At 54.8% G+C, this 230,686-nt stretch carries 184 protein-coding genes and 4 pseudogenes (2 of these 188 cut by a window edge); 106 read left to right on the top strand and 82 right to left on the bottom strand.

Annotation, left to right across the window (positions count from 1 at the left end):
• From OLTU_RS24260 to OLTU_RS24220, 9 genes are all read right to left on the bottom strand, one after another.
• Positions 1-544: the 5' portion of a DUF924 family protein gene (locus OLTU_RS24260; RefSeq protein WP_141735334.1), read on the bottom strand. Its footprint begins 71 nt before the window's first position; the window shows 544 of its 615 coding nt (coding positions 1-544); the start codon lies at positions 542-544; its stop codon lies off the left edge, out of view.
• A 3-nt stretch (positions 545-547) separates the two neighbouring features.
• A complete protein-coding gene (locus OLTU_RS24255) occupies positions 548-1,720 on the bottom strand; it encodes a methylated-DNA--[protein]-cysteine S-methyltransferase (RefSeq protein ID WP_141735333.1) in 1,173 nt (390 codons plus the stop codon).
• Positions 1,721-1,805: 85 nt separating this feature from the next.
• Positions 1,806-2,504: a hypothetical protein gene (locus OLTU_RS24250; protein ID WP_141735332.1), complete on the bottom strand. Its 699-nt coding sequence runs from the start codon at positions 2,502-2,504 to the stop codon at positions 1,806-1,808.
• Positions 2,505-2,516: 12 nt separating this feature from the next.
• Positions 2,517-3,608 (bottom strand): conjugal transfer protein TraF, encoded by a 1,092-nt coding sequence (gene traF, locus OLTU_RS24245; RefSeq protein WP_141735331.1) that lies wholly within the window; start codon positions 3,606-3,608, stop codon positions 2,517-2,519.
• A gap of 705 nt (positions 3,609-4,313) precedes the next feature.
• Entirely contained in the window at positions 4,314-6,689 is a 2,376-nt protein-coding gene (locus OLTU_RS24240; RefSeq protein ID WP_141735330.1) for a DEAD/DEAH box helicase, read from the bottom strand.
• 2 nt (positions 6,690-6,691) lie between these two features.
• Positions 6,692-7,318, bottom strand: coding sequence for a dephospho-CoA kinase (gene coaE / locus OLTU_RS24235; RefSeq protein WP_141735329.1), 627 nt, complete (start codon positions 7,316-7,318; stop codon positions 6,692-6,694).
• 78 nt (positions 7,319-7,396) lie between these two features.
• A complete protein-coding gene (locus tag OLTU_RS24230; protein WP_141735328.1) occupies positions 7,397-7,660 on the bottom strand; it encodes a DUF5985 family protein in 264 nt (87 codons plus the stop codon).
• Positions 7,661-7,678: 18 nt separating this feature from the next.
• A complete protein-coding gene (locus OLTU_RS24225) occupies positions 7,679-7,939 on the bottom strand; it encodes a DUF5985 family protein (RefSeq protein WP_141735327.1) in 261 nt (86 codons plus the stop codon).
• A gap of 2 nt (positions 7,940-7,941) precedes the next feature.
• Positions 7,942-8,319 (bottom strand): hypothetical protein, encoded by a 378-nt coding sequence (locus tag OLTU_RS24220; protein WP_141735326.1) that lies wholly within the window; start codon positions 8,317-8,319, stop codon positions 7,942-7,944.
• 562 nt (positions 8,320-8,881) lie between these two features.
• On the opposite strand from OLTU_RS24220, the gene OLTU_RS24215 reads away from it, so the two are divergent.
• Both OLTU_RS24215 and OLTU_RS24210 read left to right on the top strand, forming a co-directional pair.
• On the top strand, positions 8,882-13,675 hold the full coding sequence (locus OLTU_RS24215) for a HAMP domain-containing protein (RefSeq protein ID WP_439956697.1): 4,794 nt from the start codon (positions 8,882-8,884) through the stop codon (positions 13,673-13,675).
• Positions 13,676-13,684: 9 nt separating this feature from the next.
• On the top strand, positions 13,685-16,483 hold the full coding sequence (locus OLTU_RS24210; protein ID WP_141735324.1) for a response regulator: 2,799 nt from the start codon (positions 13,685-13,687) through the stop codon (positions 16,481-16,483).
• Here OLTU_RS24210 and OLTU_RS24205 read toward each other — a convergent pair.
• On the bottom strand, positions 16,480-17,808 hold the full coding sequence (locus OLTU_RS24205; protein WP_141735323.1) for a tetratricopeptide repeat protein: 1,329 nt from the start codon (positions 17,806-17,808) through the stop codon (positions 16,480-16,482). The two genes, OLTU_RS24210 and OLTU_RS24205, sit on opposite strands and share 4 nt — an antisense overlap.
• Positions 17,809-17,847: 39 nt before the next feature.
• On the opposite strand from OLTU_RS24205, the pseudogene OLTU_RS24200 reads away from it, so the two are divergent.
• Positions 17,848-20,376 (top strand): annotated as a pseudogene (locus OLTU_RS24200) (response regulator); the annotation flags it as partial.
• A gap of 9 nt (positions 20,377-20,385) precedes the next feature.
• Positions 20,386-23,184: a response regulator gene (locus tag OLTU_RS24195; protein ID WP_141735324.1), complete on the top strand. Its 2,799-nt coding sequence runs from the start codon at positions 20,386-20,388 to the stop codon at positions 23,182-23,184.
• Here the strand turns inward: OLTU_RS24195 and OLTU_RS24190 are convergent.
• The 6 genes from OLTU_RS24190 to OLTU_RS24165 form a co-directional block, all read right to left on the bottom strand.
• Entirely contained in the window at positions 23,181-24,509 is a 1,329-nt protein-coding gene (locus OLTU_RS24190; RefSeq protein WP_141735323.1) for a tetratricopeptide repeat protein, read from the bottom strand. The genes OLTU_RS24195 and OLTU_RS24190 overlap by 4 nt on opposite strands.
• Before the next feature lie 5 nt (positions 24,510-24,514).
• A complete protein-coding gene (locus OLTU_RS24185) occupies positions 24,515-26,917 on the bottom strand; it encodes a serine/threonine protein kinase (protein ID WP_141735322.1) in 2,403 nt (800 codons plus the stop codon).
• Positions 26,918-27,157: 240 nt separating this feature from the next.
• Positions 27,158-29,416 carry a S9 family peptidase gene (locus OLTU_RS24180; RefSeq protein ID WP_141735321.1) on the bottom strand — a complete coding sequence of 753 codons (2,259 nt, stop codon included), beginning with the start codon at positions 29,414-29,416 and terminating at the stop codon, positions 27,158-27,160.
• 111 nt (positions 29,417-29,527) lie between these two features.
• On the bottom strand, positions 29,528-32,155 hold the full coding sequence (locus OLTU_RS24175; protein WP_176736916.1) for an Hpt domain-containing protein: 2,628 nt from the start codon (positions 32,153-32,155) through the stop codon (positions 29,528-29,530).
• A gap of 157 nt (positions 32,156-32,312) precedes the next feature.
• A complete protein-coding gene (locus tag OLTU_RS24170) occupies positions 32,313-32,726 on the bottom strand; it encodes a DUF2752 domain-containing protein (RefSeq protein WP_218110234.1) in 414 nt (137 codons plus the stop codon).
• Complete coding sequence (locus OLTU_RS24165; RefSeq protein WP_141735318.1) at positions 32,707-33,099, bottom strand: DUF4234 domain-containing protein; 393 nt, start codon at positions 33,097-33,099, stop codon at positions 32,707-32,709. The genes OLTU_RS24170 and OLTU_RS24165 overlap by 20 nt, the downstream gene beginning before the upstream one ends.
• Before the next feature lie 142 nt (positions 33,100-33,241).
• Between OLTU_RS24165 and OLTU_RS24160 the strand changes: the two genes are divergently transcribed.
• Entirely contained in the window at positions 33,242-35,203 is a 1,962-nt protein-coding gene (locus OLTU_RS24160; RefSeq protein ID WP_176736915.1) for a DUF2779 domain-containing protein, read from the top strand.
• Here the strand turns inward: OLTU_RS24160 and OLTU_RS24155 are convergent.
• Genes OLTU_RS24155 through OLTU_RS24145 form a run of 3 tightly spaced genes read right to left on the bottom strand, consistent with a single transcriptional unit; the run spans position 35,173 to position 38,852 of the window.
• Positions 35,173-36,615 (bottom strand): HAD-IG family 5'-nucleotidase, encoded by a 1,443-nt coding sequence (locus tag OLTU_RS24155; protein ID WP_141735316.1) that lies wholly within the window; start codon positions 36,613-36,615, stop codon positions 35,173-35,175. The genes OLTU_RS24160 and OLTU_RS24155 overlap by 31 nt on opposite strands.
• A 21-nt stretch (positions 36,616-36,636) precedes the next feature.
• Positions 36,637-37,236 (bottom strand): PilZ domain-containing protein, encoded by a 600-nt coding sequence (locus tag OLTU_RS24150; RefSeq protein ID WP_141735315.1) that lies wholly within the window; start codon positions 37,234-37,236, stop codon positions 36,637-36,639.
• Positions 37,236-38,852: a tetratricopeptide repeat protein gene (locus OLTU_RS24145; protein ID WP_141735314.1), complete on the bottom strand. Its 1,617-nt coding sequence runs from the start codon at positions 38,850-38,852 to the stop codon at positions 37,236-37,238. The genes OLTU_RS24150 and OLTU_RS24145 overlap by 1 nt, the downstream gene beginning before the upstream one ends.
• A gap of 254 nt (positions 38,853-39,106) precedes the next feature.
• On the opposite strand from OLTU_RS24145, the gene OLTU_RS24140 reads away from it, so the two are divergent.
• On the top strand, positions 39,107-39,874 hold the full coding sequence (locus OLTU_RS24140) for a hypothetical protein (RefSeq protein ID WP_218110233.1): 768 nt from the start codon (positions 39,107-39,109) through the stop codon (positions 39,872-39,874).
• 1 nt (position 39,875) lies between these two features.
• Here the strand turns inward: OLTU_RS24140 and OLTU_RS24135 are convergent, their stop codons facing one another.
• The 4 genes from OLTU_RS24135 to OLTU_RS24120 all read right to left on the bottom strand — a co-directional run bounded on the left by OLTU_RS24135 (position 39,876) and on the right by OLTU_RS24120 (position 43,961).
• Positions 39,876-40,823 (bottom strand): hydrogen peroxide-inducible genes activator, encoded by a 948-nt coding sequence (locus OLTU_RS24135; protein ID WP_141735312.1) that lies wholly within the window; start codon positions 40,821-40,823, stop codon positions 39,876-39,878.
• Positions 40,820-42,370, bottom strand: coding sequence for an alkyl hydroperoxide reductase subunit F (gene ahpF, locus OLTU_RS24130; RefSeq protein WP_141735311.1), 1,551 nt, complete (start codon positions 42,368-42,370; stop codon positions 40,820-40,822). The genes OLTU_RS24135 and ahpF overlap by 4 nt, the downstream gene beginning before the upstream one ends.
• 64 nt (positions 42,371-42,434) lie before the next feature.
• A complete protein-coding gene (gene ahpC / locus OLTU_RS24125; protein ID WP_141735310.1) occupies positions 42,435-43,001 on the bottom strand; it encodes an alkyl hydroperoxide reductase subunit C in 567 nt (188 codons plus the stop codon).
• A gap of 183 nt (positions 43,002-43,184) precedes the next feature.
• The gene (locus tag OLTU_RS24120) at positions 43,185-43,961 is read right to left on the bottom strand and encodes a TatD family hydrolase (RefSeq protein WP_141735309.1); all 777 of its coding nucleotides are present in this window, start codon (positions 43,959-43,961) and stop codon (positions 43,185-43,187) included.
• 162 nt (positions 43,962-44,123) lie between these two features.
• On the opposite strand from OLTU_RS24120, the gene OLTU_RS24115 reads away from it, so the two are divergent.
• The 5 genes from OLTU_RS24115 to OLTU_RS24095 all read left to right on the top strand — a co-directional run bounded on the left by OLTU_RS24115 (position 44,124) and on the right by OLTU_RS24095 (position 49,810).
• Positions 44,124-44,855, top strand: a complete 732-nt coding sequence (locus tag OLTU_RS24115; protein WP_141735308.1) for a PP2C family protein-serine/threonine phosphatase — start codon at positions 44,124-44,126, stop codon at positions 44,853-44,855.
• Positions 44,856-46,163 carry a hypothetical protein gene (locus OLTU_RS24110; RefSeq protein ID WP_218110232.1) on the top strand — a complete coding sequence of 436 codons (1,308 nt, stop codon included), beginning with the start codon at positions 44,856-44,858 and terminating at the stop codon, positions 46,161-46,163.
• 9 nt (positions 46,164-46,172) lie between these two features.
• A complete protein-coding gene (locus tag OLTU_RS24105; protein ID WP_141735306.1) occupies positions 46,173-48,041 on the top strand; it encodes a tetratricopeptide repeat protein in 1,869 nt (622 codons plus the stop codon).
• A gap of 100 nt (positions 48,042-48,141) precedes the next feature.
• The gene (locus tag OLTU_RS24100; protein WP_141735305.1) at positions 48,142-49,026 is read left to right on the top strand and encodes a universal stress protein; all 885 of its coding nucleotides are present in this window, start codon (positions 48,142-48,144) and stop codon (positions 49,024-49,026) included.
• 22 nt (positions 49,027-49,048) lie between these two features.
• A complete protein-coding gene (locus OLTU_RS24095) occupies positions 49,049-49,810 on the top strand; it encodes a phosphatase PAP2 family protein (RefSeq protein ID WP_141735304.1) in 762 nt (253 codons plus the stop codon).
• On the opposite strand, the gene OLTU_RS24090 is transcribed toward OLTU_RS24095, so the two are convergent.
• Positions 49,797-50,870, bottom strand: coding sequence for a hypothetical protein (locus OLTU_RS24090; protein ID WP_141735303.1), 1,074 nt, complete (start codon positions 50,868-50,870; stop codon positions 49,797-49,799). The two genes, OLTU_RS24095 and OLTU_RS24090, sit on opposite strands and share 14 nt — an antisense overlap.
• A gap of 138 nt (positions 50,871-51,008) precedes the next feature.
• On the opposite strand from OLTU_RS24090, the gene OLTU_RS24085 reads away from it, so the two are divergent.
• The 8 genes from OLTU_RS24085 to OLTU_RS24050 all read left to right on the top strand — a co-directional run bounded on the left by OLTU_RS24085 (position 51,009) and on the right by OLTU_RS24050 (position 59,959).
• The gene (locus OLTU_RS24085) at positions 51,009-51,641 is read left to right on the top strand and encodes a CPBP family intramembrane glutamic endopeptidase (RefSeq protein WP_141735302.1); all 633 of its coding nucleotides are present in this window, start codon (positions 51,009-51,011) and stop codon (positions 51,639-51,641) included.
• On the top strand, positions 51,638-52,153 hold the full coding sequence (locus OLTU_RS24080) for a tRNA (cytidine(34)-2'-O)-methyltransferase (protein WP_141735301.1): 516 nt from the start codon (positions 51,638-51,640) through the stop codon (positions 52,151-52,153). The genes OLTU_RS24085 and OLTU_RS24080 overlap by 4 nt, the downstream gene beginning before the upstream one ends.
• Positions 52,116-53,237, top strand: coding sequence for a pyridoxal phosphate-dependent aminotransferase (locus OLTU_RS24075; protein ID WP_141735300.1), 1,122 nt, complete (start codon positions 52,116-52,118; stop codon positions 53,235-53,237). Before OLTU_RS24080 ends, OLTU_RS24075 begins: the two co-directional genes overlap by 38 nt.
• A gap of 180 nt (positions 53,238-53,417) precedes the next feature.
• Positions 53,418-54,650 carry a tetratricopeptide repeat protein gene (locus OLTU_RS24070; protein ID WP_141735299.1) on the top strand — a complete coding sequence of 411 codons (1,233 nt, stop codon included), beginning with the start codon at positions 53,418-53,420 and terminating at the stop codon, positions 54,648-54,650.
• Complete coding sequence (locus OLTU_RS24065; protein WP_141735298.1) at positions 54,650-55,132, top strand: SixA phosphatase family protein; 483 nt, start codon at positions 54,650-54,652, stop codon at positions 55,130-55,132. The genes OLTU_RS24070 and OLTU_RS24065 overlap by 1 nt, the downstream gene beginning before the upstream one ends.
• Before the next feature lie 115 nt (positions 55,133-55,247).
• Entirely contained in the window at positions 55,248-56,288 is a 1,041-nt protein-coding gene (locus OLTU_RS24060; RefSeq protein WP_176736914.1) for an MBL fold metallo-hydrolase, read from the top strand.
• A 73-nt stretch (positions 56,289-56,361) separates the two neighbouring features.
• Positions 56,362-58,185 carry an ABC transporter ATP-binding protein gene (locus tag OLTU_RS24055; RefSeq protein WP_141735296.1) on the top strand — a complete coding sequence of 608 codons (1,824 nt, stop codon included), beginning with the start codon at positions 56,362-56,364 and terminating at the stop codon, positions 58,183-58,185.
• A 16-nt stretch (positions 58,186-58,201) separates the two neighbouring features.
• A complete protein-coding gene (locus tag OLTU_RS24050; RefSeq protein WP_176736913.1) occupies positions 58,202-59,959 on the top strand; it encodes a mechanosensitive ion channel family protein in 1,758 nt (585 codons plus the stop codon).
• A 71-nt stretch (positions 59,960-60,030) separates the two neighbouring features.
• Here OLTU_RS24050 and OLTU_RS24045 read toward each other — a convergent pair whose 3' ends face one another.
• A complete protein-coding gene (locus OLTU_RS24045) occupies positions 60,031-60,762 on the bottom strand; it encodes a ferredoxin--NADP reductase (RefSeq protein ID WP_176736912.1) in 732 nt (243 codons plus the stop codon).
• Between the two features lie 212 nt (positions 60,763-60,974).
• Complete coding sequence (locus OLTU_RS24040; protein ID WP_141735293.1) at positions 60,975-62,009, bottom strand: hypothetical protein; 1,035 nt, start codon at positions 62,007-62,009, stop codon at positions 60,975-60,977.
• A gap of 25 nt (positions 62,010-62,034) precedes the next feature.
• Here OLTU_RS24040 and OLTU_RS32470 point away from each other — a divergent pair, with 25 nt between their 5' ends.
• Both OLTU_RS32470 and secD read left to right on the top strand, forming a co-directional pair.
• Complete coding sequence (locus tag OLTU_RS32470) at positions 62,035-62,202, top strand: hypothetical protein (RefSeq protein ID WP_218110231.1); 168 nt, start codon at positions 62,035-62,037, stop codon at positions 62,200-62,202.
• Positions 62,203-62,348: 146 nt separating this feature from the next.
• Positions 62,349-65,117 (top strand): protein translocase subunit SecD, encoded by a 2,769-nt coding sequence (gene secD / locus OLTU_RS24035; protein WP_141735292.1) that lies wholly within the window; start codon positions 62,349-62,351, stop codon positions 65,115-65,117.
• 191 nt (positions 65,118-65,308) lie between these two features.
• Here secD and OLTU_RS24030 read toward each other — a convergent pair whose 3' ends face one another.
• Positions 65,309-65,680 carry a hypothetical protein gene (locus OLTU_RS24030; protein WP_141735291.1) on the bottom strand — a complete coding sequence of 124 codons (372 nt, stop codon included), beginning with the start codon at positions 65,678-65,680 and terminating at the stop codon, positions 65,309-65,311.
• A 257-nt stretch (positions 65,681-65,937) separates the two neighbouring features.
• On the opposite strand from OLTU_RS24030, the gene OLTU_RS24025 reads away from it, so the two are divergent.
• Together OLTU_RS24025 and OLTU_RS24020 are read left to right on the top strand one after the other, a co-directional pair.
• Positions 65,938-67,317, top strand: coding sequence for a bifunctional folylpolyglutamate synthase/dihydrofolate synthase (locus tag OLTU_RS24025; RefSeq protein ID WP_141735290.1), 1,380 nt, complete (start codon positions 65,938-65,940; stop codon positions 67,315-67,317).
• Complete coding sequence (locus tag OLTU_RS24020) at positions 67,289-70,480, top strand: putative LPS assembly protein LptD (protein ID WP_141735289.1); 3,192 nt, start codon at positions 67,289-67,291, stop codon at positions 70,478-70,480. Before OLTU_RS24025 ends, OLTU_RS24020 begins: the two co-directional genes overlap by 29 nt.
• On the opposite strand, the gene OLTU_RS24015 is transcribed toward OLTU_RS24020, so the two are convergent.
• A complete protein-coding gene (locus tag OLTU_RS24015) occupies positions 70,481-71,368 on the bottom strand; it encodes a carboxypeptidase-like regulatory domain-containing protein (RefSeq protein ID WP_141735288.1) in 888 nt (295 codons plus the stop codon).
• A gap of 194 nt (positions 71,369-71,562) precedes the next feature.
• Here OLTU_RS24015 and OLTU_RS24010 point away from each other — a divergent pair, with 194 nt between their 5' ends.
• The 6 genes from OLTU_RS24010 to OLTU_RS23985 are packed head-to-tail and all read left to right on the top strand — an operon-like array spanning position 71,563 to position 77,684.
• On the top strand, positions 71,563-72,363 hold the full coding sequence (locus tag OLTU_RS24010) for a polysaccharide deacetylase family protein (protein ID WP_141735287.1): 801 nt from the start codon (positions 71,563-71,565) through the stop codon (positions 72,361-72,363).
• An 11-nt stretch (positions 72,364-72,374) separates the two neighbouring features.
• Positions 72,375-73,934: a hypothetical protein gene (locus tag OLTU_RS24005; RefSeq protein ID WP_141735286.1), complete on the top strand. Its 1,560-nt coding sequence runs from the start codon at positions 72,375-72,377 to the stop codon at positions 73,932-73,934.
• The gene (locus OLTU_RS24000) at positions 73,931-74,536 is read left to right on the top strand and encodes a polysaccharide biosynthesis/export family protein (RefSeq protein WP_141735285.1); all 606 of its coding nucleotides are present in this window, start codon (positions 73,931-73,933) and stop codon (positions 74,534-74,536) included. Before OLTU_RS24005 ends, OLTU_RS24000 begins: the two co-directional genes overlap by 4 nt.
• The gene (locus tag OLTU_RS23995; protein WP_141735284.1) at positions 74,517-76,013 is read left to right on the top strand and encodes a hypothetical protein; all 1,497 of its coding nucleotides are present in this window, start codon (positions 74,517-74,519) and stop codon (positions 76,011-76,013) included. The genes OLTU_RS24000 and OLTU_RS23995 overlap by 20 nt, the downstream gene beginning before the upstream one ends.
• A gap of 10 nt (positions 76,014-76,023) precedes the next feature.
• Positions 76,024-77,496: an O-antigen ligase family protein gene (locus tag OLTU_RS23990; protein WP_141735283.1), complete on the top strand. Its 1,473-nt coding sequence runs from the start codon at positions 76,024-76,026 to the stop codon at positions 77,494-77,496.
• The gene (locus tag OLTU_RS23985) at positions 77,490-77,684 is read left to right on the top strand and encodes a hypothetical protein (protein WP_141735282.1); all 195 of its coding nucleotides are present in this window, start codon (positions 77,490-77,492) and stop codon (positions 77,682-77,684) included. The genes OLTU_RS23990 and OLTU_RS23985 overlap by 7 nt, the downstream gene beginning before the upstream one ends.
• 3 nt (positions 77,685-77,687) lie before the next feature.
• Here the strand turns inward: OLTU_RS23985 and OLTU_RS23980 are convergent, their stop codons facing one another.
• From OLTU_RS23980 to OLTU_RS32465, 3 genes are all read right to left on the bottom strand, one after another.
• The gene (locus OLTU_RS23980; protein WP_141735281.1) at positions 77,688-79,703 is read right to left on the bottom strand and encodes a GumC domain-containing protein; all 2,016 of its coding nucleotides are present in this window, start codon (positions 79,701-79,703) and stop codon (positions 77,688-77,690) included.
• A gap of 147 nt (positions 79,704-79,850) precedes the next feature.
• Positions 79,851-81,182, bottom strand: coding sequence for a peptide MFS transporter (locus OLTU_RS23975; protein ID WP_218110230.1), 1,332 nt, complete (start codon positions 81,180-81,182; stop codon positions 79,851-79,853).
• A gap of 85 nt (positions 81,183-81,267) precedes the next feature.
• Positions 81,268-81,411, bottom strand: a complete 144-nt coding sequence (locus tag OLTU_RS32465; RefSeq protein ID WP_218110229.1) for a hypothetical protein — start codon at positions 81,409-81,411, stop codon at positions 81,268-81,270.
• 255 nt (positions 81,412-81,666) lie between these two features.
• Here OLTU_RS32465 and OLTU_RS23970 point away from each other — a divergent pair, with 255 nt between their 5' ends.
• A complete protein-coding gene (locus OLTU_RS23970) occupies positions 81,667-84,315 on the top strand; it encodes a TonB-dependent receptor (protein ID WP_141735280.1) in 2,649 nt (882 codons plus the stop codon).
• A 51-nt stretch (positions 84,316-84,366) separates the two neighbouring features.
• On the opposite strand, the gene OLTU_RS23965 is transcribed toward OLTU_RS23970, so the two are convergent.
• The 4 genes from OLTU_RS23965 to OLTU_RS23950 form a co-directional block, all read right to left on the bottom strand.
• Positions 84,367-87,150 carry a 7TM-DISM domain-containing protein gene (locus OLTU_RS23965; protein WP_176736910.1) on the bottom strand — a complete coding sequence of 928 codons (2,784 nt, stop codon included), beginning with the start codon at positions 87,148-87,150 and terminating at the stop codon, positions 84,367-84,369.
• Between the two features lie 103 nt (positions 87,151-87,253).
• Entirely contained in the window at positions 87,254-89,749 is a 2,496-nt protein-coding gene (locus OLTU_RS23960) for a zinc-dependent metalloprotease (RefSeq protein ID WP_141735278.1), read from the bottom strand.
• Between the two features lie 207 nt (positions 89,750-89,956).
• Complete coding sequence (locus OLTU_RS23955; RefSeq protein ID WP_141735277.1) at positions 89,957-90,553, bottom strand: hypothetical protein; 597 nt, start codon at positions 90,551-90,553, stop codon at positions 89,957-89,959.
• Positions 90,554-90,595: 42 nt separating this feature from the next.
• Positions 90,596-91,435, bottom strand: coding sequence for a hypothetical protein (locus OLTU_RS23950; protein ID WP_141735276.1), 840 nt, complete (start codon positions 91,433-91,435; stop codon positions 90,596-90,598).
• Between the two features lie 188 nt (positions 91,436-91,623).
• Here OLTU_RS23950 and OLTU_RS23945 point away from each other — a divergent pair, with 188 nt between their 5' ends.
• On the top strand, positions 91,624-92,154 hold the full coding sequence (locus OLTU_RS23945) for a hypothetical protein (RefSeq protein ID WP_141735275.1): 531 nt from the start codon (positions 91,624-91,626) through the stop codon (positions 92,152-92,154).
• A 37-nt stretch (positions 92,155-92,191) separates the two neighbouring features.
• Here OLTU_RS23945 and OLTU_RS23940 read toward each other — a convergent pair whose 3' ends face one another.
• Together OLTU_RS23940 and OLTU_RS23935 are read right to left on the bottom strand one after the other, a co-directional pair.
• A complete protein-coding gene (locus tag OLTU_RS23940) occupies positions 92,192-92,617 on the bottom strand; it encodes a hypothetical protein (protein ID WP_141735274.1) in 426 nt (141 codons plus the stop codon).
• Positions 92,618-92,640: 23 nt separating this feature from the next.
• A complete protein-coding gene (locus OLTU_RS23935) occupies positions 92,641-93,093 on the bottom strand; it encodes a hypothetical protein (RefSeq protein ID WP_141735273.1) in 453 nt (150 codons plus the stop codon).
• A 204-nt stretch (positions 93,094-93,297) separates the two neighbouring features.
• Here OLTU_RS23935 and OLTU_RS23930 point away from each other — a divergent pair, with 204 nt between their 5' ends.
• From OLTU_RS23930 to OLTU_RS23920, 3 genes are all read left to right on the top strand, one after another.
• On the top strand, positions 93,298-93,687 hold the full coding sequence (locus OLTU_RS23930) for a hypothetical protein (RefSeq protein ID WP_141735272.1): 390 nt from the start codon (positions 93,298-93,300) through the stop codon (positions 93,685-93,687).
• Positions 93,688-93,774: 87 nt separating this feature from the next.
• A complete protein-coding gene (locus tag OLTU_RS23925) occupies positions 93,775-94,452 on the top strand; it encodes a hypothetical protein (protein WP_141735271.1) in 678 nt (225 codons plus the stop codon).
• Between the two features lie 353 nt (positions 94,453-94,805).
• Positions 94,806-97,475 (top strand): TonB-dependent receptor plug domain-containing protein, encoded by a 2,670-nt coding sequence (locus OLTU_RS23920; protein WP_176736909.1) that lies wholly within the window; start codon positions 94,806-94,808, stop codon positions 97,473-97,475.
• A 94-nt stretch (positions 97,476-97,569) separates the two neighbouring features.
• Here OLTU_RS23920 and OLTU_RS23915 read toward each other — a convergent pair whose 3' ends face one another.
• From OLTU_RS23915 to OLTU_RS23905, 3 genes are all read right to left on the bottom strand, one after another.
• Complete coding sequence (locus tag OLTU_RS23915; protein WP_176736908.1) at positions 97,570-102,084, bottom strand: DEAD/DEAH box helicase; 4,515 nt, start codon at positions 102,082-102,084, stop codon at positions 97,570-97,572.
• Positions 102,085-102,192: 108 nt separating this feature from the next.
• Complete coding sequence (locus OLTU_RS23910; RefSeq protein ID WP_141735268.1) at positions 102,193-102,975, bottom strand: dienelactone hydrolase family protein; 783 nt, start codon at positions 102,973-102,975, stop codon at positions 102,193-102,195.
• 122 nt (positions 102,976-103,097) lie between these two features.
• Positions 103,098-104,360, bottom strand: coding sequence for an adenylosuccinate synthase (locus tag OLTU_RS23905; protein WP_141735267.1), 1,263 nt, complete (start codon positions 104,358-104,360; stop codon positions 103,098-103,100).
• Between the two features lie 165 nt (positions 104,361-104,525).
• Between OLTU_RS23905 and purB the strand changes: the two genes are divergently transcribed.
• From purB to OLTU_RS23855, 10 genes are all read left to right on the top strand, one after another.
• Positions 104,526-105,935, top strand: a complete 1,410-nt coding sequence (purB, locus tag OLTU_RS23900; protein WP_176736205.1) for an adenylosuccinate lyase — start codon at positions 104,526-104,528, stop codon at positions 105,933-105,935.
• Entirely contained in the window at positions 105,922-106,959 is a 1,038-nt protein-coding gene (gene lpxD / locus OLTU_RS23895) for a UDP-3-O-(3-hydroxymyristoyl)glucosamine N-acyltransferase (RefSeq protein ID WP_176736907.1), read from the top strand. Before purB ends, lpxD begins: the two co-directional genes overlap by 14 nt.
• On the top strand, positions 106,949-107,416 hold the full coding sequence (locus OLTU_RS23890; protein WP_141735264.1) for a GNAT family N-acetyltransferase: 468 nt from the start codon (positions 106,949-106,951) through the stop codon (positions 107,414-107,416). Before lpxD ends, OLTU_RS23890 begins: the two co-directional genes overlap by 11 nt.
• Positions 107,417-107,491: 75 nt before the next feature.
• The gene (locus OLTU_RS23885; RefSeq protein ID WP_141735263.1) at positions 107,492-108,907 is read left to right on the top strand and encodes an AMP-binding protein; all 1,416 of its coding nucleotides are present in this window, start codon (positions 107,492-107,494) and stop codon (positions 108,905-108,907) included.
• Entirely contained in the window at positions 108,889-109,761 is an 873-nt protein-coding gene (locus tag OLTU_RS23880) for a UbiA prenyltransferase family protein (protein ID WP_141735262.1), read from the top strand. Before OLTU_RS23885 ends, OLTU_RS23880 begins: the two co-directional genes overlap by 19 nt.
• Positions 109,758-110,450, top strand: a complete 693-nt coding sequence (locus tag OLTU_RS23875; RefSeq protein WP_141735261.1) for an ABC transporter ATP-binding protein — start codon at positions 109,758-109,760, stop codon at positions 110,448-110,450. Before OLTU_RS23880 ends, OLTU_RS23875 begins: the two co-directional genes overlap by 4 nt.
• Positions 110,440-111,645 carry an ABC transporter permease gene (locus OLTU_RS23870; protein WP_141735260.1) on the top strand — a complete coding sequence of 402 codons (1,206 nt, stop codon included), beginning with the start codon at positions 110,440-110,442 and terminating at the stop codon, positions 111,643-111,645. The genes OLTU_RS23875 and OLTU_RS23870 overlap by 11 nt, the downstream gene beginning before the upstream one ends.
• Positions 111,646-111,656: 11 nt before the next feature.
• A complete protein-coding gene (locus tag OLTU_RS23865; RefSeq protein ID WP_141735259.1) occupies positions 111,657-112,358 on the top strand; it encodes an outer membrane lipoprotein-sorting protein in 702 nt (233 codons plus the stop codon).
• On the top strand, positions 112,358-113,497 hold the full coding sequence (locus tag OLTU_RS23860; RefSeq protein WP_141735258.1) for a hypothetical protein: 1,140 nt from the start codon (positions 112,358-112,360) through the stop codon (positions 113,495-113,497). Before OLTU_RS23865 ends, OLTU_RS23860 begins: the two co-directional genes overlap by 1 nt.
• Before the next feature lie 158 nt (positions 113,498-113,655).
• Positions 113,656-114,102, top strand: a complete 447-nt coding sequence (locus OLTU_RS23855) for a hypothetical protein (RefSeq protein WP_141735257.1) — start codon at positions 113,656-113,658, stop codon at positions 114,100-114,102.
• A gap of 68 nt (positions 114,103-114,170) precedes the next feature.
• Here OLTU_RS23855 and OLTU_RS23850 read toward each other — a convergent pair whose 3' ends face one another.
• On the bottom strand, positions 114,171-115,169 hold the full coding sequence (locus tag OLTU_RS23850; RefSeq protein ID WP_141735256.1) for a phosphatidylinositol-specific phospholipase C domain-containing protein: 999 nt from the start codon (positions 115,167-115,169) through the stop codon (positions 114,171-114,173).
• A 132-nt stretch (positions 115,170-115,301) separates the two neighbouring features.
• Positions 115,302-116,417: a DUF3419 family protein gene (locus OLTU_RS23845; protein WP_141735255.1), complete on the bottom strand. Its 1,116-nt coding sequence runs from the start codon at positions 116,415-116,417 to the stop codon at positions 115,302-115,304.
• Positions 116,418-116,581: 164 nt separating this feature from the next.
• Here OLTU_RS23845 and OLTU_RS23840 point away from each other — a divergent pair, with 164 nt between their 5' ends.
• Together OLTU_RS23840 and OLTU_RS32075 are read left to right on the top strand one after the other, a co-directional pair.
• The gene (locus OLTU_RS23840) at positions 116,582-119,305 is read left to right on the top strand and encodes a phosphoenolpyruvate synthase (protein WP_176736906.1); all 2,724 of its coding nucleotides are present in this window, start codon (positions 116,582-116,584) and stop codon (positions 119,303-119,305) included.
• A 172-nt stretch (positions 119,306-119,477) separates the two neighbouring features.
• Complete coding sequence (locus OLTU_RS32075; RefSeq protein WP_176736905.1) at positions 119,478-119,849, top strand: Hsp20/alpha crystallin family protein; 372 nt, start codon at positions 119,478-119,480, stop codon at positions 119,847-119,849.
• 72 nt (positions 119,850-119,921) lie between these two features.
• Here the strand turns inward: OLTU_RS32075 and OLTU_RS23830 are convergent, their stop codons facing one another.
• Positions 119,922-120,539: a c-type cytochrome domain-containing protein gene (locus tag OLTU_RS23830; RefSeq protein WP_218110228.1), complete on the bottom strand. Its 618-nt coding sequence runs from the start codon at positions 120,537-120,539 to the stop codon at positions 119,922-119,924.
• Between the two features lie 524 nt (positions 120,540-121,063).
• Between OLTU_RS23830 and OLTU_RS23825 the strand changes: the two genes are divergently transcribed.
• A complete protein-coding gene (locus tag OLTU_RS23825) occupies positions 121,064-121,960 on the top strand; it encodes an RICIN domain-containing protein (RefSeq protein WP_141735251.1) in 897 nt (298 codons plus the stop codon).
• A gap of 47 nt (positions 121,961-122,007) precedes the next feature.
• Here the strand turns inward: OLTU_RS23825 and OLTU_RS23820 are convergent, their stop codons facing one another.
• On the bottom strand, positions 122,008-122,562 hold the full coding sequence (locus OLTU_RS23820; protein ID WP_176736904.1) for an FMN-binding negative transcriptional regulator: 555 nt from the start codon (positions 122,560-122,562) through the stop codon (positions 122,008-122,010).
• Between the two features lie 91 nt (positions 122,563-122,653).
• Here OLTU_RS23820 and OLTU_RS23815 point away from each other — a divergent pair, with 91 nt between their 5' ends.
• From OLTU_RS23815 to OLTU_RS32070, 3 genes are all read left to right on the top strand, one after another.
• Positions 122,654-124,120, top strand: a complete 1,467-nt coding sequence (locus tag OLTU_RS23815) for an aminotransferase-like domain-containing protein (RefSeq protein ID WP_141735249.1) — start codon at positions 122,654-122,656, stop codon at positions 124,118-124,120.
• A 223-nt stretch (positions 124,121-124,343) separates the two neighbouring features.
• Complete coding sequence (locus OLTU_RS23810; protein WP_141735248.1) at positions 124,344-125,399, top strand: hypothetical protein; 1,056 nt, start codon at positions 124,344-124,346, stop codon at positions 125,397-125,399.
• A gap of 139 nt (positions 125,400-125,538) precedes the next feature.
• Complete coding sequence (locus OLTU_RS32070; RefSeq protein ID WP_176736903.1) at positions 125,539-125,691, top strand: hypothetical protein; 153 nt, start codon at positions 125,539-125,541, stop codon at positions 125,689-125,691.
• 74 nt (positions 125,692-125,765) lie between these two features.
• On the opposite strand, the gene OLTU_RS23805 is transcribed toward OLTU_RS32070, so the two are convergent.
• On the bottom strand, positions 125,766-127,196 hold the full coding sequence (locus OLTU_RS23805; RefSeq protein WP_141735247.1) for an agmatine deiminase family protein: 1,431 nt from the start codon (positions 127,194-127,196) through the stop codon (positions 125,766-125,768).
• Positions 127,197-127,671: 475 nt separating this feature from the next.
• Here OLTU_RS23805 and OLTU_RS23800 point away from each other — a divergent pair, with 475 nt between their 5' ends.
• Positions 127,672-127,935: an EF-hand domain-containing protein gene (locus tag OLTU_RS23800; RefSeq protein ID WP_141735246.1), complete on the top strand. Its 264-nt coding sequence runs from the start codon at positions 127,672-127,674 to the stop codon at positions 127,933-127,935.
• Between the two features lie 57 nt (positions 127,936-127,992).
• Here the strand turns inward: OLTU_RS23800 and OLTU_RS23795 are convergent, their stop codons facing one another.
• Positions 127,993-129,288, bottom strand: coding sequence for a hypothetical protein (locus OLTU_RS23795; RefSeq protein WP_141735245.1), 1,296 nt, complete (start codon positions 129,286-129,288; stop codon positions 127,993-127,995).
• A 565-nt stretch (positions 129,289-129,853) separates the two neighbouring features.
• Here OLTU_RS23795 and OLTU_RS23790 point away from each other — a divergent pair.
• Positions 129,854-130,135 carry a hypothetical protein gene (locus tag OLTU_RS23790; protein WP_141735244.1) on the top strand — a complete coding sequence of 94 codons (282 nt, stop codon included), beginning with the start codon at positions 129,854-129,856 and terminating at the stop codon, positions 130,133-130,135.
• A gap of 54 nt (positions 130,136-130,189) precedes the next feature.
• Here OLTU_RS23790 and OLTU_RS23785 read toward each other — a convergent pair whose 3' ends face one another.
• From OLTU_RS23785 to OLTU_RS23775, 3 genes are all read right to left on the bottom strand, one after another.
• On the bottom strand, positions 130,190-130,564 hold the full coding sequence (locus OLTU_RS23785; RefSeq protein ID WP_141735243.1) for a hypothetical protein: 375 nt from the start codon (positions 130,562-130,564) through the stop codon (positions 130,190-130,192).
• A gap of 286 nt (positions 130,565-130,850) precedes the next feature.
• Positions 130,851-131,264 carry a hypothetical protein gene (locus tag OLTU_RS23780; protein WP_218110227.1) on the bottom strand — a complete coding sequence of 138 codons (414 nt, stop codon included), beginning with the start codon at positions 131,262-131,264 and terminating at the stop codon, positions 130,851-130,853.
• A gap of 6 nt (positions 131,265-131,270) precedes the next feature.
• Positions 131,271-133,661: a hypothetical protein gene (locus tag OLTU_RS23775; protein WP_141735241.1), complete on the bottom strand. Its 2,391-nt coding sequence runs from the start codon at positions 133,659-133,661 to the stop codon at positions 131,271-131,273.
• Positions 133,662-133,992: 331 nt separating this feature from the next.
• Between OLTU_RS23775 and OLTU_RS32750 the strand changes: the two are divergent.
• Together OLTU_RS32750 and OLTU_RS23765 are read left to right on the top strand one after the other, a co-directional pair.
• Positions 133,993-134,106: pseudogene (locus tag OLTU_RS32750) on the top strand (IS5/IS1182 family transposase); the annotation flags it as partial.
• A gap of 276 nt (positions 134,107-134,382) precedes the next feature.
• Entirely contained in the window at positions 134,383-135,168 is a 786-nt protein-coding gene (locus OLTU_RS23765; protein ID WP_141735239.1) for a hypothetical protein, read from the top strand.
• 118 nt (positions 135,169-135,286) lie between these two features.
• Here the strand turns inward: OLTU_RS23765 and OLTU_RS23760 are convergent, their stop codons facing one another.
• The 4 genes from OLTU_RS23760 to OLTU_RS23745 all read right to left on the bottom strand — a co-directional run bounded on the left by OLTU_RS23760 (position 135,287) and on the right by OLTU_RS23745 (position 139,095).
• Positions 135,287-136,474, bottom strand: a complete 1,188-nt coding sequence (locus OLTU_RS23760; protein WP_141735238.1) for an ATP-binding protein — start codon at positions 136,472-136,474, stop codon at positions 135,287-135,289.
• The gene (locus OLTU_RS23755; RefSeq protein ID WP_141735237.1) at positions 136,474-137,355 is read right to left on the bottom strand and encodes a tetratricopeptide repeat protein; all 882 of its coding nucleotides are present in this window, start codon (positions 137,353-137,355) and stop codon (positions 136,474-136,476) included. The genes OLTU_RS23760 and OLTU_RS23755 overlap by 1 nt, the downstream gene beginning before the upstream one ends.
• On the bottom strand, positions 137,352-137,792 hold the full coding sequence (locus tag OLTU_RS23750) for a hypothetical protein (RefSeq protein WP_218110225.1): 441 nt from the start codon (positions 137,790-137,792) through the stop codon (positions 137,352-137,354). The genes OLTU_RS23755 and OLTU_RS23750 overlap by 4 nt, the downstream gene beginning before the upstream one ends.
• Positions 137,793-138,258: 466 nt before the next feature.
• Positions 138,259-139,095, bottom strand: a complete 837-nt coding sequence (locus OLTU_RS23745) for a hypothetical protein (protein ID WP_141735235.1) — start codon at positions 139,093-139,095, stop codon at positions 138,259-138,261.
• A 678-nt stretch (positions 139,096-139,773) separates the two neighbouring features.
• On the opposite strand from OLTU_RS23745, the gene OLTU_RS33290 reads away from it, so the two are divergent.
• From OLTU_RS33290 to cheB, 8 genes and pseudogenes are all read left to right on the top strand, one after another.
• Positions 139,774-140,073 (top strand): helix-turn-helix transcriptional regulator, encoded by a 300-nt coding sequence (locus OLTU_RS33290; protein WP_218110224.1) that lies wholly within the window; start codon positions 139,774-139,776, stop codon positions 140,071-140,073.
• 29 nt (positions 140,074-140,102) lie between these two features.
• On the top strand, positions 140,103-142,025 hold the full coding sequence (locus OLTU_RS23735) for a response regulator (protein WP_141735233.1): 1,923 nt from the start codon (positions 140,103-140,105) through the stop codon (positions 142,023-142,025).
• 12 nt (positions 142,026-142,037) lie between these two features.
• Positions 142,038-142,256 (top strand): annotated as a pseudogene (locus OLTU_RS33385) (IS701 family transposase); the annotation flags it as partial.
• On the top strand, positions 142,219-142,428 hold the full coding sequence (locus OLTU_RS33285; RefSeq protein ID WP_141735231.1) for a transposase: 210 nt from the start codon (positions 142,219-142,221) through the stop codon (positions 142,426-142,428). The pseudogene OLTU_RS33385 and the gene OLTU_RS33285, both read left to right, overlap by 38 nt.
• Positions 142,429-143,002: 574 nt before the next feature.
• Entirely contained in the window at positions 143,003-144,742 is a 1,740-nt protein-coding gene (locus OLTU_RS23720) for a chemotaxis protein CheA (RefSeq protein WP_141735230.1), read from the top strand.
• Complete coding sequence (locus OLTU_RS23715; RefSeq protein WP_141735229.1) at positions 144,739-145,263, top strand: chemotaxis protein CheW; 525 nt, start codon at positions 144,739-144,741, stop codon at positions 145,261-145,263. The genes OLTU_RS23720 and OLTU_RS23715 overlap by 4 nt, the downstream gene beginning before the upstream one ends.
• 13 nt (positions 145,264-145,276) lie before the next feature.
• Positions 145,277-147,073 (top strand): methyl-accepting chemotaxis protein, encoded by a 1,797-nt coding sequence (locus OLTU_RS23710; protein ID WP_141735228.1) that lies wholly within the window; start codon positions 145,277-145,279, stop codon positions 147,071-147,073.
• On the top strand, positions 147,070-149,028 hold the full coding sequence (gene cheB, locus OLTU_RS23705) for a chemotaxis-specific protein-glutamate methyltransferase CheB (protein WP_141735227.1): 1,959 nt from the start codon (positions 147,070-147,072) through the stop codon (positions 149,026-149,028). Before OLTU_RS23710 ends, cheB begins: the two co-directional genes overlap by 4 nt.
• A 225-nt stretch (positions 149,029-149,253) precedes the next feature.
• Here the strand turns inward: cheB and OLTU_RS23700 are convergent, their stop codons facing one another.
• On the bottom strand, positions 149,254-151,692 hold the full coding sequence (locus OLTU_RS23700; RefSeq protein WP_141735226.1) for a response regulator: 2,439 nt from the start codon (positions 151,690-151,692) through the stop codon (positions 149,254-149,256).
• A gap of 104 nt (positions 151,693-151,796) precedes the next feature.
• Positions 151,797-152,030, bottom strand: coding sequence for a hypothetical protein (locus OLTU_RS23695; RefSeq protein ID WP_141735225.1), 234 nt, complete (start codon positions 152,028-152,030; stop codon positions 151,797-151,799).
• A gap of 116 nt (positions 152,031-152,146) precedes the next feature.
• Between OLTU_RS23695 and OLTU_RS33280 the strand changes: the two are divergent.
• Positions 152,147-152,281: pseudogene (locus tag OLTU_RS33280) on the top strand (helix-turn-helix domain-containing protein); the annotation flags it as partial.
• A 176-nt stretch (positions 152,282-152,457) separates the two neighbouring features.
• Here OLTU_RS33280 and OLTU_RS23685 read toward each other — a convergent pair.
• Both OLTU_RS23685 and OLTU_RS23680 read right to left on the bottom strand, forming a co-directional pair.
• On the bottom strand, positions 152,458-154,113 hold the full coding sequence (locus tag OLTU_RS23685) for a hybrid sensor histidine kinase/response regulator (protein ID WP_176736901.1): 1,656 nt from the start codon (positions 154,111-154,113) through the stop codon (positions 152,458-152,460).
• 10 nt (positions 154,114-154,123) lie between these two features.
• Entirely contained in the window at positions 154,124-154,693 is a 570-nt protein-coding gene (locus OLTU_RS23680) for a methanogen output domain 1-containing protein (protein WP_218110223.1), read from the bottom strand.
• Positions 154,694-155,372: 679 nt separating this feature from the next.
• Here OLTU_RS23680 and OLTU_RS23675 point away from each other — a divergent pair.
• Together OLTU_RS23675 and OLTU_RS23670 are read left to right on the top strand one after the other, a co-directional pair.
• The gene (locus OLTU_RS23675; protein WP_141735222.1) at positions 155,373-155,567 is read left to right on the top strand and encodes a hypothetical protein; all 195 of its coding nucleotides are present in this window, start codon (positions 155,373-155,375) and stop codon (positions 155,565-155,567) included.
• A 222-nt stretch (positions 155,568-155,789) separates the two neighbouring features.
• A complete protein-coding gene (locus OLTU_RS23670) occupies positions 155,790-156,542 on the top strand; it encodes a hypothetical protein (RefSeq protein WP_141735221.1) in 753 nt (250 codons plus the stop codon).
• Positions 156,543-156,592: 50 nt separating this feature from the next.
• Here OLTU_RS23670 and OLTU_RS23665 read toward each other — a convergent pair whose 3' ends face one another.
• Complete coding sequence (locus OLTU_RS23665; RefSeq protein WP_176736900.1) at positions 156,593-157,183, bottom strand: pentapeptide repeat-containing protein; 591 nt, start codon at positions 157,181-157,183, stop codon at positions 156,593-156,595.
• 435 nt (positions 157,184-157,618) lie between these two features.
• On the opposite strand from OLTU_RS23665, the gene OLTU_RS23660 reads away from it, so the two are divergent.
• Both OLTU_RS23660 and OLTU_RS23655 read left to right on the top strand, forming a co-directional pair.
• Positions 157,619-158,209: a DUF2239 family protein gene (locus OLTU_RS23660; RefSeq protein ID WP_141735219.1), complete on the top strand. Its 591-nt coding sequence runs from the start codon at positions 157,619-157,621 to the stop codon at positions 158,207-158,209.
• Entirely contained in the window at positions 158,206-159,222 is a 1,017-nt protein-coding gene (locus OLTU_RS23655; protein WP_141735218.1) for an NADP-dependent oxidoreductase, read from the top strand. Before OLTU_RS23660 ends, OLTU_RS23655 begins: the two co-directional genes overlap by 4 nt.
• Here the strand turns inward: OLTU_RS23655 and OLTU_RS23650 are convergent.
• From OLTU_RS23650 to OLTU_RS23635, 4 genes are all read right to left on the bottom strand, one after another.
• Positions 159,209-159,706, bottom strand: a complete 498-nt coding sequence (locus tag OLTU_RS23650) for a MarR family winged helix-turn-helix transcriptional regulator (protein ID WP_176736899.1) — start codon at positions 159,704-159,706, stop codon at positions 159,209-159,211. The two genes, OLTU_RS23655 and OLTU_RS23650, sit on opposite strands and share 14 nt — an antisense overlap.
• 47 nt (positions 159,707-159,753) lie before the next feature.
• The gene (locus OLTU_RS23645) at positions 159,754-160,341 is read right to left on the bottom strand and encodes an SgcJ/EcaC family oxidoreductase (RefSeq protein ID WP_141735216.1); all 588 of its coding nucleotides are present in this window, start codon (positions 160,339-160,341) and stop codon (positions 159,754-159,756) included.
• A gap of 132 nt (positions 160,342-160,473) precedes the next feature.
• Entirely contained in the window at positions 160,474-161,304 is an 831-nt protein-coding gene (locus tag OLTU_RS23640) for a GNAT family N-acetyltransferase (protein WP_141735215.1), read from the bottom strand.
• Between the two features lie 128 nt (positions 161,305-161,432).
• Positions 161,433-162,854: an RNA-guided endonuclease InsQ/TnpB family protein gene (locus OLTU_RS23635; protein ID WP_141735214.1), complete on the bottom strand. Its 1,422-nt coding sequence runs from the start codon at positions 162,852-162,854 to the stop codon at positions 161,433-161,435.
• Positions 162,855-162,913: 59 nt separating this feature from the next.
• Here OLTU_RS23635 and tnpA point away from each other — a divergent pair, with 59 nt between their 5' ends.
• The 4 genes from tnpA to OLTU_RS23615 all read left to right on the top strand — a co-directional run bounded on the left by tnpA (position 162,914) and on the right by OLTU_RS23615 (position 166,212).
• Entirely contained in the window at positions 162,914-163,405 is a 492-nt protein-coding gene (gene tnpA, locus OLTU_RS23630) for an IS200/IS605 family transposase (RefSeq protein ID WP_141735213.1), read from the top strand.
• Between the two features lie 237 nt (positions 163,406-163,642).
• Complete coding sequence (dinB, locus tag OLTU_RS23625; RefSeq protein ID WP_141735212.1) at positions 163,643-164,725, top strand: DNA polymerase IV; 1,083 nt, start codon at positions 163,643-163,645, stop codon at positions 164,723-164,725.
• A gap of 58 nt (positions 164,726-164,783) precedes the next feature.
• Positions 164,784-165,314 carry a hypothetical protein gene (locus tag OLTU_RS23620; protein ID WP_141735211.1) on the top strand — a complete coding sequence of 177 codons (531 nt, stop codon included), beginning with the start codon at positions 164,784-164,786 and terminating at the stop codon, positions 165,312-165,314.
• A gap of 133 nt (positions 165,315-165,447) precedes the next feature.
• Positions 165,448-166,212 carry a sporulation protein gene (locus tag OLTU_RS23615; RefSeq protein ID WP_141735210.1) on the top strand — a complete coding sequence of 255 codons (765 nt, stop codon included), beginning with the start codon at positions 165,448-165,450 and terminating at the stop codon, positions 166,210-166,212.
• A 40-nt stretch (positions 166,213-166,252) separates the two neighbouring features.
• On the opposite strand, the gene OLTU_RS23610 is transcribed toward OLTU_RS23615, so the two are convergent.
• Together OLTU_RS23610 and OLTU_RS23605 are read right to left on the bottom strand one after the other, a co-directional pair.
• Entirely contained in the window at positions 166,253-166,951 is a 699-nt protein-coding gene (locus tag OLTU_RS23610) for an START domain-containing protein (RefSeq protein WP_141735209.1), read from the bottom strand.
• Between the two features lie 74 nt (positions 166,952-167,025).
• Complete coding sequence (locus tag OLTU_RS23605; RefSeq protein WP_141735208.1) at positions 167,026-168,024, bottom strand: tetratricopeptide repeat protein; 999 nt, start codon at positions 168,022-168,024, stop codon at positions 167,026-167,028.
• 276 nt (positions 168,025-168,300) lie between these two features.
• Between OLTU_RS23605 and OLTU_RS23600 the strand changes: the two genes are divergently transcribed.
• From OLTU_RS23600 to OLTU_RS23540, 14 genes are all read left to right on the top strand, one after another.
• Positions 168,301-168,726, top strand: a complete 426-nt coding sequence (locus OLTU_RS23600) for a hypothetical protein (protein ID WP_218110222.1) — start codon at positions 168,301-168,303, stop codon at positions 168,724-168,726.
• Positions 168,727-168,773: 47 nt separating this feature from the next.
• Complete coding sequence (locus OLTU_RS23595) at positions 168,774-169,829, top strand: hypothetical protein (protein ID WP_218110221.1); 1,056 nt, start codon at positions 168,774-168,776, stop codon at positions 169,827-169,829.
• Between the two features lie 107 nt (positions 169,830-169,936).
• Positions 169,937-170,617 carry an ABC transporter ATP-binding protein gene (locus OLTU_RS23590; RefSeq protein WP_141735205.1) on the top strand — a complete coding sequence of 227 codons (681 nt, stop codon included), beginning with the start codon at positions 169,937-169,939 and terminating at the stop codon, positions 170,615-170,617.
• Positions 170,618-170,671: 54 nt separating this feature from the next.
• On the top strand, positions 170,672-172,744 hold the full coding sequence (locus OLTU_RS23585; RefSeq protein ID WP_218110220.1) for an ABC transporter permease: 2,073 nt from the start codon (positions 170,672-170,674) through the stop codon (positions 172,742-172,744).
• A 3-nt stretch (positions 172,745-172,747) separates the two neighbouring features.
• Positions 172,748-174,091, top strand: coding sequence for an ABC transporter permease (locus OLTU_RS23580; RefSeq protein ID WP_141735203.1), 1,344 nt, complete (start codon positions 172,748-172,750; stop codon positions 174,089-174,091).
• Positions 174,092-174,111: 20 nt separating this feature from the next.
• On the top strand, positions 174,112-174,894 hold the full coding sequence (locus tag OLTU_RS23575; protein WP_176736898.1) for an outer membrane lipoprotein-sorting protein: 783 nt from the start codon (positions 174,112-174,114) through the stop codon (positions 174,892-174,894).
• A gap of 15 nt (positions 174,895-174,909) precedes the next feature.
• Complete coding sequence (locus tag OLTU_RS23570; protein WP_141735202.1) at positions 174,910-176,274, top strand: hypothetical protein; 1,365 nt, start codon at positions 174,910-174,912, stop codon at positions 176,272-176,274.
• Between the two features lie 9 nt (positions 176,275-176,283).
• Positions 176,284-176,937: an alpha/beta hydrolase gene (locus OLTU_RS23565; protein ID WP_141735201.1), complete on the top strand. Its 654-nt coding sequence runs from the start codon at positions 176,284-176,286 to the stop codon at positions 176,935-176,937.
• Positions 176,938-177,149: 212 nt separating this feature from the next.
• Entirely contained in the window at positions 177,150-180,182 is a 3,033-nt protein-coding gene (locus tag OLTU_RS23560; protein ID WP_141735200.1) for a PKD domain-containing protein, read from the top strand.
• Between the two features lie 261 nt (positions 180,183-180,443).
• Entirely contained in the window at positions 180,444-180,881 is a 438-nt protein-coding gene (locus OLTU_RS23555; RefSeq protein WP_141735199.1) for a hypothetical protein, read from the top strand.
• Positions 180,882-181,027: 146 nt separating this feature from the next.
• Positions 181,028-181,171: a hypothetical protein gene (locus OLTU_RS32060; RefSeq protein ID WP_176736897.1), complete on the top strand. Its 144-nt coding sequence runs from the start codon at positions 181,028-181,030 to the stop codon at positions 181,169-181,171.
• Positions 181,172-181,305: 134 nt separating this feature from the next.
• Positions 181,306-181,845, top strand: coding sequence for an RNA polymerase sigma factor (locus tag OLTU_RS23550; RefSeq protein WP_141735198.1), 540 nt, complete (start codon positions 181,306-181,308; stop codon positions 181,843-181,845).
• Positions 181,830-182,258, top strand: coding sequence for an anti-sigma factor family protein (locus OLTU_RS23545; RefSeq protein WP_141735197.1), 429 nt, complete (start codon positions 181,830-181,832; stop codon positions 182,256-182,258). The genes OLTU_RS23550 and OLTU_RS23545 overlap by 16 nt, the downstream gene beginning before the upstream one ends.
• A 27-nt stretch (positions 182,259-182,285) precedes the next feature.
• On the top strand, positions 182,286-183,518 hold the full coding sequence (locus OLTU_RS23540; protein ID WP_141735196.1) for a S41 family peptidase: 1,233 nt from the start codon (positions 182,286-182,288) through the stop codon (positions 183,516-183,518).
• A gap of 60 nt (positions 183,519-183,578) precedes the next feature.
• Here OLTU_RS23540 and OLTU_RS23535 read toward each other — a convergent pair whose 3' ends face one another.
• From OLTU_RS23535 to OLTU_RS23525, 3 genes are all read right to left on the bottom strand, one after another.
• Positions 183,579-184,640 carry a coiled-coil domain-containing protein gene (locus OLTU_RS23535; RefSeq protein ID WP_218110219.1) on the bottom strand — a complete coding sequence of 354 codons (1,062 nt, stop codon included), beginning with the start codon at positions 184,638-184,640 and terminating at the stop codon, positions 183,579-183,581.
• Between the two features lie 111 nt (positions 184,641-184,751).
• The gene (locus OLTU_RS23530) at positions 184,752-185,291 is read right to left on the bottom strand and encodes a GDYXXLXY domain-containing protein (RefSeq protein ID WP_141735194.1); all 540 of its coding nucleotides are present in this window, start codon (positions 185,289-185,291) and stop codon (positions 184,752-184,754) included.
• Positions 185,288-186,415 carry a DUF2157 domain-containing protein gene (locus OLTU_RS23525; protein ID WP_141735193.1) on the bottom strand — a complete coding sequence of 376 codons (1,128 nt, stop codon included), beginning with the start codon at positions 186,413-186,415 and terminating at the stop codon, positions 185,288-185,290. The genes OLTU_RS23530 and OLTU_RS23525 overlap by 4 nt, the downstream gene beginning before the upstream one ends.
• Before the next feature lie 75 nt (positions 186,416-186,490).
• On the opposite strand from OLTU_RS23525, the gene OLTU_RS23520 reads away from it, so the two are divergent.
• From OLTU_RS23520 to OLTU_RS23510, 3 genes are all read left to right on the top strand, one after another.
• Positions 186,491-187,369, top strand: a complete 879-nt coding sequence (locus OLTU_RS23520; RefSeq protein ID WP_141735192.1) for a LysR family transcriptional regulator — start codon at positions 186,491-186,493, stop codon at positions 187,367-187,369.
• Positions 187,370-187,471: 102 nt separating this feature from the next.
• On the top strand, positions 187,472-188,053 hold the full coding sequence (locus tag OLTU_RS23515) for a malonic semialdehyde reductase (protein ID WP_141735191.1): 582 nt from the start codon (positions 187,472-187,474) through the stop codon (positions 188,051-188,053).
• 14 nt (positions 188,054-188,067) lie between these two features.
• A complete protein-coding gene (locus OLTU_RS23510; RefSeq protein WP_141735190.1) occupies positions 188,068-188,874 on the top strand; it encodes a DODA-type extradiol aromatic ring-opening family dioxygenase in 807 nt (268 codons plus the stop codon).
• Between the two features lies 1 nt (position 188,875).
• Here OLTU_RS23510 and OLTU_RS23505 read toward each other — a convergent pair whose 3' ends face one another.
• Positions 188,876-189,550, bottom strand: a complete 675-nt coding sequence (locus OLTU_RS23505) for a class I SAM-dependent methyltransferase (RefSeq protein ID WP_141735189.1) — start codon at positions 189,548-189,550, stop codon at positions 188,876-188,878.
• A gap of 158 nt (positions 189,551-189,708) precedes the next feature.
• Here OLTU_RS23505 and OLTU_RS23500 point away from each other — a divergent pair, with 158 nt between their 5' ends.
• Positions 189,709-190,647 (top strand): polysaccharide deacetylase family protein, encoded by a 939-nt coding sequence (locus OLTU_RS23500; protein WP_141735188.1) that lies wholly within the window; start codon positions 189,709-189,711, stop codon positions 190,645-190,647.
• Positions 190,648-190,843: 196 nt separating this feature from the next.
• Positions 190,844-191,212 (top strand): hypothetical protein, encoded by a 369-nt coding sequence (locus OLTU_RS23495; RefSeq protein WP_141735187.1) that lies wholly within the window; start codon positions 190,844-190,846, stop codon positions 191,210-191,212.
• A 46-nt stretch (positions 191,213-191,258) separates the two neighbouring features.
• On the opposite strand, the gene OLTU_RS23490 is transcribed toward OLTU_RS23495, so the two are convergent.
• From OLTU_RS23490 to OLTU_RS23470, 5 genes are all read right to left on the bottom strand, one after another.
• Positions 191,259-191,975, bottom strand: a complete 717-nt coding sequence (locus OLTU_RS23490; protein WP_141735186.1) for a hypothetical protein — start codon at positions 191,973-191,975, stop codon at positions 191,259-191,261.
• Positions 191,976-192,088: 113 nt separating this feature from the next.
• Positions 192,089-192,664 (bottom strand): hypothetical protein, encoded by a 576-nt coding sequence (locus OLTU_RS23485; RefSeq protein ID WP_176736896.1) that lies wholly within the window; start codon positions 192,662-192,664, stop codon positions 192,089-192,091.
• Positions 192,665-192,734: 70 nt separating this feature from the next.
• A complete protein-coding gene (locus OLTU_RS23480) occupies positions 192,735-193,466 on the bottom strand; it encodes an energy transducer TonB (protein WP_141735184.1) in 732 nt (243 codons plus the stop codon).
• Positions 193,467-193,649: 183 nt separating this feature from the next.
• A complete protein-coding gene (locus tag OLTU_RS23475; RefSeq protein ID WP_141735183.1) occupies positions 193,650-194,726 on the bottom strand; it encodes a discoidin domain-containing protein in 1,077 nt (358 codons plus the stop codon).
• A 134-nt stretch (positions 194,727-194,860) separates the two neighbouring features.
• Complete coding sequence (locus tag OLTU_RS23470) at positions 194,861-197,173, bottom strand: adenylate/guanylate cyclase domain-containing protein (protein WP_176736895.1); 2,313 nt, start codon at positions 197,171-197,173, stop codon at positions 194,861-194,863.
• A 141-nt stretch (positions 197,174-197,314) separates the two neighbouring features.
• On the opposite strand from OLTU_RS23470, the gene OLTU_RS23465 reads away from it, so the two are divergent.
• The 4 genes from OLTU_RS23465 to ahcY all read left to right on the top strand — a co-directional run bounded on the left by OLTU_RS23465 (position 197,315) and on the right by ahcY (position 201,506).
• Positions 197,315-198,253 carry an ABC transporter ATP-binding protein gene (locus OLTU_RS23465; RefSeq protein ID WP_439956696.1) on the top strand — a complete coding sequence of 313 codons (939 nt, stop codon included), beginning with the start codon at positions 197,315-197,317 and terminating at the stop codon, positions 198,251-198,253.
• Positions 198,250-199,011 (top strand): ABC transporter permease, encoded by a 762-nt coding sequence (locus tag OLTU_RS23460; protein ID WP_141735180.1) that lies wholly within the window; start codon positions 198,250-198,252, stop codon positions 199,009-199,011. The genes OLTU_RS23465 and OLTU_RS23460 overlap by 4 nt, the downstream gene beginning before the upstream one ends.
• 136 nt (positions 199,012-199,147) lie before the next feature.
• Positions 199,148-200,158: an ArsR/SmtB family transcription factor gene (locus tag OLTU_RS23455; RefSeq protein WP_141735179.1), complete on the top strand. Its 1,011-nt coding sequence runs from the start codon at positions 199,148-199,150 to the stop codon at positions 200,156-200,158.
• The gene (gene ahcY / locus OLTU_RS23450) at positions 200,145-201,506 is read left to right on the top strand and encodes an adenosylhomocysteinase (protein WP_141735178.1); all 1,362 of its coding nucleotides are present in this window, start codon (positions 200,145-200,147) and stop codon (positions 201,504-201,506) included. Before OLTU_RS23455 ends, ahcY begins: the two co-directional genes overlap by 14 nt.
• Positions 201,507-201,589: 83 nt before the next feature.
• On the opposite strand, the gene OLTU_RS23445 is transcribed toward ahcY, so the two are convergent.
• Positions 201,590-203,590 (bottom strand): M13 family metallopeptidase, encoded by a 2,001-nt coding sequence (locus OLTU_RS23445; protein WP_176736894.1) that lies wholly within the window; start codon positions 203,588-203,590, stop codon positions 201,590-201,592.
• Between the two features lie 328 nt (positions 203,591-203,918).
• On the opposite strand from OLTU_RS23445, the gene OLTU_RS32970 reads away from it, so the two are divergent.
• From OLTU_RS32970 to OLTU_RS23415, 4 genes are all read left to right on the top strand, one after another.
• Positions 203,919-206,441, top strand: coding sequence for a collagen-like domain-containing protein (locus OLTU_RS32970; protein WP_176736893.1), 2,523 nt, complete (start codon positions 203,919-203,921; stop codon positions 206,439-206,441).
• Positions 206,442-206,768: 327 nt separating this feature from the next.
• On the top strand, positions 206,769-207,308 hold the full coding sequence (locus OLTU_RS23425) for an RNA polymerase sigma factor (RefSeq protein WP_218110218.1): 540 nt from the start codon (positions 206,769-206,771) through the stop codon (positions 207,306-207,308).
• Positions 207,305-207,832 carry a hypothetical protein gene (locus tag OLTU_RS23420; protein ID WP_141735175.1) on the top strand — a complete coding sequence of 176 codons (528 nt, stop codon included), beginning with the start codon at positions 207,305-207,307 and terminating at the stop codon, positions 207,830-207,832. The genes OLTU_RS23425 and OLTU_RS23420 overlap by 4 nt, the downstream gene beginning before the upstream one ends.
• A gap of 140 nt (positions 207,833-207,972) precedes the next feature.
• The gene (locus tag OLTU_RS23415) at positions 207,973-208,845 is read left to right on the top strand and encodes a TIGR02147 family protein (RefSeq protein WP_176736891.1); all 873 of its coding nucleotides are present in this window, start codon (positions 207,973-207,975) and stop codon (positions 208,843-208,845) included.
• Positions 208,846-208,849: 4 nt separating this feature from the next.
• Here the strand turns inward: OLTU_RS23415 and OLTU_RS23410 are convergent, their stop codons facing one another.
• The 4 genes from OLTU_RS23410 to OLTU_RS23395 all read right to left on the bottom strand — a co-directional run bounded on the left by OLTU_RS23410 (position 208,850) and on the right by OLTU_RS23395 (position 214,097).
• The gene (locus OLTU_RS23410) at positions 208,850-209,719 is read right to left on the bottom strand and encodes a hypothetical protein (RefSeq protein WP_141735173.1); all 870 of its coding nucleotides are present in this window, start codon (positions 209,717-209,719) and stop codon (positions 208,850-208,852) included.
• 64 nt (positions 209,720-209,783) lie between these two features.
• Positions 209,784-211,004 carry a hypothetical protein gene (locus tag OLTU_RS23405; RefSeq protein WP_141735172.1) on the bottom strand — a complete coding sequence of 407 codons (1,221 nt, stop codon included), beginning with the start codon at positions 211,002-211,004 and terminating at the stop codon, positions 209,784-209,786.
• Between the two features lie 165 nt (positions 211,005-211,169).
• Positions 211,170-211,694 (bottom strand): hypothetical protein, encoded by a 525-nt coding sequence (locus OLTU_RS23400; protein ID WP_141735171.1) that lies wholly within the window; start codon positions 211,692-211,694, stop codon positions 211,170-211,172.
• 495 nt (positions 211,695-212,189) lie between these two features.
• Positions 212,190-214,097 (bottom strand): c-type cytochrome domain-containing protein, encoded by a 1,908-nt coding sequence (locus tag OLTU_RS23395; RefSeq protein ID WP_141735170.1) that lies wholly within the window; start codon positions 214,095-214,097, stop codon positions 212,190-212,192.
• A 471-nt stretch (positions 214,098-214,568) separates the two neighbouring features.
• Between OLTU_RS23395 and OLTU_RS23390 the strand changes: the two genes are divergently transcribed.
• The 4 genes from OLTU_RS23390 to OLTU_RS23375 all read left to right on the top strand — a co-directional run bounded on the left by OLTU_RS23390 (position 214,569) and on the right by OLTU_RS23375 (position 220,719).
• Complete coding sequence (locus tag OLTU_RS23390; RefSeq protein WP_176736890.1) at positions 214,569-216,323, top strand: c-type cytochrome domain-containing protein; 1,755 nt, start codon at positions 214,569-214,571, stop codon at positions 216,321-216,323.
• Positions 216,324-216,469: 146 nt separating this feature from the next.
• Positions 216,470-217,345 carry a TIGR02147 family protein gene (locus tag OLTU_RS23385; RefSeq protein ID WP_141735168.1) on the top strand — a complete coding sequence of 292 codons (876 nt, stop codon included), beginning with the start codon at positions 216,470-216,472 and terminating at the stop codon, positions 217,343-217,345.
• The gene (locus OLTU_RS23380) at positions 217,342-218,511 is read left to right on the top strand and encodes a hypothetical protein (protein WP_141735167.1); all 1,170 of its coding nucleotides are present in this window, start codon (positions 217,342-217,344) and stop codon (positions 218,509-218,511) included. Before OLTU_RS23385 ends, OLTU_RS23380 begins: the two co-directional genes overlap by 4 nt.
• Before the next feature lie 336 nt (positions 218,512-218,847).
• On the top strand, positions 218,848-220,719 hold the full coding sequence (locus OLTU_RS23375; RefSeq protein WP_176736889.1) for a c-type cytochrome domain-containing protein: 1,872 nt from the start codon (positions 218,848-218,850) through the stop codon (positions 220,717-220,719).
• Between the two features lie 99 nt (positions 220,720-220,818).
• Here the strand turns inward: OLTU_RS23375 and OLTU_RS23370 are convergent, their stop codons facing one another.
• Together OLTU_RS23370 and OLTU_RS23365 are read right to left on the bottom strand one after the other, a co-directional pair.
• Positions 220,819-221,706, bottom strand: coding sequence for a ChaN family lipoprotein (locus OLTU_RS23370; protein ID WP_141735165.1), 888 nt, complete (start codon positions 221,704-221,706; stop codon positions 220,819-220,821).
• Between the two features lie 114 nt (positions 221,707-221,820).
• Positions 221,821-223,188, bottom strand: coding sequence for a SpoIID/LytB domain-containing protein (locus tag OLTU_RS23365; protein WP_176736888.1), 1,368 nt, complete (start codon positions 223,186-223,188; stop codon positions 221,821-221,823).
• Between the two features lie 296 nt (positions 223,189-223,484).
• Between OLTU_RS23365 and OLTU_RS23360 the strand changes: the two genes are divergently transcribed.
• Complete coding sequence (locus tag OLTU_RS23360; RefSeq protein WP_141735163.1) at positions 223,485-224,201, top strand: YbhB/YbcL family Raf kinase inhibitor-like protein; 717 nt, start codon at positions 223,485-223,487, stop codon at positions 224,199-224,201.
• Positions 224,202-224,222: 21 nt separating this feature from the next.
• Here OLTU_RS23360 and OLTU_RS23355 read toward each other — a convergent pair whose 3' ends face one another.
• Together OLTU_RS23355 and norR are read right to left on the bottom strand one after the other, a co-directional pair.
• Positions 224,223-225,359 carry an aminotransferase class V-fold PLP-dependent enzyme gene (locus OLTU_RS23355; RefSeq protein WP_141735162.1) on the bottom strand — a complete coding sequence of 379 codons (1,137 nt, stop codon included), beginning with the start codon at positions 225,357-225,359 and terminating at the stop codon, positions 224,223-224,225.
• Between the two features lie 114 nt (positions 225,360-225,473).
• Entirely contained in the window at positions 225,474-227,015 is a 1,542-nt protein-coding gene (norR, locus tag OLTU_RS23350; protein WP_141735161.1) for a nitric oxide reductase transcriptional regulator NorR, read from the bottom strand.
• 163 nt (positions 227,016-227,178) lie between these two features.
• On the opposite strand from norR, the gene OLTU_RS23345 reads away from it, so the two are divergent.
• The 3 genes in view from OLTU_RS23345 to OLTU_RS23335 are tightly spaced (at most 20 nt apart) and all read left to right on the top strand, a layout consistent with a single transcriptional unit that may run on beyond the window.
• The gene (locus tag OLTU_RS23345; RefSeq protein ID WP_141735160.1) at positions 227,179-227,892 is read left to right on the top strand and encodes a DUF542 domain-containing protein; all 714 of its coding nucleotides are present in this window, start codon (positions 227,179-227,181) and stop codon (positions 227,890-227,892) included.
• On the top strand, positions 227,889-230,198 hold the full coding sequence (locus tag OLTU_RS23340; protein WP_141735159.1) for a nitric-oxide reductase large subunit: 2,310 nt from the start codon (positions 227,889-227,891) through the stop codon (positions 230,196-230,198). Before OLTU_RS23345 ends, OLTU_RS23340 begins: the two co-directional genes overlap by 4 nt.
• A 20-nt stretch (positions 230,199-230,218) precedes the next feature.
• Positions 230,219-230,686, top strand: partial view of a hypothetical protein gene (locus OLTU_RS23335; RefSeq protein WP_141735158.1) — the 5' portion only. 33 nt of this gene lie beyond the right edge of the window; only the first 468 of its 501 coding nucleotides appear in the window; the start codon lies at positions 230,219-230,221; the stop codon falls past the right edge of the window.

The following is a 230,686-nucleotide window of genomic DNA, read 5'->3' as shown; positions in this document are numbered from 1 at the left end:
TGCGATGCGGAAAGCGACCAAAGCGGGCGATGATATCCCGGTGGGCTTTTGCATAACGTTGCGCGGTCCCGATCAATTCCTTATGCGCTATTGAGACATTTTGCTCAAGCCGCGTAAAGGCCTCCAGTCCAAGCTCCTGCACCTCGAGGATTTCGCTGTGCATGGTCGGCATGAGGCAGAAATAAGCATAAAGCGCCGGCATCGCGAGGTAACGATCATCCTGCAGAGCGAGACCCACAGTCGCCAAAGCCTTCTTATCATAGGCAAAGGCCCGGGGCGTATCGCGAAACATATTGCGCGGGAATTGATCCAGCAGCACCGTCAACGCCACCAGCCCGGCATCGTCCTTGGTCCAGCGATCCAGCGCGCCCATGAAAGCGGGATCGACATATTCCAAATAACGCTTGCGAATCGTTTGATCAAAGGCCGGATCCTTGGTGAACCACTGCCGCACTTTTTCGGGTTTGGCCCGACCTTCTGCATCCAGTTCACCAAACCAAAGATCATGAATGGATTGAATCAAAGGTTCTGTAAACGCCGTCATGATTCACTCATTTGTAGAAGTTTTAAGATCCAATGCCCGCCATAGATACCAGGAAGCCAGCGACCGGAACGGTCTCCAGCGTTCGCCATGACGCATCAAAGTTTCCGGGGAGGGCAGCTCCCGCTTGCGCCAGGTCAAGGCGAAACCTTTCCGCACACCATAGTCAGTGACCGGCAAAATATCAAGCCGACCGAGATCAAAGATCAAAAGCATCTCGACCGTCCAGGGACCGATGCCGCGCACCTGGGTGAGAACCTCGATGATCTCCTGATCACTCATGCGAGCCAGCTCACTCATATCCGGAATCAGACCGCGCTGGAGACGGTCGGCGAGATCCAGGAGCGACAGCATTTTGGAACGGGACAGTCCCGCGCCACGCAGTTGATCTTCCGGAGTTCGCAGCACCTCCGCCGGCGAGGGAAATGGACCCTCGGGATAAAGACTGCGAAAGCGGGCGAAAATCGTGGCCGCGGCCTTGCCGTGCAGCTGTTGATAGACAATGGCTTCCGCCAGAGCCGCAAAAACCGAGGAGCCGAGCTTCGGTTGCAGACGACAGGCACCCACCTGGTCGATCAGCGCGCCCAGCACTTCATCCTGCCTTTTGAGATAACTCACCGCCTGAACCGCCGCGCCCGCAAAATCCCTTTGCCAATCGAGTGCGCCCGCACTTTCAATCGCCAGCAGCTGCTGCTTGGTGACCAGACCACCGAAGGCGGTAAAACCGCCTGGTTTGCCGCCAGCGGCCAGCACGCGATGACAGGGAATAATAAGAGGCAGCGGATTGCGTCCCATGGCCTGGCCCACGGCCCGCGCCGCTCCCGGGGAACCCACGGCCTGAGCCAGGGCTCCATAGGTGGACGTCTGTCCTGGCGGAATTTTACGCGCCACTTCATAAACCTGACGAAAGAAGGGAGGGGCCGCGCTCACATCTATCGGGATGGGCGACAGGTCCACCTGGCCTTTGAGCAAAAGGGTTTGCAGGCGCTGCGCCGCATCCTGAACCCAGACAGGCGCCTGCGCGAGCTCCACTTCCTGACAAGGCTTGATCTTCTGAGTCAGGATGCGGCGGCTTTCCGTCAGGTTTTTTTCCGGCAGCTGCACCCGTTCGATGGCGGTCTCATTCCAGAGGAGGCCGCAGGGGCCGATGGCCGTGGTGAAATAACAGTAATGGCGCATGGTCCGCTCCCTCCCCAGGATGTGCAGCTCCTATGTGGCAGCGGACGGCCTCGGTTTTCAAGTCCAATTTTGGAAATTTGTATGGTCAGGAGCCGGAGCCCAGGTAGCTCCGTAATTTTTCGGCCTGCGTTTCGCCAGGCTGTTGTTCGATCTGGGACCTGATCTGGGTGACGTTGCTCGTGGCATCACCGGTGCCGCCCGAGGACTGATAGATGGTGGCGGCATTTTCTGCGTTCAGAAGGCTATTCAGAATGTTGACGGCGGCGTCCTCATCCAGACTCTGCAGCTCCTCCACGCTGAATGAACCACTGCCATCGGCATCAAAGAACTTGGCCTGCAACGCGGTGAACGCGGTATTGAACATTGAAATTTTGAAGGTATCCCCGCTCTCCAGTTGATCGGCTGGAATGCTGGCCAGGAGTTCCGTGGCCTCGCTCAAAAGGTCGATGACCTCCTGTGTGGCCGTCGGCAGAACCGTGAAAAGTGCGGTCAAGGGATTGCCCGAGGACTCGCCGCCCTGGGCCATTTCCAGCGCGATATCGGTGGTATCCACACCGGCCTTTTGCGCCTTGGCGCTGGCCAGGAGCGAAACATAGAGCCAGTTTTCCGGTTCATCCTGCAGGGCCTTTTCCAGAATGGAAATGGCCTCATCGGACTTGCGTTCATCCATGGCTGCGGTGGCCTTGTCCGCAGGATCCGGATCGGCGACGCTTTCAAAGAGGTTGGTGCCACAGGCGCTGCTGAGCGCGAGCAGGAGGATGGAAGGAAACAGAAGGTTTTTCATAGGGCGTCCTCCTTAAAACCCGGCCTTAAGCCGGAAAAAGAGTCGCTGATCGGGCCGTACACCGGCGGAGCTGCCCACCTCTTCCGTGTACGCACCGATATCAAAGCGCATGACATAGAGATTCAAGAATAAACCCGCGGTGGGATAGCCCTGATTCAGACCACCCATGAAACCAAAGATGCGGGCAAATTGCAGCTCACTGCCGAGATGCAGGCGCTTAAACACGTCCTTCTCCACCGCGCCGCCCACGTCGCGGAAATCGGCCTGGATCAGCATGGAGCTCATCCTCGTGGTCAGGTCGAAGGCTGTCCCGAATGTCACGATCTGGGGCAGGCGCCGACTGCTGACACCTGATTCCGCAGCGGCGAGTTTGGTGGTACCGGCGTTTTCAACGTGGAGACCAAAGCGCCAGGGAGATTTACCCGGATCATACATCAGACCGATATCCACCCCGACGCCATTGCGCGAGATTTCTGCATCATTGGAATTGAGCTGATCGGAGATATTGCTGGAATCCAGCACACCGACATCAACGGAGGCTTCGTTGCGCATGATGTATTTGCCGGTGACACCGACGAGAAGTTTTTGATTGAAGAAACCTTCGGCAGCACTGAAGACCGCCACGCGATTCGCGACGGCATCCGCATGCAAGGTTTCAAGGCCGCGTTCATCGGGAGACTTGGCCAGCATCACATTGGTATCGGATGAAACCAGAACACCGACTGCCGCGCGTCGGAAAACTATGCCGGTGAAGTTGCTGAAGCCAAGATGCAGGTTGCGTCCCAGGTAGCCGCGCAGGGTATCCGGATCGTTATCCTCCTGCAGGAGGACCTGACGGACAAGATCCTTGGTCTTGGTGGAAACCTGCAGGGACGGAGAGATCAGCACCGTTTCCTTATAGAGACCTTTGCCCTGGGCCAGGCCCGCCGGGTTATAAAAGATGGCCTCCTGAAAATCCGCAGTGGCCACACCGGTATCGCCGCGACCGAGATAGTAGGGGCTGCGATAGATGCGATGGAATTCCAGATTTTCCGCGTACAGAAATCCGGTGCTGCCCATAAGAGCGGAACACAAACACGCCCCAAACAATCTGGATGGATTCATACCCAAAACCTTCCATTCCGCACGCGAACGTACATCCAAGGCGATCGGCTGGTCGGGACAAAACTTGATGAATTTTCCAGGGGAGTGAGCAAGTTATTGGAAAAAGGAAATTATGGGGGGCCCGTGACGGGCCCCTCAAAGCTCATGGCACCTAAGGTGATTAGACTTTTTGTGATGAAAAGGGGGATATGTCTGTACGTGCGGCATTTTTAAAAAACGCCGAAAAAAAAACGAGAAAGGACTTCTAATATGCAGTGCCTGAGCTTTTCGAGCAAAGTGTTGGGTCTTCGAAACACCGGAATTAAACTCGGTTTTTTGGGGCAGAGAATCCCTTGTATTTTTACAGGCTTACCTGCGAAAAGACACGGATTGTAAGTGCCGGAAGACCGACGCTGGTTCTAACGCTAACGGGTTGGGTTGTCAACCTATAAACCAGTGTTTTGTGAGTATCAAAAAATTTTTGCATACATATTCCAAGCCGTCTGACGGGGTAGGTCCGTTGTAATATTTCAACACTATTAAGGAATCGGGAAGACGACGGCTTGGAATTTTCCACCAGAATTTCTGAAAAATGTACTCTGCGGAAAAGCACCAGCCACTGGCTCTCTGGCCGAAAAGCTTCTTACAAATCTCTCATTTAGAGAAAAGTCTCATCCTGTTGAATTATGTCTTTAAGGCGCGATTATGTAATTAAACTACAGGTATTCAGGTTTCGTCTTCCGCAGCCAGGATCTCCGGTTCCTCGTCGTCCTCCTCGACCAGTCGATGCGACGAGGGCATCAGCGGCTCGCGCAAAAGCTGATCGCGCATGACAGCTGCTGCCTGGCCGAGTCCCGGAACGCGTGCCTGGCTCAAGGACTGCAGGTAGGTGGCGGCCCGGTAAATCAAGGCCATGAGATCACCCTGACCAAAGCGTTCATCCGTGGTTTTGTGCACCAGATCGGTCCAGCTCATGCCGCGTGCCCAATCATTGAGGACGGAACCGGCGAGCGGGTTATATTCGCGGAAAAGAAAAGTCTCGCGACGCTGTCCCGGTGAATCGTACAGCTCTTCAAAGAGATCGACGGGATAAAGTTCCACCAGGCGTTCTTCGACCTTTTCCGAGGCGAAAGGGAAGTCGTAGTCACGCCCGATATCGGGTTCCTTGAAGCGGGTCAGGCACAGCGCGGCCATCAACTCAAGGCCGGCGAGCAGATTGTCCACCGTCAGATCCCTCTGATCGATCAACTGGGCGATCAGGAGGCCACCCGACTGCGGGAAATAGCGGGCGATGGAACCGTAGCGGGTGAGCTGCTCGCGATCATCAATGCAGCCAATTCTGTGCAAATGAATATGAAGTTGCGCCAGGCTGCTGGCCATATGCCTTTGGATGTGCGCATGGCAACGTTCCCGGAGAGGACAGCTGAGGCAAAGGGCTTCCGGTTTTTCATCCAGAAAATCGGCAAAGGCTGCGGCCGGGGACACGCCGCAGGGCAGGCTGTCGGCGGCCAGAGCTTTTTTCAGCGGCTGCTCGCGGATCAGGGCAAAGCGGACCGTCTTGTCACCAAAACGCAGAAAACTCTTCTCATAAAAATTCTCCACATCGCGCAGTTTGAAGCCGCGACCCAAAAGACCAAGGAATGTGGTGGGGTCATTTTTCAAGCGCGAGTGGCAACGATCACGCCTTGTGCCTCCGAATTTCTGCCAGGCGGCCACCGAGGGCCAGAGACTGAAGCCGACCACATCCTTGCCGCGACGCCCGGCGCGACCGAGCATCTGCAGGACTTCCGAGGACGCGTAGGTCGTGAAGCCGGTTTCCCCGGGCCGCGTGTAGTCGCTGATCAGTGTGGAACGCACCGAGAAATTGATGCCGATGCTGAGCCCCATGGTGGCCACACAGAAACGGAGCTGGCCGTTTTTCACAAGATTTTCGATGGCCCGGCGGGCATAGGGCGCCATCCCGGAATGATGCCAGGCCACGCCGTAAACCAAAAGAAGGCGCCGGAGATTCATCGTGATGAATTTCATCGGCTCTTCGACGTCGGGATCATTTTCAATCAGCTCACGGATGCGCTGGGCTTCCTCGCGCGACAGGGGTTCAAGCTGTTTGCAGAGTTCGATGGCCATGCTTTCGCACGCAGCCCGCCGTCCCGCATAGATAATGCAAGGCGTCAGCCCAAGAGCGGGAATGGATTTCAGACGCCGGCCGATTTCACTGTGCTCCAGGGGAAAACGGGAGGGCGTGGGGGATTTCTTGGGAAGGATGTCCTCGACTTCGGAAACCAAAAGCCACTGCTCGCGGAAAAAAATGAGATCGACCAGCGGAACCGGCCGTTCCCGGGTCTGAATCAGGCGGCAGGGTCGCCCGCTGATGGCCGTGATCCAGGCGCAGAATTGTTCAGCGTTGTCCACGCTCGCGGAAAGAAGCAGCAGCTGACAGGTGGGAGGCGTAAGGATGATGGCCTCCTCCCAGGCGCTGCCGCGGCTGCTGTCCTGCATGAAATGATATTCATCAAAGACGACCAGCGTGCGACCGAGATCGGGCTCCACTCCCAAAAGGGAATTGCGATAGGATTCCAGGGTGGCGACGACGATCGGCGCGCCGAGATTTTCCTTGATATCCCCAGTGGCAATGCCCACGTTTTCCTTGCCAAACTTATCGCTGAATTCACGCAGCTTGTCATTGGAAAGACTTTTGACCGGCGTGGTATAGGCTGCGCGAAAACGCGGCTGATCGATATGAATTTCAAAGAAGGCCTCGACCACCCGGGTCTTGCCGGCCGTGGTCGGCGCATCGACGATCACGTGCTCGCCGTTCAGCAGCGCATCGAAAGCTTCTTTCTGCCAGGGATCGAGCTGATCCATGAGAGGAACATGGCTTATGTCCTTGCGCGGTTTGCGGGCATTGGACTCTGCCTCGCGCAACCACTTATGCAGGGCCGTGTCGGTGATCTGTTTCACCTTGCGAAGCTGCTCGCGTTCGTGCGGTGGGATACGGTCCTCGATGGGTTCCACCGGAGGACGCGGCCTTGAAGGATTGCGAAACGTGGTGTGGGCATTGTCATCGCCACGTTTCGGGCCGTTTCTGCGTTTCTTCTTCAAGTTCAACTCACCGGTTTAAGGTCCTGAAGAGCCTTGAGCACACGCTGCTCGAGTTCAGAAAAACTGCAATCCGTATGGATGACCTGATCCGCGAGGTCCGCTTTCGCCTGCGCCGGCATCTGAGCCGCAATGATGGCTTCAGCCATTTCCCGGGAACAGCGATCCCGCTGCATGACGCGCGTAATTTGCAATTCAAGCGGACAAAAGGCTGCCCAAACGGCTTTGAATTCCGCGGCGCGCTGCCGTTCGTAGATAAGAGTGGCTTCGTAAAACCAAAGGCGTGGGCTGTGAGCGAATCCTAGTTTTTCGAGAGTTTTTTGAGTTTCCGCCAGAAGGCGTGGATGGATGATGGCTTCCAGCTGCTGGCGGCGACTGGCGTCCTGAAACACCAGCTCGCGCATGCGCTGGCGATTCATGGTGCCGTCGGGATTCAGGATGGTGGGGCCGAAGGACTGAACGACGGCGGCGAGACCTTCCGTGCCAGGTTCCACCACCGCGCGGGACATGGCGTCGGCATCGAGAACAATCTTGCCTTGCTGACGTAGAATGGAGGCGATGGTCGATTTTCCACAGGCAATTCCTCCCGTCAGAGCTATGCCCCATTGCTTCAGTGCCTCTTGAATGTCCATACCCCCTGCCTCGCGAAGAATCAGCTGAGGTCAATCGTAGAGTATGACTGCCGGTCTGTCGAGACCTATACGGGTGACTCAGTAGCGAGCCCCGCGGCGGTTCTTGTCGACAATGGCGGCCAGGATCATGGATAGAGAGACCAGACGCATGAGTATCACAAGCCCCACGTTCTCATTGGATATTTCAAGAATGGAGATCATCACCCGCTCCACGCCGAGTAGCATAAAGGCGCTCGCGAAGCAGATAAAAAGACGGTCATGGGTTCTCACGTAAAATCTTAGAAAGAAAAGCGAGACCACAAACGCCAGAGCAGTAAACATTCCGGATAAGAATAACCGCATCGTCCCCTCATGTGTCTGTCATATCGATTCCCAGGTTAGACCATAAATGAGAATACTCACGCTGACGATGGAAACCACAACACGCAATGTGGAGAGGTCCATCAATTCAGACGGGGTATTCACGTCCAATGTTGCGAGACCATTGTTTATTGCCATGCCGATGAAGCAGATTCCGCTCCAAAGAAGCAATCGTGTCCCGTTCCTTTTGAAGGAGCGTAGCAAAAGGTAGGCGCAGGCAATGCAGGTCAAGGTCGACAGAGCATACACGATGGATGCCATGGTCACTCCTTAAATCGAAATGCATCCGAAAAGCCCGTAAGCGCATCGGACGGTTTTGAGAAAATAAGATTTATAATGCTAACGCGATGAGTAGTGTACAAGGTCGCGAGTTGATCCACATGTTCAGCAAGGTGGGGTGGTGGGTCGTAATGATAAGTCCGCTTCCCCTCGTTTTCACGCATGACCACCAGATTTTTACGCATCAGATCGGCCAGTCGCTTTTCCACCGAAGAGGCCGTCGTGCGGAGTTCCTGGGTAATGGTATCCGCATCCAGCTCTGTTCGGGAGCGAATCAGCAAAAGGATTTCGAGCTGCTCAACTGAGTTAATGCAGGCGTAAATAAACTTTTCGACATTTTGATCGAGCCTTGCGCTTGTCATCCAATCTCCCAGGGTGACCCATGTGATGAAGGTTCCAGAGCAAGCTGTGCTCTAAGGCTGTCAGGGTTATGTTCAATAAGCAACCCTCAAAATGCCGAATAGAGTGTAGTATTTTGGTGACTGTCTTTTTGTCCCTGAAGGCAGGGGAATACATGATGAAAAGCCTCAGCTATGACATTGACTTTTTGCGCAAATATCCCCAAAAGTGAAGGCAAGAATCGGAATCACATACCTGAAAACAACCTCGTCAGATTTAGCTTGAGGTTCTTGCGGATCAGCGTCTAATTAGAAACTGAACTTTTTACCGCCAAGCTGTTCGCTGGATACTCGCAGCCGCGACGAAAGTTGTTCAGCAGTCCCGAGTTTCATTATTATGTCGTCCCAATTTTGAGGTTTAGGAATGAAGCCAACGGCTCAGAAAGAAGTCAAAGCTCATCGTAATTTTAAACAGGCCTCATCTTTTTCAGGCAGTTCCCAGGATCGCCGGCACGCGTCTCCTAATCGAAGCCGACGCACCCGGGATTCAGACTGGGATCATCTCTCGGTCGCGGATAAGGACGAAATCGAGCAGCTCGTTGAAGTTCTCAAGTCCGTCAAGGCTGGGGATTTTTCTGTACGTTTTGACTATGAGAAGGGCGACATTCTGGGGCGCGTGGGCGAGCTCCTGAACGATATTATCGGGCTGAATGAACATCTATCCAATGAACTGGTGCGGGTTGGTAAAATTGTCGGTCAGGAAGGACGCATGACCGAGCGCGCCTCGGTTGGTCCGGCCAAGGGCTCATGGGCCACCAGTGTGAACTCGGTGAACCAGCTGATCGGCGACCTGGTGGCGCCAACCAACGAAGTGGCGCGGGTGATCACGGCCGTGGCAAAAGGCGATCTTTCCCAGAAAATGATTCTGGAGATTGAAGGCCGCCCGGTCCGCGGGGAATTCCTGCGAATTGGCACGACCGTGAACTCGATGGTGGATCAGCTCAACTCCTTCGCGGCCGAGGTGACTCGGGTGGCCAAGGAAGTGGGGAACGAGGGCAAACTCGGTGGTCAGGCGGATGTGAAAGGTGTGTCCGGAACCTGGCGGGACCTTACGGATAATGTGAATGGCCTTGCCGGTAATCTGACGGCACAGGTGCGAAACATTGCCAAGGTGACAACGGCCGTGGCGAAGGGTGACCTGACGCAAAAAATTACCGTGGATGCGCGCGGAGAAATCCTGGAGCTGAAGAACACGATCAACGTGATGGTGGATCAGCTGTCTTCCTTTGCGGCCGAGGTGACTCGTGTGGCGAAAGAGGTGGGAACCGAAGGAAAACTCGGTGGCCAGGCGGAAGTGAAGGGTGTGTCGGGAACCTGGAAGGATCTGACAGATAATGTGAACGGTCTCGCTGCAAATCTGACGGCTCAGGTGCGTAACATTGCAAAAGTGACCACTGCTGTGGCGAACGGGGACTTGTCCCAGAAAATTACAGTGGACGCCCGCGGTGAGATCTATGAACTGAAGAATACGATCAACACCATGGTGGATACGCTCCGCTCCTTCGCGGCCGAGGTAACTCGCGTGGCGAAAGAGGTGGGTACCGAAGGAAAGCTCGGTGGCCAGGCGGATGTGAAAGGCGTGTCGGGAACCTGGAAGGATCTAACCGATAATGTGAACGGCCTCGCGGGGAATCTGACCGCTCAGGTCCGTAACATCGCGAAGGTGACCACCGCTGTGGCGAACGGTGACCTTTCGCAGAAGATTACTGTGGATGCGAAGGGTGAGATCCTGGAGCTGAAGAATACGATCAACACCATGGTGGATACGCTCCGCTCCTTCGCGGCCGAGGTAACTCGCGTGGCGAAAGAGGTGGGAACTGAAGGAAAGCTCGGCGGTCAGGCCGATGTGAAAGGCGTCGCCGGTACATGGAAGGACCTCACGGATAATGTGAACGGCCTCGCCGGCAACCTCACGGCCCAGGTGCGTAACATCGCAAAGGTGACCACCGCGGTGGCGAAGGGTGACCTTTCGCAGAAGATTACGGTGGATGCGAAGGGCGAGATCCTGGAGCTGAAGAATACGATCAACGTGATGGTGGACCAGTTGAACTCCTTCGCGGCCGAGGTAACCCGGGTGGCGAAAGAGGTGGGTACCGAAGGGAAACTCGGTGGTCAGGCCGATGTGAAAGGTGTCGCGGGTACCTGGAAAGATCTTACTGATAATGTAAACGGCCTCGCAGCAAATCTGACGGCTCAGGTGCGTAACATCGCAAACGTCACCACTGCGGTGGCAAAGGGTGACCTTTCGCAGAAGATCACTGTGGATGCGAAGGGCGAAATCTCCGAACTGAAAAACACGATTAACACGATGGTGGATACGCTCCGCTCCTTCGCGGCCGAGGTAACTCGCGTGGCGAAAGAGGTGGGTACCGAAGGGAAACTCGGTGGCCAGGCGGATGTGAAAGGTGTGTCGGGTACGTGGAAGGATCTGACCGATAACGTGAACGGCCTCGCGGCTAATCTGACAACTCAGGTGCGTAACATCGCGAAGGTGACCACCGCGGTGGCGAAGGGTGACCTTTCGCAGAAGATTACTGTGGATGCGAAGGGCGAGATCCTGGAGCTGAAGAACACGATCAACGTGATGGTGGACCAGCTGAACTCCTTCGCGGCCGAGGTAACCCGGGTGGCGAAAGAGGTGGGTACCGAAGGGAAACTCGGTGGCCAGGCGGAAGTGAAAGGCGTTTCCGGTATCTGGAAGGACCTGACCGACAACGTAAACTTCATGGCTGGTAACCTCACCAAGCAGGTGCGCGGCATCATCAAGGTTGTGACCGCGGTCGCGAACGGGAACCTGAATGAGAAGTTCGTCCTCGAAGCGAAAGGTGAGGTGGCCGCGCTGGCCGAAACCATCAACAGCATGACCGATACTCTCCGCATCTTTGCCGATCAGGTAACAACGGTTGCTCGCGAGGTGGGCATCGAAGGGAAGCTGGGAGCCCAGGCCCGCGTGCCCGGTGTGGCCGGAACCTGGAAGGACCTGACCGATAACGTGAACATCATGGCGTCGAACCTCACCACCCAGGTGCGTGGGATCGTGAAGGTCGTGACGGCGGTCGCCAACGGGAACCTGAATGAGAAGTTCGTCCTCGAAGCGAAAGGTGAGGTGGCCGCACTCGCGGAAACGATCAACAGCATGACCGACACTCTCCGTACCTTCGCCGATCAGGTAACGACCGTGGCCCGCGAGGTAGGAATCGAAGGCAAGCTGGGTGGTCAGGCGAAGGTGCCTGGCGCGTTTGGTACCTGGCGTGACCTGACCGATAACGTGAACCAGCTCGCGGGCAACCTGACTTCCCAGGTGCGTGCGATTGCCGAAGTCTCCACGGCGGTAACGAAGGGTGACCTGACCCGTTCGATCAATGTCGAGGCGATGGGTGAGGTGGCCGCGCTGAAAGATAACATCAACCAGATGATTGCCAACCTCAAGGACACGACACAGAAGAACAATGAACAGGACTGGCTGAAGACCAACCTTGCGAAGTTCTCGGGGATGATGCAAGGCCAACGGAACATCATCTCGGTGGCCCAGCTGATCATGTCGGAACTGACCCCGCTGGTCGGCGCGCAGCATGGTGGCTTCTTCATGATGGAAACCGCCGACGATCGCACGACGCCGGTCCTCAATCTGATTGCGAGCTATGGTTATACCGTACGGAAGAGTCTGTCGCATTCCTATCGCCTGAAGGAAAGCCTGATCGGGCAGTGTGCCTTTGAGAAAAAGCGCATCCTGATGTCCGATGTCCCGGAAGGTTTCATCCATATAGCGTCGGGCATGGGCGATGCCCCGGCCCGCAACGTCGTGGTGCTGCCGGTTCTCTTTGAAGGGGAAATCAAAGCCGTTATCGAACTGGCCTCGTTCAAGATCTTCAGCGAGAACCACCTGAGTTTCCTCGATCAGCTGATGGATTCCATCGGTGTGATCCTGAACATGATCTCCTCGTCGATGCGTACGGAGGAGCTGCTGCAGGAGCTGAAACGGTCCAACGCAGAACTCGAAGCCCAGGCGAACGAGCTGAACGAAAAAGCCAAACTCCTCGAAGTTAAAAACCGCGAGGTGGAACTGGCCAGCCGCAGCGTCGAGGAAAAAGCCGAGCAGCTGCAGCTCATTTCCAAGTACAAATCGGAATTCCTGGCGAACATGTCGCATGAGCTGCGCACGCCGCTCAATAGCCTCCTGATTCTGTCGAAGATGCTGGCCGAGAATAAGGACAAGAACCTGACACCGGAGCAGGTGAAATTTGCCAGCACTGTGTATTCCTCAGGCAACGACCTTCTGGCTTTGATCAATGAGATCCTGGATCTTTCGAAGATCGAAGCGGGCAAAATGCCGATCAATCCGAAGGAATTCGATCTGCCGGAAGTTCAGGATTATGTGGAACGTACATTCCGTCATATGGCAGAGCAAAAAGGTCTGGACTTCCAGATCATCATGGATCCCAATGTGCCGCGCACCATGTTCACCGATGTCAATCGCCTGCAGCAGGTTCTCAAGAACCTCCTATCGAACGCCTTCAAGTTTACCGAACGCGGTCGAGTGGTGATGACGGTCGGTCTGGTTGGCAAGGATCAGCGCATTGGTCAGGGAACTGTCCAGGCGTCGCAAAACATCATCGCCTTTTCGGTGAAGGACACCGGTATCGGCATCCCGCTGGAAAAACAAAAACTGATTTTCGAAGCCTTCCAGCAGGCGGATGGAACCACGAGTCGGAAGTATGGTGGGACGGGTCTCGGCCTGACGATCAGCCGCGAAATCACCCGTCTTCTGGGGGGCTGGCTGGAGGTGGTGAGTGCACCGGATCAAGGAAGCACCTTTACGCTGTACCTGCCTCAAAATTACAGCGGTGCAGAACTGGCGCAAACCACGCCCATCGAATCGAGCACCGAAAACAACGCGCACATCCCGCCGCTGCCTGAGGATGCCGACTTCAGTGGGGCCAAGATTCTGGTGGTCGACGACGATAGCCGCAATATCTTCGCTATTGATTCGGTGCTGGAGGAACGCAAAATGCAAGTGATCCATGCCGAGAATGGCAAGGTTGCTATTGCACATCTGCAGACCCATCCAGACGTGGATCTGGTTTTGATGGACATGATGATGCCGGAAATGGATGGTATTGAGGCAACCCAGAACATTCGTCAGGACCCCCGATTCAGTCGCTTGCCGATCATCTCCTTGACGGCCAAGGCCATGAAAGGTGATCGTGATAAGGCGATCCAGGCTGGGGCGTCGGACTACGTTACCAAACCGGTGGATCCGGAGAAACTGCTCTCAGTCATGTATGCCTGGTTGCAGAAGAAAAAAGCTTCGGTGAATTGAGGAGACATTATGGATCCGGCAGCGGCTGAAGCGCAGCCAACAGTTAATATTTTGTTGGTCGATGACAAGCCGAGCAATCTGATCGCGTTGGAATCCTTTCTGTGCATGCCGGACTATAACCTTGTCATGGCAAACTCTGGGAAGGAAGCCCTGGAGAAGTTGAAAACCGCCGAATTCGCCGTCATCCTTGCTGATGTAATGATGCCGGGAATGGACGGGTTTGAGCTTGCGCAGCGGATCAAACAATCCGAAAGTCTGCGCGAGATACCCATTATTTTCCTGACGGCCATGGAAGCCAATGTCGGGGATATCTTTCGCGGCTATGACGTCGGTGCAGTGGATTACCTGCAAAAGCCCCTGGCGCCTGAAGTGGTGAAAGCCAAGGTTGCTGTCTTTGTGCAGCTCTTCCGGCAAAAAATGCTGATTCGCAGCCAGGTGGCCGAGCTGCTGGAAAGTGAACGACGCGAAAAGGAATATCGCATTGCGGAGCTGAAACGGCAGGCGGCGATCCAATCGCAGCAAATCCGCGAAGCCCTTTTGGAAAATGCTTACAAAAAGCGCATTGAAAAGCTGCAGCGCATTCAGCTGGATGTGACCCGAATTCTGGCGGAGTCGAACAACATCAATGATGCAATGCCGCGGCTTCTCGAAATCGTGGGACGCGGCCTCGAATGGAGCTGGGCGGCGATCTGGGTGGTGGACAGCAGCCGGTCGCACCTTCAGGTCCAGCACATCTGGAACGATCAGGCGCCGGCCATGCTGGAACTGGCCGAACGCACCAGGAGAGTCCAGATCGAAAAAGGTGAGGATGGCGTCGGCATCGCCTGGGAAAAGGCCTGTCCCGTGTGGATACGCGAGGGATCCAGCCACCTGCAGGGCGAACGAAGGTTCGATGATCTCCAGGAACGCGGGATCGTGGCTCTGCCCATCTGGGAAGGCGATGAACTCGTGGCTGTTGTGGAATTTATCGATCCCGGCATCGACAGCGAGGATGGCCTCGTGCTGTCGGCCCTGGTCGATATTGGGTCTCGCGTCGGACTTTTCATCCAAAGGAAAAAAGCCGAGCAAACCCTCAAGGAAAGTGAAGAACGTTTCCGTCTGCTGGTCGCAGGCGTCAAGGATCACGCGATTTATATGCTCGATCCGAAAGGCAATGTGCGCACATGGAACGATGGCGCCCGGCGGATCAAGGGTTACGAGAGCGAAGAGATCATCGGTCAACGTCACGACTGCTTTTACACCGAGCAGGCGAAGCAGCAGGGCATTCCGGAAGAGGGACTGCGCCGGGCGATTGAGGATGGCAAATTCGAAGAGGAAGCTTTGCGGGTTCGCAAGGATGGTTCCATGTACTGGGCCAACTCCGTGATCACCGCGCTGCGTGATTCCTCGGACCAATTGCGCGGCTTCGCTATCGTCACGCGTGATATCACCGATCGCAAGACTGCCGATGAGACTCTGCAGCGAGCCTATGAAATCCTGGATATCCGGGTCAAGGAACGCACGGCGGAACTCGAACTTGCCAACAAGGCCTTACGGGCTGAGATCAGTGAACGCGAGCGGATTGAACGCCTGCTCCGGAAAAAGCAGGAGGAGCTGGTGGCCGCCAAGGAACTCGCCGAAGCCGCCAACAAAGCGAAGAGTGCGTTCCTGGCGAATATGAGCCACGAAATTCGCACGCCGCTCGGTGCGGTCATGGGCTTTTCCGAGCTGATGCTCGACGAAAATCAGCCCCTGGCGGAGCGCATGAATTGCGTCGAAGTCATCAAGCGCAACGGCAAACTCCTGTCTAATATCATCAATGATATTCTGGATCTTTCGAAGGTGGAGGCGGGCAAGCTGGACGTGGAAAAGGTGCTTGTGCCGTTGGATGATATCCTCACCGATATCAATATGCTGCTGTCCCTGGAAGCGCGGGAAAAGGGCCTGCGTTTGACCGTGACGACAGAAGGCCAGGTACCCTCGCATATCACCACCGACCCCCTGCGTCTCAGGCAGGTGCTCTTCAATATTGTGGGCAATGCCATCAAGTTTACCGATCACGGCATGATCTCGGTCATCATCAAACAGATGGACATCGAGGAGCGCGGTCAACGACTGGCGTTTATCATCCGTGACACCGGTCGCGGGATCAGCACCACCCAGGCCACACGACTTTTCGAACCCTTTGCTCAGGCGGACAGTTCCACAACCCGACGCTTCGGAGGGACCGGGCTGGGTCTTGTGCTATCGAAAAAACTCGCGAATTCCCTCGGCGGCGATGTGGAGCTTTCGAGCAGCATCCCCGGTGTGGGGAGTGAATTCATCGTGACGATCGATCCCGGTGAAACCATGCGCGCCGTGGCTCCGGTTCGTGCCGGGGCCGAGGCTCGCCATGAGGAGCTCAATGTGTCCTTGGAACATCTGCGTGTGCTTCTGGTCGAGGATAGCCAGGACAATCAGCTGCTCGTGACCCGGATGCTGAAGATGAGCGGCGTGAAAGTGGAAACCGCTTCAAACGGACGGGAAGGCGTGCAGAAAGCGCTCGCAGGTCAGTTCGATTGCATCCTCATGGATTTGCAGATGCCCGAGATGGATGGCTATGCCGCGGCTCAGGAACTGCGACGCCAGGGTTATGGCAAGCCGATCGTGGCGCTCACCGCGCATGCGATGGGTGAAGAGCGACAGCGCTGCCTCGCCAGTGGTTTCAATTCCCATATCAGCAAGCCTATCAGCCGCAAGGTGCTGATTCAGACGCTCGTGCAATATGGAAGCCACTTGAAAAAGGATCGGCAGGCGCCGGCGACCAGTCAGTTGCCGCGGACCATTTAAAAATCCCAATGGACCTGCAGCTGCAGTCCCTGCTCCGGTGCGGGCTGCAGTTGCATGGTGACCGTCGTGGGAAGGACATAAGGCCTCATGATGAGCGCATGCAGCACACCAAAGACATAGGTGCCGGCCGCGGCTCCAAGAGCCAGATTCAGGCGCTCCTGTTTTTCCTTCACAAAAACACGCTTGGCCTCGGAGAAGGCATCAAGATCCTCCTGGGAAACCGTGGGGTCCACCTGCGCGCGTCGGATGGCAGCCAGCTCATTGTCCTCGGCCTGCTGGATATCCTGGGTGGCTTGAACGATCACACCGACCGCATAAAGCTGCGTGCCCAGAAACAGGGTGCCGAGGAGAAAATCCCCGTTATAAAATTGCCCCGCGCCCAGCGGCATGAAATGCGCAAAACTCACCGGCTCGCGTTCCAGCTCGATCGGTTCATCGGACGAGGAGTCTGAGGTCTGCGGACCTTTTTCCTCGGGCATGGCGAGGCTGTTCTTTTTGGATTCAGGCGGATCGGCGAGCTTTCTCGCGCTCTCATCCTCGGCCGGCAGGACCGGCGGAACCTTGTCCTTTTTCTCTTCGCGCGCCCGGCGGGCTTCCAGTTTCCGCCGCTCGCGTTCCTTCTCCTTTTCCCGTGCGATTCGCTGCTGTCGGGCTTTATCCTTGTCCTTCTCTTTTTCCTTCTCCACCGCTTTGGACGGCTGCTTTTCCAGGTCGATCTCGTAGACATTTTCCACGAGTTTGTTCACGGCGATCTTCACCCGCCGTGGGCGATAGCCTTTCGCCTGCAGAATGATCTCCCGGGTGCCGGGCGGCGCTTCGAGTGAAGTATTGACAGGACCCAGAAGGATGCCATCCATGAGGATTTCAGCATCCTTGACCGGGGATTTCACCAGAATGCGAGTGTTTGGCTTGGGCGCGTTTTTTCGCTCCGTGATTGCGCGTTTGATATTCTGAAAGAAAGGCAGCACGGATTCATCGAGAGCTTCCTTCGCTTCGATGCTGCAACTCAAATCGGTGGCCAGGCATTGTTCAAAATTCTTCCCAGCCTCGGCCTGACGGCCCAGTGTATAATGGCTCAAACCGATATATTTATAGATTTTCACTTTTTCTGATTTGCTGGGCTTTTTCTTCAGGGCCTTTTGCAAATCCTGTATGGCCTTATCGAATTCGCCCTTGGCATAATGCTGCAGACCCTGCTTATAGGCCGAGGGTTTGCCGGTCGCGGAGGGGGAAACGAAGACAAAGAACAGCCCAGCGAGACAGACTGTGAGAAGTCGCCTCAGCCAAGGTCTGGGTCGCAGATCTTTAAAACGTGACGTCTCCATCGCATTCACTTGAAGTCAGCTGTAAACGTCTGGGAACCGAACCTGAATGAGAAGTTCGTCCTCGAAGCGAAAGGTGAGGTGGCCGCGCTGGCCGAAACCATCAACAGCATGACCGATACTCTCCGCATCTTTGCCGATCAGGTAACAACGGTTGCTCGCGAGGTGGGCATCGAAGGGAAGCTGGGAGCCCAGGCCCGCGTGCCCGGTGTGGCCGGAACCTGGAAGGACCTGACCGATAACGTGAACATCATGGCGTCGAACCTCACCACCCAGGTGCGTGGGATCGTGAAGGTCGTGACGGCGGTCGCCAACGGGAACCTGAATGAGAAGTTCGTCCTCGAAGCGAAAGGTGAGGTGGCCGCACTCGCGGAAACGATCAACAGCATGACCGACACTCTCCGTACCTTCGCCGATCAGGTAACGACCGTGGCCCGCGAGGTAGGAATCGAAGGCAAGCTGGGTGGTCAGGCGAAGGTGCCTGGCGCGTTTGGTACCTGGCGTGACCTGACCGATAACGTGAACCAGCTCGCGGGCAACCTGACTTCCCAGGTGCGTGCGATTGCCGAAGTCTCCACGGCGGTAACGAAGGGTGACCTGACCCGTTCGATCAATGTCGAGGCGATGGGTGAGGTGGCCGCGCTGAAAGATAACATCAACCAGATGATTGCCAACCTCAAGGACACGACACAGAAGAACAATGAACAGGACTGGCTGAAGACCAACCTTGCGAAGTTCTCGGGGATGATGCAAGGCCAACGGAACATCATCTCGGTGGCCCAGCTGATCATGTCGGAACTGACCCCGCTGGTCGGCGCGCAGCATGGTGGCTTCTTCATGATGGAAACCGCCGACGATCGCACGACGCCGGTCCTCAATCTGATTGCGAGCTATGGTTATACCGTACGGAAGAGTCTGTCGCATTCCTATCGCCTGAAGGAAAGCCTGATCGGGCAGTGTGCCTTTGAGAAAAAGCGCATCCTGATGTCCGATGTCCCGGAAGGTTTCATCCATATAGCGTCGGGCATGGGCGATGCCCCGGCCCGCAACGTCGTGGTGCTGCCGGTTCTCTTTGAAGGGGAAATCAAAGCCGTTATCGAACTGGCCTCGTTCAAGATCTTCAGCGAGAACCACCTGAGTTTCCTCGATCAGCTGATGGATTCCATCGGTGTGATCCTGAACATGATCTCCTCGTCGATGCGTACGGAGGAGCTGCTGCAGGAGCTGAAACGGTCCAACGCAGAACTCGAAGCCCAGGCGAACGAGCTGAACGAAAAAGCCAAACTCCTCGAAGTTAAAAACCGCGAGGTGGAACTGGCCAGCCGCAGCGTCGAGGAAAAAGCCGAGCAGCTGCAGCTCATTTCCAAGTACAAATCGGAATTCCTGGCGAACATGTCGCATGAGCTGCGCACGCCGCTCAATAGCCTCCTGATTCTGTCGAAGATGCTGGCCGAGAATAAGGACAAGAACCTGACACCGGAGCAGGTGAAATTTGCCAGCACTGTGTATTCCTCAGGCAACGACCTTCTGGCTTTGATCAATGAGATCCTGGATCTTTCGAAGATCGAAGCGGGCAAAATGCCGATCAATCCGAAGGAATTCGATCTGCCGGAAGTTCAGGATTATGTGGAACGTACATTCCGTCATATGGCAGAGCAAAAAGGTCTGGACTTCCAGATCATCATGGATCCCAATGTGCCGCGCACCATGTTCACCGATGTCAATCGCCTGCAGCAGGTTCTCAAGAACCTCCTATCGAACGCCTTCAAGTTTACCGAACGCGGTCGAGTGGTGATGACGGTCGGTCTGGTTGGCAAGGATCAGCGCATTGGTCAGGGAACTGTCCAGGCGTCGCAAAACATCATCGCCTTTTCGGTGAAGGACACCGGTATCGGCATCCCGCTGGAAAAACAAAAACTGATTTTCGAAGCCTTCCAGCAGGCGGATGGAACCACGAGTCGGAAGTATGGTGGGACGGGTCTCGGCCTGACGATCAGCCGCGAAATCACCCGTCTTCTGGGGGGCTGGCTGGAGGTGGTGAGTGCACCGGATCAAGGAAGCACCTTTACGCTGTACCTGCCTCAAAATTACAGCGGTGCAGAACTGGCGCAAACCACGCCCATCGAATCGAGCACCGAAAACAACGCGCACATCCCGCCGCTGCCTGAGGATGCCGACTTCAGTGGGGCCAAGATTCTGGTGGTCGACGACGATAGCCGCAATATCTTCGCTATTGATTCGGTGCTGGAGGAACGCAAAATGCAAGTGATCCATGCCGAGAATGGCAAGGTTGCTATTGCACATCTGCAGACCCATCCAGACGTGGATCTGGTTTTGATGGACATGATGATGCCGGAAATGGATGGTATTGAGGCAACCCAGAACATTCGTCAGGACCCCCGATTCAGTCGCTTGCCGATCATCTCCTTGACGGCCAAGGCCATGAAAGGTGATCGTGATAAGGCGATCCAGGCTGGGGCGTCGGACTACGTTACCAAACCGGTGGATCCGGAGAAACTGCTCTCAGTCATGTATGCCTGGTTGCAGAAGAAAAAAGCTTCGGTGAATTGAGGAGACATTATGGATCCGGCAGCGGCTGAAGCGCAGCCAACAGTTAATATTTTGTTGGTCGATGACAAGCCGAGCAATCTGATCGCGTTGGAATCCTTTCTGTGCATGCCGGACTATAACCTTGTCATGGCAAACTCTGGGAAGGAAGCCCTGGAGAAGTTGAAAACCGCCGAATTCGCCGTCATCCTTGCTGATGTAATGATGCCGGGAATGGACGGGTTTGAGCTTGCGCAGCGGATCAAACAATCCGAAAGTCTGCGCGAGATACCCATTATTTTCCTGACGGCCATGGAAGCCAATGTCGGGGATATCTTTCGCGGCTATGACGTCGGTGCAGTGGATTACCTGCAAAAGCCCCTGGCGCCTGAAGTGGTGAAAGCCAAGGTTGCTGTCTTTGTGCAGCTCTTCCGGCAAAAAATGCTGATTCGCAGCCAGGTGGCCGAGCTGCTGGAAAGTGAACGACGCGAAAAGGAATATCGCATTGCGGAGCTGAAACGGCAGGCGGCGATCCAATCGCAGCAAATCCGCGAAGCCCTTTTGGAAAATGCTTACAAAAAGCGCATTGAAAAGCTGCAGCGCATTCAGCTGGATGTGACCCGAATTCTGGCGGAGTCGAACAACATCAATGATGCAATGCCGCGGCTTCTCGAAATCGTGGGACGCGGCCTCGAATGGAGCTGGGCGGCGATCTGGGTGGTGGACAGCAGCCGGTCGCACCTTCAGGTCCAGCACATCTGGAACGATCAGGCGCCGGCCATGCTGGAACTGGCCGAACGCACCAGGAGAGTCCAGATCGAAAAAGGTGAGGATGGCGTCGGCATCGCCTGGGAAAAGGCCTGTCCCGTGTGGATACGCGAGGGATCCAGCCACCTGCAGGGCGAACGAAGGTTCGATGATCTCCAGGAACGCGGGATCGTGGCTCTGCCCATCTGGGAAGGCGATGAACTCGTGGCTGTTGTGGAATTTATCGATCCCGGCATCGACAGCGAGGATGGCCTCGTGCTGTCGGCCCTGGTCGATATTGGGTCTCGCGTCGGACTTTTCATCCAAAGGAAAAAAGCCGAGCAAACCCTCAAGGAAAGTGAAGAACGTTTCCGTCTGCTGGTCGCAGGCGTCAAGGATCACGCGATTTATATGCTCGATCCGAAAGGCAATGTGCGCACATGGAACGATGGCGCCCGGCGGATCAAGGGTTACGAGAGCGAAGAGATCATCGGTCAACGTCACGACTGCTTTTACACCGAGCAGGCGAAGCAGCAGGGCATTCCGGAAGAGGGACTGCGCCGGGCGATTGAGGATGGCAAATTCGAAGAGGAAGCTTTGCGGGTTCGCAAGGATGGTTCCATGTACTGGGCCAACTCCGTGATCACCGCGCTGCGTGATTCCTCGGACCAATTGCGCGGCTTCGCTATCGTCACGCGTGATATCACCGATCGCAAGACTGCCGATGAGACTCTGCAGCGAGCCTATGAAATCCTGGATATCCGGGTCAAGGAACGCACGGCGGAACTCGAACTTGCCAACAAGGCCTTACGGGCTGAGATCAGTGAACGCGAGCGGATTGAACGCCTGCTCCGGAAAAAGCAGGAGGAGCTGGTGGCCGCCAAGGAACTCGCCGAAGCCGCCAACAAAGCGAAGAGTGCGTTCCTGGCGAATATGAGCCACGAAATTCGCACGCCGCTCGGTGCGGTCATGGGCTTTTCCGAGCTGATGCTCGACGAAAATCAGCCCCTGGCGGAGCGCATGAATTGCGTCGAAGTCATCAAGCGCAACGGCAAACTCCTGTCTAATATCATCAATGATATTCTGGATCTTTCGAAGGTGGAGGCGGGCAAGCTGGACGTGGAAAAGGTGCTTGTGCCGTTGGATGATATCCTCACCGATATCAATATGCTGCTGTCCCTGGAAGCGCGGGAAAAGGGCCTGCGTTTGACCGTGACGACAGAAGGCCAGGTACCCTCGCATATCACCACCGACCCCCTGCGTCTCAGGCAGGTGCTCTTCAATATTGTGGGCAATGCCATCAAGTTTACCGATCACGGCATGATCTCGGTCATCATCAAACAGATGGACATCGAGGAGCGCGGTCAACGACTGGCGTTTATCATCCGTGACACCGGTCGCGGGATCAGCACCACCCAGGCCACACGACTTTTCGAACCCTTTGCTCAGGCGGACAGTTCCACAACCCGACGCTTCGGAGGGACCGGGCTGGGTCTTGTGCTATCGAAAAAACTCGCGAATTCCCTCGGCGGCGATGTGGAGCTTTCGAGCAGCATCCCCGGTGTGGGGAGTGAATTCATCGTGACGATCGATCCCGGTGAAACCATGCGCGCCGTGGCTCCGGTTCGTGCCGGGGCCGAGGCTCGCCATGAGGAGCTCAATGTGTCCTTGGAACATCTGCGTGTGCTTCTGGTCGAGGATAGCCAGGACAATCAGCTGCTCGTGACCCGGATGCTGAAGATGAGCGGCGTGAAAGTGGAAACCGCTTCAAACGGACGGGAAGGCGTGCAGAAAGCGCTCGCAGGTCAGTTCGATTGCATCCTCATGGATTTGCAGATGCCCGAGATGGATGGCTATGCCGCGGCTCAGGAACTGCGACGCCAGGGTTATGGCAAGCCGATCGTGGCGCTCACCGCGCATGCGATGGGTGAAGAGCGACAGCGCTGCCTCGCCAGTGGTTTCAATTCCCATATCAGCAAGCCTATCAGCCGCAAGGTGCTGATTCAGACGCTCGTGCAATATGGAAGCCACTTGAAAAAGGATCGGCAGGCGCCGGCGACCAGTCAGTTGCCGCGGACCATTTAAAAATCCCAATGGACCTGCAGCTGCAGTCCCTGCTCCGGTGCGGGCTGCAGTTGCATGGTGACCGTCGTGGGAAGGACATAAGGCCTCATGATGAGCGCATGCAGCACACCAAAGACATAGGTGCCGGCCGCGGCTCCAAGAGCCAGATTCAGGCGCTCCTGTTTTTCCTTCACAAAAACACGCTTGGCCTCGGAGAAGGCATCAAGATCCTCCTGGGAAACCGTGGGGTCCACCTGCGCGCGTCGGATGGCAGCCAGCTCATTGTCCTCGGCCTGCTGGATATCCTGGGTGGCTTGAACGATCACACCGACCGCATAAAGCTGCGTGCCCAGAAACAGGGTGCCGAGGAGAAAATCCCCGTTATAAAATTGCCCCGCGCCCAGCGGCATGAAATGCGCAAAACTCACCGGCTCGCGTTCCAGCTCGATCGGTTCATCGGACGAGGAGTCTGAGGTCTGCGGACCTTTTTCCTCGGGCATGGCGAGGCTGTTCTTTTTGGATTCAGGCGGATCGGCGAGCTTTCTCGCGCTCTCATCCTCGGCCGGCAGGACCGGCGGAACCTTGTCCTTTTTCTCTTCGCGCGCCCGGCGGGCTTCCAGTTTCCGCCGCTCGCGTTCCTTCTCCTTTTCCCGTGCGATTCGCTGCTGTCGGGCTTTATCCTTGTCCTTCTCTTTTTCCTTCTCCACCGCTTTGGACGGCTGCTTTTCCAGGTCGATCTCGTAGACATTTTCCACGAGTTTGTTCACGGCGATCTTCACCCGCCGTGGGCGATAGCCTTTCGCCTGCAGAATGATCTCCCGGGTGCCGGGCGGCGCTTCGAGTGAAGTATTGACAGGACCCAGAAGGATGCCATCCATGAGGATTTCAGCATCCTTGACCGGGGATTTCACCAGAATGCGAGTGTTTGGCTTGGGCGCGTTTTTTCGCTCCGTGATTGCGCGTTTGATATTCTGAAAGAAAGGCAGCACGGATTCATCGAGAGCTTCCTTCGCTTCGATGCTGCAACTCAAATCGGTGGCCAGGCATTGTTCAAAATTCTTCCCAGCCTCGGCCTGACGGCCCAGTGTATAATGGCTCAAACCGATATATTTATAGATTTTCACTTTTTCTGATTTGCTGGGCTTTTTCTTCAGGGCCTTTTGCAAATCCTGTATGGCCTTATCGAATTCGCCCTTGGCATAATGCTGCAGACCCTGCTTATAGGCCGAGGGTTTGCCGGTCGCGGAGGGGGAAACGAAGACAAAGAACAGCCCAGCGAGACAGACTGTGAGAAGTCGCCTCAGCCAAGGTCTGGGTCGCAGATCTTTAAAACGTGACGTCTCCATCGCATTCACTTGAAGTCAGCTGTAAACGTCTGGGAACCATCGTTCTCCCTCAATTCAAACACGCGACTGACGACTTCCTGCTCGTAAGTCACGACCACCCGATAGGTGCCCGGCCGCAGATTCAAAATCATGGAAGGTCGCGTCATATTCACTTCCTTGCGCCGCCCGCCGTCCTTTAAGTCCTCTATGACAAGCTGCGCCGGGTTGCGATTGGAACGGATATTCAGCTCGACCAGGTCCACGGTTTTCAGCAGCGTTACGTTCACATTCTTCTGTTCACTGGCTTTGATTTGAACCTGCTGCTCATCAATCCGGTAACCCCTGCGCTTCAAACGCAGGGAATAGGAACCCGGATCCAGTCGTATGCCTTGACTCGCGATCTCAGGGTCATTGGTGGTTCCATAGGGTTTGCCATCGATAAAGATTTCCGCGGCTGGCAGTGCCGTGACCCGCAGAATGCCAGGCTCGCCCTTTTTCGGCGGTTCCGGCGGCAGACGGTCGGTGACCGGTGCGCTTCTTTCAGGAACCGAGGCGAGCTGAGGGCGACCCTCGTTCACCGGAGGCACCGTCGGCACAGGATCCGGCGTAGGCTGAGGCGTGGTTGCCCCCGGGTTTCTTCCCCGGGATGCGGTCTCGGATGGCGTCGGCATGGACGCCTTGTTCGCGCGACCTGGTCCATTCAGGGTCTTATTGGTGGTGACCACCGCCCGCCCGGATTTAAAGGTGGCGGTTTCCTTTTCGCTGACAACGGGCGGCTTGTTGTTATCGATCACCACCGTCTGGCTTTCCACCATGGGGGGCGTTGGCGTTTCCACGGGAGCCGGATCCTGGTCTGTTCTGTTCGACCGGGACGATGAATCACCGCGTGGATTTGCGCCCTTTCTGTTCTTTTGCTCGAGCTGCTGGGCGACCCGCGAACTGTCGCGTTTCACCTGGTTCATGAGCTTGTCGCCGCCAAAGATAAAGACCAGAGCAATGGCCGCAATCAGACCAAAGATCACATAGGTGCTGCTGTTCGATTTCTTGCGCCGCTCAAAACTGCCCACCTCCCGAATGATCGCCTTCTGTGGTTTCGATCGCTGGGAACGCGACTGCACCGACTGCGGCGGAATCGTGGCCGGAGGACGCCCAGGCGACTGAGGATAATGGGTCGGCTGCGACGGACGCGGCGGTGGAACATTCGCCGGCGGTGGCTGCGGGAGTATCTGCGTGGGCTGATCACCCGCGGCGCCGGGATGATGATTCATATGTTTCTGCTGCGGTGCATGTCCGCGCGAACCCGCGTTATTTTGATTGCCATCCACAGGACGTGCGGCACGCGGCGGTGTGGTGTTCGAGCGTGACGGCTTGGGCTGGCTCAGAGCTCTGGTTTCCGCGGCGTGATCCGACCCTTCGCGGTTGATGGAGGTGTAGTGACTGCGTGAACTGCGAGGCTTGCTCTGATCCAGGATGTTCTTATGCGATTCGATTTTGGGAACCGTGGTCTTCGGCAATTTGAGTTTGGCGAGGCGCTCATCAAAGGCCATCCGGTTGTTGGTATACTGCTCCAGCTCCTTCGAGCTTTCGCTGAAGCCAAAGCCTTTGAGAAATTGATCCAGGGCTCCGGACATTTCCAGGATATCCTGGAAGCGTTCCTCCTTGGCACTTTTCAAACCTTTGTTGATGATCTCGTTGATGACAAAGGGCAGGTCGGGAGCCAGAAGATTGGCTGCGGTATAGCGCCCCACCATGATCTTGTTTATCACTTCCGCTGTGGTCTGACCGGAATAGGGCAGAACACCCGTGACGATTTCATAGAAGAGCACGGACAAACTGTAGATATCCGCCCGCACATCGACATCGCTGCCGCGGATCTGTTCCGGCGACATGTAGCTCGGTGAACCCATGAAGGTCCCGGTCTGGGTGGCTTTGGCCCGATGCACCTTGGCAATCCCAAAGTCCATGAGTTTCACCTGACCCGAGTCGAGCAGCATGATGTTTTCAGGTTTGATATCGCGATGCACGATATTCAGCTTGTGCGCCTCGTGCAAAGCCCGACAGACTTCCCGGGTGATGAGGATCGCCACGATAGGATGCAGACGATTTTTCGGATAGCGCTTCACATACTCCGCAAGGTCCACCCCATAAAGGATTTCCGACACCATCCAGAGCTGTTCGGAGTCAAGACCCGAGAAATCATAGACTTTAATAATGTTCGGATGGTCAAGGTTCGATACCGTTTTGGCTTCGAGCAGGAATCGCTCGCGGATATCAGGATTGCGCGCCAAATGCTGGTGCAAAATCTTAATGGCCACCCGGCGATCGAGTTTTTCATCAAGGGCCGCATACACGGAGGCCATGCCCCCTTCTCCGATGAGGCCTTTGATTCGATAGCGATTGCCGATCAGCTGTTTCTGCATTCGACCCATGTCTCTGTGCTTGCAGGGAAAAATTTCCCTACCGGGTTTGAGCGAAAGGGGCGCTTGTTTCCGCTCCTCCTATCGGTCTGAAGCGGGTGGCACTTAAGTCGGCGTCTGGGAGTTTTGGCTGTCAAAATGCGAACTTGAATCATTCTTGCGGGTCAGGGATGGGCAAGTCTTTGAAAGCAATGATATTTCAGAAAGCGAAGGCCCTCCTGACCAAAAAAAATGGCCAGGAAAGCTCAGGATTTATTTCGTCAACTGGAGATGCTGGCGGAAAAAATGAAGAGTGCGCTCAAAGCGTCGGGCATCCAATTCCGCGTCGGAGATCATATGGGTCTGACCCATGAGAGGAAGGAATTCATACGGCCAGGCGGCCCGCTCCAGACTGTCGACCAATTTCATGGAATTGAAAAAGAAGACATTGTCATCCGCCGTGCCGTGAATCACCAGCAGCGGCCTTGGTGTTTTGGAGCGGCGCTCCGGTTGCAGAAGAGTCAGAAGCGAACTGGAGGCATAGGCATCCTTATCCTTCTCCGGCAGCCCAAGATAACGTTCGGTGTAAGCCGTATCATAGTCCAACCAATCCACGGGAGGCGCACCAGCGACACCGGCCTTGTAAACATCCGGGCGCGCGAGGACCGCATAGGCCGCAAAGTAACCGCCATACGACCAGCCGAAGACGCCGATGCGATTCGCATCGAGTTCCGGATACTCCCGGCAAAGAAGTTTCAAGGCTTCCGCGTGTTCCTCCACCGGCAGGGAGCCAAACTTTTTGAAGATGGCCTTTTCCCAATCCCGGCCGCGATCCGGGGTGCCCCTCGTATCCATGCGCACGACCACGGTCTGCAGGGCATCGGCCAGCACCTGATCCTCAAGGTAAGGCCGGCCTGAAGCGCGAACCTGAAGCGAACCAGGACCGCCATAGGCATGCTCCAGGACCGGATACTTTTTCTTCGGATCAAAATTGGACGGACGAATGATGATCGTGCGAATCTCCTGCGGACCGATGCGCACGATCGTGGCATTGGTCTTCATCACGGGCTCCGCCGCGGCCGAGGGCAGCACCTGCTCCTTGTCATCCGTCCAGGTGCGCACAATCGTTTTATCATCACCCTGGAGTGTGGTGACCCGGGCGGCGAAAAGCTGTTCATGAAAACGGCTTGTTACAGCCGCGCTGCCGCCCTCCTGCTGCAGAACGGGCTGCGTGCTGCCATCCTGGATGCGGGTGGCATAAATTTGGGAAGCGACGCTGTCCGCCGCGGCTTCATAATAAACAGTCTGACCATCCGCTGACGCCCCGAGGACACCGCGCACGTGCAGATTTTCTGGACTGAGCATGCGCAGGAAACGTCCGCTTTCATCATGGAGTTCGAGACGCTTCGGACCCGTGCGTTCGGACGACCAGATGAAACCCTGCTTGTTGGGAAGCCAAAGCGGAACCGAGCGATCGATATCCACCCACGCGGCGTCGGTTTCCTTGAGCAGGGTCTGAGTACGGCCCGTTTTGGGATCCGCGATGACCAGGCGGGCTTCATTCTGCAGGCGATTCAGGAGCAGAAAAGAGGGCTTGCCGTGTTTGCTCCACTGCACCGGACCCACATATTCAAAAGGTTCCTTGCCAAAATCAATCCAGGTGATCGCTCCTCCCTTGGCTGAAATAAAACCAAAGCGGAATTTCGCATTGGCCTTGCCGGGCCTTGGATAATAAGGCCGCTGCGGCTCCGCATCGGGACGGAAGGGATCGGCGATGGAGAGGCGCTCCACATGACTTTGATCGACGGCCTGCAGCAAAAGCGTCCGGCTATCCGGCGACCACCAGAACCCATCCTTGCGATTCAGTTCCTCCTGCGCGATGAATTCCGCCACACCAAAACTTTTCTCCTCCGTGCCGCCCTTGGTCAGAGCCACAGCGGCTCCACCACTGAGGGGAGCCACATAAAGATTGCTCGCGCGCACAAAGGCCACCTGTTTGGCATCGGGGGAAATCTTTGGACCAAAGGCTGGTCCCTGACCTGGACCGATCTCGCGGTTCTTTTGCGTTTTACGATCATAAAGAAAAAGTTTGCCCTTCACCGGTGTGAGGATCCAGGCGCCCTGGGGATCATTCTCATAAAAACTGATGCCGCCCGTGAGCAGGCGCAGGCGTTCGCGCAGGGCCTTTTCCTCGGCGGAAACCGGGCCCTCGCCTGGCGATAGCATCGCGGCATCCAGCACCTTGGTTTCCTTGCCGGTCCGACGATCGAATTCATAAACAGCGGCTGCCGTCGAAGGCGGTATCGCCTTTTGATAGAGAACCCGCGCGCCGTCATCCAGAACGTGCACATTGAAAGGCGCGCCTAATCGAAAATTGCGTGTCGAACGGAGCTGTTCCCGCAGCTCCTGCCAGGGTTCAACCGCCGGTGTCGGCCCGGGTTCAGCGAGCGCAGAAGCCATGGGTATGAGAAGGCTGCTCCAAAGGGACAGGCGCAGCAGAGTGGGAAAACCATAAATGGGACGTAGGCTCATGATGTCCTGCTTTGTTGCGATGTGGTGCGTTTGAGATAGGATCCAGACGGATAGTTACCACGGGTTGCGGGAAAATCAAAGCAGGCTTTTACACGAGCGTCCCACCACTCCTTAGCTCGCCATAGCCAGAGACTCCGGCCAGTAGCAGCGCAGGAGCGTTCCGGATCCATCCGGATTATCGAGAAGCATGGCTGTTCCCCCGCGACTGGCTAGCTGCGAGGCAATGACAGCCAGACCGAAGCCGCGACCTGATACCTCGTTGATGGTGCGGGCTGTGCTGATGGAATCCAGGAGCAGAATATCCGAGGCCGGCCGCCCCGCTTGTGGAGTGAAGTGGTGTTCCCGGCAGAGCTTTTCAATCTCGGACCAGTTCAGTCCTGAACCATTATCCTGAATCTCAATCACCCAACCGTCGCGACTCCTTTCGCCTTTGACTTTAATAAAGGGCACCGCGATGCTCGTGACGCTCTCCGATTGAAGATGCTGGAGGTAGCCGTGATCGCAGGCGTTGGTCAGGCCATGCAAAACGATTTCATAGACCAGGGCCTCAAAGGGTTGCAGGGGGCCGAGGCCATCCTCAACGTGACATTGAAGGGGAGGCAGGCCGGCCTCGATTAAGCGCGTGCGCAAAGGTTGAACGACCTGCCACACATAATCACCGAGGCAATAGGGGCGATGCTGCAGACTGAAGAGTCTTGCAATGGATCCATATTCAGCGGCCAGAGTCGTGATCATTTCAATGCTGCTCTGCAGGCAATTACGATCGTGACTGGCATAAGCGGATTCCAGATCATGCGCAGCATCTTTCAGAGGATCGAGATGCAATGTTCGCGCAACACCCTTGAAGGTATGGATGCGCCGGAGCATGGGCTTGTGATCCTGAGCGGGATCCATGAGCAGGGGGAGGTCCTTGACCTGGCCCTGCAGTTCTTCGAAAAGCTGCAGAGCCTGCTGATGATCCGAGGTCAGGAACAGCTGCTCCAGCATCTTGATGCGTCCCGCGGCCTGATTTCGGGCTTGCTCGAGCCTTTGCTGCGATGCCCTCAGCTCGCTGACATCACGGACAGAGACAGTCATGATATGACAGAGATCATCCTTGATGACGGGTTGCCAGTGGAAGTTATAGATACGGTCGGCAATGGCCAGATCACTGGGAAGATTGGCGACATTCAAGTCCCAGGCCAGACTATTCTCCCCGATGATGGCTTTCAAGGTCTCGAGGATGTGAGCCTGCGTCGCAGCCGAAACCGAGGTGAGCGCGATGATGTCAGCAAAGGATGCGACCGACTCCGGAAAGAGGCGTCCCGTATAAGCTGAGCGGCCGGGGAGGATCGTCAGACTTGGGTCCAGTTGGAACAGTGCTTCCTGCATGCTGTTGAGGATGCCATTCAACTGCGAATTCTTCTCGTGAATCTGGTGCGACTGCTGGGAAATGGTTTGGTTCTTGCGATTCAGCTTCCGCAGACTGATCACAGCCAGCGCGAACGAGGCCAGCAGAGTGAAAGCCAGGATAACGAAGACCAAGGAGAGATAGCGATAGATTTCAAGATTCTTCAGCTCCAGGTCCTTGGTCGCCGCTTCATTTCGAGCCCGCTGCAGCTCCAGGGCATCGATGGACGTCTGGACCGCGCGCTGGAATTCCGGCTCGATCTTCTGGCGGTAAAAGCTCCAGAACTGCTGCCAGACCTTGATCTTGATGGCATCGGGAAGATCCAACTGGGCCAGCTCCGACGTGATATTGAGGATCACGTCCGACTGAGTCTCGGGAGAGAGATTCGTGCACAAGTTAAAATCATGCTGCAGATCCAGGGCATGGGCCGTCAGGGTCATGAAGCAGCGGAGAAAGTCATGGCGATGGAGTTCCTTCAGTTCTTCCAGGGCGATCTGCTGAAAGAGAGTGCGCGCCTTATCCTTCCGTCCTAGCTTGGCGAGGGCGAAGCTATGGAACAGGAGGGTATCAGGACGCATGCTGGGCGAGGCCTCGAATGGAATCCCGCTCAGTTCCTGTTCAGCTTTGACGTAATCTTTGAGCACGAAGAGATAGGTAATACCCTTGTTAAATTTATTGACAGCCGCCTGACGCAACGATGTTTTCGTATTGAGCTTCAGGTAGTGAGGCTCAACCTCATCGAAGATGCGCAAGCCCTCTTTGATGACATCGGTGGGGTAGTTGGGACTCGTATAGATATAGGCGATGTTGGTGTTCAGGTCCGCCCTGAGCTTTTCATGCCCAGGCGGGATGGCCTTCAAGGCCCGTCGCAGCATATCCGAGGTGCGGGCATAGTCGCCCTGATCCGTCAGGATACCGGAAATTCTTTGTGCGATCCTGGCAGCAAGTGCGTCTCCTGTGTGCTGTTCCAGAGCCTGGTCAAAGATTCGAAACATTTCATCGGAGCGGATGGCAGGAGCCTGGGCCCGATCCACGATCAAACAGGTGATCCGTTCCCACAGATCCTGGGTTCGAGGCGGCCACTGCTTGCAATTCCGCGCGACCTCCTGTTCCCCGACGGTTCCGTTCTCAAGCAGAATGTCGTTCAAAACGTACGCGGCCTGATAGCGGTCTTCAGAGCTGAGCTTCGGGCGTTCCAGGTAGGTGCGAACGGCCTGGATGCGCGCCTCGTTTTCGGTCATCGATTCCAGCTTCAAAGCCACGGCAAGGGGATGCTGGGGACGAAGCTCGGCCCAAGCCCGAGTTGGAAAAAATTGGAATAGGCCAAGAGTCAAGAGCCAGGTGGCCAACCTGAATCCTTGCCATGAGCCTCGCTGATGATGTTGGGTGGCTGCCTGCACGGGGTTCCCTGGGTTCAGTCGTGTCCTATGGATTAGGATAATGGAATCGAGGCGCAAGGCAGAGGCACCATTTCTGCCTTGTTCTTCGTTCATGATCAGGGCAGCACTAGAGCGGCACCCGCCAGCAGAAGCCCCAGAGGCTATAAAGAGCGATCACCAACCATAGAAGCAGCTGATGACGCCCGACGAAATCCCGCCCTCGCGAGAATAAGGACGACCAGCTCCGCGGCCCCAGCATCCATCCCAAAAGCAGAATCTGTCCGCCCCAGAAAAGCGGCAGGCCCAGGGGATGAAAATGCAGCGATTCCCGGCCATGAAAAAGGGCTGCCGCCACGAGAGAGCGGCCAAGTCCGCAGGTGGGACATTGGATATCGAAGAGAAAGGACAAGGGGCAGCGCAGCGGCACCAACGCAGCCCAGCCTTCCGCCGAGAGGGGAAGGTCATGGACCAGGCCGAGGCCGATCCAGAACAGAACAAGCAGAATGCCGGCGATCGCTCGCTTAGAGTCCCTGATCCCCAAAGTAACTATTAATCTCCGATTGCTGCAGAGCATCCGCGATGATGCTCAGACCAAAGATCGAAAGAAGAAGATGCACGATCGGGCTGTTGTCGCCGGGCCCTTTGTTCATCGCCAGCGAAATATCCTGGCTCTTGCGATACTCGTGATAAATGTGCCAGAGACCGCAGGTTATCAGAGTCAGGAGCAGCCAGGGCAGGAAATGATATTTGTCCTTGTTGATCATGTAGTTCACCGCCCGCATCTGCCGCGCCTGAACCCAGATATTCCAAAGACCGCATAGGACGATCGTCAGGATAATGTCCACCGCCACGCTGCGGACATACTGAGGTGCCGCCATCCTCTTTTCCATTTCGCTGCGTTGATGCACCAGCACGTCTTCCCCTTCCTTGCCAATTTTTCGGAAGTCCCAAAAGCAGGACCCAGTAGGCAGTCTATGCCCACCCTTAGGGGCGGTCAATAGCGCAGTGCTAGACTAAAAAAAGAATCGTACTCACCTCTCGCATATGGTCCTGCCTATGACCAAAGTCCGCTATTTTACCAAGTCCTTGCACAAAAAGGCTCTGGAATGCCCGACGAAACTCTTCTATCACGCGCAGCCTGATATTTATGAAAATCGGAGTCTGGACGACCCTTTTTTGCGGGCTCTGGCCTATGGCGGTTTTCAGGTTGGAGAGCTGGCCCGGATCTATTTTCCCGATGGCGTTGAAGTCGCGACGCTGAACCCGGATGAGGCTTTGGCGGAAACCGAAAGGCTTTTGCAAAAGGACACGATTACACTTTATGAAGCTGCAGTTCGCACCGGCTCCTTTTTGATTCGGGCCGATATCCTCGTGAAGCAGGGTTCCACCATTCGCCTCTATGAAGTGAAGGCGAAGTCCATTCATCCCGACGATACGGATGACTTTTACGATAAAAGAGCCTTGAAAAAGCAGGTCTACAAACTGAAATCAAAGTGGGACCCTTACTTTCAGGATATCGCCTTTCAAACCATGGTTTGCCGGCAGGCCTTTCCCCATTTTAAAGTCGTTCCGCATCTGGTCTTCGCGGACAAAAGCAAGGTGGCCACGGTTTCGGGTTTGAATCAAAAATTTCTAATCGCCAAAGGCAAGGGACGCAATAAGATCAGGGTTGCCGATGGCACCTGCCTCAGCAATGTGGGGCAGAAAATCCTGATGACAATTTCTGTCGAAGAACACGTGGAGCGCCTGCTCGCTGAACCGGACTTTCAAACCAAGGCCCTGGCCTGGGCCAGCGCGTATCTGTCCACCACCAAAATCGACAGTGAACTGAGCAAGACCTGCAGCCGCTGTGAATATCGCAGTGAACCCGGCAGCGGACGCAAAAGTGGCTTTCACGAATGCTGGAAAGCAAGACTCAAAAAGGACCCGGAGCCCGGACGGCTGATCATCGATCTCTGGAACTATCGGGATGCCCCACGCCTCATCAGTGAAGGCCGTCTTCTGCTTCAGGAGGTGACGCAGGAGGACCTGAAAATCGACGGCGGAGGTGATGGCCTGAGCACCGGAGCCCGGCAGTGGCTGCAGGTGGAAAACCGTCCCTTTGTCGATCATGAATACCTGCGCCTCGCTCTCGAGTCCTGGCAGTATCCTTTGCATTGCATCGACTTTGAAACCACAGCGGTGGCCATTCCCTTTCATGAAGGGCGGCGGCCGTATGAGCAGATCGCCTTTCAGTTTTCCCATCACATCATCAGCGAGGACGGTCAGGTCACGCATGCCGGTGAGTATCTTCATTCCAGGAAGGGCGAATTCCCGAACTTTGCCTTTGTGCGCGCTCTGAAAAAGGAACTGGAAGGGGACCAGGGCAGCATCTTTCGCTACTCCAACCATGAGAACACGATCCTCTGCGCGATCCTCGAGCAGCTGCGCGGCAGCCAGGAGCCGGACCGGGAGGAGCTGATGCAGTTCATCCGCAGCATCACCCGCTCTGGTGGCAACAGCGTCGAAACCTGGGAAGGACCGCGCTGCATGATCGATCTCCTGGAGCTGGTGAAAAAAGCCTGGTACAACCCCCTGACCAAGGGTTCCAACAGCATCAAAAAAGTGCTGCCGGCGGTGCTGGCGGATTCCAAAGTCCTGCAGGAAAAATACAGCCAGCCCATCTATGGCGCGGCGATCGCTTCCCGCAATTACACCAATCACACCTGGCTGCAGAGGGATGAGGCCGGCCGCCTGCTCGATCCTTACAAGCAGCTGCCGCCGCTTTTCAACGACGTGGATCCCGAGATTCTGGAATCCTTTCTCTCCGATGATGATGAGGTGGCCGACGGTGGCGCGGCGATGATGGCTTTTGCGCGGATGCAGTTCAGCGAGATGAACGATCTGGAATTTGAAGCTCTGCGCCAGGGCCTTCTGCGTTACTGCGAACTCGATACCCTGGCGATGGTCATGCTCATCGAGCATTTCCAGGAACTTCTGACCCCTGCTTACATGTCGTGGGGCATCATATCGCGATAGGAGCGATATTTCTGGCTGCATGAATAAAAGCGCAGGTTGGTCACTCGGCTGGTATAAAGACAGGCGTAGGATTCCACCTGCTTCGCGAAGCGGCTCTTTTCGAGACTCGTCCGCATCAGCTCGCCCCAGATGGGGTGCAGGGCTTTTTCCCGCGCCTCAATCTGCAGTTTGATCTGCTTATGAATTTCCTCAAGCTGCATCTCCTTGCGGTTGAGCTGCTCGATGTAATCCTTCAGCCGCTGCTGCTGCTTCATTTCCTTTTGCTTGTCACTGCCGACCATCTTCTGCCGGCGCTGCAGGTTGCCGATCTCGGAACGCAGGGACTGCGCCTCATCCTGGAGCTCCTCCTCCTGATGGATGGTCTCCATGATGCGTTCAAAGTCCGGCTGCAGCTTTTCCTGGCGGCTCAGCTGATCCTCCAGCTCCTGCACCACGAGCAGGGTCCGCCAGTTGAAAAGCTCCTTGGACCGCTGGATATCGCCGTAGATGTGATCGCCACAGTAGAGGATCTGATCCCCTTTCTGATGGGTCAGGCGTTCGAACAGGATCGCGTTGCCTCCGTGATAGACCTGCTTCGGCAGAAAGCTGCCGCGGTGCATTTTCAGAAGACCTTCCTTCTCGGTCACCACCTCATAAAAGGGATTGCTGCCGGTGAAGAAATTGGGTTTGCCCGCGCTGACGATGATGTGCTCGAAATAATCCCGCCAGCTCGGAAAGTCATCGTGCAGACCATCGAGGAGATAGGTCATCACCGCGTTGGTGTAACTCCAGTCGGAGTTCGTGATGACGAAGAGGCTCTTGCCTCCATCGATCAGCTTCACCAGGGTTTCGACCAGGTTTTTATCGCGATCAATATACTTTTCCGGTTCGGCCAGAACCCGTGACTTGATCGAACCATCCTGATGCGAGAGATCGATCCATTCGCGCAGGTCCGAATAAACCTGCCGGTAGCTCTTTTGAATCTGGCCGGGGTGCCGGCGCATGTAATCGACGATTTCCGTGAAGAGCTGCACTTCACTTTGCGCGAAGAAGGTGTCCACGGTCAGGTAGTCGTCCGCCTTGAAGCTCTTGGCATTGTAGAGTTCGTAACGCTCCTGCTTGTCGAGTTTGCGATGCCCATGAAACGCCACCTTCACGTACTTGTGCGAATCGACCTTGAGCAGGTTCCCGCGATCACGGTCCACGAGCAGCCCACGGATCACAAAGTTCGGATCGAACTTGAGCTTCAGCAGTTCCTCGGGGTAGCCGTTCGCCACAAACTTTTTCACGGTCTCATGAAACGCGAGGTTTTCAAAATTCTCGCGATTGTAAAGCACCAGCGTGTGGTCCATATCAAAGCCGATGGACTTGATGTTGGCCATATTCAGAGAACGGTTGACGTAGATCTTTTGATGTTTTTTCAGTTTTTGCATGGTGTGAAATAGCCTTGGCGATCAGGGAACGTTATCGAACTTAAAGCCCACCTGGCAGTAGCTCTTGCCCTTTTGATTGAGAAAGGTCTGCTGATAGACGACGTGACCGTCGACTTCATTGTAGACCTTGCCGTCCATGATGATTTTCATCTTCTCAAAGCGCTGGCCTGGTGTGTAGAGCTTGGACTGCATCGGGGTCCGAATGGACAGCCCGGTGGTGGACATGTCGAGGATGGCTTTGCGCAGCACGGTTTCCTGATCGATGGGATTGACCACTTCCATCACGACGCGCTCGCTGGCATCGAACATGAAGCGCTTGGCGCTGCGGCTGTCTTCGATCAAACGCAGGCCTTCGAGCGGAAAAAGGATATGCACGCCGTCGGTGGTGATGCGATCGGAGACAAAGCGGACCGAATGAATTTTCAGAAAATACTGCTGCGATTGGGCCACGCCCGTGATGTGTTCCGGCGGCACGGTGTTGGCCAGAACGATCGAACGGTTTTTGATGACCATGATATAGGTTTGAAAAACGATGTTCACTTCGCTGGCCGAAAAGAATACCGGCGACTTGCGTTGGACGCATTCCTGGATGAGTTCGAGCGAAGCTTCATCGATGGACATCAGTAGGCTCCCTTGGATTCAGCAATACCGCGGAAGGGTTCGATGTAGCGCCCGACCTGATTCAGGGTTGGGAACGCCTGGGTAAACTGGATGAGCACATCGAACCGGCTTTCATTGTATACCTTCAATTTATCATTTTTGTGATCGCGGTAGTGACCTATCAGACTGAGAGCCTGTTGCTTGTTGTTGATATAGCTGACCGATCCGCCCAAATTAAAAGTATTTTCAATTCTTGGGCAAACCGTGGGTTCGCCGCTGGTTTGCGACCCGCAACCCAGGCTTTGGATCGTATCGTAGGTATAATCCTCCTGCGACCAGCCGAAGCGCCCGCTGAAGTGCAGGAAAGGCCGTGGCGCCACGCGCACCAGACCCGCCAGACCCCGGCTGGTATAGCTGTAAAAGAAGTCATTGAATGCGTACTGATGCTGGAAGAGTTCCGCCGACACGGTCATGCCCCAGAGTTTCGGGAAGCTGCTGTTGTGTTCGATCGTCGCGCTCAGGAAGGGATCCACTCCGGAGCCGAAGAGGTTATAGGTCTTGAAACTCGAATCGCTTTCACGACGGTCCAGATACTTGCGGAAGAGGAGATAAAAACGGGCGCTATGCTGCGGATGGTAGCTCCATTCGACCCAGGGGACCAAAAGATTCTCGGTGCCGACGTCAAAGGCCTGGCGGATCTCAGGACGTTCCGGTGCGGGAAAGTATTCCGATCCCGCCCGATAAAACTGCCAATGGCCGTAGACACCCAGCAGAAAATCCCCGGACTGCCCCGAGGTTTCCACAAAAAGCCGATGCCGCCGTTCCATCAGGTCCGGGCGAAAGGGAAAATATTGCACATCACCGGGATCCTCGGTCCACACCTTCAGGCGATCGCCGTCGCTCAGCCAATCCTGTTCGTAGATATAGCCGACATAACTCTCGGTGCCCTTGCCTTTGAAAGGTCCCAGGCCGAGCCCGGCATTGGCGACGATCTTGAACGCCTCGGAGGCCACGCCGGTTTTGATGATCGGTCTCTCATCCTCATAACCGGGATTCGAGCGTTCGCTGCGTTCATAATAGTAGCCGAGCTGGTAGTACCAGAAGTGGGGCACTGCGAGCAGCGAGAGCGGATGCTGCTCAAAGAAGCTGGTGCGATAGCGGGCATGCTGGGTGCCGGGCACTTCGACTTTGCCCGCCAGCGTCAGGCGGTTCAGAATCAAATCCATCTGCGCCCGAAAGCGACCCTGCGGATAACGCTTCTGATATTCTTCAGCAGCTGTCCGCGCCGCTGTGGTATCGGCATCCTCAAATTCCATGGCCGCCAACTCAAAGAGCGCATCTTCGGCCAGCGGCTCGTCCAGTTTGCTGACCCTGGCCAAATAACGTTTGGCGCGCATGCGATCTCCCGTCGCATCAAAACACAGAGCCTGATAATAAAGATTAAAGCCGCGCAAGCGATTGGATGGTTTTGAACGACGCAGATAGTCCAAAGCCTGACGCGCCTGTCCCGTGTGATAATATGTGGCGGCGAAACGCGTCCAGGTATCCTGATCTTCCGGATGGTCACGCAGGTAGCTGCGATATGTTTGCAAGGCTTCGACAAACCGCCTTTGGGAAAACTCTTCTTGTGCTTTCACGAGTACGCTAGAATCCTGTTTACCCGGCTCAGCGTTTTGCGCCCAACCGAGATTCGGCACAATGAACTCAAGTCCAAGAATCAGGAAGAGGCAGGTGAAATGATGGCGACGGATACCCATAAATAACAATCTATGCCTTTACCTTTAATCAGCGACGCCAAGCCTGGGGGCCTGTTATGCAAGTAGAAAAAACTGTCAAAGTAGCTGGGATACACCTTGCAGGGCCCAACTCCACCAAAACAACAGTCGTGATCATGACAGGTCGCCCATGGGAAGGCAACCTAAAGATCAACGCGGTTTTGGACCGTATGGGTGCCCTCCACCGGCTGTTTTCGGACGATCGACTCTTTGAATTTTTGCGGCGCGAGGAACCTGATCGGGTCATGATCGACAGCCCCTTGACGGTTCCGCCCTGCGTGGCCTGTACCCGATCCTCCTGCCCGGGAGTGAATGCCTGCGAGGATATCGCTGTCGCTTATATGCAAAAACTCGCGGAAAGCCAGACGGGCCGCAAACGCAAGCGGGTGATGAATCCGCAAACCCAGCGTATTTGGGATGTCAAGGAATGGTTCCAATGGGCACCCTCTCTTCAGGAACCCACCTACAGCGCGAACAAGGCACCGCTCGTGGTGCGCGCCATGACCCTGCAGAGGCGACTGAATATTCTCCCGCGGCCGATTCGTCTGTGGGAGACCTCCGTGCCGCATGCGATCAGCTGCCTCGTCGATCAGCTTGGGCTCGATCGCGACCTGGCCTATCAGTATCGGGCTTTTGAAGTCGGACGGGAACGACGTACCGAGCTGCTGGAGGCCCTGCATGAACACGGGTTTCTGGAGGAGGACGACATTGATGAAGTGGCGGCCAGTGTGGAAAGTTTTTCGGCAGCCATAGCGGCATTTGTCGCGGCTCTGGAACTCTATGGTTACTGCTCGCGACCGGACAATGCCTTCTTTCAGGAGCAGGGCTGGGTGTATCTGCCCGAACTGTCGTGCCCATGGCCGCGTGAGGAAATCGAGCTCTGAGTCACCATTGGAATTCGACCCGGCGATGGTCGTGTTTCTGATAATCCAGCAGGCGTTCCGGAAGATGGTCGAGCACCTCCTTGCGGAGCGCTTCCAGGATATTGTGCTTCACATAACTGCGATGCACGATCAGACTGATTTCACGCACCGGCTGCGGATCGGCAAACGGCCTCGTGATGCAGCGTTCCTGGGAAACGGTATCGAGCGCCAGATAGGGCACGATGGTAAAACCGGAGCCCTGTTCCACGAGACGAATCAAGGTCGTAAGACTGCCGCTTTCAAAATGCAGCCTTTGACTTTTCTTCGGCGTTTGCGCTTTGAACTGGCAAAGGTTGATCATCTGATCGCGGAGACAGTTGCCTTCATTCAGCAGAAGAATACGTTCCAGCGGCAGATCCTTTTCCCGTAGAACTTTCTTCTGGGCCAGCTCATCGTTTTCCGCGAAGCAGGCGAAGAAGGGTTCATCGTAGAGGCGGATTTCCAGGATCCCGTTGTCGTGCAGAGGCGTCGCAAGGATGCCGGCATCCAGCGTATCCTCCTTAAGGCGCTGCACGATGGTGGCCGTTTCGAGTTCCTCGACAGTGAGATTCACGGCCTTATAGCGATCGATGAATTTTTGCAGAAAAAGTGGCAGCAGATAGGGGGCGATCGTGGGAATGATTCCCAGACGAAAGTCCCCCTGAATCTGTCCGGACTCTTCACGCACGATTTCCTGGAGGCGATCCGCCTCCCGCAGGATGATACGGGCCTGTTCCACCAGTCGGGCCCCGATCGGTGTCAGAACCACCGGCTGTTTGGAACGATCAAACACGATCACACCGAGCATGTCTTCCAGTTTCTGGATCTGCATGCTCAACGTCGGTTGGGTTACGTGGCACTTGCGTGCCGCGAGGCCGAAACTGCCGTGGTTGGCCACGGCCACGATGTAACTCAACTGCGTGAGGGTCATATTTCACCGCGCATCCGATCTTCAAAGGCTGCCAAAGCCACCTTGGCTCCTTCGCCCATCGCGATCACAATTTGTTTGTAAGGGGTCGTCGTCACATCACCGGCGGCGTAAATGCCAGGCACCGACGTCCGGCCCTTTTCATCCACGATAATTTCGCCCATGCGATTGACGTTGACCAGATCCTTGATAAAGCCACTGTTCGGTGACAGACCAATCTGCACAAAGACGCCATCCAGGGTTTCCTCGTGCTCAGTCTTGTCCCGGCGATCCTCGTAACGCAGACCGATGACGTTATCACCGTTTCCGACCACTTCCGTGGTGCGTGCTTCGAGGACGACTTTGACGTTCGGCAGCGAGTTCAGTTTGTCGATGAGCACCTGGTCGGCCTTCAGCTTGTCCATGTACTCATAAAGAACCACGCTGGAGCAGATGCCAGCCAGGTCGATGGCCGCTTCCACACCGGAGTTGCCGCCGCCGACAACCGCCACTTTTTTACCCTTATAGTAGGGCCCATCACAGTGCGGACAGAAGGCCACACCGCGGCCAATATACTCCTTTTCACCGGGAATGTTAAGTTCCCGCCATTTGGCACCGGTGGCCACGATCAGAGTATCCGCCGTCAGTTTCTCGCCGCTGGAAAAGAGGACTTCGCGTTTTTTCCCGCTGTTCACCTCTTCCACACGCCGATGTTCCAGGACCGGGATATCATAGGCCGCCATGTGCTTATCAAGCGCGGCTGCCAGCTGTGGACCCTCGGTTTTGATAACCGAGATCAGGTTTTCGATGTCCTTGGTTTCCTGAACCTGGCCGCCGATTTTTTCGGCGATGACCACGGTTTTCAAACCCTTTCGCGCGCTGTAAATGGCGGCCGAAACTCCAGCCGGTCCGCCGCCGATCACGGCCACATCGTAGTGCCCAAGGTCACGCGGGCCGCTGGATTTTTTCTGGGTGCCGAGTCTGGTTTCGAGTTTGGTCAACAGCTCGGCGAGGTTGGAACGACCCGAGTGGATCAGTTCATCACCCAAGAAAACGCTGGGCACACCCTGGATTTTCAGCTTTTCCAGCTCATCAGGCACCATGCCTCCATCGACCATTTCATGATTCAGGTTGCCATGAGCCAGGGCGATTTGATTCAAAGCCTGCACCACGTCCGGGCAGTTTTCACAGCTCAGACTGATATAGGTACGAATTTGGGTATTGTCAGGCAAACCCTGAATACGTTGCACGAGACCGCGATCCGGCAGTTTGCCCTGACCGGCGCTGTTCAGGATGGCCAGCACCAGCGAGGTGAATTCATGGCCGCCGGGAATGCCGCGGAAACTGACGCCCGTGACGTCACCATCCCTGAGGATTTGAAAGCGGGGAACCGGCGATTTTGCGGAACCCACCTTGACGGAAATGTTTGGACTGGTGGAGGCAAGGTCCCTTAAAAAGTCCAAAAGTTCAGACTGCTGCTGGTGGTCGCTGGCATCCACAGCGAGTTCGATGGAATGTTTCAGGTCAGCGAAAACACCCTGAAGTTGTTCTTTTAGATCTTTATCAAGCATATGACTCTTGCTCCTTGTTTGAGGGGGCCCAAGGCCCCCAGCGTGCGGCCGCAGGTGCGGCGGCTTAGATTTTGCCGACCAGGTTGAGGCCAGGCTTCAGTGTTTTTTCACCTGGAGTCCACTTGGCTGGACAGACTTCACCGTCGTGGGTGGCGACGTACTGGGCCGCCTGAACCTTGCGGTAGAGTTCGTCCGCGTTACGGCCGATGCCGTTATCGTTCACTTCCGCCAGCTTGATTTGACCTTCCGGGTTCACAAGGAATGTCCCGCGATAGGCGAGTCCTTCCTCTTCGATGTAGACACCAAAGGCGCGAGCCAATTGGCCCGTGGGGTCAGCCAGCATGGGAAATTGGATCTTCTTGATGGTATCCGAGGTGTCATGCCAGGCTTTGTGCGTGAAGTGCGTGTCGGTGCTCACCGAGTAAACTTCCACGCCGAGTTCCTTGAACTTCGCATATTTGTCGGCCATGTCACCCAACTCTGTCGGACACACAAAGGTGAAGTCCGCAGGGTAGAAGAAGAAGATCGACCATTTGCCTTTCAGGTCGTTCTGGGAAACGGTGACAAATTTGTCCTGATGATAAGCCTGGACTTTGAACTCAGGAACTTTCGAGTTGATCAACGTAATCATGGATTTCTCCTTAATGGTTTTAAGAGTCCGCGAGGGGGTCATCTGTACCCTCATCACCGCTGACATAGGAGAGTATCGGGTCAGCTCGCTGATAAGTAAAATCTAATGTTTTTATAACAACATAGATTTTATCTATAACGTGAACTGCACAAAAAACTGCATTAAATGGAATGGTTACATTATTTAGTGGGTGCCATTGAGTTCAGGAAAGAGGGCGATCAGGTTGGAATTTTGCTGCTCCAGGACTTTGTCGACAGGTATACATTGCGACCAGGCCACATGCTTCATGATATCCAGGACGAGGCGCGGATCCGAGGCGGCACCATCATCAAAGACTTCAGGGCTGTCGGATTCATAAAGCACGCGATCCGCTGGCACATAGTGCAGCAGGGCATGATTATCATGTTTCACGATGCGCGGCGGCAGCGACAGGTAAAAGCCGAGATCCAGCCAGGACTGGGCGGTCTGATGATTGCCCCAGAAACTATGCACAAGGCCGGTGACCCGACCGTTGAAGGCTTTCATGATCCGCAGCGCTTCATGATGCGCGCGCACGATATGCAGAATGCAGGGTTTCTTCCGGACGGCCGCCAGCTCCAGCTGCCGTTCAAACCAATGGCTTTGTTTCTGTCGCTCCGGTTCCGGCTTGACCCGAAAAAAATCCAGGCCGAGTTCTCCCAGCGCTCCGGCCTGAGGCAGCATGCGTTCAAGAGTGGCGAAGTCCTGTTCCAGCTGCGCGTCATCGCGTTCCTGCACGGTCCAGGGATGCAGTCCAAAGCCGCGTATCATACGCACGGGTGAGGGAGGAATATCCAATTGCTCCTGCCAGTCCAAAGGGTCGACGCCGCCCAGAACAAAGCCCTGACAGCCGGCCTCGTGGAGGGACTGAAGAACCCCCGGCAAGGGATCGGGATGAAACCGTTTGGTCAAATGACAATGCGCATCCATCCAAGGCAGCATAAGGAACCTCCTCCGAACCTGCTTTGGTCATATTGATCAATTTCCCGGAAAAGTACCAGAAAATTCGGCGTTTTTTCCCAATCCAGCCAATCCAGGCAGCTGGAATCCTTAGGTTTTGAGCGGATGGGCCGATAACGAAACGAGACAGCACAGGAGTAGCCTTTGCGTATCGAAATGCATGGCGCGACCGACATGGGTCGGGTCCGCAAAAACAATCAGGACAGTCTCTTCTTCAATGCAGAATTGGGGCTATTGATCGTGGCCGATGGCATTGGAGGCAGAAAAGGCGGTGAGGTTGCGTCGGCGACAGCAGTCAACGGTATCAAGGAAGCTTATTTGAACTGTGACAGTCTCCGGCATGAGGAAGTGGAACCTTTTCTGATCAAGAGCATCGATCAGGTGAACAAGGACATCATCGCGAAGGGTCAGGCGAGCCCGGGCCTTGAAGGAATGGCGACCACCCTGAATGCCATCCTTTTCGTCGGTGAAAAAGCCTTCATCTGTCATATGGGTGACTCACGCACCTATCTCTATTTCAAACAGCATCTCTGGCAGCTGACGCTCGATCATAACATTGAAAATTATGTGGAGCGGGGCTGGCTGCCGGATGGCTCCCTGGCCGTGAATCCTAAGCCGGGTGCGCTGGTCCGGGCGCTGGGTCTGTCCACGCAGTGTGAAGTGGATATCTATGAACTCAAACTGCAGCCTGGCGAAATTCTTCTGACCTGTTCCGATGGACTGACGGGTATGGTCAACGATCGCCGGATTCTGCGCATCATCAAGGAATATGAAAACAAGCTTTATGAGCTGCCGCAGAGGCTGATACAGGAGGCCAATGAAGCCGGTGGCCAGGATAATGTTACGGTTGTGATTTCTTCGATCATGCGGGGTTAAGTGGACAAGCTGTATCTCATTCGAGTCGACATGGAACGCTTCCTGGGGCCTTATTCGCTCAAGCAGGTGAAGGAAGCGTATGGTCGCATGGAGTTTGGTCTCCAGGATGAGATTGCGGGCAGTTTGCGGCAGTGGGTGGCGTTCGATGATTTTGAAAGCATCCGCAAACACTATCCCGAACTCGTGCAGCTCGTGCAGCGGGAGATGCTCTCCGGCTGGGGTGTGAGCACGCATTCCGCCATGGGAAGTTCCGCGCTGCCGGTGAAGGTGAAAACACCGTCCCGCTCGCGCAAAAGCAGCCCGTCGGTGCTGTGGATTCTGGTCATTCTGTTGATTGCCGTGCTCGCCGCGGTGGGCTTCTCTCTGCATAAGGATGGGGAACTGGGTAACCTGATCGGCATGCTCAAGGATCGCCAGCTTTATGAGGCCAGGGTCCAGTATGGCGATCGCTATAACGCCCGCTTCGAAGCCTTCATGGATCGCAATCGCGAGAGCATCAATGCCGCCTTGCGGAAGAGGAGAACCAGTGCCCTCTGGCTGCCTTATGTTCGGGCCGTCGCCTTTGAAAAGGATGGGCGTTGGGAAGGTCTGTCCTTCCGGAAATTGCGCGGCCACACCGATGGCTTTTTGCCCCAGGATTGTTCGATGGGAGCCTGGGAACAGCGCTGGACCAAAAGCAAGGGCGACTGGGCGCGCTTTCTGGATGGCCGCGAATTTCCCCGGGACGAGTGGTCCCATCTTTTGGCCATGGATCCGCACTGGATCCGCAGCCGCTCACCGTCTCCGGGCTGGATCCATCCGGGCACTTATGCGGAAGGTTGTCTGCGTATGGCCGTCAAGGCCATGCAGCGCCTGACCGGGGATAAGGACTCCTGGGAGGCCAAAGTCTTTATCTCACGCATGCGCTGGCAGCTGGGTGTGGTGAACGCGCAGGTGCCGGATGAGGAATTTGAAATGTCGGGAACCCTTTGGGCCCTGAGCTGTATTGAAGATGCGCGTGAGGTGGATGCCTTAAAGAACTGTCAGGGTTCGGTGAACCCCAAACAGGGCTGGCGGGACGTCTTTGAAGTGAGCACCCTGCATCGCAAGATTGAACTGACTTTGGAAGGACGCAAGAGTCTGGATGGGGATGCCCTCAGCAGCTTTGAAAAAATGGTCAGCGAGTTTGGCAATCGGGCGCCTCCTTACTATCTGCCGCGTGAACCTGAACTGAAATTCTATCAGGAAATCGTGCAGCAGAAGGGCGATGTGGAAGGAGCGCGGGACACCGTTCAGCCGAAATATCCTGCCATAAATTTCCATCATTAGGATGACGGGATGAGACGAACGCTGGTTCAGCTGCTCGTGTGGATGTCCCTCGTGCTGACAGCGGGTCTGGGGTCTGCCCTGGCTCAGACTGTATCCGCCTATGAAGCCGCGTTGAATGATTATCGAGCCAATCGCATCCGTGAATCGGTGCGCGCCTTGAAAGCGATCCTCCTCAAGGATCCGCGCAACAAGGAAGCGGCGATGCTGCTCGGGACGATCTATTATCAAAACCATAAGCTGAAAAAAGCCTATTATCTTTTTGAAAAGGGTGATCCCGCACTCCTCACGCCCGAGAATGCCTTTGCCTGGGGATCGACCTATCTCGAATTCGACGAGGATAAAAAGGCCGCGCTCGGGTTTCGCTATATCCTGAAAAACAAGGCCCCCTTTCGGCCCTTTGCCACCTATTACCTTGGTGTGATTGCCTACAAGGCCGGTCAGTGGCAGAGGGCTCGCAAGTACTTTCAAAAGGTCAATCCCGAGGATCTTACCGTCGCGCTGCGGGTCAACCGGCGCCGTTACCTGGCGGATATCAAAAAGCAGCAGGATAAACTGCTGGAATCCATCATCGGTGGCACGAATCGCAGCGGTCAGGACCTGGCTGCGCCGCAGCTGCCTGTGACCACGCCGATGCCTCCGAAGGACAGTGGCACGGACGAGGAACTGATGGCGCCTTTGGCCAATGCCCTGCAGGTGGAGCAGGAGGATCCAAAAGGCTGGCGGCATAGTGTGCGGCCGGCGGTGATGCTCGCGCAGCAAAATCAACTTTCGGATAATCATGGTCTCAATAATGACAACGTCAATCTCTTTGCCCATCGCGAGGGCATCAGCGGCCTTGTGAATTATGGAGATGGGCGCAAAAGCGGGGGCCTTCTGGGTGGCTTTGCGTATCTGCTTGGTGATATCGGCTACAGTGCCCAGCTGGACCAGGTTCAGTATTTTACCCTGGAGCAGACCTCGGGTCTTTTCACCTCACAGGCCAGTTCCAGTCAGAATGAAAGCAGTGGTTTTCTCAGTCTGCAGCCCAACCTCGGCGTGTATCTCAATCCGAGCCTGCGCCTTGAACTGGCAGCCGGGGTGCGTTCCTACTTTCCGGACTATGATGCAAAGCAGGCCTGGGGACAGGCCTCGGAACAGGTGGCCCTGCGGTATGAAAGCGCCGCCACCGAACTTGGATTTGAGTTGACTGCGCTGCAACCCTTCGATGAACAGCAGAAGAAGGAGGCTCTTGATCTGGCCGCGCGGGCTGATGTCGAACAGCAATTTGGGGATCTCAGGGTGAACCTGCAGGGTTATGGCTGGCAAACGGATCACGCCCGATTTCTGAGTGCCAATCGGTTCCGCCTCATCCTCGCGGATCCGGAGCTGCGGTATCGGGTGGGCTTTGTGAGTGAGCTGGGGGCCTCGGCCGGACTTCTTTTGAACATCTTTAGCGACACCACGCTGCAGCTGCGACTGGAAGCCTTGAAGCGCGAGCCTTTGAGTGGTGCACGCTTGAACCGCTTGCGCAGCACGGACACGGTGGAGTCGGTGGCCTATGGGGCCGGCAAATCGCTGGCCAGTTTGAATATACCCCTGGGGGACAGCGCCAGCATCACCGCCTCGGCGGCCTATAACCTGCTGACGGATTATCACTATACGGAAGTGAACGCTGAGGCCGATGTGCCGTTTCAGGAGTATGTCACCGATGTGGAACAGTTCATCTACCAGGCCGGTGCTGTCATTTCCTTTGCCGAGTGGATTCGCCTGAGCGGCAGCTATACAATCACGACCAATAACTTCACTTCATCCTCCTCGAGCGACCGCGAGTTCCGCCGCAGCAACCCGAATTATACGGTGGATGCGGATTTCTATCTGGAGCTGGCGAAGACGTTTTAAGCTGCCGTCACAGCTTGGGTGAAATTACCAGAGACAGCCCCCGGCTTGATCCCGAACGCTATCAGGTATAGCTTAAGGAGGGACAAGCGAGGGGGTTATTATGCGTGCAGTTCTGGGAGTTCATCGTTTACCGTCTGCTCATGAAGCCCTGCAGGCGCTCCTGCAGCTTGGTTTCAAGGATCTTGAAGTGCGCCCGACTCATGTGATGGAACACGTGGGCAGCACGCTTGGCAAATATCTGCTGACAGTCACCGAGACGGAATACTACGCTCAATATATGAAGAATGAAGAGGCCAAGGCGCGGGAGCTTCTGAACAGTTTTGAGAAGGAACTTCAGCAGCATGGCATCACGAGCGAAGCCCGTTTGCGCGAAGGTCATGTCGTCAATGAGCTGATGGCGGAAGCCCGGGAATCCCAAGCGGATCTGGTGGTGGTCAGCCTGAAAGCGCAGGAAACATTGGGGCACTTCTTTTTCGGCTCGGTCGGTCGCAAAATGATCTTTCAATGTCCGACCAGTTTTTTCGTCTATAAACCTCTGAGCGATCCCCAGACTCTGAAGCGGGCGGTTTTTGCCACCGATCATTCCCCGTTTGCGCAAAAGGCCCTGGAGCGTTTGATCAGCATGCGTCCTGAAGGGCTTGAGCATATCGCCGTCCTCACGGCCTATCCGCATAATTTGACGTCAGCCCTGGCGCCCTTTGTCAGCCAGCTGGGGGTGGATGTGAGCCGCTGGATCGAGGACAAGCTCCACGAGGAAAACGAGGTCGTGGTGCAGCGTCTGAAGCAGGCGGGTTTTCATGCCGTGACCGAGGTGCGCGGCGAGCCCATTCATGAAGCGATCGACAGCAGTCTGCGCCATCAGGAGGCTGGTCTGATTATTCTTGGGGCCCAGGGTCATGGCATGCTGGAAGGTCTGAGTCTCGGCAGCGTCACGGCGCATCAGGTGCTGCATACCCGTCACTCGGTGTTGGTGGTGCGGCCTTGACAAGGCCTGATGGGAGAGGGACATGCTGAATCTCTGGTTGAACTTTGTTCGACGTCTCCTGAGCTGGCTGCGTGAACGGGACACCCGGCTGCTTCTGGCCGCTCTCCTTTCCGCCGCGTCATTCTTCGCCTTTATGGAGATCGCTGATGATGTGACGGAAGGGGATACGCAGACCCTGGACGAAAGGATCGTCATCAGTCTGCGTGAGCCGCATGACCTGAGTGATCCGATCGGCCCGCTATGGATCGAGAGCGCTGTCCGTGATGTCTCCGCGCTTGGCAGTTATGTGGTACTGACTTTTTATGTCAGCTTCGTTCTGATCTTTTTGATTCTGATTCGCCGCTACAAAGCCTCGCTTTTCGTGCTGGGCGCAACCCTGAGCGGGGTGATCGTAAGCCACTCTCTGAAAATCTTTTTTTCCCGGCCCCGTCCCGATATCGTCACGCATGGCGCGCATGTCATGACCTATAGTTTCCCCAGCGGCCACTCCATGCTGTCGGCGGTCGTCTATCTGACCCTTGGAGCCCTGCTCACCGAACTTGTGACACGCAAACGTCTGAAGAGTTATTTCCTGCTGGTCGCCATGTTTTTATCCGGCGTGGTGGGGTTGAGTCGCATTTATCTCGGTGTGCATTATCCCAGCGATGTGCTGGCAGGCTGGTGTGCAGGATTGTGCTGGGCGGCACTGTTTACTGTGATCGCCCGGCTCAATGCCTTGCGGATGCGGGAGCCGGCTGCAGATCAACCGGCTCGGGCCGCTTCCCCTTACGTCAACGAATCTTGAGCTCGCTGCGAATCCAGCGCAAACCTTCCTCGTAAAGGTGATCCAGGCCCTCGGCATAAAGCAGGGAATCCTTCACCCTCGCATCAGGTTCCACCGGTGCGCCGGTTCCGGCATAGGCGATGACCGTCCAGGGCAGGGATTTCAGGGCCTGCTGCTTTTCAGGCAGCACGGTCTGACCGCTGGCTTCACCGATCACGTGGGCATTCATTTCCTTTTTCAATCGCAGGGCAAAGCGGGCCGCTCCTTCCCGGGTCTGCTGGTTGATGAGCACCACGGTGGGAATCTTTTTCGAAATTTTCAAGGGACCAGCCGGATCCAGACCAAAGCCATCGCGCAAATCGATGAGCTGGGCGGCACAATTTTCCGTTTGAAAGCTGATCCGTGACAGAAGATGGGCATTCACCGCGTCATTCAACCAGAACCAGGCCTTCTGCATGCAGATGCGATATTTGTCCTGGGTCATCACGATTCCTGCGGCCTGAGTTTCCGCCAGCACATAGTCCGCAAAGCGTTGAGGCCGTGGCGTGACCTTAATCTGGCGCGTGGGGCTCATGGGGTTGTTCTGAACTTCGAGGGGAAGGGTCTGGGTTTTTTGGGCGCTGTGAATGGGATGGAAACCGGACGTTTTCACCGCATCGCCTCGCCGAAAGACCTTTTGACCATGACGGCCGACATACTGTACCGTCCATTTGTTGCCGCGGGCTTGAAACCAGGCGCCGCTGTCGGGAAAGGGTTGATCGCTGGACTGCAGAGCCCAGGTCTGAGGATCCGCTTCATCGAGGATGCGGAAGCTTTTGCCATTCCAATGCTGCAGAATGCGCGTTACGCTGAGTTTCAGGCCGGCTTCCGACTCAGCCTCGCGACCGGCGGTTGTGATGGCCTTGCGGATGCGGTCCCAGGCCTCCTTTTGCGACTGGGTGGAAGGATCGACGCTTTCGATCCAGGTGATCACTTCAGCTGCGGCATCAGCCAAAGGCAAAGGTTTCACCACAGCCTGAAGCTCGGCCGTGGAAAGCAGCCAAATCGTTGTGAGAATTCGGGTCAAAGGGGCTGAACGCATGAGGTTGACCTCCAGACATTGTTGGACGCCGGATATTACCCGGCCTTACGGCATTTTTCGTTGGAAAAATGCCGGGGACTTTGATTAAACCAGGGGGCAGCCTGCAGATAGCCGCACTCAAGGTCATAAAGGCACTTTATGCAAGATCAAAATGACGCTGGCAACGAGTCCAGTAACATCGAACAGATGGGAAACTTCGTACTATCCTCCTCGGTGTTCTATGTGGGGATGGCCGGCGTGGGTGCCATGGTGAGTCTTTACCGTCATCATTCACTGAAAAATATTCTCACGCTGCCGGCGGAAATGCCCGCACTGGCGACTCTTTTGGGTCTCGGTATGCTGGGGGCGGCTGTCCTTTTGATCGCGAATTATCTGTTCGAAGAGCAGTTTCCCTCATTTAAAATCTTTCGTCACGTCCTGATGCAAATGATCGGCAGCGCCACCGTTCCTGTGGCCCTTTATCTGGCTTTTATTTCCGCGATCGGCGAGGAGCTTTTGTTCCGCGCGGCGGTTCAGCCGGTGTTGGGACTCGTGGGCACGGCTCTGCTCTTTGGCCTCTTGCATCTGGGGCCGCAGGGCCTGATTTCGATCTGGACACTTTGGGCGATTATCAGCGGCCTGATGCTCGGCTGGCTGTTTGAAGCGACCGGCAATCTCTGGCCGCCGCTCCTTTGTCATTTTCTGGTGAACGCGATTTCCATGCTGACCCTCCGTGTTCAGTATCGCCGCTTTTTGGCCACCCATAGCAAACAAAAAGCCAATAAAGCATGAAGCCAGGACATCCGCAGATCTGTCTTTTTCAACCTGAAATCCCGCAAAACACCGGCAGCATCGGCCGACTGGCGGCGGCCACATCGTGCCGTCTGCATCTGATCAAGCCCTTTGGCTTTGGCACCAGCGACAAGAATCTGCGCCGTCCGGGACTCGATTACTGGCCCTTTTTGGATCTCGAAATCCATGACAGCATCGAGCCGCTCGTGGCCACTTATTCCGGTCGGATCGCGTTCTTTTCGAAATTCGCCACCCAACTTTACACGGACATGCCGGTTGATACGGAAGTTCTGGTGTTTGGCCGGGAAACCTCGGGTTTTCCGCCGGAATTCCATGAGCGTTTCAAGGATCAGCTGTATCGCATTCCCCTATTTCATCCTCATGTGCGCAGTTTGAATCTGGCCAATGCATGCTCAATCGTGGTTTACGACCTGATGCAGCGCCGCGGCCTCTTTGCTTCAGAAAAGGTGAGTCATGGTATCCCAGAAAGTGCTGCAACCCAAAAGCCCTGACATGAACTGGCTTGGTGCCTATTTTCAACCGAGCCTTCTGGCCGCCAAACCGTATAAAATTGATGCTCCGCAGGGCATCACCATCAAACTGGATCAGAATGAAAGCCCCTGGGACTGGCCCCTGCAGCTGAAGGATAAAATTCTCGCGAGTTTGAAGTCCAAGGAATGGAATCGCTATCCCGAAGCGATGGCGAATTCCCTGACGGAAACTCTTGCCGAATACGTCGGCGTGCGGCCGGAATGTCTGATCACATCGCCAGGCTCGAATCATTTGATTGCCCTGGTGCTCGATGCCCTCGGCCGGCGTCTGCCCGGCAAGGTCGTGATCGCGCGTCCTTCGTTTGCGCTCTTCGAATCGCATTGCCAATACGCGGGCATTCCCTATGAAACCTGGGACCTCGATGAAAATTTTGGCTACCGCCGCGAGCGACTGCCCGCGCTGCCGGATGGCTCGCTCGTGGTCTTCGCCTCTCCCAATAATCCGACCGGCACGAGTCTGCCGAAAGCCGAATTCCGGGCGCTCCTGAAGGAATTCCCGCGGGTCCTGTTCCTGGCCGACGAAGCCTATTATGAATTCGATGACGATCCCTATACCGATCTTTTGGGGGAGTTCTCGAATCTTTTGATTCTGCGCACGCTCTCGAAAACCATGGGCGCCGCCGGTGTGCGTCTGGGTTATGCGATCGGCTCACCGGAGCTGATCAGCGTTTTGACCAAGCTGCGTCTGCCTTATCTTTTGAATCACTTTACGATGGAAGCGGCACGCGTGATGCTGACCGATCCGGACATGAAAACCTTTGTGGCTCGCAATATTGAAAACGCCCGCAGCGAACGTGAACGCGTCCACCAGGCTTTGCGCGATATTCCCTGCCACGGCATGCAGGTCTTCGATTCCAAGGCCAATTTCCTTCTGATGCGCTGGCCGGATCAGGCGGATACGGATCGGGTTTATAAGGGTCTGATCGCGCAGGGTATTCTTCTGCGGAATGTGTCGGGCGGTCCTGGTCTTAAAGGCTGCTTGCGCGTAAGCATCGGCACAGCTCAGGATAATGATGCTTTCCTGAAGGCCATGCGTAGTCTTTAATTGTTAGGCCGGGCGCACGTATGACTTTTCCGTAAGAGTGTCCGGCCAGCCTTCCTTCAAGGTCCTGACTTTCCTTCCTTTAAAACAGCTTTGCCGCGCTCTTCCAAAAACGCGTTAACTTTACCCTGAGGGTGCCGATGGTGACCTCGTAAGCAGAAGTGGAAGAAGTGGGAGTCGCGTATGAGCGATAAAAAAAGTCTGGCAGAAGAATATGGTATCAAGGTTGGCAGCCAACTGGATCATGAAGATCCTATCATGCTGATTGAGGATCAACAGGATCTTCGCCTGATTGTCGCTCACCATCTCAACAAACTCGGTTTCAGCACCGTGAAACAGTTTGCCAATGGCCATGAAGCCTTGCACTTCATGAAGGATAACCCGGACCTGACGTTTCCGGTCACGATCTGTGACAAGGAAATGCCGATCCTCGGGGGCTATGATTTCCTGACCGAGATCAAGGAAAACCCGGCCTATTCCCGTGGTTCCTTTACCATCGCGATGGGGAACCCTGACAAGGAAGATATCATGCTCGCCACCGAAAATGGGGTGGATGAGATCCTGGTCAAGCCCTTCACCTTCAAGGACCTTGTGCCCAAGGTGCGGAACGCCTATAAGAAATTCCATAATCCGAACAACCCCGAACAGGTCTATGAGCTGGCCAAGGCCGAGCTGCGGTCGGGGAACCTGGACAAGTCCGAACACATTTTTTCGCGTCTCGCTCAATCAGCCAAAACTGCTGCAAGGCCTGTGGTCGGTCTGGCCCGTATCGCCTCCGAGAAAAAGGACTTTGAAAAAGCCCTGCAGTATCTGGAAGAGGCGGAGAAGAGAAACAAGTATTATGTTCTGGCTTATGTGGAACGCGGACGAATTTTTGCGAAGCAAAACAAGATTGAAGAGGCCATTGACCAGTTCACGCAAGCCATTCAACTCTCACCTCTGAATCCTCTGCGCTATGAAGAAGCGGCGGAATTGCTCTTCAAGATGCAGCGCTACCAGGAGGCGGCCACCCTCCTGACCATGGCGCTGGATAAGAGCCTGTCGTTCCCCAGTTTGCATAACTATTTGAGCCAGGCCTTTTATTCTCTGAAGGACTATAAGAAGGCAATTCGTCATATCAAATCCGCCCTTTCGGTGGAGCCGGAAAATATAACCTTCCTCAATCAGCTGGGAATTTGTTATAAGGAATCCGATCAATTTGATGAGGCGCAGAAGACTTACAACGCCGTGATCAAACTTGACCCGAACAACAAAGCCGCTCTCTATAACAAGAGTGTCATGCTGTCGGCCAAGGGACAACATGAAGAAGCGATCAAATTGATAAAACGCTGTATTGAAAAACATCCGGACTTTGAAGCGGCCAAACGCAAGCTGCAGGAGATCGAAGCCCGAGCTCAGGATAAGGCTGCCAGCTGATGCGCCGACTGATTCTAATGAGACATGGCGAAGCGGAGAATGCTCTGGCGGGAAATGACGACCGGAAAAGGAAGCTGACACCCGCCGGTCAGGCCGCGGCGCTGCGTTGTGGTCAGGAAATTCGGGCGCTGGGTTTCAGTCCGGAAATGATCCTTTGTAGCGATGCCGAACGCGCCGTGGCCACCCTGCATGCGGTCGTGCGCAGTGCCGGGCTGGTGGGCGTGGCGACGAAAATTCAATCCGATCTTTATCTCGCGGATGATCATTATGTAATTCAGGCCTGCGGCGATGAAGATGATGCCCTCGAAACGATCCTCATGATCGGCCACAACCCCGGCTGGTCAGAAGCGGCGACCGCGCTCTGCGGCACGCCTCTCAGCCTTGGAACGGCGCAGGCGGCTCTCCTCGAGCATCCGGCGGATGACTGGATCACCGCGCTCGGCGAAATCGGGCGTTGGAAACTCAAGGGCATTGTTCCCTGAATTCAGCTCGTCCTGGGCTGATTTCTGTCAAAACTTTCGACAGCAAAATTTATCCTTACGTTCTGGAAGACTTCTGCCGATAAGGCGCTCACACTGTTGCGGAAAGGGCTTCCAGATGATATCCAGATCGTTGTTTGTATTGGGTTTTTTTGTTATCAGCTGCACACCGACAACACCTGCTCCGCGAAGCCAGGAACGCACGGGAACAACGCCCATCACCGAAGAGACCCAGGATACTTCGGATGACGCAAACCCAAAGGACAAGCCGGACGAAGTGGTGCAGACACCCGATACGCCTGCGGCCACGAATACCCCAGCCCCGACCCCGACGGTTGAAGCGGGCAGCCTGAATGTGCAATGGTTCGCCGGCGCTGCCAACTGTGGCCAGGATAATAATGCTCCGATTCAGGTGCATGCCTATAACAAGAATTTAACCATTCTGCGGCAGAACAAATGCACGAACTTTGAAGCTCCGTTCATGTATTTGATTTTTGGGGCGCAGAAGGCCCTGCTCCTCGATACGGGAGCCACCCAGAACCTTCCTTTGCGGACCACCGTGGAAAATCTCTTGGTTGAGCATTACGGAGCCGCGCAGCGCGCACAGATCACTCTGATCGTGGCGCATACGCATGCGCATGGCGATCATGTGGCAGGAGATGGGCAATTCAGGGGGCAGGCCGGGACGACTGTGGTCGGAACAGGCCAGGCCGCGGTGTCGACTTTCTTTGGTATCACCAACTTTCCTGAGACGATGGCGGACTATGACCTGGGCGGCCGCATTTTGAAGGTCATTCCGATTCCTGGCCATGAAGGGACAAGTCTGGCCTTCCATGACGCGCAGACCGGAATCATTTTCACCGGCGACTCGCTTTATCCCGGTCGCCTCTATGTTCAGGACTGGGCCACCTATCGAACCAGTATGGCGAGGCTGCGGACGTATGCCGAAAGCAAAACCATCACGCACGTTTTGGGTGCGCATGTGGAAATATCCAAGACCCCCGGTCAGGATTTTGCGTTCGGCGCCACCTTCCAGCCGGATGAGCATCCTCTGGAGCTGAAGAAGGATGCCCTGATACTCCTGGACACGGAGTTGAAAAATATCGGTGCGAACCCGATGCGCAAGGTTCTGGACGAATTCATCATCTCACCCAACTGACAGCATCTGATCTCTTTGACCCTTGCCCCATGGTCGTAATTTCTGTCATCGTATTCTCCCCAGGAGGAATACGATGCAGCCCTATCTTGCGGAAAAACCGAAGGCTTCCCAGAATCCTTTAAGCTGGACGCGCATAAAGCAGAGTTTCACCTTTACGCCTGCGACCTTTCGTCTGGCCTGGGAATCCGCACCGCATTTATTTCTGGCGCTGGGTGGACTGACCCTGATCAATGCGTTTCTGCCGCTCCTTATCGCCTGGCTGGGCAAATTGATCATCGACGCCGTCGTTGCGGGGGATCAGGCGCTGACCCTGCAGTGGGTGGCTGTGGAACTGGGGTTGATTGCCTTTCAGGCTTTAAGTCAACGCGGCCTCAGTCTCAGCCGCCAGTTGATCGGGGGTCGGCTCGGCATCGACATCAATGTCAGAATTCTGGAAAAAGCGCTGGCCCTGGAACTCAAGGATTTTGAAAATCCGGAGTTCTATGATCAGCTCGTGCGCGCGCGGCGGGAGGCGTCGTCACGGCCTCTGGCCGTGATCGGCGACAGTTTTGTTCTGATTCAACACAGTCTGACGCTCAGTGGCTATCTCATTCTGCTGATGAATCTCAACGTCTGGGCCGTGCTGGGACTTTTTCTGGCGGCCATGCCGGCGGCGCTGGCGGAGCTTTATTTTTCCACCACAACCTTCTGGATGCGCAATCGTCGCTCGGCCGAGCTGCGCAAGCTGAACTATCTGGAATATGTCCTGTCCAATGATTCGCATGTGAAGGAAGTCAAGCTCTTCAAACTGGGGGCCACCCTTCTCGGCCGGTATCGCCAGATTGCCGAAGCGATGAATCGCGAGGATCAGCAGCTGAGTCTCAGGCGCGCGGGCTGGGGTTATCTTCTGTCCTTGCTCGGCACCGTGGCCTTTTACCTCTGTTATGCCTGGATTGCTCTGGCCGCGGCCCTGCGTCAGCTGTCGCTCGGTGACCTCACGCTTTATGTGGCTGCGTTTCGTCAAGGGCAGCAGTCCTTTCAATCGATCCTGGCCACCCTCGGCGGCATGTATGAGAACAATCTTTATATGTCGAATCTTTTCGCCTTTCTCGCGATCCCTGTGGCGCCGCCGGCCCCAACGCGGGCGCTGCCGCCAGGTCATGAGGAAGGTCTTCGTTTTGAGAATGTGTCGTTTCAATATCCTGGTCAGAGCCACGAGGCGCTGCGCGATATCAACCTGTTCATTCCGAAAGGACAGAGCCTCGCCCTGGTGGGACATAACGGAGCGGGAAAAACCACATTCATCAAACTGCTCACAAGGCTCTATCGACCGACCCGCGGGCGCATCCTTTTGGATGGCCGTGATCTCGAGGACTGGGATGAGGACGTTTTGTTAAAACGCATGGCGGTGGTATTTCAGGATTTCAACCGCTATCAGATGACCTTTGCTGAAAATGTCGCCATGGGCAGTCTGGAGCATGAGTCGGAACATACGCGCCTTCTGCGGGCCATTGATCACGGTGGGGCCTCGGCCGTGCTGCAGGGTCTGCCCAAGGGTTTGGAGACACCTTTGGGGCGATGGTTTCACGAAGGAGTGGAATTATCGGGCGGACAATGGCAGAAGATTGCATTGGCGCGAGCCTTCATGCGGGAAGAGGCGGATATCCTGGTCCTGGATGAGCCGACAGCGGCTTTGGATGCCGAAGCTGAATTTGCTGTCTTCAACAGCTTTCGGGCCTTGACCCGGGATCGGACCTCGATCCTGATTTCTCACCGCTTCCCCACGGTTCGCATGGCTGATACGATACTCGTGATTGAAGATGGGCGCATTATTGAACAGGGCAGCCATGATCAACTCATCGCGGCCCAGGGTCGGTATGCGAAACTCTTCGCACTGCAAGCCAGTGGTTATGTCTGAAGTTAAGGATGCGTTCATGCTGAAGCTCTCTCGTCTGGTGTCTCTTATCGCGTCTTCGCTGCTTCTGGTCTCGTTTTCTCCTGTCGCAGGACAGGCCCAGGTCGGCAAGCTCTATGCTCAGGATGCGGCCACGCAGAAAACGGAAAATCGGGAGAATGTCGAATCCCCGCGTATCATGTTCCGTCAGTTTCTGAATGTCATGAAACGGGAGGATGTGGAAGGGGCCTTCGCCTATATGGAATTCCCCAAACGCTGGGGGAATGAGCGAAAGCATCGCACCACGCGGCAGCTCTTCGAGGTGCTCAACAAGCGGGGGCGCGTGGACCCCGCGGATATTTCCATCGAGCCTGACGGCTATCAGAATGATAATCAACCTCCTGAGATCGAAATCATCGGTCAGGTGATCGTGGATGGCTCTTCGACCCCAGTGAAGCTGGTGCACGTGCAGGAGGGCGAAAGCAAGGTCTGGCGCTTTTCTCCGGATTTTATCGAACGGATCCCCGACCTGGCTGAGAAAATGGAACAGTCGGATATGGAGTCCAGGATCCCGCCGGTGCTGGTCAAGTATCAGTTGGGTGGGATCAAGGCCTGGCAGTGGCTGTTTCTGGTTGGGACGGTCCTGGCGGCCGCCTTGATTTCGCACATTCTGGCCCTGGTGTTGATCAAAACAATGAATTTTGGCAGTCGGCGTTTCAAGATCTATCTGCCGGATGAGCTGCTCAAGGGGTTTCTGCCTTCGCTGCGGGTGCTGACAGGGCTTGGAGTGATTCGTCTCGCGCTTGATTGGGTGGATCTGACCCTGGCGGTCAGGCAAACGATTCAGAATGGGATCAAAATCTTTTTCACCTTTGCGCTGATCTTCCTGGCCCTGCGTTTGATTGAAGCCTCGATAGCCATGACGCGGATGTCCTTTGAGCGGCAAGGGCGGCCGGGAGCAGCGGCCATGCTGCCGCCGGCACAGAAAGGTTTGAAAACCATTGTGGTGGTCATCGGCATCATATTCCTCCTTCGGGATTTGGGCTTGAATGTCACCGCGATCGTCGCCGGTCTTGGTGTCGGTGGTTTGGCTATCGCACTGGCGGGACAGAAAACAATTGAGAACCTCTTTGGTGGGATTTCGGTCGCGCTGGATCAGCCCGTGCGGGTCGGCGACTTTGGTCGCTTTGGGGATTTATTGGGAACGGTCGAAGATATTGGTCTGCGCTCGACGCGTATCCGGACTTTGGATCGGACGGTCGTGACGATTCCCAATGCGGAATTTTCACTGATGAAGCTCGAAAACTTTGAGAAACGTGACAAGCTGCGGTGGACCAGCACGTTGGTCCTGCGGGCGGATACGTCGGCGGATCAGCTGCGTTATCTTTTGGTCAAGATGAAGGAAATGCTGGTGGGTCATCCGATGGTGTTGAATGATCCGGCGCGTGTTCGCTTTGTGAAGATTGTCCCCTATGGGTTTGAGCTTGAGTTTTTTGCTTACATCCGCAGTACGGATTGGAATGAATGTCTGGCCGTGATTGAAGATCTGAATATCCGGATCGTGCGCCTCGTGGAAGAATGCGGAGCCGGATTTGGCTTCCAGGGCGCTCCCTTGCAACTCTTGCGGGATGATCAGCTGATGCGCCAGCGACAGGCCGAGGCGGAGGAGAAGCTGCGGCAGCTCGAAAATTCAGGAGGACTGCCGATGCCGTTCTATCCGCAGGAATGGATCGAACCACGGACCGATGTGCTGGGTTTTGGGAAGGTGAAGAAGGATTTGGACAATCGCAGCGGTTGATCCCCGCTGCGGGGGATGACGGAGGTTGGGGGATGACGGAGGTTGGGGGATAACGGAAGGCCGGAGGGGCCTTACTCCCCAAAGGATTCCAGCATAATATGCTGGTCGGGAACGCCTTTTTTCTGAAGGAATTCGACGACCAGTTTCATCAACGCATCCGGTCCGCAGGTCATGTAGGTGGCGTCCTCATAGGTATTTTCGCAGACGCCTTCCAGCATCGCTTCATCAGGGCGACCGTGCAGAAAGCCTTCATCCCGGGCGTCCTCGCGCGTGAGGGTCGTGAAAACACGAATGCCGGGGATTTTTTGCAGAGCGTCCAGATCCTTCCAGCAGATCAGATCCTGTTTCGAACGATACGCGACGAGCAGGGTCATTTTCTCGGGTGAACCGGGCTGACCGAGAGTATTCGCGTAGGCACGCAGGATACTCACGAAGGGCGTTACGCCACTGCCGGCACCAACCATCACGAGCTGCTGACGGCAGCGGGCGGGATCCCAGGTGAAACGACCGATGGGACCGCGGGCTTTCAGGATGGCTCCGGGAAAAACCTGGTCACAGAAATAATTACTGACGAGGCCACCGTCCACACGCTTCACGGTGACTGCGGCAAAACCCGCCTGATTCGGGGAACTGCTCATCGTATAGGAACGCGCAACAGGTCGTTCGCTGATGCCATCAAACCGAAAGGTCAGATACTGACCGGCAATATAATCGAAGGGACAGGAGCCCTCGTCAGCATCTTCCATCAGAAAGGTTTTCGTATCCCAGGTTTCGTCGATAACCTCGGTTACTTTCAGATTCATCCAGCCTTTCTTTCGGCGAGGGGCAGCACTCTCTTGCATCGGCTTGTCCTTTATTCGGGGCATATATCACAGAGACGTGGGGACTATAAACAATTTTGCAGGGTGGGGCAAGGGCGCTCAGGGCCGGCCGGACGATGGATTTCCTTGTGGTAGGGGACGAAAAAAAAGAGCCCCGGAACCCGAAGGTCCCAGGGCCGGAAGCTCGCAAAACTTCAACGGTCCGGATGCGTCTGCAGGGTGAGCTGCAAACTGCGGGTCCGATCACGCTCGACCGGGAAGCTCGAAACCTCCTTATTCTCGAGGTAAAAGGCCCCCAATTCCACAGAGTCGTAGTAACCGTTGCTGTTTTCGTCCAGGAAGGCGAAGACATAGTAGGAAGCCACGTCCAGGCTAGGCGTCAAATATTCAGCGGTGTATTCCTGTCCATGAACCAAAAGAAGATTGCTGCTGAAGCTCAAATTATAGAGCGGGGTTGATTCGATATCCGGCGTTTTCAGCAGGAAAATCCGCACATCCCGGTTGGCTGGGATATAATCCTCGGGCGAAACATTCAGACGCATGCGAATGCGCGCGTTGGTATCCGGCTCGCTGCCGGGTTTTTTAAAGAGCTGATTAATATAGATGTTGATCACTTCGGGTCTCTGCTCCGGAGACACCATTACCCTTTTGGCTCCCGACAGAGCCCCGTAGACCCCAACAGGGGCATCCCCGACCAGAATCATGCCGTCCATGGGATAAGGCGTGGGCTGCGTGTCGTCCGTCGTAAAATAGGCGCGGAAATAATATTCCCCCGGCGCCAGGTACATTTCCTCGAGATCACTGGAGTTGGGGCGGCTGGCATCAAAACCTGCGATGTGAATGTTGGCGGCCGGCGAACCACTGAATTGAGCATTTTCAAAGGCCTCGATGACCAGTATCCGGTTCGTTCCCAAATTTTCCTGCAAGGCGTAATGCGCAAAAACGTTCAGTATCTGGCAGTCGCGGCCGCGACAGTTGCTTTGCCAGCTGTAATCGGGACGGCTCGGCGAGCCAGCGGTGCCAGGACGGTAACCACAGAGGCGGGAGTTTTGGCCAGAAGATGTGCATTCGACATACTCATAGGTTGAGGAATTCGGGCTGGATTCCCAGGTTCCGTACTCATAGTGAACCTTTTCCTCATCCTCAGGTGTGTCATCCAGGTGGACGGCGCAGGCGGGAAGCAGGGCGAGGAGACCAGTGAGAGCCAAAAACTTTCGGATCGAGAGCATGAAGTGAGTCCTCCGAATCGTGGATGTGAAGCACGAAGTCTGGAGCGAAACCCATGCCACCCAAGCAAAAGCTTTCAAGGGCTTGAGGCTCAATAAAATGAGGTTTTTGCGTGGACAGCAAAATATCGTTTTGACAGACTTGATGCAGCACAGTTGTGAGCATCAGGTGACAGCTGCAGAAACAGGAAGGTGACTGCGTCGTATTAGCGTTTGTTTGGGCTGCGCATCCACGCTGAATCGCTACCAAAAAAACGGCTGACACTTGCGACGAGTCAAGGTATCTGTAACGATCACCCATGATGCGGTGTAGTCTGCTTTAATAGAAGGAATGGAGCCCCCATGAAGTCCCTGCGATTCCGCGCCATAGCCATCCTGCTGATCACGCTAGGAGCGCTCTACTACATTTCGCCGACTTTCATTTACTTCTCCTTACCCAAGGAAAAGCGGAATGATCCTGCGGAACTCGAAAAGGCTATTCCCACCTGGCTGCCGAAGAAACACATCAAGCTGGGTCTTGACCTTCAAGGCGGTGTGCAACTCGTTCTGGGTGTCGATACGGAAGCCGCCATCGACAACCGCCTCAGCCGGATCGGTACCGAGGTGGAGCGCTGGGCGAACGAGGACAAGCCAAAGGTCAAGGAAGCCTATGCAATTAAAGGCCAGCAGACGCTGCGGATTGTCCTGGAAGACGGCGTGGATCCCAACGAATTTCGGGCCAGTCTGCGTGAGCAATATACAGGTCTTGAGCGCGTCGGTGGTGAAGGACAGACCCTCGATCTCAAATACGACGACAATGAGCTGAAACGCATCCGTGATGGTTCGCTTGAGCAGGCGGAAAAAGTCGTGCGGTCCCGTATCGACAAATGGGGCGTTTCCGAGCCTTCCATCAACCGTCGTGCTGATAAATCGATCATGGTGCAGCTCCCTGGTTTCAAGGATCCGGACAAGGCCAAGGAACTCCTGGGTCGCACCGCGCAGCTCAAATTCAAACTCGTGGACGAGGAATTCCGTGGTTTCAGCGCCCTCGAAGGTAAACTGCCTCCCGGTGTGACCCTGGAACGCCGGGGCAATAGCGGGGCCATGGCCATCGTGGGCGAAGACAAACAACAGCTGATCCAGCTGGCCCAGCCTTTGGTGCCGGAGGGTCGCGAGCTGCTCTTTGAAGAAACCGTTCTCGCCGGTGGTAAAAAAGTTCGTTACACAGGCCAGGTTTTGAAAGCCGCCACCGAACTTTCGGGTGAAGATGTCCTCGATGCAAGCGTGACCTACGATCCCAACTCTCTGACCAATGATCCTGTGGTTTCGATGAAATTCACTCCGACCGGCGGCAAGCGCTTTGCGGATATCACGGGCGGCAATATCGGCCGGCGTATGGCGATCGTTCTCGACGATGTGATTGTCTCGGATCCTGTGATTCAAAGTAAAATTTCGGGCGGCAGCGCTCAGATCACCTTGGGCTCCGGTGAGGCGTTTAACGTCAAGCAGGAGCAGGCCAATCAGCTGGCTCTGATTCTGCGCTCCGGTGCTCTTCCCGCGCCGATCACGATTCTGGAAGAACGTCAGGTGGGTGCGACCCTCGGGCCTGAACTGGCGAACCAGGGTGTGATGTCGGTTCTCGTTGGTCTGGTCTTTGTGCTCGTTTTCATCACGGGATACTACCGGATTCCTGGTGCTCTTTCCTGTTTAGCGCTGGTTCTGAACGGTATCCTGCTGCTGATGCTCATGGCCGCGTTTGGATTCTCGCTGACCCTGCCTGGATTCGCCGGCTTTATCCTGACGCTCGGTATGGCCGTGGATGCCAACGTTTTGATCAACGAACGTATCATCGACGAGTTGCGGGATGGTCGTCCGCCGCAAAAAGCGGTGGATAACGCCTTCACAAAAGTATTCTGGACCATTATCGATGCAAACGTGACAACCTTGGTGGCCGCTTTTGTCATGTTGGAAACCAGTTCCTCGGGTCCTGTGAAAGGCTTTGCCATCTCCCTGATCCTGGGTCTTTTGGTGTCGCTCTTCACGGCTCTGACTGTGACGCATACGTTCTTCAAGATTCTGATCGGAAGGGCCAAAAGCGAGCAGCAGATCAAGAACTGGCTGGGCTGGGCCCGCGCTCAGAAGCAGGCGCAAGCGCCCCGTCGTCAGGTCGACTTTATGAAGTACGGCAAGGCTGTGACAGGTTTTGGTATCGCATTGGTGCTGGCCGTCCTGGTCGGCAGTCAGACGCTTGGGTTTAACTGGGCGGTTGATTTCACCGGTGGTACGCAGATTGATGTCGTCTTTGGCAAGCCGGTGGAAGGCAAGGTGGTACGCGAAGCCCTCACGGCCGCTGGCGTGGAGGATGTCCAGCTGCAGGAAGTGGGCAATGATAAAACGCAGTGGTCCGCTCGCTTCGAAGGCAGCAACATTACCGCTGCAGACGGCGCGGGGGATAGTACCGCGGCAGCAACGGCTGCGGCAAATACGGAACAGGCGCGTACGATGCGCCAGACACTGATGACGAAACTCGCGGATTATCAGCCGGATGTTCAGCGCGTGGAATATGTCGGTCCAGCGATCGGCAAGGAACTCCGCCAGCAGGGAATTTATTCGGTATTCTGGGCGGTTTTGGGTATCGTGCTGTATGTGGCCCTGCGCTTCGACAGCCGATTTGTTCCCGGCGCGATTTTGAAGATGGTCTTTGATGTGTCCGCCGTGCTGGTGTTCTACATCTTCTTCCAAAGGGCCTTTGACCTGACAGCTGTGGCCGGTGTGCTGACCGTCATTGGTTACTCGGTGAACGACGTTATCGTTATTTATGACAGGATTCGCGAGAACATTCAGGGTCACGCGCGACGCTCTCTGCTCGAGAACGTCAACATTTCTCTGAATGAAACATTGAGCCGTTCGATCAACACCTCGATCACCACCATGGTGTCATTGCTCGGTATTCTGGTGTTTGGTACGTCGAATATCCTGAACTTCGCGATTGCGATGGTGATCGGTATCGTCGCGGCGACGATCAGTTCGACCTTTGTGGCGACGACCGGCATCCTGTTCTTTGAGCAGTGGAAAAAGAATAGGCCAATCAAGGTGACAGCCAGCGCGAGCAATGAGGCCGCGCGCGGTTGAGTAGACAGCAGGCTGGCGGTTTGCGTGACGAGCCGCCTGCAGTTGAGAGCAGGCTGGCGGTTGCATGAAGAGCCGCCCGCTGTTGCCAGGCTGGCGGTTTTGCGACAGCCGCCTTTTCGCAAGCACGAGACGCAAAAAGGGGGCTGAAAGCCCCCTTGTTTTTTCCACCATGAATTTTTAAGGCGGCCCTTTTACAGCAGCTCCATATCCGTTATGGAGTTACCGGACAATACGTCGGAGTATTGGAAATCCTTGGTGGGAATCACATCGTTTTTCCGTGTCGTCGACTTGAAGGTCTCCTGATAAACGCTGCAGTCGATGTAATCGAACACATTGGGAAACGGGAAATTCACGCATTCCATGTTGGGCTCGAGTTCGCCTTTTTTAGGAACCTTGCGGGCTCCGACCTTTTTGGGGCCTTTGGCTTTGGGATCCTCGATGACCGGTTCGGGAGCCATGTGTTTTTTCATGACCAGACCGCAGAGATTCTTGAATTCGATCTGGCCGTTCTCGGGAACATACTGTCCGTGACGAACCAAGTGAGGACAACGCTTACAAAGCATTAGGGCCACCTTTCCTGGCAAGGCAGTCGACGCGCAAGGTTCCCGTGCCCCGAGGTGCCGAGCTTTTTGACAAAAAAGCTCCCTCAGTGGCCAGTTGTCTCCGCCATCAACCATTATTTTTTCATGGGGTTAGGGACATCTTAGGTCATGCTTTCTGGCTCTGCAACGGGAAAATATTTGTAATTTCTGGGAAAAATGCTTTTAGGCCTGCCCGAAAAAGCGGTTCTTTGTTAAGATAATTCGATTCTTAGGCCAGCGTGACTGAGGATGAAACCGTGGATTTTGATGCGCTCTTTGCGAAGCGATCCACCCATATAAAACCGGGTTTGCAACGGATTGAACGCAGTTACGAATTTTTAAAGAGACCTGCCGCAGCCATCCCCGCGGCTTTGATCAGTGGCACCAACGGTAAAGGAAGCACCAGCGGTTTCCTCTGGTATCTCTTTGCTCTCAACCATCGCAATGTCGGGCTCTTCAGCTCGCCGCATCTCGCTGCTTTCTCAGAACGCTGCCAGCTGAGTTTAACGCCGTGTGACGACGCGATGCTGGCTGATGTCTGGCGTGAGCTGCAAAAGGAACTGCCGCCTGATCTCTATGAAGAGCTGTCGTTTTTTGAAATCACCACGCTGCTGGCCTTTCAACTTTTTCAGGCGAAGGCTGCCGAATTCCAAGTGCTCGAAGTGGGCCTTGGCGGCCGTTGGGATGCGACCAATGTGAGCGATCCTCTGATTTCCTGTGTGGTCAGCGTTTCAAAAGATCATCAGGAGTTTCTCGGTTCCGATTTACTCGGCATCCTCGATGAAAAGCTCGGCGTCATGCGTCCCGGACGTCCCCTCTTCTGGGGCAACGGCGGCGAGGTCTGTCAGGTTCCCGGTTATCGCGAGCAACTTCTGCAGAAAACCGAAAGTCAGCATGTTCCTCTCTTTGAAGCGGACCGTGACTTTGGATATGACCCGGGCAGCGATACCATCGCTCTGAATCTGCCGAACCTTCCCCTTTGCTCATTGCCCCTTCAAGGTGCCCTGACCCCCATTCCACTTTTCCTGCGACGCAATCTGGCCCTTGCGGCCGCGATGTATCATTACCTGCAGGTGACGCAAACCGCAGGGCTCTGGAAGCCCTTGACGGAAATCTGGCCGCTTCTTTGTGAAGGCCAGGCTCCCGCTCCTGTGACCCTCTATGGACGCAGTCAAAGGCTGCGCATTCCCACCGCGCACGGTGCGGTGCGGCTTATCCTCGATGTCGCCCACAATCCTGATGGAGCCCAGGCTTTTCTGACTGGACTCGCCAGTCGCGGCCTTGTCGGACCCATGCCGGCTCTGGTATGCATCTTGAAAGACAAGGATATGAATCGGATTCTGGATGTCTTGCGTTCGCGCCTGCATCCTGTCATCCTGTTTGGAATCGAGCATGAACGCGCCTGGCAGCCTGAGCTTCTCGAGGCCCGGCATCGCGATCTGCCGTTTTATGCGAGTTTTCAGGAAGCCTGGAACGAGGCCCTGGTTCGTTGGAACCCGAATGAGGCGCCCTGGGCGGTTTGTGGATCTGTTCTGGCTGTGGGGCGAATCCTTCAGCATTTTGATAGCGCGCCTAAGGATGGAATCAGCCTTGAACGATGTCTCTCTGGTGATTGGTAAGGGGCCTTTTCTTTGGTCCTTGCTTTTGACAATCTTTTGCAGCAGTCCTTTCTCCGGACTGGCTTTCGCGCAGACGCGACCGACGGCGGAGATCGGAGGGGCCGAAGAACCGGAACCTGCTTTGGATCCGTTGGAAGTGGATCCCGATTATTCCTTTCTTTATGACACCCGTACCATCGGTCTTGACAAGGATGGCAAGCGTTACCTCTTTGAAGGGGATGTCGTGCTGATCGGCGGCGGCAACGTCATCACTGCCGATAAGATTCAGGTCGATTACACGAAAACCACGCTGGTGGCGGAAGGCCACGTCGTGCTTCTGCATCAAAACCAGGTTTTCACCGGCACCCGCATTGAAATGCAGTGGAAAACCGGTGATTTCACCATCAGTGAAGCCATGCTTACGGCCAATGATACGACCAAGGTCGAGGAGGTCAGCCGCAGAATCCTTGGGCAGACGCCGCGGGAACTGGCCTATGATGCCGCGCGTGAAAAACGGCTCAAGGAAATTGAACAGGAAAAGGCGGCCCTGAAAAAGGAATTCGGGACCTCACCCGCGCCCGAACCCAGCCAGGACCAGGTCGCCGCCTATGCGAGGCTTTTGGAACGCGAACATTTCACCCGGGAGTCGCCTCCGCCCATGCTCGCGGATCGGGATCCCGAGCGGCGGCGGCGTTTGGAGCGGCGCCGCACCTACTGGAAAAAATCCCGGGCCGAAGCAACGTCGACGCCTTTGCCGGAGAACTATTATTTCCGTCTGGAAGGTGAGAATCTGCAAAGGCGTGACGGCAATCTGTATCGCGTCGATCGCGGTTCCTTTACGCCTTGCCGCTGCGAAGAGGATGAAACGCCAGCCTGGGGATTTCAGGCGGATCGCATCGATGCGCAGCAGGAAGGCTATGTGGATCTGCATCATCCGGTGCTGACCATCAAGGGCATTCCCATCCTTTATTTGCCCTATCTCAAGCTCCCTCTGAAAACCCGAAGGCAATCCGGTTTTCTGATGCCGAATTTTCAAACGGGTCAGCAGAAGAACGGTTTCGTTTACACCCAGCCGGTGTTTCTCGATCTCGGCCCGAATGCGGACGTGACCCTCACGACCGATCTTTTTCAAAAGCGCGGCACCCGCGTGGGCCTCGAAGCCCGCTACGAAGCTCGCAAAAATTCCGGCTTTCGCTTTCAATCCGAGATTATTCGCGATACGTCCTGGCTGCAGCTGCAGAGCGAGCGTTATGGTCTGCTCAAGTATCACCTCGAGGAACAACCGTATTGCGCCAACCCTGAATTCACTCCGGATGAGCGCGCGACCTGCGAAAAGCAAATCGTGGATAACCTGACGCCACCGGGCAATACCTGGCGCGGCAAGGAGGAATGGCAGGGGCGCTATTTCCTGGCCCCGAGGCTGTCGATCGTTTCCGCCGGCAAGGTTACCTCGGACCATCGGTACATCGAGGATCTTTATCTGCCCGAGGACATCGTCACCGCCTTTGCCGCACAGGCCAATGCCAATGCCTTTTCCACGTCCAAGGCGCGGGTGGATTTTGATGGACGCGATTTTTATCTGGGTCTTGGCGGTTCCATCGGCGATAACGCATGGTCCACGGAACGCTATGCGGGTCAACAGATGCCGGCCTATCTGAATTTACAGACCCGACTCTTCCGTCTGCTGCCCGCCCATTGGCTCAAGGTGCCGATCTATGCCGAGGTTCAGGGCAAAACCATTGCGATTGACCACTTCGATTCCAAAAAAACCAATCTGGTGTCGAACCTCGCTCCCGCCGGGTCCGAACTCTCCCTGGGTGATGGTCAATGGAATCGCATGGCCATGCTTCTGACCACACCGCTGACGAGCGACAGCATCGTGCGCGTGGATCAATTCACCGAAGGGGAAGTGCGGGTGATCTCGCACGAAGGCTTGCCCGAGAGTAACAGCACCATCCGCAGCTGGCGCACGGGGATAGCCCTGAATCTGCCCATCGACGGGATTGGACCCTTGCCGGCCTGGATTCGGAGGCCGAAGGATGCGGAGGGCCAGAGTTATGTCAAGCACATCATGAACTGGGGACTCAGCCTTTCCATGCGACCGAGTGTGGTGCGCGACGGACCTTATGGTGAGTTTGTCGATTCCAACGGGGCTCCTCTCGTCTATTTCCCATCGGAGCGCAAAACCTTCAGCGCCGAGGATCGCGATGTCCATGATGAGGATATGATGATCCCGCATCAAAGGGTGACGCTGAGCACGAGCCATCGTTGGCAGGTTTTCGATCGCGTTCTGGAAACCGTGCCAGGGCAGTTGCCACCGGATGAAAGCGCGCAGACGAAAAATGCCGTCCGTGATATCCAAAAGCAGGCCCTGCGCGAACTCATGTCGGTGAAGGATCAACCGGTTTCCAGTGCCGGTGCCATGTTCCGCGATCGCCCGGATGGTGGCGTTGACTGGCTTATCAATCGTTATCTGGTGTCGGATGTCAATGCGTCCGAGCCGGTGAATTTTTCTGTCAGCATGAGCTTTGACTATCAGCAGGAAAAATTGCGGCAGGAACAAATCAAGCGCAACGAGGAGCTGGAGCAGCAGGCGGTATCGGTCAATGATCCGGCCCAGGCCGCCAGCATTCGAGCCGGGAAGGTGAACTATTACAATCTTCCCGAGTCCTGGCTGGGCCCTTATTCCAGCCTGATGATCAACTGGCGTGGAGTCACCCTAACGACGACCTCGACCTATAACATCTATAAGAACGCGAGCACTTCACTGAGTTACGGGTTGGGTTTGCCGACTGTGCTGTCCACGACCCTCGCGGCCAATTATGTGCTCGAAAAAAATGCGGAACTCGACGTGGCCCAGGACAAGGTCTTCTTTAAAACGATCAAGACCACCAACGCGGGTCTGAGTTCCACGCTGATTCCTTACATCAGTCTGGGTGCCAACCTCATCCGCCGACAGGTGGAAGATGAAAAGGCTCTGTATGGAACATCCTATCAGATTGCCTATGATAGTCAGACCGGCTGCTGGGGCCTGCGTTTTGTGCGGGAAAAGGATTTGAATCAGAACGAGGAAAACGCCAACTACATCGTGCAGCTGGCGGTCATATTCCTGGGCAATCGTCGCAATGCGGATATCTCACCCGGCATCAAGCGGCAGCTTGGAGTCGAAGAGGAAAACCTGTGATTATTCCTGGGCCACGGTCAGCGTATAGCTTTGGACAGGTCCCAGTATCTTCCGATCACGGTCAGCAAACTGATAATAAATTTCCTCAGCACCCATGATCTGCAGCGGCTGGCGCAGATCCTGCCATGGGGCCTCGGGATTGTAGGCTTCCGTCAAGGCCTCGGGGCTGCCGGCAAAACGAATCCAGCGGGCGGCGCCATTGGCTGAATAACTTAATGAAATCGGCTCATTACCGAGTATCCTGGGAACCGGCAGGGCCTCGATGGAACCAGCTGGTGTCAGATCATTGTAAAGTTCCACATCACGCGCCTGACCGCCGGGCAGCCAGGTGCCTTTGGTCTGGACAAAGCCCCGTTTTTCCACGAGAAGCGGTGTGGACAGTTGCGCCGGAACCGTGGCACTGAAGGTGCCATCGACGGCGGTGAAAACCTCCTGGCGGCCCAGGCGCACACGGGCGTCCGCGACCGGTGCTCCCGAGGCAACCACGCGACCGTTCACCGTCGTATCGGGTTGCAGCACGACATCACCGAGATCCATCACGCCACGCGATTGTATATTCAGAACATCGAGCACCGCGGATTCGGCAAAACCGCTTTCACTCACAAAATAGAGGTGCAAACGAGGATCCTGCAATCCATATTGCAGACGCAAGGCCTCCAGACGTTCGCCATCAAGACTGAAGGCAAAGCTGCCATCCTCACGGGTGATGGCCTCAGGCATGCGATCCTGTTCGATATAGACGCCTATGTTTCCGCTTAAAGTCGCAAGGCCCGGCATTGCACGACCCTGAACCACCAGCTCCGGTTGAGCTTTCGTCACTTCACTGTCCGGCTGCGGCAGGCAGCCGGTGACCAGCCAAAGGCTGAAAAGAAACCACCACTTCATCATAACAACTCCACTCCCAGAAAACAGGCACATCGAAAGACACGTGGCCCTTCAGAAAATGCAAGGTCCTGACCAGCCCGGGGTTGCGGCCTAAGTTCGGCAATTTACAAATGATTTGTATGGCTTGGAGGGCTTCTGCTACACTGATAGCCAAGACCAACTGACAAAAATTTTGACAGTCCCAAGGGAGCAGTCGCATGAAAGGACTCGCCATCGCTACTCTCAGTCTGGCTTTGGCCGGCTGTGGGCTGGTGAAAAAGGGCAGCAGCTGTGATTTGACGGCGAAAAATCTGCGAGCAGAGCCATGGACTGGAGTCGGCCTGCCTGCCAATACACTCGCGCTGATGTTTCTGCGTGGGCCCTCGGATACCACCGCGGATATCGGTGATTTTCTGGAGCAGCAGGGCCTCTTTGCGAGCTTTTTCGTGCGGGGATCCGCCATCGAAGAGCACGGGGGGACGCTGGATCACCTGTGGGAACAGGGACATCTCGTCGGCAATGGAGGATTTACCTTTACCCCGCTGACCCATTCCCATGAACCTATCGTCGAACTCCGCAAGACGGATGCTCTGATTACTCCAGCTGTGACCGGTGATATGTTTCTCTTCCATGCTCCGGAAGGAGCCTTCAATCAGGAACTCGCTGACCTTTTGAATCATAACGGTCTCGGCAAATACGTCGGACCAATCGCGGCGGACACCGTGCCGAGCGAAACCTTTATGGATGACAAAACCTGCTGGGAAAACGACCTCAGTGTCAGCGCCTGCGCCCAGCAGTACTTCACCGAAATCGTTCGCGTGCAGAAAGGTATCATTCCCTTTCATGATGAGGATGCCCGCAGTCTTGAACTGCTCGCCACGCTGGTGCCGGATCTGACGGCCTTTGGATTCTCGTTTGTGCGCCTGGACCAGATCCCGGAACTGCGGGCCACGCTTGCGGAAGCGGGTAGCTCGCTCGATCAGGTGGCTGGTGGATCCTCCTGCGATGATTACGAATAAGGAGTGAGCCTTTGCGAAGTCGCATCCGTCTTATCATTCTGTCCCTGGGATTCGCGGCCGCGCGTGCTCAGGCTGCCTGCGATGCCCCGACCTTTGGCCAATTCCTCGCGGAAGCGCAGAGCCTCAGTGCCCAGGCCGAGCCGCTTGGCAAACAGATGCTGGCCTGTCCCCGTGATGATTATCGTCAGGCTGCCGTTTACTGGCTCAGCTTTGTCCATGGCATGCGAAACAATGCGGCCGCCATCAAGGATCTCGGGCGCGCCATCCCAAAGTCCGGTTCGGGCTCGGAAAAAGTGGAGGTGCTCTATCGCGCCTGGCAGGGTGACTACAGTGGACTTGCGAATCGCATTCGTATTGGTCAACGCGAATATGCGGATGATCCTTATGCCATGCTGGTGCTGGCCCGCAACCTGATCCGCTTTGAGCAGTACAAGGACGGCCTCGCCATCTATCAGCAGCTGATCTCGCTGCAGGAGAACATTGAATCCTCGGAAATCGAAAGACTCTATGCTCTGATCTGGAGTGGCGATCACGAAGCCGCTCTTTTGCGCATCGCGGCCATGAAACGCTATGATTTGAGCCCTTATCTGCGGCAATCGGTGGAGCGCGCGGAAACCCTTCTGGAAGGATTTGGTCATCGCAAACCCGGCAGCCCCGATCATCTGGATCGTGAAGCCTGGCTGATCGTGGCGGCCAAGGATTTTGTGGACCTGCGTGGCTACCGGCGTCGGGCGCTGGAGGTGGACTATCATGGTCCTTTGCACGTCAATGTCGGGGCTCACGAGCTCAGTCATCCCCTGGACCCTGAGCGGCAGAAGGAAGCTTCGGTGCAGCTCGGTTATACGTTCCGCGTCACGAGCAATTGGAGCCTTCTCACCGAAGTCGGATATTTTTCGGCAGGTGATCAGAATGGAATGGGCCGCCTGGATAACTTCATTCGCTTCGGGGAAAGTTCCCTCGGTCTGGGCCTTCGGCGTGAAGCGGTGGCGCTTGTGGAAAAGCCTCTGGTCGTCTCCGAGCAGGGCCTGATGCGCGATACCGCCAAGGTCGGACTCAGTCTTTGGAAACGCCTGGTCCTGACCGCAGCTCTAGAACGCGACGGCCATGAAGCGCCCTTTGCCACCTACCAGGCCGAGCTGCGCCTGGGGCAGCTGGTGACCGAGGACACGGAACATGGCATCGGCTTTTTCATTCCCGTGGAATTTGTGGATCATCCGAAGCCCGCTGCTGATTTCGCCACCTATCCGCGCGAGTGGAAGGCCGGCGTTGGGTTGCGTGCGGCCTATGGCGACGGCCAGTACTGGCATGTGTCCGGCGATGCACGGCTCCTGACGATCAGTCGCAGTTATTATCAGGATCCCGAAAGCTATACAAAGCTTCTGGGCGCGGCGCTGCGGCTTGAAGCCAAATACTTTGTGCAAAGATCCTGGTATGTCTTTGTCGAAGGTGAACGCGAATATGTCGAAAGAAATCCTTTCGACCATGAGGATGAACAGGAAAGTCATGTGGTCCTGGGCGTGGCGCTGACGGGGGCGGGGCATGGCTCGGCATCCAAGGAGATGGCTCAATGAAAACGATGATGCATCGTCTGATTCTGCTCTTGGTCCTGATCGGTGTCGAGGGCTGCACCTTTCACATCCCGGCTGAGGATATTTCCCAGCTGCAGGCGAGCAAGACCTTCACGCGTCAGGGCGGATTCACCATTGGGCCGAACGATGAAATCGATATCGTGGTCTATGGCGAGGAGAATCTGAGCAAGCGTTATATTATTTCGCCGGCTGGTATCTTAACGTTTCCTTTGATCCCGCCCATGAATGTCGTGGGCCTGACCGTGTCGCAGCTGACGAAACGGCTGGAAAGTGCCTTGAATGGAATGGTGAAAAACCCGAGAGTCACGGCCTCGCTGCTCGGTGTTCGCAGCTTTTCCGTGTATTTTGCCGGGGAAATCAATCGCATTGGAATGGTGCCGCTGACCAGTGAAACCACCTTCCTGCAGGCCATGACTCTGGCGGGTGGACCCACGGCCTTTGCCACCGGCCGCATCGTCCTGATTCGTCAGGTCGGGAATAACAAGGTTCGCCGCTTTTCCCTGCGCTACGAGGATATCCTGACCGGAGAAAAATACATCGATAACATCACATTGGAAAGTGGCGATGTTATCTACGTGGAATAAGCGTCCGCCTCCCGGATCAGAGTTGTTATCCACGTGGAATAAAGCGCTGCTCCTCGGGCTGGCGCTGTTTCCCGGTCTGCTGCGTGCTCAGGCACCAGGCGCATCCGAAGGCAGCTGGCAGCATGCCGATGGTCTGTGGCTCGGCGGGCAAACGTCCAGTCCGGGTGGAACGACCCATACCCTTTACGCTGTGGATAACGGCACCGTGCAGCTCAACCGTTCCGGGCCTGAACGCAGCCATGTCGCTGGTCTGAACTGGACCCTGGGGCTGGGCGATAGGCTCGATCGCTTTCTGGTGGTTGACGGTCAGACCATCTGGGAACGCAGTATCGGTCGGCACCGTTTCAGTATCGGGTTGAATGCCGGCGGCAGTCTCTATTACGGCTCCACAAGCTTTGCCAATCTGGAAGATCAATTCATTCTCTCGAACGCACTCACACTGACGAGAATCGAAGGTGTCACCAGCCGCTGGGGGACCACCCTGAATCTGGCGGATACGATCGCGTTGTCCAAAACCATGGATCTGACGCTGGAAGGCAGTCAGCAGCAGTCGCGTGGCAGCGTCAACGGTGAGGAACAAAACGATAATACGCTCGAAAGCTGGGGAGTGCAGCTGGACAAGCGTTGGGTCAATGCGCGTCTGCAGGCGAGCGTGAGCCAGACCGGACTGCAGCTTTACAATGATGTGGACGGCCAGAATCTGCAGGCCGGACAGGACGTCCTGGATATTCAAGCGCGTCTGCTGTTTCCCCTGCTGGGCCGCCTGAACGGAAGCGTGGGCTGGCAGGACCTGCGATCCCTGGGAAGCGATGGCTCCGAGCGCCGCCTCAGTGGGCCGGAGCTGGGTTTTGTCTACACACCACGCGCGGCCTGGAGTGCCACCGTTTTCGCCCGGGCCTTGCGGGAAAGTGGCAATGACGCGAGCGATGGGCAGATCTTTGGCGAAGCGAATTTAACTTACCAGCGGGATGCCCGGAATTCCTTTGTTTTGGGGTTCAGTCGGCAGATTGATCTGACCACAGCCTATCGCGTCTTCACCGATCAGAATGTGGTGCTCACCGACGAGCAGCGCTATACGGTGACCGGTCAGGTGCAGTGGGCCTATGCCCGCGGGCGCTATAATATGACCCTTTCCCTGGTGCAGAGTGAACAGCAATTTGCCGAGAGCGATGCCGATTACATGGAAATGAATTTCAATCAGACCTTTGATATCACGCGACGGGGGCAGCTCAGTATGCAGCTGGGTGGTCGCTCCAGTCGCTTCGATACCGATCTGCCGCCTGTGACCGTCGATCGTTTCTTTGCGGAGGCCCGGATCGGCTGGCAGGAAACGCTGACCGGCGGCCTGCGCCCGCTTGGGGGTCGCACCTTCTATCGACTGGATGTCAGCTATGAAAATTTGCAGGAAGAGATCGTCGCGGTCACGGCTGATCGTTTGACGCTCCTGGTGAGCCTCGGACAATTGGGGAATTTTTAGGGAGTTCGGAATGAATCCCGGCAAGCATTCGATACATTTCAAGTCCAAAGGCCACGCCCTCTGGGTGGACATGCTGGTCTTCATCATCGCGCTGGCGCTGAGCCTTGGCATGTTCCTTCAGGAAAGCCTGCTGCCCTTCAGCCCTCTGCCCGTCCTGGCCGTGGCGGCCTGGATTATTCTGCCGCGACTGGGATCGCGATCGGATCAGATTATTTTTCTGGCCTTTTTCATTCTTGCCTTTTTTACCGATGACAGAGCCCAGGAACCTTGGAATACAGTGACATCCATCACCGAGGAACTCGGCTATATCCTCTTTCATTCGTTTGGTCTGGCCGGAATTGAGGTGTTTGCCATCGGTTTCGCCCTGCTCTGTCTGATCATTACAAAACGTGAGGAAAAGCAGGCCTGGCTGCGTTTTGGTCTTTTGCCCCTGCTGCTGGTGGCCTCGCTCGTGCTCACCACCGCGATCGTGGGTGTGCTTTTCGGCATCGGAACGGGCGGGGAACTGGGCACAGCCTTGATCCAAATTCGCTTGTTTTATCTTCTGCCGCTTTGGACCTTTATTGGTTTTGTCGTCATGCGGGATGAAGAGTTTTTTCGCAAGATATTCTTCTGGCTCACCATGCTCATTGTTGTCAAATCCCTTCAGGCGATCTTCATCTGGCTCACCAATCGCGGGGCACTGGCAGAAGCGGAATATCTCTATGAGCATTATTTTTCAGCCTATCAGGTGGTGGCCATGCTGCATCTTTTGCAATATGCCTGGCGCCGTCCCGAATTTCTGGCCAAGGCAGCCAGCGTTGTGGGGTTTCTGGTCACCCTGTTTGTTTATGCGCTGAATGATAGGCGGACGTCCTATGTCGGCATTCCCTTCGCTCTGGTCGCGCTGCCTTTTTTCCTGCCAAAATCCTTTATGAAGCGTCACGGCCGCCTGATCATCACGTCCTCGCTGGTCTTCGGCGGACTGACGCTGGTGACCTGGCCACTGCCGGTGGGTGTGGGGGCTCTTTATCGTTCCTTTGGTACGGAAACGGGGCAGTTCGGACCGAGCTATCGGGATCTGGAAAATGCGAATATGCTGCGGGAAGTGTCCCAGTCACCGCTGACGGGCATGGGATATGGCAAGGAGTTTGAAGAGTTTTATCCGATGCCATCGGTGGCCAGCAAATATCCCCGGTACAAGATGATTCCCCACAACGCCCTCCTGTCAGCGTGGTGTTACGGTGGGCCTCTGACCATAGCCGGTGTGAGCCTGATCTTTCTTCTGATGTTTGGTCTGGCGGGACGTTTGATTTATGATGAGGATATGGTCGGCTATCGATATATAGGCTTATTCTGTCTCTTTTATTTTATGCAGCTCTTTAGCTATGTCTTCGGTGATATCGGTCTGACCGTTCACAAGAATCAGCTGCTCGGCGGGCTTTTTCTGGGCGGCTGCTATCGGATTTATCAGATGCGGAAGAGGGAGAACATCGTATGCTAACCCGTCTGGCTCTGATGTTTGTGGTGCATGTGATGGTGCTGGGCGTGCTGTTCGGCCGGCGTCTGGATTTTGTCCGCATGTCGCGGCTCGGCTGGGTCTTCGTTTATCTCGTCTTTTTCTATATCATCTGGGGCCTCTTCTTTTCTTTCGTGCCCCAGGTGATCGTACCGGATCCAGTCGTACCCTGACGATCAACTGATCAGCGCAGCTGCGATCTTGCGGCGATCCATGAACTGGAGCAGGCGCTGCATATCCTCGTGTCGGGTTTCGCCGAGGCGGATCTGCAGAACGACCGCGTCGGACAGGGAATGCAGAATGCCGTTTTCCGAATTGAAAGCCGGTGGAAAGGCTTCGACCACGATCACCTGATATTTTTCCCGCAGACTTTTGAACAGTCTTTGGACGATGTCCTCCTTGAAGGCTCCCAGCGATTCCAGGGGATCGCGGGCATAGGCGGTATCGTGACTGCCATCCGCCGAACCTTTGAGCCGCACATTCTTCCATTCCGCTTTGCCGGCCAGAAATTCCATCAGGTCCGCGCTGTTTTCCTCGCTGTGGCTGTCCCGGCCCCGAAAGCTTAAAAAGAGGGCCCGACGTCCGCTGTCCACAGTCAGAACCTTGGTTAGGTTTGCCGCGAGGTTATCGGGATGATTTTCAGCTCCGGTGTCGAAGACGACCGTCACCTGATGCTCCTGCATCTGATCCACGAGCTGGCCGATGTGCCGGTAAGAGTCGAGCAGCATCAATTCCGGGCGTCTTTTGCTGACGAGCTGACCCAGCTGGGGGCGCAGTTCGCGGATTTGCTCGGTGTCGAAGACGGGATGATGACGGAGCCAGGAAGGTTTGACTTCCGCTGTGGGATGCACTCCATAGAGACGATCCATTTGCTCGGACGCCACCACATGGGGCTGATTCATTTCGCGAATCAGAATGGTCATGCCAAAGGTCAGCAGGCAGAGCATGAGGCCCACACCGGCGGCCAGACCCAGCTGCTTTTTATTCGAGGGACTGGACGGCACTTCCGGATCACGGACGATGGTAAAGCGGCGGCTATCGAGTGGCTTTTCGATATCGTCTGCCAGCTCATTGGCCATATTTTCCAGCGTGCGAATCTGCGTGGTGAGATCGGTCAGGACGCGTTGGACATCATCGGGGAAGCTGGCGATTTGCACGCTTCGGTCGATGGGCAGGCCCCGGGCCTTCATATCCCTTTGCAGGGCAAAAAGCTGGGATTTGAGACGATTGAGTTCCGCCTGGATGGGAGCATCCACTGGCTCGGCCTTCAGCTTTTCAATTTCTCTTTGCTTTTGAATGACGTCCGGATGCGTGACGCCTTTGCGGGATAGCAGGTTATTCATATCGTCACTGAGCAGCAGCAGTTTGCTCTCCTGTGAGGACTGGGCGCGTTCGAAATCGGCGATCTTCAGGAGGATCTCGCGAACGAGGACCTGTTCCTTGTTCTTAATGATGCGACGCTCAGCTTCCGTGGTGGGAATGCTCGGCGGGCCATTGGGATTCTGACTGAGATCCGCTGCGGTTTCCTTTTCTTTCAGGACATTGGCTTCCAGGGCACGGAGTTCATCGATTTTGGCCAGAGCCTGCTCGCGTCTTTGGGCCAGATCATCGGCAATAAATTGGGCCATGGCCGCGCTGACCATGTTGTGGGCATCCGTCGGATCGGGAGCCGACGCGGCCAGGTTCAAGGTATACTGACCCACCGCGATGCTGGGCTCCAGGCTGTTTTTCAATTCCTCAACACGGGCCAAATGATCCTGCTCCTCGGGGGTCAGAGCCCAGGATGCCGGCTGAAGATTGAGCGGCAGGATATTTTGCAGAAACTTTTTGATGGGGGACTCACTGCGCGGCAGCATCGTTGTGGTGTCTTTCGGCAGGCGCTGCAGGACGCGCTTGAAAAAATGCGGATCGCTGAACCGGGACTCGAAGGCACTCGAGATGCGATTGACGACAACGGCCAGGTTATCGCCAGCCTCCGTGCTTTCCGCGGTATCGAAGATCACGGCGATGCTGGAGGTATATTCCAGAGGGAAACGGCTGAGACCAAAGATCACCAGAAAGAAAACCGGAATGGTCAGAATGCTGGCAAATAGAAACTGCCGTTTCAAACCGCCCAACAAAAAACTGACAGAAGGCCAGCGTACGGCATCGGTGGCCACGGTCTCCGGATTCTTATCGGTGGAGCGACGCATGCAAAACCCTGTCACCAGAAGTTGATACAATCCATCTCATCCCATTATAGGGTGTTGCGTGGGGATTGCAGACGGCAGAATCTGCCGGCTATGCAAGCGCGAGGGGGGCAGGACTGAAGCCCAGGCCCGGGCTTCAGTTTAAGATCTTCAGCCGAGGCCGTGCATCCAGCGACGCAGGGGTTTGGCCAGGACAAAGAGCAGGACCATGGACGCGGTGAACGCGGTCGCGGATATGGCGCCGAACAGCTGGGCCTCTCCCAAAGTTTCCGCAAATCCACCAATAAAGCCGGCCAGTTTATTGGCGACGGCATTGGATAGATACCAGATCCCCATGATCACCGTCGCAAAGCGGGCAGGCGCCAGGCGGTTCACCATGGAAAGACCCACGGGCGACAGGCAGAGCTCGGCCCAGGTTTGCAGAAGATAGGACGCCACGATCCAAAGCACGCTGGCCTTGCCCATCGTTTCACTTTGTTGAGCCGCGAAAACCATGCACAGAAATCCAAGACTCATGAGGAAAAGGGAAATCCCAAATTTCACCGGAGCCGAGGGTTCACGACCGCGCAGAGCGAGCCAGCTCCACATCGCGGCAAAGAGGGGACCGAACGTCATGATGAAAACGGGGTTGATCGATTGAAACCAGGTCGTGGGAATTTCCCAGCCGAAGAGCATGCGATCGACCTTGGTATCGGTGTAAAGCGTCATCAAACCACCGGCCTGTTCGAACGAGGCCCAGAAAATCACGACGAAGATCATCAAACTGAAGATGACTTTCAAGCGATCCTTTTCCACCTGGCTCAACGTTTCCTTCACGGCATTGGCGGCGCTGGCCGCGGCCCGGCGCGGATATTTGCCGATATCACCGAGCAGGCGTGGACCGACCACAAGGAAGAGGACCTGGCCGAGGAACATACCCACGGCGGCGGCACCAAAGCCCCAGTGGAATCCCACGCGTTCTCCCAAAGTCCCGGAAATAAAGGGTGCGATGAAGGCGCCGGTATTCACGCCCACATAGAAAATGGTGTAAGCGGCATCACGGCGTCGATCGCCTTCCTGATAGAGCGAACCGACCAGAGTGGACATCGAAGGCTTGAAGAAACCGTTGCCCAGGATCAGACAGCCGAGACCAAGAAAAAAAGCAAATTCGCCGGCAAATGCCATTGAAATATGACCAATCATCATCGTGGTGGCGCCGATCGTGATCGCCTTCCTGAGACCCAGATAACGGTCGGCCATATAGCCACCGAGAATCGGTGTCAGATAAACGAGTCCGGTATACCACCCATAGATGCTGAGCGCTTCGGCGCGCGACCAGCCGAACCCTCCGGCAGTCGTGGCGGCTGTCATGTACAGGACGAGAAGGGCTCGCATGCCATAGAAACTCATGCGTTCCCACATCTCGACAAAGAAAAGAAGGTAGAGGGCAGGGGGTTGCCTTTCTCCTGACATGTTCTGTCCCAAGCTTTCTGCACGGCTCATCGACGATCGCTCCTCTTGATGTTGAATAGCCGGTGGCCTGAAAAAGCCGGCCGACAGGGAAAATGTGCCGGGCATCATAATATTTTTATGCGGATTTGTAAGGCTGGAATCCGCTGAATTCGGAAAAAACCAGGCGGGAAATCCAGTGAATTGACGCCGAGTATTTACCCAATTCGGTCAGGCCGATATGACCATTCTGCAGGGAAAGATAGAGTGTATTTTTTTTCAATAGACAATGAAGTGATGATTGCTTTTGCGCGAGCTTTATCTCATACATGAAAGCTGCAAAGTCTTGTCGGTAAAGGCTTATATGGCTTCGAAAGTGGCGGTGGTGCCAGGGGACGTGCGTCTGCGGCTCTCAGTAATGAACGGCACGCCGCACAGGAGAATGATGCATTTTGTGTGATATTCACCTATAGAAATTATCCGTATATTCCATAGCCGGCGACAGTTATCTGGATTTTCCAAAATTTAGGGAGTTACGATGAAGACATCCATCGCTAGCGCAGTCAGCTTTGTGCTTCTGGCATCACTGGTTCCAGTGCATGCCCAGGCACAGGATACCGAGACCAAGCCGACTGAGGCGACTGGCACGACCACCGGAAACGAAAAGCCAAAGACCCCTGAGAAGAGCACAGAGGTTATGGCGGTCACGGGGACTCGTATCAAACGTGTTGATATGAACACGGCCGCGCCCATAACCATTTTGGGTAAGAGTGAGATCGAAGCCAGCGGCAAGCAAACCGTGACGGATATCGTCAAAGCCATGCCCGCCGCGATTGGCAACTCGGTCACCACAACGACCACGAACGGCGGCGGCAACGGCAGCGGCAATATCGCTCTCCGCGGTCTGGATTCGTCTTCGACTCTGGTTCTCCTGAACGGTCGCCGTCTCCCTCTGGATGCCTTCGGCTCAAGCCCTGACTTGAACTCCATCCCTGTTGCTGCCATCGAGCGTATCGAAATCCTGCAGGAAGGTGCCTCCGCTATTTACGGATCGGATGCCATCGCGGGTGTCATCAACATTATTACGCGCAAGGACTGGGATGGCGTGGACTTTAACGTCTATGCGGGCCAATCGTCGCGCGGTGACCTGGAAACCACCTCGCTCGACTTGACCTACGGCGCCACCAATGACAGGGGCGGCTTGCTCCTGGGCGTCAACGTCTATAGCCAGGGTTCGGTGAAATCGCGTGATCGCGATGTCTCGAAGCAAGCCCTTGGTCCCAGTTCGGCGACTCCAGCCGGGCACGTCATCGTCGGTGACGACAACCTGATTTCGAAGGATACCTGGGCCGGCGCCACGCCCACTACGGATGATTTCCGCCCCTTTACCGCTGATGATCTTTATAACTTCTCGTCCATCACGGACGCGATCATGTCTCAGAAGCGCAAGAGCATTTACCTTGGCGGTGACTATGAGCTCACCCCAGGCTTGAAAGGTTTCGTGGAAACTCATTTCACGAATACGTTCAGCCGTTATAATTCAGCGCCCACTCCTCTCTTCCTGTCATCGGAAACGGGGAGCATGGTGGTGTCCGCGAATAACCCCTACAACCCCTTCGGCGTTGACGTGAGTGACGCGAGAAAACGCTTCCTGCAGCTCGGGCCTCGGGTCTCGGAAGCGGATTCGAATACCTTCCGTGCCGTTGTTGGTTTGGAGGGTAAAATCACCGATAAATGGAACTGGGATGTGGCCTATAACCACGGTGATTCCAAGACTCGCGACACCACGAAAAATTTGGTCAACAAGACCAATCTTCTGCTCGGCATCGGCGATCCCTCGCATTGTACGGCCATCGCCACCCTGGGCTGCGTCCCTGTGAATATCATGGGACCCGATGGCAGTCTGACGGCGGAAATGATGGATTGGCTCCGGGTCAATGCCACGAATTTCACGACCACCGAACTCGATTCCATCACAGTTAACTTTGCCGGAACGGTTGCCGAAACAGGCCTCGGGGCGATTGGGATGGCTGTCGGTGTGGAAGGCCGGACCGAGGAATATCGGGTGAACTCGGATCCCAACTCGGAAAAGTACAACACGGTTGGTGCCACCAACGCGCGTTCGACCGAAGGTGACCGTGAAGTGAAAGAAGCTTACGTTGAGCTGACGGTTCCCCTGACAGAGCTGGCTGAGATCAACCTCGCGGCTCGTCACTCGGACTACAGTGACTTCGGAACCACAACCAACCCGAAAGCGGGCGTGCAAATCCGTCCCATTCAGGGTTTGACTCTTCGCGGCAGTTACTCGACCGGTTTCCGTGCCCCATCCCTGGTGGAATTGTTCCAAGGACAGCAGGAAAACTTTGCGTCTTTGAGTGACCCTTGCCAGGTGGCTGGCAATTGTACTGTTCAGTCGGATGAAACCATCAACCAGTTCCTGGCGCTGCAGGGCGGAAACCCTGACCTTGATCCTGAGAAGTCAAAGTCGTTCACCTACGGCCTGGCCTACTCGATCGAGAACTTCAACGCCAAGATCGATTATTTCAACATTGAAACCAAGAACGCCATCGATACGAACCCGCAGTTCATCGTCGATCAGTTCCGTAACAATGGTCTTTTCCAGGACAAGGTGACGCTTGATGCCAATAACAACATCAAGATCATCGAAGCCATTGCCCTGAACCTGGCAGCCCGTAAAGTGGAAGGGGTTGACCTTGCGTTTGACTATGCCCTGCGCGGAACGCCGACCGGTTCGTATACCTTCAACCTGCTCGGAAGCCATTACATCAAGTACATGAACCAGGCTGATAAAACTGCGGCTTTCGAAAACGTCGTCGGCAAGTATAGCGACACGGCTGCCGGTGGTCGTGGTTCCATTCCCAAATGGAAAGGTCTCTTCGATGTGACCTGGTCGAACTTCGGTTTCAACGTGGGAGCCACAGCCAACCACGTGACCAAACTGGATGTCGGCAGCGATTTCGAGTATTCGAGTCTTCCCGCCTGGACCACTTACGACCTGCGGGCCGGGTATGAGTTCCTGAACTACGGAAGGCTGACACTTGGTATCAACAACGTAACCGACAAAGAGCCACCTGTCACGGATGCTGCTTTCAATGACAACATTGATGCGCGTACGCATAACCTGATTGGTCGCTTCTACTATGCTCGTTGGGGCATTCAGATCTAAGTTCTCGTTTAAAACGAAAGAAGGCGCAGACCTCAGGTTTGCGCCTTTTTTTTATGCTGGATCAGCTGGCGATGAACAGTTGCTGCCGGAGCGGCATCGCATCGCATGGCGGGCAGGCAGCGTGATATGAATGGAAAACGCCCGGAATTCACCCTTCTCATCGAGCGGAGGGCCGAGTTCAATGCGCACGGTTCCCTGCTCTGCGGCCATGAATTGCTGAACGGCTCCCAATCCAATCCCGCGACCGGACATCATGGTCACGCTTTCCGTCGTTGAGAATCCGGTTTCAAAAATCGAGGCGGCGATGGCCTCGGGCGATGCGTCGGGCCCGGCCTGGGACAGTCTGCGAATGCGTTCCAGAGCGAGCCCACGGCCGTCATCCTCAAACCGAATATAAATGGTGCCCTCCGCTTCCCGGGCCGCAACCTTTAACGTCCCCTGGGCAGGCTTGCCCTTTGCCAGGCGCAGAGGTGCCGGCTCAATGCCATGATCCAGGGCATTGCGCAGGAGATGAATGAAGGCATTTTTCAAAGCCAGTTCCTGACTGTAGCTGACCAGGATATCATCGGCCTCCATGTGAATAATGGGCGGCTCGCGTCCCAGATCCTTGGCGATTTTTCCCGCCTGCTGCATGATGTCGTCCAAAATGCTGGGAATGGACCTGAAGATAAGGTGAGTCAGCTCGCTCCGTCGCGTGTGGATGAGACCATGCAGTTCATGGGGCAAGGCCTCGATACCCTCGAGGTGACCCAGGAGTTTGATGTTTTCCTGCAGAATCTCCCGATCCACGACCACTTTCTTGAGATCATCCCGGCGACCCAGGATGTCCCGGTGAGCCCTGAAATAGCGCTGATAAACAGCCTGGACGTGGGCAAACTCCTGCAAGGCGCGCGCCTGATCGATGGGCTGCTGATCCTTGAGCACCTGGGAGTAGTAGGTTTCCACGAGGTGCAGGGCATTGGCCAGTTCCTGCAGCTGAAGAACGCGCGCGGCCCCTTTCAGGGTGTGTGTATTGACAAACAGGATCCGGATCGCGTCCGGATTGAGGCTGGGAGCATGAACGAGACGATGGTTCTCCTCGATCAGCTGATCGCCGGAACTGAAGAACTGAATCGATTTCCGGCTGCCGATTTCCACCAGCTGCTTGATGATCTCGAATTCCTGATTCTGTCGCTCCACTTCATGCTGGGCGACCACCTCCGAGGTGACATCCAGCAGCGTGACGAGAATATGTTTGATCTCATCGTTGGCATTCAATTCCCGGTTCCAGGTCAGCCGCAGTTCCTTGTCCATGCCGTCGAGCGTATAGGTCAGCTGCGCCGGAAGCTTGTCGATGTTCAGGTCAAAGTTCAGGCTGTGTTCCCCGACGGAAGCCAGGATGGTCTGCCAGGCCTGATCCCGGGCATCGGCGCTCAGGGTCGAGCGTTCCAGGATGATGGTCCGGAAGCTTTGGTTCGCAATGGACTCATGCCCGAGGATGGCAGGCAGCTGGGCTGAAAAATTGGGGCTGATCCTCCCCTCCCGTCCGATCGAGAGGATGCCTTGCGGAATATGGAGAAGGAGCGAATGAATCTCGGCCGTGCGTTCGGCGACCTTGTCCTCCAGCTCATGATTCAGTTGTTTGATCATCTGCATGGCCTGACGCCGTTTGGCATTGATCCGCGCGCCCAGAGCCAGTGAAAGAATGGCGATCTCCACCGCGCCGCCTGTGAACTGACCCCAGCGGGTAAACTCGGACGTGGAGGCAAGGCCGACGAGGTTCATGACGGTACCGGTGACGCCGAGCAGGTAGCAGCCCCACCCAGCGAGGTAAAAATAACCCGGCAGATAGCGCTGGCGGGCAACCAAAAGGCCGGAGGTCATCAGCGTGGAGGTCGCCAGGGAAGCGGTCAAAAGACAGATCGCTGTGCCCAGCCAGACGGAAACAAAAGTCGTGATGAGCATGTTCAGCACATCAAGCCCGCAGATGGCGAGATAGATCCGGCGGAATCCAGGGAGCCTTTCCTCGATATTCAGGAAATAGTAGCTGAAGAGAAGACCGGTCATGGCGATCCAATCGACCGAGATGACCATGAACGGATTCGGAACATGCTGCGCGAGGCCCAGGTTGCTGAGAGCGTGCTGCATCACACCGAGTCCTGTGGACTGGTAGATGACGTTGGAGGCCACATAGATTACATAGTAGAGAAAGGTTTTGTCCCGCAGGGAAAAGAAGAGAAAGAGGTTGTAGAGACAGATGACGACATGAAAGCCGATCAGAATCCCGATGTAACTGTATTCCAGTGCATTGTGGCTGAAGAATTCATCGTGCGTCCAGAGTTGCAACGGCAGCTGATGGGAACCGTCGGCGAAGGACCTCGCATAGAAAATGTGCGTGCCGGGCTCCAGCGTGAAACGGAAGACCGGCTGCCGGCTTTGAACATCACGCGTGGAGAAGGGCAGTTGATCGCCCGCCTGTTTCATGTCCCAGCCATGGGACGCATTGCGATGGTAGATCTGGAATTGATCCACGAACGTGAAGGTGTTTTCGAGGAGAATCGGGACAGGATGATCGAAGGGGTTGTGAACAGAGAACTTCACCCATTGAACGGCCCGGTGCAATCCCCAGTTTGGAACCGGATCCCGGGACGGCTGAAACGCTGCATCCATGAGCAGGATATCGCTGAGCTGAAGCCTCCCACTGGGATCCTCCAAAATCTCCAGGTGAAGGCCGAGCATACGGCCATTTTCCTTTTCCGTGATCGTATAGGGAACAGCGGCCCCGGCCCGCGGCATGCAGAAGGTTATGATGCCAAGCCAAAGTAAGAAAATTTGCTGACTGTACCGTAAAGCCACGTTCAGCATCCATGAGACAGATGTTCCTGAGGCGACTTTTCGGCGAAATTTTACAAATATTGAGGAATTGGAAGGCCAGCCCGGGGCGGGCTGGCTGCTGATTTTAAAGGGAAAGGGCTCGAATCACGCTCTGCTCCGTGGCGCGCCACTCCTGAGCTGCCGCATCGAGTTCCTTGTGTTTGATGGTACCGCTCTCGGGCAGGTAAGTATCCAGAATCTCCCGCAGTTCATCCCGCAGGCTTTCCTTCAAGGCCGCCACCTTCCACGAGGCATCCGCTGGAAGTCGGGCCAGCGTGGTGGCCACCTGCAGGCGCAGGGCATTGTCCGCGGCAAAGTCCGGCAGCAAAAGATCGGTGGTGGTGCCATCGGCATTCACCCGTTTCGCGTGGATCATGCCCTCGGTCTTGAGAAGCAGCGTCCGAGCCTCCTCCGCCACCCAGGTGAGCAGACCATCCGTGAACACATTGTTGACCAAGGGTTCACTGGCCTTCGCCAGCTTCTCCCACTGCGCCTTCGGGAGTTCCCTTTGCAGGCGGCCGACGAAGTCATGCATCAGATTTTCATAACGCTGCTGCTCCTCCAGACTGAAGGTGAGCTTTTGATCCTCCTGCATTTCTTCGTAGTCGCGCATCAGTTTACGCAGAGCGAAGGGAATTTCCTTGAGCTCCTTTTCCGTGGGCAGAGCCAGAAGTTTATTCCAGCCGCCCTGGATTTGCAGGGCATTCTGCATCAGCCCCAGTTCCTCAGCCAGAATTTTTTCATAGGTATAGTCATCGGGGTTTTGGTACTTGCGTCGCACCTGAAGGAGCGGCGTTTCACTGCCGGTCAGAGCCAGAAGTTCAAAGCGACTGCTGAGAAGACGGTTGGCCCAGGAGTCCACGAACAGCGCGGGATCCTGACCCTCACGCTTGGCCCGCAGAATGCTGTTGAAGAGATTCTGGACGAGTGCGTTCTGCTGTTGACTCACGCTGAAGGCCACCGCTTCGATCGGGTTGCGTCCCAGATCGAAGGTCTGGCAGTCGAGAAGATCCGTCTGCGAATCCGAGCAGAAGAGGGGAACATCCGCCGGTTCAAACTGTGTGCCGAGGTAGAGGGCCTCCATCACCTTGCGATCATAGTCCAGCATGCGCTGGGTTTTGTGCATGATATGTCCGGTCATGGCCGCTTCCTCGAAGACCTGGTATTCCATGACCGAGGACGCCGGCTGCAGATCCTGAGGAATTTTTTGATGAACCACATAATCGGCGATCAAGGCCGCGCGATCCTTCAGCTCATAGCTGGCGCTCAGTGAACCGGCGAAGTTGTGCCGAAGCCCCAGAGTGTGACCGATTTCATGAGCCACGACTTCACGCACGTAATCCTGGGAGATTCGCAGAAAATCCTCATCAGGAGCATCCGCGGCCAGTAGATTTTCGAGGGCGCTCAGGAAATTGTCCTGCAGCTCAAAATTGCAAAGCGGTTTTTGGATCATGCCGGCCATGGACAGGGCGGTTTCCAGAATGTTTTGCTTGGCCGGATAATTTTTCAAAAGGGTCTTCGCACGCGAGGCCCCGGAAACGGCAAAGGTACTGGTCATGAAAACCTGGGCATGGCGAATCTCACCCGTGCGGGGATCCATCTGTGCATCCGCATAGGCGTAACCAGCCGTATCCCAGGGGACCCACTGCACGATGTTGTAATGATAATCCGGAGCGCTGACGCCGGCGGGAGCCACCACAGCCTGGAGCGGGGCGTTCGGCAGGGCACGGTTCCAATAGAGAATGCCATCCCGCACAGCCTCGACGTATTCAGCCGGAGTATTGGCCGAAATCGCGTAAACGATGGGCTTCGTCGTATCCCACTTGCTGGCATAGGTCGTGAGCTGGCCGTTGCCTTTGTCGGATTGATAGAGAGGAGCCACCTGGAAAAATCCGAACATGTCGAGGGGCTGTCCTGGCGTTTTCACAAAGGTCGGACTGGGATTGTACGGCTCCAGATAATACTTTACTTCAATGGTATCAAGACCTTGCGTTCCAGCGACCTGGGCGATTTGCCGAATGGTGAGCGTGTTGTCGTGAAAGGTCGCGTCCTCGATAAAACTGGTTTTCACTTCCACACTGCGGAAGGTTTTGATGTAGCTCGCCCCATCATCCGAACCATACCAGTCGCCCGAGACGAAGGTGGAGGCCATGCCCTCGCTGAAATCTATGATGACGTCCGTGCCCGTTTCGCTGAGGATCGGCAGGCGCGCGAGAATCAGTTGCGAGGGAAGATCCTGGGTGATGACATGACCCTGGGTGGCTTCCATCATGAAAAGGGCATCATCTGTGCGTTTGAAGGCGACGATCCGGCTTTTCAAACCATTGGCGGTTGGCATGGGCACCTGTCGCATCATGGAAGCCTGCAGCAGAAATTCCTTGTCCAGTGCTGATTTTTTAATGCTGATAAGCTTCCGATCGGTCAGTCCCAATTGACTGGCGGTGGGCGCTGTTTTGGGATCGATAATGTTCACTGAATTTTGAATGGCCGGATCAGCCTTCACACTTCTGTCTTTGTCCTTGGAGCAGCCACTGACGAGCAGCAACATGCTGAATAACCCGCATGACAGGTGTAACTTCACGGTGTGTTCCTTTCCGAGAGAGTAACTTGAAAAATACAAAGCATCGATTGATTGAAGTACTAACCGGGATGTCCGCTCACGGAAAAGGTTTTTTGGAATTCAAAATCTTGAAGAATTGGAACTTGTTTCAGTTCAGGAAAACGGGCTAAATACTCGCCCGTTTCCTGAAGTCGGCCCGGAGCCGCCTGTCGCCCTGTTTCCCAGGTATCATTTCAAATAAAGTTCAAGGGCCTTCGATTTAAAACCGGCCACCCAGGTTGGATTTTCCCGTGTGTGAAGGGGTTTCGCCGCTTCGATCTGCGCGGCTGTGCGCCCGCGTTTGGTGGAATTGGGCATCGGCTTATGACAACCCTGACAGGAACGTTCATAGATGTCCTTGCCGAGGGACAGCAGAGCGTCATAGGAATCACCCGGATCCGTGCGGCGAGGCGGAATGCCATTGGGATGGCAGCTTGCGCAGTTTTGATTCGGAACGCCGCCGGGATGTGCGGCATTGCAGGCAGGATTGTTCCAATCAGGTTGATTCCAATCGCAAGGTTTGAATCCGCCTTCGCTGCAGGCAGGATTGGACCAGTCCGGGTTGTTCCAGTCACAGGCCTGCGGGGGCGGATCATTTGTACAATTTCCCCAGCTGCCATTGTCCTGACATTGACAAAAGCGCCAGACACAGTCCGTGCATTCCAGCCATTCCCCGCTGAAAACCTTGGACTGACGCCAGGTGCAGGTGGCAGATGCGGCGGCATACTGGGAAAAACTCAGGCCGGCGACCAAACTCAAAATCCATTTCAATAGTCCCTGTCTCATAGCCAACTCCGTTATTAAAAAATTTTCAAGGCATCAATCTGTCTAATCCTTCACAAGCAGCCAATTGCATTCCGGCCGTTTGAGGGGCTGGCAGCTTTGATACCAGCTGGCATCCTTTTGCAGTTTCCCCACGGCACAAAGCGCTGCGATCCGCGGCCGGGAAATATCAAAGTGCCGACCGACGCCGGCTTCGCTCTTATCAAAAGTCCATAGCTGTTTCCGGGATTGACCTGGTTCGATCACAAAACTTTCTGTGGCGGCCACGATTCCACTGACATCACCTGTCGCGCCGCCGATGACACGAGCCGTCATCACCGCCTGGCAGGTGAGCGGCGTCGTCGCCAGCGATTGGACCTGCACCTGGCCAGTGAGGGTTTTTTCCGTTTCCGTGACCTGATAACTCGCCCGGGAAAATTCCAAAAGCAGATGCTTATTTTCGCAGCGGTCGACATTCCCGGACTCGGCCTCGCAGATATGCCCGCAGTCCTCCATTTCCATCTGGCAGCTCAAGGCGCCTGGATCCGGCAGGGCCTCCGGATTTTCACCAGCATGAGGTTGGATGCAGGACATATGGGTCTGAAGATCAGTCCATTGCAAAGGTTCCTGGACCTTGATTCCTAAAGGCAGCGAGAGACTGCGTTCTGCTTTGAACAAATAAGAGGCAGTTGGCCGTAAAGACTCTCCTTTGTGCCTCACGTGGAGCGAACAGTATTTAGGGAAGAGATCAAGATTCCTGAGTCGCAGATGCCATTGACCGTCCCGGTCTTCGAGCGAGGCGGGCATCATTTTCCAGTCACCCGGATTGAAGCCTTTGCCTTCATAGGCCCAGGCGTTGAGGGATGGTCCCGATAGGAGCATCAGAATCAAGCTTATTGTTTTCATCAACTCGTCCTTTCGTGTGTGAGGAAAAAATAGAGTGTTGTCCTATGGAATCGAGACGACAAAAGCAAATCCTTATTGCACTGATCGGGAATGTTAATCATGCGAAATAAAAAGCGGAACGCATGCAATAAATTTTCTGAGCCATCGTCTCGATTAATGTCCCGAAACACTATGGAGAAATCATTGTCATGAAACGATTCACACTCATTGCGCTGCCTCTGTTCCTGTCACTCTCCGTGGATGCTTTTGCCTGGGGAGGCAATGGCAAACGTCCGCCTTCGGAACCCAAGATCCCGGCTCCTACGGACACCAACAGCAAAACGGAGAGCGGCAACGGTCAGGTTTTCGTCACCGGGAATTTTTCGAACCGGAATGGGACGAAGGAACTTCTCTGTGACATCAAAGGTCAGGTCAGCGCCTACCGTGGCACGGACAGCGTGCTCCTGACGAACTATGTCGACAAACGTGTGGTGAAGCCTTATCGCGAGTTCCAGGACACCTTTGTCTTTGACACGTCGGAGGGCGGCCCTGGTTACAAATTGGACAAGAAGAGCCAGCAGTATCACGCCTCCTGCCTCTTCAAAGGTCCCAATGAAGATCCGGGACAAATTCCGCCTCCCCACACGAAATGCGATCCTGACTATGAGGATTGTGACTGGACCTGCAAGGCCAGCGCCGGCAGTCCGGATCAATGTCAGGATCCTGGCCAGGACTGGTAAGAGCGCAAGGAGCGAAGGGCCGAGGCCCTTCGGCTCCCTATCCTTTATTCACTGAGAAAACCCGTGGCGCCGCTTCCGCTGTTGCACACTCCGTATTCATTCCCGCAAAATCCTTGATGCGATATCCTTCCGGCAAATCCTTGGCAAATGACACGCAGGCCTTGGTCAGAGTCCCGAACTCAAACTTTTGCACCACCGAGGCGGCCAGCGTTCGGGACTGCGCGACCGAACCTTTCTGTGGCCAGGCTTCGCCCAGGATTTTGAGGCGGCAGACGATGGGATCGCGGGTATTCTGCGGATGAAATTGATGGTCCGGATTCCGGTTCTTTTCGTGTTTGGCGTAAACACAGATCTGCTGATCCTGCACTTCCGTCAAAGGCCGATACTTAAGAACCCGCAGCATGCCATGCGCAGGTGGAGCGGATAGAATGATCACAGCGGTCATCAGCCAGCCCTTTTTCATGGGGAATCTCCTTTTGCTTATCGTTACCAGTCGCTCGTGAAAGCTTCCTTGGGAATGGAACGCAATATGGCCTCGGCCTCGGGGTTGGCGTTGCCCCAGGAGGAACCGCGACCTTTCAATATTTCCTGTTGTTCATCCGTCAGACGGATTTTGCCGGGAGCCATGACTTCGACGGTCGGGGTGGGATCCTCCGGGATCTCTGTCACATCCTGAACGTCATGGGTGATAACCGGAAGGTTTCCGGATTCTGCGGCGGCACGGGTGACAGGAGGCGGCAAAGGATCCGGATAAGGTGCGATCACGCGCGGTCCTGCTTCCTTGTGGACAGAAACCTCTTCATGTTCCGTGCTGTCATGCGACTCCACGCTGGGTTGCAACGTGAAGAACACGAGACCCGATCCCATGCACAAGGCGAGAAGACCCGCACCATAACCAAGACAACCCTTCGTATCCTGAGCCTCGTGTCTGGGGTTCATAAAATTCATGCCTCATTAAAAAGAATTAGAATGGGATGCACTCCCAAGGTGACGAAAGTTTCTGACTTTTATTGCGAGCGTTCTCGCAAATAACTTCTGCATGGAATTACGAGGTCTGCGCATCTGCTTGACAAAGCCTATGGAAACAAATTAGTGAAGTGCCGCAACCTTCATTGACTTTGTTTCAACCTAAGGAAATTCCGTATGACTCTTCACAACTCTCTTCTGCAAGCCCTCACTGTTTTCACCCTGGGATTCAGCGCGACAGCGGGACTCGCCAGTCCTGGTCAATGCACCTGGCAGGGAGCCAGTGTCTTCCAAAACAAATGGCTGGAATGCAAAAACTGCAAATGGCGTTACTGTCAATGTCAGCCCGGTGGCAAATGGGGAAATTGCACCAATGAAAAACCGGATGATGGCGCCTGTGATTGGAGCAATCCTGATTGGACCAATCCTTCCTGCCAGACCGATGGCACCAAACCTTGCGATTGGAGCAATCCCGACTGGAGCAATCCTGCCTGCAAAAACGAGGGGGATCATCATCCACCCTGTGACTGGACCCAACCGGATTGGACGAATCCGAACTGCGCCTGAGATTTTTCCAAAGGACGGACCTGCAACATTTGGTCAACTCCAGCGTCAACCTTGAAGTCCACTGACGCATTCGAACAGGAGATTTTCATGAAAAGTTTTTTCAGTCGCCAGATCCTTCGCATTCTGGGACTTGGACTTCTTTGGGGCCTGAGCCCGATGACTCTTGCAGAGCCCGTGCACCTGACCGTCACCGATGGAACCTTCACCATTCCATCGGAAAGTGCAGCCGTCCTCACCATGCGCAGCACGGCCGCGTACGATGTCATCTGTAACGTCAAGGTTGTTGGCATTATCAAAGGGCATGATCCTGGTACCGGCGCGGAGCTGACCGCGCGTCAGTCTTCCGATTCTGTGCTGGGTTTTATCCTGAAAGCCAACCGCGGTCATGAACGGCGTTTCGACTTCACCCGGGCTGTTCAAAACATGCGCCGCACGTGGCGTGATCCGCAGGCAGTTCTGGTGGAAGTGGATCCCATGAGTGTCACCGCGGATTGTGAGCGTTATACCGATTCCCAGCCTGGGGTCACCTGCAGCTGGCAGGGCGCCACGGTTCATGTCGGTAAATGGCTGGAATGCGCGAATTGCGTGTATCGCTACTGCCAGTGTCAAAGCACGGGAGGTTGGGGCAATTGTCGCCACGACCGACCATCCGAAGGCGCCTGCGACTGGTCCAACCCTGATTGGAGCAACCCGGCCTGCAGCGAAGGCGGCAGCAAGCCCTGTGACTGGTCCCATCCCGATTGGTCGAATCCGGCCTGTCAGTGATCTTTTCTGATCACCATCTCTTGTCTCAAGGCCGCCCTGCATGGGCCGGCCATTAAAGTCGTATTGGCATGAAGACGTGCCGATTAGGCGTATTACATTGCTCATAGTGAATAATTGCTATCAAGACTAATAAAGCTATTGTTCAAAGTGAGCGCAGATAACGCCGCCCGCCTGCAGAGACACTTGCCCGAAACATGAAAATTTGGTTATGACGGTTCCGAGAATCAATGGCTCAGCCGAATCTCGTACTAGCAATGGCGTTCCGGTCCATGATCGTAGCAAATTGTTGCGCCATGCGAAGTACCAACGGCGAAGGCCGGAAAGCCGAGACATTCAGTCGAAAGGGGAACATTGTGGGTCACCATCGTAAGAGTCGTTACCGTTTTGAACCAATCAGTATTTCGCTGCTGGCGGCCTTGTGTGCTGTAAGTTTCGAGATCAGTGCCCAGGGTCAGCAGCCTGATCCTGCTGCCGAGCAACCGACCGCGCCGGCGCCAGCTGCATCAACTCCAGCCACCACGAGTGACGCCAAGGCGGACGAGGCTCCCAAAAACAAGGAGCGTATTACTGTTACCGGCTCCCGCATCAAGCAGATCGAATTGGAAGGTCCCAAGCCGGTTATTACGATTGATTCAGCAGAAATCAAAAAAAGCGGCGCCACCAACGTCAACGATTACCTGGAAAAGCTTACGACCGCATCCTTTGGTTCCACCAGCTATGGTTCCGGATACGGAGCGCCGGCAGGAACCCAGGGGTATAACATCCACGGTCTCGGCTCTTCCAATACGCTGGTTCTCTTGAATGGCCGCCGCCTGGTTCGCGACCCGTACCTGGAAATCATCGACCTTTCGATCATTCCAACCGCTGCCGTGGAAAAAATTGAAATCCTCACAGGCACCGCATCCGCCATCTATGGTACAGACGCTGCTGCGGGTGTTGTGAACATTATCACCCGCCAGGATTTCGATGGCATGGCTTTTGGCTACGGTAAAACCAAATCCCACTATACCGGTGGCGGCGATCATGACCAGGCCTATGTTATCGCGGGCACGGCTTCCGATCGGTCCACCAACATCATTACGTTCCAATGGGACGAAGACAGAGGCCAGGGCATCGGAAACCGGCCTTGGGTTGACAAATCCTATCGCTCCATTTTCGGCTATCCCTTCTCCTACTACGGAACGGATAACGGGTTTCATCCAGGCTCCGATTGTGATGCGCAGAGAGTGCTGGGCAAGAACACCTTCTGTTCTTACAACTATATGGATGAATGGAGGCTCTCTGGCCCCATTCAAAAGCTCTCTGTCCTGGATGACTTTTCCTACCAGGTGACCGATAACACCAAAGTTGGTGTCCGTCTCTTCGCGACCAGGAAAACTGCAAGAAGCCGCGGAATTCCAGAGCCTATCGACGAGAGTTCGGACGGATTCATGGTTTCGCAGGCTGCAATCGATGCGAACCATCCTGAACTCAATAACAAACCTGTTGCTCCGAACTACATGCCCAACGATGACCGCGGGGGTGAAGCCGGAGTCTACGTCCACGGTCGCCTTGTGGCAGCTCCTGGATCAGCGACCCGAACGGAACAGCTGACAACATCGGGTACGGCTTCGTTGACCCATGACTTTGACAACGGTGACCAGTTGGAGTTCAGCTTCTCGGAAAGTCGCATCTCGCGGACCCACCACTGGCTGAACCGCTGGGATGAACAGCGTCTGAGCGATGCGATCTGGACCGGCGAATACGATGTGTTTGCTGTGCCTCCTGCCGGCGGTCTCGATGCCTATCGGCTTAATGCTGCGGATACCAATGAAAGTCTGGCACGTTCAGCCGAAATCATTTATTCCGGCTCCTTTGATATCGGTGCACGCAACTTCGGTTATGCTGCAGGTATTTCGCAGATTCGCGAATCCTACCTCAACGAAGCGTCAGCGAACAAAGTCAACGGTCTTATCAAAGGCCTCGGCGGCGGCGGTGGCAGTGGCGAACGTAAAGCCAATGCTATTTTCACCGAGCTGAAGGTACCTATCGTTTCGACTCTGGAAGCCAGCGTTGCGGCCCGTTATGATGACTACACCGATTTTGGTGATGCATTCAACCCGGCGCTTGGTCTTCAGTATCGTATCGGCACGGAATGGTTCTTCCGCGCGAACTACGGCACTGGTTTCAAGGCTCCGAGTCTACGCGATGTCCATGATTCGACCAACACCTACTATACGTCGGCGACGGACCACCTGAAGTGTCAGCAGGCGCAAGCTGCGGGCAATGCGACTGACATTCAAACCTACTGTGAGTTTACGGTGTCGGGTACGATACTTTCGGGCGGCAACCCGGACCTCAAGCCCGAGACTTCAGAAAACTGGAACGTCTTCATTGGTTTTGAGCCTATTACGGGTTACGGCCTGAACCTTCAGTACTACCGAAGCGAGATCGAGGACGGTATCGGCAGCGTGAGTGCGGAACAGTTGACCAAAATGGAGGCCAACGGCATTGCCCTTCCCACTGGAACAGCTATCATTCGTAACCCCGTTACCGGTGACATCACGGGCTTCCTGAGCCCTACAACCAACCTTTCGACCGTGCGTACCAGCGGTTTGGATGTCCGGGCTTATGCCAGTGAGAAATTCGGATTCGGGACCCTGTCCTTCCGTACGGACTATGCCTATGTCCTGAACTACGAAACTCAGGAATTGCCCGGTGGACCTTTCCAAAAGCAGCTTGAAATCTATGGCCCTCGTTGGAAATGGAACAACTCTTTTGGTTATGCCTATGACATCCATGATGTCACGGTCACATCGCGTACCCAGTCGCGTATTTTCAAAGCCGTCCAGAGCTATGGTTATATCGGAGCCTACACTTCGTGGGAGCTGAACTACGGCCTCGAAGTTTCGGAGAACGCGAAGATCAACGTCGGTGGTGACAATATCTTCCGTCAGCTGCCAAACCAGGATGACAGCGACTCTGTCTTCCGTGGGAGCGGTGCCGACACAACCTATTACGCCAAGGTTGACTTCAGAATCTAACATGAGTTGATTTCAGAAACCGAGTCTCTGGAATCACAAATGGATGGGGAAACCTTCGGGTTTCCCCGTTTTTCGTTCCGCCTTGCAGGGCGGATCAATCCTCACCCTGCCCGGAAAGAAACTTGCGCCAGTTGCGGACCAGGGGTTTGGTGCCACGTTCCTCACGGACCAGAAGTTCGTTTTGTTTCACAGGGACAGGAGGTTCCTTGAGGAAGGGATCCTGCTGGCGGAACATTCCGTTCAAACGGAGCGCGCGTTCCACCCGCATGCGTTGCTCCGCGTCGAGGCTTTCATCCAGGACGTGACATTCTCCGGCCTCGCGATAGGCCACGTAGCGTCCTGACCAGAGGGCCACGCGATGCCGCGCCTGGGAGGCGAGCTTCGGATCATCGCTGAGCACGCCCATCCAGTTCAAGGGATCAGCTGCCGTAAGAACGATAAAGTCGGGATCCGGAGGGGCATCGCGACAGGCGCGCAGGGCGTCGATAGCCTCTTTCAGCGCGAACTGTTCACCCCCGACCTTTTCCACAAAGCGGCCACCGCGGATCAATCCACGGGCTTCCAACGTGCGATAAACCACCACGAGTTCACCCCAGCTCGGGGCCAGCGATTCCTTGCGCAAAAGATCGCGGAAGATGACCCCATAGCGTTTGAGCAGCTGCCAGGCCCATTGTTCCAGTCGCTCTTCCTGGCTTAAAGGCAGGCGATGCAAGGCAAAGGGTGCATAACGGCCACCGCTTCGGAAATCGGTTTGATAACGAATCTGCCGGGCATCACGCACCGAAGCGGGCTGCCGGGCCTTGCGATCGGGATTCAGCAGAGGGCGTACCGCGGCAAAGCTGTCGGTCGCGACAAAGCCCATGCTCATGAGTTCGCTCAGACCATCTTCAATCTGGGTGGGCAGGAGCTTGCTGAGCGCATTGATTTCATCGAAAAATAAAGCCCCGCGCTGCTCCATCAGCTGCCAGATTTTTTTCGCGCTGTCGCTCAAGCGATCGACGAGCAGCTCACGCGTCTCCGGAATCACCCAATTGAGCCCCGAGCGGGTCAGAAAACTGAGAGGCGTGGTCCGACTCAGCAGACGATTCCGGTTGGCCTTCTCACCTTTGGGTGGCGCCACATAAATGCGGCCCCAGACCACCTGCCCGCTTTGACAAAGGGCATCCAGTTCACGCCCACGATAACCCTGGACGCGGGCTGTGAAGACTTCATTTTCCCAGACACTGGCCGGCAGTTCGAGCCCCTGCATCATTTCAATCAGAGGCAGAAGATTATCATGCGGTGACCAGCGCTGCTCGGGCATTGCTCTTTGATGGCGAGCCAGAAAACGCAAAAAGACCGCCCGCGATACCGGACGAATCTGCTCGCGCAGACCTTCGATGGTGAGCCGATGCATGCGATGCAAAAGACGCCGCTCGCACCATTCGCGCTCCGTGCCGCTGGACTTGCTGAACACACCGGACAGGATCACACCCAGACTTTCAAGCTGCTGCAGGCCGGCGAGAATTTCATGTTCCGGCAGCAGCAGCCTTTCGCTCAAGGCACGAGCAGTCATGGGACCGAGGCATTCGAGCTGCCCCCGCAGAAGGCGCAGCAGGGCCTTTTGCTGGGCTTCCATATCGGGATTCTGCAATGCAAAATGCTGCGGATAAAGCAGCTGAATCTCGCCATCGAGTTCATAGGCATAGGCGAAACTTTTCGTCCCGAGCGTCAGGATCCGAGCCCGATTTTTCTTCTGCAGCTCCTGGAGCATGCTCTGGTAAAACTGGATCTCATCCACTGGGAAAAACACCAGCTGTTTCAGGGCATCATAAAGTTCATCCGGATCCCGGATCAAAGGCCAGGCGTCACTCACCACCTGCGACAGCGCACCCGGATCGAGAGCGGTCAGATCATTGAAGACCTGCGGCTCCAGCCGATGGCGGGTAGCCAGAGCCCGAATGCGGCGTTCTTCAAGCGGGGCATCATCCAGAAATGCATAAGGGTTCGCATGGATCAATTCATAGCAGAAGGGGGAAGGCTCCCGCGTGTCACGGGCCAAAAGTTCCACCTGACCGGCGGCAATGTTTTGCAGGATCTGTTCGAAACGCACACAGTCCATCGCCTCCTGCAGACAGTCCTGCACCGTCTGCCGTACAAGCGGATGATCCGGAATTTCCAGATCCCCGGTCCGATGCTCAAAACACTGCGTTTGCTGGGGAAAAACAGCGGTCAAAAGATCGTTCGACTGATAGCGCTGCAGATGCGGTGGCACCCGCTTGCCCCCTTTCATGCGCAGCACGGCAAGAGCCCGCGTCGCATTCCAGCGCCAGCGAATTTCAAACATCGGCACATCGAGCAGGGCCTGAATCAGAACCGAGCGTCCATTATGCGGATTCAGCATTTTGAACATCGATTCCAAAGGAAAACTTTGGTTGGGGCCAACGGACAAAAGTATCCCGTTATCGGTGGCGCTGGCCTGCAGTTCAAAGTCGAAACCACGGCAGAATCTTTTCCGGAACGCCAGACCCCACGCGCGGTTGATACGGCTGCCGAAAGGCGCATGCACGATCAGCTGCATGCCGCCGGTTTCATCAAAGAAGCGCTCATACACCACCCGTTCCTGAGTCGGCAGAATCCCGAGCGCAATCTTTTGCGCCGCAAGAAAATCAGCCGCCTGGGTGGCCAGGGATGGATCGATGCTGTAGGTTTTCTGCAAATGTTCCAGCAAGAGACGCCGATACGCAGCCCAAAGTTCTGGATCCTTCTGCGGATCCGGTTCGCGCCACTCCGGGGTTTCCTGTGCGCTAAGGATGTCGTCCGCCTCCCGACGCAGGCGACTCAATTCCTGCGACAGTTCATAGGTCCGTCCTCCCGCTTCACCCTTCCAGAAGGGAATGGTCGGCGGCGCTCCATGAAGATCCTTGACCAGGAGGCTGTCACCCTTAAGTCCAAGGATTTGCCAGGAATGATTGCCGAGCAGGAACACATCACCCTTCTGACTTTCGACGGCGAATTCCTCATCGACCGTTCCGACAAAGGACTGATCATCACCATTGATCACGCGGTAGGCATTCTGCTCGGGAATCGCGCCACCGGACATCACGACCGCAAGGCGCGCGTTCCGCCGCGGTCTGAGTTCATGGTTGATCTTGTCCCAATGCAGATAGGCCCCGCGTCGCGTGGCGGACCCGATCCCATCGGCGAGCCAGCCGAGCGTTTTGTCAAAATCTTCACGTTTAAGGTCGCGGAAGGGCCAGGCTTCCCGGCAGAGATTAAAGATGTCATCCGGCGAACGGTGATCGCAGGCCACGAAGCTGACAATATGCTGCGCGAGGATATCAAAGGGCACTTCGGGAATTTCGATGCTATCCATCGTGCCTTCGCGATAGGCGCGCATCAGGGCCAGGCATTCGATCAATTCGTCCCGGGTCAGGGCAATCAAACGCGCCTTGGGTTTCAATCCGAGGGCGTGACCTGAACGTCCCACCCTTTGCACAAAGGCCGCGATGCTCCGGGGCGATCCGATCTGGCAAACGAGGTCGATCGTCCCCACATCAATCCCGAGTTCGAGTGAAGCTGTGGCCACGATCGCCTTGATTTCGCCTTTTTTCAGGCGATCCTCGGCCATCAGACGCTTGTCCTTGGACAGACTCCCATGATGCGCTGCGACAGCATCCTCACCGAGCATTTCACTCAGCTGGAAGGTGATGCGCTCCGCCATGCGCCGTGTATTCACAAAGATCAGCGTGCTGCGATGCGACTCGATCATCGCAGCGAGCTTGCCATAAAGTTCCCCCCACATCTCGTGACTGCACACCGCGCTGAGGGGCTGATCCGGCACCACGATATCGAGGTCCGCATCCCTTTGTTTCGACACATCAATAATTTCACAGGGTCGTGCGCCGCTGGCGCCACCGACCAGAAATTGGGCGATCGTCTCCAAAGGTTTTTGTGTGGCGGAGAGACCAATCCGAACCGGAGGGCGGGGACAGAGCGAATTGAGATGCTCCAGGCTCAGACTCAAATGCGAGCCGCGCTTGTCCCGGGCGAGTGCATGGATTTCATCAATGATCACGGACTTGATGGAACGCAGAATGGTGCGCGCCCGGCCCGAGCTCAGCATCAGAAAGAGCGACTCGGGCGTGGTCACCAGAATATGCGGGGGATTGCGAAGAATCCGCGCCCTTTCGGTCGCCGTGGTATCACCCGTCCGCAGACCGATGCGAATCGGATCCGGATGCAGACCGGCGGCCTTGGCTGTTTCCATGATTTCCTGCAGCGGCTGCTCCAGGTTTTTCTTCACATCATTCGACAGAGCGCGCAGTGGGGAAAGATAAAGCACCTGAATGCCGGCATCGAGTCCGCCTTCCACCGCCTGACGGAACAGATCGTCGATGGCCACAAAAAACGCGGCCATGGTTTTGCCACCCCCGGTGGGCGCGGCGATCAGGGTATTGCGATGCTGCTGGAGCAGGGGCCAGCCCTGCTGCTGAGCCGGGGTGGGCTCCTTGAATTTTTGCTGGAACCAGTGCTGCAGGATCGGATGAAAACCCTGGAGCGCGGCAGGCAGATCCGGGATGGGGGGGATATCAACAGTCAAATCCAAACGACGATCCTTGCTCACCATGATTCCACCCCATCGGACTAAAATTAGACGAATTTCTTCACGAAATCCTTGCATGCTTCAAAGGAGCGGGTCCTGCATCGAAGAAGCGTCTCCTTCTCCGCACCAAAACTAAAACGATTCCTTGGCGAAATCCTTGAAGGCTTCGAAGGAGCGGGCATCCGCTTCCGCGTTATAGGCTGCGCCTTTGCTGGGATCATTGCCGGCGCTCTTTTCGGTAAAGCTGTGCACAGCATTGCCATATTTATAGAGCTGCCAATCCACTTTATGATCGCGCATCTCCTGCTCGAAGGCGGCCAGGTCTTCCGCCTTCACATAGGGGTCATCGGCACCATGCAGCGCGAGGACCTTGGCTTTGATATTTTTGCCATCCGCAGGCGTGGGACTGTCGAGACCGCCGTGGAAACTGACAACGCCTTTGACATTCGCACCCGCGCGGGCGAGTTCAATCACGCCCGTGCCGCCGAAGCAGTAGCCCACGGCCAGAATCCTGTTCGCATCCACCTCTTTCTGTCCCCGCAGAACATCAAGACCCAGCTGCAGTCGTTCCCGGAACAGCGGGCGATTCCCGCGATAGGTTTCGGCAAGCTTGCCGGCTTCTTCCACAGTTTTCGGACGAATATCCTTGCCGTAAATGTCGGCGGCGAAGACCGCGTAACCCAGCTCAGCCATGCGCGTGGCCTGCTTTTTGGTTTCGTCGCTCACGCCCATCCAGTTGTGAATCATCAGAATGCCAGGCAACTGGCCTTTTGCATTGTCAGGATAAACGAGCAAACCTTGAAAAGCTTCCTTGCCCTTTTTATAGTCCACTGTTTTGGTTTTCACAGCGGCGAAACCCAAGGCACTATTGGCGAGGAAGACAGCCGATACAAGCAGTTGAGAGATCCGTTTCATAATGTTGTCCTTTCCCATATTGACCTGGAAAATTGTATGGGAAGACGTTCGCAGAATTTGCTCAAGCAGGCAAGTGGGAAAGTGGGACAGCGCGCGCTGTCCCGGAAGATCATGCAGAAAGCCTAGCGAAAAAGTGCATCCTGGCGATTGACGCCGGTGCCCACCATGCTGATGGGATAGCCGAGGATTTCCTCCACGCCGTCCACATATTTTCTGGCATTTGCCGGAAGATCCGCCATGCGACCTGTGCGTGGCATCTCCTCTTTCCAGCCGGCAAAGGTTTTATAAACGGGTGTACAGGCAGCGAGCACTTCATGATCCCAGGGGAAATCCTCGATGCGTCCGAGCTTGGGATGCTCATAGGCCACACAGACTTTCACCTCAGGCAGATCGGTGAGGATATCCATCTTGTTCAGAATGATGCCATCATAACCGCTGATCTGAGCGCTGTAACGCAGCGCCACCGCATCGAGCCAACCGCAGCGGCGCGGGCGTCCGGTGGTGGCCCCGAATTCCTTGCCGCGGGTGGCGATCAAAAGCCCGGTTTCGCATTTCAATTCCGTGGGAAAGGCCCCTTCACCGACGCGCGTGACATAAGCTTTCGCCACGCCGTAGATTTTATCAATGCGCTTCGGGGAGAAGCCAAGGCTTGCAAAGGCCCCGCCTGCCGCTGTTTCACTGCTGGTGACATAAGGATAGGTGCCGTGATTGATATCGAGCAAAGCCCCCTGCGCTCCTTCCAGCAAAACTTTCCTGCCGGATTCAATCGCCTTCCGCACCCGCAGTTCCGCATCGCAGATGAAATCCGCCAGCTGTTCCGCCGCTTCCTCGAAACGCAGCCAATCCTCGCGATACACCTCCCGATGGGTGACAAAGCCCTGCACGCTCTGCTGCATCAAGTGATACCAGCGGGCCCGGCGGTCCGGGTTGATAAAATCCCCGAGGCGCAGACCGGTGCGGTTGGCTTTTTCCGCATAGGTAGGCCCGATGCCGCGTTTGGTGGTGCCGATCGGTTGCGCCGATTCCGCCTCTTTTTTGCCATCCAGATGAATGTGCCAAGGAGAAATGACGTGGGCCCGGGCCGAGAGCCACAGCCGTTCGGGCGTCAGTTTCACAAAAGGACTGACCTTGCGCATTTCCTCGACCAGCTGATGGGGATTCACCACCACCCCGGTGCTCAATGCGCTGATTTTACCGGGATGAAAGATACCACTTGGTATCTGATGGAGCACCACTTTTTGGCCGTCCACGTAAAGGGTATGTCCCGCGTTGTTGCCGCCCTGGTAGCGCGTAACAATGTCCGCGCTGTCGGCCATGATGTCGATCCACTTGCCCTTGCCTTCGTCGCCCCACTGCGCTCCGACGAGGATGGTCACGTTACCCATGGGATAGCCCTTCCTGCTGTTGGCGTTTCTCTGCTTTGCATCGGCTTTTTAGCTGATGAAAGCCTGGCTGTCCACTGGAACTGGGGTGCGGACCGTGGTATAGCATGGGGGTCTTCATACCCTACGGAAACTGTCCTCGCGACTTCAGTCGAAAAGGAGCCATCCTTGCCACGATCTTCTCAGGACCAACTCTTTGCTCTGTCCGCTCTTGATGGACGCTATCGTTCCAAACTCGAAAACCTGGCCCCTTTGCTGAGCGAGGCCGGGCTTATGTCGTTTCGTATCCGTGTCGAGGCTGAATGGATACTGCATCTGGTTGATCATCCGGCCCTCCCTGGAGAATTCGAGCTGACCGCTGCGGTCCGTGAGCGCCTGGAACAGCTCGCGAAGCAGGTGCCGGATTCCGCCCTGCTTCGCATCAAGGAGTTGGAAAAAACCACGAACCACGACGTGAAGGCCGTGGAATACTATTTGCGGGAAACCCTGGCCGAAGCCGGTGCCAATAAAAAAATCCTCGCCTTCATTCATTTCGCCTGCACATCGGAAGATATCAATAATCTCGCCTATGGACTCATGCTGCACGAAACGCGGCAGCGCGTGATCCTGCCCACGATGGATCGCATCGTGACGGAACTGGAAGAGATGGCCTTGCGTTATAAGAACCTGCCCATGCTGTCCCGGACGCACGGGCAGACGGCATCCCCCACCACGCTCGGCAAGGAACTGGCTGTCTTCGCCCATCGCCTTTGGAAGCAGCGGCAAAACCTGGCTGCGGTGGCTTTGGAAGGAAAAATGAGCGGTGCGGTGGGCAACTATAATGCCCATCTCGCAGCCTATCCCGATGTGGATTGGGTTTATCTGACTCAGGGTTTCATTGAAAAGCGCCTCGGTCTGAAGCAGAATCTTTTGACCACGCAGATTGAAAATCATGACAGCATGGTCGCCTATGCCGAGGATATCAAACGGTTCAATACGATTTTGATCGGACTCTGCCGGGATATCTGGTCGTATATTTCCATTGAATATTTCAAGCAGCAGGCCAAGGCCGGTGAGATCGGGTCCTCGACCATGCCGCACAAGATCAATCCGATCGATTTTGAAAACGCCGAAGGCAACCTCGGGGTGGCGAACAGTCTCGCGACACACTACAGCGATAAGCTTTTGATCTCACGCTGGCAACGTGACCTCTCCGATTCCACTGTGCAGCGGACACTCGGAACCTTTATTGGCCACGCGGTGCTGGCCTATGAGTCTTTCCTGAAGGGCCTCAGCAAGATCAGCCCGAATGAAGAGGCGATCGCCGCGGATCTTAATCAATCCTGGGAGGTCATGGGCGAAGCGATTCAAACGGCCATGCGGCGCTTTGAAATCACCGATGCCTATGAGCGTTTGAAACATGCCACCCGCGGTCAAACGGTGGCCGCTGCGGATCTGCAGAAGCTGATTCGCGATTGCCCGGAACTGCCCGATGCGGTCAAGGAACGGCTGCTCGCCATGACACCGGCTGATTATGTGGGCTGCGCGGCGACCCTGGTCGATCGCTTTGTACAGGAGCGTCGTGATGCGGATCAGTGAAATCGCAGCTTATTTGAAGGCCGGCGTGGCCAACCCCGAGGCCGGTGATCCCGAGATTACCGGAGTCGCGGGCATCAAAGTCGCCGGGCCCGGGGATATCACCTTTCTCGGCAGCACCGCGTTTTTGCAGTTTATTCCCGAATCCCGAGCCACGGCCCTGATCACGCGCGATGTGCAGGCGCAATTCAAGGGACCGCAGATCCTGCACAAGGATCCGCATTTTGCTTATGCCAAGGTCGCTTTGCTCTTTCACAAAGTGGACCATGGCCCCCAAGGTGTGCATCCGACCGCGATCATCGAGGACGGCGTCACGCTCGGCAAGGACGTTACCATCGGTGCCTACACCTATGTGAGCCGCGGTTCGATCATCGGCGATCGGGTGGTGCTCTATCCTCACGTCTATGTTGGTCAGGATGTGGTGATCGGAGCGGATACCGTCATGCATCCCCAGACCGTTATTTACCATGGTTGCCGGATCGGTCAGCGTTGTCTCCTCCATGCCGGCTGCGTGATCGGCGCCGATGGTTTCGGTTTTGCGGTGAGCGGCGGTGAAATCTGCAAGATTCCGCAGATCGGCATCGTGCGCATCGAGGATGATGTGGAATGCGGCGCTTCGGTGACCATCGACCGCGCGGCCAACGGGGAAACACTCATCAAGCGCGGCTGCAAATTCGATGACAAGGTCCACATTGGACACAATGTGGAAGTCGGAGAGCATTGCATGTTCTCGGCTTATGGGGGTGTGGCCGGTTCCTCGACCATCGGCGACTGGGTGCTCATGGGGGGACACTCGGGGGTGGCGGATCACCTGCATGTGGTGAGCGGCACCCGCATTGGGGCCAAGACCGGGGTGATTGAGAATATCGATAAGCCCGGCACCTATGTGGGCTTTCCTGCCGAACCCGCCGGTGATTGGAAACGGGGCGTCGTCTATATGCGGCATATGAGGGAGCATTTCCGCAAGATCCGGATCATGGAGGAACGCCTCGCTCAGTTGGAAGGAAAATTCAAGGATGCGCCCTGAATTTCTGGTGCGTGAGGCCCGTCTGGAGGAAGTCGAACGACTCTGCGACTTTCAGGTGGCCATGGCCCTCGAATCGGAAGGACTGACGCTGGATCGGGACACCGTCCGGCGCGGTATCCAAAGTTTTCTGCAGAGACCCGACGAGGGCACCTACTACGTGATCACGCAGGACGAGGTTCCGGTCGGTTGCGCCATGGTGCAGCACGAATGGAGCGACTGGCGAGCCCGGCGCGTGCTTTGGCTTCATTCCGTTTTTGTGATACCGGCCTATCGGCGCCGTGGCGCCCTGCGCAGTCTTTATGCCTTTCTTCAGGATCGGGTCCAGCGTGACCCCGGCCTGGCCGGTATCCGCCTCTATGTTGACAAGGAAAATAGCCAGGCTGAAGACAGCTACCGACGCCTGGGAATGACCGATGCGCACTACAAACTCTTCGAGTGGCTGAAAAGCGAGAGCTGACGTCCTTCTGCTGTTTCCCTGTGGCGCAGAATTGCTATGATGGAGTGGTGATGCCTAACGCCCGAGGAAATTTTCATGAATGCGGCCACGCTCATCGACGCCCAAATCCTTGCAAAAAAAGATCAGCCGGCCCTCTGGCTGCCGGATTCGGGCGCCTGCAGTTTCGGTGAGCTGGATCAGCTGTCCCAAAGGATTCATGGCGTTCTGCAGAGGAAGGGTCTGAAGCCTGGTGATCAGGTCCTCCTCTTCATTGATCTGAGTCATCTGCTCTATGGCTGCATCCTGGCCCTGGCCCGGGCCGGGATCACGGCCGTGCTGGTCGAGCCGTGGATGCCGCTCGATCGTCTGCAGCATGTCTTTGCCACGGTCCAGCCCCAAGCTTTTCTTGCGGGACGTCTCGGACAACTCTGGGGACTGCGTGTGCCTGGGGTTCGCCGTATTCCCCATTGGATATCGAGCCGTGAACTCCTCTCCGGCCAGGCGGAGGCCGCGGTCACCCAGAATCTGGGCGACGCGCACCCCTGCATTATCACCTTTACCTCCGGCACCAGTGGCAAGCCCAAGGGCATGGTGCGAACTCATGGTTACCTGCGGGCCCAGCATCAGGCCTTGAATGAAGCCCTGCATTTCAATCAGCATCGCGGGGCCGACCTTTGTATCTTTGCCAATTTCGCTCTCGCGAATCTTGCCGATGGCCGCTGCTCGGTGGTGATCCCCGCGCGTGCCAGGGATGATGTGCTGTCTCAGCTCGATGGTCTTCCCGAGGCCCTGCAGCCGGTGAGTTCCACCTGCGGCCCGGCCTTTCTTTTGCGTCTGATGCAAAGAGCCCAACTGAAAAAACTCAAGGCGCTGCATGTGGGCGGGGCGCAGACGGATTGCGCGATTTTCGAACGGGCCTTTGCGCTGTGGCCCGCGGCTGAAATTACCCATGTGTATGGCAGCACCGAAGCGGAGCCGGTGGCCACCTGTGATGCGCGTGCGGCCGTGCGCTGGAGTCGGGAACGGGGTTATTTTCAGACCCTGTTCTTGGGAGAACCCTGGAGCGGTCTGCAGCATAAGGAAATGAACGGGCAGCTCTGGATTCACGGACCGCATGTCTGTCCCGAGTATTTGGCGGATGCCGTGGCCAACCGCGAGCATAAGCAGAAGGATGAAGCCGGTCGGCTTTGGCATCGGCTCGGGGATCGGGTGGAACAGGAAACGCGCGGCTGGTGGTATCAGGGCCGCGATCATCAGCCGCCCGAGGATTTCACCGATGAGCAGCGGATCTATGCCGCCATCGGCAGCAGCAAGGCCTTTATCAAACGCGGCGCGGATGGACAGCGCGCTGTCTATGTGGAGAACGCCCGGGTTCGCCTGAGCACGATCCGCAGCGTCTGTCCCGATGTGAAGATGATTTACGAGACCACCATTCGTCGCGATCGCCGTCATCAGGCGCGCATCGATCGGGAAGCCAGCTTAAAGGGAGCGACATGCGTTTACCGTGGTTGATTTACATCAAGGAACGTTTTCCACTGCCGGTTTATCTGCTGCTCACGGTGGGCATGGCCTGGCAGGGACAGCTGGCGCTTTCCACGGATTTCAACCTGGCCGCGCGCATCCTGGGTCCTGTGATGCTGCTCGTGTTCTTTTTCTGTTTGCGGCTGATGGATGAAGTGAAGGATTACAAAAAGGATCTCACCGCTCATCCGGAACGACCTTTGCCGCGTGGCCTGATCCAGGTCGCGACAGCGAAAAAAGTGATCGGTTTTACCCTGGCCCTGCAGATCTTTTTCGGAATCGGTCTGCTGGCGGCTGACCTTTCGTATGCCGGATACTTTTGGATCATGACCACGGTCTGGCTTTATCTCATGTATGTGGAATTTTACTGCGGCGCCTGGCTGGAGCAGCGACCCTTCTTTTATGCCACCACTCATCAGCTGATTCTTCTGCCCCTTATTTTATCGGCGGCCCATTTGATGGGTGACGTCAACAGCCGGCCCGCGATCTGGTCGGGCGTGATGATCCTGGGCGCATTTTTCACCTATGAGATCGCCCGGAAACTCGATCCCAAGGCGCATGAACTTCTGCGCACCTATCGCCTGGTTTATGGGCGGCGCGGCGCCCTCGCCTTGATGGTCTTCACCAGTGCGGTGGCCATGGCGGGTGTCCTGCTGAAAACCGGAGGTTCCCTCAGCAGCAGCTGGCCGTATATTCTGGTCGTGATAGGAACCTGGATCGGCTGCGCTCTGTGGGGTGAGGAAAAACCCAAAGCCGCCGAAGGCCTCGCCAGTGTTTCACTCCTCGTGCATATCTGGGGGCCGGTGATTACGGCTCTCGTTTCCTCAGGGAAGGGCGCCGCATGACTTCACTCTTTTCGTGTCAACAGATCTCCCACAGTTATCGACAGGGCCAGCAACTGTTCCCTGCCCTGCATGATGTGAACCTTGAGATCACAGCCGGGGAATTCTGCCTGATCATGGGGCCCAGCGGTTCGGGGAAATCCACACTGCTCAACCTGCTCGGCCTCATCGAGCCCCTGCAAACGGGAAAGATCTTTTTTCAGGGGCAGGAGCTTCAGGCCATTGATGAAGGAAAGAAAAATCAGCTGCGGCGCTTTCAGCTTGGATTTATTTTTCAAAGCTTTCACCTCTTCGATGTGCTGAGCGCCGCGGAAAATGTTGAATTCTTTTTGACTCGACAGGGCGTGCCGAGCGCCGAACGCAAGCAGAGGGTGCAGGAGTCGCTTGAGGCGGTTGATCTTTGGGACCATCGCACCAAGCGGCCCCAGGAACTCAGCGGCGGGCAACGGCAGCGGGTGGCCATTGCCCGGGCTCTCGCCAAGCAACCGGCCGTGATTCTGGCTGATGAACCGACCGCCAGCCTGGATCAGGACACGGCCCGCAGCATTCTCCTCCTTTTGAAAAATCTCTGCGCCCAGGGCCGCACCATTATCATTAGCTCCCATGATCCCCTGGCGCGTGACTATGCCAGTCGCGTGCTTTATTTAAAAGACGGTCGCCTGCAAGCCGGAGGTCAAGCTGATGCTCATTAAGATCGCTTTTCTGAATCTCTTACGCAATTACCGGCGCAGTCTGGTTGGACTTCTGACGGTTGGCTTCGGGGTGACCGCGCTCTTTCTGTTCGATGGTTTTAACAAAGGCATCATGCGCCAGTACAAGGACAACACGGTTCATGCGAAGTACGGCCATGGCCAGATCAATACCAAGGGTTATCGCGAGGAAATTTTTGAAAAGCCCTGGGAACATTGGATTCAGGAGCCGGAAACTCTGATGCAGGAGTTGCGACAGATCCCCGGTGTCAGTCACGTCTTCCCGCGCATCGAATTCCCGGCCATGCTGCAGGCGGGTGAACTGAACGTGGCCGGACGTGGTCTCGCCGTCGATGGCCATGCGGAAGCGGATTTTTTCAATACGATGAATTTCATCGAAGGTCAGACTCTGCGTGATGAACCGAACGGCATCATCCTGGGGCAGGGCCTCGCCCGCGCGCTCGCCGTGAGCCCGGGGGATCGCGTCACGATCGTGACCAGCACGGTGCATGGAAGCCTGAACGGTGGGGATTTTATCCTGGTCGGCATATTCCAGACCGGCCTCAAGGAACTTGATGACAGCCACTTCCGTATTCAGCGGGCGGCTGCGGCCCCGCTGCTCGACACCGATCGTGTGGAAAGCATCGCCCTGGGTTTGCATCAGGATGAAGACTGGCCCGCTGTGACGCAGGTTATCCTCAGCCGGCATCCGGAGCTGGATCTGACCTCCTTTGCTGTATTGGATAAGGTTTATTACCAAAACGCGGTGGACTGGCTGGGTCAACAGTTCATTGTGATTCAGTGGATTATTATTTTGATCGTCGCTCTGGGCATCGGCAACACCATGGCTTTCACCGTTTTGGAGCGCACGACCGAGATCGGCCACCTCAGAGCCAATGGGGAATCGGCACGGGATGTGCTTATGCTTCTTCTCTGGGAAGGAACGCTGATCGGCCTGATCGGCTCGATCTGTGGCATTCTTCTCGGCTGGATCTTGAATATGACTCTGCTCAAGCAGGGCATCCTGATGCCGCCGGCCCCGGGTTTGACGCGGCAGTTCTTTGTGAAAATTGAACTGCAACCCATGATGCTGGTGATATCCTGTTTGCTGGGAACCGTGACGGCAGCCGTGGCTACCGGACTTGCGGCTTCAGGTCGGGTGCGGATGCCGATCGCAGCCGCCTTACGCTATCGCTAGGAGATACGCTGATGCTCCAGAAAGTTCTTCTGCTTCTGTCCTGCTTTGCGGCGCTCCAGGTCCAGGCTGGTCCCAGTCCTGCCGAGATTTTGAAAAGGGCGGATGAGGTTCGCAATCCTTCGCAGTCCTTTACCATGGTGGTGACGGTCAAGGATCATGACGGAACGCTGTCGAAGTTTGAAGTCAAAACCAAGGGCAAGGATCGCACTCTCGTCAAGACCATCGAGGCCCCCCATACCAAGTCCAACGCTCTCCTGATGGTGGAGCAGGATATGTGGGCTTATATACCCAATCTGAAACGCGCAGTACGGGTCAGTCTGCAGCAAAAACTCACCGGCCAGGCCGCCAACGGCGATATAGCCCGCATGCGCCTCAGCGGTGACTATGAAGCGGTGTTGGAAAAAGAGAACAAGGATCTCTGGCAGCTGTTTCTGACGGCCAACAAGAAGGGTCTCACCTATGACAAGATCCGTCTCTGGGTCAGCAAGGATGGTTTCAGGCCACGCAAGGCCGAGTATTTAACCATGGCCGGAAACCCTTTAAAAGTAGCCAGTTTTGAAAGTTACACGATGATGGCCGGCGCCCAGCGCCCGAAGAACATTCGCATACAGGATGCCAAACGCAGCAGCCAATATTCAGTGCTGGAAATCATCTCACTCAAGAATGGTGAATTTCCGGATGCGATGTTTCAAGCCAGCAATTTGGGGCCCTGATGCAAGCGTTGCTCCTTGTCCTTGCGACAGTCTCGGGTAGCCTGAGCCAGGAATCCATCCGCGAGCCCGAAGGGGATCAGCCGTGGGTGCATCATCGCTCGCGCCTCTACCTGCAGTCCAAGTCGCGGGACAAGAGATTCAGTCGCAGAACCCGCCTCATCGTGAATTTTGAAGCGTCGGGTTTTGTTCTCTACGATGCGGCTGAGGACCCGGGGGAACATCTTGAGGCGCGCGTGGAGAACCTCTTCGTTCGAACCTATCGCCGGCAATGGAACACCCGCATCGGCTGGCAAACCATCAACTGGGGCGAAACCCTGGGCCCGAGTGTCATCGACGTCATCAACCCGCGCGACCTGCGTGATCCCAGCTACTGGCTGCGCGGCAATCAGAAACTCGCGGTGCCGCTGGTCCTGGTCGGCTGGTCCCAGGACAGCAAGATCATTGACGTCTGGGCCAATCCCTATGCTCCGCGCCCGCTGCTGCCGGATGACTTTCAAGGTATTCCCATCGAGAACAAGGATAAAACCGGGCTGGCGGAATTCGGGGCACGGATCGGGAGCGTGGAGCGCGGCTGGGATATGAAGTATTACATCATGCGGCATCGCTCGCGCACACCGGCGATCAATCTGTCCTTTGAGAATGCCGCGCCACGGATGGAAGCCCGCTTTCCGATGCAGACCTCGCTTGGTTTTACGGTCAGCCAGGCCTGGGATAATGTGGTGCTGCGCGGAGAGGCCCTGCACGCGGAATCGGGCGATTTTTCGGACAACAATCTTATGGACTTTGCCCGGGATCAGTTCGTCCTTGGCTTCGATGGAACCTGGGGCGATCATTTTTTTTGGGGCACCGAATTCCGTTACAACCATCAGGATAGTCTTTTGTCCCGCGACCGCGATGTCGGCTGGGTGATCGCCCAAGGCCGCTGGAGCCTCTGGCGGGACCGGATTCGTCCTCTTGTTTATGCGATGCAAAGGATCCAGCAGCATGATGCGCATCAGCGCTATGAGGTGACGGGCGTGTTCCGTAACGCATGGACCGCCGGCCTTTACTGGGAAGCCTTTCAATCGTCCACGCAAGGCTATTTTTCCCGCCTCCAGGCTGAGGATCGCCTCGGTCTTACCCTCCAATGGGATTTTTAAACGCCAGAGTTGATGAGGTGAAACACGCGCTGGATTTTTTCAGCTCATGCTCCTCTTTTCCTTTTCCTCAGTAAGTAGCATCCCTCCTACACACACACTTGAGCTGATGTTATAAAAAAATGGGTCAAACCTTGTCCTTTCGTGATGCAGGAGGAAACGTGAAGAAGGCACTCCCATTGTTTTTGTGGATCGCCACCAGCGTGCAGGCCTCATCCTTTCAGGAATATTGCAGCAACGGCGCCGCCACGGTGAAGATTGCGCGCGGACATATCGAAAATGAGGTGTCTGTTACGGAGAGAATCAAGAAGGAATGGAGTTTTGTGAATCAGAAGGTGATCCTCCTATCCCCCTTTATCCTGATCAAGGAGGTGAAGCAGCTTGAGGAGCACAAGGATACCGTCTGCAATGGGGAATGGGGAGTCTTTTACTGGCGGGATGTCTTTTATAAAAGGATACAGATCCTGCATGAGGACGGTTCGCTGTTCGCGCCGAATACCCTCGGCGTTTCCAAGGATAAGCGCTTTGTTGAGGCCAGCGTCATCTGCGAGGAGCATGGCAATTCGGAAGTCAATTGCGATGATCCCGGGCAGACGAGTCCAAAATGAGCGGCTGCGACCTGGCGTGAAGCAGAGCAGGGCATTCGCCCCGCTCTCCGCATGCGGCTGTGTTGGATTCAGTTGTTGGCATTCTGCTCATTCAACTGCAAACAGAGCGGCACCAGCCCACCATGCTGATAATAATCGGCGATGATGATATTCACATGCTTTCCGGCCCGTCGTGCTTCGGTATTCAGCCGCGGAATCAGGTTCGCGAACTTCGTGTTCATCCACTTCACGGCCATATCCCGTAGGCTCGTGATTCCCTGGAACCAGCCCAGAGTCACGACATGCGCATCCGGCGTCAGCACGCCCTGACTCACGTAGAAGATATCATCCGGTCTTTGCCGAATCCCATTCAGAAGGTCCTCCTCCACCTTTGCGGTATGTCGGGTATTGGACCAGGGATTTTGCAGCACACGCGGCCAGACGAAGTTGGAATCCCCATAACTTCCATCGGGAAAGCGCACGCGACGCTGGCTGAACATGGGGATGATGCTTTTGTCCGCGTCCCAAAGGTCACCGATCCGCACCCTGGGACCGAATTCACCCCAGTTCGCCACACGTGGGCCGAGGACGGGATGTTCCTCCAGGTAAGTGATGAGGGCGGTCATGTCATTGTTGAAGTTGCTGAGAGCCTGGAAATCCAGCAAAATGATTTCGCGCGGATGATTCTCAACGAAGCGGGCCAGCTGCTCCAGCATGTCGGTCAAATAATTCGAGAGCAGCCCATGATAGGTCATCCATCCTTGTGAAGTATTTTCCACCCGCAGATCAAAATAACGAATGCCATCATTCAGCTGCTGCTGCATGGAGCGATCCTGAGTTTTCGACCAGGCCACGAGCGCACCACGCGGCGCGATTTTTACGATGCCATCCATCGTGCTCGACAGTGGCGATTTCGAGGTCATGCGATCGGTTCCGGTATCATGTGTTCCGGGAATCATGATTTGGCGCAAAGGTTTATCGGGATTGTTCGCGTAAATCTCTGACATCCAATCCTGTGGATTGATGGCAGCGAAAGCCGCCTGCCCCAACGTCAACAGGAATAGCCCTACGGCCAATAGTTGAACCATTGTTCTTCCCCTCAAATTTTTTTGTCACAAACGTGAATTGTTAAGGGGAAGTTAAAGAAAGGTTGGGAGCCTTGTCCAGACTAAATTGCAAGACATCTCAGCAAGTCTTCTGTGTGCAACAGAATAGTCCTTCTAGCCGACGTAGCGGTACACGAATATGCGATACATCTGCATCTTTTCCCGGGCGGCCAGCTCCTCATACTCATGACTGACATCCACAAATCCAGAGGTGTCGGTGCCTTGCGGGATGCGTAAATAACAGCGAACAACCACCAGGGCATCGCGATTCAAACAGCGGGCCAGGCTCTGCAGGTAGTTGGACTCAGGGGCTCCCGAAAAATACGAGGGTACATTACTGAGCGAAACAAAGTCGTATTTATCCTGGGCTTTGGCGGCGAAACTCAGAATGTCCCGCACGATCAGTTCAATGGCGGTTCCATTCTGAAGGGCCCTCTGCGCCAGAGGGTAAACGTCCGGGTGAACCTCCACCGGATTTCCCTCCGGATACTGAAGGCGCCCGAGAAAGCAGATCTGCAGAAAGAAGTTTTCGCGCGTGAGGCCATTGGCGAACAGTCGCTTGAAAGCACGCGAATAAAAGTCGAAATAAGAGTCAGGAATATTCTTCCGCACAAAGCTGCCGCGATAGAGGACTGTATTGAAGAAGGTGGCATTGCCCATCAGCATGAGGACGGCAGCCGGTACGGAGCACCAGATTGGGTCCTTCAGCTTCGCGGCCAAGGAGCGATCCTGTTCCTCCTGGGATGTAAACTCAAAGATGGAATCATAGGCCGTGCCGACCACTTTGCGGAGCCTTTTGGGAATCCCGATAAAGGTCTGCTCCCAACGCCCCTGATACAAAAGCCCCTCCCAGTTGATTTGCCGAAAGAGCTCTGCAAAATACGACCGGGTCTCCGAACGCAGATCGAGTTCGCCAAAGAGAGCGGCCCGCTCCGTCCTGAAGGCCTCGGTACTGTATGGGGGATAGCCCATAAAGCGGAGATAATGCTCCAGGGGCTGGTGCTGCATCAGCGTGCGCCGCAGATCGGCCAGGGCGAGCTGCTGGGGGGCGAGGTCCAGGGCCGTGATTTTTTCCGGCCCGGTGGAGGCCAGCGGCAGAAAGCGCGCCCCACTGCCACAGATGGCCAGTATTTTTTTGGGGTGGATCTGGCGACAGATGCCCAATTCATAGGCGGCATCCTCGTTGGCCATCGAATAGTTCAGGGAGTTGAAGTAAGGGTTGCCCGGCATCGGTTTCTCCCGGCTGCTGTGAACGGTTACTATACCAGGCCAGGCCGCTTGTCAAAAGCTTCGCGCCTGGTTCACAGTATTCCTGGAAAAGATTGCAGCCCATGGTTTGGGCAGGTACCATCAAAAAGAAGTATGACGCTTTCTCAAAACAAGGGGCCCTTGGCATGAAGCATTGGATTTTGAAGGCTCAGGATCAACTGGACCTGCAGGCGGCCGAAACCGGTGGCAAGGCCCGCAACTTGGCCTTTTTAAGTCAACAGAAATTCCCCGTCCCTCCCTGGTTCGCGCTGGGTCGTGCCGCCTTGCTCGCGTTTCTTGAGCAGCATCAGTTCAGCCGTCTGATCGAACGTGCGGCTCCCACCGAAGCTTTCGAAGCCGAGGTGCTCGCGGCCTTTCTCGATAAGCCTCTGCCCCAGGAGGTTCTGAGCGCGCTGCGTGCGGCTTTGCAGGACCATGGTTTCCAGAATGAATTTCTCGCCGTGCGTTCGAGCGGCCTGGATGAGGACGGCGGCGCCCAGTCCTTCGCCGGCCAGTATTCCTCCTTCCTCTTTCAAAAAGGGGAGGACGCCATCGTGGAATCCATCAAGCGCTGCTGGGCTTCAGCCTTTTCGCATCGGGTCCTGCACTATCGGCAGCAAAACAGGCTCGATATTCAGGGCAGCGCCATGGGGGTGGTGATTCAGCGCATGCTGCATGCCGATCGCGCCGGTGTGATGTTCACCCGTCATCCGATCAAGGTCCTGGATCGCGATAAGATTTTGATCTCGTCCGTTTTCGGAGCAGGGGAGGGCCTTGTCAGCGGGCTTTTGGCTGCGGATAGTTTTGAACTCTCCCGCGCCACCGGCCAGTGCGAACAGAATATCGCGACCAAAACCGAGGCTTTGGAAATTCATCCCGATGGGGGCCTGCAGAAGGTGACTCTTCCCACGGAGAAACAAGGCCAGGCGTCCCTGTCCCCCGCGCAAATTCAAAAGCTTGGCGCGCTGGCGGATCAGGTCGAACGCAAGGCCGGCCGGCCTCAGGATATCGAATGGGTCTTTGAAAAGGATGAACTTTATCTGGTGCAGACCCGGCCCATCACCAATCTGCCACCGGAGGTTTATTACGAGGCCTTTGAGAAAAAGCTGCAGCCCTTCCTTTGGGATAACTCCAACATTATTGAAAGCTATTCAGGCGTGACCTCGCCGCTGACTTTCAGTTTTGCGAGCCGGGCCTACAATCAGGTTTACATTCAGTTCCTGGATGTCATGGGCGTTCCCAAAAAACTGGTGGAGGAAATGGCGCCGACCTTCCGCAATCTCCTGGGTCTTCTGCGCGGCCGCATCTACTATAACCTGGCCAACTGGTATGAGCTGGTGCTGGCCCTGCCGGGAACTTCGAGCAACAAGACCTTCATGGAAACCATGATGGGTGTGAAGCAGGAACTCGGGCCGGAGCTGCAGAAGATTTTCGACGGCATACGCGCGGCGCCCGAGTATGGGTTGATCGACAAGATCAAACTGCTGGCCAAAACCTGGCAGCGCTTTCGCACTATCGATCAGATCATCGCCGACTTCTTCCGGGATTTTAACAAGGTCTATCACGAAGCCCGCGCAGTGGATATGCGGGCCATGACCCTGTCCGAACAGATGGACTACTATTTCCATCTTGAAAACAGTTTTCTGAAAAAATGGCAGGCGCCGATCATCAACGATTATCTGTGCATGATCTTCTTCGGCCTTTTGAAAAAATTAACCGATCAGTGGATCCAGGGCGCGGATACGGATTCCTTGCAGAATGATCTCCTCTGTGGTGAAGGGGGCCTGGACAGCACGGAACCCACGAAGTTTCTTTTGCGCCTGGCCAAACGCATCGACGTCGGGGATCCGGCCTTCAAAACCTGGTTTACCAGCACACCGGTTGATGCCGTCATCACCGGCCTCAGAAGCTCATACAAGGATACGGCCGCAGCCAGGGATTTTGCAGAATTTCTGGATCGCTTTGGTTTCCGCTGTGTGAATGAATTGAAACTCGAGGAACCCGATCTGCACGATGATCCCAGTTTTGTGGTGCACTCGCTGGTCAGTTACATCCGCATGGGCTCCTTCCAGACTGAGGACATGGAAACCCGCGAGCGCGAAATCCGTCAGAAGGCGGAAGCGATTGTCGACCAGAATCTGCGCGGCTGGAAACGGCGCGTGTATAACTTCGTCCTGCGGGAGGCCCGCCGTGCGGTCAAAAACCGGGAGAATCTGCGTTTTGCCCGCACCAAGAGCTTTGGTCTCACGCGGCACCTGTTTCGGGCCATGGGTTGCCAGCTCGTGGCTGCCGGTCTTCTGCAGGATGAGCGGGATGTCTTTTATCTCAGCATTGATGAACTGATCGCCTTTGTTGAAGGCCGTGGCCTGACCACGCGCCTGGGTGAAATCGTGGCCATTCGGAAGGCGGAATTCGATGAATACCGCCGCACCCCGTCACCACCGGAACGCTTCATCAGTTATGGTGCGGTGGGCTTCTCTATCGCCTGGCCAGGCGTTCTGATGGAAGCCGATCTTCTGCGCAGTCTCCAGGAGGTGGGTGACGATCCCAACAAAATGCACGGCACACCCTGCTGTCCCGGTGTGGTGGAAGGGACCGTGCGGGTCGTGGAAACCCTGGCGGATGCAGCTGGCATCAATGGCGATATTCTCGTGACATCGCGCACCGATCCAGGCTGGGTACCTCTCTTCCCATCCTGCTCCGGACTTTTGATTGAACGGGGATCCCTTCTGTCCCATTCGGCTGTGGTGGCCCGTGAACTGGGTCTGCCGACCATCGTGGGAGTGAATGGGGGGCTGATGAAACGCCTGAAAACGGGAGATCGCGTGCGGATCGATGCCGGTAAAGGTGAGATCACGATACTGGAATGAAGGATGGGACTGGAACGCCTCCTGTATCATTTTTCCTTCACCTGACAGGCCAGAAAATAATTTTTTCTCTGGTCGGCCGTATGCTAAATTTGTGGAGTCAGTGGAAGCGGATTGTGTCAGCACGTTTCACATTCAGTTCGTTGCCAGAATTTCTGACAACAGGGGAATGATTATGCTTCGCTCAACAACACAGGCTTCATCTCGTCAGGATTTCAGCGGATTTTTTCAAGGACCCGAGCGCTTAAGCACGACTCACAGGTCACAGACCGGCAGCTTATCGATCCACGAGGATTCGAACTATTTCATGGTTTCGTTGGAGTTCAGCTCGTTTGATAAGACCAGTCTTGATCTTTGGGTTCAGGATCATCAGCTCACCCTGACTGCGGCCAGGCGTTCACAGGGAGCTTCGAAAGGCGCGGAGCCCTCAGCGTTTTTTAGCTGCATTGATCTGCCGAGCACTGTGGATGAGGATTCGATTCAGGCTGAGCTGAAAGATGCGCAGCTGGACGTTCGATTCAGGAAGGAAAGCAGGCTCCTCAACTGAATATGGAAAAAACATTTCGACTCCAAAGGGAGTCGAAACGTATCGATTCGCTTTTTCAGGATTAGGGTCCGATCACTTGAGCCCGGCGATCCACTCCCGGATCGTATCCGCGTCGCTCGCAGCCAGCGGTCCTGCCGGCGGCATGGACTTGGCCACAGCGATTCGCTTATAGATTGCAGATCCTTCAGGGTTACCGGGTACGATGTACTTATTGCTGGCAATCATCGCTTCGACGTTATCAATGATGCCAAAGCCCCCCGAGCTGGCCCCCGCTCCGTGACAGCTGGCACAATTGTTTTGAAGGATGGCAAGAGCGTCCGACTCAAGATTAAGTCCTGCGATCCACTGCTTGATTGTCTCCGCGTCGGCGTCTGACAATGGTCCCGATGGGGGCATGTTTTTGGCGACCGCGATTCTTTTATAGATGGCGGAGTCTTGGGGAGCTCCGGGGATGATGTATTTATTGCTCGTAATCATGGCCTCGACATCGTCGACAATACTGAAGCCACCCGAACTTGCACCCGCACCGTGGCACTTTGCGCAATTTCGTTGCAGGATGGAAAGAGACGCGGACTTTAAGCTGCTGCCAGAGGCATCAGCCGAAGCCTGAGCGGTGCTCGCAAAGGATCGATTGTTCTTGTAACCCCCGCCAACGTCGGATTCACCGCAATGCGTCGTCAGCATTGACATGAAAAGAAAGGCAAAACTCTGAAATGAAGCTAATCGCATGTCCGTCCCTCTAAATACTGTCTGATTTTATGTGCAGAATTTTGATCGGAAATTTTCAAGCGATTCTTGAGATCATCCTGATTACCCTTAAATATTCGTTGATTATCAGGGATCATTATTTGCTACAATGTGCAAAAAATCCTGGTATTGGGCTCAATTTGGCCTTTTCGAGACCTCCTCGTTGTCAGTGCACTGTTAACCGGAATTGCAGTGCCTTGTCTTTGGGCAAGACCTGCAGGGGTCACTTGGAAAGTCCATGGCGCCCAAGTATGGAAATGCATATGCCATTCGTCACTTTCGAGGTCCCGCCTCCTCTGATTCTGCCCCTTGGTAAGAAACCTGCATAAGCGCTCATCAAGTCACAAACCTGGACATCTCCCCTCCTGACAACAGGAGCGGAACCCAACTCTATCCTGATTCGCATGGCTTCAACGCATGCGTAACAGGCAGAAAGAAAGGAGGCATTGAAACAGTTGAAGAGATGAATGCAAGCAAGGCTTTTAACAGGATTATTGAGGAGTATAGAAAAGATGAAGCCACATAAAAGGGCACCACTCGTAATACAGCAGTTGATCGCATTCCGGCACGCGCAATTTTTAAGCTTATTGGCAGGAAGCTTCGTGCTTCTGTCCTGCGCTCCGCGTTCGCCTGCTCCAACATTAACGGTTCCATCGAAAGCCCCCCCAATTCAAACCACAAAGTCGGGCGAACCCGCCGAAGATATCCGTCCAGAGGTTGCCTCAACAGACGAGATGGAGAAGATTGAAAGCCAGCCGGAGGAGATTCCTGAGCAGGCGTCTGATGAAGCGGAAAAGATGGCCGAAGAATTGGCCAAACAGGCTTCAGAACTGGAAGAGGCAGCCAAAGCCAGTTCCATGGAAGTCGAAGCCTCTCCTGACGAAATGAATAGTGCAGCGAATGTCGAAAAAGCCGAGGCTGCCAAGGCACAGCCGGCAGCCGCTCAGAATCAGGCCGCTGCCACCAACAATGCCGTGCAGACAGTTCGCCTCTATCGGTTTGCTGTTTCCAGCAACAATGTGAATTTCTGTCTCGACATCGCCAACAAATCAAGGCAGGTTGGTGCAGGCTTGGCCTACCTTCAATGTGATAACACCCTGAGCCAGTTTTTTGCAGCCCAACCTTTTAACGGAACCTACTTCCGCATGGTCAATGCGAATTCAGGTCTGTGTTTGACGAATACGGGTGCAGCTCTGGTCCAGGCCGGATGCACGGCAGCAGTCTCGGCCTCGCAGCTTTTCAGGTTTCCTCCGTCCCAGGCCGGTGGCTTTTTCATCGGAACATACGCAGGAACCTGTTTGACTCTGAACGGACAATGCGTCCGGAATGGCATTTTTGCGAGCGACTTTACAGTTAAGAAATAGATCGTAACGGCAGCTGAATTCGGCAGCAAACGCCGCTGAGTTCAGCCTCATGTGCGCATAAAACCATGAGCCGCCAGCTGCTCCTGGGGCGTCCTGTTCTGGCCCAATTTCCACTTGCTCTCCAGCGACTCGACAGTGAAATGAACCAACACGATCATGTGCAGAGACTTTTCGTAAAATGCGAGGTTGCTCTGCAGGGGAAGGTAACCGCCTTCCGGTTGATAATGTTTCATCATGCGATCGAGGATGGCGGCTGCGTCCGCCTGTACATCGACCCGTTTTGCCCTCGCGCGGATTTGCACAAAGCGATAGAACATCGTGGCGAAACTTGCATCGTCTGGATCCTGGGCATAGGAAGGGACATAGCCGTGGTAGTCCAGGAAAATCAGCGTGGCCTCCGGGTTCTGCTCCAATTCTTTCAGTTGCGGATCCTGACGATGCAGGTGCAGGTAGATGCTTTGGTCCTCGACCAAAGGATTGAAAAATCCACTGTGTGGCGGTCCCGGCTGGCCTTGCGTCAGCAGAACACAAAAAGGGCGTTGGCGCAGAAACTGCTGGATCATGGCATCGGACTGTGGCTGATAGATGGGGTAGTGCTGCATGGAATCTGTCCTCCTGATTTCACAGTCTGCCTGAGCCCTGGTATAGTGAGGAGGACCAGTTTTCATTTTCTTACTATACCAGATTAAAATAATGAAATTATTGACTATTAAGCTTGATGACACCTCGGGACCGATTTACCGGCAGGGCAAGACGTCCTTGGAGAAGGCCATCCGTCAGGGCATTCTGCGGGCCGGGGACCAGCTGCCGTCCGCCCGGACGCTGGCGGAGCAACTGCAGGTGAACCGACATACGGTGCGCGTGGCTTATGAAGAACTTCTGGCGGAAGGGTGGATCCGGGCCGAGGAACGCATCGGTTATTTCGTGGCCGATGATTTTCCGCAGGAGAATGGGATCGCACGGAATACGGTTCAGGCCAGCGGACCGGGTTTGCTTTGGGAACAATTGCATCGTAAGGGAAAGGCGCACTCTCGATTGGGACGTGTCGAGGAAATGAATCTCGCTGCCTTTCCATATAACCTTCAAAGCAGTGTGCCGGATCTTCGACTCTTTCCCGTACAGGAATTAAAGTCCTGCTTTTCGCGAGCCCTGCGGCAGCTGACCTCACATCTTGATTATCACGGAGCTCGCGGCGATCCCTTGCTTTTGGAGTGTTTGAGCGATCTGCTTCGTCAGCAACGGCAGCTCGGGACACAGGAACTGATTCTGACTCAGGGTTCACAGGAAGCGATTTTCATGACGGCGAGTCTGCTCCTGAAACCGGGATCTGTGGTGGCTGTTGAAGAGAAAGGTTATCAACCCGCCTGGCAATGCTTCCGGCATTTTGGAGCGGAGCTGATGCCGATTCGTCTGGATGGGGAGGGTCTGGTGCCTGAGGATTTGGAGCGAAAGCTTCAAGAGGGACGCATTGATCTTCTTTATCTCACGCCTCTCCATCAGTATCCGACGACGGTTACCTTGACTCCGGCAAGGCGGGCTCGCATCATGAATCTTTTGCGTGATTTTCGCGTGCCTCTTCTGGAAGATGATTACGATCATGATGTTCACTTCGATTCTCTCCCACCTTTACCCATGGCGGCTCAGGATACAGAACGCCTGGTTATCTATGTGTCGACCTTATCGAAGCTTATTTTTCCAGGAGCACGGTTGGGTTTCATGGCCGTGCCGCCGGAGTCGCTGCCCTGGTTTTTGGAGATGAAAGCTTACACCTCGCGTGTCAATGAAACATTGGCCTCGCGCGCGGTGGCGCTCTGGATTCAGGATGGAGGATTGGGGCGGCATCTGCGGCGTCTGCGGCGTATTTATCGGGAACGTCGGGATCATCTGGTGGAGTATTTATCCAACCGAGGTTTCTTTCGCGATCATTGCGCATTTGAAGCGCCGCAAGGTGGAATGAACCTGTGGCTGGATATCGGCCGTAATCCGCAAGATATAGTGGAAAAAGCACGCGAGGCGGGACTCCTGCTTTCGGGAGAACATCTTTACGTCACCCCAGAGCGGCGACCGGAAGCGCGGCATTTGCGATTGGGTTATGCAGCACATGATGAACGGGAAATGAAAAAAGCTTTGGCGCTCTTGCAGAAGATCCTGGCGCTCTGACCAAGGATTGGCCATTTGTATGGGACACAGGCGAATGTTGGCTCTCCAAGCACCTGTCTGAAGTCCATTCATGCCCTCCATGCCTCTATAAAATTTGCCAAATTCCTCCCTGGCTCAGCCCTTGCTTTGGGCCGGAATCAAGGCCTTGGATTCCTGCCAGGGGACGAAGGTCAGATTGCGACGCAGTGAATTTTTTATAGCACACGAACATTCAGGAGCAATTATGAAAAAAGATTTGTCGCAAGCCAGACAAAAACCTTGGCCAGGAAAAATGCTGATGACCCTGGTATGGGTCTGGACCCTTTTGATTGTCGGTTGCAGCGCGCAGGAAGAGGGCGAGGATTCCAGCCTGAAATGGGGGCATCTGTCGTACGCACGCTCCGCGATGCTGGTGAATGTCCTTCCGACCGATACCATATCCCTGTGTGGGACCTACCAGGGCGAGACCAGGGAAGCCATTGAATTATGGGCCGCACAGATCGGCCGCAAAGGGCATTTGAAGTTCAATATGAACTGCGGTGCCGGCAAGAAAATTTACGTAAACACGATTTCGCAGGCGCAGATGTGTGCCATCTATGGTCTCGGTGCCAGCTGCTCGGTCCGGGGCAGTGCCGGCGGAAACTCCATCAAGCTGGTCGCCGGGTATCCCTACAACAAGGGAGCGCTCCTGCATGAAGTCGGTCATCTCTGGGGACTTTGCGATCAGTATGGCAATCCCAGTCCGGGCCAAAACAATTGTGATGCTCTCCATCGATCCGCGACCCGATCCAGCGGCACATCCTCGATGGGTGCCACGTTCCGCTTTGAATTGGCATCTGACGATATCACGGGCATTCGCCAGATGGCAGCTCGTTCGGATATCGGCCCCAATGGTGTCTGGCAGCGCTATCTTCAGGGAACGCCAGCTCCCAAGCCGAATCCGGCGCCAAATCCAAATCCCGCTCCGAACCCAAACCCGGGTCCGACAACACCCGCTCCGGGCGGCACCGGCCAGTCCGTTACAAAGAATGCCGATGGCAGCGTGACGTTCTCGGTGGTAATCAGGAGCGAGCAGAAATATGTTGAAGTCTTCTCCACCAAAAACGGTATCCAGAACGTAGCCAGCCCAATGCAAGGAACACGTAATGCGGATGGTTCATTCCGCTACTCGCATACCGTCGCCGGCTATCAGTCGGGTGATCAGATTCGCTTCCGATTTTATGTCGTGAACCTTCAAGGCCTGCCAAGCTTCCTGCCTGGACCAGGAGAGCAGGTCTGGTCTCAGGTTTATCAGTACTAATATCGTGTGAAATGCCTTTCCCTGGGGTCGTCAGGATGGGAAAATCGCCAGATTTTTCCTTTAAATTCCAACGACATAGGGGAGGGCTTAAAGCGCTTTGGGCAAAAGGACGCTAATGGTCCTATAGGAGGACGTTACTATGGGTGATAAAAGTCCCAAAGATCGCGAAAAGAAAAAGAAACAACACGATAAGCAGGTTTCTGATTTGAATCGGACGAAGCAGGAGAAGGCTCAGAAAAAAGCGGACAATGTAGAGTCGCCTGTTCAGGATCAGCCTCGTAAAGCGGGCTGAAGTTTTTTGTTTGAACTGCAGCGCCGGACATTCCATTGTTCCAGGCGCTGTTTCTTTTTTTGCAACTGAGAAGATCAGAAACCGCCTGGATTTCTGGCGATTTGCATCGTCGTACAGTGGATGGCACCGCCCATGGAAATCAGGTTATCCACGGTTACGAAGCTCATTTTGTAACCCGCGGATTCATAGGCCCGCTGCGCTTCATCCTCGTAGCTTTTGATCAGAGCTGTATCAGGATAAGCCTCTGTCAGAGGCACCGTGCCTATAAACTCGCTGGAAGCAGCGTCGTAAACATACCCGTCAGCATCCATCGCTTGAAAACGTGGTGTAATCGCGTTTCCGTTGACAGTAATCGAGTTGGTATACGAACGCCAGATATCGGGGATCTCGATGATTTCGGTTTTGCTTGCATTGCTATAGGCCGCGTAGCCGAAAATAATGGCCGGCATGGGAATGCGGATGACTTTCAAGCCAAGGTTTTCGATGTCCTGGGCTCGGGCCTCCAAATAGGCCTGCACCTCTTTTGCCTTGCTGCGCTCTTCCTCGGTATACCAGTCAAGGTTGACAACTTCATCGCGCAATTCGTTAACGATCACAGTTTGGTTGTCGAGAAATTTGGCCCACATATCGATGTGGCCCGTCCCTTCATAGGGAATTCTCGGGAAAATAGTCACCTGCTTGCAGCCGGCTTTTTCCTTGTACTGGCGGATGACTTCCTCTTTGTCCATTGCTTCGTCATTGGTTATTTTTTTACGGGCATTGTCTGGGGCCGCTTCGGCTATGGCTTGCGGACTATTGGCGTCGGTAACGCGACTTGTCATCAGGCAGTGACCGTCGTCATTATTCATGAAGTTCCCACCTTCATTATAGACAGGAACGCTGACACGACTCACGACTTCCGTGCTTGTGACAATGGCCGAGACTGGCAGATCCTGATTAAAAAGATCAACCAGCGAGCGTGCCGCGGAATCATCGGCGTCGCGATTGGAGTAATAGTTGAAATCAAGTAGTACGAGCTGGCCCGCAGCTGTATATGCGGGTTGTGGTGACCAGTCGCGTGCCCACACTGTTAGATATTGGTTCCCGCTGGTCCCTTCTGAGATTTTTTCAGATGAATCTTTGGCAGGGACCAGAACAATCTTGGTGAGGTCGGCGCCCAGATCCTTCAAAGTTTTGAAATCGGGACTTTGTCCAGCAGTTTTGTGCGCGTAGTAGCGAGGTACCATGACGTAAAGCGTTTCAATGCCGCTGTCCAGGAGAGCTTTAGCCATCGCATGCTGCTGAGATGATGTTAGGACAGTCAGAGAAATAATGACGCTTTTTGAGGGTTTGTATTCCGGTACAGCGATAGGAGTGACGAGCAAGTTATCTTTGCTTGTCTGGGCTGTGTATTTTTCATCAAGGTATTCCGGATGGCCTTTGACTTGACTGGCCTGCTGCGTCCCTTGTCCGCAAGCTGCCAAAAATAACAAACTGAACGCCGTACTTAAGCTGAAATGCTTCATGATAATTGCTTTCCAAATGGATAAATAATTCTAAAGCTGTTGGTTAGCCGGAAATTCAGGTCTTCTTCTCACATGCTCTCTCATTATAATCAAATGAAATAATGCTGATGCAGGAGCCTGACTCATTTTATCGTTTACATAGTGATCACAAGCACTGATCGAAGCGATCGTGTCTTAAGATCACTTGCGCCTCCTGCAGAACAAATTGGAACATCCTTGAAGTGGCAGGGGCAGGATGCGCGACGGCAAGGGCTTAGTAAAACGACCTATCCCGAAATGCCTGAACATCGCGACCTTGAACGCGGCAGGGGTGAGAACCAGTACCAAGATTTGGTCGCCGTAAATTGATCAAGCTCGGCAGTGAAAAGAACAATGCTCGAGCAGAGTGATTCATGAACCTCTTAAATTGAAGCATATATGCTAATATTGAACCTGATACCAGCCTGAGCTGGAGGTAGCTTTAAAGGGAAAACTTATGAAAACGAGAACAATGATACTCACAGTTGCCATGTGTTGTTCGAGTAGTATGGTCCTGGCGAACGAGGGTAATAACAAGGCTGAGAAATTTCAGGAGCTTGATGCGGATCAGGACGGACGCCTTTCCCGCGACGAAGCTCAAAAATCACCTCGTATGGCTGAAAAGTTCGACAGAATGGATGCCGATCAGGACGGCTTTGTTACGCTAGAGGAGAAGTCAGCTGCAAAGGCTCAAGGGAAAGCTGACAAAGAGAAACGTTAGAACTCTTAATGTCTTGGCGTTTCGACTTCATAGGAAGTCGAAACGCTTCATCAAGGGTCAAAGCTTTTTGTAGCGCAAATCACCGTTGAAGAAATAGGGCCGATTGATATCCGACGAGCCCTGACCTTCGGCGGTGAAAAGAGAATCCACGATTTCATTGTCCCGAAAGAGGATGATATCGTAAAGCGTCATGCTGCCAACCGTTGCGTAGGAAGACTCCGAAGTAGGGCTCGACTTGCAGTTTTTCCCGTTGAGGGTTGTTTCTGTATCCAGCGTAAAGGTAAAGCCGGAGCAGAATTCTGTTGTATTCGCCGTGTTTCCATTGAACAGTTCGTCCAGTGCAGCAGTTGTATGCACGGTGTATTTCGTTGCGCTGTTGAAATAGTTAATTTTGTATCCCCCTTCCACATAATCCAGACCATCAGGCACGCTGAAGGTGCCTGAGTAAGTCACCGTGTAAGCGGCAGAGCCACTGCAGTCCTCACCCATTCCGACTTTGCCTGTTTGACTATAAGTGTTACCGCTGAAGTTTAAGGTCACAAGGTTCCCCTCATGACAGGCTTGCCAGGATCCTGCAAGCTGAAGACTCAAACCAAAAGCATTATTGGCGATACTGCTGTAGGAATAGGATCCAATGTAGTGAATCTCGCCCTCTTCAAAATAATCCAGAGTTTTCATCGGAACGGCCGCGCTCATATCTAAACCTGCGTGATGCGCCTGCAAGTCCGGCAAGTGCCCAAACACCATTCCGGATAAGGATAGGGATGTCTGGTCCTCGGTCGTGTGTACGATTTCAACCCACTCGGATCCTGGTGCAATGGTATACTCGCCGTTGGCATCAAGGCATTTCATGTCGTTGATTTCGATATTATTTCCGAGTTCGCTTTGGAATTGATCACACACAGGCTGGGCCGTAAGAATACCATTCCAAGCGTCAAGCTCTCGTGCGTGGATGGCCCGGACGCTAAGCGAATCTCTTCCATAATTCATGCGGAAGCCTGGGAACGCATGTTCTTTCGTTAATTCGATGTGTGTATAGTATCCCGCGGACTGGATCACAGCCGCCAGATTTGTTTTACAGTCGATGCTGTCAAAAGCTACTGTTTCAGCCTCATAGATTCGTTCAGTCTTGAAAATGATTCGCCGCATCTCAGCCTGGTAAGAGGCATTTGCATGAGCCGCGACGCAGCCCGAGTAGTAGTAGTTTTCATACTCAGGTTCATAGCGGATGGTGGGACTTTCCGATAAACTGTCTTCCTGATCCTCTTCACTCTCGGCTTTTCCACAAGCCATGAGGGTCAAGGCAACAGCGCAGGGAAGAACTTTCACCAAGTAAGAATTGCGACATTTCATGGGACCTCCGTACCGTAGCCCCTCATTCGGTCTGACGCTCCGAGGCGGAACCTAAGAAATTTTAACTGGTACAGAGGACATGAATCGTTGGCCATTTCGAGACCGGCTCGTTTTTCTGTTCGATTCATTTCAGAAAGAGAATTCGCAGACGTCCCTGGATTTTCCACACCATCCATACAGTTGCAAAACATTTGAATGTCAGATGCAGGCCAGTAGGATGGGACCTGTCTATCCAGCCGCATCCTCTGCCGTCGGGCGATATTCATTGCCAATGCATCGATTATGAACTTTACTTATCAATTGGATCAAATACGCCTAAAACGTATGGTGCCAGCTCTGTTCTCGACGTCTCCTCACTGATGCCTGCACTGTCGAGGTCTTTGAATGGCTGCAGGCCTTCGGTGGTCAGATTCACGGTCACATAGGAGTTTAGTGATGGATGGCCCTGAGTTTCTACCTAAGTATATTCTTGATCTTGCAATCAGGTCTAACAACGAAATTGGATGGAGTAGAGCTGTTATCCCGGAGGTTCTAAAAATTTCCTCACCAGAGTAAAGTAGCAGTTGTGGCATTACAGGTTCAAATGAACTTCCCTAAAGCGACTTGCGACTTTTACTGGCTATGTTACCAAAACGAACCCAAAAAATTTTCAGGTACTTGGGAAGAATATTACAACAAGACTTTCGAGGAGTCCGGCAAATGGTTGGAATCGGTTACCGATGATATTTTAGAACACGAACTTCGGGCTGGCTTTGGAATAATTGCTGAAAGGCAGCTGATATTAAAACTCGCTAGAATATTAACATACTTTATCGATAAAGATATGTTTGAGCAAAGCAGAACGTAAACACACAAAGTGCCATTGGGGTGCGACGATTGAGAAGAAATGCTGAATAGAGGTTTAGGGCTTATAGATAGTAACTTCGATTCCAAGACCCATGCTGGCCAATATCTGAAGAACTTCGGGATCGAATCCGATGCTTGAATAAGGATCGTTCCCAAAATCCTCTGGCTCCATGGCTAGATCGAGGGTCGCCCGAAGGGCTAGGCCGATAGCATCTCTGGTCTCATTTGCAAACATGCTGACGCCGCTCAATATTTCTGCCCTGTGATTTTCGGGGTCAGAGTCCTTAGCGATTGTACAGGCAAACCAGTTTGCGTCCTTGCTGAGACCGGTATAAGCGCCTTTTTTCAGGCGATCCATTCTTTCACCAATCTTGATTAGGACGTCCAGATTCGCTTTTGACTCACAGGTCATGCGAAGTACGGTATACATTCAGTCAATTCCCGGTTTTCCGAGATACAGCCTTCCACTCGTTTCTCAAATATGCGCCGTCTGAGTTCCTAAACTTCGGATTGCATTTTGTAATTCGCAGCTCAATCACAATTAGTCTCCAATCCTATTCAGATATACATCTTAGAGGACGAACTTCAGCAGTTGGATAATGGCGGTGGAGAAAGTCTTATCAGACGGAGTTAGAGGTGCAGTTCATCGTCAACCACAATGGGGGCGGGGACGGCAGGACCCAGAAACTCTGCCAATCCCACTCATTAGAAAAAAATTAAACTTGCTTATACTTTTTCCTTGCCTCTTCATGCAGGCTCAACCTTATATCTTCATCATCAAGCCTATCATACTTCTGAGCAAAATCGTAAAGATCACGGTGCACTATAATCTCATGCTGAGCCCTAGCTGTCATAATCACGCCCTGCAGAAGATCAAGGGCACCAATCAGGTCTTTGGTGTCATTAAAAGGCGTCTTCGCAAGTTCTTTCATATAGTTTTCGACCAAAGATATGAGAAAATGTTCGCACTTCACCCCAAACAATTCACGATACAGGTCCGGCAAATTTCGTCGATCGTCCTCGGTAACATTAACGGGTTTAAGATTGAAGTCTCCTTCCAAACGCTGTGAACTAGTCACACCATTCTCAAGCTGAATCGAGTAAATAATAGTAAAGATCTGCATGCACATATAACTTCACCTTATTGGCTGAAGATGCCAAACTTCACGAGTTGCAGGGTTGTAAATCATTTCCCAGTATTCTGTCTCATATCTGAAAAATCCTGGTTTACGATCCGCTCCCATTTTTCTTCCTGATTCAAGGACATCTCGTGCTGTCAAGAAAGGACTCTTTCTACCTGTTTCCGAAAGTTTTTTAAAGTAATACTCAGTAAACTTAAAAGGATATTTTGCACTCGCAGTCTGAACGTACCCATTCTTAACAAAAATTGAGCTAGCTATCCTTATTGCTCCAGTCTGTCCCCCCTCAAGCATCGGCTTCATGATAATCCGCTTGGCTCCCTTCAGAAGCTTTGAGAATGACCCAACTGATGCAGCCTTGGCTCCCGCTTTTGCGATGTTTTTGATGGCCGTTCCGCCACCCGTCACAACTCCACCGGCCATCTGCGCTGCAAAGAGTTTCAATCCCTGGTACTCACCATTTGCCAGATATTTTTCCGTTTGCTTGACAATCTCCTGAGCCAATCGGCCCGTGGGGCCTCTGGCCGCTTCAGTTGGAATGTCCTCGGGGTGGAGATATCCATCCAGGACGGCATTAGCAATCTCAGCACCTCTGAACTCAGGAATGGTTGCAGGTCCGATCTGATCAGTACCCAAAATCGAATCGATGAGACTGCCCGTGATCGAGGATGTCTGATTGAAATGGTGAGCCAGTGTTTCCGGCTTTTCCTCTTTGGGATTTTCAGCCTCATCCTTTTTATTAAGGTCGTCGGGATTAGCCTTTATAACGACCTCATAATTGCGGCCTCCAATCCCAGTAGTTCCCATCGATGTATCGGCTACAAGACTGGAAGTCGACCCGCAGACTTTCTTATGCTGCATCTCCAAATCATCAATAAGCTTCAGGAAAAGTTGATCACTGGTCTGGAGTATCAGACGCAAATAGTCCTTTTTGATGTTGTCGTTTTCATCAAGCAAAGGCCAATCACCCAAAGTCTCGGCAATCTTTCTGAAGGAGATTCTTTGGTACTCTGACCGAAGTTTCGCAAAGTGGTCAGCGCCAACCTTTTCCGTCGTTTCACATGTATTGTTCTTTGGCGTTGTTGTTGAAAGTTCCTCGGGCTCGTCCTCAAAATTGTCTGATGGTGTTGTCCATCTTGGATCCAGAGGATCGCGTCCGCCCGGTATCTCAAAAGGCGTCCGATCCTGACCGTCAGGAGCCGCCCATATTGTTCTCGTTTTGATATATTCGAGACGCTTGCAGTTGGCCTTCTGCTTTTGCAGGCTGGATTCAAAATCCACTCTGCTTGCAAGTAGGTTTGCATCAAAATTAAGGGCCGGGCCACGAACCGGATCTGAAGACACGGATGAGCTGAGGCCGGGAATTTTGGGAAGCGAGGATATGGAGCCCGTCGGAGCGGATGTTGAGTCGGCACGGTTCGGGTTTAAACTTTCTGAGCCTGCAGGAGTGCCTTCGGTGGTTGCGAAGTACAAGGAGGAATCATTGGCGCGAGGATTCTGACCAAACTCATTGCAGTTATACTGATCATAAATTTTTCGCGCCTTGTCAGCACAGGATTCGATAGCCCCCTCAGGAGCGGCAAATTTGGCTCTTTCCAGGAAAGAACTTTGGTCCTTACAGATATTGTTACAATAGGCTTTCGCAAAGGTGTCAGGGTCAGCTTGAACGGAGTCTATGAGATTTTGTTCATATTCCTCGGCTGTGGTCTGAGAACACTTTCCTCCGTTGGCTTTTTCCTTGGCAGCCTTCAAAGTGATTTCATAGGAGGCCAGCTCCAAGCCTACAGCATTCAGATAACCAAGGTAGTCTGCAAAGAGAAGACGCTTGACACGATTCCTCTCCACTACATTCTCCGGCTCGCCCTTAAAAATGTCATTGGTTAGCTGAGTCCAGATTGTTGTAGGACTGCCAAAATTGTCCTTGAGTAGCTCCTCGTGAGCATCCTGCTCGGCTGGCGACAGCTCCCCTGTATTTTTACCAAAGGCGCCGACGGAGCTGGCATCTGTTACCAGGCTGGGTTCAGTTTCCTTTTTGGGAAACCTGTCCAGGAGGGCTTTGGCTGCTTCATCGTCAATATCCAAGTGAGGATTGAAGTGAGTATTCTTGACTTCTGGTAGTTCATAGGGAGTCTGTTCCTTCTCCTTCAGCGCCTTTTTCAGAAATTCAGCTTCTTCAGGAGTAAGGTTAAGAGAAAACTTGTCTTCGCGGGGCTGCCAGGACGGCATTTCCAGCTGTGGTTCCTTCGGAGCGGAGCCAAAATCGAGTCCCTTCAATGATTCAGGATCAATTTTTGGAATTCTCAAAGGTCCCTGGGCATTCGCAACAGGAGACAAAGCACCGATACCTGCGATGCAAATTGAAAGAACCAAACATATCATACGAATCATGCGTGTCACTCCGACTTATAGATGCCAGGAGCCGGGAATATATCGCAATCGATTAGGGTAGGCAAGGGCAAACAATGCCATAATGGCTTTGTTTGCGTGAATTTCGTTTTCATGGATATTCTAATAATATCAGTGAGGTATATCTGAAATGTGTGATGGAGTGATTGAAAACTGCCTTCCTGTTTCAGCCAGTCGGCAGGCTGCAGTTACCAGTATCATCGAAACTCAGAAAGAAATATCTTTTGAGCCGGAACACTCAGCCGATGATAAAAGGTTTGATTTTCTCAATGAGATTTTGTGCGAAAGGATGCACGCGCAACAACCAAGTCCTATTGCCTGGAAGCATCAAGCGGTCGACAAGGCAACCGAGAAGGCGTCCCTCGACGGAAAGAAAACTGGGAAAAATCCTACGGACAGAGGTAAGCTTGCATGCAAACGCTCCATCGTGGCTGAAAAAGAAGAGGCAGGCGTAGTCGACCAGTGACAAAGCGAGACACATACCACTGGGTTGTCGAGAGAAGTCAGCTTCGATGGCCTCCTGACTCATACCCAACAAGGCTAGTACCAAAGCTTAAGCGGCTAGCAATCTTACTCGATACTTACTGCATAGTTTTAAGACGACAGCGGCTGTCTGTTAAACAGCCTAACCCCTGCTTTTTCAGCAGCATAGCCTAAGCATGGACCCTGCATTCTCATGGTCAAACCAACTCACGGGGTTGCCATGATTCGCCATTACCTTATGACACTCGCTGTGCTTTCTTTCACCTTTGCTTGCGGCGCGAAGTCTGAGTCCAAGTCGAGTAGAAACGCCGAAGAAGAGCATGGGCCCGATGGGCACCTTGAAGATGGCTTTTACCTGATGAATCTGGAGTGCGAAGACCGAGGTGTACACGGCGTGTATGTTTCAGGCGATATCTATCAACTCGCTGTCTTGAATATCAATTATGATGCCTGCTTTGGCACCAGCCTATCGGATTCTGATGTGTTGCTCATCGGCCTGGGCGACGCTGGGAGCTGGGAGGAATTTTCCGCTGAACTTAAGCTGAGGGGAACCACTGGCAGCACGGATGGACTACGCACCCTGACGATGACCGATGGCGACGGGACAAAACGCGTCTACAAAAAATTCCAATTGTCCAGGGATCCTCAGAAAGAAGTAACTTTGAGCCGGAGCGATATTCAAGTGACAACACCGGCCAACAACCAACGCAAGATTAGTTTCACCATCCACGTAAACGGTCCAGATCGGGATTATGAGCCCTCTGTCTGGTGCGTGTCGTCGACCGATCCCAATATCATGTATCGCCTCGATGGTGTTGGCTACGTGAAGACCGGCCGTGACTATGCGGTGGAGGGCGTGCTCAATGATCCGGGTGATGTGACCTATCAAAACTATAAATTCCCAGCCTTGTGCAGGCTCAGAACCGGACTGCTGGTCCCTGCCATGAACAACGATACTTTCTTTTTCCTGGATATCATCTACGGGAAATACTTCACCGTTGAATGAACAGATGCCAAGGCTCAAAAGCTATCCTGGTCAGTGGATAAGTCCTGGCTGGCAAGCCCCAGCATTGGCAATCGTAGCAGCGTCGCATTCTAGCGGGTTCCAGGTTTCTTCATGCAGATCAGGCTCGCAAATACCTGGCGAGGTCCTTATATCCGGATCCAACTCCGCCAAATTTTACAAGATTCTCGGCTGTTCTCATCCAATCGTGGCAGGATGGGGTGACCTCATCCATGGCCGCCAGGAGATCCGACATGGTGATGGCTCTCTCACTATTTTTTCTAATCATATCCAGGAGCGCCCGCTCCTTGGCTGCCTCGATAAGGCCGTCAATGTCAGCGCCTGAAAAACCCTCTGAACTTTGAGCCAGATGATCCAGGTTGATATCTTTCTCCGTTGGGATCACATGGAGCTTGAGCCGGAAGAGCTCACGCCTTGCTGCCTGATCAAGAGGGGGAACGAAGATAAGGCGGGAGAATCGACCCGGGCGTTTGGCTGCTGCATCGATGTCCCAGGGCATGTTTGTGGCGCCGAGGATGAGGATATCCTCATTCGACTTTCCTACCCCATCCATCTGATTCAGAAGCTCATTGACAAGGGTGCGAGAATGATGGGACTGCACCTTGGATCTTGAAATGGCCAAGGCATCAAGCTCGTCAAAGAAGAGAACGCAAGGTTTACTCGAGCGGGCCCGTTCAAAGACGCGCGCCAGGTTGTTTTCGCTGCCGCCGATATACATGCTGAGAATGTCCGAAATATCGACTGAAATGAACTCGAGATCGCATTCGTGTGCGATTGCTTTGGCAAACATTGTCTTGCCGCAGCCAGGAGGGCCATAGAGCAGGATACCGTCCCCCCGCTTCTTTGAAAATTTGGCAAAAAGCCCTGGATTTTTGAAGGGCTCGATGACTTTCAGGCGAAGGGTGTCCTTGAGGGCCTGCATGCCAACGATATCCGAAAATTTCACTGACTCTTTTTTCGCCACTTGGTGAAGACTGACGACATTCGAGCGATTCCCGTTCTCCTCATGACCCTGGACAAGGGCCAGTCTGCCTGGTACATGACCCTCTTCAGGATTTAAAGGGGCTTCGAGTCCAGCAGAGCCCCTTTCGGTCTCCAACTGAGCCTGACAATTCCTCATGCCCTCCAGAGCTTCAGTATGTGCCTTATTCTGGCTGAGTATGATCGAATATTGAGCGCTGGCCTCACGATAGAGTTTTTCGGCCACATAAAGGTTTGCAAGATCCAGACGTAACTGCAGATTGAAGGGATCCGTAAGCAGGAGCGTTTCCATATCTTTCCGTGTCATTAACGAAACCCTTTATATTGAATCCACTTTTTCAATAGCGGTGGCCATACCCAGCTCGCCAGGCAGAAGGCTAGATAGCCACACGAGACCAAAATGATAAGAGACGCATTTGACCCTGATTCCTCCAGAAGGCCAACGACCACAACGAACGCAATCCACAGGCCAAGGGACCCTGGCCATCCAAAGCGGTTGAATATCCAGAAAGGCTTCATGCTCCAGTGGTTATGCAGAGCCAAATCCTTGGCAAGATTCACGGCAGTCTTGTTGCGAGGATTCATTTGAACCATCTGCTTCGCCAGGACGAAGGCTTCCTTTTTTCTATGGGATTGGGCCAGCTTGTTGATGAGCAACATCAGAGTGGGTTCATAATCAGGATTCCTGAGAATCAACTCCTCGAGTGCACCGGCCACGTTTTTGTCAGACCCCTGAACCAGATGGACAATACAATGAACCAGGAGGCAGATGGAGTCTTCGGGTTCCAACCGCATCGCCTCTTCGGAGAGCTTGAAAGACTTCTTCGTATGACCGGTCTTGAGCAGAAGCAAAGCATAAGATGCCCACAATGGGCCCCGCAGGGGATACTGTTGCAGCAAGGCTATGATGTCCCGCTCGGCATCTGCATAAAGCTCCATTTCGTTCCGAATTTGAAACCTGAGCAGCAGCGCTTCTTCGTCGTTCGGATCGGATGCCAGACATTCCTGGACAGTCTGAAGAGCCTGCGTGAAATCCTTTTTCTCGTACAGCAGCCTGACGCCGAGAATCTTGAGTTCAGCATGATCAGGATCATCCTGCAGCGCCGCTGCAAGCGACTTTTCAGCTTCACGGATTCGACCGAGTTCAATCAGTTTTTCAATTTTGAAGATGTCGATTCTGGTGCTCATGGGATGGCCTTGATTATGTAGGCTACCAGGAACGGGAGGGGGAGCCCAATCAACCCTGAGATAAGGGCAGGGATCCAAGGACTTTTATAGCGCTCAAAACTCTCAATATTCTTCTGACTTTCACGGTTTATGAGGTAATAAACGCCCACCATGAATATGCCACTCCCTCGGGAGATAAGTCTTTTGATCCATCTATGTTCAGATTCAATTTCTGTAAGATTAATACCGTAGATTAACGCTGCGAGCAGCAATGCGATAACGAGCAGGAGAATGCAGTCCCGTTTCAATTTTCCCTGATAATGGCTGTGAAATACCAAGTATGGAAGTGTCATGAATGGTCCGCCAAAAAATCCAACAAGGAACTGGGATCGAATGGACAACCCATGACTTACATCTGAATTCGAACGGAGGCTGGGTTGCAGAAGATCGTTGTCCACGGCATCATCCTTCTGTTTGCGACGTTGCTTGTATAAGGGTGCTTTCGTTTTCACCAGTATTCTCCAACTCAGGATTCCGCCGCTGAGTACCCGTCCGGAAGTGGAGAAAAATGTCATAGCAGCCTGCGATTGCGTTCAGCAAAAGCAGCCAATAGAAAGCCAATAGGATTGGATGAATCGGAGCCAGACCGAGCAGCTGATGGGAAACAGTTTGATTCACAAGAATATCCTGTGAACCCAAAAGCAACCCGCAGAAAGCAAGCTTCCGGAACGTCTGCCACGTCGTAGAAAAGTACAAAAGATTCAGCTGCTTAAGCATTTTTAGACCTATGCCATGCTGGATAAATAAAGAACATCCACTTTAAGACAACGGTCTCAAAGCAATATTGCACTCAGGCCAAAGTGAGGCACTGACCGTGAAGTTTTCGGAATCTGGCAGCCTCGGACTCCGTATGTCGGAAATTCATCAATAGCCCAAAAGCGAGATTGTGCCTTCACAGGGGCTGGCTGCTGGCGAGAAGATTGAGCCAAAAACCTCTTTGGAAAGTTTGAAGTCTCCGTTCGTTCCAACTTGTTGCAGGGTAAAGTAGTGGATCATTGTTTCAATCCTGCAGTCTTCCCCTTTTATCGAAGGCGCAATAAGCACTAACAGATCGCCAAGCAGCTCATATCGAATCGGAGCGGAATTCAAACACTCCAGGTTTTCGCAACCGAGATACTTTTTTGGTTTTCCGTTGTGAGAAAGGAAAATGTCAGGATCAACTTCAACAAAATTCACTCGACCAGAACCTGTTGAATTTTGCTCGGGAAAGAGTTGAATCGTTACGCTGTTGAATGCGGATGTTTTTATTCCGCTGGACGAAGGTCCATATCTTTCTTCAAAATCTCTTGTAAATTGCTGATATGGGATTCCAAAGACCAACGCTTCACCATCAGTTTTCTCTTTTGCCCATGCGTTGACAGTGCTCTCCAGAAGTAAGAGTTTTCTTCCAAAAACGCCATCTTCCGACCTGTAAGTGTAGTTTACGCTGCTATTTTCTTCCTCGAATCTCCAAAGGCTGGCGCGATCGACGTCCATCTGGTGAGTAGCCCAATCGAATTTTGCAGTGATACGGACTTCCAACGTGAGACTGTTTTCACCGATTTTAAGCGTCACTTTAGGATGGTAATCAAGTTGAGTGGAACTCCAGTAGTGCGAGCAGTGAGAAGGATCGAATTTGAGTTCGATGCCGGGCTCAAGGTAAGTCTTGGTGAAGTCGGTGATGAAATTCTGAATGCCTTCACACTTCTTTTCCCACGACACCGAGGTAAATGACCTGTCGCTAAATCCAGAATAGTCAAGTCGGCCAGACCAGGAAGAGGACGCTGAAGATCAAGCGACCTCCCCCTCTGGCGCTGACGCCGCATGAAAAGGAGCTGATCGTTAAAACCCGGCTGGCCCATCCCACGGAACGCCCCAGGAAGATACGGGGCTTCTTGCAGACGCAGGGCGTGTATATATCGCAGAGCTCGGTGTTCAAGATCCTGAAGGAAAATGGCTTCGTTGAGCACTAAGAAGAGCGCGAGTCCCCTTGGAAAAAGCCGCGGTATGCAGCCAGAGCCCGAAATCTCATGTGGGGCGCGGACTGGACAGATCATTGCTTCACTGGCTGCAGTCATCCAATCAATCAACCAGTTTAATCAAACCGTGAGACGATTTAGGTAAGCGGCAAGCAGTAAGTCCTTCTCTGCTGAGAGAGCTATGGCCTCGATTGGGGAGCAGTACCCCAAGTGTCGGGATGGAGAGCTATCGCTTACCCATCTGTCCCAATGGGAAATAAAGTCCCTTGCCCTGAAAGCCCCAGCCGTGTTCCCTGGCGTCTGCTTTCCGGCTGCCTGAACAATTCCGCGATTCCTGGTTAAAGAATTGACACTTTACGTCTACCTGACGTAAAAAGATGGAGTTTCGCATCTCCTCTTGTTTATTGAGGACACATCAACGATGCCCAGCGCCTTTGGAAGATTCCTTCGGGAATTTCGCACTGATCGCTCCCTGTCCCAGGGCGAGCTTGCAGCTAAACTCGGTGTCAAGTCGGCGACGCTTTGCGATCTCGAGCGAGGCCGCAGAACACCGAGCCCTGAGCGAGTCCAACGCATCGCCGCAGTGCTGAACGTTGCCGAGAGGCCACTCCTTGAAATGGCGCTTAGCGATCTGCTCCGGCGTCGAAGGTGTTTGTACCGCGTCGTTCTCGAGCCGGTTGCCAGCGCAAAACAAACGACTGGTGCTGACGATCGAAGGTAGCCAGGAAAGCCGTATTTTGGGGAAGAACATTGCTTTCGACCGAGACAGAACAACTTGCGACAGAGTCCCCCCCGTGCAGTCAGGCAGGCAGCGCACACTATGCCCAATTCTACGACGGCGAGGCCTTTCTCACCTCGTCCGTTTCCGCCTTTGTGAAGACTGGCCTGGAAAGTGGTGAAGGTGTTATCGTCATTGCCACGGAAGCCCACCGCCAATCCCTCCTAGCCAATCTCCGCCAGGGGGCGGTCGAGGTCGCTACCTTCGAAGGCTGTGGCCAATTCATCATGCTTGATGCCCATGCCACTCTTGAACGCATCATGGCGGGCGCCAAGCCGAGTCGTGAGGCCTTTTTCAAGGTCATCGGCACGCTTGTTGACCAGGTCCTGGCGCGCTTTCCAGTCATGCGAGCCTATGGCGAGATGGTCAATCTTCTCTGGCATGAGGGTCATGTCAAAGCCACGATCGCGCTTGAGCGTTTGTGGAACGAGATCCTGAGTCAACGCACGTTCTCGCTGCTTTGCGGGTACGCCGTCGACAAGCTGGAGGACGTGCGCGACGGGCTACAATTTAAGGATATCTGCGCCACTCACTCTCACATTCTGCCGCCAGGGGCAGCGGCCTCCCTCCACTGCGAGGATGGTCACCTTAAACTGATTTCCGAGCTCCAACAACGAACCGTGGCCCTTCAGCTTGAGGTCGCCGCACGGCGAACCCTGGAAGCTGAACTCCGGAGGGCGAAGACTGCGGCGGATAACGCCAATCAGGCCAAGAGCACGTTCCTGGCTAACATGAGTCACGAGATCAGGACGCCGCTAGGTGCCATCATTGGTTTCGCCGAGTTGATGCAGGAGACCCCGTCGCCATCGGACCAGGTCGAGTATCTGACGGCCATTCAGCGCAACGGCCACCACCTTTTGGAGCTGGTCAATGATGTGCTGGACCTTTCCAAGGTCGAGGCCGGAAAACTTGATCTCGATCGCCGAAAAATTTCGCTACCCGATTGCATCGCTGAACTGCGAATCCTCTTTAAGCCTCAAGCGCGAGAAAAGGGCCTTGCATTTGAAATCGAGGCCGACGGTCCGCTTCCTCGAACGATCATGTCCGATCCCGGACGCCTGAGGCAGGTTCTCGTCAACTTGATTGGCAACGCCTTTAAGTTTACTGATAGGGGAACAGTCCACGTTGCCGTAAAGTATTTGGCTCCCACGACGCTTGAATTCCGTGTGAGGGACACCGGCTGCGGGATATCACCTGAACAGAGTGCGCACCTTTTCCAGCCCTTCTCGCAGGCGGACTCGTCAACAACCCGAAGGTACGGAGGCACCGGGCTTGGGCTGGCTCTCTCCCGCAAGCTGGCACGCTTTATGGGTGGGGACGTGGTGCTTGAAGTTTCTGCGTTGGGGGATGGGTGCACCTTTAAGGCCACGGTCGATACCGGGGAAATTGTGGATGTCGAGCTTATGACCGAGGCTCAAATCCTTCCAAGGGAACTCAAGCCAGAACGGGTTCCAAGGCGATACGACGATCAACATGTTTTGGCTGGCGTCCGGGTGCTGCTCGTCGAAGACAACCCGGACAATCAGCGACTTGTCACCCGAATGCTGCGCGGCGTCGGCGTCTCTCTCGAGTCTGCTTATGATGGCGAAGAGGGAGTGCGCAAAGCATGGGACGGTAACTTTGATGTCGTTCTGATGGACGTGCAGATGCCTGGTATTGACGGCTGTGACGCGACGACGAGGCTTCGTAGCCAAGGCTACCAGGTGCCGATCATTGCGGTGACAGCGCATGCCCTACGCGAGGAGCGTGAGCGTTGCTTGGATGCCGGTTGCAACGAATACTTGACAAAGCCGATCTCGCGTACCCGTCTCGTCGAAGTAATCGCGAGGCTGGTGGGGTCCAAGACAAATGGCGCATTGAATGCAGTGGTTGTGGATCGTCCCAATATTCAATGACATTGCTGCCACTTGGGAAGAGTAAAACCCCTGTCCTGCTTTCACGCTCGCAGCGAAGCCCGAGCTTCCGCTCATGCATTTATTGAAGCATTAATCGGTGACTCCGTAAGGAAGACCTCCTGGCAGATGTCGGAAGCAGCCGGAGTTCAGAACCCTTACCGATTTCAGCATTTGCTTGGTCGCGCCGTCTGGGATGTCGAGAAGCTGCGCAAACCTATCGCCGAAAAAGTACTCCATGGGCTTGGCAGATCAAAATGTAATTCCGTCGGTGGACGAGACAGGGTTTTTAAAGAAAGGCATGCACTCTGCAGGCGTTGGCAGACAATACAGTGGTACTGCCGGTAGAATTGAAACTGCCAGGTCGGAGTTTTTCTCAACCAGGCCGATGACCCCAGTAGATTAAGATCAGTCGGAGTACCATTCACGGTGGGATTCAGGACCAAGCAGCAGCTTGCCCGGATGATGCTTCAGTGAGCATTCGATCGCGGCATTGTCCCTGAATGGGATACGGCCGATTCATACGCAGAGCACTCATGAATCTGCTCCACAAAAAGGCCGGAATATCAGTCCTGCTCTCGAAGCCCTGGCCACGCTCCTGTCAGCTCAAAGAATGCACCAAGTGAAACGATAGGGGCAGCGTCGAGATCCGACCCCGGTCTAGGGACCTTTTGGGCCCATGACATGGCGGCCGCCGCGTTCCGGCTGACCAACCCTGCACGTCGAGAAACTCAAGAAGGGGTCTGATTGAGGCCAGCTCAGGCACCAAAACGCCGAGATAAACATTTCTGCTTATGATTCGAACGGGCTTTTGGGTGAGATTACATTATTATTGAACATTGTAATTAATAGGTCCTTGACCTTGTGTAAACTCTTCGCGGGGCAAATGCCAAAAGCATGCAAATCCTGCCCATTTTATCCTCAGCGGTGCCCTCGTAGAATCGACTTATGGCCGTGATACCGCTCGAGGAAGATTACCTATGGACGACTTCGAAAAGTCTCTTCGTACTACATTTTTGGACGAAGCAGATCACCTTCTCGATGAGAACGAACAGCAATTTCTGAGTTTGGAGGCGTCTGGAGTCAGTGCATCAGCGATCGATGCCATCTTTAGACTGGTTCATAGTATCAAGGGATCGGCGGGAGCCGCCGGCTTCAACGATATTGCCAAGCTCGCCCATGAGCTTGAATCGCTCCTCATGAAGTTGAAGAGCGGAGTCATCCCCGGAACTCGCGAAATCATCGATCTTCTCCTGCGGTGTAACGATTGCCTCGTATCGTTGGTTCAAGACTACAAAAAATATGGTTCAACAGAGATAGACATCGGCGTTCTAATGGGTGATATCACCAAAGCTGCCGTTGAAATGCCTGAAGGCGACCTTGAAGCCCCTCGAAAAACTGCAGAAGAGCACTCTTCGGGATTCCAGCTCTTCACCTACGAATCTCGACCTTCTTCGCCTAACGAAGAGTACAAAGCCAAAACCGCTGGCAATCCTTCCGTCCATAGTCCAAAGATAGACGAGTCCATCCGGGTTGCGTTGCCAAAGCTCGATCGCATCATCAGCAGCATCGGGGAACTCGTTATTTTGCAGTCCTTTCTCAGCCAGCATAAAAACGAAATTACGAATCCCCTCCTTCTGAGAACCATTGATCAATCGGAAAAGACTTGCAAAGAAGTCCAGGGACTATCCATGAGCCTTAGAATGCTTCCCGTCGGCCCTGTTTTTCAAAAAATGCAAAGAATTGTGCGCGATACAGCCAACTCCATTCAAAAAGAGGTCCATTTCATTCATAGCGGTGACGACACCGAGCTCGATAAGACCATTCTTGAGAAAATAGGCGATCCCTTGGTCCATTTGGTTCGCAACGCCATTGACCATGGGATTGAGTCCCCTGAAGAACGTCAGGCTTCCGGCAAAGAGCCGCAAGGAAAAATCATGCTCACAGCTTCACACTCCGGAAGCCATGTGGTCATCGAAATTGCTGATGACGGAAAAGGCCTCGACCCAGTCCGTTTAGTCGCAAATGCCAAGGAAAAAGGAATCATTCCGCAGGACGCAAGTCTGAGTGCAGAGGAGGCGTACGACCTCATTTTCCTCCCTGGTTTTTCCACCAAATCTTGTGTCACTGACATCTCGGGGCGAGGCGTTGGGATGGACGTTGTCAAAACCAATATTACAGACCTCAAGGGTGAAATTGAGGTCGAAACGATCCTCGGCCAGGGGACCACATTCAGGATCCTTCTGCCCCTCACGTTGGCCATCGTCGACGCGTTGATTGTAAATGAAGATGAACGAAGATTTGTCATTCCGCTCGCAACCGTTGAGGAAATTGTACCGATAAAAATGGAGAGTATCGAGACGGCGTTGAACAAACAGGATCTTATCAACATACGCGGAAGGGCAATGCCAATTTTTCGTCTGACCCAGCTTCTCGGAATCAGACGGACAGGCCCTATAGTCTGGCCATCAATCGCAATGATTACGAATTCGGAATCCGGGTCCAACTTTGCTGTGATGGTTGATGACATCGTAAGCCAGCAGCAAATTATGGTCAAAAACCCTGAGCGTGACATCGAAGGTGTGCCAGGAGTTATTGGAACAACCATTCTTGGGGACGGCAGGCCTTCACTCATCCTCGACTTTAGCGACATGATTGCAAAAAGCGGAATTCGGATTCAACCAGCCACTCAGAAAATGAGCAAGGAGGCAGTGGGATGACCAATGAAGGTTTGTCAATGGAGAGTGCGAATCCCAAAAAGGCAGATCAAGTCTACAAGCTTCTGAACTTCAGCCTGAGATCTGAGGAATACGCCATTGCATTGGTGAAAGTCAGGGAAGTCATTGCGCTTCCCGATATAACGCCGGTACCTTATATGCCCTCGCATTTCTGCGGCATCATGAATCTGCGTGGCCAGGTGGTTTCCGTCATTGACCTGAGAACCATGCTCAAAATGGAGGCGACCCAGGTCGCAGGAGAAACGGCGGTCATAATCCTCTGTATAGATGGACTTTCTCTTGGTGTCATCGTCGATGCGGTGAACAGCGTACTGGGAGTTCATGACGCCGATATTCACCCGCCAGATTTCGACGTGCGGGACAAACCCGGTTGTATCACGGGCATCATTCATAAGGACGACCGGCTTGTGTTTTTGCTCGATATTGGGGAGACGATCGCCCCGCACGAGCTGAAAGCCTTACGAATCACAGCAGTAAACAACAAGCCTATTGCGGCACCATAAGGAGAACGCTCGTATGAAATTATCGCTGACCGTAAAGGTTCTTTTGTCCTCGTTGACCTCAGCTCTCTTAACAGGCGCCGTAGGAATAATCCTATATACCAATGTCGGTTCCCTGATCGATTCTCAGAACTGGATCGATCACACCGAGAACGTCCTGGATGTTTTTGATGAATCATTGATTCATATCGTGAACATGGAAACCGGTCAGCGCGGCTTTCTTATGACCGGTGATGAAAAGTTCCTGGAACCTTACCTGATATCCAAGGATGAATTCGACAGGGTCATCATCAAAGGCCAGGAGCTGGTGTCGGATAACCCGGCGCAAGTGCGAAGATTTGAGAGGATTGCAGATCTTAAGAAAGATTGGCTCGAAACGGTCGCAGCTGACGAGATGGCAGCCAGAAAAAGCTTCGATTCGGGCACGACCAATCAGGAAGAATTCACTGAGTATCTAAAGCAGGCGAAGGGAAAAAAACTCATCGATAAGCTGCGCTTGGAAGTCGGTGAAGGCAAGCGCGTTGAGGAGGAACTCAAGGAAAAGCGCCTGCTCGCCAATACGTCAAAAGCCAGGGAAACGTATGGGTGGATTGCCTTGGGTCTCAGTATGTCAGTCGCCGTTGGTTTGGTGCTCCTCTTCTTCGTCACAAAAGCCGTTTCCAAGACGGTCAACGGAGTCAATGAGCTGATTGACCCGCTGCGGGAAGCAGCGACTCAGATTGGCGACGCCTCCCAGGAAATCGCGGCAGCATCAGAGGACCTCTCCCGGTCGACGACTGAGTCCGCGGCATCGCTGGAGCAAATGGCCGCTTCCATGGAGGAAATGAGTACGACTGTACGTAAAAATGCTGAAACGGCCAAGCGCTCGGCAGACATCTCGATTCGTAGCCAGGACGATGCAGCACGAGGTAAAAGCTCAATTCAAAAAGTCATTCGTGCAATGGAAGCCATTAATAGCAGCAATGGCAATATCATGAGTCAGATCACCGAAAGCAATCAACGCATTTCAGAGATTGTGAAAGTCATCCTCGATATCGGCAACAAGACCAAAGTCATCAACGAAATTGTCTTTCAAACCAAACTACTTTCATTTAACGCCTCGGTTGAAGCGGCACGAGCCGGAGAGCACGGCAAGGGTTTCGCTGTGGTAGCCGAGGAAGTTGGTAAGCTTGCTCAGTTGAGCGGAAATGCAGCCAAGGAAATCACGTCCCTGCTGGACGGCAGTGTCCAGAAGGTGGAGAGCATAGTTGGCGAAACCAAGAGCAAGGTCGAGCACCTGGTCGGGCAGGGGCGGGTCTGCGTGGAGGAAGGCATGCAGCTTGTCAAGGACTGTGACGAAGTTCTTTCTGAGATTGTAGGAAGTGTTGAAAAAGCAACTCAGATGGCCGGTGAGATCGCGGTCGCATCTGAGCAGCAGAGCAAAGGTGCGCAAGAAGTCAACCTCGGTATGAGTCAAATGGACCAAGTCACACAGCGCAACGCAGCCACTTCAGAGCAGGCAGCCGGATCTGCCGATAATCTCGCGCGCCAGGCGGCCACCTTGCAGGATGTGGTGGCTGAGTTGATCGCAACGATGGGCCAGGCACCGGCCGGGTCAGCCAGTAAATCAACTACGGGTCGCAGCCCTAAGAATGGCAGCTCCAGGGGGGGGCGTTCCAACGGCCATAACATCTTAGCATTGCGGCGGACCGCTAAAACCGAAGACCATTCTACGGGCACGGCTTTCTCGCGGCGGGAATCCGATACCAAACCAGCCGTCGGCTTCGAGAATGCTCCCAAGGCCAATGACTCAAGGTTTGAAAGCGCGGTATGATTCCAAAGGTAAGACGGATCATCGGCCCACTCAACGAGAGAACATTCCAATTCCTTCAGAAAACGATTGAGCGGAAAACCGGGATTGTGTTTGGCCGCGGAAAGAGAGCCCTCCTTGAGTCCAGGCTCCGGGCCCATTTGGAGTCACTCGGTCTGGATGGTTGGGAGGCCTATGGTTCCATCCTGGCCCGCATTCCAGATAATGATCCGATGTGGCAAGACGTAATTAATCGGGTCACAACCAACAAGACTGGCTTTTTCCGTGAATCCGCGCATTTCGAGATGCTTGTCGATGAGATTGCTCCCCAGCACTTAAGGGAACTTCCTGGGATTCCTTTCCGGATATGGTCAGCAGCCTGTTCAACAGGGGAAGAGGCCTATACTCTGGCGATGGTGCTCCGTGAATCTCTTGGCTCCAGATTGGCCTTTGAAATCACCGCATCAGACATCGACTCAACTGCTCTGGCTGCCGCCAGTAATGGCGTCTATGCTCTCAGCCGCCTGACTGATGTTCCGCAGAAGTTCCAGAAATACTTTGAGCGCGGGAGTGGAGAGATTGCCGATTGGATCAGAGTCGCGTCGCATTTAAAAAGCAAAATCAAATTCTGTCATTTCAATCTCACCTCAGGCACTGTCCCCTGGGAGAGTCACTTCGATCTGATCTTCTGCAGAAATGTGCTTATCTATTTCAGCAATGAAGCCGTTCAAAAAGTTCTTGCTTCCTTTTTCAAAGCACTTAAGCCTGGAGGCCTTCTAATTACCGGCCATGCCGAGTCTTTGCCGCAGACACAAGAGGAGTGGGTGCACCTCCGACCGACACTCTATCAGAAGCCTTTCTCCCGGAGCCAGAAAGATCGCATGATCCCGCCAGCCAGCTGTCATGCACGCGTCGAGTTCGTTGGCAAGACTCATGAACATCGCAGCCAAGGCCGGAAAAGGGCCCTTATTATTGACGACTCGAAGACGGTCTGCCAGCTCCTGAAGCATTTGCTTGAAGGGTCTGGTCAGCTCCAGGTGGTTGATAGCGTAACGGATCCCCGCAAGGCTTTACAGGCAATCGCGGCTTTAAAACCTGATGTGACGACACTCGATATTTCCATGCCTCACATCGATGGGCTTGCCCTGCTCAAGCTCATTATGGCGAAGCACCCGCATCCAGTCGTCATGATAAGCTCACTTCAAGTAGATGAAGGGAACCATGTTCTTGAAGCGTTGGAACTTGGTGCGATAGATTATATACAAAAGCCCTCCAAGGATGAGCTTCAAAGTACAGCCCAGGCGATTCGGGAAAAAATATTTGCAGCTGCTTCGGCTAAAGTCAGTCGTTTTCCTGTTTCGATCGTGCGACCCCGGGGCCATAAACCTCGAACGGTACGCCAGAACAGTAAAATCAAATGCATTGTGATAGGTTCCTCAACCGGCGGTACAGAAGCATTGCGACGTCTGCTCAGCGGGTTGCCTGAAGCGATTCCACCCATTCTCATCGCTCAGCATATTCCCAAGGGGTTTTCCGATCTCCTATCAAAGCGACTGAATTTGCTTTGTCCCTTCGTGGTTAAGGAGGCCGCGGCCGGCGACGTTATTGCTCCGGGAACTGTGTATATAGCGCCAGGGGGCCAAAACATGAAAGTGGTGCGAGTGAATCAGGACTTTGTCATTAAAATCTCGTCCGGAGAATCTGAAACTGTACACAAACCCTCGGTCGATATCTTAATGAAATCGGTTGCTGAATCGGGACTGGCGCCTGCCATTGGCATCATCCTTACGGGGATGGGCAGCGACGGCGCCCAAGGTCTCCTGGCCATGAAAGGAATGGGTGCCCGGACCATGGCGCAGGACGAAGCGAGCTGCATAGTTTTTGGTATGCCCAAGGAAGCAATCAAAATCGGGGCGGCTGACAAGATTTGTCCCTTGGAGTCCATGGCTGCGCAGATTCTGGAATGGATCAAGTCATGAACCGAAACTCCACCGTCAGCCTCAATTGCGCGCAAGTAGGCCGCCAGCAGCACTTGGTTTTCGTAATTGGAGGCAGCTTGGGACAGGAAGGCCCGAAATGAGTGAAAGAGCCTTTACTTGGCTACTTACAGGGCATGGAGCCGTCTCGCCAGCCGCGACCCACCAGCAAAGACTTGGACATCTGATTGCGACCAGTCAGATGCTGTGAAGAGCTTCCATCGAGCCTTAGTGTGGAAGCTGAGATCCTGCGAACTTTCCGCGCTTCTGCGAGAACTCGAAGACCTTCATCACCAGCTCACCCATGTCGATGGGCTTGGTTAGGTGGTCGTCGCAGCCCGCACGAAGTGCCTTCTCGCGCTCTTCTCGCATGGCGTGGGCGGTCAAAGCTATGATGGGACGCCTATAGCCGCGACGGCGAAGCTCTGCGGTCGCTTCAAGCCCATCCTGAACTGGCATCTGCATGTCCATCAATATCGCATCGAAGTGACCATTAACTGCCTTCTCAACGGCTTGTTGCCCGTCAGTCGCTATTTCAACGGACGCACCGTTCCTTTGCAATACGCGACCGAGCAGGCGCTGACTGTCAGGCGAGTCCTCTACAACCAAGACATTAATGCCGTTGAGGCGCTTTGGATGCTCTTCGTCGCGCTGACTGCAGGCCTTCTGTTCCCGCGACAGTTCTTGAATTTCCGTGCTTCCATTCGTCGTGCCGGGGTCAATGGTTACTGTAAAGGTCGAGCCAGCCTCTGGCTCACTTTCTGTCAGAACGACATCCCCGCCCATGGATCTCGCTAGATGTCGCGACAGCACAAGACCCAAGCCAGTGCCGCCAAACTTCCTCGTTGTGGATGCATCAGCTTGGGAAAACGGCTGAAAAAGCAGTTGCGCTCCCTCTTTGCTGATCCCGCAGCCCGTATCCTTAACTACGAACAAAATTTTTGACGACCCGTCTTTGCCAGAGTGACTATCCATTTTGACCAAAACCTCGACGCAACCCTCGGAGGCGAACTTGATGGCGTTTCCAACCAGGTTGAGAAGAATCTGCTTTAGGCGTGTCGGGTCCGTGGTAATCCGATCGGGGACAAGACCATCTGACCGAATGACGAACTGGATCTTTTTCTCTCGCGCTTGCTGGCTCAGGACCGCTCTCACGTCCGAAAGCAAATTCGTCAGCGAGCACGGAATACTTTCGATCACGAGCTTGCCCGACTCCACCTTCGACAGATCCAAGATGTCGTCGATCAGTTGTGAAAGAAGGCTGCTATTGCGACGAACGGTCGCTGCAAATTCTTTGCGCTCTTCGTCGTCGAGGTTGGGTCTCAGAAGCAGGTCAGTAAATCCAAGGATGGCATTTAGAGGTGTTCGGATCTCGTGGCTCATGTTGGCGAGGAAGGTGCTCTTTGCATGATTGGCTGCATCAGCCTGTTCGCGAGCCCGGCTAAGCTCCTCTTGATGACGCTTCTGCTCATCAATGTCAGTCGAGGTTCCGAGCCAGCGGTAGACCTTTCCGTTTCCGTTATACAAGGCGACGGCTCGAGAGAGAAACCAATGATACATGCCGTCGCGGCGTCGAAGACGATGCTCGTTCTCAAACAATCCCGAAGAATCCAACGCCGCCCGCCACGCTGCTTCGGTCGAACTTCTATCGTCGGGATGGATGGCTTCGACCCACTTCCCGCTATCCGTATATTCTGGTGTCCCTGTAAAATCGAACCATCGCCGATTGATGTAGTCTACGGTGCCTGACTGCTCCGCCGTCCAAACAATTTGCGGGGACGCTTCCGCCATCATTCGAAAGCGGTTCTCACTTTCTTTGAGACGATCCTCTGCGCACTTCGCTGCGGTGTAGTCGCGCAGAACCTTCGCAAATCCACGCACAGTCCCATCGGGCTCCAAGAGAGCGGTTGTGATTCCGTGTGCCCAAAAACGGCTGCCGTCCTTCTTCTGGTGCCAGCGGGTATCGTCTGCACGTCCACGCTGTCGAGCGATGGCAAGCTCTCTTTCGGGGACCTTAGCCTCGACATCTTCTAGAGTGAAGATCTTCTCGAACGGTAGACCGATGATTTCGTTCTCTGCGTATCCGAGGAGCCTCTCCGCGCCCGCGTTCCAGGTGATGAACCGGCCTCGACTGTCCATTTGGATAAAGCCGTAATCCGTGACACCCTCTACAAATAGCCGAAACCGCTCGTTGCTGGCAGCAAGCTCACGTGCTTTCTCTGATGCGCGTTTTTCGAGTTCTCGGTTGAGCACGGCAAGCGCTCGCTTGGAGCGGTAGAGTTCGACGAAGACCGAAACCTTCGCCTTCACCTCTTCTGTGTCGAGGGGCTTCACAAGGTAGTCGGCAGCGCCGAGGGCATAGCCTTTGCCGCGAGCAAAGGTCTCGCGAGCCGCTGCCGTAACGAAAATGATCGGCGTGATGCGAACAAGCTCGGTTTCTCTGACGAGCCGCGCGAACTCGAAGCCGTCCATCTCCGGCATCATGACATCGAGAAGGATGACTGCGAACTCTTCATGCATCATCTTTTCAAATGCTTCGCGACCTGAAGTTACCGACACCAGGCGGTAGTCAGGTCTTTTCAGGATTGCTTCAAGGGCAATGAGATTTGCTGGAATGTCGTCCACGAGGAGAATATTCGTCGCTTCGACTTCCGATTGGTATGTCATGTGAGCTGCCTTCGTCCGATAATGAAGCCAATTTGATGTTATTGCGAACTACGTTACCATTGTTCCCAAACGAATTGGTCAATAGGGCAAAGTTCGCCACCTTCTCACACCGCGCGAAGGTTGGCGCGCGGTGTGCCATGAAAGACGCACAACACCGACTCGTCACAAGGCTTAGTGACGGGCGAGTGAGGATCTAGCGCGAGGTTCAGTCGATCGAGAAGAGTCAGTCTGCTTTGAACGCGGGCGCTGTCCACGTCGATTCGAACGACCTTTTCCCAGTTCGCAAGAATTTCTCTTCTCCTCGTACTGAGGTCATCAGCCAGCCATTTGCGCGTCATGTTCAACCTCTTCACGAGAAATGGCGTTGAATACCTAAGAGAACTTGGTCACTCTACCCTTGGGTCCGAAATCTGCAATGCTTATGGCAGATGGTTAGTCTCAACCCCTTACCCTCAATCGAGAGCAAATTGATACGATGCTCGCCCTGTACGAAAGTAGAAAACATTCGGTAGTCGATATTTGCGAGCAGATGCAGATATCCAGAAAGTCTTTCTCCAACTATCACGATCGTGAAAAAATCCGCTGTTGATAGCCCGAACCGAAGCATCATCAAGAATGTGGCTGAGTATAAAGCCTTAAACCGTTGACCAATCTATGATTGGCTCAATTGCCTGTCATCCTTTGGCTCTAAGTTCCTCAGAGAAGCTGTTGGGTTTTCGCATGAATCCTTGCCACTCCCCGATATCACCTCAGCTCTGATTGAAGTTATCGTCCGGCAAGGTGGGCGATTGTCTTGACGAGCATGTGTGGCTCTACGGGTTTTGATAGGTGCTCTTCAAATCCCAAAGCTAGAGCTTGGGCGCGATCCGCCGAGGTCGCGAATGCGGTCAAAGCTGCCGCCCGTGTTTTTGTTCCGTTTAGCTGGTCGCGTTCCTTGACGATCCGAATGAGGTCGTAACCGCTTTCAAAGGGCATACCTATATCACTGATCAGCACGTCGATAGGCCCATCTGCTAGCCTATCGAGTGCCTCGCGAACATTTGACGCTAACATGACCTCAGCTCCGAACCGCCTAAGTACCTGAGCTATGAGTTCCCGAGTGTCCTTCTCGTCATCCACTACGACGACACGAATTCCCACGAGTTCTTCTCTGCGCCGTGTGGTTGATTTGCCTGGTGCGGGACCAGATTGTTGAGTTGTGTCTGCATCGGAGGTCTCTTCTGAGATTTTCGTGCCAATATTTACAGCAAGAAGAGGAAAGCTTACGTTGAAAGTTGCGCCATGGCCCTTACCCTTGCTTGCAGCCGATACGGTCCCACCATGGAGTTCTACGATATGCCTGACAATGGCCAGGCCGAGCCCAAGACCACCGTGTTTCCGCGTGTGGCTTCCATCCTCTTGAATGAACCGCTCGAAGACATGAGGCAAAAACGAGGATTCGATTCCGACGCCCTGATCTTCCACCGTAAACTCGACGCGTGAGCCTTTGCGATCTAGCGAGCAAAAGATCTTGCCTCCCTTCTCGCTAAACTTGATAGCGTTCATCAAGAGGTTCCAGACCACCTGCTGCAAGCGATCAATGTCGCCTGAGATTGGACCAGTCGCTGGATTGATCGAAACGAAGATTTTCACTTGCTTGGCTTCGGTAGCAAACCTGAGTGACTCGACTGTGCGTTCTATCACCGAAGAAAACGTCACGGGCTTTATATCGAGGCTGAGTTTTCCGGTGATAATGCGGGAAACGTCAAGCAAGTCGCTTATGAGTTGGACCTGCATTTCAGCATTGCGACTTAATATCTTAAAGACCTCATGGTACTCCGACGGGTCTACATCCCCCTGTCTCAAGAGGTCGACCCACCCCTTGATCACGCCCATCGGAGTTCTTAGCTCGTGCGATACAACGGCGAGAAATTCATCTTTCGCCCTGCTTGCATATTCTGCATCACGCCTGGCCTTTTGCTCAGCTTGAAGGAGCTTCGTGCGCTCTTCTTCAAGGAGCCTACACCGACCCATCTCGGCGGTTAGTTCATCAATCTTCTGATTCAGTGCAATAAAGCCTCTGCGAAGCTCACGCTTGCTTTGAAAACGCACGAGGATCCGCCGAGCGCTGATTGACTCAGAAAATGCCACCAGCGCGCCCTCAAAGATAAAATCGGCGGCGTCGGAGTTCTGGCTCTCCTTCAGTGGAAACCTTGCCGGATAAAGGTCTGACGACCGGCTGGCGCTCTTCAGAAATGCACATACATCAGCTTTAGGCGCAGAGATGATTTGCCAGAGATGCGTGCCGACGATCTCTTGATTGGTAAGTCCCAACTCAACACTGCAAGCACTATTGACCGCGAGAATCCTGCCGTCGCCGTCTACAAGTAGCATCGGAAGGGTGGCAAATCGTGCTACAGAGAGGAAGATCTCGGGCGTCATATGGGAGCCCTCAATTTGTTCTAAAGTATTCGCGTCCTTCTTTGGTCCGCGTTTCATCTCCAGGCTTCAAGTAAATCGTGACGAGGCATCCGTCGTGACCTTTCGCAATGGACTCATCGATCACGACTTTGCCATAGCCAAGATTTTCCGCTGCAATTGACCCAAACACGTTTGAGGTCATCATGCAGAGCGATGGCCGCCCGATGACCTTTTCGGCAAAGGGACACGCTCGATTTCCGAATACAATCTTCTCGTCGGTCATTTCGAGAACGAAGAAGTCACCCTGGATACGCCTCTTCAGATCAACACAGACAGCCGCCACTTGCTCTTTGGACAGGCTGTCGATTTGCATTGCGCCGCGGTAAGCCGTGTTGATTTCGTCACCGATTTTTTGCCCGACTATGCTCACAAAGCCAGCAGCTTCCTCAAGTCCAACCACATCCTGAAGAGCTCCAGCTAAATGACGCAGCAGTGTTCTGACGAAGACGTCTCGCTCCAGTGGGACTGGGAGCTCGGACAGATCCGGAATTGCAGGAGCACGGCTCTTAGGTTCAACTGAATCCGTTGCCTCAGTTTCCATAGCAAAATCCTCCGGATCAATGTCTTGTCGTCGTCAGTCTAATAACCCTGATTTTTATCTTAATACAAAATTCAGACAATTACCCTGTTATTTGGGTAGAAAGGATGACCCACCTCGCCAACCCGCAATAGACAGCTTGAGGCAGGGCTATTTTGTGTGTTAGTGCGAGGCCCCTGCATCGCCTTGTACATGTCGATCATCTTCTGCTGGAATTCAGCCTCCCGAGCTAGAAGCCAGTATTCCCGCCTCAGCTTCTTGCTATGAAACTTGAGTGATTCAAGCTCTGCGAGGACTTCGCTTTTATAGTGGTCAGCCAGCCCGCTATCTGAAGGTTGAGGAAGGAACCTGTTCCATCTTCGTTGATGGTGAGTTCACAACAAACCCTTCCCGAGGCGAAGCGGATTGCCCGGCTCGCGAAAATACGGGCCCGGCGTCATATGAATGGTGGGAGGAGCTGCATAGGTGTTGGAATACTTCGGCTGGTGAGGCTGTTGCCAACAGCTTCTGCGGAAAGCCCAAACGTATCCTTGAAATTGATACTGGCATTTGTCGGGTCTATGAGGACGGCGTTGATCTTGGATTCATACTTGCCGGAGATGAGGACTGTCCTGCCGCATCAGATACTTCTGGGCAGCCATCGACCGAAGCCTCGGGTGAAGAGTGCAAATGGGAATCGCCAATGGAGACCGGACAACCCAACAGTTCATCCTGTAACAAATACTCGAACGGGAACTTCGTTGGCGGTGCCTCGAACCACCACTGTGGCAAGCCCAAGCGTCTCCTGACTGTTTATCCAGATTACTGTGTAGCGTATGTGGATGGAGCCTATGATGCAGTGGTGCTCCGTGGTGTGGATGGTTGTCCTGCAAAGTGAAACAATGCCAGTAAATTGGGGACCTCATGGGGTCCCTTTTTGTTTCTCGTCAAAATGGCAATCGGCTATCGTCATACCGCATCCCTTTGAAAACCCCCGGCTACTTGAGACATGGCCAGGGGTGAGGTGCCGTATAGTGTGCATCATGTTACGGACTGGTCGAGCCCCATCCTCCATGTTAAAACTTTCCCGAAAACGGGGCCAACGGGGAGGTATGGAACCATGAGTCAGGATCTTATTGTCGAGCTTCAGAAGCAAAATCGTCGTTTGAAACAGCTGCTTTTCATAGGTACGTTGACCGGGGCATCGCTCGTCCTCCTGGCAGCCAAGTCCAACCTGACCCATCAGAAATTCACTGAAATCGACGTGGAGCGCATCAACATCATCATGCCCGACGGCAGGAAAGAGCTGGTCATCTCCAATCGCCTGCGTATTCCGGAGCCGGTGCTTGGCGGCAAGGTGGTCAAACGCGAAGGTCCTGCCCGCCCAGGGCTAATTTTCTACAATGAGATCGGTGATGAGAATGGTGGCCTGATCTTCGACGGCAAGCTGGGCAAGTCAGGACAACCCAGTGCCGGTATGCATTTCTCCATGGATCGTTTCGGGGGTGATCAACAGCTCACGATCGGCCATTACGAAGCCGGCGGCACCATGGAAACCGGATTGATGGTCTACGATCGAGGTCTGATCAAAGATTATGGTCCGCTGTGGGAAGCCTACGAGAAAGCCCCAGAAGGCCCAGAAAAGGAGGCTTTGCTGAAGAAGTTTGAGGAAGCCGGCGGACGCCAGACGACGCGCCTCTTCGTCGGGCGGTCCCGCAGTAAAAATCCTGCCGTTGTCCTTGCCGATGCCAAAGGCCGGCCGCGCATCATGATGATGGTAAACGAGGACGGCAGCCCGGTCCTGAATTTTCTCGGTGATAAAGGCCAGGTGCTCCAGAGTCTGCCTCAGAAAAGCGAGACCGCGGGCAATTGATCAGGCGCGCGCGTGTGGGATCTTCATAGGCATGCTCTTTGAAGGAACTTTTAGTCGCAACTGCCAACAGATCCCTCAGCGCAAACACGCCCGTCCATCCAGATAGCTCCGCTGAGCTGGGCTCCTTCCCAGTTGACTGTGTCCTGGAACACGGCGCCGGTTAAATCCGCCTCGCGCATGTCTGTGTCCTTGAAGTCCACGGGGCCAGCAAAGTTCGCTCTATTGAAGTCGGCACCGACCAGGCTGCCTCGTTTGAACTCAAAACGGCCCGTGCTCATCAAGGAAGAAAAATCACTCTCTTCGGCTATGGAATTTTCAATCTGAACGTTTTCAAATCGGGATGATCTCCAGTCCGTCCTGACCAGACATGAGTTTTCCATGAGGACTTCGCTCAGACTGGAAGACTCAAAGTCGGAAAAGCGAAAGTCTGAATCCAGAAGGCGTGACTCCTGCCAGCTGGAACGGAGAAATTCGCTGAGCACCATCTCACTTCTTAGAAAAACGGTGCGCTCCCATTTCCAATCAGCAAAGTTGTCCTCCGAGAGGCAGGATGCCGTCACCCAAAGATTCGTCAGGGTCTGTGGGTCCTGAGGTATTTGGGGAGAATAGAGGATGCCTTCCAGGTCCTGTCCACTGCTCATGGTTGCGATGGAATTCAATCCTTTCGGTAACGATGCGAGGGAGCAGTCCCCGGCGATTCTCCAATATGTACAACCACGAAGGGCCGGATAGATTGAATTCTCGGAAGCAATGCCTTCCTCTGTATTTTTCCCCTTGGATTTCGGGAACAAGCAGGCTTGTGCTGCCAGAGCGAGAATTACGAACGCAAATACAGGCTGGAACATGGCTTCTCCTCGTCGTGCATCATTATCGGAATAAACCAGGCATCGTTTGAGAATTCAATGAACCCTTACGCAGCGTCAAACTCTCCAATCTCCCGGGCGCTAGGTTAATAATCAACTGATTTTATTGGGAATAATTTAACCCAGGCATAAAAATAAACCCGGGCACAATTGATTTCTAAATAAAACCCGGGTATAAACCGATAGGGGCTAAGAAAGTTTGAAGGAGACCCTATGGAAACCATAAATCGACCCTGTACGGCCTTTGTTGGAACAAGCAAGATTGCGGAAGGCGATGTCCTGGAAGTGGCTAGGAAAGCGAAGCTTCATCTGGATAAATTCCCGGACAGCTCGCTTCTTATTTTCGATGACCTGACGAGCGCGCAGGTCGAGATTGATTTTCGTGGCTCTGCCGACGAAGTTGTTGAAAGGCTGAGTCGAAATAAGGAGAACCAAAGCGAAAAGCCCGGGCCAGGTCGTCCAAAACTTGGTGTCGTCTCTCGTGAAATCGGTCTTCTGCCTCGTCATTGGGAATGGCTTGCCCTGCAACCGGGAGGAGCGTCGGTCACGCTTCGGAAGCTTGTCGAGGAAGCGCGAAAGGCCAACTCTCATCAGGATAGGATCCGCCAATCCCAGGAAGCGACCTACAAGTTCATGACTGCGATGGCAGGGAACCTTCCCCATTTTGAGGAGGCTTTGCGAGCCTTCTATGCCAGGAATAAGGCACTCTTTGAGACCCTAACGCTCGCCTGGCCAGAAGATATCCGTAAGCATCTTTTCAAAATTGGTGAGGTCGCCATGAGCGACAGTGCGAGGGCCCAATGAAAAATCGAGAGCATCGACAGATCATTCTCAAGAAAAGACCGCTTGGAAGGATCCATCCCAACCATTTTCAAATGATCGACGGTCCGCGACCTGTCCCACGGGACGGTGAAGCCCTGGTGCAAGTGATGTGGCTTGGAATCGATCCCACTCAACGCACATGGCTCAATGAAAAGCGAACCTATATGCCCCCTGTCGCCATCGGGGAAGTCATGCGGGGCAGTGGGGTCGGCATCGTCGTGGACTCGCGCTCGGATCGTTATAAGGTGGGTGACTGGGTTGCGGGAATGACGGGCTGGCAGAACTTTGCCATTGCCGGTGAAGGCGGACTGTTTGGAATGAACCCAATACCCGATGGCATCGATCCAAAGGCCATGCTGAGCATTTTGGGAGTCAATGGACTCACGGCTTATTTTGGAATGACGGAGATAGGCAAACCAAAATCCGGTGAAACTGTGTTTGTCTCAGGCGCAGCCGGAAGCGTTGGTTCGATTGCCGGTCAGATTGCGAAAATTCGCGGCTGCAAAGTCATCGGCTCTGCCGGTGGGCCGGAGAAGTGCTCATGGGTGACGCAAACGGCGAATTTTGATGCCTGCATCGATTATAAGTCAGGCCATCTTGAAGACGAACTGCGGCGCCTGGCTCCGGATGGAATCCACGTGGTTTTTGACAATGTGGGAGGGACGACACTCGAAGCGGCTTTGGCAAACCTTGCGAACCATGCGCGCATCGTTATTTCAGGAAGCATATCCTCTGGCTACTCTCAGGACAACTATGGAACGGGGCCACGGAACTATATGGAACTCGGTTTCAAGAGGGCTCGGATGGAAGGGTTTATCTTTCTTGATTACTTATCGGAGTTTCCGCGAGCCTTTTTCGACATAAAAAAATGGATCGACACCAACCAGATCACATATGCGGAGGACATAAAACTGGGTCTTGAAAGCGCTCCTGACGCTTTGCAGGGTTTGTTTGATGGCAAAAATTTCGGCAAGCAGCTGATCAAACTTGTCTAACCCCGGTCCGCTGCCTGCTGTTCATGTTCTGCACCTCCTTCTCAAGTATGGAGCAGGCTCTCTTTGTGAAACCAGTTATGAGGTCCAGCTCCGCCTCGGTGTAGTCGGCGTAGAGAGCATTCATTTGTTTGCCAAGGGAAGCAAAGAGGGGCGAGAAAAGTGCGCTGGCCTTCTCCAGCTGTCCATGCAAATAAACCTTGCGACGGTCGGCTGCTTGATAGTTCCGTTCAACGAGGTCACGTTCCACCAAACGATCGACGACGGCCGTCACAGCGCCCGTCGTCAGTCCAGCCAACTGAGCCAGCTCACCAGCGGTGATGGGTCCCATCCTGCAAATCAGATCCAGGCACTTATGATCCGTGGGATGCAGACCGGCGCGTTCAGCGATCGCCTGATGGAAGAGCAGCGTCCAGGTGCCAAGTTCTCGTTGTGCCTCATTCAAAGCCTCGCCTGCATGGCCTGACTTGCCGTCTGAGTGTCCCATAGGTTTCACCTTCCCTTGTCGAGTTTCAATAGACGAAGAGCCACGCGCTACATGCGCAAGAGGCTCGTCCGAATACCCAGCACGATCATTTCCAGTATGTTGCCATCGGAAACTCTGCTGTTTTGGAAATTGGAAAAGAGCCATCCCTCTTCATTTCGTTTGGCGATGTAAGTCTGGATCGAAGGCCTTCTGAGTTGCTGCCTTCCATCAAAGGTCGTGCCTCCCAAGGCAACGATCACGGCAGTATCTGCAGAAAGGAAGCGGATGCTTTCGATCGCTCCCACCAGGCAGGTGCCTTTGAGCCACTTGTCAAAAAGATCCTGATGCCCTGCTATGATAGCCGGACGTCCTCGCTTGACCTCGCCGGTAAAGGCGATGTACTCGACGTCCTCCGTAAACGCTGCCCCATAGGCTGTTCCATTGCCGTCACACCAGGCTTTGAGCGTTCCATGGTAAAGGTCCTGCAGGGATTGGATACTTGATTCGCCAGACGCAGAATACAGAATCGGTCCCGATCGCGCCCGTTCTGCAATCCTATCAGCGAACTGGGCAGCAAAACGTAGCTCACTATAAATCGAATAGGCAATCCATCCAACGATGAGAAGAGCGAGTGAAATTATGATGATGTTTTTCATGGGATCACTTCCTCCTGGGCAGAATATCTCAAATATTAATATATTTATCGAGCAAATATCTTAATGATTAAGATAAATCTGTAAGTCACTGCAATTATATGGTAATTTATACAGTAATTCTGGCGGCAGGAGTCAGCTTTCCGCCGTCGTCACGGACAGAAATTCACAGACCCACTCATAGCCAATGTTCTGGTAAATCCGGTTGCTCGTCTTATTGTCGAGTTGAGTGAAGAGGCAGCAATACTCGTTACCGTTCTGCAAGAGGAACGCAGTGACCCGCGCAGTCAGTTCCTCGGCATATCCTTTGCGTCGATGCTCATGGGGCGTGTACACAAAACCGATCGAACGCCCTTTGGGAAGCACACGGCCCGCGCTGACCGTCGATACCACTGCTCCCTCATACCGCAAGACGAAGATATCGCCTGCGTCTATTCTTTCCTTGATATGCACGACGGATTCCGTTCGATCCGCTCCAGGCAGATTGCATTCGTTTCTGAAAGCGATCGCCCAATCAACCAGCATTTCCAAATCGGCAGGACTCGCGTGCTCGAAGCTCGCCCCGGTCGGACGATGCGGCAGGAGCCTGGTGAGTTTATACAAGCCCTGCCTTTCCACATGCACGCGATGGTCTTTCATCCCGCTGTCCAAAAACGCTTCCACCAGTTCCTTCCGGCCTTGCACTCGGGGGTAGGAAATGCCCGCAGTCTGTATCCCGTGCTTCAAGGCCTCGATTCCGTTTCCTGCCGCCAGGCAGAGCGGGTTCGGGGGCAGCAGATGCGCATACTGAACGACTTGATGGGCTTCGTCACGAACCACAAAAAGACAATAATCCTTGAAGTTGATACCGCGTCTCATCCTTTCCAGCAGGCCGAGCGGAACGTTGTTGATCAGAGGATCAGGGCGCAGAAAGGCATCGACATCCCTAGGCATGGCTGTGACATCGCGGAAGATCGAAAAATACATGAACAGGATTCCTTGGAATAGACGTTATATGCCAATGTGAGGCTGCTGTTGGCGGCAGCCAAACGCTCCTCGACCTATCCTGCGCAGAACGAGTCGCGGGAATCCAGAAGTGTGATCTACCGTCACCCCTAAAGGGGTGAGGCTTCCAAGGAAAAATCCAGAGGCAAATCCTTTGCACGTTTCCTTTTCTTTTTTGACGCTTCTTCGCATGGAGCGCGTGGGCTTTTGGCCCGCCGCGACTTATCCGTGGCTCCACGTCCAGTATCAGAAAGGGATAAAACACCCCTCTTTGACAACTCCGATCCAGAGTTTGAAACAAGACTGATTGCTCGCTTTTTGATGACCTCTGCCGCGTTATGATCGGCGTTATCAGTGTGGCCACAGCTTTCGCAAAGGAATATTTCCTGGGATTTGCGATTGCCGGGGTGAGTGTGCGCGCAAACAGCACACTCCTGAGAGGTATGATGGGCGGGAACTTTAAACCAGGCTTTGCCAGCCCGATGGGCTTTATACTTTAAAAATTCCTCGAAAAGGTGCCAGCCAACGTTAAGGATGGCCTTGTTAAGACCAGACTTGGCTTTGCCACCATTTTTAAGCCACCTTCCGGAATCATCCTTTTTGGCTTTGGATCTTTTTGTCATTTGCCTTGTTTTAAGGTCTTCGAGGATGAAGACCCTCGAATCCTTTTGATCGACAAGAACGCGGGATACCTTGTGGCAGAAGTCCTTTCGGATATTGGCAATGTCATTATGAATGTTGGAGAGCCTGACCTTGATCTTCTGGCGGCGATTGGAACCTTTTACCTGCCTTGACATCTTTTTTTGGTAGCGAAGAAGATTTCGTCTCGAACGCTCCATGTTTCTTTTTTGCTCTGGGGAAAAGTCAAAGCATTGTTCGCCAGCCTGAATGGGTCTTTTGACTCCCCGGTCCATGCCGATGATATGCTTTTGCAGGAACGCTTCGGTTTGGCCTCGAAGGTATTTCAGGTGATCGGCCTGGGACAAAAGTTCCCCGTCATCCAATCCGTCGTCATAGCAAAAGGAAACCCAAAACTCATCATGCCGCTTTTTGATATAAAGGGACGCCTTTTCCTCGAAAGACTTATGAAGCTTCAGAGAAAGATAGCCAATATTATTGCGTTTGGTCCCAATGAAAAGTCTTCTGACACCGTCTGCGCAGATATCGAACCGGAAAAGTTCTCTTGTGAGGTGGATGCTGCCGTTTCCGGTCTTTTTCTTTCTTCTTGGCTTTCCGCAGCGGCCATGCTTGAAATCCTGAAAGGTATCAAACCAGTTGCTTGCCGAGTTTCTAAGGATCTGGCTGGGGCAATCTGAGAGCCATGGGGATAGCTCGTCATTCTTGAACTGTGAGTATTGCTGATCCACTGGCGCGTAGGTGCCGACAGGGCAGTATTTCCGTGCGTAGACCGAATGGTAGCGGTATTCATCACACTTACTGTTCCAGATAAAGCGTGCGCAGCCCATCCACTGGCTTAAAACAAGCCTTTGGTGGTCTGTTACGTTCGCTTTAAGCCGAATTCCTGTATGCATGATTTACCTTTCGATTTTCTTTCGTTATCTTATGAAAAAGCTAAAATGGAGTCAAGGTTATGTCGAATGACTTTGAGTGGCGGACAGGAAGACACTGCATTTTTATGAATCATGTTCATCTTGTCTTTGTCACAAAATACAGGCGAGGCGCTCTCACTGATGAGATGCTCGGAAGGCTGAAAGAAGTCTATGCAGAGACGATGGAGCAGATGCAGGGTGAACTTTTAGAGTTCGGCGGTGAGGATGACCACGTTCACCTTCTTGTCTCCTGCCATCCGAAAACGGCTGTATCGGCTCTTGCAGGGAAGCTTAAGGGGAAATCAAGCTATGTCCTTCGCCAGGAATTCTGGCCTGAGATCAAGATAAAGCTCTGGGGCGATCATTTCTGGAGCCCAAGCTATTGCGTGGTCTCGTGCGGAGGAGCACCACTCGATGTTGTGAAAGCTTACGTCGAGAGCCAAAGAAGGCCATCGGAGAAAAAACATATCGAACAATCGAAAAGATTTACAGGCGCGAGACGAAACGAAGACAAGACCTGGATAAGGAAGTAGGCCAAGGGAGCTGAATCAAGCGGCTGTATTCGCTAATGCGAAACCTTGGCCGTTCGCCTTGACCTCCCTGAAGGAGGAGGATTGCGGCGAACAGTGTTCAAGGAACTTCCTAAACTGCGCGCATCACCCCCCGACAGCGTGAAGTCCGGCACCGATAGCAGAGAGCCGTCCTGGACTGGACAAGCGCCCCTCGGATAACATACATTTTTATGGAAAACGTTTCCGGGGACCCGCGTCATGCCCACAGTGCACCCATCGTTGCTGGAACGCAAAATCATCCACTTTGATATGGATGCCTTTTACGCGTCGATTGAAATCCGTGATGACCCGAGTCTCAAGGACAAACCACTGGTCATCGGAGGTTCCCCGCAGTCGCGCGCCGTGGTTTGCACCGCCAGCTATGTCGCCCGCAAGTTCGGCGTTCGCTCGGCCATGCCTTGTTCACAGGCGGCGCGGCTTTGTCCGGATGCTGTTTTCATGGCCCCGAATTTTTATAAATATAAGGCCGTCTCGCAACAAATCCGCGATATCTTTCAGCAGTATACTTCTTTGATCGAACCCCTCTCGCTCGATGAAGCCTATCTGGATGTGACGCATAATGAGCGCGGGCTCTATGCGACCAAACTCGCCAAACTGATTCAGGATCAGATTTATGACGAACTGAAACTCACCGGTTCCGCCGGGATTGCGCCCAACAAACTGTTGGCCAAGATCGCCTCGGATATCAACAAGCCACGCGGTCTGACCGTGATCCTGCCGGAGCAGGCGCGCCGTTTCATGGAACATCTTCCCCTGCGCCGCATCCATGGGGTGGGGCCGGCCAGTGAAAAACGACTGCAGCAGGCTGGGCTCGTTTACTGTCGGGATGTCTGGCAGCGTGATCCGGCGGAGCTGGAAAGACAGCTCGGCAGCATGGGGCGCTGGATCTGGGTCCGCTCGCAAGGCATTGATGAACGGCCGGTGGAAGTGGAACGCGAACGCAAATCGCTGGGCAAGGAGGATACCTTTGCCACCGATATTCTGGATCCTGATGTTCTCGTCAAGGAACTGCGCGCGCTCGCTGCAGCCGTGGCGGATGCCCTGCAGCGGCGTGGTCTGCGCGGAAAAACCATCACGGTCAAATGCAAGTATGCCGACTTCAATCAGGTGACCCGAAGCCGTTCGCTCACAGCTCCCACGGATGAGGCGGTTGTTATTCAAGAGATCGCCTGTGACCTGCTCGGACAAACGGAAGTGGGGAAAAGAAAGGTGCGCCTTCTCGGGGTGAGTGTGGCAAACTTCGAACAGCCTGAGGCCCTTCCGCTGGGACTTCAGGCTTAGAGCCTGGCGTTTTCGGCCAGGCACGGAACCACCACCTGAAATACGCCGAGTGGACGTCATGAATTTTTCTCAGCTTGGACGCATCGGGTTGCCGGCTCTCGTCCTGGGGTCCAGCCCACTGCCGGCCCAATCCTTTCTCCCGACCGAAAATTTTCTGGAACTGGGCGCAGACGTTCTGCAGCAGGAGGCCACCGGCCTGCGCTTTCATGCGGCTTATCTTATGACGTTGGGATGGGCCGACCTGGTTTCCCGCATCGGAGTGGAACTCGGTTATCGTCTGTTTGATGAAGCGGATGTCCCGGAGTACGGCTTTTTTTTGGAATCCACTCTCTTTGCGCCCGCAGCTTATGCCCTTTATTTAAAGACCGCTCTGCATACCCTGGATTTCCCGGACAATGAGGCGACCGCTTCTTCCATGGAGACGGTGGAAATCGAGTGGGGCGCACGGTGGGTCCGTGACACCGGCGTCTGGAAGCTGGGTTTGGGTGTGCGCTATTGGAATGATCCGGAGCGCATTGAAATCGGCGATGACGTGATCGAAAAGGAATGGCTTCTCTATCCAACCCTGGGTTGGGCCTGGAGGCTTTGATGGCTGAGTGTTTCACGACATATTCCAAAAAACGAAGTTTCACTTTAAATCAATCGTTTTGCTTTATGACTTTGAATCGTGTTTATTGAGGAGGTTGTCGGGTTCACTCACACACGTTCTGGAGGAAACACTTATGGTATTGAATCGCATTTTGGCTTCTGTTGGTATCAGTGGTACCAAGGTAGATACGAGAATCTCCAACCCCAACCTGACGCCAGGCGGGCTTCTGCGAGGAACGGTCAATCTGCTCGGTGGAGCGGCGGATCAGGCGATTGAACGCATCGATATCGCGCTGGAAACTTACGCCAAACAGGAAGTGGGTGATGGTGAAACACGACAGACGGTCGTGATCGGGGCGGAGGCTGTGGCATCCGCTCTGCAAATCAAGGCCGGTCAGACCATGGAAATTCCCTTTGAAGTGCGCGTTCCCTGGGATACGCCTTTGAATCGACTTCATGGCCATGATATGCCGCTCTCGGTTTATCTGAGAACGCATGTGCATCTCGCCAACGCGGTGGACTCCGGGGACAAGGATCCCGTTTGGGTGAGTCCGCTTCCGGCTCAGGGCATGGTGCTCGATGCGATGCAGCGCCTGGGCTTTCGTCTGCATAAGGTGGATGTCGAGTACGGACAGATCCGGGGCGCGCGTCTGCCCTTCTTTCAGGAGATTGAATATCTCCCCGGTCCAAATTATTACGGCCGCTTGAACGAGGTGGAAGTCACCTTCATCAATCGCCCGCTTGATATGGATGTGATTTTTGAGGTGGATCACCGCGCGCGTGGTTTTCGGTCGATGTTTGGTGGGCATGACGATGAAATCCGGTCCTTCCGGGTGGCCTATGAGGATGCCCAGCGGACCGATTTTGAACGCATGATCGAGCGCGCGTTGCGCCTGTAAGATCAGGACACGGGACGCTGGCTGGCGTCCCCTGGTTTTTTTAGTGGGCGACCTTCATTTTGGGCTTCAGCGTCTTCGTATAAATATCCCATTCCTTCACAAAAGGCTTTTTCACCTGTCTTCTGAGGCCCGCCAGGGTCTTGAACGGCCAGCTCTTCTGGACGATGTTGACAACCCAGGTCGGGAGTATGCCCTTGGGATCCGCGAGATATTCCGCCTTCACGAAGGTTTGGTTGGGACCCTTGGCCTGCAGCACGTAACGACCGTGCAGAATTTCACCGCGCACACCGACCGTGTCCGAGGCCGGAGCCTTGGGATGCTCCACGGATTTCACAGCGACGATGATGGCGTTCGTGGCCTGATCCACCGAGAAATCATAGCGGTAGACAAAATCGCGATCGGCGACCGGGAAGGGCATCTTGAACGCTGCATATTGAATATTGGAAAGGTCGGAAGGCGTGTCCACCGTGCGCGTGCTCTTGAATTTGTCGACCCAGTCCGCCTTGTGTTCATTGTCCATCAAAACCCAGAGGATCTTTCCAATGGACGCATTGATGATGCATTCCCCGCCGACGCCTTTGACTTCACTGTTCGGAAAGGATTTGCGGAAGGTGGTGATACCTTCCTCCGACGTAATCTTTTCCCAGCCAGCGTTTTGCCATTCGCGCACACCAGCGCGGACCGGCTCCTGCCATAACAGTAGGCTAACAAAGGCCAAAGCGATGCGCCGTGCTTTCATGTCAAATCTCCTGGCGAAGCAAAGGATGGTTTTGCTCTTATTTTATCGCTAGAACACCCAACCTGGCAAGGCTCTCACACTTCCACGAGGTAAAGTCCACCCTGAATCGGCTGTTCGGCCTGCAGCCGCAAAGCCTCGACCTGAAAGGCGCGCAGGCTCATGCTATGGGCCCGCAAACGGGATTGCATGTAGGCAAGACTGTGCTGGTAACGCCCGGTGGTCAGGAGCCGCGGGGATTCACCATGTTCCTGAAACTCCGTGCTGAACACTAAAAAAGCCGGGGACTTGGCTTTTTCCCGAATCACCTCCAGCAAAGGATCCAGGGCCCCAATGTAGGGCATCAAATCCGCGGCCACAAAGAGTTCGTAGGATGCGGGCGCTGCGGCCAGAGTCTCGATGCAATCACCGGCAATCAATTGACGGTAGATATTTTTTGCCGCCGCGCGCTGCAGCATCACAGGAGACAGATCATAACCATCCACCGTGGTGATGAGGCGTTCGAATGCATCCATGCTGCGTCCTGTGCCGCAGCCCAGATCACAGGTCAGGAACCGGCGCCCGCGTGTGGGGGCATAGTTCAGCAGGAGGTTGCGGAGGAGCTCGGGAGCCCGATATTTCAGGACCTGATTCATGTGCTGATCATAGGTCGGGGCATACTGATCGAACAGTTCCACCACATAGGTGGTCGGAGCGCGGGGCGGGGTCTGACCGGCAAGGGCGGCGACGAAATAGTGGGCGGTGGCATTCTCGGGATCGAGCTGCAGAATTTTTTCATAACACTGCCGCGCGGCGTCGTGCCTTTGACCGGAACGATAGAGCGGCGCGAGGTTGATCAGGATGTCAGGATCCTTGGGATTCAGGCGATGCGCATGCTCGTAAAAGCTGATCGCTTTTTCGTTCTGGCCGATGGTTCGCAGAAGATTGCCAAGGTTGTAGCTGACGTCGGCATCATCCGGGTTCGTGAGGATGGCCTGTCGATAGATGCGCAGGGCTTCAGCATAACGCCCCTCCTTGTGCAGAGTGGTCGCGAGATTCTTCCAATAACGCCGGTTGCGCTGCTCTTCGCGCTCCATGTTGCCTCCATGTATTATCCCTACTCCTACGATAGCGCAGTGCCCCGGAGCTTGACAGTTCTGCCTAAAAAGTAAACATTTCCCCTCAGCTATTTTGAATAAAATCAGCTGCTTATATTCGGCATTCTGCTTGCTAGAAAAGAATTGCTCCCTGCTGTTTCGCTGAGTTATTCGCCGAGGTGGACGATGAAGACAGTACACACATTTTGGATCCTCATGGTCCTGAACCTTCTGGTAATGCCAGGCCTTCAGGCCCAATATGCAAGCTCAGCCTTTATGCAAAGGATCATGGACCTGAAGCAGAAGCAGGTGCCGCCGGTTGGCTTCGTGATCGCTCTTCAAAAAAATGATCATCCGAACTTTGCCCGGGCCGTTTGCATGCACGGGGGTCTTTACAAAAGCATTTGCCAGAACAAAACCAACCCCAGCGTAGGCTGGGCGCTCTGTATTCTCGGGGGGCGTCCCGTTGCCGAATGCGATCTGCCCAAAAAAGCCAGCGTGGGCTTTGGCCTCTGCATGGCGTCCGGACGCGATGTGACTGACTGTAATTATGTGCAGAACGCAACGACGGGCTATGGCCTCTGCATGGCAAGTGGGCGTAGCTTTCATGAATGTTCGGCCCCCAGCCAACCGTCCCTGGCCTTTGCCTATTGCATGGCGCGGAGTGACGATGTAAGCAAGTGCTTGAGCCTGAATCAATAACCACACAAAACCCGGGTCCGCGCTTGGAAATTTCTTTCAACGGTGATGTGCATCACTATCCTGATTCCACACTCTGGCTGGTGACCCAGGAACCGGTTCTGAATGAATTTGTCTGCTATCTGAAGGATAAAAAGGACCGCTTTCTGCGCGAGGGGCTTGGCGGCCAGGAGCTCGTCGTATCCCGCAAACGCCTGGAAGAGGTCCGACGGGCCTATCATCGCATGATCTGCAAGGGCGAAGAAAAGCTGCACCGACTCTGCGGTCTGCTCTGTGATCAGCTGCTGGCCAGCGAAGTGCAAATGAAGAGCGTGGTCATCGCCCAGCTTCCGGGGACCCACCAGCGCCTCAAGCTCATCCAGGATATTCAGAAATCAGAAGTTTACGAACGCACCGACCTTGATCTCGGGAACTGGCTGCTGGAAAAATTGCGTTATGCCGGACCCCAGGGCTGGGAGCGGCCCCGGTTGATCGCCAACTTTGTTGAATATCAGCCGCTGTGCCGCAATGCCTTCGGCATCAACAAGATGGTCTCGCGCATCAAGGCCGAGGAGCAGATCTGGTCCAAGGTGGTCGATGAAATTTTCGAACTGGACAAGCTCGTCCATCAGGATAAAAAACTCCGCGAGCTGAGTTACTTCATCAAGGATATCTTCGGCATCAAGATCGTGGTCGATGATCACGACTGCATTCATAATGTGCTGGAAGCCCTGGAGGATGCCAGCTGGGATAGCGAAACCCTGGCTTTGCACGGCGTCTCGCATGAGCCCTCCACCCAGCGACTCACGCGAATCGAAGTCAAGAACCATGTCGGCGAAGCCCAACAAAAGCAAAGCGGTTGGCAGGCCATCAAGGCCGTATATCGCTGGTGGAACAAGACCTTTGAAATTCAGGTCCAGACTCTCGATGTCTACCTGCGTGAGCAGGAACTGCTCACCAGCGAAAGTCATGCCGCCTTCAAGGAGAAGAGAGAGCGCGTTCGCCAGGAAGTGGCCGATCGCCTGCCACTCTTTGGGTTCTATCTGCAGCTCCTGCGCTGGCTCTTTATTAGTCCAGACGCTACACCTCCTGAACTGGAAGGCATTCGCATCATCATGAAAGACTGATAAGTCGTCCTCCAGTCCCAAGATAATCCTTGCCAATCCCACAGCCTTGCGCCACCATATATGCCTATGTGATCCGCCCGGAATTCTCTGGAGGAAATGAGCCAGCCATGACGCAAGCCATTCGTATCGAAGCCGTTTCGAAAGTCTATCCGCTCGGCAAGACCGAAGTGAGAGCCCTCAAGAACATCAACCTTTCCATTGAAGAGGGCGAATTCACGACCATCGCCGGGCCTTCGGGCTGTGGCAAGTCCACGATGCTCAACCTCATCGGTTGCATGGATTCACCGACCACGGGTGAGGTCTACATTGAGAACCGGCCGATATCCAGGCTTTCGGACAAGGATCTGACCCGGCTGCGGCTGGAAAAGCTGGGCTTTATCTTCCAGAGCTTCAACCTGATTCCGGTGCTCACCGTCTATCAAAACATCGAATTTCCTCTGCTCATCCACGGCGGTTTCAGCCCGAAGGATCGGGCCCGCATCATCGATCAGCTGATTGGCGAAGTGGGGCTCAAGGATCAGGCGAAACAGAAATCCAACGAACTGTCCGGGGGGCAAAGGCAAAGGGTGGCCATCGCCCGGGCGCTGGTGACCAGCCCGCGCATCGTCCTGGCCGATGAACCGACCGCCAACCTGGATTCCGCGACTGGCGAAAAAATCATCAACCTCATGAAAGAAATCAATACCACCCACAAGACCACTTTCATCTTTTCCACCCATGATCCGCAGGTGATGAAGCATGCCAGCCGCATCGTTCGGCTTAAGGACGGGGAAGTCGTCGAGTCCTGAAACCGAAGGAAGGAGGCCTTGGACATGAGACTCTTGGAAATGATCTCATTGATCATGAAAGTGGCATTTCGCAATCTTTGGCTCTATCGAGTCAAAACCCTGGTGATCGGCACCCTTTTGTGCCTGGGAACCTTTCTCGGGGTGATCGGCTTTTCCCTCCTGCGCGATGTCGAGGGCTCGATGCGCGAAAGCATCATCGGGAGTATCGCCGGTCATCTGCAGATCTATTCGGACAAGGCCAAGGATGATCTGGCCCTCTTCGGTGGTGGTTTTATGGGCCGCGCCGATATCGGTGAGCTGCCGGACATCGTTCCCTACCGTGAGATCGCTCTGCAGAATCCCAATGTCGAGGCCTTTGTGCCTATGGGCATGGACATGTCGTTGCTCGGTCGTGGCAACGAAATGGATGAGATCCTCGATCAGCTGCGTGAGGCTCTGAAAAGTCAGGATCCGGTGGCGATTCAAACCCGTATCGATGGGGTGCGGTTTCAGCTTGAACAATTGAAAAAGGAAGCGGCGGAACAGAAGAAACTGGTGGCTGATGTTGCCGTTGTCGAAGCGCAGGAAGCGGATATTGCCAAGGCCGAGGCGCCTGGCTTTCTGGATACGCTCAAGACCCTGGATGAGAGCAAGCTCCAGTTCCTGGAAACCAAAATCGCGCCGCTCTCGGGCGAGAAAACTCCGATTTACCTGGGCTATATTGGAACCGATATCAGCCTCTACCAGCAGAACTTTCCCAAGTTTCGGGTGGTCGAAGGGGAAAACCTGCCGCCAGGACAAAGGGGGATCCTGCTGGCTCACCGGGCCCGCGAAAACTATCTGAAGGTGGTCGTGGCCCGACTCTTCGATCGCCTTCATAAAAGGATCGTGGTCACCCATATCCCCATCCAGGGCGATGCGGAAAACGAGCGCAACGCCACCGACCTGACCAGGCAGTATAGCGCCATCATCAGCTCGTTGAATCGCGACCAGGCCAGTGATTTGTCCAAGAAGCTGACGGAATTCGGCATCAACGGGGCCAAACCCGACGAGGACCTCATCGCGCATCTGACGAACCAGCTGAAGGATTTCCTGACTGTCAACGATGAGAACTTCAGCGCCCGTCACGAATGGTTCTATCAGCACATCGCGCCGCTCATGAAGCTCTATGAAATCTCCCCAGGCGAAACCATCACGCTCCGGGCCTATACCCGCAGCGGTTATGTGAAAAGCCTGCCGCTCAAAGTCTATGGCGTCTATTCCTTTGCCGGTCTCGAGGATTCCGACCTTGCGGGTCAGACGAGCATCATCGACCTTGTCAGCTTCCGCGAACTTTATGGAAAGATGACCGAAGCCTCGCAGCAGGAACTGGCCGAGATGCGCAAGAAGGTTGGCATCCAGCACATTGAAGCCGCCAATGCGGAGGAAGCTCTGTTCGGCGAGGAAAGTCAGATCGAGATTGAATCACGTTCCCTGGAGGCCAAAAACTCCCAGGTGGAAGCGGTGATCGACGTCAAACCCGTGATTCCGGATAGCTTCGAGCTGGACGAGGTCAAGCACGGTCTGGCTTTGAATGCCGCCATCAAGCTCAAGGATCCCGACCTCCTCAAGGAAACTCAGGAGGAACTGGCTCAGGCCTTCAAGGACAAGGGGCTTGAGGTTCGCGTCATCGACTGGCAGCAGGCCTCGGGCATCGTCGGCCAGATGGTGAACATCATGCGCCTCGTTCTGATCCTGGCGCTTGGCGTGATTTTCCTGGTGACCCTCGTGATCATCAACAACTCGATTATCGTCGGAACGCTCAATCGGATTCGGGAAATCGGCACCATGCGAGCCATCGGCGCGCAAAAGTCCTTTGTCGTGGGACTGTTCCTGGGAGAAACCTGCGTGACCGGTTTGATCGGTTCCATCGTGGGCGCGATCCTGGGAGCCGTGGTCCTTTTCTGGCTCGCCAAGGCGGGGATTCCGGCTGTGAATGACATCGTGGCCTTCCTGTTCTCGGGACCGCGCCTCTATCCCAAAATTCGTTGGGATATCATCATTGCCACACCGTTTGTCATCACTCTGATCGCCACCCTATCGTCGATCTATGCGGCTCGCCTGGCCGCGCGCGTGCAACCGGCCGAAGCTATGCAAGAGAAGGAATGAGATATGATCACCATGCTCAATATTGCTTTTCGCAACCTGCTGCAGGCCAAACGCCGCACCATCCTGCTCGGCTTTGCGGTGGCGGTGGTCGCCACCCTTTTCCTGTTTCTGCGGGCGGTGTCCTCCTCGATCAGCGAGCGTATGATTGAATCGGCCACGACCCTCTCGGCGGGTCATGTGAATGTCGGCGGCTTCTTCAAGATCCGCAAAAAAGCGTCCGCCCCCCTTCTTGCCGAACGCACAAAACTGCGGGAGATCGTGGTCAAGGCTGTGCCGGAAGCCACCGGAGTCATCGATCGGCACCGTGGCTGGGGACGGATCATCAGCCCTGCCTCGTCCATCAACGCGGGGTTGAACGGCATCAACTATGACGAGGAAGGGCGCTTTTTCAAGAGCCTCCGTCTGGCCAAGGAAAGTGAATACAAAAAGGATGGCAGCGACCAGACCTTCGGGAGCTTTGAAGATCTGAAAAAGCCCAACACCGCTCTGATCTTTGCCGGCCAGGCGAAAAAACTGGAACTGCGGGTCGGGGATACGCTGACAGTGGTGACGGAAGCCTCCGGTGGACAGGACAACACGGTGGATCTGCAGGTGGCCGCCATCGCCTCGGATGTCGGCTTCATGAGCAACTGGTCGATTTTCACCCAGCGGCAGGTGGTGCTTGACCTCTATACCGTCGGGCCTGAAACCACCGGGGTGATCATGGTCTACCTCGACGAGGCGGACAAGTCCACCGAAGTCATGGAAAGATTGCGTAAGACCTTCAAAGACGAGGGTTTTCAAGTCATGGATCACGATCCCAATCCTTTCTTCATGAAATTTGAAAAGGTGGCCGGCGAGGACTGGCTGGGACAGAAGCTTGATTTGACCATCTGGAGTGATGAGATTTCCTTTGTACTTTGGATCACCAATGCCCTTGATTTCATTTCTGCGATCGTGATCACGCTCCTGGCCGTGATCATCATCGGCGGGATCATGAACTCGATGTGGATGAGCGTCCGGGAGCGCACCAAGGAAATTGGCACCATGCGGGCCATCGGCGCACCACGGGGCTTTGTGCTTCAGATGTTTGTCTTTGAAGCCATCATGCTCGGGCTTTTGGCCTCGGGTCTGGGGGTCCTCTTCGGCTCTCTGGTGATTGGCGTTATTAACGGTCTCGATATACCGATCACCAACGATGGCATGCGCCTCTTCATGATGGCGAATACCTTGAAATTCAGTCTGCATCCGAGCCAGATCATAAGCACTCTGATCCTCTTTTCCGTGATCACTGGTCTGGCTGCACTGTATCCCGCATTCAAGGCTGCCCGGCTGCGTCCGGTGGAAGCCTTGATGCAGGGCAAATGATTTTTGGGAAAGGAAATACCATGTTGCGCAAAGGAACAGTCATTTTAGGAATGGCCTTATCGTTGGCCTCGCTATCCGATCGGGCCCTGGCCCTGGATGAGGCTCAAACCAAAGAACTCATCAAGCTGGTGGATGAACGGCAACGCGCCACGGGTGACTATGCCTCGGTCGTCTTCATCGATCAGAAGGAAAAGGACGGCAGCACCAAGGCTTTTGAAGCCCGTGTCTACCGCCGCGATGCCGATGACAAGTGGATGATTCTTTTCACCAAGCCCAAGGCCGAAGCCGGCAAGGGTTATCTGCGGGTCGAGAAAAACCTTTTTCTCTATGAACCGGCCCTCGGCAAATGGGAAAGGCAAACGGAACGGGCCAGCATTGCCGGTACCAACAGCCGTCGTGATGACTTCGATGAGTCGCGCCTCGCCATCGAATACGATGCGAAGTTCGTCGGCGATGAAAAACTCGGAAAATTCCCGGTGCATCGCGTTAAATTAACCGCCAAACCCAAGTCCGATGTCGCCAGCCCCATCGTGGAACTCTGGATCGATCAGGAATCAAAAAATATCCTGAAGCGTCAGGAGTCCGCCCTATCAGGCAAGCTGCTGCGCACCACCTACTATCCGGGCTGGGACAAGATGTTCAGCAAGTCCAAAGGCTCCGATGTGTATGTGCCCAAGGAAATTCGCGTCTTTGATGAGGTCGAAAAAGGCAACAGCACGACCGTCGTCCTGCGCGATGTGAAACTCGATCCTCTGGATGCCAACATGTTTACCAAAGCCTGGCTGGAATCGCAGAGTCGTTAAGAAACGGGGAATGCCATGAAAAAGCTCGTTCTGTTGCTTGCCGCGGTGGGTGCTTCCGGTTTGGCTCGGGCCCAGGATTCGCGTGATGAGGATATCTTTGGAGAAGAGGCCAAACCCACCCAACCCAAGCCGGCACTGGAACAGCAGGCCAAGGCTCTGATGGATACAATGCAGATCGGTGGACGTCTCGAGATTTTGTCCACCAGCTCCCAGGTTGAAAATCAGCGTTTTCAGGAAGGCCCGTTTGTACCGACCAAGACCGCGGATATTTACTTTGATACCCGGCCGAGCGAGGAACTGCGGGTCTTTCTGCGCACACGACTGACGGAGCAGGAGTCCCTCGTCGTGAATGCCAGCGGTGCAACCAGTCGCGAGACCACCCTGCGGCAGGACATCGACGAACTCTGGTTCAAGTGGGACCTGGCCCGCACGGTGTTCATCACCTATGGGAAGCAGCATCTGAAATGGGGCAGCGGTCAAATCTGGAATCCCACTGATTTCACGGCGCGTGAGGTGCGGGATCCCTTTGCGCTTTTCGATCGGCGCCTGGGGCAGAATCTTTTGAAGTTTCATATGCCGAATGAAAAGTTGGGTTTCAATTACTATGCCGTGGTGCAGTTTGATGATGCTGAACGCAATGATGATATCGGTCTCGCCCTGCGGGGCGAGTTCGCCTTCCTGGGTTCAGGGGAACTGGCTCTCACGGTGCAATCCAAACGCAACACACCGCAGCGCTTCGGTGTGGATGTGTCGAGCGCCTTGGGTCCGATCGATGTGAATATGGAAGCGGCCTTTTCGAAACGTCATCAGCGCACATTCTTTCAGGATGGTGTTCTGGAGGATCAGCAGATTGTTCTGCCCAGTCCCTATCAGGACGAGGACAAGACCTTCAAGCAGCTGGTCGGCGGGATTCGTTATGCGATCAATTACAACGGCGAGGACGCCGTTTATTTTGGAACGGAATACTTCTATAATGAACTGGGTTATGAGGATCGCTTTGCGGAACTCTATTCCCTATTTGTCGGTCAATCGCAAAACCTTTATGCCGGTCGCCGTTATGTGAGCGGTTATGTGCGATTGCCCAATCCCGGGACCTGGAACGAAACATCCTTTTATCTGACGGGGCTGGGCAATCTGAGCGACAAGACCTCGATCGGCCGACTGACGGGAACCTGGCTGGTGGCCAATTACGCTACGCTGGAAGCCTATGTGCAGCGCTGCTTCGGTGAATACGGTGAACTCTGTTTGAAAATTCCGGAAAATCTGAAGGCCTTTGGTCAAACGCAGGGTCTGGATCCGGATCTGCAGGCGGCGCTCGCTGTGATGCCGACGGAAAGAACGTTCCTGACGGCCGGCGTGGGCCTTAGCATCAACTTTTGAAAGTGTGGCATGCGACCCCATCTGACCTTCCTTCTCAGTCTGATGCTGACCGCGGCTCCGGCCGCGGCCAAACCAGCCCCGACCGTCTGCATCGGCCCGACCGCCGCCAAGGGTCATCTCATCTATCTGCACGGCCTCACGTCTCCTGACCAGGACACCAAGGAGGAAGTGGAGAACCACAAGGTTCTCGAGCAGCTGGCTCAGGAACTTTCCCTGCGCGTGGCTCTGCCGCGTGGATCCCTGTGTCCCACGGGCAAGCTTTGCTGGCCTGCGAAGGATCCCGAGGAGGTTTTGAAAACCTTTGAAGCTCTGCGTGCCAAGGCCCGCACCTGCTGGAGCGGCAACCCCGACTATAACCTCGTAGGTTTCTCCAACGGAGGATATTTTGGGTTGAAGCTCTATAAGGTCCACAGCGATCCCAAATTGAAACGCATCATTGCCTCCGGCAGTGCCGGCACCTGGGATTCCAAAAGTGAAAAGCCGAATCCCCATTCGAGCTTCGCCATCATGATCGGGCAGCAGGATATCACCTTGAAAAAGGCCTCGCAGCTGGCTGCGACCTTGCGCAAGGTCAGCCCTGGATTTCGCTTTGAGACCTTTCCGGGTGGTCATCGACTCGATGGCCGAACCCTGAGACTTCTGCTTGAGCCTCGAAAGCCCTAGTTCGTTAGGCGAGGTTACCCTCCTCCACGATGAAAATCCCCGTGACTCAACGCCTGGGGCCTCCCCCAGGGAAGAGTTTTTGGTAACAGATAGAAATTATTAAAATTTCACACAATCAACCCGCCGCCTTAAGCCCGGTGCCGATAAGGTTTTCAGGACGATTTCAGTTATTCGCATTCTTACGCGCCGGCAGCACGTTTCGGGAGGATCCCTTGTCGCGTTCCCTGCATAAGACCTGCGGTCTACTTTATCTCTCGCTCTCTTGGATGGGCTGTGGTCCCACGGCCATGACTTCAACGGAAACATCCGTACGTCAGGGCAATACCAAGGGCGGTGCGGCTTCTGTTCGATCCAGTGCGGATCAGGCCGTGGCGCTGACGATTCCTTCCACCTCGACCAACGCCCGGGAAATTCCTGTTTCGTGGAACGCGATCGATCGGGCCAGTGAATATCAACTTGAACTGGCTCGCGATGAGACCTGCCGCACGATCGAACAAAGAGTTCGCACCAAAAACACCAGCACCCGGCTTTTTAATCTGGACGAAGGCACCTGGTATCTGTGTCTGAAATGGAAAATTGAACCCAAGGTGAACGATGCCCTCGACAAGGGCCTGCCGCTGATTGTTGATCGTCAGGCTCCGGTCATCAGCGGCGATGGTTTTCAAATTCTGTCTTTGACGGACAGCCCGCGGGTGAGCGTGAGCGATCAGGGCGAGGTCACTTGCCTTTGGAGCAGCACACACGAAACGCTGAAGATCAAAGATGCCGAGACATTCGAACCCAAATTTTCCGCGCTCACCGGCGGCACCTATATCGTGCAGCTGAGCTGCACGGATGAAGCCACCAATGCCAACGCGCAAAGTTTCATGTTCATGCTGACCGCCGATCCGAACGCGGTCCTAACCGGGGACGGGGAAACTCCCGCGGAAACACCCGAAGCGCCCGGACCTCCTGCCTTGCCACCGACGGTGAATGCCGGTCCGGATTTACTGCACAATCACATGGCGACTCTGGCCGGCGTGGCCACCCATGCTCAGGTTTATCAATGGTCCCAGGTTTCCGGACCAGGCGCGCTCACGTTTTCCGCGGGGACGAGTCTGCAAACGAATGTGGCTGCCTCCACGGACGGCGTGTATGTCATTCGTCTGACGGCCATCGGTAGCACGGGTTTGACAGCGCAGGATGAAATGATTTTGACCTGGGATACCACGCCACCCACAGTGAGCGCCGGACAGGATATCATCATCGGAGCCCCCACCGCTCTGCAGGGTTCCGCTGGCTCTGATGCTGTCAGCGTAAGCTGGCGCAAGGTTTCCGGCACAGGAACGCTGACGTTTTCCGCGAGTGATATTCTGATGCCCGTGGTCAGCGCCGCGGTGGATGATACCTATGTGTTGGAACTCACAGCCACCGATGCCGCTGGCAATTCCAGAACGGACCAAATGAATTTTCAGTGGACCAGCACCGTTCCCACGGTCAATGTGGGTCCTGACCTTGCCGCCCGCAGCAGTGTGGGTCTTATGCCGACGGCCTCGAATGCCGTGATCTATGCGTGGAGCAAGGTGTCCGGTCCCGGCACGGTGACATTTTCCACGCCGACGGCCAGGGACACATCGGTCACCGCATCCACCGATGGCGTTTATGTGATAAAACTTACCATAACCGGGTCCGGAGGTCAGACGGCGGAGGACACGCTGACCTTGACCTGGGATACCGTTCCGCCCACGGTGAATGCGGGCGGCGATCGCAGTGCGAATCTTATGTTTATACAGACCGGTACGTCCGTCGGCGCCAGCACCTATGCGTGGAACATGGTATCAGGACCGGGAACCATGTCCTTCGGCAGCGCCCATGCTCTGGTCACAACCATCAGTGCAACGGCGGACGGCGCCTATATCCTGCATCTTACGGCGACGGATGCCGCGGGCAATAGCGCCAGCGATCAGATGGTACTCAGTTGGGATACGACCGCTCCGAATCAGGTGAATGCTCTGACCGCCACACCGGGCGTGCAGGCCATGAACCTCGACTGGACGAGTGGAGGCGGGGGCACGCAATCCTATCTTGTTCTGCGCAACACGATGCCCATCTCTGATGTCCCGGTTCGGGGCACCCTATATGCCGCGGGTCAAACCCTCGGCACTTCAACGATCGTGGCCGTCGGCAGCACCTCCTCGTTTACCGATTCGGGGCTCACCGGCAACGCCACCTATTATTACAAGGTTTTCGCCGCCGATGCTCTCAGAAACTATGCGAGCGGGGTTGAGGTGAATGCGGTGACTCAGCCGTTAAGAACTTTGAAAACGACGATAACCCACACAGGATTTTACAACTCGTCAAAGATCATGGGCCTCCACAATGCCGGTACGCACACGGCCGTCTGCCGTGAGGAATATGGCTTTGGGCTGGTGAATGTCAGCACACCGGCCAGTCCCGCGATCAGTGACACCGACACCCTCGGCAACAGCTCGGTATCCGGCTGGTGCTCGGACGTCAAAGTGCAGGGAACCATGGCCTATGTCGCCAACTGGGAAAAAGGTCTGATCACCGTGGATATTTCCAATCCGGCTGCCCTGGTGGTGAAGGGTTCGCTGCCCCTGACCAATGCCTCGGTCCTGCTGGTGGATGGCCCATACGTTTATGTTGCGGTGGAAGATGACGAGACGGGAGGTGGCCTGGCCATCGTCAATGTTTCCAACCCGGCCGCCCCGACCCTGACGAGCTATACGGAAACGAATGGCAACGCCGCGGGTGTGGCCAAGATTGGCCATTACGTCTATCTCTCGCATCGGGACACGGGCAATTTCATCGGCCTGAAGGTCTTCGATGTCAGCAATCCGGCTGCGCCCACGGTTGTGCAATCCATCGTGCGGAGCAATATGGAAGAGGTCACCGTCGTCGGTTCCCATGTGTATGTTGCGGAAGGGTTTGATGGCGTCGAAATTTTCGATGCCGGCAATCCGTCCAGCCTGGTCAGCCGATCGGTGACGATGCTGCCCGATACGCCGGAGCCCGGTTATGCGTTGAGTGTCGGCGTCGGCGATAATTTCATGTTCATCACCTCTTACGACACCAATAGGATGTATGTGATGGATGCCAGCAACAAAGCGGCTCCGACTGTGGTGCGGTCCTATGCCACCTACCAGTCCCAACCGCCCCTCTATATCCATGTCTCAGGTGCCTATGTGTATATGTCGATCGAAGGCAAGGGCATGGAAGTGATCGAAGTTTTCACGCTCCAGTAAAACGACCGGAGGCTTCCCCTGTCGACCGCTGGACACACGTTTCAACCCACGGTTGAGCTGTCGCCCTCCGCCATTCCCTGCCGCCCCCATTCCGCGTTCGCAAGCCTGGCCTTATTTTACTAACAACAAATGTAGGGACATTTATTTTCCGTGAAGACATGAAGCGGAGCACAGTTGTAACCGCCAGGGGAACATGCTATTCGTGAAGGTTCGACCGGCCCTGGAGCCGGCGCCAACGCGTTCTTTTGTTCGAGGTGATATATGAAAACATGCTTTCTTTATACCAAACTTTTCGTTGCCTTGTTTTTTCTGGTCCGCGCCCACGGCGCAGCTGCGGCGGAAGCGGACGCCGATCGCATCATGAAAGCCATCGACTCCATCTGCGGTGACACCTGGTGTGAAGGCGCCTTTGACTTTCGTTTTCATCAGGTTGTGCTGAAACCCCAAAAGAATGAAGTGCAAGTCTTCTTCCGCATGAGTCAGCAATATCCTGTACGTCTGGAATGGACGAAAGGCCAGATCTTCCAGGCGCAGATCAACCAGCGCTTCCATGATGTCAGCTGCCTTCTCCCCGGCTACTCCACCTATGACGGCATCATGCAGTCTGAGTATGTGCTTCGCTGGGAAGTTTATACGGCCCTTACCCAATGTATCAATGCTCTCGAAGACCGGCTCATGCAGATCAACCAGGCTCTTTGAGGGAAACCTTACTCCCCGTCAAAATCAAAAAAAATTCCGCGCAGCTTTGAACAAATCCCCGGGCGCGGTGTTTCTCCATTAAGAGGGCGGCGCAGACGCAGACTGGTGGCGCCACCCGAACTCGCAACTCGCTCAGGAGAAACATCATGAACGTCGTTCTGTTGGCCTTTGTCATGCAAATCCTTGGTCTTTATGCCATGATCCTGCTTTCCGACTATGTGCTGGACAAGGTAACGACCTATCGGGCCTCCCGCCAGCTCAAGAAAGTCCCGGTCCGTCTTCGTCGGTAATCCTTACCGATTGTTTTCTTTGCCAAGTTCCGAATTTTGCTGGATAATAAAGGTTCACGAAATTTTTTTCATGATCCAGTGAACATTGGTCCCTCTCTGGTGTTTCACCCTTGAGGCCTTAGGAAAGGGTTGGCATGGAATCCGATGAGCAGCTCTATCTCGAAGTTCGCAGTGGGTCCAAGGCGGCCTTCGAGAAGCTGTACGCACGTTACGAAGGACCGATTTACGGCTATATCTATCGGCGTCTGCAAAGCCAGCAGGACGCCGAGGAAGTCTTCCATGAGGCCATGCTCGCCATTTTTAAAGGACCGGCTCTGGAGTTTGCGGCGGGTGGCTTCGCCGGCTGGCTGTTCAAGGTGTCCCTGAATCTTTCCTTGAACCGCCTCCGTTCGAAAAAACGGGAAGGCCGCGCGCTGGCCGCCGTTACCGATTACGATAGCGCGGCCGTGCGCTCCCTCGACACCTGGCCTGATCCGGAGGATCTGGAGCACATGCAAAAGGTGGCCGCGAGTTTGAGCGAACCCTTGCGCCAGGTCTATGCCTTGCGCCGCGAAGGCCGGAGTTACGAAGAAATGTCTGACATCCTCGGGATTCCTCTGGGGACCGTGAAATCCCGGGTTCACCTGATGGTGACGCAGCTAAGAAAGGAAATGGGCAAATGGATTGCAAAATAAACCAGGAACATCTGATCGATTTCCAATTTGGAAACATCGATCTGGATACCAGAGCGCAGGTGGAAGCGCATCTGCTGGATTGTTCAGCCTGCCTCGAGGAATTCCTTCTTTTGAAACGCGATGTGGAATCAGCCCAAGTCGTGGCGCTGCGGCCCTCGGCCGAGGTGAAGGCGAAAATTCATCGCGAGTTTCTGGCCTTTACCTATGGGCAGGTGCGTGAGCATCCCCGCCGCTTCATCATTGGCGGTCTCATGGCTGCCGCAGCCCTGCTCCTGATCCTGATTTCGGGCCAGGTCCAAAAGCTGAATGATAAACCAGCCGATCGGCCAGCCCCGCAAATGGAGATGACCAACGGTCTGGACGAGGCTGTGGACTCCGGCGGCGAGAATCCTGGGCATATCAATATCATTTGAAGCTGTGGAAAGCGGAAAGGGCAAACCATGATACCGAAACGACATTCCATCCTGATGGGCATTTCTGCTGTGGTGCTGGCGACCGGGAGCATGATCGCTCTGGCCAAAAAAGAGGATGCGGACTTTGCCAGCTGGCGCAACAAACCCCAGGAGCCCTTCAGCAACGGTGCCGCCAACTTTGAAACCGTGAAACAGGCTCTCCTGAAACATTATGTGAACAAGGGTCTGACCGAGGATGATCTTTATCGCGCAGCTGTGGAAGGCATGCTCAGCCAGATCGATCCCGAGATGACCATGTGGAATAAATTGATGTCGCCCACCGAGTATCGTGAACTGCTGGGTGACATGCAGGGCCGCATCGTAGGGGTCGGGATTGAAGTGGGTTTCAACGAGGCCAATGGCTATGCCGACGTCATGGGCGTGATCCCCGGAACTCCTGCGGAAAAGGCCGGTATCAAGCGCGGCGATCAGATTCTGCGCATTGATGGCCAAAGTTTCAAAGGCAAGCAGCTGCGCGATATGGTTTATGCCATTCGCGGCAAGGAGGGCAGCCAGGTGCAGCTGACCGTGCTGCATGAAGATAATGTCAAAGTCCTGAAGATCAAGCGCCAGGGGCTCGTCTGGGATTCCGTAACGAGCCAGATGATCAACAAGGATGTTGCGCTCCTCGCCATCCGCAACTTCACCGAAGCCACGCCCGATCTTTTGAAAAAGAAGCTGACCGAGCTGAAAGGCAAAGGCATCAAAGGCCTGATCATCGATCTGCGGGGCAACCAGGGCGGGGCTTTTGAAAAGACCACCGAGAGTATTGAGCACTTCATTCCCAAAGGCAAACTCATCGTCAAGGTCATCAAGCGCGGTCCGGTGCAGGAGGATCTTCTGAGCAAAGGGGAGCCTATCCTCGGCTCGATTCCGCTGGTGGTCCTGATGAACGGCCATACCAAATCCGGTGCCGAAATCATGGCCGGCGCGTTGAAAATGAGTGCCGGAGCCACCACGGTCGGCACGCACACTTATGGCAAGTGGAGCGCGCAAAGCGTGGATGAGCTGCCCAACAAATACGCGATCAAGTATACGACGGCCACCTTCCTCGCGCCCGACGGCAGCGACCTGAGCGGCAAGGGATTGCAACCCGATATCGTGGTTGAGTTCAGCGAAGATGAAGCCATCAAGCTGCAATCGCAGCGTAATATCGAGCAGAGGGTTCAGGCGGATGTGCAACTGCAGACGGCCATCAATGTCCTGAAACTGAAAAGCTAAGACATGAGACTTCGGTCCTGCCCTGATCGGCGGGACCGAACTTTGTCTCCTGAAGAATCATCAAGGGGCCGAGAGCAGATTCACAGCCTGGCCACAGGGCAGCTGCACAACTTTTCGGTCGGCTGCAATATGCAGGCAGTTGCCGGTTTTTACGCTGCGCAATTGAAATTCGCCGGTGTCAATATTCACGCCCGTGAAGTTCCAGAGTTCATCCATATCCCCACCGCGCTTGCAGGCGCCCAGCAATATGCGGGCGGAAGCCGGCACCGTGGCGGCTGAGTCCAGACGCACACACATTTGAGTTCTTTGATCGACGAGCAGAAACTGTGTCCCAAAGCTCTCCGTCTTAAACTGCTGACGGATCGGAGGTGGTGTGACGCAAGGAAGACCCAGGAGCGCCGCACCGCTCAGCGTGCTGCCGAATTCAAAGCAGGTCTGCGTGTTGTCCGCATTCTGCCGGTAGAGTTGCCAGGCGATCGTGCTGACCGTGCCCTGGGTCGTGGAGATCGGCGTGCTGGATGGCGTTGGCGTGGGCGTCGCGACGGTGGCGCCAGGGGCATCCGCCTTGGGCAGCGAGGATACACTGATGGTTTCCACTTTGGAACGCTCGATGGCGAGTTCGTTCTCCAGCACTTCAATGCGATCGTTTAAATCAGAAATTTTGGCGTTCGCCTTGCGGATCTCATCCGAAAGCGCATCCATTTTTTGCAAAAGATCCCGAATGGCATCCGCATTCCATTCCAATTTTTTCGTGAGTTCCTCACGCTCCTTCACCGCGTTGTCCAGTTTGAATTGAATCTGGGCGCGCTCCTCGGGCGTTGTGGAGGCATCCAGTTCCCTTTGCAGACGGGTGATATTGAGTTCAATGGACGATTTCTGAGCATTCAGCTCATCCCGCTCCAGGGTCAGCTCGGCAATGAGGCGTGCGCCTTCCACCTGCTGCGCTTCCAGCTGGGCGATCAGTTCATTTCTTTCCTGTTTGAGGCGGTCGAGGTCAACTTCCGAAGTCAGGTCGGAGGATGACGGCAACGCGTCCGCGACCTGGATTTCTTTCATTGAGCGCCGCTTACAACCAGCCTGAGCCACAAGCACAATGGCAACGATTCCAAGAAGTTTACGCATAGTCATGTTCCTCTCCATGTCGGTAACAGACACTTACAAGATGCGGGCCAATATATTATTCAATAATTTCTGTTGCTTCGACCGCCGTGAGTGTCCATGAACCTGACAGCATCAAGGGGACGCCTTTTCAGTTTTCTGACGTTGGATCCAGACGTTGTAGTCTTCGCCCTCGGGAAGGAAGGCCTTGACCTGCGCGTCACCGTCTCCGGTGAGGGTGAGAATGATGCGGCTCTTCGGAGGTACGACCTTCAGCCAGGCGCTGTCCGCTTCGGGGATATAATAACGCTCGACCCCGGCGGTGAAACCCGACCAGGTGCAGGTGCCTTGCAGATGGAGACGGCAGGCCGAGGGTTTCGCAGCACAGGCTCCCGCCCAGTTCGGCTGTGGGCTTTCGCTGGTGTCAAAACAAAGGCAGCGTGCCTCCTCGCGGTTGATCAAGGGACCATCGGTGGGGCGACAGGGATCATGCCGGCCCATGGCCAGTCGGTACGTGACATAATGCCCCGAAATGGGATCACGGGGATCAAAGCCTTCTATCGGCAGCTCGACATCCACGCCGCGCGTTCCTTGATAGCGTAATTTCAAAGCCCAAAGACCGAGCACGATCACGGGCAGAAGAAAAACCAGCAGGGCCTTGGGATTTATTTTCATCGCAGAATATCCTTGAGTCGCGATTGCAGACGATCATGATAACGATACCAGGCGTGCAGAAGGACCAGCACCAGAACTCCAAAAAGAATAAGGCCGGCCCCGGTCGTGAACAGTGTTCCAAAGAGCGTAAAAAACAGAGTGAAGATGCGGGCCGCCATCAGGAGCGTCAGAGCATCAAAGATGCGGCTTCGATCCCAGTGCAAGGCCAAAAGACCGAGCGCGCTCATCTGAACGACAAAGACCACGGTTTCCAAAAAGTTGGGCCAGTTTTCCAGGAGATCGCTCCGGGCGAATTCCACGATCCACCAGCGGGCAAAAAATCCCAAAGCCACCACGACCGCCGCGATCATTTGCGGCCGCCTGAGCCGTGGCCGCAGCACGAGGAGCCAAAGCCCGGCCAGCAGCAGCGCCACGATCAGATCGATGCCGACCTCGGGTGAAGAGGCCTTGCGGGCCAGAAAAAACCAGGGTCCAGCCACCAGCATGAGGAGTGAGCCCAGCATCAAGGTCACCGAGCGTTGGGGTTCCGGCAGGGACCAGCGGCCCCTTAGACTCGCCAGAATGCAAAGCAGGGTGACGGTGCCCATCAACCCTTCCAGCCGCAAAAAAGCGTCCCGGGAATTCTGAAAAACAAAGCCGAGCCAGGCCCAGCCGAAACTCACAAACCAAAGAAGGACGGTATGCCACGAGCGGGCCCGCAGCATAATACCCAGGCTGAGCGCGGACCAGAGCGCTGCACCCCGCCAGCCATCGCTGGGAACATGAAAAATCTGTGCGATCAAACCGATGCCGGCGAGAATGGAAATGATAAAAAGGAAGTGCCAGCCTTCCCGCACCCATCCAGGTTTTTGATCCCAGCGCATGAGCGCATACACCTGACCCAGCATCAGCGCAAAGTAAGTCAAAAGCTTGAACCAGCCAGGAATGGCATTCCAGTTGGCCGCGATCAGGCTGATCAACCCAAGCCCGATGGAAAGCACAGCCAGGATGGTCAGGGCCAGCATCAGACGCGAACCTGGCGCCCGTGCGGCTTCGAACTGACGAATGGCCGCCGCCTGCTCCGAAGTCAGAAATCCATGGTTCTGCCAATCGCTCAGGTATTGATTCAAATTCTTCAGAGCCATGAGCCTTGCCTCTTTCTTAATGCAGTGTCCGGCTTCACCATTATAAACTTGAAAGCCTTTGGAGGGGAGAAAAACATGGATATCAGTGATGTTGCAGCTTTTGTGAAAGTTGTCCAGGCTGGAAGCTTTACCCAGGCCGCCCGTTCACTGGAAGCTCCCAAATCCACCATCAGCGCCAAGGTCGCCGCACTGGAGAAACGTCTGGGTGTGACTCTGCTGCAGCGCACGACGCGAAAACTCAACATGACGGCTGAAGGCGCCGCCTTTTTTCAAGCCTGCTCGCACGCGCTCGCTGAAATTGAAGAGGCGGAACACGCGTTGGCTCAAAGCCAGGCCACGCCCCAGGGCCGCCTCGTTGTCACCGCGCCGGTGAACCTCGGGCGCTTTCTGGCCCAATTTCTGTCGGGATTTCTGGCCCAGTATCCGGCCATCAGCGTCGATCTTCTGCTGACCAATCGTTATGTGGATCTTGTGGGTGAAGGTGTGGATGTTGCCATTCGCGGTGGGGCTCTCAAAAGTTCCAGCCTGATCGCCAAACGGGTTGCCACCAATGAATCGCTCCTGGTGGCAGCACCGTCTTACGCGTCCCGTCTCAAGGATTTGAATCATCCGCGTGATCTTGTGAAATATGATTGCCTGCGATTTGCCTCACGCACCGAGTGGACCTTTTATAAAAACGGCAAGCCCATTGCGGTCCCGATCCAAAGCCGCGTGTCTGCGGATGAGTTTCCCGCGCTGCAGGCCCTGGCTGAGGAAGGACTCGGTCTCGCCCTCATTCCCAACATGCTGGTTCGAGAGTCTCTCGCGGCCGGCCGCCTCGTCCGCGTCCTTGAGGACTGGAGGGGGGAAACCAACGCAATCAGTCTGGTTTATCCGGCCCAGCGATTCCAGCATCCCAAGGTGCGAGCCTTTGTGCAGGCCTGTGCGGTGGCTTTAAAGGCCGCCTACACCTGATTGTCCAGCCAGTGGAACAATCTTTCCAGATTAACCCATCTATTGTTCAACAGATTTACGCCGTAAAGTAGGGGAGTGAACAATGGACAAAGGAGTTGATCTGTGAAGACCATTCATCTCGACCAAATCTTTCAAAACGCCCGCACTCACAATGTGTGGCTCGATCGACCTGTTGATGATCTCATTCTGCAAAAAATTTATGAAAGCATGGAATGGGGTCCGACCAGCGCCAACTGCCTGCCGGCGCGTGTGGTTTTTGTGAAGGCTGGACCAATGAAGGATAAACTTTTGGAATGTGTAACGCCGGGAAATCTGGAAAAAACCCGCACCGCTCCGGTGACTGCGATCCTTGCTTATGATCCGGAGTTTTATGAGCAGCTGCCCAGAACTTTTCCCCATGCGGATGCGAAGAGCTGGTTCACGGGCAACGAAAGCCTGGCGCGTGAGACAGCACAATACAATAGCGCGCTGCAGCACGGATATTTTATTCTGGCCGCGCGGGCGCATGGACTGGATGCAGGACCGATGGCCGGCTTTGACAAGGATGCGGTGGACGCCGCCTTTCTGAAGGATACCGGCTGGAAATCAAGTCTGCTCGTCAACCTTGGTTACGGTGATGCCAGTCAGCTGTTTCCGCGCAACCCGCGCCTCAGTTTTGCGGAAGGCGCCCGCATCCTCGAATGAATCGGGAGTATGTTATGAAACCGGTAAAAAAATGGCCCACACTGTTCATCTCGCACGGCGGCGGGCCATGGCCGTGGATGGATTTTGGTTCGCACAATCCCTATGAAGGACTCAGGCGTTATCTGGAAAGTCTTCCGGCCACTCTCGGCCGTCCCCAGGCGATCCTTGTTATTTCAGGGCACTGGGAGGAACATGCCGTAACCGTCATGACCCATCTCGAGCCGCCGATGCTTTACGACTATTATGGTTTTCCCGAGTCGACCTATCAGGTGCGTTATCCGGCTCCTGGTTCACCGGCTCTCGTGCAGCGTGTCCATACGCTTTTGCAGGCGGCGGGCATCAGCTGTCAGGAGAATGCCACGCGCGGTTTCGATCACGGCGTCTTTGTGCCTTTTGCAGTGGTCTTTCCCAAAGCCGATGTTCCCATCGTGCAGCTCTCGATGAAAAAGGGTTATGACGTTCAGGAGCATCTGGATCTGGGACGGGCCCTGGCTCCGCTCCGCGAGGAAGGGATCCTGATTGTAGGCAGTGGCCTCAGCTATCACAATCTGCGTGAGTTCGGACAGCCACATGCGATTCCGGTGTCCCGACAATTTGATTCCTGGCTGACCCAGGCTGTGACAGGGAGCACCGGTGCGGAGCGTGAGGACAAGCTGCGGCATTGGGAGGAAGCTCCGGCTGCGCGCCTGGCCCATCCGCGCGAGGATCACCTGATACCCCTGATGGTGGCTGCCGGTGCCGCCCGTGATGAACGAGCCACGCGGGTTTATGGGGATCAGATGTTTGGTCTTGAGGTGTCCGGCTATCAGTTTGGAACTTGAATTAGCGTCTTTTGAAAAACACCAGATGCTGCCGCGGCAGACTGTTATCCACCCGCACAAATTCCAGGTTCAGCTCCTTACGGCCCATTTCCTTGCGAATCTGGGCCAAAGTCATTTTATGCTTTTTCTTGATCGGCACCTTGGGATCCTCGCCGCGATATTCCACCAGCGCCACCAGCCCGCCTTTTTTCAAGGCCTCACTCGTGCTTTTCATCATTTCAAAGGGATGACTGAATTCATGATAGACATCCACCATCAGGACAAGATCGATGGTTCCTGGCGGCAGTTTCGGGCTTTTGATGCTGCCCAAAACCGTTTTCACATTTTTGATGCCCATCTTTTGATTCTGCTGCGTGAGGCGATCGAGCATCTCCTGCTGAATATCGACGGCATGGATCATCCCGCCCGGCAGAACGCGCGACGCCATCAGACGCGTGATGACGCCACTGCCCGCGCCCAGGTCGGCGACCTGCATGCCAGGCTTTAAAGGCAGCGCCCCCACCAGCGCGGTGAGTTTTTCCTCGGACTCCCGACTGTCCCGTTCCAGCCAGTCGATGCCGCCTGGCCCCATGACATCGGCCAGCTCCCGGCCCATATAGGTTTTCGAAGTGTCCCGGGCATAAAGGCCCGGGCTGACAAGGCTTCCAAGCAGTAAAAGCACGAGCAGGCGACGCATTCGAGGCTCCTTTTTTAGGTTCAGAAACGATAGCATGAAAATCACATTTTTCCCTGGAAAAGACGATATTGACCTGGTTCGCCCTGAATCTGACGGTTGAGGCTGCCTGGCAAGTCCTGTACAAAGAGGGCCTGGTTTTACTTTGGACAGGATGCCCTATGAATCTGAAGTTCCTCATGCTCCTCCTCGTGCTGGCTTTGCCAACCCAGGCGGGAGCGGCCCTGCGTGTCGTGGTCAGTGTGGATTGGGAAGGACGCAATCTCGATCCCCAGAATCTGGCGGCCATGGAGCACTTTCGTCATGATTATCCGCGGATTCCGCTGCAGCATTTCCTGAATGCCGCCTATTACACCAAAGCTGATGCCGAGCCCCGGCTCACGACCGCAGCCATCCGTTCGGTCCTGCGAGCGGGCGATGAGCATGGTCTGCATATCCACCCCTGGCGCAGTTTCGTGCAGGCCGCAGGTGTGAAGTTTCGGACTGAGCCGGCCTTTCGTGGTCCGCTGGATTTAAGCCAGTGTGAGCCGGACTGCGGGCACGATGTGAACATGGCTGCCTATACCGGCAAGGAATTGCGTAAGCTGATTCGCTTCAGCATTCGCACGCTGGTCAAGCAGGGCTTTGATCGGCCGCGCAGTTTCCGGGCCGGGGCCTGGCAGGCGGATAACCATGTGTTTCGGGCTCTAGCGCAGGAGGGCATCACCCTGGATTCTTCCGCCACGTCCGCCGCCTATTTGAAGGAACGTTGGGGCAAAACGCTGCTGTATCCTGTTGTGGCCCGACTCTGGCCGCAGACGACAGCGACCAGCCAGCCTTATCGCGTTCCTCTGGGTCAGGGCCTTTCCATCCTTGAATTGCCGAACAACGGCTGCCTCGCCGATTATGTTACGGGTCCTGTGATTGCGCAGACGTTCCGCGAAAATGTGGAACTCTGGAAAAAGAATCGCGACAAGGATATTTATATTTCCATCGGCTTCCATCAGGAAACAGCTCAAAAATACCTGCCGCATTTGCGTCAGGGGATCGATGCGATTGTGGAGTTGAGCCAAAAGGAAAATCTGCCCGTGGAATTTGTGGTGCCTCCCTTCACGTTATAAAGCCCGAGTGGCTGTCGCAGGAGGAGGACAGTCTGTCCTCTTTTCCCTACAAATCCGCCGTACCTTCGTCTAATCATCACGCCTGCTGTCCGCCGTACTCTTGCGCATTTCGATACTTTGCCCGATCCTTGCAAGACATTTGGCAACCGGAAGCTACGTCCGGTTGGGACTTTCAATGGGAAAAAGGACGTTGAACATGAGATTACTGTTTGTACCGGCACTTCTGGCCCTTGCCTGCTGCTCGCATGCAGCCACCAATGCCGCGGAAACGCGCAAGGGGGAAACGGAAACGTCTGACACCAAACAGCACTTCAAGGAAGGCTGGGAGAACATCAAGCAGGGCGGACGTGAAGTGGCTGAAGGTGTGGCCACGGGTGCGAAAAAAGCGGGCCGCGCGATTCAAGCGGTCGCCTGCCCTGTCGCCGCGGATCAGAGTCGCGGAGTTTATTACGCCAAGGACAGTCCAGGCTATGAAACGATGCTGAGCGCCGAGAAGTCGGACGTGCGCGAGTGCTTCGCCTCCGAGGCTGGTGCACGTGAGCAAGGCTATACTCTCGTTCGTTGACGGTTGGTTTCATGCGGCGGGTCTCAGGCGCCCGCCGCTTTCTTTTTTAGAAATAATAGCCGAGTCTGAGGCCGACATAAGCGCCCTGACTGGATTCCTGAAATTCCTCTTCGTCGACGATCACCGAATACTGTCGCATCCGATAGCCCACCACAAAATCCACAATGCGTTCGGTCAGATCAAAAGCGAAATGCGCATCCGCATCCTCACGATCGCCGAGCTCCGAACCCTTGTCCAGTTTGTCGAAGGTTCTGAGGCTCGTCACGCGCATCAGATCAGCCTGGAAAACAAGGCCCTTATGCAGGTTCATGATCAGCCCCAGACCGGCATTGATCCCGGTTGCAAACAGCCCCACCATGGATTCCTCCGCACCGCTCACATCCCATTCCGTGAGCGAGATCCCAAGCGAAGGCTGCAGAAACCAGACGCGGGCCTGGAGACGCACATCGGTCATGGCGGAACGGGAATGCGCCTGGTTCAATTCAAAAGGCACATCATGATACGCATGACCCACCTTCAGACCCATGATGCGCGACTCGCCCATCCAGCCGCCAAATTCCATTTCACTGGTGGTCCGGGTTTCCTTGCTGCCGGCGGCTTCGCTGTCGAAGGTCGTCATGCCCGCCGTGCCCTTGACGTAAATCGTCTGGGCCTGTTTGGTGAGGCTGTCGCCATAGACCTGACTGAGGGTTTGACCCCAGGCCTGCTTCTGAGGCCATACGAGCCAGATGAAGATGATGAACAAGACTGTCTTTCTTTGCATACAGTACTCCTGTGATGATCAAGGAGTCTTGCGACTCCTCATCGGGATCGGAGTTGTGGCAAAGGAATGAAGAGGCGGAAAGCTGCCGACTGACTGTCCCCGGAGGGGCACAGTTATTTGGGGATCTCCTGGAAGTAAACGAAGCGACCTTTCAGGGGATTGCCGTCCGGGGTCGTGACATCGATTTTGTTGCCAATCCAGGGATATTGTTTGGTCAAAGCGTAGAGCAAAGATTGAAAGCGTTCCGCGTCACCGTCCTTGGATTCCGCTTCGATGATGCAGGTATCGACCCGGCAGTGAATTTTTTTCACCAGGACCGAACGGGCAAGGTCCTTGTCGCGTTTGAAGATTTCCCAGAGTCTTTTTTCACGGGCCCGGCCATAACCGGGATTATCGCTGGAATTGGCGTCGTCATAAGTCGCGTCGGGACGTGACATTTCAAAGTGTCCCGAGGCCGCCTTGGGTTGAGCCTTGGGCTCGGGCGCCGCGATCGGTTCCGGCATTTCAGGATCCGGGAGTGTGGCCGGATCTTCCCCCGGAAGCGGCTCCTCACCCTCAGGAGTAAGCGGCGTGGCCGGAGATGCGAGCATCTCCTCATCCGCCGGCGCAGGCCGGGATTTTTGATAAAGGAAATAGCCCACCCCGAGCGTGGTGGCGATCGCGAGACCAATCAGTATGATTTTTTTCATAAGGCTGCCCTTCCATGTCAAGGATTCCATTGTAGCAGGAATCCGTGAAGAGAGCCTAAGAAGGGGCGTCTTAATGGGTGAGCTTGAAAACCACGGTGAAGGAGTGCCCAACCACCCGCACCGGCCGTCCATTGATCCGCCGCGGGCGATAGCGGAATTTGCGCACGGCCTTCCGGGCTTCCGCTTCAAAGACGGAACGGTTTTCGGCGTCGACGACCTTGATATTCTCCACGCGGCCGTTCTCGTCGATATCAAAGCGGAAGGTGATAAAGCCTTCGATGCCTTTCAAAGCCGCCTCGCGGGGCATTTTGGGTTTGATCTGCTCAATGGGTAACCAGTCGGAACTTGCACCAGGATCACTCGGGCCCTTGGTGTTACTGATGCCGGTGCCCACCATGCCGATGTCCTTGTTATCCCCATAACTCCGCGGTGCGGTGTTGGCCGCAGGTGGCGGCGTTTCCGCGGCGACCGGTTTTTCGGGTTTGGCTGGCTTGCGCTTCGCCACCTTGGATTTGACTTTGGATTTCGGCTTGGGTTTGCGCTTGGGTTTGACCTTGGTCTTGGGTTTGGGTTTGGCCACCGGCTGGGCCTTCACTTCCGTTTTCGTGACGGCAGCACGTGGATTGCCGTTGGGATTGGCCAGGATCCGAATGCGGGACACCGGCGGTTTTTCAACGATGATGGGCTCCGAGCGACTCGGTTGCCAGCGCATCACCACCAGCACGGTGAGATGCAGTAAGATCGATCCAACCAATGCCAGTACGGTGGCATGCCGGTCCAGAACCTGTATCATGCGTTTCATAGGATCCCACTCCACTAAAATCCCGCTGCCGCTCCAATCATTTCGCGCAACACGAGAGCCCCAGGCCCTATCGGAATTTTTGGTGAAATCTTAAGAAAGGCGGTAAAATCACTCTCAATATCATCAGTTGCGGCGGGCCATTCCTGGCCTGCCTGCCGTGATGAGAGGCTATTTCAGGGGAGGTTACCTATTCCACGACCATTCAAGATTGCTGCGGTCGGCGAGGACCACTTCGCTGTCGTCGAATTTGGTCCAGTTCAGACCGTCGTCGGAATAGAGAAAGTAAAAGCGATCCGGAAAGCCATTGGGGAAAGTCCGGCCGGGATTATCCCGCCCGCCGTCGATGCGGAAACCATGAAAGCGTTTCCTGATGCCCATGTCGATCATCAATTCGATGGGACGACCCGGATCCTTCAAATCATAGGGCGCCTGATTCTGAAACGATGAATCGGGATCAAAGGTCCAGATGCCGCCGACGGCTGTCGACCAGGCCAGCGCATCCGGCTGGTTGGACAGAACATCCAGAAGATCCTGAACGAGGCCGGTGCTCAGATACATTTTCCAATCCGCCTCGCTGCCGCTGAATCGCAAGTCCATACGATTCGACTGCATGGTGCGGGCGGTCATATCCAGCGTCTCCAGGTTGATCGTCAACGGCTCCCAGACGCCATTGACCTTGAATTCGAAGGTCGCGACATCCGGCATTCCGGTCATCACCGGAGCATTCATATGAATGGATTGGTAGGCGATCTTGATATAACGATGTTCGGCCAGCTCCATCAGGATGTTGCGCAGTTTATCCTGCAGCGTGATCGTCTCGCCCTGCCCATCCTTGTTAAAGGTGAGCGTGACCCTGGTTTCCAGAATCTGGGTGGCGCGATCGATGACCTCCGCGCCGGCAAAATCAAAGCGACCCTGCCAGCGCACGCCCTGGGGATCGACATAGTTTTTGCTAAAGGTCACAACCAGACGGCTGTCATAGGTCCAGCGCGGATCCGTCCCGCTTATGTCGAGGTCGATAAGTTGATCGTTGGCATCATAGGGGTTGCAACCCACCGGAGTGGTGGCCGTGGCCGTGGGATCTTCAATGTAGGCACAGCGAAGGTACGAGCCGGTCACCGGCACCGGTGAACTGGCAAGCTGCTCCTCGCCTGCGTCATCGGACGACGGCAGCTGACGGTCATCCTTGGGGTTCTCACAGCCCGTGGCGAATCCATGCATCAATAGAACGACGCAGAGCAGTTTCGTCAACGATTGCATAGGCGCATCCTCGGCTGGCTTCTTCTCGGGAGTCGATCTCTACGTATCGGCCTTGCACAATGCGGTGTAAGCCTGGCCCTCAGGGGCGGGAAATGTCAGCCAAAAGGGGGAACATTTAAGATTGCCAGGGATTTTTATGAGCCCGTCGAGCTGCGACGGAGGACCGGATGCATACGCGCCTGCAGCAGGGAAAAGATGCGCTTCTTCTGTTCATCACTGAGGCCCACAAATCTTACGCCGTGTTCAAATCCGTCACCGCGTTGCGCACCCCAGCAGACTTCCACAATCAATGAGGTCAGCCCCCAGTGATGCAATTCACCTTGCAGGCTGGCATCCTCGGGTTCCAGGGTAACGGTGAAGACCACGCCATGGGCCAGGAACATATCGCTCTTGAGCCCCATGCCGGAGTAGGAATAGTTCAGAACCTGAAAGCGACCCACGTTGCTGGACAGGCGAAACGTGCTGCCTGCGGTCACGGGATAGCGCTCCTCACGCTGATAAAACCCGGCAAAGCTCCAGTAGAGTTTTTCCAGTCGCTCGATGTCATCACCGGTTTTGTAAAACGGATTCACTTCCCAGGCTTCCAGGAGATCAGCCGTGTGCTTGACCATCACATGGCGCTTCTGCATCGCGGGATGATCGGGACTGAAGGCGATGAGCTGGGACTTGGTGGCCGGACCGATCATGATTTTGAAGGGCGCGCAGGCGGTTTCCAGTCGGGCCGCGAAATTCACGCCATCCCCGATCATGGTAAAGTCAAAACGCTGCCGGTTGCCGATATTGCCGATGAACACCGAGGCCGTGTTGATACCGATGCGCAAGGGATACAGCGGCTGGCCCGCGTCATAGGCTTTCAGGCTCAGCTGGAAAACATGCCGCTGAATTTCAATCGCACAGCGAACGGCCTGGTCGGCATGCTGCGCGCTGGGCTGCCCGAGAACATTATAACCAAAGAAACAGAGCAGGCCGTCGCCCAGGGTCTTATCAATGGTTCCCTGGTGACGATGCACGATCTCGGTCATGTCACCGAGCAGGGATTTTAATTGCTGAAAGGTTTCACTCGCCGACAGTTTTTTGGTGGTCAGGGAAAAGCCGACGATGTCCACAAACATGATGCTCACGACATGCCCGGTGGGTTCGAATTCCAGCGCCTTCTCCCCCTTCACCAGGGCCTGGATATGCTCCTGCGGCACGAGACCGGAAATCGCCCGGGTGATGATTTGCGCCTCACGCACGCGGGCCATGGCAATCCAGAGGATATTGGCCAGCCCGGAGGTGCCCAGGGCCAGGCAGGCGGAAAGCCAGGGCAGCTGCCAGGAGCTCAAGGCAAAGGCCAAAAGCCCACCTCCCACCGTCAGGCCGAGGGTGACCAGGAGCAGAAGAGGCGTGATGATCGGATGAAAGCGGAAAGTCAGAAGCCAGCCGAACAGGGCAAAGAGCGCAATTTCCCAAAGGCTGCTCGGCAGGGTGTGAATCCACTGCCCGGTCAGGACACTGTTGATCATCGACAGGACCACATAGGAACCGGGAACCTGGCCGATTGGTGTTTCGACCATATCGGTGTTGCCGGTGAACATGCCTGGCAGAAGGATCACCAGCTGATCCGGACGGATGCGATCGAGGCTTTTTCCCGCGCGGACCCGATGGATCACCGACGCCATGCTATAGATATTGCGTTCCAGCACGGCAGCGTCGAGCATGTTCACAGCCACCTGACCCTGAACGTGCGGCACGTCATGGCCGTTGATTCTCAAACCCCCGGCATGCAGCTGCATCTGATCCGCGGCCAAAAGACTCCAGTGCGGTACGGCATGCGCGGGATCATAGCGGTGAAAGAGATTCACGTGCCCATGATCCTGATAGATGATGTGACCGAAGCGATGAAAGCCTGACAGCAGTTCAGGATCCGGCCCATAAACATAACCGGCCCGCTGGGGAAGCCAGGCGAGATCGCTTTGGGAAACCTTATCCCCGGTCCATTGGGCCAGTTCAAATCCTTTAAAATCAGCAGGAAGGGGCGGTTTGAAGCGGATGACATTGGGTGCGGCGTAAACCGCGGTGACCACCTCGGTTGAAATTTTTTCAAATTCCTTTTGAATGTCCGTGGGTGAACTTTGTGTGTCCACCACGCTGAAGATCTTGTCGATCATGATCCGCCGCGGCTGGGCGGCGTCGATGCCCTGCAGCACTTTGAGCCAGAGTTCAAACTCCAGATCCGGTTTTTTCACAAAGCGCAGGGTGGAATCGTCAAAGGAATAAATCTTGAGGCGAGGGTCCAGGCCGGGCGACTTCTGCAGAAAACTGCGTAGTTTGAATTCCAGAGGCCGCACGCTCTTCTCCTCCAGGGACTGGATGACCCCCAGGGCAAAAAGCAGGCTAATCAGCCCCGCCGCGGCCAGGGTCACATACCCCGGTGTGCGGCGCGACTTGTTCTGGACTCCTGACATACCATCCTCGTGCTGGACTGATCCCATCCTCCCTTCATCGTAATCGGGGCTTGGCCCTGGAACAAGGAGCGGACCTTGCCGGGGGGCAGCTTTTGCCGTAGAGTGCCAAAGGACGAGGACAACCCTGCCGCAGATAAAGGCATGCAAGGAATGGATCAACCGATAATCTCAGTGCGCGGCCTGAACAAGACCTATGCGTCGGGTCATCAGGCATTACGCAACATCAATCTTGAAATCAGGCGCGGCGAAATCTTTGCCCTGCTCGGACCCAACGGGGCCGGCAAAACCACGCTCATCAATATCATCTGTGGCATCGTGAATCCCAGTAAAGGCCTTGTGCAGGCGGATGGGCATGATATCGTCCGCGACTACCGCGCGGCGCGGCGCAAGATTGGGCTCGTGCCCCAGGAACTGACCAGTGATGCCTTTGAAAGCGTCTGGCGCACGGTGAGCTTCAGCCGGGGGCTATTTGGCAAGGCTCCGAATCCCGCCTGGCTGGAAAAAATACTGCGGGATCTGACCCTTTGGGAAAAGAAAGACAATCGCATCATGACCCTATCGGGCGGCATGAAGCGGCGGGTAATGATCGCCAAAGCCCTGTCCCACGAACCGCAGATCCTGTTTCTGGATGAACCCACCGCGGGCGTCGATGTCGAACTGCGTCGCGAGATGTGGGAGATGGTGCGAGGCCTGCGGGCCAATGGGGTGACGGTGATCCTCACCACGCACTATATCGAGGAAGCCCAGGAGATGGCCGATCGCGTCGGCGTCATCAACAAGGGTGAGATCATTCTGGTCGAGGACAAAAAAGTTCTGATGCGGAAGCTCGGCAAGCGGCAGCTGACCCTCAGTCTTCAGGCCCCGCTCAGTGCCCTGCCGCCGGCCTTGGCGCAGGAGAATTTGGAGCTGAGTGCCGATGGGCTCACGCTGATTTATTCGTTTGATACGCAAGGGGAACAGACCGGGATCGCGGATATTCTGCGGCGGCTCGGTGAGCATGGTATCGATTTCAAGGATCTGCATACCAAGGAAAGTTCCCTGGAGGAAATCTTCGTCGGACTTGTCAAGGGGCGCTCATGAACTTTTATGCCATCCGTGCCATCTATGCTTTTGAAATGGCCCGTTTCTTTCGCACCATCTTTCAAAGTATTGCGACTCCTGTCATTTCCACTTCGCTTTATTTTATCGTGTTCGGTTCCGCCATCGGCTCGCGGATCGCTGAGGTCGATGGGATCAGCTATGCAGCCTTTATCGTGCCCGGTCTGATCATGCTTTCCGTTCTGACGGAAAGTGTTTCCAATGCCTCCTTTGGCATCTATATGCCGAAGTATTCCGGCACGATTTACGAGATCCTCTCGGCACCGATTTCCGCGATGGAGATCGTGTGCGGTTATGTGGGAGCCGCGGCGAGTAAATCCATTATCCTTGGCACCGTGATCCTGATCACAGCCCGGCTCTTTGTCGACTTCACCATTCTGCATCCGATCTGGATGCTGGCATTTCTTGTGCTGACCTCGGTGACGTTCAGTCTGTTTGGATTCATCATCGGGATCTGGGCGGATGGTTTTGAAAAACTTCAGGTGGTGCCGACGCTGATCATCACGCCGCTCACCTTTCTGGGCGGCAGCTTTTATTCCATCAGCATGCTGCCTCCGCTCTGGCAGAAGGTGACTCTCTTTAATCCGGTCGTTTACCTGGTCAGTGGGTTTCGCTGGAGCTTTTACGGCCACGCGGACGTCAGTGTCGGGGTCAGCCTGGCGACGACGGGCGTATTTCTGCTGCTGAGCCTGCTGGCTGTCTGGCTCATTTTCCGTACCGGATATCGCATAAAGACTTGATAAAACTTATGAAAAATCAATGACTTATTAGCATAAAACATTTTGAATATAAAAAAACATTAATATAGATTGGACATCCCTCCGATATGTCTGTAGGATCGATGGCGTTGACCCCAAAAAGGAATCGACCTTGGACATGCTCGCGACATCCAGCCCATCGAAGCGTGGCAGCCCGGCGCTGACCAGCAGCTCGCTGGCGGCCATTTGCAAGGCTGTCGCGGATCCTTTGCGGCTCGATATCATGCGGGTTTTGAGCAATGATTCCTTTGGTGTGCAGGAGCTGGCGACGATCTTTGCCATGCCGCAGCCCGGGATGAGCCATCATCTGAAGATCCTGAACAAGGCAGGCCTTTTGGCCACGCGCCGGCAGGGCAACAGTATATTCTATCGCCGCACGCTCCTGAAAAGCGGCCTGGAATTCCACGATTTTCTCCATAGTCTCTTCGCCACCATTGATGAGCTGGCTTTGAGCGCGGAAACCACGCGGCGCATCCTTGAGGTTTACGAAGATCGGTCGGCTCAGTCGCGCCAGTATTTTGAGCGGCACGCGGACAAGTTTTTGGAAAACCAGGGCATGCTCTGCGAGCTGAATCAGTATCTGCCCAACCTGCGCGAAATTTTCGACCTCATGGATCTGCCGCGGTCGAGTCAGGTCATGGAAGTGGGACCCGGGCAGGGGGAACTTCTGCTCGAATTATCCCGGCGCTTCGATCATCTGGTGGCGCTGGATAACTCCGAGGAAATGCTGGCGTTGACGCGCAAGCATATGCCGGCGAAGGATCGCATTCGCTTTGTACAATCCTCGCTGGAGGCTTATGACGCCGCCGCGGGAGAGCTGGATGCTGTGGTGCTCAACATGGTTCTGCACCATATGGCGTCACCAGGTCAGGCCTTTCAAAAGGTGGCCAGGCTCCTGAGGGACCAGGGCTGTCTGGTGATTGCCGACCTGTGTTTACACAATCAGGAATGGACCCGTGCCTCGTGCGGTGATGTCTGGCTGGGCTTCGACCCCCAGGACCTCAAGGAATGGGCCGCTGATGCCGGATTTATGGAAGATCAGAGTCTCTATCTGGGTTTGAAGAACGGATTTCAAATTCAGTTGAAGCTATTTCGTCTCAGGAAAGGAACCGACGATGTCCAAAGTTGATTATAAAGTCGCCGACATTAAGCTGGCCGATTATGGCCGCCGTGAAATTAAGCTCGCCGAACGCGAAATGCCGGCCCTGATGGGTCTGCGCCGCAAGCATCGCGCCGAGCAGCCTTTGAAAGGCGCAAAAATTATCGGCTGTATTCACATGACCATCCAAACCGCGGTTCTGATCGAAACCCTGATCGACCTGGGTGCGGAAGTTCGCTGGTCATCCTGTAATATCTTCTCGACCCAGGATCACGCGGCAGCGGCCATGGCGGCCCGCGGTGTGGCTGTCTATGCCTGGAAAGGCCAGACGGTCGAGGAAGGTGACTGGTGTATCGAGCAAACCATCCTGAAGGATGGCAAGCCCTGGGACGTGAACATGATCCTCGATGACGGCGGCGACCTTACCGCCATGATTCACCAGAAATATCCTCAGCTGCTGGACAAAATCCACGGCATCACCGAGGAAACCACCACCGGCGTACACCGCCTTGTGGAAATGATGGAAAAAGGCGAACTGAAAGTTCCCGCCATCAACGTCAACGACTCGATCACCAAGTCGAAGAACGACAACAAATACGGCTGCCGCCACAGCTTGAACGATGCGATCAAGCGCGGTACCGATATGCTGCTGTCCGGTAAAAAAGCTCTGGTCATCGGCTACGGTGATGTGGGCAAGGGCTCGGCTCAAAGCTTGCGCCAGGAAGGTATGATCGTCAAGGTTTCCGAGATCGATCCTATCTGTGCCATGCAGGCCTGCATGGACGGTTACGAGGTGGTCTCGCCTTATAAAAACGGCGTGAACACCGGCACCGAAGATGGCATCAACAAGGAGCTCCTGCAGAACACCGACCTGATCGTGACCACGACGGGTAACATCAACGTGTGCGACAAGCACATGCTGACCCATGTGAAGTCGGGCGCTGTGGTTTGTAACATCGGCCACTTCGATAATGAAATCGACACGAAGTACCTGCGCGAAAAATTCGAATGGCAGGAAGTGAAGCCTCAGGTGCACAAGATCTTCCGCGACAGCAAGGACGAGGAAAACTTCATCCTTCTGCTCTCCGAAGGCCGCCTTGTGAACCTTGGCAACGCCACCGGTCACCCTTCCCGTATCATGGACGGTTCCTTTGCCAACCAGGTTCTGGCGCAAATGTACCTCTATCAGAAGAAGTGGGCTGACAAGAAGAGCGAGCCGATCACCGTCAAGGTTCTGCCCAAGAAACTGGACGAGGAAGTGGCCCGTAACATGGTCGAAGGTTTCGGCGGCGTGATCACGAAGCTGACTCCGGACCAGGCGAAGTACATCAACGTCAAGGTTGAAGGTCCCTTCAAAGGCGACGAGTACAAATACTAAGATCCCAAAACGAAAAAACCAGCTGCCCTTAGGAGCAGCCGGTTTCCTTGAGTGAGGCCCGTCGTCAGACGGGCCTTTGTTTTTTACCAGATCCTCACCACATCCTTTTCCGGCAGGACCATGGCATCCGTGGGCTTGCACTGGAACACCCGGGCAAATTCCGGCTGATTCTTCATCTGCTGATTCACCCGCGCCCAGCCCAGAGCATGCGGATCGGTTTTCAGACGCATTTCCTTTTGCTTCGGCAGCATGACGCCACACCAGACGCGGGCATACTGCAAAAAGAAGGCCCGCTTCATCTCATCGGTGCCTTTCCCATCCGGAAAGGCCGCCCGCCAGGCGAAGGTCACCCCGGTCAGATCCCCGATGTTTTCCCCGAGAGTCAGCTTTCCATTATGACCAATTTGATTGAACTGCTGTTCGAAGAGCTGGCCCCGCTGCTTGAAGTTCTGCACATCCGCATCGGTCATCCATTGCTTCAGGCGTCCTGAGGCATCGAACTGCGCGCCCTGATCATCAATGCCGTGGCCGAGTTCATGACCAATGACGGCGCCCACCGAACCCAGGTTGATTTCAAGGGGCAGGCTGGGATCATAGAAGGGATACTGCAGGATGCCGATCGGCATCACAAACTTATTATCATCCGGACTGTAGTAGGCATTGACGGTTAAAGGTCCCATCTCCCACACATTCGAATCACGTTTTTGCTTCAGCTCGGCCAGGGCGCGCTCCTGGAGTTTGGCCTGCAGCTTTTCAAAGTTGCCATTGGGCTGGGTCAGGCTGTAGTCCGCTTCCGGATTGAAACGCCACTCGGCATCGTTGCGTGGCTTCACCAGCTGCAGACGCGCCTGGCTCATCTTGTCCCGGGCTCCGGCCTTGCCCTGCTCGCTCAGCCATGGGTTGCTGCCGATGCCGTGGATAATGGATTTCCGGACCTCTTCGGCGAGGGCCACAAATTTTTCCTCAGGAAAGTTCGGGAAAACCTGGGGCAGCAGCTCCGCATCCAGCTCCTTGGTGAAGCTGTTCATCACCGCCATGGTGCAGCGCTCCTCCCGCACGGGCCGAACCCTGGGCGCTCCGAGCTGCTTCACCCCAAAGGTATAGTAGGCCCTCTTGAATTCCGGGAAGGCATCATCCAGCAGCGGGCCGAGACTGGAAAAGAGGTAAACCGACTTGAGCGTCTCCAGATTTTCGTGGGCCAGACGATCCTGCAGCCAGGCGTAAGCGTCCGGTGTGAAGTGGCGAATCAGAGTCGTTTCCGGAATTTGGGGGAGAAAATCCTCCAGGTGAAAGTTCGGATATTTTTTCACCAGATCGGCGCGACTGATGGCCGTTTTCTGCACCCAGATGTCCCGCCATTCCGCAGGCAAAGGACTCACCCTGGCAAAGCCGGATTCAAAATCCAGAACGGCCTGAGCTTCGGCCTCGGCTTTTTTGGAGCCGATGGTCTGGAAAAACTGCACCAGAATTTTTTTGAAAGCGGTGCGAACCTCGGGGTTTTCGTAGTAGGAACGCTCGGGCAGACTCATCGCCTGCGCGACAAAATAAAAATCGTAAACATCGGGCTGACTTTGATTGGCGAGATTGCCGATGCCAAGGAAACTCGTGCGGGCCAGCTTCCTTTCATCCGCCAGAAAACGACTGAAGGCCGCATGATCCTTGATGGTCGCGAGGCGCTGCAATGCTTCCGCGAGCCGATTTTTTTCCTCTCTGGCGCCAGCCGCCGGATTCATGCAGGCATTGTAAACCGTCGCCAGGGTCTGCGAGCGCGGCGGAAGTTTTGTGCCTTTCCGCGCTGCGGCGGCGATCGTCTTCAGAAAGCTTTTTTTCTTTTCCAAAAGGCGTTCGGCGGAATCATCAAAGGCAAAGGTATGGCTCGAACGATCGGGACGCAGGGCAAAGGAATCGACCGCTTTGGAACAGGCATAGGCATAAAAATCAACGCAGGGGTTGATGCTCTCATTCACCGGAAATTCGCGGCGCTCGGGAATGGCGCTGCTGGCTTTGGTTGGAAGCGCTGCCATGACACCATGAGGGGCGGCCATGAGGCTGCACAAAGCGAGGGGAAGGGACCAACGTATCATGAAAACTCCATAAGGTGACCGGAAACCATTGAACCGAGCGGAATCCAACCAGAAATACACGAACCCTTGGCCAAGACCAACCGGATAAATGCCGCACCCGGACAGGCTCCCAAACGAAATCCCCAGGCGGCCTGCCGGACCCAGGCAGATTTTGCCCGGCGGGTGGATTCCAAGCCTGAAAAACCCGCTCCGGAGCGGAAAAATTTTTGCGCCGAAGAACAAGGCCATTTTGATGCTTTTGGAAAGTGTTCCAAATCTTATGATCAAAATTTCAGCAGATCGCGGCGGAAATGTTCCGAAAGGCTGATACTCAATCGGAGGAAAGAGCATGATGCGCTTGTCAGGCAAACTGATCCTATGCATTTACGCATTGCTGTTCCTGAGCGGTTCTGCGTGGGCCGAGGATCTGCGATTCAGGATCAATCTTAAATCAAAAAGGCTCCATCAGGACCGCGACTGGCTGATTGAACGGGCTGCCCTGTGGGATGGCAAACATCTCTATATGAATCCCCAGCTCGACTTCGGCAACGTCAACTGCGTCGGCAACGCGGATGGTGGCTGGAAATGCTCGGGAACCGTGGTGGCCACCGGGGACTATGCTCCGAATGTTTCCTTGGTCTTTGACTGGAATGAAAGCGGCACGCGCGAAAAAAGCGAACGCCTTTATCCCTCGCAGGTTGCGGAAAAGGCCTTCCGCATCCAGGCCGCCGGCATGGGGGTCGTGGTTTACGCGGAGCCCAACTGCGGCTGTCGCAGCAGCCAGTGTACGGAAACGGTCTCGGTCCTGATCCGTGAAGGTTCCGGCGGACGGGTCCTCTGGGGACCGGAGTCGCATCAGGTGATCTTCAATGAATCCTGTCGCATGGTGCTGATGCTCGGCAAGCAGCTGCCCATCGATGCTTCCATTCAACGTTATGATCCCGCATCGCTGTCGCTGGCCGTGACTCTCGGCGACACGGAACAAAATCTCGAATACACGCCGCTCAGCGGCAAAGGCGAAGCCGGTGCCCAGGGCCCGGCCGGAACCCCTGGTGCTACAGGCCCACAGGGTCCCACGGGTCCTCAGGGTCCCCGCGGCGAAGTTGGTCCGCAAGGCCCGCAGGGTTTGATAGGCGCACGTGGAGAAGCTGGGGCTCAAGGTCCCCGCGGTGAAGTCGGTCCCATGGGTCCCAGCGGACCGGAAGGTCCACAAGGTCCCCGCGGACCGGAAGGACCGGCCGGACCTCAAGGTTCGCAAGGTCCCAAGGGTGCCATGGGGGATGAGGGTCCCAAAGGGGAACGCGGTCCCACCGGTTTGCCTGGTCCTGCCGGGGCGCAGGGTCCCGCCGGTCCCGCCGGTGCCAAGGGTGATAAAGGCGACAAGGGTGAAGCCGGGGCCCGCGGTCCCAAAGGTGATACGGGCGACGTCGGCCCGCGTGGAGAAAAGGGTGATACCGGCGCCACGGGTCTGCCCGGTCCCAAGGGTGATCCGGGAGCCCAGGGTCCGCAAGGCGCTCGGGGTGAAAAGGGTGAAACGGGCGAACGGGGTCCGGTCGGACCGCAGGGTTTGAAAGGGGACAAGGGTGATACGGGTCCTCAGGGAACGCCCGGCGCTCCCGGCGAAGCCGGTCCAAAAGGCGATAAAGGGGATCGCGGTGATACCGGTCCACAAGGTTTAACCGGTCCTCAGGGTGATCCAGGTCCCATCGGTGCCACCGGTCCCAAAGGGGACAAGGGCGATAAAGGGGACAAGGGTGATACCGGCGCCACGGGTCTGCCCGGTGCGAAAGGGGATCGCGGTGACATCGGTCCCATGGGTCCGCAGGGTCCCAAAGGTGAAACCGGCCCGCAGGGTCCGCAAGGTTTGAAAGGTGACAAAGGCGATACCGGTGCGGAAGGTCCTATGGGTCCGACCGGTCCTCAGGGCGAGCGTGGGGAAATCGGGCCTCAGGGTTTGACCGGTGCCGCCGGTCCCAAGGGCGATAAAGGCGATCAGGGTGAACCCGGAGTTCAGGGCAGCCAGGGTCCCAAAGGGGAAAAAGGCGATACCGGAGCAATGGGACCTCAAGGCCCCCGCGGTGAGCAGGGTCTTCAGGGTTTCAAAGGTGACAAGGGCGATGCTGGTCCTGTCGGTCCCATGGGTCCCAAAGGTGATATAGGTCCGGTCGGTGCCACGGGTCCGCAGGGTCCCAAAGGTGATACCGGCGCGGATGGTCCCCGCGGTCCACGCGGTGAAACCGGACTGCCAGGTGCCACCGGTCCAGCCGGTCCCAAGGGTGATGCTGGTCCGCAGGGTCTGCAAGGGGAACGCGGTGAAACCGGAGCCACCGGTGCGCCGGGTGAAACAGGACCCATGGGCCCTGCCGGTCCCAAAGGGGAAACGGGTGATACCGGTGCGGCCGGTCCCAAGGGTGATAAAGGTGATCCTGGTGTGGCTGGTCCCGCCGGTCCCAAAGGTGATCAGGGTTTCACAGGTCCCGCCGGTCCCATCGGTCCGAAAGGGGATCAGGGTCCGCAGGGTCCCACGGGTCTCAAAGGTGAAACCGGTCCCGCCGGTCCCGCCGGTCCCAAAGGTGACACGGGAGCCGTAGGTCCAATCGGTCCGCAAGGTCCTGCCGGTCCCAAAGGTGAAACCGGACCCGCCGGTCCGCAAGGTCCCAAGGGTGACGTCGGTCCGCAAGGACCGGAAGGCGCCAAAGGTCCTCGCGGGGAAAGTGGAGCGCCCGGTGAAGCCGGTCCGCAAGGTCCGAAAGGCGACAAGGGTGATCCCGGTCCTGAAGGTCCACGTGGTCCGCGCGGTGAAACCGGTCCGGCGCAGGATCTGACCGATATTCTGCGGCGCCTTGAGGCTCTCGAACAAGGAAACAATTGATGGTTGATCCCGGCTGCGGCCGGGAATATTTTCGTTCCCTCTGTGCCATCTGCCGTCACTGTGAAGCCATTGCTGATCCCGGCTGCGGCCGGGGTCAAATCGTTCCCTCTCCCTGCCGCAAATGATCGTTGATCCCGGCCGCGGCCAGGACCATAATCGTTTCCTCTGCCATCTGTGCAAGGAACGCCATGTGCCGCTCTCTGAATCGATCCATTCAAGCTGTCGCGTCCGCTCTTCATAATGTGCAAGCCATTGATTTCAAACTATTATTCTGGCCTGTCACAGATCAGCCCGGAGCTTCGTATACACTGCGGAAAGTGAGTCCTGGTGGTGGATAACCGGAGTGATGAGGATCTGCTGGATCAGTACTTTGCAGGTGACGCGGAAGCCTTTCGCAGCTTTTACCGCCGGCATGCCGGACGGGTGTTGGGCTATGCCCAGGCCAAAGGCTTGAATGCGCAGGCCGCCGAAGAGGTTCGACAGGAATCCTTTCTGCGGCTGCATCATTCCATTCATCGCTATGAAAGCGGGCGTCCGGCCTTGCCCTGGTTCTTTACCATCGTTCACAACTGCGTGATCGATATCATGCGGCAGAACCAAAGTCTGATGAAGATGAAACAGGAATGGCAGAACAGGACCGAGGTCACAACGAGCCCGGAAGAGGCGGAGACGGAACCCGGGAGTGCCGCCATGCTCGCCTCGCTTTCCGCGGAACAAAGACAGGTGGTGGAGCTGCGGGTTTTCCAGGAAAAGTCCTTCAAGGAAATGGCTCAGACCACCGGCAAAAGCGAAGTGGCGCTGCGAAAAATCTATGAACGGGCCCGACAGAAGCTGCGACGTTTCGGGGATGGAGGGGACAACTCATGACGATGAATCCTGCTGATCTGGAGCAATTCCTCAGGAGCGAGGGGCCCGTGGATGCCGCGGCCCCTGTGCCGGACATCATAGAAAAGGATCTCGTGGCCTCCCGCGTGAAACTCTCGCTCACGTATGGGGCAGGTGCCGCGCTCGGCTATGTGATTTCGCTTATGATCTGCGCGCAATGTTCCATCGGGCTTTCGCCGCTGGCCTGGAAAATGAATTCCCTCATCCACACCATGCCCGATCCCTGGTGCCCGATTCTGTGCGGTTTCATCTTTGGCTTTTCGCCGACGCTGGTGAGCTTCTTTTATCTCTCGCGATTTCAGCACCGCTTTCTCATCTTTCGCATGGGCTGGCTGCCGGCTCTTGTGCCTCTTCTCAGCACGGCCCTGCTCCTTCTGTCCGATGATCCGCATGGCTGGGCCTGGCGTATCATCTGGCTTCTGGCAGCGATCCTTACACCGTATACGATGGAATTGTTTGCGGCCTGGCTTCTGAAACAGCCGCGATTCAAGCCGCAGCGCGGGTGAAACCCGCATGGGCAGGAAAGTTGATTTCGCGAAACGCATTTCACGAATTTCGCCCTTTATGTCCCTGGGATAGCGCCGATCTCATGTGCAGAAAAAATCTGCCGATAAGGTATACAGATCCATCTCTACAGGTGTTGCTCATGTCGAGGCCGAAACTGATACAAGCGATCGCGAGCCGTGTGCCTGTCACCCGGTATCTCGACTATCGCGAGTTTCTGCAGGCCGTTTACCTCGCTTTAAAACAGGAACTCGGAACCTATTCCTATCTCACCTATGCCGAAGATCTTGGATTTTCCAAGACCAACGTTATTCATTTGATCATCAAAGGCAAAAGACCACTGACCGGCAAAGCCGCCGACCGTATCAGCAGCGCCTTCGAAATGCGCGCCAATGAACGCAAATACTTCGAGCAGCTGGTCGACTTTCAAAACAGTCATGATCCGATTGAACGCGAAAAGCTGATGCAAAACCTTTTGCATTACAAGACCAAGGAAGTGCATTCCGAGGCCAGCCATGATCAGCTGGAATTCTTTACCGAATGGTTCAATGTCGCGATCTATGAGCTGGCGTTTACCCCATATTTTACCGAGGAGCCGAAGGATCTGGCCGCGCTGCTGACGCCAAGGATCCGACCCGAGCAGGCCCGCAAAAGCCTCGAGCTGCTCCAGCGTTTGGATCTTCTGCGCAAGGATGAAACCAGCGGCCGCTTGATACCCACCCGCAATCGCGTCAGCACTGGCGATGAAATCGCCTCGCTGGCCATCATTCGTTATCATCAAAAGATGATTGATCTCGGCAAGGAATCCCTGACGTCGGTCGATGCCGCGCTGCGGGATATCAGCGCCATTTCCATCGCCATTCCGGAAGACAAGCTGCCCGAGTTGAAAAAGGAAATCAGTGCGCTGCGTAAAAAGCTGCTCGGCATGGCGGAAGCGGAAAGCCACCCGGATGCTGTGTACCAGGTGAATTTCCAGCTCTTCCCTCTCAGTCGCCAGAAGATTAAAAAATCCTGACGCATCACTGACAGGCGCAGATGCGGCTATACCCTAAAAATGGTGCTTTCGAAGGATCGGTCGGTGTCGAGTCGAAGAAGGCTTGACCGGTGACGGCGCGGTGACAGCCGAGGCCCAGGATCGTGGTCACATCCCTGATTTCGCCATCGCCAATGATAGGAATGTAATCGGGGAATTTCTTATAGAGCTGGGCACAGGCTTCACGATTGCCTGCGGCGCCGGATCCATAGCGTTCGACCACCCAGGGATGAACAGTCAATTGCTCATTCGAACAGTAAGTCGTGCATGAGGTGAAAACCGTGACAAAGCAAATGCCTTCCACCAGCACTCCGTTGGGACAGGATTGATAGGGAAGCGCGGGCACACTGGGCGGCGCCACAACCGGTGGCGTTTCCACTGTGACGGTTTCACCTTTGTCATCAGGCTGGCTATAGCTGTAGGTACTGGTCATTGCAGCCAGACGCAGTTCGGCGAGCGGCGCACCGGTAAATGCGAAGATCACATCCCACGGGGTGCCTGCGGCTGCCGATTCCTTGCTGACCTTGATATTGGGATTGGCACTCGGTGACAGTTTAATCTCATAACGGTTCCAGATGTCAGCCGAGCCCTGGACACGTTTGCCACTGCTGTCCGCCACGCTGCAGCCCACCTGAACGAGTTCACCGGCGGCGTTCATATCCGTACAGTTCACGAGGTAACCTGGTACACCGGCACCGGTTTCCGTCGGACGATCGTTGGATTGGGTTTTGGGATCGAGGACCGCCTGTTGTGAGGCGGCGGATTTCGGTTTGGTTTCCAGAAAACCGCTGGGCATACAGGCCTGCAGACTGCCGACCATTCCAAGACAAAGGATCAATGCTTTCATACTCTGCATGGTGCCCTCCCTTGAACGTATCGGCAATTCAGGGCCCCGGCCTGAGAAAATCTTGCAAATCACTTTAATGATTGGAGGAGTCCTGCGTGTTTGTATCCACCGAGCCATCGCCACCCGGGCTATATACACGGACAAGATCCTCCGCGAGGCGCAGGACATCGAGGTGCCGGCCAAAGCTCAGCTTCTGACTCAGGGACATGTACTCATAAAGGACGATGGCGGCGATCTGTCGATGATTGCTCCGATGGAGCCAGCGGGCCAGTGCCAGCCAGACCAAAAGTCTTTGGTCGATGTTACGCAAAACCTCGATTTTGGTAATCACGCGCTTGATATCGGACAGCCGTTTGGCGAAAGGAATGTCGGTGTCATAAGCCTGCTCCAGACTTTGCGCCAACGCATAAAAACCGCTGTTTCTTTGCACATCCAGCCCATGGGTCAGCTTCGAGAGTTTGTCCAGGCGTTTGGACCATGACGTTTTCGGATGCGCGTAGGCCCAGAAAAACAGTTCCAGGGGATAGGTATTCGTATAATGGGAACCGCCGTCCTGCGAGAGCTGAAACAGAGGACTGAGATCCAGGGTCTGGCTGGCCTGAATGCAGGTCTTTTCCCAGTGCAGCTCATGAATGCAGGCTGGGTCAGTCAATTGCGAGGCATACTGCTCCACGATCTGATTGGCTTCGGCGATGGCGCCCGAGAGCCGGGTGGATTTGATCAAATAGAGGCGCAGGCGATCCAGAGTCCGGCTTTCCTCGGTTTCACGCAAACCTTTTTGAAAAAATTCAATCGCCAGGGCGGTGTTGCCCAGACGCAGGGCATTGATGCCGATGCCCAGGTTCTGCCTCGCCATGTGTTCAGAAGGCATGGCCGACATGTGCGCGCTGAGCAGCCTCTCCCAAAGCGAGGGCAGGAACTCCGCGTTGCCGAGATGAATGTCGCTCATCACCGAGTGCATTTCGGAATATAAAAAGGAGATCGGTGAATGCCCGGGCTTGACGCCGGCCACTCGCAGGATGGCTTCCCCGAGGTTCGAAAGGTCGTGAATTTGTTTCTTTCCCAAACCTCCGAAACGCTCGTGATGCACGAGCGCGGACATGATGAAAATGAAACGCCGCAGCATGCTCACCGAATCCTTGGCGACATCCAGCAGCTGGATCTGCTCCAGGATAAAGTTCAGTCGCTCGGTCTCGCCGGATTCCTTAAGAACCTGATCAAGCTCGATTTTGATCTCTTTTTTGGTTTCGTCGATCAGCGCTTTTTTCCAGCCTTCTCGACTTTTGCCGGCCATAAAAAGATCCTTCTTCCAGGGTCGGGGGCACTGCGTTTCCCCTATCGGCGATTTTGCTCGCAAGGTAAAAAAAGACTGCGGGTCGCAGGGACCCGCAGTCGTTATGCAAGCTAAGGCTAAACAGATAACCGAGAGCGTAGTTCGGACCTTACTCTCCTCAAAGCATCAGGCCTGGGCCGCTGCGATCTGGGCGGCCAGATCATCGATCTGGGCCTGAAGGTCAGCGGCAAGATCCTGGAGGTTTGCAATCAAATCGAGAATGGCATCCTGCAGGGCGGCTGGATCCAAATCCATGGCAGCCTGGATGATATCATCCAGCACGGCCTGGTCGATGACAGCCATGGCCTGGGCGTTGGCCATGAAATCGCCAAAAGCGGCTCCGTTCAAATCAGCTGGGTTGGCAAACGAAGCCTTTTGTTCTTCAATCTGCTTTTGCTGGGACAGAACGCTGGCTTTCTGAGCTTCCAGGTCCGCTTTTTGAGCCTGAAGGTCGGCGATGTCCACCTTCGGGCTGGGGACGGCGGTGCTGTCCGCGGTCTGGCGACTGTCATTCGATTCGGAGGCTGTCACCACGGGTGCGGTCTCCGCGGCCGGGCTCTTCTGAACAGCGCCTGGATCGGGTCTGGCGCCACAGGCGTTCAGCACCCAATAGGCCGGCAGAACCAGGATCATCACCTTCATATATTTCATGCGAATCTCTCCCCCTCGTTGATGAACTGACGGTTGACACTTGGGGAGTTGCAACAGCCGTGCTCAAGCTCTCTGCCGAAAAAATCCTTTCGCATCAAGGACTCAGGGCGAGCCACTGGCCAGCGGCCCTTGTGCAGGATTGTCGAACCAAATCGGTCCCCAACCCCTGTGAAAATCCAGGACTTGAATTTCATGGCATTTTTTCTGCGCTGCCCAGGGTCCAACGCGGAAGAGCCGCCCTGGGATCGCAAGGCTTCAGGACTAATGGGGGAAAATCATGGATGAAAGTGCTTTGGGAGCGATTTGGAAATCAGGCTTTTTAGCGGCATATGGTCGGGTTCTGAGAGATAGAGAGCAAGAGTCAGACCAAAAGGAAAAAGCCTTTCCCTGGGGAAAGGCGTGAATTGAGGAATACTTATCAAGGAGGTTATGGCCTACGGAGAAAAGCTCCGCAGCTTGGGGTAAGGGACTCTCTCTCTCTTACTCTATCTCTCTCTATTTCGAGCTGCCTTGCGGCACGCTTGGGGCTAAAGCCAAACCATCAACGTTTTGGATCAGGCAGTTGTCCATCTGCACCTGGCTCGCGAACATGCAGTCCGGAGTCGCCAGGAAGTCACCGACCACAGGGGCCGCCACGTTGATTTCGATACGAGCCTGTTCCAGAGCCTGGTTCTGCAGAAGGCTGAATTCCTGGCGGGAAATAAAGCCCTGGGTTCTCAGCGAGGCCCATTGGGTCCGATAGGGCTCGTTCTGCAGCAGGCTATCGACGACCGCTTCACTGACTCCCAGCTCTTCCTTCACATCGTTCTTGCTCATCGAACGATTGAAGAAGCGGAAGGCCTGGTTCACGGGATCAGGAGTCTTGGGATCGATTCCCAGTTGCTTGAGCGCATTGTAGTAGAAGGCGTTATCCTTATCCATCGCATCCTTGAAGATGCGTTCTTCAGGATAGAGGGTCAGAATTCTTTCCACTTCAGTTTGAGAGAAGGACGCGATGTTAGCCTGGGCAAAGGCCCGGACCTCATCCTTCTTATAGAGCAGGCCGGCCTGGTGACAGTTCATGCAGGACACGCCGTTGACGATGGCCGAGAGGAACTGCGATGGGGCATCATTCTGCTTCACAATGCTGGTAGGCCCTTTGTCGAGGATTACACCGGCGTTGTTGACCAGACGATAGGCCAGCATTCCGTTCGGCAACTGAAAGATGATCTCGCCACCATCATGCTGGAAGGCCTTGGACGGGCTGGTCCCCGTCGGTCCCAGTGGATTGGCAAAGAGGTTTTCGATCTGGTCCAGTCGAGCAAAGTCATAGCTGATCCAGTAGGAAAGCCCATTGTTTTGGCTATGACGTTCGATCATGCGGTTCTGCGATGAAACGCCCGAGTTTTTAAATCCGGAGCGCAGCACGCGATCGTTGGCCAGGTTGTCCACGATATTGACGCCGAGCTGGGCATCGAGTTCCGCCTGGTCAGCACCGAGCTGCAGGAGGCGTTCATAAGGAAGAGGCAGCGTGGCGGTGGCAATGAACCAGTCCGCACGGATCAGGTAGTTGGCCGAACCCGTCGCGGTACGCAGCGACTGATCGTTCTGAGCCGCCTGGATCGCCGTCGCATCCGACACGTTATTGACGAACTGCTGGCTGAAGGGATAGAAATCGGTGATCACTTCTTCAAACAACTGCACCGGGATTCCCATTTCATCCAGCTTCAGCCGATAGATCAATTTCTTGGGATCCACAGCCACCGGCTTCACCAGGACGGGTGAGCGGGACAGACTGTTGACCACCTTGAAGAAAGCCTTGCGCATGCTTTCGAGGCCGGCTTCATTGGTACCGACGTTATTGGGGATATGGAAACTGAAGTAACGAATTTGATCCTGATCCGCGACGGACACATTCGTTTGAATGTCCCGCTGGATGATGTCGAGGACCTGCGTATCGCGCAGAGGAACCACCTGAACCGCTTTCAAACTGCTGATCCAGTTCTTAATGGTCGCCACTTCCTCAGGTTTCAAAGCACCGGAAGGCGGCATATTGCCGACGGGAGCCAGCTTCGTGTAAACCAAGGAACGCTCGGGACTTCCTGCCACTAAGTATCGTCCGCTCGCGAGCATGGCTTCCACGTTATCCAGACTTCCGAAGTTGCCCTGTATGTTGGTTGCGCTATGACAGCTGACACAGGCCTTATCAAGAATAGCCAGAGCTTCCGCTTGAAGATCCACAGGATTGTCGGAAGGGGTTTCAGGAGTCCCCGTTTGCTGATTGCCTGTACCTGTCGGCACCGCCTGAGCGTTACCTGTATTGTACGGGTTGGTACCAAGTCCAGGGGCTTTCGGGGTTTTCTCACAACCCACCACCAGGAAAATAATGTAAATCCAAAGGCTGATTAGACTGTTCGTTCTCATGTCCACGACCCTTCCAAGCTCTAGGGTTTTTTCCTACGTTGACCTCGTATGCAAATTATTATCGGTAGAAGTTGGTATTTCTTTAGCTCCCCCATAAAAATTCCAGAATATCAATCTGTTATTACAGTAAGAATGCTAAGTCCTAGTGCAAAATTTTTGAAAAACTGGTGAAAAGCCCGAAGGAGCTGTTTAAAACTTTAGAAATAATTTTGAATATGATTTTCGAACATCGAATCGATTTAAATTTATATATTTACTGAACTTTGTCGGGGTCGATTAAGTTTTTCCAAAACTTTCCGATAAAAATTCTGCACATTGCGCAGGGGACTGCGTATTTAGAGGAAGGGACGGATTATGTACTCGGCAATAACCAACGCGATTCAGGTTTTGCTTTTTTTGATTTGGGCTTTCAGCTGTAAGGAATCAGAAACCTCAGGTTCATACAAGAATAGAAATCCTCCACCAGCGGCCGTGAATACTTCCACGAATGCGGATGGGACCGCCAAGCCCAATGCCCCGGGTGAAGAAGGGGCGGCACCTGCCGGTGACCTTTCGCTTCAGGAACAGGCGACCGCCATTCTTACAAGAAGTTGCGCCAAGTGTCACACGGGTGCAACGCCACAAGGCAATTTCGGAATCATCGACAATGTCGCGGCGCTGCTCGACAGCGGCCGCTATATTATTCCAGGCAATCCCGAAGCCTCGCTCATTTTTACCAAGCTGGCTCCCTTTGGCAATATGCCGCCCACAGGCGCGCTCAAGACTGAAGAAGTCGACATTATCAAACAATGGATTCAGAGCCTGGAGTCAAATCAGGTGGTGGCGCTGCGCGATACGCAGGTTCTTGACCTGATTCAAAAGGATATTCAGAGCAGTGTGGCCGTCGCGGATCAACCGCAGGTGCGTTACTTCACGCTGCATGTGCCGAATAACGTTGGTGCCACGGCTGAAGATCTGGAAGCGATGCGGAAAGGTTTCTTCAAAGTCATCAACAGTCTTTCGCGCTCGCCCGTGATTGTCAAGCCGGTGGCTGTGGACGCGAAAAAATTGATTTACCGTGTGAAGCTGGATGAGATGGGTATTCCCATCAACGTCTTTGAAAGCGTGATGAGCGACTTTTATCCCTTCTCCCAGCAGTATTTGAACAACGTCTCGGATGCGGTCAGCATCCTGGCGTCACAAAACGATAGCAGCCTGCGCGCGGCCACCTTGTCGAACAACTACCTGATTCGCGCCGACTGGTTTATGGCCACCGCAACTCTGCCTATTCCTTATGAACGCCTCCTGCAGCTTGGAGCCAACCAGGCGGCTTTGGATCAACAGCTTGGTGTCAACACCCTGGCCAACATCAATGCCAATCGCGTGCAACGCGCCGGTTTTCGTAACTCGGGGATGTCGACGCAAAACCGGGTGATCGAACGGCATGCGCAACTCAATGGTCTTTCCTACTGGACCAGCTATGACTTCTCCAGTTCTGCGGACGCAGCCAATGTCTTTAGCAATCCGCTGGGACCTGTCACGTTGAATGGAACCCGGGAATTTACACATGAAGGCGCTGGCATCATATTCCAGCTCGCCAACGGCATGTTTGCCTATCGGGTCGTGAGTAACGCGGGTGTGGCCCTGGACAAGGCCCCAACCAGCACCGTCAGCCAGAGCGGAGCGCCCACGGAATTTCTCGCGGCCATGGTCAACGGCGTGTCCTGCATGGGTTGTCACAATGCGGGTTTGATCTACAAAAAGGATGAAATTCGCCTCTTTGCTCAGACGAATGTCGGCGACTTTACCCAGGCCGAGTTTGAAAAGATCCTCAATATCTATCCTGAGGAGCGCATTTTCAAGGAAACCATCGACCGCGACAATGCGTTTTATTTCAATGCCATGAGCCAGCTCGGGATCGATCCCAAGAAACCTGATCCTGTGAATCAATCGTATCGCTTCTATAATCGGTCCCTGACCAAGAAGGACGTGGCCGAGGAGCTGGGCATCACGACCGCCGTTCTGGATGGTCTTCTGGCCAATGAACCCTTCAAGTCCCGGTGGAACACGCTGCGGAATGGGGGCGCCATCTCCCGTGAGGATTTGAGCGTGCTGCTGGCTCAGGCCATCGAGCAAACGCGTATCGAGGTCGACGTCACCTTACCCGCTTTGGGCGATTTCGTGGTGACCACCGCCTGTATGTTTGCGAGCCAGGTGCAGATGGATAACTGTGTGGTCGCACCTTAGGCCTGGTATGCAGATTCCAGAGAGTGACACAGGTAAACTCTCTGGCGTTTTTAAAGATTTTACGGAGAGTTACAAAATTTTCTCATGTGCGGAATAGTCGTGGCCGATAGAGAGAAGGACTCGCAATATAATAGAGAAAGAGCTGTATGTCACATGCTAAACTCATTGTAGCAATTGCCAGCCGTGTGTCGGTCAGCCGATTCCTCGATTATAAAGAGTATTTACAGGCCGTTTATGAGGCCATCAAGCAGGAGCTGGGCAAGTACTCTTATCTTAACTTCTCCGATGATCTCGGTTTTTCCAAAACGAACGTTCTGCACCTCATCATCAAAGGCAAACGTCCCCTCACCAGCAAGGCTGCTGTTCGCATTGCGGACATCCTGCAACTGGGTGGCAAGGATCGCAAGTACTTTGAAGACCTGGTGGCTTATCACAATAGTCGTGATTCCATGGAGCGGGAGCTCCTCTTTCAAGATCTCCTGGAGCTGAAAACCAAGGAGGTCCGCTCCGAGGACGCTCTCCTGGCTCAGCTGGAATTCTTTTCCGAGTGGTATCACAGTGCCATCTATGAACTCTGTTTCACTCAGAATTTTACCTCGGATCCTAAGCAGCTGGCGGCACAGCTGACCCCGCGGATTCGCCCCGAACAGGCGCGCAAGAGTCTTGAGCTTTTGGAGCGCCTGAACCTTGTGTCCCGCGATCCGGAAACGGGTACCTATAAGCCCACTCATTCACGCATCAGTACCGGGGACGAGATTGCATCCCTGGCGATCACGCGTTACCACCAAAGAATGATTGAACTTGGCAAGGAATCGCTCACTTCGATTCAGGCGCAGGCTCGCGACGTAAGCTCTGTGTCCATCGCCATTCCCAGCAGTCTTCTGCCCGAGATCAAGAAAGAGATCAGTGTGTTTCGTAAAAAGCTCCTGAGTATGGCTGAGCAGGCTCAAAATGCTGATGTGGTGTACCAAACAAACATCCAATTTTTTCCCCTGAGTCGGGATAAAGGAGCCAAGTCGTGAGCAATCGTATGCAAACAATACGCATGATTCCGCAACTTGGCGTTGTCTCGCTCGTAACGCTGGCCTGGCTGCTTCTCGGCTGTGGTGTGGAAGTGGGCAACCCTTCCGAGCCCACGCCGACGCAACCGAAGGATTCCTATCAGCCGGCGTTGCCAGGTACCTCGACGGTCCCGATCGATAACATCGATACCGTGGAACCTGTGGAACCTGTGAAATTTAATATCAGAAGCCTGGTCGAGAACCAGTACGATGAAGCCATTACCGCGGCTTTCGATTTTGCCTTCGAAAATACCGGCGCGGCCCTGGCGCTGGCGACCAATGAAAGCCGCACCTGCGGTCAGCAGGAGGACGGCTCCCTGGTCCTGAATCATCAGGAAACCAATAGCGGTACCCGCCCCAGTGGTCAGGGTCAGGACGGAACGCTCGTCACAGAAAGTTTCAGCCGCGTCTTTGCCTCACGCATGCAAAGTCCGGATATGGCTCTTGTTTGCAATACGTCCCTGACGAAGCCAAAACTCGACTGGAGCGCCTTGACCAATCTGATTACAGATGGCGACCTGGAACGGACCAACAGCCGTCTCGTGGTGATGAGCCCGTCCGGGGAATTTGTGCGGGAAAGCAGCGTGAAGTCCGCGGGTTCCCATCAGTCGATGGTCAACAAGGTCAATTTCAATGCCACCGAAGGGCTGAAACTCGGCCGGACGCTGACATTCAATACGGATATGGAAATCAACACCCGCTCGGCGACGGCCGCGGCCACGATTCTGAACACCAACATTTCAACCGTCGCGACCGCGCCGCTGGTGGTCAATGAATCGTACAACGCCGAGTTGAAGCTGAGATCCTTGAAAATCGTCTCAGGATCGGTGTCCTCGGTGAAAGCCGATGATGGGCTGACCGTGATCATGCACTATGATGATGTTGTGATGGATGTCTCGGGAACCTGCCGTCCTGTTTCAGGCAAAATTACGGGTGAAATCCAGTCCGCTAGCAACCCAGGACAGGTTCAGGAAACATTCAGCATCGCCTTTGCGAAAGATGAAAACATCATCCTCTATGCCGACGGAACAGGTTCGCGTCTCGAGTTTGAACCTTGTCGCATTGAAACGGATGATGATGACGACGATGGTGACGGCAAAGGCAAAGGCCAGGGCGATCGCAACTAAGACTTTCCTTACTCTTTCGAAATAATGCCCTCAGGAACGAGGGCTGATCCAATCCTCTGCAGCGCTGAGCATCCATACTTCCAGGTCCCACTTGAAGAATTTTCACAGGTTGCAACTGCCCGGCATTCGGGTTCCCGTTGGCAATCTCTTGTTTTTAACGAAAATTTTGCACAAGGCCTTCGAATAAGGATGACACAAATCACTGAAAATACTGACTTAATTGTGCGATCCTAAAGAAAAGTCAATTGTTTCCGATATTATATTGCATACGGGTTGAGCGACTTCAAAAATGCAACCCATTGAGAGACCAAGGGGGACGTGGGAATGAGACCAAGTATGAACCTATTGTGTTTAGGGCTACTCATCCTGGTGGGGGCCTGTGAATCCAGCCCATCCATCCCGGTGTTGTCCAGATTTAATGGCGCGAATAAAAAAGTAGAGGAAACCAAAGCGCCGATCGACACCAAGAAAGCAACTCCGACTCCAGATCAGGATGCGGATGCTGTGGATCTTCAGGCGGAAGCCCTGGCGATCCTGGATCGCGCCTGTGTCAGCTGCCATAGTGCAACCAATATCCAGGGGAACTTCGGTAGCCTGGATAACGTGGAAGCGATGCTGGCCAGCGGACGCTATATCGTGGCGGGCAAACCTGAGCGTTCCCTGGTTTATACCAAGCTCGCTCCGGTCGGCAACATGCCTCCTTCCGGTGCTTTGAAGCCTGAGGAAGCGGAAACCATCAAGCAGTGGATCCTGGGTCTGAAGGCCGTGGAAGTTGTCCCCTTGAAGGACATCCAGGTCGTTGATCTCATTCAAAAGGATCTGCAGACAAATGTTCCCGTGGCGGAACAGGATCAGGTGCGTTACTTCAGTCTTCATGTGGCCAACAATGTCGGCACCAATGAAGCTGGAATGGAAAACCTGCGGAAAGCCTTCTTCAAGGTGGTCAACAGTCTGTCCCGCTCACCTGCGCTGGTGAAGCCGGTGGCTGTCGATCCCAAGAAGCTGATCTATCGCGTCAAGCTCAATGAACTTGGCATTCCCGTGCAGGTCTTTGAAAGCGTGATGACCGATTTCTATCCCTTCTCCCAGCAGTTCGTCAATAATGTGTCGGACAATGCTGCTCAGCAGGCTGCTCAGAATGATCAGGCGCTGCGGGACGCCACCGGCTCCGCCAACTACCTGATCCGCGCGGACTGGTTCATTGCCACCGCCACGCTGCCTCTTCCTTATGAACGCCTCCTGCAGCTCGGCGCTGACCAGGCGGCACTCGATGCCCAGCTCGGCGTCAATATCGTGGACAACCTGGCCAACGACCGCGTGCTGCGCGCCGGCTTTAAGAACTCGGGTGTTTCATCGCAGAACCGCATGATCGAACGTCATAGCCAAAACAATGGGCTTGCCTACTGGATCAGCTATGACTTTGCTCGACTGGACCAGATCGAAAACCTCTTTGCCAATCCACTGGGACCGACGGGAACCAGCCCGACCAAAGCGTTCCAGCATGATGGTGGCGAGATCATCTTCCAGTTGCCGAACGGAATGCTGGCCTATCGTCTGATCAATAACGCCGGTGTGATCCTCGACAAAGGTCCCACCAGCATTGTGAAGCAGAATGATGCTCCCTCGCAGTTCCTCACGGCCATCGTCAACGGCGTGTCCTGCATGAACTGTCACCAGTCAGGTCTGCTCTATAAGAAGGATGAGATCCGGGCCTTTGCCCTGGCCAACGTCGGCGCCTTCTCGGCCGCGGAAATGGAAAAGCTTCTGAACCTTTATCCCGAGGACAAGGTGTTCAAGGAGACCATGGACAAGGATAACGCGCTTTATTTCAACAGTCTGAAGCAGCTCGGCATTGACCCGTTGAAACCGGATCCTGTGAACCAGGCCTTCCGCTTCTTCAACCGCTCACTCAGCAAGAATGATGTCAAAGAGGAACTTGGCATTTCCGAAGCGGTGCTCGACAGTCTGCTCCAGAATGAGCCCTATCGCACCCAGTGGACTAGTCTGCGCAACCTCGGCTTTATTTCGCGGCAGGAACTGAGTCTTCTGCAGTCGCAGGCCCTGGAACAGGCGCGGATTGAAGTGAATATCGCCAATCCCCAGGTGGGTGACTTCCTGGCCACTCCGGATTGCATGTTCGCCAGCCAGGTGCAGATGGACAACTGTTTGATCGCACCCGTGGTCCAGGCCGCGCTGGTGGCCCAATAAACAGCGTACTACGGCCCTATTTGTCGTCATGAGCATTCCCCAAGTGGTACATTCAAATTGCAAGGCCTTTCCCCACGGAAAGGCCTTTGTTTTCGACTCCTAAGGCTGCGGTTCATTCACAATATAGACGAGGTCGGCAACGGCCCCGTAGCGTGGATGAACCATGAACTCCTGCAGCGCCTGGACCGTCATCCCACTGGCATCGACTATCCGGATATAAAGGATCGGCAGACCCTGGACGCGACGTTCCAGGCTGCGGATCACGCCGTCCCGATAGTCACCATGGAAGGAACCGGTGATGAGGAGGCGAGAAGCCCGGCTGGGGATTTTCAGGAGCTCGGTGGCCATAACCTCGTCAGTGAGGCTCTGGGCGGCGAAGTAGTTTTCGATGGGATAGGGCAGGGGATGTGAGCCCATGGCGGCCTGGAAGCGCTCTAAATAGAGCGGACCGCCCAGAGCAAAGTCCGGCGGCAGGAGCGCGGGATCCAGGGCCTCGATGCCTTCGCGGGTAACGGGGCTTTTCTGCGTTCGGGTAAGATTCGTGGGGATCAACGTCACGTGATAGGTCCGGGCGGTTTCCAGTACCGGAGCATACTCGATCGAGGCCGGGCCGGCGGGAAAGAGCTGCTGCAGAAATTCCGTGGTGGTCAGGGCTCCTTTTTGATAGCGGGTCCAGTGCTCATCAATGGCAAAGCGATCCACGGTATTCAGAAACTCCCAGCCCAGGATGAAATCGTCCTTGGAAGGCACCTGCCGGGCGATACGATCGAGCAGCCAGGCCTCCGCCTCCTGCACCGGAGGGTTATAGTGCTCCTCGCCGAGCACAAAGATCGCAGGTTCCGCAGCGAGTTCATCGAGAACCGTGGGGGAGACCTGGATGCCCTGGGCAGGATCCCAAAGGGTTTGATTCCAGGATGGAATGCCAGCCAGCGCGGATGTCGTCACGAACAGGATTTTAAGACTGAGAAGGAGAGAGAAAGGTCGCATGAAAAAGTCCTCCTTGGTTAAGGGAGGACTTATCTTAGGTCAAGGGTGCGCCGGGTACCAGGAGATTGGAGCGGCCTGGAATTTTACTCCATGCCGCTTGTGAGGCCCAGGCGATCAGCGCAGCGGATGCTGAGCCACCTGCTTCATGTATTTCATCGCTTCGCGGCCACAGTCCGGGATACGTTCCCGCTGCCGCTGAGTATCGATCGAGCAGATGCTCGTGTGCACATAGTAATAATCCAGGATCTGGCGGTAATTCCAGGACTTGCGTTCGGCCAGGGCTGCCGCCCCCTGCTGGCTCATGCCGACACCGTGACCAAAGCCGACCCCTTTGATCAGGATCTGGCCGTTTTCGGCGGGATCCACGACGAAAAGATTCGAGGGCAGGGTTCCCACCACACGCTTAAAGGTCCGTGTTGGTATGATGACATATTCGCCTTTGGCGTCGATCATGGTCACAGCTTTGACGCGACCTGAATTGGTCTGGCCCACCATCGGGACCACGACGCGCTTGATGGGTCTTTCCTTGGTCCAGAAACCCAATTCTGCCATTTTTTGGGTCAATTCTGTCAGGCTGAATGTGCGTTCCCAGAGCATCCCATTCATTTCAAGATCGCTGGCTTCAGGTCGGGCCACGGTGAACGGAGCCGGCTGATCCCAGATGGTATTGGCCTCCTCCGTGGCGCCGCCGCTGTCGGCATGATAGAAGGCCTGAATCACCTGACCCTGATACATCAGAATTTGACCCTCGGTGGCGAAGACCGCTTCATCGGTCTTTTCCTTGCGATGGGTGACGCCGGTATAGGCCTGGTACATGACCGTATCATCCACATCCCAAAAACGCGTGGGAGCATAACGCCGAGCCCGCAGAATGTGGAACACGGCATAGGTGCGAGCGGCCACCGCCTGGCTTTTCAATGTCTCCATGGGCCAGTGGTGGAATACTTCGGAAGGAACGACGCCGCGCAGATAACCACGCAGGCTCACCACATTCACAGCCTCCAGCATGAGCTGTTCCTGCTTTTGCACAGTATGCACATAGAGCAGCCCGGAGTAGCTCAGAGCCTTCATTTTATCGTCGAAGTTGCGCTCCAAAGTGAATTGCTCGGGACAGTCGATGATCACCGGCTGCTGGAGTTCCTGCGCTTTCATTGTGATCAGAAGTTGATCCTTTTGCAGAACGCCGGCAGGCGCAATTTGATTCTTACTCGCCTTAAAAATAGTGCAAGGGATTTCCGATCGGATTGTAAACTGATCCAAAACCTCGTCCTTACCATGAGGCAGATAATCCCGCTCGTGAGGAAATATCTTGACGCGAATCGAAGCCGTGGACGAGACGTTTTCGGCTCCATTCAGCTGCAGCATATAGAGTGTGGCATCGTCTTCGTCTTCATCCGCAATGGTTTCGCCAGCGATTCCGGTACGTGCCGGGATCACGACGATGGGAAGAAGGGTGACGGCCAAAGCCATAAGCTTTTTCATAAGGAGACACCTCATTGGTGAAGCCTGGTCTGCTCGGTTTGATAGGCATGTTATTGCAAGAACTGTGTCTGTTTGTAAATGATTGATATTACTGAGTAAGTAAGATTTTTTTGGAGCCTTTCGTCAAGTCCATAGGCACTAACAAGTAGTCTACTTAATGAAAGAACATGAGTTGATAAGATTGGGGGCGGTTTGCGGGTGGCGAAGGGGGTTTTATGCTTTGAAGAACCTGGGGCAATTTCCAGGTTCTCAAGTTTTTTGCGGTCCGTGCCGATCATGGACCCGGAGGCATATCCATGAAAAATGCATCAGTGACCGTCCAAGTCCTGTACAGCTCTTTGTTCCTATGTGCTCTGGGTTGTTCATCCGCAGCGCCGACCGCTCCGGTCACAAAACGGGGACAGGCTCCGGCGACAGCGACCACCAGTGGTGATGCCTCGCAGAAGACCAGCGAGACGAATACAGATAATAAAGCAGCGGATACCGCAGCAACGCCTCAGGACGAGGAGAAGACGGAAACGCCAGCGACTACCCCGCCGGCCGCTCCACAGGCTTTGGAGTTAACCAGTACGGCCTTCGCCAACATGGGGGCAATTCCGGTGACCTATGTGGCCAAAGGAAATGGCGGCAACCAATCCCCACCGCTGCAGTGGAAAAATCCTCCGGCCGGAACCGGATCGTTCGCCATTCAAATGGTGGATTTGGATTTTCTTAATCCAGCCCCTGCGCCTTTCATCCATTGGATGATTACGAATATTCCCGCCACCACCACGCAGCTGCCAGCAGCCATACCCGGTGGCAATAATCTGGCCGCACCAGCCGAAGCGCTGGGAGCCAACCAAATGAAAAACTATGCTGGACCCAATCCACCCAACCTGCACCGCTATGAATGGACCATTTATGCCATCAAGCAGGGTGAGACCTTGAACCTGACCAATAACTCCATGACCAACAAAACAGAGCTGGAAGCCAAGAGTCTTGGCAAGGCCACTTTGATTGGAACCTATCAGTAAGCAAATAGGGAAGTCCCGTTTTTAGACGGGACTTCGCACCTGATCCAAGGCCCGCTCCAGCTGCGCCACCGTTCGCTCCACATTCATGAGCTTATCCAAACCAAATAGGCCCAAACGGAAGGTCTTGAAGGTTGGCGGCTCGTCACACATGAGCGGCACACCCGCGGCGGTTTGCAGGCCAGCCTGAGCGAACTTCGCACCCTTATGCAGGCCCTCGTCCTCGGTATAACAGACGACCACACCAGGTGCCTCAAATCCTGGCGCCGCGACACTGATGAAACCACGACGGTTCAGAAGCTTCCGAACCTTCTGCCCCAGCTCCTGCTGCTGATCCGCGAGCCGGGCAAAACCGAGTGCCTCGGCCTCCTGCATCACCGCATGAAAGCGCGCGAGCGCATCGGTCGGCATCGTCGCATGATAGGCATGACCACCGGCTTCATAGGCCTGCATGATCTGCAGCCATTTCAAAAGATCACAGGCAAAGCTGCTGCTGCGCGTCGTCTCAATCCGCTTCCTGGCTTCTGCGCCCAGCATCACGAGAGCACTGCAGGGGCTTGCACTCCAGCCTTTCTGAGGCGCACTGATCAGGATATCGACGCCGCATTTTTTCATATCGACCCAGACCGTGCCGGAGGCGATGCAGTCCAGAACAAGGAGCCCACCCACGGCGTGAACCGCGTTCGCCACCGCCTGAATATAGGCATCGGGCAGCATGATGCCGGACGCGGTTTCAACGTGAGGCGCAAAGACGAGCTCCGGCTTTTCCGTCTGAATGATTTGAATGACCTCTTCCAAAGGCGCCGGACGAAACGGGGAAGGCCAGTCTGAACTCACAGGCCTTGCCTTCAATACTTTGTGTTCCAGCGGAATGCTGCCCATTTCGAAAATCTGCGTCCAGCGATAGCTGAACCAGCCGTTGCGCAGGACGAGACAGCGTTTGCCACCTGCGAACTGTCGGGCCACCGCTTCCATGCCGTAGGTGCCCCCGCCGGGAACGATCGCCACAGCCTCGGCGGCATAAACCTGCTTCAGCGTGCTCGAGATGGAACGCATGATGTTTTGAAAAATCGCCGACATATGATTGAGGGAACGATCGTTAAAGACCACCGAGTATTCCAGCAGTCCTTGGGGATCGACTCCAGGTACAAGTGTTGACACAGATGGCTCCCAGGTGAAAGTCAGGTGCTGAGGACAGACGGAGGTTAGCACGACTTTTCCAAGGGGAACATATGGGAATCTTGCGTCAAATGAACGGCTCGACCAGGATGTGACTCATTTAATTCCCAGCCGCTGAGCCAGACGATGCAGATTGCTGCGATGCATGCCGAGCAAACGCGCAGCGGCAGCCCAGTTGCCATCGCAGGCCCTGAGAGCCCGCTCGATTTCCCTTTTCTGAAAATTCAGAACGGACTGGGCCAGGGGCTCGAACTTGTCCTGCTTGTTCTGTTGCTTGGAGAGGAGCAGGCCGGCAGCCCCTTGCATGAATATGCCGTCGAGATGTTCGGCCTTGACCACCGATCCCGGCTTGTCCGAGGCCCGGGAGGCGCGCAGGGAGGCCCGCGTCAGACTATGTTCCAGCTCGCGGACATTGCCGGGCCAATCATAATGCTCCAGAACCTGCAGCGCCTCCTTATCGAGTCGCAGGGAACGCACCCCAAGTTTCAGGCTGATCTGCCCAAGAAAGTAGTCCGACAGACGCGCAATATCATCCTTCCTGTCGCGCAGCGGAGGAATCTGCAAAGGATAGACACTGAGCCGGTGATAAAGATCAGCACGAAACCGCCCCTGTTTGACTTCGCGGCTGAGATCGCGGTTGGTCGCGGCAATCACCCGGGCGTTGACGCGATGCATGCGATCGGAACCCACCCGCTGAATTTCTCCGGATTGGAGCGCCCGCAGCATGGTCGCCTGGATCGACAGCGGCAGCTCACCCACCTCATCCAGAAAGAGCGTGCCGTCATCCGCCAGTTCAAATTTTCCCATGCGATCCTGGGAAGCCCCGGTAAAGGCACCTTTGATGTGGCCGAAGAGTTCACTTTCGGCGATGCTTTCCGGCAGGGCCGCACAATTCACATGCACCATGGCCTGTTCCGCGCGAGGTGAACCCATATGCAGCAGACGGGCCACGAGTTCCTTGCCCGTTCCCGTTTCTCCCAGAATCAGTACCGGCAGATCCGAGGCGGCGACCATGCTGATTTCCCGTTTAAGAGTCTGGATCGGCGCGCTCTCGCCGATGAGCAGACTGCCCTCACGATGGAACGTATCGCGCTGCAGTTCCACCGCCACACGCTGATTTTTTTCCACCTTTTCTTCGAGAGCATCAATCAACGCCGCGGTCTGCATGGTGGCGGCGGCAAGGGCGGCGATGCGCTCCAGCTGCATGTTGCTGACGTTGTCAAAGGCCCCTTCCTCGAGAGCGTCCATGGTGAGCAGGCCGACGACCCTGTTCTCCAGCCAGAGACCGCAGCCCATGCAGGCGTGCACCCGTGCCCCTTTTTCTTCGGGATCACGCAGCCAGGCATCAAAAGGATCCGGCAGGGGGTCATCCGCCGCAAAGCGAACGGGGCGGCGGGATCCGAGGATTGCCGACAGCCGGGGGTGTTCGCCAGGGATGAAGCGGTTCGCCATTAGCGCCTCAGGGAGGCCGTCAACGGCCAGTGGGACCAGCACTCCGTGGTCCAAACGAAATAGGACTGCAACCGCGCAGGGAACCAGATTCCGTACAGCCTGCAAAAGACGGGAGTAGCGGGCATCCGTGGGAAGACTTTGAGAGAGGTCGAGGGCTACCTGCACGAGAGGATCATCTTGGGTCATGCTGATTCCCGGATTTGTTATCAATCGGATAGCGGGTTGTTCTTTTTATAACATGTTGCGTTATCAAAGCGACATCGTTATTGCATAAGCTCCTGACAACCCATGTGTATTTTTTCCGGCACGGTTCTCGCTTAACCAGGGTTGAATGTTTAGGAGTTGAACCATGCAACATGAAATCGTTGGAAAAAATCCCGCGACGAAGGAAACGCTCGGCGATCGTGCTGCGCGAGATCCCGCTGTCGCGCGCGTGTTTGCCCGCTTTGGAATCGATTACTGTTGTCGCGGCTGGCAACGTTTGGATGAAGTCTGTCAAAAACTTGGCATCGCCGCCGAGGATGTTGAACAGGCCATCCAACAGGAAATCGCCCGACATCCTTCGGAAAAAAAGATTGGCTGGGATCAGCTGTCCCTGCGTGATCTCGTGCATCATGTCTTGAGCATTTACCACGAACCCTTGCGTCCTGAGATGGAAAGGCTGCAGGGACTGGCTGAAAAGGTATCGCGGGTCCATCGGAGCAAGGAACCCGAGATGCTGCCGGCTCTCGAAGAGGCGGTTCATGATTTGCGCGAGGACCTCCTGTATCACATGCAAAAAGAGGAGATCGTCCTTTTCCCACTTATCGTGGAACAGCGAGGCCCCCTGCTGACCGGCCCCATGGCGGTCATGCATCATGAACATGAAACGACCGGCACCCTGCTCAGTCGCATTCGCGAACTGACGGGCCAATTTCAGCCTCCTGAAGCGGCCTGCAACAGCTGGCGTGCTCTCTACTCCGGGCTTGAAGCTCTGGAATTCTCGATCATGCAGCACATCAATTTTGAAGAACACATCCTCTTTCCCCGCGGTCTGCAATACAGTCAAGGAACGGAATTATGAAGTACAAAAGACTTTGGATAAGTCTGGCTCTCATTGTTGGTCTCTCTTTCATCCTCCTTCTTGGGGTGGGCGCGGAAATTTATCGCACGGCGCCACCCCTTCCTGAGCGCGTTGTTTCCACGGATGGCCAGCTGCTCTTTACCGGACAGCAGATCCGTGATGGACAGAATGTGTGGCAGTCCACGGGCGGTCAGCAGCTCGGTTCCATTTGGGGACACGGATCCTACGTGGCCCCGGATTGGTCGGCGGACTGGCTGCATCGGGAAGGGGTCGTCCTGCTCGATCTTTTGGCCACGCAAAATTTTCAAAAACCCTATGAGTCCTTAACGGAATCGCAGAAAGCTTCGCTGCAAATAGAGGCCCGCGAGCTGATGCGTACCAATAATTTCGATCCCAATACGCAAACGCTGCAGGTGGATTCCCGCCGCGCCCAGGCGATCGCTGCCGTAGGGGCGCATTATGATGCTCTTTTCGCAGCCAATCCCGAACTGAAGGATCTGCGTTCCGCCTATGCGATGCATGACAACGCCGTGCCGGATCCTGCTCGCCGGCAGGCCATGGTTGCCTTCTTCTTTTGGACGGCCTGGGCCTCGATCACCGAGCGTCCGGGAGAGACCATTTCCTATACCAACAACTGGCCGCATGAGCCGCTGCTCGGCAATCGACCCACCACCGATGCTTTCCTTTGGACCATGATCAGTATCGTGGCCTTGATTGCTGGAATCGGTGCCCTCGCCTATGCGATGGCCAAACAGGAGAGCGATCACGAGAAGCTGCCTGCTGAAAAAAGTGGCAACACGTCCCTGCTCTGGACGCTGCGTCAAACGCCTTCGATGCGGGCCACGGTCAAATATTTTTACACCGTCATGGGACTCCTTCTGTTCCAGATTATACTGGGAGCTGTGACGGCTCATTATGGTGTGGAAGGACAGAGTTTCTACGGTTTTCCGTTGGCCGATTATCTGCCTTATGCTGTCACTCGCACCTGGCATACGCAGCTCGGCATTTTCTGGATCGCCACCGCCTGGCTCGGGACCGGCCTTTTCATGGTCCCGCTCCTGGCCGGCAAGGAACCGCGCTATCAAAAGCTCGGTGTGAACATTCTTTGGTTCTGTCTTGTGGTGATCGTGGTCGGTTCGATGGGCGGTCAGTGGTTTGCCATTCAGCAGAAAATGGGCCTGGTCAGCAACTTCTGGTTCGGCCATCAGGGTTATGAGTATGTGGACCTCGGGCGCTTCTGGCAAATCTTTCTCTTTGCCGGTCTCTTTATCTGGCTCGGCCTGATGCTGCGCGGCATTGTTCCCGCTCTGAAACGTCCCGAGGAACCCCGGCATCTTCTTGCTGTCTTTGGTCTGTCCGCTTTCGCCATTGCTCTGTTCTATGGAGCCGGGCTGATGTGGGGTCGGCAGACTCACCTGGCAGTGGCTGAGTATTGGCGCTGGTGGGTTGTGCATCTTTGGGTGGAAGGCTTTTTCGAAGTCTTTGCCACCGCTGTGATCGCCCTGATTTTCGTGCGGCTGGGACTTTTGCGCCAGCATGTGGCGACCTTCAGCGTCCTCTTTGGAACCTCGATATTTTTGCTGGGCGGAATCCTGGGGACCTTCCATCACCTTTACTTTAGTGGAACGCCGACCTCGGTCCTGGCTCTGGGAGCCACGTTTTCAGCCCTGGAGGTGGTGCCGCTCGCTTTGATCGGGTTTGAAGCCTACAGGCAGGCGCGCCTGACCCATGATCATCAGGTGGCGAAAATTTATCGCTGGCCGATCCTGTTCCTCGTGGCCGTTTCGTTCTGGAACCTCGTGGGCGCCGGTGTTTTCGGTTTTCTGATCAATCCACCGCTGGCGCTTTACTACATGCAGGGTCTCAACACCACGCCGGTCCATGGCCATACCGCTCTCTTCGGCGTTTACGGCATGCTGGGGATTGGTCTGATGCTCTTCTGCATGCGTTCGCTGGAATATCGCCGAATTTGGTCGGAAGGCGCCCTGCGCTGGTCCTTCTGGCTTTTGAATGGTGGCCTCATGGTGATGGTGCTCCTGAGCCTTTTGCCGATCGGTCTCCTGCAGACCCAGGCCAGCGTGGAACACGGGCTCTGGTATGCCCGCTCCGCCGAGTTCCTGAACACACCGCTGATGCAGGTTCTCAAGTGGTTGCGCGTTCCGGGCGATATCATCTTTGCCCTGGGTGTGGCCGCTCTCCTGGCGTTTTTCGTGCGGCGCAGTCCGCGCTCGGAAACGGTGGAAGCGGGCGCCTTTCAAGGAAACCCTAAACCGGACGCTGAAGGTCTGGAAGGATATAGTGTTTGAACCCTAACGGAGGATCATCCATGCTTCGATCTGTGATGGCTTGTGTCTGGCTGAGTACTGTCCTGGCCTGTCAACCGGCGCCCAGCAATTCGGAACGCTCGGACACGACAGCCCCGGCGACAGCGGACAGTGCAACCAATACCCAAGCGGGGAATACGAAGAAGCCGATCCATCTACCCTCGCAAAATCAAGCGAATTCCAAGGGCTATGCCATGCCCGAGGGACGGCCGGACGAGGTCTGTATGGAAAAAGGTTTTACGTGGCTTTACAACGGGTATCTGAAACCGGAGTGTGGAACCTGCCATAACAAGGATAACCGTTACAGTGTTACTGAGTTTGCGCAGGGAGACGATGAAGTCGCTTCCTTCAATGTCCTGAAAACGGTCGTGGATACCAAGAAACTAGTGGAGGCAACCCTGGGTAACGTGTTCTGTAACAGCTGTATCATCTCCAAGACCGACCCGCTTTACGCTGACCTTGAATACTTT

Source organism: Oligoflexus tunisiensis, assembly GCF_001748245.1.
Lineage (GTDB): Bacteria > Bdellovibrionota_B > Oligoflexia > Oligoflexales > Oligoflexaceae > Oligoflexus > Oligoflexus tunisiensis.
Note: the sequence above shows the minus strand (reverse complement) of the source record. Positions and strands in the feature narration are given on the sequence as shown.

What these genes read in the sequence shown, in the direction of transcription:
- OLTU_RS23915 (WP_176736908.1), bottom strand. Translation starts at nt 102,084, where the DNA reads ATGGTGAGCAAGGATCGTCGTTTGGATTTGACTGTTGATATCCCCCCC.
- OLTU_RS23985 (WP_141735282.1), top strand. Translation starts at nt 77,490, where the DNA reads ATGCTAACCCGTCTGGCTCTGATGTTTGTGGTGCATGTGATGGTGCTG.
- OLTU_RS23655 (WP_141735218.1), top strand. Translation starts at nt 158,206, where the DNA reads ATGAAAAATCGAGAGCATCGACAGATCATTCTCAAGAAAAGACCGCTT.
- OLTU_RS23475 (WP_141735183.1), bottom strand. Translation starts at nt 194,726, where the DNA reads ATGCAATCGTTGACGAAACTGCTCTGCGTCGTTCTATTGATGCATGGA.
- OLTU_RS23465 (WP_439956696.1), top strand. Translation starts at nt 197,315, where the DNA reads ATGCAAGGAATGGATCAACCGATAATCTCAGTGCGCGGCCTGAACAAG.
- OLTU_RS23970 (WP_141735280.1), top strand. Translation starts at nt 81,667, where the DNA reads ATGAAGACATCCATCGCTAGCGCAGTCAGCTTTGTGCTTCTGGCATCA.
- OLTU_RS23470 (WP_176736895.1), bottom strand. Translation starts at nt 197,173, where the DNA reads ATGTCAGGAGTCCAGAACAAGTCGCGCCGCACACCGGGGTATGTGACC.
- OLTU_RS33285 (WP_141735231.1), top strand. Translation starts at nt 142,219, where the DNA reads ATGTCGAGAAGCTGCGCAAACCTATCGCCGAAAAAGTACTCCATGGGC.
- OLTU_RS23980 (WP_141735281.1), bottom strand. Translation starts at nt 79,703, where the DNA reads ATGCGTCGCTCCACCGATAAGAATCCGGAGACCGTGGCCACCGATGCC.
- OLTU_RS23760 (WP_141735238.1), bottom strand. Translation starts at nt 136,474, where the DNA reads ATGACACGGAAAGATATGGAAACGCTCCTGCTTACGGATCCCTTCAAT.
- OLTU_RS23455 (WP_141735179.1), top strand. Translation starts at nt 199,148, where the DNA reads ATGCTCGCGACATCCAGCCCATCGAAGCGTGGCAGCCCGGCGCTGACC.
- OLTU_RS23670 (WP_141735221.1), top strand. Translation starts at nt 155,790, where the DNA reads ATGAGTCAGGATCTTATTGTCGAGCTTCAGAAGCAAAATCGTCGTTTG.
- OLTU_RS23825 (WP_141735251.1), top strand. Translation starts at nt 121,064, where the DNA reads ATGCAAGCAAGGCTTTTAACAGGATTATTGAGGAGTATAGAAAAGATG.
- OLTU_RS24195 (WP_141735324.1), top strand. Translation starts at nt 20,386, where the DNA reads ATGGATCCGGCAGCGGCTGAAGCGCAGCCAACAGTTAATATTTTGTTG.
- OLTU_RS23720 (WP_141735230.1), top strand. Translation starts at nt 143,003, where the DNA reads ATGGACGACTTCGAAAAGTCTCTTCGTACTACATTTTTGGACGAAGCA.
- OLTU_RS23405 (WP_141735172.1), bottom strand. Translation starts at nt 211,004, where the DNA reads ATGGCCGGCAAAAGTCGAGAAGGCTGGAAAAAAGCGCTGATCGACGAA.
- OLTU_RS24230 (WP_141735328.1), bottom strand. Translation starts at nt 7,660, where the DNA reads ATGCGGTTATTCTTATCCGGAATGTTTACTGCTCTGGCGTTTGTGGTC.
- OLTU_RS23865 (WP_141735259.1), top strand. Translation starts at nt 111,657, where the DNA reads ATGCTCCAGAAAGTTCTTCTGCTTCTGTCCTGCTTTGCGGCGCTCCAG.
- OLTU_RS23800 (WP_141735246.1), top strand. Translation starts at nt 127,672, where the DNA reads ATGAAAACGAGAACAATGATACTCACAGTTGCCATGTGTTGTTCGAGT.
- OLTU_RS23445 (WP_176736894.1), bottom strand. Translation starts at nt 203,590, where the DNA reads ATGATACGTTGGTCCCTTCCCCTCGCTTTGTGCAGCCTCATGGCCGCC.
- OLTU_RS24135 (WP_141735312.1), bottom strand. Translation starts at nt 40,823, where the DNA reads ATGACCCTCACGCAGTTGAGTTACATCGTGGCCGTGGCCAACCACGGC.
- ahpC (WP_141735310.1), bottom strand. Translation starts at nt 43,001, where the DNA reads ATGATTACGTTGATCAACTCGAAAGTTCCTGAGTTCAAAGTCCAGGCT.
- ahpF (WP_141735311.1), bottom strand. Translation starts at nt 42,370, where the DNA reads ATGCTTGATAAAGATCTAAAAGAACAACTTCAGGGTGTTTTCGCTGAC.
- OLTU_RS23935 (WP_141735273.1), bottom strand. Translation starts at nt 93,093, where the DNA reads ATGAACCCCAGACACGAGGCTCAGGATACGAAGGGTTGTCTTGGTTAT.
- tnpA (WP_141735213.1), top strand. Translation starts at nt 162,914, where the DNA reads ATGTCGAATGACTTTGAGTGGCGGACAGGAAGACACTGCATTTTTATG.
- OLTU_RS32070 (WP_176736903.1), top strand. Translation starts at nt 125,539, where the DNA reads ATGGGTGATAAAAGTCCCAAAGATCGCGAAAAGAAAAAGAAACAACAC.
- OLTU_RS23525 (WP_141735193.1), bottom strand. Translation starts at nt 186,415, where the DNA reads ATGGCTCTGAAGAATTTGAATCAATACCTGAGCGATTGGCAGAACCAT.
- OLTU_RS24015 (WP_141735288.1), bottom strand. Translation starts at nt 71,368, where the DNA reads ATGATGAAGTGGTGGTTTCTTTTCAGCCTTTGGCTGGTCACCGGCTGC.
- OLTU_RS23940 (WP_141735274.1), bottom strand. Translation starts at nt 92,617, where the DNA reads ATGAAAAAGGGCTGGCTGATGACCGCTGTGATCATTCTATCCGCTCCA.
- OLTU_RS23685 (WP_176736901.1), bottom strand. Translation starts at nt 154,113, where the DNA reads ATGACGCCCGAGATCTTCCTCTCTGTAGCACGATTTGCCACCCTTCCG.
- OLTU_RS23700 (WP_141735226.1), bottom strand. Translation starts at nt 151,692, where the DNA reads ATGACATACCAATCGGAAGTCGAAGCGACGAATATTCTCCTCGTGGAC.
- ahcY (WP_141735178.1), top strand. Translation starts at nt 200,145, where the DNA reads ATGTCCAAAGTTGATTATAAAGTCGCCGACATTAAGCTGGCCGATTAT.
- OLTU_RS23930 (WP_141735272.1), top strand. Translation starts at nt 93,298, where the DNA reads ATGACTCTTCACAACTCTCTTCTGCAAGCCCTCACTGTTTTCACCCTG.
- OLTU_RS23385 (WP_141735168.1), top strand. Translation starts at nt 216,470, where the DNA reads ATGTCACATGCTAAACTCATTGTAGCAATTGCCAGCCGTGTGTCGGTC.
- OLTU_RS23885 (WP_141735263.1), top strand. Translation starts at nt 107,492, where the DNA reads ATGAATGCGGCCACGCTCATCGACGCCCAAATCCTTGCAAAAAAAGAT.
- OLTU_RS24185 (WP_141735322.1), bottom strand. Translation starts at nt 26,917, where the DNA reads ATGGGTCGAATGCAGAAACAGCTGATCGGCAATCGCTATCGAATCAAA.
- OLTU_RS23945 (WP_141735275.1), top strand. Translation starts at nt 91,624, where the DNA reads ATGAAACGATTCACACTCATTGCGCTGCCTCTGTTCCTGTCACTCTCC.
- OLTU_RS24070 (WP_141735299.1), top strand. Translation starts at nt 53,418, where the DNA reads ATGAGCGATAAAAAAAGTCTGGCAGAAGAATATGGTATCAAGGTTGGC.
- dinB (WP_141735212.1), top strand. Translation starts at nt 163,643, where the DNA reads ATGCCCACAGTGCACCCATCGTTGCTGGAACGCAAAATCATCCACTTT.
- OLTU_RS23950 (WP_141735276.1), bottom strand. Translation starts at nt 91,435, where the DNA reads ATGAAAACAATAAGCTTGATTCTGATGCTCCTATCGGGACCATCCCTC.
- OLTU_RS24225 (WP_141735327.1), bottom strand. Translation starts at nt 7,939, where the DNA reads ATGGCATCCATCGTGTATGCTCTGTCGACCTTGACCTGCATTGCCTGC.
- OLTU_RS23695 (WP_141735225.1), bottom strand. Translation starts at nt 152,030, where the DNA reads ATGACGCGCAAATGGCTGGCTGATGACCTCAGTACGAGGAGAAGAGAA.
- OLTU_RS23635 (WP_141735214.1), bottom strand. Translation starts at nt 162,854, where the DNA reads ATGCATACAGGAATTCGGCTTAAAGCGAACGTAACAGACCACCAAAGG.
- OLTU_RS23710 (WP_141735228.1), top strand. Translation starts at nt 145,277, where the DNA reads ATGAAATTATCGCTGACCGTAAAGGTTCTTTTGTCCTCGTTGACCTCA.
- OLTU_RS23870 (WP_141735260.1), top strand. Translation starts at nt 110,440, where the DNA reads ATGCTCATTAAGATCGCTTTTCTGAATCTCTTACGCAATTACCGGCGC.
- OLTU_RS24090 (WP_141735303.1), bottom strand. Translation starts at nt 50,870, where the DNA reads ATGCGTTCAGCCCCTTTGACCCGAATTCTCACAACGATTTGGCTGCTT.
- OLTU_RS23535 (WP_218110219.1), bottom strand. Translation starts at nt 184,640, where the DNA reads ATGCGTAAACTTCTTGGAATCGTTGCCATTGTGCTTGTGGCTCAGGCT.
- OLTU_RS24180 (WP_141735321.1), bottom strand. Translation starts at nt 29,416, where the DNA reads ATGAGCCTACGTCCCATTTATGGTTTTCCCACTCTGCTGCGCCTGTCC.
- coaE (WP_141735329.1), bottom strand. Translation starts at nt 7,318, where the DNA reads ATGGACATTCAAGAGGCACTGAAGCAATGGGGCATAGCTCTGACGGGA.
- OLTU_RS23780 (WP_218110227.1), bottom strand. Translation starts at nt 131,264, where the DNA reads ATGTGCATGCAGATCTTTACTATTATTTACTCGATTCAGCTTGAGAAT.
- OLTU_RS23715 (WP_141735229.1), top strand. Translation starts at nt 144,739, where the DNA reads ATGACCAATGAAGGTTTGTCAATGGAGAGTGCGAATCCCAAAAAGGCA.
- OLTU_RS23755 (WP_141735237.1), bottom strand. Translation starts at nt 137,355, where the DNA reads ATGAGCACCAGAATCGACATCTTCAAAATTGAAAAACTGATTGAACTC.
- OLTU_RS23565 (WP_141735201.1), top strand. Translation starts at nt 176,284, where the DNA reads ATGCGACCCCATCTGACCTTCCTTCTCAGTCTGATGCTGACCGCGGCT.
- OLTU_RS23850 (WP_141735256.1), bottom strand. Translation starts at nt 115,169, where the DNA reads ATGGTTCAACTATTGGCCGTAGGGCTATTCCTGTTGACGTTGGGGCAG.
- OLTU_RS23600 (WP_218110222.1), top strand. Translation starts at nt 168,301, where the DNA reads ATGCAAAGGATCATGGACCTGAAGCAGAAGCAGGTGCCGCCGGTTGGC.
- OLTU_RS23420 (WP_141735175.1), top strand. Translation starts at nt 207,305, where the DNA reads ATGACGATGAATCCTGCTGATCTGGAGCAATTCCTCAGGAGCGAGGGG.
- OLTU_RS23550 (WP_141735198.1), top strand. Translation starts at nt 181,306, where the DNA reads ATGGAATCCGATGAGCAGCTCTATCTCGAAGTTCGCAGTGGGTCCAAG.
- OLTU_RS23845 (WP_141735255.1), bottom strand. Translation starts at nt 116,417, where the DNA reads ATGCCGGGCAACCCTTACTTCAACTCCCTGAACTATTCGATGGCCAAC.
- OLTU_RS23495 (WP_141735187.1), top strand. Translation starts at nt 190,844, where the DNA reads ATGAGATTACTGTTTGTACCGGCACTTCTGGCCCTTGCCTGCTGCTCG.
- OLTU_RS24100 (WP_141735305.1), top strand. Translation starts at nt 48,142, where the DNA reads ATGCGTGCAGTTCTGGGAGTTCATCGTTTACCGTCTGCTCATGAAGCC.
- OLTU_RS24065 (WP_141735298.1), top strand. Translation starts at nt 54,650, where the DNA reads ATGCGCCGACTGATTCTAATGAGACATGGCGAAGCGGAGAATGCTCTG.
- OLTU_RS23975 (WP_218110230.1), bottom strand. Translation starts at nt 81,182, where the DNA reads ATGAGCCGTGCAGAAAGCTTGGGACAGAACATGTCAGGAGAAAGGCAA.
- OLTU_RS23860 (WP_141735258.1), top strand. Translation starts at nt 112,358, where the DNA reads ATGCAAGCGTTGCTCCTTGTCCTTGCGACAGTCTCGGGTAGCCTGAGC.
- OLTU_RS23480 (WP_141735184.1), bottom strand. Translation starts at nt 193,466, where the DNA reads ATGAAACGCATGATACAGGTTCTGGACCGGCATGCCACCGTACTGGCA.
- OLTU_RS24055 (WP_141735296.1), top strand. Translation starts at nt 56,362, where the DNA reads ATGCAGCCCTATCTTGCGGAAAAACCGAAGGCTTCCCAGAATCCTTTA.
- OLTU_RS32060 (WP_176736897.1), top strand. Translation starts at nt 181,028, where the DNA reads ATGAACGTCGTTCTGTTGGCCTTTGTCATGCAAATCCTTGGTCTTTAT.
- secD (WP_141735292.1), top strand. Translation starts at nt 62,349, where the DNA reads ATGAAGTCCCTGCGATTCCGCGCCATAGCCATCCTGCTGATCACGCTA.
- OLTU_RS24205 (WP_141735323.1), bottom strand. Translation starts at nt 17,808, where the DNA reads ATGGAGACGTCACGTTTTAAAGATCTGCGACCCAGACCTTGGCTGAGG.
- OLTU_RS23585 (WP_218110220.1), top strand. Translation starts at nt 170,672, where the DNA reads ATGAAAGTGGCATTTCGCAATCTTTGGCTCTATCGAGTCAAAACCCTG.
- OLTU_RS24000 (WP_141735285.1), top strand. Translation starts at nt 73,931, where the DNA reads ATGAAAACGATGATGCATCGTCTGATTCTGCTCTTGGTCCTGATCGGT.
- OLTU_RS23485 (WP_176736896.1), bottom strand. Translation starts at nt 192,664, where the DNA reads ATGAAAAAAATCATACTGATTGGTCTCGCGATCGCCACCACGCTCGGG.
- OLTU_RS23365 (WP_176736888.1), bottom strand. Translation starts at nt 223,188, where the DNA reads ATGAAAAAGCTTATGGCTTTGGCCGTCACCCTTCTTCCCATCGTCGTG.
- OLTU_RS23840 (WP_176736906.1), top strand. Translation starts at nt 116,582, where the DNA reads ATGAAGCATTGGATTTTGAAGGCTCAGGATCAACTGGACCTGCAGGCG.
- OLTU_RS24160 (WP_176736915.1), top strand. Translation starts at nt 33,242, where the DNA reads ATGACCAAAGTCCGCTATTTTACCAAGTCCTTGCACAAAAAGGCTCTG.
- OLTU_RS23410 (WP_141735173.1), bottom strand. Translation starts at nt 209,719, where the DNA reads ATGCAGAGTATGAAAGCATTGATCCTTTGTCTTGGAATGGTCGGCAGT.
- OLTU_RS23580 (WP_141735203.1), top strand. Translation starts at nt 172,748, where the DNA reads ATGATCACCATGCTCAATATTGCTTTTCGCAACCTGCTGCAGGCCAAA.
- OLTU_RS24140 (WP_218110233.1), top strand. Translation starts at nt 39,107, where the DNA reads ATGACAGGTCGCCCATGGGAAGGCAACCTAAAGATCAACGCGGTTTTG.
- OLTU_RS23575 (WP_176736898.1), top strand. Translation starts at nt 174,112, where the DNA reads ATGTTGCGCAAAGGAACAGTCATTTTAGGAATGGCCTTATCGTTGGCC.
- OLTU_RS23530 (WP_141735194.1), bottom strand. Translation starts at nt 185,291, where the DNA reads ATGAAAATAAATCCCAAGGCCCTGCTGGTTTTTCTTCTGCCCGTGATC.
- OLTU_RS23775 (WP_141735241.1), bottom strand. Translation starts at nt 133,661, where the DNA reads ATGATTCGTATGATATGTTTGGTTCTTTCAATTTGCATCGCAGGTATC.
- OLTU_RS23540 (WP_141735196.1), top strand. Translation starts at nt 182,286, where the DNA reads ATGATACCGAAACGACATTCCATCCTGATGGGCATTTCTGCTGTGGTG.
- OLTU_RS23820 (WP_176736904.1), bottom strand. Translation starts at nt 122,562, where the DNA reads ATGCAGCACTACCCCATCTATCAGCCACAGTCCGATGCCATGATCCAG.
- OLTU_RS24220 (WP_141735326.1), bottom strand. Translation starts at nt 8,319, where the DNA reads ATGACAAGCGCAAGGCTCGATCAAAATGTCGAAAAGTTTATTTACGCC.
- OLTU_RS23570 (WP_141735202.1), top strand. Translation starts at nt 174,910, where the DNA reads ATGAAAAAGCTCGTTCTGTTGCTTGCCGCGGTGGGTGCTTCCGGTTTG.
- OLTU_RS23995 (WP_141735284.1), top strand. Translation starts at nt 74,517, where the DNA reads ATGTTATCTACGTGGAATAAGCGTCCGCCTCCCGGATCAGAGTTGTTA.
- OLTU_RS23815 (WP_141735249.1), top strand. Translation starts at nt 122,654, where the DNA reads ATGAAATTATTGACTATTAAGCTTGATGACACCTCGGGACCGATTTAC.
- OLTU_RS23910 (WP_141735268.1), bottom strand. Translation starts at nt 102,975, where the DNA reads ATGAAACGGATCTCTCAACTGCTTGTATCGGCTGTCTTCCTCGCCAAT.
- OLTU_RS24080 (WP_141735301.1), top strand. Translation starts at nt 51,638, where the DNA reads ATGAAGCCAGGACATCCGCAGATCTGTCTTTTTCAACCTGAAATCCCG.
- OLTU_RS24210 (WP_141735324.1), top strand. Translation starts at nt 13,685, where the DNA reads ATGGATCCGGCAGCGGCTGAAGCGCAGCCAACAGTTAATATTTTGTTG.
- OLTU_RS24060 (WP_176736914.1), top strand. Translation starts at nt 55,248, where the DNA reads ATGATATCCAGATCGTTGTTTGTATTGGGTTTTTTTGTTATCAGCTGC.
- OLTU_RS23880 (WP_141735262.1), top strand. Translation starts at nt 108,889, where the DNA reads ATGCGTTTACCGTGGTTGATTTACATCAAGGAACGTTTTCCACTGCCG.
- OLTU_RS23510 (WP_141735190.1), top strand. Translation starts at nt 188,068, where the DNA reads ATGAAACCGGTAAAAAAATGGCCCACACTGTTCATCTCGCACGGCGGC.
- OLTU_RS24030 (WP_141735291.1), bottom strand. Translation starts at nt 65,680, where the DNA reads ATGCTTTGTAAGCGTTGTCCTCACTTGGTTCGTCACGGACAGTATGTT.
- OLTU_RS24040 (WP_141735293.1), bottom strand. Translation starts at nt 62,009, where the DNA reads ATGCTCTCGATCCGAAAGTTTTTGGCTCTCACTGGTCTCCTCGCCCTG.
- OLTU_RS23370 (WP_141735165.1), bottom strand. Translation starts at nt 221,706, where the DNA reads ATGCGACCTTTCTCTCTCCTTCTCAGTCTTAAAATCCTGTTCGTGACG.
- cheB (WP_141735227.1), top strand. Translation starts at nt 147,070, where the DNA reads ATGATTCCAAAGGTAAGACGGATCATCGGCCCACTCAACGAGAGAACA.
- OLTU_RS24120 (WP_141735309.1), bottom strand. Translation starts at nt 43,961, where the DNA reads ATGCTGCCTTGGATGGATGCGCATTGTCATTTGACCAAACGGTTTCAT.
- OLTU_RS23345 (WP_141735160.1), top strand. Translation starts at nt 227,179, where the DNA reads ATGCAACATGAAATCGTTGGAAAAAATCCCGCGACGAAGGAAACGCTC.
- norR (WP_141735161.1), bottom strand. Translation starts at nt 227,015, where the DNA reads ATGACCCAAGATGATCCTCTCGTGCAGGTAGCCCTCGACCTCTCTCAA.
- OLTU_RS23360 (WP_141735163.1), top strand. Translation starts at nt 223,485, where the DNA reads ATGAAAAATGCATCAGTGACCGTCCAAGTCCTGTACAGCTCTTTGTTC.
- lpxD (WP_176736907.1), top strand. Translation starts at nt 105,922, where the DNA reads ATGCGGATCAGTGAAATCGCAGCTTATTTGAAGGCCGGCGTGGCCAAC.
- OLTU_RS32970 (WP_176736893.1), top strand. Translation starts at nt 203,919, where the DNA reads ATGATGCGCTTGTCAGGCAAACTGATCCTATGCATTTACGCATTGCTG.
- OLTU_RS23645 (WP_141735216.1), bottom strand. Translation starts at nt 160,341, where the DNA reads ATGAAAAACATCATCATAATTTCACTCGCTCTTCTCATCGTTGGATGG.
- OLTU_RS23905 (WP_141735267.1), bottom strand. Translation starts at nt 104,360, where the DNA reads ATGGGTAACGTGACCATCCTCGTCGGAGCGCAGTGGGGCGACGAAGGC.
- OLTU_RS32075 (WP_176736905.1), top strand. Translation starts at nt 119,478, where the DNA reads ATGCTTCGCTCAACAACACAGGCTTCATCTCGTCAGGATTTCAGCGGA.
- OLTU_RS24075 (WP_141735300.1), top strand. Translation starts at nt 52,116, where the DNA reads ATGGTATCCCAGAAAGTGCTGCAACCCAAAAGCCCTGACATGAACTGG.
- OLTU_RS23605 (WP_141735208.1), bottom strand. Translation starts at nt 168,024, where the DNA reads ATGGAGCGCGAAGAGCAGCGCAACCGGCGTTATTGGAAGAATCTCGCG.
- OLTU_RS23650 (WP_176736899.1), bottom strand. Translation starts at nt 159,706, where the DNA reads ATGGGACACTCAGACGGCAAGTCAGGCCATGCAGGCGAGGCTTTGAAT.
- OLTU_RS23545 (WP_141735197.1), top strand. Translation starts at nt 181,830, where the DNA reads ATGGATTGCAAAATAAACCAGGAACATCTGATCGATTTCCAATTTGGA.
- OLTU_RS23680 (WP_218110223.1), bottom strand. Translation starts at nt 154,693, where the DNA reads ATGGAAACTGAGGCAACGGATTCAGTTGAACCTAAGAGCCGTGCTCCT.
- OLTU_RS24095 (WP_141735304.1), top strand. Translation starts at nt 49,049, where the DNA reads ATGCTGAATCTCTGGTTGAACTTTGTTCGACGTCTCCTGAGCTGGCTG.
- OLTU_RS23890 (WP_141735264.1), top strand. Translation starts at nt 106,949, where the DNA reads ATGCGCCCTGAATTTCTGGTGCGTGAGGCCCGTCTGGAGGAAGTCGAA.
- OLTU_RS23660 (WP_141735219.1), top strand. Translation starts at nt 157,619, where the DNA reads ATGGAAACCATAAATCGACCCTGTACGGCCTTTGTTGGAACAAGCAAG.
- OLTU_RS23400 (WP_141735171.1), bottom strand. Translation starts at nt 211,694, where the DNA reads ATGAAATATATGAAGGTGATGATCCTGGTTCTGCCGGCCTATTGGGTG.
- OLTU_RS23830 (WP_218110228.1), bottom strand. Translation starts at nt 120,539, where the DNA reads ATGTCAATGCTGACGACGCATTGCGGTGAATCCGACGTTGGCGGGGGT.
- OLTU_RS24105 (WP_141735306.1), top strand. Translation starts at nt 46,173, where the DNA reads ATGAGACGAACGCTGGTTCAGCTGCTCGTGTGGATGTCCCTCGTGCTG.
- OLTU_RS33290 (WP_218110224.1), top strand. Translation starts at nt 139,774, where the DNA reads ATGCCCAGCGCCTTTGGAAGATTCCTTCGGGAATTTCGCACTGATCGC.
- OLTU_RS23665 (WP_176736900.1), bottom strand. Translation starts at nt 157,183, where the DNA reads ATGAGCAGTGGACAGGACCTGGAAGGCATCCTCTATTCTCCCCAAATA.
- OLTU_RS23875 (WP_141735261.1), top strand. Translation starts at nt 109,758, where the DNA reads ATGACTTCACTCTTTTCGTGTCAACAGATCTCCCACAGTTATCGACAG.
- OLTU_RS23395 (WP_141735170.1), bottom strand. Translation starts at nt 214,097, where the DNA reads ATGAGAACGAACAGTCTAATCAGCCTTTGGATTTACATTATTTTCCTG.
- OLTU_RS24045 (WP_176736912.1), bottom strand. Translation starts at nt 60,762, where the DNA reads ATGAATCTGAAAGTAACCGAGGTTATCGACGAAACCTGGGATACGAAA.
- OLTU_RS24250 (WP_141735332.1), bottom strand. Translation starts at nt 2,504, where the DNA reads ATGAAAAACCTTCTGTTTCCTTCCATCCTCCTGCTCGCGCTCAGCAGC.
- OLTU_RS23375 (WP_176736889.1), top strand. Translation starts at nt 218,848, where the DNA reads ATGAACCTATTGTGTTTAGGGCTACTCATCCTGGTGGGGGCCTGTGAA.
- OLTU_RS23415 (WP_176736891.1), top strand. Translation starts at nt 207,973, where the DNA reads ATGTCGAGGCCGAAACTGATACAAGCGATCGCGAGCCGTGTGCCTGTC.
- OLTU_RS23925 (WP_141735271.1), top strand. Translation starts at nt 93,775, where the DNA reads ATGAAAAGTTTTTTCAGTCGCCAGATCCTTCGCATTCTGGGACTTGGA.
- OLTU_RS24255 (WP_141735333.1), bottom strand. Translation starts at nt 1,720, where the DNA reads ATGCGCCATTACTGTTATTTCACCACGGCCATCGGCCCCTGCGGCCTC.
- OLTU_RS23620 (WP_141735211.1), top strand. Translation starts at nt 164,784, where the DNA reads ATGAATTTTTCTCAGCTTGGACGCATCGGGTTGCCGGCTCTCGTCCTG.
- OLTU_RS23555 (WP_141735199.1), top strand. Translation starts at nt 180,444, where the DNA reads ATGAAAACATGCTTTCTTTATACCAAACTTTTCGTTGCCTTGTTTTTT.
- OLTU_RS23340 (WP_141735159.1), top strand. Translation starts at nt 227,889, where the DNA reads ATGAAGTACAAAAGACTTTGGATAAGTCTGGCTCTCATTGTTGGTCTC.
- OLTU_RS23460 (WP_141735180.1), top strand. Translation starts at nt 198,250, where the DNA reads ATGAACTTTTATGCCATCCGTGCCATCTATGCTTTTGAAATGGCCCGT.
- OLTU_RS23765 (WP_141735239.1), top strand. Translation starts at nt 134,383, where the DNA reads ATGATTCGCCATTACCTTATGACACTCGCTGTGCTTTCTTTCACCTTT.
- OLTU_RS23520 (WP_141735192.1), top strand. Translation starts at nt 186,491, where the DNA reads ATGGATATCAGTGATGTTGCAGCTTTTGTGAAAGTTGTCCAGGCTGGA.
- OLTU_RS23990 (WP_141735283.1), top strand. Translation starts at nt 76,024, where the DNA reads ATGAATCCCGGCAAGCATTCGATACATTTCAAGTCCAAAGGCCACGCC.
- OLTU_RS23785 (WP_141735243.1), bottom strand. Translation starts at nt 130,564, where the DNA reads ATGTATACCGTACTTCGCATGACCTGTGAGTCAAAAGCGAATCTGGAC.
- OLTU_RS23955 (WP_141735277.1), bottom strand. Translation starts at nt 90,553, where the DNA reads ATGAGACAGGGACTATTGAAATGGATTTTGAGTTTGGTCGCCGGCCTG.
- OLTU_RS23795 (WP_141735245.1), bottom strand. Translation starts at nt 129,288, where the DNA reads ATGAAATGTCGCAATTCTTACTTGGTGAAAGTTCTTCCCTGCGCTGTT.
- OLTU_RS23505 (WP_141735189.1), bottom strand. Translation starts at nt 189,550, where the DNA reads ATGCGTCGCCTGCTCGTGCTTTTACTGCTTGGAAGCCTTGTCAGCCCG.
- OLTU_RS23810 (WP_141735248.1), top strand. Translation starts at nt 124,344, where the DNA reads ATGAAAAAAGATTTGTCGCAAGCCAGACAAAAACCTTGGCCAGGAAAA.
- OLTU_RS23675 (WP_141735222.1), top strand. Translation starts at nt 155,373, where the DNA reads ATGGAGACCGGACAACCCAACAGTTCATCCTGTAACAAATACTCGAAC.
- OLTU_RS23490 (WP_141735186.1), bottom strand. Translation starts at nt 191,975, where the DNA reads ATGCAAAGAAAGACAGTCTTGTTCATCATCTTCATCTGGCTCGTATGG.
- OLTU_RS23805 (WP_141735247.1), bottom strand. Translation starts at nt 127,196, where the DNA reads ATGAAGCATTTCAGCTTAAGTACGGCGTTCAGTTTGTTATTTTTGGCA.
- OLTU_RS24155 (WP_141735316.1), bottom strand. Translation starts at nt 36,615, where the DNA reads ATGCAAAAACTGAAAAAACATCAAAAGATCTACGTCAACCGTTCTCTG.
- OLTU_RS23500 (WP_141735188.1), top strand. Translation starts at nt 189,709, where the DNA reads ATGAATCTGAAGTTCCTCATGCTCCTCCTCGTGCTGGCTTTGCCAACC.
- OLTU_RS24010 (WP_141735287.1), top strand. Translation starts at nt 71,563, where the DNA reads ATGAAAGGACTCGCCATCGCTACTCTCAGTCTGGCTTTGGCCGGCTGT.
- OLTU_RS24085 (WP_141735302.1), top strand. Translation starts at nt 51,009, where the DNA reads ATGCAAGATCAAAATGACGCTGGCAACGAGTCCAGTAACATCGAACAG.
- OLTU_RS23610 (WP_141735209.1), bottom strand. Translation starts at nt 166,951, where the DNA reads ATGAAAGCACGGCGCATCGCTTTGGCCTTTGTTAGCCTACTGTTATGG.
- OLTU_RS24190 (WP_141735323.1), bottom strand. Translation starts at nt 24,509, where the DNA reads ATGGAGACGTCACGTTTTAAAGATCTGCGACCCAGACCTTGGCTGAGG.
- OLTU_RS24150 (WP_141735315.1), bottom strand. Translation starts at nt 37,236, where the DNA reads ATGTCCATCGATGAAGCTTCGCTCGAACTCATCCAGGAATGCGTCCAA.
- OLTU_RS23615 (WP_141735210.1), top strand. Translation starts at nt 165,448, where the DNA reads ATGGTATTGAATCGCATTTTGGCTTCTGTTGGTATCAGTGGTACCAAG.
- OLTU_RS23590 (WP_141735205.1), top strand. Translation starts at nt 169,937, where the DNA reads ATGACGCAAGCCATTCGTATCGAAGCCGTTTCGAAAGTCTATCCGCTC.
- traF (WP_141735331.1), bottom strand. Translation starts at nt 3,608, where the DNA reads ATGAATCCATCCAGATTGTTTGGGGCGTGTTTGTGTTCCGCTCTTATG.
- OLTU_RS23640 (WP_141735215.1), bottom strand. Translation starts at nt 161,304, where the DNA reads ATGTATTTTTCGATCTTCCGCGATGTCACAGCCATGCCTAGGGATGTC.
- OLTU_RS24050 (WP_176736913.1), top strand. Translation starts at nt 58,202, where the DNA reads ATGCTGAAGCTCTCTCGTCTGGTGTCTCTTATCGCGTCTTCGCTGCTT.